This window comes from Macrococcus carouselicus, from assembly GCF_004359515.1.
Lineage (GTDB): Bacteria > Bacillota > Bacilli > Staphylococcales > Staphylococcaceae > Macrococcus > Macrococcus carouselicus.
In genome coordinates, this window is record NZ_SCWD01000001.1 from 171,255 (window position 1) to 401,940 (window position 230,686).

Sequence of the window (230,686 nt, forward strand, 5' to 3'; positions counted from 1 at the left end):
GGCTGTTGCGAAAGAAACATTTGAAACCTGGAGAAAATCTACACCTGAATTCCGTGCTGACGTTTTATTCCGTGCTGCTGCGATCATCCGCCGCCGCAAATGGGAGTTCTCAGCCCTGTTGATCAAAGAAGCAGGTAAACCTTGGAATGAGGCAGATGCAGATACAGCGGAAGCAATCGACTTCCTTGAATTCTACGGTCGTGAGATGTTACGCCTCAAAGACGGTGTAAAAGTTGAAAGCCGCCCAGGTGAATTCAACCGTTATGACTACATTCCATTAGGTGTGGGTGTTGTCATCTCACCTTGGAACTTCCCGTTCGCAATCATGGCGGGTACGACAGTTGCGCCCCTTGTGACAGGTAACACAGTCCTGTTAAAACCATCATCAAACACATTAGTCGTAGCTTATAAATTCATGGAAGTGCTGGAAGAAGCGGGTATGCCTAAAGGCGTTGTGAACTTCATTCCGGGTTCTTCACGCGATATCGGTGACTTCATCGTTGACCATGTAGATACACGCTTTATCTCATTCACAGGTTCACGTGATGTCGGTGTCCATATCTACGAGCGTGCAGCTAAAGTACACGAAGGACAGCTGAACCTTAAACGTGTCATCGCTGAAATGGGCGGTAAAGATACAATCGTCGTTGACTCAGAAGCAGACCTTGAGCTTGCAGCTGAATCAATCGTGAAATCTGCATTCGGTTTCTCAGGACAGAAATGTTCAGCATGTTCACGTGTCATCATCGTTGAAGATGTCTACGATGAAGTCGTGGCGAAAGTGAAGGAGAAGACTGAAAAATTAACAGTCGGTAATCCGGAAACAAACGAACACTTCATGGGTCCAGTCATCGACGAGGGTTCTCTTAACAAAATCAAAGAATACATTGAAATCGGTAAGCAGGAAGGAACACTTCTTGTCGGTGGTACAACAGATGAAACAGAAGGCCACTTTGCTCATCCTACTGTATTCGTTGATCTTAAACATGATGACCGCGTCATGCAGGAAGAAATCTTCGGACCGGTTGTCGGTATCGCTAAAGCGAAAGACTTCACTGAAGCGATTCAATTTGCGAATGACACAGACTACGGATTAACAGGCGCTGTTATTACAAATAACCGTGAACATTTAGAAGAAGCACGTCGTGACTTCATGGTTGGTAACCTTTACTTCAACCGTGGCTGTACAGGCGCAATCGTCGGCTACCAGCCATTCGGTGGCTTCAAAATGTCAGGGACAGACTCTAAAGCGGGCGGTCCAGACTACTTAGTCCTTCACATGCAAGGTCGTACGTCATCTGAAATGCTGTAAGGGATATCAAAAAATAAAAAGTAGTGCTTGATAGCACTACTTTTTTACTAAAAGGAGATTATTATGACTAAATCAAGTGAAATTATCGAACAGACCAATCATTACGGGGCACCGAACTATCATCCGCTGCCGATTGTTATCTCTGATGCTGAAGGGGTCTGGGTAACCGATCCTGAAGGCAATAAATATATGGATATGTTATCTGCCTACTCTGCAGTCAATCAGGGGCACCGTCATCCGAAAATCATCCAGGCCTTAAAAGACCAGGCGGATCATGTGACATTGACGTCACGTGCATTCCATAGTGATCAACTCGGTCCTTGGTATGAGAAAATCTGTAAACTGGCGAATAAAGATATGGCATTACCGATGAACACAGGTGCTGAAGCGGTTGAAACAGCCATCAAGGCTGCGCGTCGCTGGGCCTATGGGGTTAAAGGTGTTAGAAAGGACCAGGCAGAGATCATCGCGATGAAAGGGAACTTCCATGGTCGTACAATGGCCGCTGTTTCTTTATCAAGTGAAGCAGAATATCAACGGGGGTATGGTCCGCTGCTCGGTGGCTTCAAACTGGTTGATTTCGGGGATATCGAACAGATTAAAGCTGCTATCACACCGAATACAGCTGCAGTGATGCTTGAGCCGATTCAAGGTGAGGCGGGAATCAATATTCCGGAAGAGGGCTTCCTGAAGCAGGTCCGCGAAGTCTGTGATGAAAACAATGTACTCTTCATCGCTGACGAGATTCAGGCTGGACTCGGCCGTTCAGGTAAATTATTTGCCACTGACTGGGACAATGTTGAACCGGATATGTATATCCTCGGTAAGGCACTAGGCGGCGGCGTTTTCCCGATTTCATGTGTTTTAGCGAACAAAGAGATTCTTGAAGTCTTCAATGCAGGTTCTCATGGTTCTACTTTCGGTGGCAATCCGCTTGCTTGTGCGGTCTCAATCGCTGCACTTGATGTGCTGATCGATGAGAAGTTATCCGAACGTTCACTCGAACTCGGAGAATACTTCAAAGCAGAGTTGCAGAAAATCGATAATCCGATCATCAAAGAAGTAAGGGGCAAAGGTCTCTTCATCGGTGTTGAGCTGACTGAAAACGCACGACCATACTGTGAACAGTTGAAAGAACTGGGTCTGTTATGTAAAGAGACGCATGATACAGTCATCCGTTTTGCACCGCCGCTTATCATTACTAAAGAAGAACTTGACTGGGCACTGGAACGCGTGAAGCAAGTATTCACGAAATAATAATGAGAGCGTTTTCAAAATAATTAAGTTTTCATCTTTAATTGTCTATTAAATGTGTTACAATAGTTGAGAAATAAAGTATTGAAAAAAGAGGCGAAGAGGATATGGCAGAACACGAAAACTTAGTATCATCAACTCAGATCATCATTAAAGATGCTCTGGATAAATTAGGTTTTGATGAGGGAATGTACGAATTAGTAAAGGAACCGATGCGTCTACTCACAGTTCGAATCCCGGTTCGAATGGATGATGGTACTGTGAAAACCTTTACAGGTTACCGCGCGCAGCACAATGACGCTGTTGGTCCGACTAAAGGGGGCGTACGTTTCCACCCTGATGTAGATGAAGATGAAGTAAAAGCATTATCGATGTGGATGACACTGAAATGTGGCATCGTTGACCTGCCATATGGCGGCGGTAAAGGCGGAATCGTCTGTGACCCTCGTCAGATGAGCATTCACGAAGTAGAACGTCTGTCACGTGGTTACGTCCGTGCGATTTCTCAGATTGTAGGACCGACTAAAGACATCCCGGCTCCGGACGTCTTCACCAACTCTCAGATCATGGCATGGATGATGGATGAATACAGTAAGATGGATGAATTCAACTCACCAGGCTTTATCACCGGTAAACCAATCGTCCTCGGTGGTTCACAGGGCCGTGACCGTTCAACAGCACTCGGTGTTGTAATCGCGATTGAAGAGGCAGCGAAACGTCGTGGCAAAATGATCAAAGATTCTCGTGTCGTCATTCAGGGCTTCGGTAACGCCGGCAGCTTCTTAGCAAAATTCTTATACGACGCAGGCGCTAAAGTCATTGCTATTTCAGATGCACACGGTGCACTGCATGACCCTGACGGACTTGATATCGACTATTTGCTGGACCGTCGCGACAGCTTCGGCACAGTCACAAACCTGTTTGAGGACACAATCTCCAATAAAGAGCTATTCGAACTTGACTGTGACATTTTAGTGCCGGCAGCAATCTCTAACCAGATTACAGAAGAAAATGCATATGATATCAAAGCGGAAATCGTTGTAGAAGCGGCGAACGGTCCGACCACGATGGAAGCGACTAAAATTCTTACAGAACGCGGTATCCTGCTTGTACCTGACGTACTTGCTAGTGCTGGCGGTGTGACTGTCTCCTACTTCGAGTGGGTACAGAACAACCAAGGTTACTACTGGACGGAAGAAGAAGTCAACGAAAAATTACGTGAAAAATTAGTGAAAGCATTCGATAATATCTACACACTTGCAGAGACAAGACAAGTAGATATGAGACTTGCAGCATACATCGTCGGTATCAAACGTACAGCAGAAGCTGCACGTTACCGTGGATGGGCATAAGAACGAATTGAAGGAGATCCCATAAGGGATCTCCTCAGATTGAAGACAAACTCATTTTCGAACTGAGTTTGTCTTTTTTCAAAAAATAATAAAAAAGTAAGATGTTTTTTACATATCTTTAGTTACAGAATAAAATCCACCGTTATCTTTTAAATAAAATTGGAGATTAATACTTCTTGTAAGTGGACCAAAAGCAGAGTGGCCTAATCCATTTGCATATGCTGGTTCATAACCTGCATACTTTCTAATAATAGAAAGTTGAAATGATTGAATAGTACCACCGTAATGTTGTCCATACACACTTTTAATATATTTTTGGCCTGAAAGAGGTTTATAAACTCTCACATAATAGCCCATTGATCCCCAAGTTCCACTCGTTGTTACATGTAAAATTCTGTCTGCCTGTAAAATCCCACCAACATCACTTACAGCTTTATTTGGTTCATTTTTGTCTATTACACAAGAAACTGATAATTCTTCAATTTTTTGCTCGATAAAAGAGCCATCTTCAAAAGTTTTGGTGATTTTAGAATTTATATCGCTAGTTACAATATCATTTGTGTCTAGATATTTTTCTGCTTCTGTTTCTATACCTGCATTAATTTTTTCAGCAAGATCAGAAGCTTGGTTAATAGATACTCCATTTTCTGTTAATTCATTAGGAGTTACAGTTTCATCAGTTGCAGCATAAGTTGATAAAGGATAAAAAAGTGAAGAAGATAACACTAAAGCAGCGATCGGCAATTTTTTCTTCATACCAAAACCTTCAATTTTTGTAATTTATTTGAATACAATGTAACATTACCTTAATATTCTGAAAATATAAAGGAGAATATACATGTTTAGTGAAAATTTTTGGGGGATAGCTGTTCCTGTTGGATACTGGTTATTAGAATTTTTATTTATTATTGTATTGATAATGATAATTTTGGCGTTATATAAATATATAAAAAATCACTAGTGTTGCATAAATAAATACAGAATTTTCTGAACTTGTATTTTCTACGAAAATTTAAAAATTGAAAACACCTAAACAGAGGTAGTCATCATCCATTTTTTTACTGAGCTTATTACGCAATAACTAAGCGACATTTTTTAGTGACTATCAGGGGACATTCTTCCTGATTCTACGAATCAGATGGTGTCCTCTGCTCCATACAGAAGCTTTGAGTAACCTGGTGATCTGCAGGATACTCTTTCTACTCTTATTCTTTAATTTAATCAGTACGTTCAGACAGTAGACAATCAAAGCGATATAAACCTGATTGGAGACAGCTGTCTCCGAACAGCCGTAAAATGTTTTGACGTTGAGATACTGTTTGATCCATTTAAAGAACAGTTCAATCGCCCAGCGTGATTTGTAGATTTCGCCGATCTCCTCCGGAGATAAGTCAAATCTATTGGTCACTAAGACAAGGTTTTTGCCTTTGTCATCCTGAACAGTCACACGGCGAAAGTAATGCTCTGTCCTGTTAGTCGTTGTTCCAAGAACCACCATCTCATCTGAAATGACGCTGCTCTGTTCGCCGGTAACAAAATCGTGAATGACTCTATGAACCGCATTAATCCGTAATCTGGATACGAAGAAGTAGCCTTCATCAGTCATTTCATCAAATCTGCTGTACTGTACATATCCACGGTCAAAAACGTACATACATTCCTTGTCATCCACTAAAAGCTCCAGATGATTCTGATCATTCTCACAGGCATGGGTAAGGTAAAAATCGTCTGGATATGAATCATGATCTGCCATATGAACCAATCGTAGATGCAGCTTGACACCGGACTTTGTTTTTCTGAACTTTGCCCAACGATAATGATGAAGATTCAGAGGCAGTGTACTTGAGTCAATGATCTTCAGTGGTGTAGTGATCTTTCTCTTCTGATTGAAATGCGTCTCCTTCTGGATCTGGTCTAGAAGCTGATTGAAGATATCCTTGAAAATCTGTGTAGGAACGTCAGATAGTTTTCTACTCAGCTGAGAGTAGCTGATGGAATCAAAACCTAAGGTTTTCTGAAGTTTCTCTGAAAAAACACTATCACTGATAGCACGTAGACTTTCGGTCTCAAACAGCTGTGAATATAACAGGAGTTTAATGAAAGCACAGGTATCCAGCTTTTTTGTATAGTAATCCAGGTTCAGGATTTTCACCTGTTGAGAAACTTTCTTAAAATCTATCGGTGAAATCCATTGTTCAAATGATGATTTTCTAGTACACTTATCCATGATGTGATCCTTTGTATTGGATTTGGATGCGTGTAACTACCTCCAACCATTATAAAGGACTTTTTTTTGTACAGAAAATAAATTTTTAGAATATTCCATTTAAAACCGTAGGTTGGAATACTTTTATGCAACACTAGTGAAAGAAATTATACATTTATTATTATTGATATTAGTTTATTTGGCGAAACTTATAAAGTTGAAAATATATTAGATACTTTTAAAAATAATGATAAAGTTATCATTATAATTTTGGAGTCTTTATTGAAGCTTTCTCAACGAGGAATGGAACTTACAAATGCTGGTAGGAGTAGATGGTATATTCCTAAAAGTAATTTTCTTAAAAAGAATCTAACTGATAGGATAAAACTAGTGAGAGATTTAACCGGTAGCAATATTTCTAATTCTAATGCTCTTCTTTTAAATAGCATTTATTTGCTTGATAACTACAATTACTCTTTTGAAATACAGAAAAATAACAAAGATCTTTATCACAGCATTAAATATACATCTAATAGAATTATTAAAGAAATTTATTATAGTTCCGACAGCCAAGTATCAGAAATAAGTATGCCTTTTATATTTATTGAATTTCATGATACAAGTGAATACTTTTCAGAAATGTTCTTAAAATATTTAAATTCTTATTATTCTCAGTACAATTTATCTATAGATATAAGAGATAGCTTTGGATTTCTAAATATTTCATGTCAATATTTTATAGATAAGATTAATGATCATGCTACTTTTAAAATTGCATGTGGACACTTAAAAGGCTTTAAGTATTTTATAATGCAACAAGCTATATTAGAGACAGATTCTTTTGAATCGATAGAAGATTTTTTGAGTTTTCAATCGAAGGAGCTATAGAAGAATGCAAGAGATTTTTAAATTATTACTTGGACGGATAGCTACAAATATTGGCGATAGTATTATTTTAATAACACTGACATGGTATATTTCTCAAACATATGAAAAAACTGTATATTTGGGTTATTTAGGGTTTATCATAGGTATTATAGAATTATTAATTATTTTCATAGGACCGATAATTGATAGGTATAGTATAAAGGCGATTTTACTTATAGCTACTTTTATTCAAATTATAATAGTTTCTTTTCTAACTTTTTTACTATATTTAGATAATCTAAATTTATTAACAATATATATACTGATATCAATTTCAGTATTATGTAGTTCTATTATTTATCCTGCCGAAAATACAATAATTCCATCTATTGTTAGAAATACTAAAGAAATTTCAAAAGTTAATTCCGTTTTTCAGATATCATATAAAGTGTTAGATTTGTTTCTTAATAGTCTAATAGGTTTCTTATTAGCTATTATCCTATTAAAAACTTTAATGAGTATTACTATTGCAATTTTTATTATAGCTTTATATTTATTTTTGATTTTAAATATACCCAAAAGGTATAAGCAGAATGAAGAACAAAAAAGTACTAGCGTTATATCTAACTATTTTCAAGATTTAAGATTAGGCTTGAAATTTGTAAAAAAACCTCTTCTGTTAAAGTTATTACTTCCACTAACTATAATAAACTTTGCATACGCTGGAGGTATAGTTATATTTCCAAAATTAGGTGAGATATTTGGTGGAAGTATGTACTATGGAATTATCTTATTACTAAATGGGCTAGGTGTTTTAGTAGGTTATTTAGTAGCTCCAAATATTATTGCAAAAGTTAAATTCAATATAATACTACCGGTTGTATTTTTAACTATAGGAATATGTTGGATAGGAATATCCATAAGTTATAATCAAAATACTATATTACCTCTACTTTTTTTATTTCTTTCAAGTATAACACTAGGAATTTTAAACTTAGTTTTTATAACAGCCTTTCAAATTATTCCTCCTGAAAATCTTTTAGGAAGAGTAAATACAACTAACGAAACACTTATAAGCTTATTAGTACCGTTTGGATCTTTATTTGGTAGTATTTTAGCTGATACTTTTTCTACAATATCTTTTAACTTTTTCATTGTTGGACTTGTAAGCTTTGGACTGTTTATATTTTATAGTAGAGACAAAGATATCCAGAAAATATACAATCTGGAAAAAATAGATATATGAGATGAAGGCATGTTTGATGTAGTCATAATCGGTGCAGGACCAGCAGGTTTGTATAGTTCTATAGTATTAAAAAGAGGTATTCCTACACAGTCGTTGGAGGAAAAAGAAATCTCAGTGTGTATTTTGGAAAAAGGACATATAGGAGGATTATCCAGATATGCTCATATTCAAATTAGTAAAAGTTGGTCATTTTCAGGATCTAACTTAGCGAATACTTTATATCAAGAGTGTAAACAATTAAATGTTAATATCTATTCTAAATTGCAATTACAAGTTAGCCACCCTGACAAATCTAGTTCATATAGAATCCTAGGGATTCACTCAGTATGTCCTCATTGATTAGCTCCTTCAAAAAAACTTCCATCGCTGACTGTCCATTTAGTATCTTACGTGGATATCTGTTCATCCATTCCTGGATTCTATGGACGGTAGAAGCTGTTACAGTTGAAATGGGGATACCTTTAGGAATATGCCGGCGAATAAATCTGTGCTGATTTTCTTTCGTCCCTCTCTCCCAAGAGGCATAGGGGTGGGTAAAGTAGACTTCAGATAATCCCTTGAGGCATTCAGAAAGATCGCTGAATTCAGGTCCGTTATCTGATGTAATAGACTTGAATATTTTAGGGAAAGCATCTCCTGTTTCTTTTATCAGATGACGTAGTGCGTTGACTACATGGCAGCTTTGTTTACCATCAATCTTTAAGATAAGTTCATAGCGACTTTTTCTCTCAACCATGGTGAGGAGAACCTGGTCTTCGGCAGACTTCTGTCTGACAACGGTATCTATCTCCCAATGTCCGAAGGTCGTGCGAGTATCCACTGCATGAGGACGTAGTTCGATAGACTGACCCAGTACTTTTTTATTAATACGAGTAAAGCCTGTCGGCTTCTTATTCTTAAGCTTTAACTTCATCAGAAGATTGATATTACGGACTTTATCAGTTTTCTGTCAATCCAGTTATAGAGTGTCTTTATACAGGGTATGAATCTTTCTGGAAAAAGCTTAGCTTTCTCAGCAAGCATAATAACGGAAGCCGGAGACATTTCCTGATGTATCATCAGATGATCGGTCCATTCAACAAAGGGATTATCTGTAATGGGGAGAGGATGACGTCCTGACTTGATACGATTTTCAAAGTATCTATCCTGAGCAAGATCAGGTGAATAGACGCACTTGTAGTAAGTGTAGATTTTATTATTCTGTACCTGCCGGCTCTTTTGTGTGTACATGCCGCGCTTTATCTCATTATTGATGGTCTGTGGCGCTCTACCGAGCTTTCCGGCTATTTGTCTGTTTGAATACCCTTCATTGATCAGCGTCTGTATGATGATTCGTTCATCTCTAGAAAGGTGTTTGCCCTTAACGGTTTTCGTGTTACCATTGATATGCGTCATACGAATTCATTCCTTTATTGTCGGTGTGAGAACTACAATATTAACATGAATTCATCATGGCGTATTTTTTTATAAACAATTAATGTATCTTCCACCTTAGGTGGCTAACTTGATTGTATAACTTACCTCTACAGTCTGAGGAGATCCCATAAGGGGTCTCCTTTTTTGTCACAGTTCTTGACAAGGAAGTGCCGAGAACCGTGATAATGAGCAGATTATTTTAAGCACGACAGAGAACAGGCTAAACTAAGAGTACGAATAAGAGGAGGAGTTACATGAATTCATTTACTTTTTATAATCCGACGCAGCTGGTCTTTGGTAAAGATAGCATCGAAAAGCTGCCGCAGATGATCGCGCAGTTCACAGAAGGTAAGAAAATTCTGATGACATACGGCGGGGGCAGCATGAAGAAATCTGGTCTCCATGACCGCATCATGAACTTGCTGACTGACTTTGAAGTGACGGAATTTGGTGGAATCGAACCCAATCCACGCCTTGAAACAGTAAAGAGAGCCGTTCAAGTTGTAAAAGAAAATGATATCGACTTTATCCTGGCGGTCGGTGGCGGCAGTGTCATCGACGGGACGAAATTAATCTCAGCGGCGAGTACATCTGATCATGATCCGTGGGATATTGTCACGCGTAAAGCAATACCTGAATCCGCGGTTCCGTTCGGCACAATACTGACCATCTCAGCGACGGGTTCAGAGATGAATGCAGGCTCTGTCATCACGAACTGGGAAACAAATGAGAAGCTCGGCTGGGGTTCACCGCTCGTCTTTCCTAAGTTCTCGCTGCTGAATCCTGAAATACTCTATACATTGCCTGAGAATCAGACCGTAAACGGTATCGTCGATTCAATGAGTCATCTGCTTGAACAGTATTTCAACGAAGCGGAAAACAGTGCAATCGGTGACGCGATGATTGCGGGTGTGATGAAACAGATCATGGCAGCAGGGAAAGTGGCACTAAAAGAACCGCAGAACTACGAAGCACGTGAAACACTGATGCTTGGTGCAACAGTGGCGCTGAACGGCTTTATGCGCATGGGTTATAACGGCGACTGGGCTACGCATAACCTTGAACACGCTGTCAGCGCAGTACATGATATCGCACACGGCGCAGGTCTTGCCATTCTGTTCCCGGCGTGGATGAAATATGTCAGTGAAAAGCAGCCGGCACGCTTTGCTCAGTTCGCTGAAGATGTATTTGATGCTGACAGCAGTCTGTCAGAAGAAGAGAAAATACAGACAGGCATTAAAGGTATTGAAGACTACTGGACGTCAATCGGTGCACCAAGCCGCTTAAGTGACTTCAATATCAGTGAGGAAGACTTCGAGACATTTGCAGAGAAGACACTCTTCAACGGTCCATTCGGTAACTTCTGCAAATTGGACCGAGAAGATGTTCTGGCCATCTATCAGTTAGCTCAGTAAATAAAATCAACTCAGAACAGGGAAGCCGCTTATAACAGTGGCTTCCCTTTACGTTGGACTGTCGTCATTTCGCCACATCTGTTGAAGGTGCTTCCGTTGAGAAGTGCGGATTTTTCAAGTAAAATGAGGGATGAATTCAAATACAGGAGGCTATACGATGACACACATCAAGTTTGATTATGAAACGGCTCTTACTTTCCTGGGGCAGCACGAACTGGACCAGATGAGAGACCTCGTAAAAAACACGCACCATACGATTCACGAAGGTTCGGGTGCAGGCAGTGATTATTTAGGCTGGGTCGACCTGCCTGAAGATTATGACAAAGAAGAATTTGTCCGCATAAAAAAATCTGCCGATAAAATCAAGTCCGACAGCGAGATTTTACTCGTCATTGGTATCGGTGGCTCTTATCTAGGCGCACGTGCGGCGATTGAAATGTTATCCAAGACGTTCGATAACTTCGCACCGCAGGAAGGTCGTCCGCAGATCATCTTCGTCGGTCATCATTTATCCTCGACTTATGTCAGTGATCTGATTCACTATATTGAGGGTAAGGATTTCTCTATCAACGTCATCTCCAAATCAGGTACAACGACTGAGCCGGCTGTTGCGTTCAGAATCTTCAAGAAGATCCTTGAAGAGAAGTACGGCAAGGAAGAGGCGAAGTCACGTATCTACGCGACGACTGATAAGGAAAAAGGTGCGCTTAAGTCACTGGCAGACACTGAAGGCTACGAGACCTTTGTCGTGCCTGACGATGTCGGGGGGCGTTATTCCGTGCTGACTGCAGTGGGTCTGCTGCCGATCGCTGCTGCCGGTATCTCAATCGATGAGATGATGCAAGGTGCAGCTGCTGCTCGCAGTGACCTCTCAAGTTCCGAGCTTGAAGACAATATCAGCTATCAGTATGCGGTCATCCGTAATATCCTCTATAACAAAGGCTACACGATTGAAATGCTCATCAACTATGAGCCAAGTCTCATGTATTTCAATGAATGGTGGAAACAGTTATTCGGTGAATCAGAAGGCAAGGACTTCAAAGGCATCTACCCTTCAAGCGCCAACTTCTCTACGGACCTGCACTCACTCGGTCAGTATGTGCAGGAAGGCCGTCGTGATATCTTTGAGACAGTCGTGAAAGTCGCGACGCCTCGCGAAGATATCACGATTGAGAAGGACGAGAACGATCTGGATGGTCTGAACTTCCTGGCCGGTCAGACTCTCGACTTCGTCAATACGAAAGCCTTCCAGGGCACGCTTCTCGCGCATACTGACGGCGGTGTGCCGAATTTAGTCGTCGAAGTGCCTCAGCTTGATGCCTTCACATTCGGCTATCTGGTCTACTTCTTTGAACTCAGCTGTGCGATGAGCGGCTACTTGCTCGGCGTCAATCCGTTCAACCAGCCGGGCGTTGAAGCTTACAAACAGAACATGTTCGCGCTGCTCGGTAAACCTGGCTTCGAAGATAAAAAGCAGGAACTGGAAGCACGTCTCAATAAATAACCGGATGATCAGAGAAAACCGCGTATAGCGGTTTTCTTTTTATTTTCTGAAGGATAGTATAAACTGGTACTAAACACTTAAAAGAAGGTTAGTCGATGTTTCATGAATTATTCACACCTGCAACTCTGCAGCACTGGGTCGAGCAGCATCAGTACCTCGGCTTGCTTCTCGGCTTTCTGCTTCCCTTTATTGAAGCTTTTCTGCCGGTGCTGCCGATCATCGTCTTCGCGGTGGTCAATGTCAATGCGTTCGGACTGCTTCTGGGGTTTCTTCTCACCTGGAGCGGTGCAGTTATCGGCGCCTACGCTGTCTTTCTTCTGGTCAGACGGTACGGTCAGAGCCGATTTGTCGCCAGGCTGAACAGGCATCCTTATGTAGAGAAGCTGATGTGGCGTATTAATGAAAATGGTGCATTTCCGCTCTTTGTGCTGCTCTGTTTCCCGTTCACACCGTCCAGTCTGATCAACATCGTCGGTGCGCTGTCGAACATCAGACAGCACCGTTATCTGATGGCGGTCATGGCGGGGAAGGCAGTGATGCTGATGCTGCTCAGCTATATCGGTGCCGATCTGCAGTCATTTATCAGTCAGCCGCTTAAATCAATTGCTGTTCTCCTTGTGCTCATTGCACTGTGGTTCCTCGGCAAGAAGGTGGAAGACTATTATCACGGACAGGATAGATCCTTATGAAAAGAGGGTTCATCTATTTAAGTTTCCTGCTTATCTTTCTGCTGTTGTTCAGAACCTTTTTATTCAGTTCTTATGTAGTCGAAGGCCGGTCGATGGAACCGGCACTGCATGACGGTGACCGGGCAGTGGTCAGTGTGATGGGGGACCTTCTGCAGCCGCTCGAGTCCCGCGATATGATTTTCTTCAGGATGAATGAAGAGACATTCGTCAAACGGGTGCTCGCAGTACCCGGCGATTATCTCGCTGTTCATCACCGTTATCTCTATGTGAACGGCGAGCGGTATTCGGATACAAAGGCAGATTACCAAGAACTGCTGAATATCAGTGAATCAAACGGGCAAGTTGTACCAGAAAAATGTTATATTGTATTAGGAGACAATCTGCAGGAGAGTGCCGATTCAAGAACGTATGGCTGTATTGCAGAAAATGATATTATCGGTAAAGTCATCGGTCACTTTGACCTGAAATTTAATGAATGAGGTGTCTTGCTTGAAAAAAGAAATATATGAGTGGCTGGTGGCAATCCTCGTTGCTGTAGCGCTTTATTTTATTATTCATCAGTTTTTATTCCTGGTCTATACGGTCAACGGTGATTCTATGCATCCGATACTCAAGAACGGGGAGAAGGTCATCGTCAGTAAAATCAACTATACAGTCGGCGATATTGACAATGGTGACGTCATCGTCTTCCATGCCGACAAGAAAGACGACTACGTCAAGCGTGTTATCGGCATATCGGGTGACAAAGTCATGTATAAGGACGACCAGCTTTATATCAATGACAAAAAGGTCGATGAACCTTATCTTGAAGAGAACAAACTCTCCAAGACCAATGTTCAGCTGACTGAGAATTTCTCGGTGAAAGATATCACAGCACCGTCAGTGGCAACCATTCCGGACGGCAAGCTGCTGGTACTGGGAGATAACCGCGAAGTAAGCAAGGACAGCCGTTACTTCGGGCTGATTGATGAGGACCAGGTGGTCGGCGAAGTAGCACTGCGCTTCTGGCCGTTCAATGTATTCCATTATAATTTCGATCCAGCAAAATAAGCATCAGACACTTTTTATATCCGTATAAAAAGTGTTTTTTGATAAGGAGGATAATATGTCAGTCAAACTATTACTGGGCAGACGCGGCAGCGGTAAGACCTATCACATCATGACATCCATTAAAGAGGAGATCAGAGCGCTTCCGCTCGGTGACCCGATTATTGTCATCACCCCTAAGCAGAGTACGTTCACTTTCGAGCAGCAGCTGGCAAGAGATCCTGAAATCAAGGGGAGTCTCCGTGCCTCCATCTATGGTTTCGACCGTCTCGCATGGCGCATCATGAGCGAGGAGGGCGGGCTGTCTGAGGAGATGATCTCTGGATCGGGGATTGAGATGCTGGTGCATATGATCTTAAAAGAACAGCAGGATAACCTCCAGCTCTTCCGCTCATCTGCACGGTATTACGGCTTCAGCCAGAAGGTGACAGAAGCCATCAAAGACTTCAAGAAGTACGGTGTCGATGCTGAGACACTTCAGATTTTAAGTGCTGATGGTACTCTGCCGGTACGCACGCAGCATAAACTCCACGATATTGCGCTCATCTATGACCTGCTTGAGAAAAGTCTGGCCGGTCATTATACGCAGTCGGAGGATATTCTGCATTTTCTGTATGACCGTATCCCGCATGCAGCATCTATCCGGCACGCCGATATTTATATCGATGGCTTCCATAACTTCACAACGCTTGAATATCAGGTCATTCAGCAGCTGGCCCGTCATGCAAAGTCCATGACGATGACACTGACTGTCGATCTGACCGAGACGAATGAAACATTCCGTAAGACACGGGAGACCTATGACTTACTGATGGAGACACTGAACGGTGCCGGCGTGGAGGTCTCCGTGCAGCAGCTGGCGGATTCAGCACGCTTCAGAAATTCAAGTCTCGCACTGATTGAACGTCAGTTCGATGCGCTGCTGCCCGGGACCGGTGAAGCAGCAGGCGTCACAGTCAGTGAAGCGGAGAGCATGCGTAAGGAGGTCGAACACGTCGTCAGAACGATACATCGTCAGGCGCGGCTGAACCAATACCGTTATGTGGATACAGCTGTCCTCTATCGTGATGACAGCTATATCAGTCTGTTCAAGGAATATTTCGCCAAGTACCATGTGCCGTACTATACTGACAGCAAGGAACAGATGATTCATCATCCGGCTGTTGAACTGATTCGTTCGCTGCTTGACTTCATCAGCCAGCCGTGGCAGACGGAGCATTTGTTCAGAGCGCTGAAGACGGGTCTGTTATCCCGTCGCTTCGATATGCAGCATGATCAGCTGCTGATTGATATGCTGGAGAACACGGTGATAGAACGCGGCCTGTCATTTAACCGCTGGCTTGAGGATTCACGTTTCTTCTATGATAAGCGGAAACCATACGGTGAAGAGGAATGGCTCAGAATGAACCAGTTCAGAACGTATATCACGCCGGTGCTCACAGAACTGATTAACATTCAGGATGTGACAACAGCGCGGGAATTCGCGATGACACTGTACGAATTTCTGACTGCCATGAAGATTCCTGACTACCTTATGGCAGAGAAAGACAGGCTCGTCAAACAGGGACTGAATCATGAGGCGCTGAAAAATGAGCAGGTCTATATGGGTATCATCAATCTGCTCGATGAACTTGTCGAGATGATGGAGAACCAGGTCACGGATTTCCAGACGATGAAGGAGATGCTTGATGTAGGGCTGTCCACTCTCGAGTTCTCAGGCATTCCCCAGGCGCTTGACGAAGTGCAGCTGCTGAATATGGATCTCGCACGTATTGAGAATATACCATGTGTCTTTGTGGTCGGCTTCAATGAGGATGTACTGCCGCGGGCGAACAAGGATAACGCGCTGATCAGCGACCAGGACAAAGCGATGGTCGAAAATGTCTCAGACGTCAGACTGGCACCGTCCAGCATCGCTCTAACAATGGATGAAAGCTTCGTTGCCTATCAGGTGCTGACAAATGCGTCAGAAGAACTGCATATCACTTACAGTCTGATGGATGAAGGCGGAAATGGCCGTCAGCCGTCAAGTTACCTGAACCAGCTGCAAGCGATCTTCCCAGACCTGACTGTCCAGCGGCTCTCTGAGCAGAATTCTCCTGAAGCGCTGATTGAGACCATTGCAGTCGGCGTCAGTCATGCAGTTGAACAGCAGGACGCGCCTGAGTGGCAGTATGTCATCGACTGGTTGAGCCAGTTTGCGGTGTTCCGGGACATCATGAGTCTGAAAGATTATCGCAATGAGACCGTCCAGCTGAATGACAGCCGTTCGCAGAAGATCTACGGCCACGAAATCAAGGCCAGTGTCTCGAGATTTGAGACTTATAACAACTGTCCGTTCAAACATTTTGCGGAGCATGGTCTTAAACTGAATATCAGACAGCCATTCGAGTTCCAGCATTTTGAGCTCGGTAATATCTTCCACCATGCGCTGAAGATTATTTCCGAGGAAATAAAGGACTCCATCGTTACAATGAATAAAAAGGATATCGAACGATATGTCAAAGTGACACTGGAGCGGCTGGTGCCTGATGTGCAGTATCAGGTGCTGTTTTCAACAGCCTATTACCAGTATATGATTGAGCGTATCTCAAACATCCTGACTGAAACGCTGGCGGTTATTCAGACGCAGCAGTCCCGTTCAGCGTTCCGCATGGCACGCTTTGAACAGAACTTCACAGCAGACCCGGTGAATAACCATCAGTTTGAAGCTGCCAGAATCTATACGAAGCAGGGGATACCGATCTCCATCAGAGGTCAGATCGACCGCATCGACCTGCTGCAGGGTACCGACAAGGATTATGTCAGCATCATCGACTATAAGTCATCAGAGCATGACCTGAAGCTGAGCGAGGTTTATTACGGTAAGCAGATGCAGATGCTCACCTATATGGATGTGGTACTGCAGAATGCTGACAAGCTGTCAGCGCGCCCACTTGATCCTGCAGCCATGCTCTATTTCCATGTGCAGCAGCCATTCCTGCGTTATGGCACGCGCGAAGAGACGCTGGAACATGATCAGGCTTATTTTGAGGCCTACCGTCTTAAGGGCTTCGTGCTGGACGATCTTGAGATTGCCCGGAAGCTCGATACCGGACTTGAAGCAGGGACGAAGTCAGGGGTCATCCCGGTCAACCTGACCGCAAAAGGTGTGTTCGACAGCCGCTCCAGACGTCTGACGAAGCGGGAGATTGAAGGCCTGATTGACATCAACCGGAGCAACTATATCAATACGGCGAGCGCCATCATGGACGGCGGAACAAAAGTAGCGCCGCTTGAATTCAATAAGCAGCTGCCGTGCACGTTCTGTGCCTTCAGTTCAACTTGCCATATCGACCCGGTCATCAATGCAGGTGATATCAGACGAGTGGACGAAAAGATAGATGTCAAAGCACTGCTGAAGGAGGAGACAGATGAGGACTAAACCAATAGACACACAGTGGACGGATGCGCAGTGGCAGGCAATCACCGCACAGGGCAGTGATATTCTGGTCGCTGCGGCGGCGGGCAGCGGTAAGACAGCTGTTCTTGTCGAACGTATCATTCAGAAGATCGTCCATGATAATGTGGCACTCGATGAACTGCTGGTCGTGACGTTCACCAATGCCAGCGCCAAGGAAATGAAGGAGCGTATTCATCAGGCCATTAAACGAGAGGTCGTGAATCATCCCACTGATCATCTGAAGGAGCAGCTGGTGAAGATTCATGCGGCTGAGATTTCGACATTGCACCGGTTCTGTCTGAATCTTATCGAGCAGTACTACTATACGATTGACCTGGATCCTGCCTTCAGAACGGCAAGCGACGAAGAAGGAGCGCTTCTTCTGATGCAGTCACTGGATGAAGTGATGGAGAAATACTACCAGGCACCGACCGACAGTTTTCTGCGGACCAATCTGCATCTGTCAAATGACCGCAATGACCAGGCACTTCGCGAGACGGTTCAGAAGCTGTATTACTTCGCTGTCGCGAACCCTGAACCACGGAAATGGCTGGCAGAACTGCCTGACCTCTATAGAAATGTCACGCTGGACCATCCGATCATCGAGACGATGCGGCAGAGGGTCATAGAAGAGATAGAACGCGCACTGGAGCTCTTCCGGGAGGCGACTGCTGAACTGGACAGCCCGGTCTACGAGAAGCAGTACTTGAAGGCCGAGGCCTATATTGCAAGGCTCGAACAGATTTCCGGTGACTTCGAATCACTCTACCATCATCTATCAGCGCTTGAAAAATGGTCGACGCCGACTTTCAGGTTCAAGAAGGAGATGGAAGACATGCGCCTCGATTCTGAATCTGAAGAACGAATCAAGGCCCAGTACCTTCAGGCGAAGGATATACTCATGAATCTGCAGTCTGATTACTTCTTTGCGCCGCCTGATGACCTGATCGCTGACTTGAAGACGATGGCGGATGAGATGGAGCTGCTCGGCCAGCTGACGACTGAAGTCATCGAGACATTCACGAGGAATAAGCGTGAACGTAAAATCCTTGACTTCAGTGATTATGAGCATCTCGCACTTGATATCCTGCTCAATGACGGTGATCCGACACCGATCGCCCTCAGTCTGCGCGATAAATATAATGAGATTCTGGTCGATGAGTATCAGGATACGAACCGAGTACAGGAACGTATTCTGCAGAGTATCAATCACGAACATCTCTTCATGGTGGGAGATGTCAAGCAGTCCATCTATAAGTTCCGTCAGGCGGAGCCCGGTCTCTTCATCGATAAATACAGACGTTTTGACGGTGATATCGGCCAGGTTATCGATCTGTCCCGTAATTTCCGTTCAAGACAGGAAGTCATTGAGGATACAAATAAAGTCTTCCGCGAGATCATGGATGAGTCAGTCGGAGAAGTCGACTACGACGAACGTCAGCAGCTTTACTTCGGGGCTGATTTTGATGATGCGCCGCATGCGACAGAGCTGAATATTCTCGTCAAGGATGAAGCATCTGACCATATGGAAAGTGAATGGATAGCGGCTAAGATCAAGTCGATTGTGACAAACGGTCAGGTATATGACAAAGGGGTCTATCGCCCGGCGACATACCGCGATATCGTCATTCTTCAGCGCCAGGTCTCCGACACGAGCAGCCACCAGCTCGTCTTCAAGAAATATGGCATCCCGTTTCACGTCAACAGCCGTACCGGTTACTTTGAGACAGATGAAATCAGAACGATCATCAGCTTACTCCGTATCATCGACAATCCGCTGCAGGATAATCATCTGGTCGGCGTACTGCGTTCTCTGCTCTATCAGTTTGATGAAGAGGAGCTTGTTGATATTCGGCAGTCAGACAAATACTTCTATCAGGATATGCTGGACTATACAGAGAATTACCGCACGCCGCTCACCCGGAAGATCCAGCAGTTCCTGGAGGCACTGGACACCTACCGTAATATTGCGCGTACGATCAGTGTCAGACAGCTGCTTGAAACACTTTACGATGAGCTCTACATCGTGGAGAAATTCTCGCTTCTGCCAGGAGGCGGCCAGCGCCGGGCGAACCTGCTTGGTCTGCTGTCGAAGGCTGAGGACTTCGAACGCTCAAGCTACCGGGGACTCTTTCAGTTCATCAGATACATCGACAATATGCTCGAGAAGAACAAGGATTTCGGTGAAGTCAATATTCTGTCAGAGGAAGCGGACGTCGTAAGAATAATGACCATCCACTCAAGTAAAGGACTGGAGTTCCCGTACGTCATCTATGCAGAACTCGGCAAGCAGTTCAATCTGCGTGACCTGACGGGTGCTGTGCTGCCGAACCAGAAGCTTGGCGTTGCGATCACTTACTATGATCAGCTCAATCACTTTTCATATCCGACACTCCTCAGTCAGTACTTCAAGAAAGAAGGACGACGGGAGAGTATCTCGGAATCGATGCGTCTGATGTATGTGGCCTTCACCCGTGCCAAAGAACAGCTCATCCTCGTCGGTTCAGCGACCGTTAAAGAACTGGAGAAATGGCAGCAGGCGGATGTGCGGGACGCTGCTTTTCGTCTCGCTGCTTCAAAACCACTGGAACTGATTGTGGCAGCAGATGTGCTGGATACACATATTATCAGAGAAATCGAACCGATGACAGCTGCAGCAGCAGGGGAAGAAGTGAAGGTCCAGGCGCAGTCACCAGACTGGCTCGTTGAGCGAGCGGACTATCACTATCCTTACACGGAGCTGAACAAGCTGCCGACGAAGGAATCTGTTTCCGATATCAAGCGTCAGACGGAGGTGGATGACGACGCGACGACATGGACGCTCGTCAATCAGTATCAGCTGCAGCGGGAGACATTCGAACGACCGAAGTTCATGTCAGAAGTGAAAAAGACAGCTGCTGAACGCGGTACACTGATGCATACCGTGATGCAGCACTTCCCGTATGACGGCAACGTGAAGACGCCTGACGATATAGAGCGTCTGCTGGCGCATCTTATCGCTCAGAAAATCATCTCAGCAGAAGATACGACCGTGCTGAATCGAAACGCACTGATCCGCTTCTCTGAATCTGAGCTCTATCAGGAGATGTCGCAGGCAAAGGAACGCTACACAGAGCTGCCGTTCGTTATCGGCAAGACCTATCTGGTGGATGAATCATTCACTGACTCCACTGTGGAACCGCTTGTGCAGGGGATGATTGACTGTGTCTATCTGTATAATGACCGGTATTATTTCGTCGACTTCAAGACGGACCGTCTGATTGCACGACGCGGCGGCACAGTTCATGATGCCGCCCTGGAAGCACGTTCAAGATATGCCGTCCAGATGAAATATTACAGGAAGGCACTGGAAGAAATGCTGGGTCAGCCTGTAAAAGGATACCTGTATTTCTTCGATTACAAGGAATTAGAGGTTGAATGATGAAATATATATTACTGCTACTCGCACTGACTGCGCTCATTATAGAGAGTAGTATCCGTTATGCGCACCCCTACCGGCTGACAGTGCCGACTGATTATTTCGAACAGCCCGAGCTATCAATTTTTCTGCTGGTGACGTTTCTGACATTCGGAGTCGGACAGGTGATTATTCCGCTTATGCTGCACCGTGAAGAGCTGTCGCTCAGAACGATTCTGCTTATCCTGCTCATCGGTCTCTCAGATAAATGGCTGCTCAGTTCAGACGGCTATATCCTGGCACTCGGCACCGGTTTACTGCTTGCGCATTTTATCAGGAAGAGCTGGGCGGGCTATCTGCTGTTCGCTGTAGGTATTTTCCTGATCGCTGTCCCGCTGCTGATTCTGTACTTCCCGGCAGAGACCTTTATGGCTGCTGCTCATTTTCAGGAAGTGGTGACGCTCTATCAGTCAAATGATTATATGAGCTACATTCAGACCGGTCTGACATCAGGCTATATCTGGATAATGGCCACTGCGCTATTTATTGTGCTGCCGCTTCTGCTGATCGATCTGAACCAGGTGCCTTACCGGTATATGACAGCCATCATGCTGTTTTCAGCAGGGGTCATCCTGAAGACATTTGTCACGCATTCTGAATCTGTACTGGTCTTCAGCTTATTGATGATGCTGGGCGGACTGCTGCAGGGCATCAGCCTTTATCTCATGCTGAGAGGCACAGCGAAGTTCACGGTGATTCCTGTCTTAGCATTCAGTTCCTTGCTGCAGCTTATTACGTTTACAGGTGTCGGCTTCGGAGACTACAGGAATCTGTCAATTGACCAGGTGCTGCTGCGTGCGGCTGTCATAGTGATCAGTGTGATTATCATCTATTTTGTGTCATCACATAAAAAACATGCTAATTATTAAAATATTCTGTATAATGTAAAGCAAACGCAGAAGGAGTGACCGAGATGAAATTTCTTTCATTTGAATATCAAGGTAAGGCAACATATGGCGTCAAAGTAAAACGTGAGGAAGCAGCGTGGATGCTGCCTGCCATCTTTGCGGCATTCGGTTCAGGTGACTATCCGCAGACATTGCTGGAAGGTCTGCAGCAGAACGCCCAGATTGACTTCCAGGAAGCGGTCCGTCAAGTAGTGGCTGAAGCGGAGAAAAGTGATGATAAAGATTCGTACAAAGCACCCTTCAAGGACATTAAATTTCTGCCGCCGGTGACACCGACGAACAACGTCATCGCAGTCGGACGTAACTATAAAGAGCATGCAGAAGAACTCAACAATGAAGTGAACCGTCTCTATGTCTTCACGAAAGCACCATCCAGTCTGATCGGTGACGGCAATGAGATTCCATTACACGCCGATGTGACGTCTCAGCTCGATTATGAAGGTGAACTGGGTATTGTCATCGGTAAATACGGCCATAAGATACCGAAAGGTCTCGCGCTTGATTACGTCTACGGCTATACCATCGTCAATGATATCACAGCGCGTGACCTGCAGAAGGAACACCTGCAGGCATTCCTCAGCAAGAGTCTGATCGGTGGCTGTCCGATGGGGCCTTATATCGTGACAAAAGACGAACTGCCGACACCTGAAAACGTCAGTATCGTCACAAAAGTCAACAATGAGATCCGTCAGGACGGCAGCACATCAGATATGCTGCTGAAGATTGATGACTTGATCGCTGAAGTCTCTAAATATGTCGCACTGCATCCAGGTGATATCATCGCGACAGGTACGCCGAGCGGAGTAGGTGCAGGTCTAAAGCCGCCAGTCTTCCTGAAGACAGGGGATGAGGTCAAGGTTTCTATCGATGGCATCGGTACGCTGGTGAATACTATCGGAGAATAAGGATAAGAACAGAAAAGAGCCATCCGCTCTTTTCTTTTTTTTCGTCTTAATTATGTTAAACTGATAATAAACTACGTGAAAGGAGGATATATATGTTACACTTGCATATTTTAAGCTGGATTTTAGCAATTATTCTGTTCTTCGCAGCTTATGAGAATTTCTCTGACCGCCAGGGACCGAGCCCTTATTTCACGCCGCTTCATATGCTGCTCAGATTATTCATGTTACTGACACTGATCAGCGGCGCAGTGGTCTTTTTCCAGACAATGGGCGGCGACATGGCAGCACAGTATGGGGTCAAATTTTTACTGGGCCTGATCACCATCGGTCTTATGGAGATGACGTTGGCTAAAAAGAAAAAGAAAAAGTCTTCTCGTAATTTCTTCTTCTTAGTTATTTTATTCGCATTACTGACGATCGGTATGGGTATCTGGTTACCTATGGGCCCTCTTACAGCCATGTTCAACTAAGCTGATTCTTCGGAATCAGCTTTTTCTTATGAACTTTTTATGAAATAAGCCACAATATGGCCCTCTTCAAGTATAATTTAAAGTATTAAGCGAATAGAGGGATACTGATGAGAAAAATAATATTACTTTTAATGACGTCGCTCATGCTGGCGGCACCGGTCGCGCAGGCTGACGTCAGACCGCAGCCTAGAATATACAGTCTGGTCGTGGACCGGTTCATGAACGGCACGGAGAAGAATAATGCACATATTATCAATGAGCATAATGACAAGCTGCCATATGGCGGAGATTTTCAGGGGATAGAGTCCAAGCTCGATTACATCAAGGATATGGGCTTTAATATTATCCATATCTCGCCTGTTTTTAAGCATGAAGAGAACGATTATCTCGGCTATAAAATCAGCTCGTATGATCAGATTGACGATGTATACGGTGGTGACAAAGTCTTCAGGGAGCTGATCAGAAAAGTACATGCGAAAGATATGAAGATCATTGTCGATATGCCGATGGTTGCGACAGAAGAATTCACACCTGCAGAAACAACGACGATGAATGAGCTGCAGCAGAAATATTACGGTGACACACCGATCATTGACCTGCAGGACGCAGAAAACCAGCGCCGGTATGAAGAGAAGATGATGGCCTTCACCGAGAAGTATGATGTAGACGGGCTGTCGGTGTATGCCCTCCAGAACAACCTGGATGCCGCAAAAATCATGCCGGATATGCCGATGAATATCGCTATCCTGAATAAAGGCAATCAGGCGAAGAACTTCGATTATATCCAGAAAGAGGAGACGACGCTGAAGCTTGCGAACGGCTTCAAGAATACAGACCAGCAGCTGCCGGAGCAGTTCGAGCAGCATGAACTGCTGGCAGCGGATAATTTCTTCATGCAGCGCTTCACTAAATATGCCGCAGATGAGAATATGTTCCCGGGCACGCGCATCAAGCTCTTAATGAGCTATCTGCTCAGTCAGCAGCAGCCGATCAGCATGACTTATGGCACTGAGATTGCGATGAACGGGGCTCAGATGCCTGAGATGCACCAGCTGCTTGACTTCAGAACGGATAAAGAAGTGGCGGATTATCTGAAGGCGACTTCTGGTGTCTTTGATAAGTACCGTGAAATGTTCGATGGTAAGATGCATGTTCTGATGAACAATCACGGCAATCAGGTCATCCATTATGACACGAATAAAGTCGACTTTGTCTATAACCTGAATAATACAAGCAAATCGACAAGAGTCGAACTCGGAGAAGATGTCGTGCCGCAAGGGAAGATGTTGAGCGGTCTACTTATCGGGGATGCCATACACGAAAAAGACGGCAAGTTTAATCTGATCACAAACCGCGAGGAAGCGGAACTTTATGCGCTTGTCGACGATAGAGGGCTCAATATGGGATATGTCTTTGCTTCAGTCGGCATCATCATCCTGTTCACGCTGTTCATCCTGATCGCATCAAGAAGGTCAAAACGAAATAAATAAAGTAAAGGCACCGCTGATCTTTTATCAGGGTGCCTTTACTTTATTCTGCACGGTAACCGATCATATTGATGATATCTTTCGGTGAGGAGAAGGGAGGGGCATAAGCGATCTCGATATCCTTCAGGTCATCGACAGTCATGTTGTTCATCATGGCGGTTGCGATGACGTCAACGCGTTTATCAACACCCTGCTTGCCGAAGAAGCAGGCGCGCAGAATCTGCCGGTTGTCCCTGCGGTAGTAGACTGAGACGTGCATCGGATGAGACTGCGGCATATATCTCGCGGTCGGGTATTGATCAAATGTGACCTGCAGTGCGTCGTAGTTCCTCACTTCCGCCTCGCTGATACCGACGCTTGCAATCGCATGATCGAAGAGACGGAGGATATTCGTGCCGAGGAGACCCTGGAATGCCTGTTTCTCTCCGGCAAGATGTTCTGCGATCAGACTTGCGGCGCGATGAGCACCCCAGGCAAGGGCGACCGTCGTCCGGTCGCCGGTATGACGGTAGAATGTTTCGATGGCGTCACCGAGTGCGTAGACATCTTCAGCTGTCGTACCGAAATAATGATCTGTCTTAATATAGCCTTTATCGTTCAGTTCGATGCTGCTGTTCTTCAGGAACTCTGTATTCGGAGTGATACCGACGGCTTCAATGATGAGTTCATACTGACCGGTCAGGCCCGATTTAAAAGTCACAGTCCCGTTGTCAATCGTGTCCACTTCATCATTCAGCTGCAGCCGGATTTCATGATCTGTCAGCAGTTTTGTCAAGTGCGGCAGGAACTGGGCATCCATTGTCTTCAGCAGTTGTTCACTGCGATGGAGGAGCGTGATATTCAGTCCACGGTTCTTCAGATTCTCGATCATCTCGATACTGATATAACCGGCACCGATGATCAGCGCATTCTTGACTTCCTTTTTCTCGATATGCTGTTCGATGATGTCCGTATCTTCAAGCGTGCGCACAGGAAATGTGATGTCAGAGTCCGTCAGCTGGGGCAGTCTGACCGCCCTGCCGCCGGGACTGAGTATCAGTTTGTCATAACTGTCAGTTGACGTCTGACCGGTCAGATGGTCCAGCACCGTCACGGTTTTCGCTGCTGTATCGACTGCCGTCACTTCGTGATAGAGTTTGACGCTGATATCTTTCTTCTCCTTGAACGACGCTGCGGAAGCCTGCACCAGGTGATTCCGGCTTTCGATGATATTCCCCAGATAATAGGGCAGACCACAGTTCGCGAAACTCATATCGCGACTCTTCTCGTAGACGATGATCTCGGCATCCGGCAGCACACGTCTTACTTGAGAAGCGACTGTCGCACCACCGGCAACTGCGCCGACCACAATGATTTTCATAGCATTCACTCCTTACAGGTTAAAGTAATCGGCTAAGAATACACCGATACCGTCATCGTTGTTCGACAGCGTCATCACGTCCGCTTTTTCCTTCAAGGCCTGGATGGCATTGTCCATCGCGACACCTATACCGGCGTATTCGATCATTTCAAAATCATTATCCTCGTCTCCGAAGGCAATGATATTCTTCTGTTTGATGTCCAGATATTCCGAGACGTACTGAATACCGACCGCTTTATTGATATCTTTACGGACGAGCTCGATAACCGGATAAGGAGCGCCCCAGCGGCGATGCTCAATCTGTTCAGCATAGACTGCACTTAGATGTTCACGTATAGCAGGTACGTATTCTTCCTCAGCCTGTATCAGAATACTCGTCGGTCCTTCCTGGAGACTGATGCTCAGATCGCCGCTTTTAACGACCGGGTCTCCCATATTGAAGCCTTGGAACAGCAGTTCATCATGATAATGGAAGTAGACGTGATCCTTCACTTCGGCGATGATATTCTGGATATTGAGATTCTCGACCTGCCGGAAAATATCACGGGCGATGTTGAGGTCAAGCGGGGTATGTACAGCTTTAAAAGTATCATCACTCGGATGATGGATAAACGCACCGTTGAAGTTGATGATAGGTGCATCCAGACCGAGTTCCTGGTAATAGATTTCACTTGCGCGGTAAGGCCGGCCTGTCGAGATTATCACCTCATGTCCGTCCTGTTTAAGCTGAGTTAAGATCTGTTTCGTAAAAGATGAAATGGTTTTATCATCTGTCAGTAATGTGCCATCGAGATCGAGGCAGATTAAATGTTTGTCTGTCATTGAGGTCAATCCTTTCTATAGGTATCATATCATTTAATTGGCGTGAGTTAACGAATTTGTTATAGTAGAATCAAGAGACGGAAGGAGTGAACAGAATGGAAGAAGCAATGAAAGACAGTATCCTCGGCGCACTTGAAAATGTCATCGACCCTGAACTTGGAATCGACATCGTCAACTTAGGGCTTGTCTACCACGTGGAGATGGACGAGGACGGGATCGTCACAGTCGATATGACATTAACATCAATGGGCTGTCCGATGGGACCGCAGATCATTGACCAGGTTAAAACAGCACTCGGCGAACTCCCTGAAGTGAAAGGTGTAGAAGTGAACATCGTCTGGAATCCACCATGGAGTAAAGACATGATGAGCCGCTACGCAAAAATCGCATTAGGTGTCAGCTAAGATTCAGATAGAATAAAACCGCAGCATCCTTATTGAGGACACTGCGGTTTTTTCGGTTTAAGCGCGCTGATTAGTAGAGTGCGAGTTCCAGACAGAGTAACCTTGACGATAGCCGGTTGACACCTTCCCGGGTCGTGCCGCACAGGTTAGGGAGGTCATTGTTGGTCATCTCCACATTCAGCAGGACACCTTCTGCTGAATGGACGCCGTAAGTATGACTCAGCCGAATCAGTATGGAGTAAAGTGCACCTTTTTTACCGAGCGTCAAAAGGTCACGCATCTTATAGTCATTCTTATCATTCTCGTTCTGCAGCCATAGCATCCGCTCACTTTTCACCATTATAACACACTGAAAATGGTCTTAAGGCGTCCTCTATGTCATAGTTTCACTTTTGGTCATCAATCTCAAGCATGATGTTTGGCAGTTCACTAAAACGGTTATATAATAATGTTAAAGGTCAAATATAGTCAAATAGTTAATGAGGTGAATGACATGAATGCAGATAAAATGACTTACAATGTTCAGACAGCCATTGAAGTGGCCCAGAATGATGCGATTGAGCGCAAAATGCAGGCGATTGAGCCGGAAAGCGTGATGCTCCACTTCACAGAGAATCCTGACAGCATGCTGTCGACGGTGTTCGAGCGTGCCAACCTTGATATCAAGGTCTATAGAACGAAGCTTGAAGAGAAGCTGGCAGCTATGCCGACAGTCAGCGGCGATAACATGCAGTATGGTCAGTACTTGAGCAACGGACTGAATCAGCTGATGCAGCAGGCGGATAAGATTCAGGCGGAAATGTCAGATGACTATCTGTCTGTCGAGCACCTGATTCTGGCAGCGGTCGTCCAGCATCCTGTAACACGCGACTTTGTCGGCAACAAAGCTGACGTCATCAAGGAAGTCATCACACAAATCAGAGGAGGAAACCACGTGACATCACAGAACCCGGAAGTACAATATGAAGTCCTTAAAAAATATGGCCGTGACTTAGTAGAAGAGGTTCGCAACGGTAAGATGGATCCCGTTATCGGCCGTGACGAAGAAGTCCGTAATGCCATCCGGATCTTAAGCCGCAAAACAAAGAATAACCCGATCCTGATCGGTGAACCCGGTGTCGGTAAGACCGCTATCGTCGAAGGACTGGCGCAGCGTATCGTGCGTAAGGATGTACCGGATTCACTGCTCGGGAAAACCATCTTCGAACTTGACTTGAGTGCGCTTGTTGCAGGCGCTAAATTCCGCGGGGAGTTTGAAGAACGTCTGAAAGCCGTCCTGAAAGAAGTGAAGGAAAGTGATGGTGACATCATTCTTTTCATCGATGAGATTCATATGATGGTCGGAGCCGGTAAGACTGAAGGCGCGATGGATGCCGGCAATATGCTGAAGCCGATGCTTGCCCGGGGCGAACTCCACTGTATCGGTGCGACGACGTTGAATGAATATCGTCAGTATATCGAGAAGGACTCAGCGCTTGAGCGCCGTTTCCAGAAAGTGCTTGTCACTGAACCCGATGTGGAGGATACAGTCTCTATTCTTCGTGGTCTGAAAGAACGTTACGAAGTGTATCATGGTGTCCGCATCCAGGATAGAGCACTGGTCGCAGCAGCGGAACTGTCTGACCGCTATATCACAGACCGTTTCCTGCCGGACAAAGCGATTGATCTGGTCGACCAGGCCTGCGCAACAATCCGGACAGAGATGGGGTCCAATCCGACTGAGCTGGACGCGGTCAATCGTCGCGTGCTGCAGCTCGAAATCGAGGAGAAAGCCTTGAAGAACGAAGAAGACAGCGCGAGCCGTCAGCGTCTGGAAGAACTGCAGAAGGAACTTGCAGACGAAAAAGAGAAACAGCAGATGTTAGCGGCGAAAGTCGATAAAGAAAAATCACAGATTCAGGTCGTCCAGGAGAAACGTTTTGAACTGGATCAGTATCGGACGCAGCTTGAGGAAGCGCAGAACAACTATGACCTTGCGAAAGCATCAGAACTTCAGTACGGCAAGATTCCTGAGATCGAAAAAGAACTCGCACAGCTGGAGGATGACTTCCAGGAAGAGACGAAAGGGACAGACCGTCTGATCCGTGAAGTGGTCACCGATGAGGAAATCGGCTATATTGTCTCACAATGGACGGGTATTCCGGTCAGCAAGCTTGTTGAAACTGAAAAAGAGAAGCTGCTTAAACTCTCTGATATTCTGCACGAACGCGTCGTCGGTCAGGACGAGGCAGTCGACCTTGTAGCGGATGCCGTCGTTCGCGCGCGTGCCGGCATCAAGGATCCGAACCGGCCAATCGGCAGCTTCCTGTTCCTGGGACCGACCGGAGTCGGTAAGACAGAACTTGCAAAAGCACTGGCCAGCACGATGTTTGATTCAGAGAAACATATGATCCGCATCGATATGAGTGAATATATGGAGAAACATGCAGTGGCACGTCTGATTGGTGCCCCTCCAGGTTATGTCGGTTATGAGGAAGGCGGTCAGCTGACTGAAGCGGTCCGTCGACAGCCGTATTCCGTGATTCTGCTGGATGAGGTAGAGAAAGCGCATAGTGATGTCTTCAATGTGCTGCTCCAGCTGCTTGACGAAGGTCGACTGACTGACTCGAAAGGACGCAGTGTCGACTTCAAGAACACGATCATCATCATGACAAGCAACATCGGCTCACAGTCTCTCCTGAATGGTATTGAGAAGGGTGAAATCACTGAGGAGGCGCGTGCTGCGGTTGATACAGCGCTGCACAGCTACTTCAAACCTGAGATTCTGAACCGTATGGATGATATCGTCCTCTTCAAGCCGCTGAGCGCAGACGATATGACCTATATCGTCGACAAGATTGTCGATCAGCTGAATCGCAGACTGATGGATCAGCATATGTCCGTCACGGTCGATCAGTCAGTGAAAGAGTGGGTGGCAGAGGAAGCTTATGAACCTGAATTCGGTGCGCGTCCACTGAAACGTTTTGTTCAGCGCCATATTGAGACACCCCTTGCACGCCTGCTTCTGCGGAATAATCTCGAGGAAGGCGCGGAGATTCACGTGACGATGACAGACGGTAAAGTAGATATGAAACTTCTATAATACAGAAAAACACGGTAGCGGAAGGCTACCGTGTTTTTTAATGATGGTCAGTCGGAACCGGGTCATCAGGAATGAGCGCTGAGATGATGAGTGCAAGCATACCGAACACAACAGCCATGATGTTCGCTGTCATCAGGTTAAGGTCAGTGCCGCCGCCTAAACTCATCAGAACGAAGTTGATCATATGGACGAGGATAAATGCCCATACAAAGGTCATAATATAATGCATGTAATAATCCCCCAATAATTGATATACTGTTCATTATAGAAGAGTTGATAAAAAAAGTATACCCTTACATGAAGAGGTGAGATATGAAAAAATTGAGTCTAGTCGCTGCACTTATTCTGCTGGTGCTGGCTGGCGTGTTTTTTATGAACAGACCCCGACATGAACTGACCAGTATCGGTTTCCTTTTTCCTGATTCGATGTATGATCAGACCTGGGGGACTGAGGGCTACAAAGGCATGCTGGATATTGCCCAGACCTATGACACAGCCTTTTTCTACGAGCAGAATATCAATACGGAGAAAGATATGAAGACAGCAGTCAAAAAGATGGCCGACCGCAATGTACAGCTGCTGGTCGGACAGGGTGCTGAATTCTCAGATGTCTTCAATGAGATAGCCCCTCAGTATCCCCATATTGAGTTTGTCATCTTTAACGGTGAATCAAGGGCAAAGAATGTCACGATCATCAAGATAGACGCCTATTCCATGGGCTACTTCAGCGGAATGGCAGCTGCCCGCGCCTCTGAGACAGGACATATCGGTATCATCGGCTCGTTCCCGACGCAGCCGGAGATCAGAGGATTTATTGACGGTGCGCGTTTCACCAGTAAAGACATCAGTATTCATCAGCAGTATGTCAGAACCTTCAGCTATGACAGCAGAGGACCTGATATGGCGGAAGATATGATCAGCAAGAAAAAAGTGGATGTCCTCTTCCCGGCAGGTGATGGCATCAATGCAGATATCATGTCATATGCCAGGGACAATGACATCAATGTCACCGGCTTTATCAGTGACCAGAGCAATTACGGTCCGCAGGTGCTGATCTCGACGGAGGTCAAGATTGCTGATGCTTATCTGAAAGTGGCGGACCTTTTTACTGAAGGAAAACTGAAAGGCGGCACGATTCGCTGGGGCGTCAAGGAAGAGCTGCTTGGCATGGGTAAATTATCGAACAGACTGGACGCGGCCTTCAGAGAGAAGCTGACTCAGGACTTCAAGACCTATAAGGAGACGAACCGTCTGCCGAACGGGGAGTTCCCACCCCGAAAATATGATGCATACCATCAAGATTGAAAAGAATGCCCATTTATGATAAATTAGTACCTGGTTATAATAATAGGTTATAAGAAGGTGTAAGCTTTTGAATATAGGAATCAGAGGAATCGGCGGCTATGTGCCGGAAAAGCGCATGACGAACAAGGATTTTGAAGCCTTTCTGGAGACTTCAGATGAATGGATAACAAAAATGACAGGAATAAAGGAACGGCGCTTCGCAGCGGATGACCAGGATACAAGTGACCTTGCATTCATAGCGGCGGAACGGGCAATAAAGGATTCAGGACTCAGAAAAGAGGATATCGATATGATTCTGGTCGCGACTGCGACAGGTGACCATAAGTTCCCATCAGTGGCCTGTCAGCTGCAGGAACGTCTCGGACTCAGAAACATTCCGGCGATGGATCAGCTGGCTGCCTGCACAGGGTTCATCTATTCTATGGTCACTGCACAGCAGTTCATCCTGACAGGCGCCTGCCGCCATGTGCTGGTCATCGGGGCAGAGAAGCTGACGAAGATAGCGGACATGACAGATCGCAATACAGCGATACTGTTCGGAGACGGCGCAGCAGCTGTTGTACTTGGTGAAGTGACGGAGGGACATGGTATCATGGATTATCAGCTGGGCAGCGATGGTTCTGGAGGCCAGTATCTGTTCGACCGCAAGGCGGACCAGCTGCTCGCGATGAATGGGCGCGAAGTCTTCAAGTTCGCGGTACGTATTATGGGGGATATGGCTGCTAAGACAGTGGAAGAAGCGGGACTTAGAGCCGAAGATATCGATATGTTCATCCCGCATCAGGCCAACATACGGATTATGGAGTCATCACGCCAGAGACTGGGTATTGATAAGGATAAAATGAGCGTGACAGTGGACCGCTACGGCAATACATCAGCAGCATCGATCCCTCTTTCTCTGCTTCATGAAATTGACAAAGGCACGGTCACGGACGGCAGTAAAATTGTACTCGTAGGATTCGGTGGGGGACTGACGTACGGAGCTATTACACTTATTTACGGAAAATAGGAGGATAATATGAAGAGAAGAGTAGTCATTACAGGTATAGGTGCATTAAGTCCGCTCGGAAATGATGCGGCGACAACTTATGAAAATGCGATAAAAGGGGTAAATGGCATTGATTACATCACACGACTTGATGTCACAGATTTCAGTGTCAAAATCGCAGGCGAGCTGAAGAACTTTGATATTGAAGAGCATATGCCGAAGAAAGAAGCGCGTAAGATGGACCGTTTCACGCAGTATGGCATCGTTGCGGCACGTGAAGCACTGAAGGACAGCAGACTTGAGATTACAGATGACAACAGCGACCGCGTCGGTGTCTGGGTAGGGTCGGGTATCGGCGGCATGGAATCATTTGAGAACGCCTATGATCAGATGCTGAAACGTGGACCTAACCGTATCAGTCCGTTCTTCGTACCGATGCTGATTCCTGACATGGCGTCCGGACAGATTTCAATCGACCTTGGTGCTAAAGGACCGAACGGCTGTACAGTGACTGCTTGTGCAACGGGAACGAACAGCATCGGCGACGCATTCCGTATCATCCAGTACGGCGACGCTGATGTCATGATCGCCGGTGGAGCAGAGGCACCGATCACGAAGATGGGGATTGCAGGCTTTATCGCCAATAAAGCATTATCAACAAACAATAATCCGGATGACGCATGTCGTCCATTCCAGGAAGGCCGCGATGGTTTCATCATGGGTGAAGGAGCCGGTGTCGTTATCCTGGAGGAACTTGAACACGCCCTGAGCCGCGGTGCCCATATCTACGCAGAAGTTGTAGGCTATGGTAACAACGGTGACGCGCATCATATCACCGCACCCGCGCCTGAAGGGGAAGGGGGTGCCCGTACGATGAGAATGGCACTGAAAGATGCCGGTATCACACCGGATCAGGTTCAGTATCTGAACGCGCACGGTACAAGCACACCGATCGGGGACCTGTATGAGACAATGGCAATCAAGTCCGTATTCGGTGCAAGTGCCAAAGGCCTGAAGATCTCGTCAACAAAATCAATGACAGGGCATCTGCTCGGTGCGACTGGAGCTATCGAAGCGATTCTGACAGCACTTGCCATTGAAAAAGGAACAGTGCCACCTACAATCCACCAGCACACACCGGATCCGGAATGCGATCTTGACTATATTCCGAATGAGGCAATAGAGCTGGATATTGAATACGCGCTTTCCAACAGCCTGGGCTTCGGTGGACATAACGCCGTCCTCGTCCTGAAGAAATATCAAGCTTAAAATACACAAACCGATTCTCTGACTGTCAGAGAATCGGTTTTTTTATTTGAGTAAATAAGAAAGGATTAAAGCAGTGACCACGCACACGAGTGAAGTCATGATAAGGGGAAGCGTAATCGTATATCGTTCATTCCGGATTCTTACTTCACGACGCGTATAAAGTTCATCATCTGCCATCGTCTCCCTGATGCGTTTCGGCGCCATGACATAATTAAACCGTCTGAATGAATGGCCCATGATACTGAAAGCACCGTCTGAAAAGAGAAGGAGCAGTAAGCCTGCACAGAGCAGAAAAAGTGAAGACATAAACAGCGCATCCAGAAAATGTAGCACTGAAAAACCAGTCACGAATAAAGTGAGCGTACTGATGATCAGTATAAGGGCTAGGACACTGCCATAAATTTTACCACGCATATTAAAACCTCCTGAAGAATGACTCGACCTTATTGTACAGTAAAATAAGTCTGCTGTATAACAGATAAATATTTACTCATTTTTCTATAAGAAAACCGACTGAATGACTCGATTTTAGTGAACTGAAATATAATAAAAAACACATTTTATGAATAATTATCAATACAACAACGCTTTAACGCAATAAAAAAAGGATAATATTATACATATTTATAAGAATTCTGAATAAAAAATGTATTGCAAAAAGTAAGAATTTATCTTTATAATTGTCCTAAGGCTTTTTGCAAGATCAAGTTCAGCAAGAAATAGATCATCGGTTTTCGAGTGTCATATAACAAAGTGGGGATATCGCAGCCAGATTTGTCAGAATAATTATTTTATTTTCTGCTTAAATACTGAAAGTTGTATGAATTTTGTAAAAATTTAGTTATGATGTTGTTAAGGTTAAGTGGCGTTTAAAGTTAAAGAGGAGGAAAAATTTTATGTTGAAGTTTATTCTAAAAAGGTTGGGCTACATGATCATCACGTTGCTGATTGTTACGACAGCAACATTCTTCTTGATGAAACTGATGCCAGGTTCGCCTTATAATGATGAAAAATTATCTGCTGAGCAAAAAGCAATCGTCAATGAGAAATATGGTTTGAATGACCCGGTGGGTGTGCAGTACATCAATTATATGAAGAACGTCGCTCAAGGGGATTTCGGTAACTCATTCCAGTATGATAACCGCGGCGTTACGGGATTAATTCTTCCACGACTAGGCCCTTCTGCTGAAATCGGTACTTATGCGCTTATCTTCGGTACGCTCGTTGGTATCATCCTCGGTATCATCGCAGCCGTCAGACAGAATACATGGGTTGATTATTTAGCGACTGTTTTCTCTGTAATCGCTATCTCGGTCCCTTCATTCGTACTGGCAGCACTTTTACAATATTACTTCACTGTTCAGTGGCAGCTTCTTCCGACAGCAGGCTGGGAAGATATCACATACGCGATTCTGCCGGCACTTGCATTATCAGCAGGGGTCATCGCTACTATTGCCCGTTATATCCGCTCTGAAATGATTGAAGTGTTAAGTTCAGACTATATCACGCTCGCTAAAGCAAAGGGGAACTCCACAAGCAAAGTATTATTCGGCCATGCACTCAGAAATGCATTGATTCCGATCATCACCTTAATCGGCCCGATGGCGGTCGGTATCCTGACAGGTGCCTTAACCATTGAAACCATCTTCGCAATTCCTGGACTCGGTGAACAGTTCGTTCGTTCTATCCAGCAGAATGACTATCCAGTTATCATGGCGTTAACCATCATGATCAGTTTCCTGTTCATCTTAGTATTATTCATTGTAGATATTTTATACGGTATTATCGATCCGCGTATCCGTGTTCAAGGAGGTAAAGATTAATGGTAAACGAAAGAGAAACATACACACATGCTGATTTAGACCAGGAATTATCGACGAATCGTTCACAGCCGTTTCGGCTTGCAAACCGCGATGAGATTTTCGAGGAGAAAATCGAACGTAAAAGCAGAACATTCTGGCAGGATGCCTGGTTACAGCTGAAAAGTAACAAAGCGGCTATTCTCGGTTTAATCGGACTGATTCTCTTAGTGCTGATGGCTTTGATCGGACCTTTAGTCAGTGGTCATACTTTCAGAGAGCAGAACCTCGAACATGCGAACGTACCGCCTAAGATCGGTGCTTTAAAAGATATCAGTTTCCTGCCTTTTGATGGGGTGGATAAAAATGGCTATGATGCCTATAAAGAGCAGAATATCAAGACGAACTACTGGTTCGGCACAGATTCTCTCGGACGTGATTTGTTCACGCGGGTCTGGAAAGGGACGCAGACTTCTATCCTGATCGGTCTAATCGCTGCCTTGCTTGATGTGATCTTCGGTATCACGTATGGTGCGATTTCCGGCTTCTTCGGTGGCTGGGTGGATACCTTGATGCAGCGTATCATTGAAGTCATCGCTTCTATTCCTAACTTAATCGTCATGATTCTTTTTGTGGTCTTCTTCGGACCAAGTATCACTACTATTATCCTTGCGATGTCACTGACAGGCTGGATCGGGATGAGTCGTATCGTCCGAGGTCAGTTCCTGAAACTGAAATCCCAGGAATACGTCATGGCCTCCAAGACGCTCGGTGCGACAAACTGGAGTCTGATCTTCAAGCATATCTTACCGAATACATTAGGGCCTATCATCGTTACAGCGATGTTCTCAGTACCAAGTGCGATTTTCTTCGAAGCCTTCTTGAGCTTTATCGGTTTAGGTGCACCGGCACCAGCCGCTTCTCTTGGTACACTCGTCAATGATGGCCGTAAAATGCTTCTGATTAATCCTTACCAGATGTTTATTCCATCTGCAGTACTCAGCTTGCTGATTCTTTGCTTCTACTTATTCGGTGATGGTGTACGTGATGCCTTCGATCCGAAAATGCGTAAATAATAAAGGAGGAAATATTAATGGCACAAAGAATTCTTGAAGTGAGAAACCTGAAAGTTTCCTTCGACATCCATGCAGGAGAAGTGCAGGCCGTTCGCGGTGTAGACTTTCATTTAGACAAAGCGGAGACTCTCGCCATCGTTGGCGAATCAGGGTCAGGTAAATCAGTGACGACAAAAGCGATCATGCGCCTGTTACCGACGCCACCGAGTCGTATCAAAGAAGGAGAGATTCTCTTTGACGGTAAAGATCTGGCAAAAATTTCTGAGAAGGAAATGCAGAAAGTCCGCGGTAAAGATATTTCAATGATCTTCCAGGATCCGATGACTTCACTGAATCCGACGATGAAAATCGGTAAGCAGGTCATGGAACCGCTGATCAAGCACCAGAAGCTGTCGAAAGCAGATGCGAAGGCACGGGCGCTTGATATTCTGAAACTGGTAGGACTGCCGAATGCGGAAGGCCGCTTCAATAACTACCCTCACCAGTTCTCAGGGGGGCAGCGTCAACGTATCGTCATTGCGACGGCACTTGCCTGTGATCCGAAAGTCCTGATTGCCGATGAGCCGACGACAGCGCTCGATGTGACGATTCAGGCCCAGATCCTGGAGCTGATGAAAGATCTGCAGAAGAAGATTGATACGTCCATCATCTTCATCACCCACGATTTAGGTGTAGTCGCGAACGTTGCTGACCGTGTAGCCGTTATGTATGGTGGACAGATTGTGGAGACAGGCACAGTGGATGAAATCTTCTATGACCCAAAGCATCCTTATACATGGGGGCTTCTATCATCGATGCCGAGTCTTGATACATCACAGGATATGGAACTGAGAGCGATTCCAGGTACACCGCCTGACCTTATCAAACCGCCGGTAGGTGATGCGTTCGCCCGTCGTTCTGATTATGCACTGCAGATTGATTTCGAACAGGAGCCACCTTGGTACCAGGTATCTCAGACTCATTTCGTCAAATCATGGCTGATGGATCCCAAGGCACCGAAAGTAGAGCCGCCTGATATGGTTAAACTGAAGCAGAAAGATCTCCCTGGTCAGTTTGATCAGCCGAGACAAGTAGAGGGGGTAAGCTTCTAATGCGTGAAGAACTTAACAGAGATAAACATCCCGATTCTTTTGAAGAGCATACGATTGAAGAGGGTCCATTAATCGTTGACGATTCTCAGATCACAGAGACAACAGATCAGTATACTGAGAACGAATTAGGCCGTACGATGCTGACTGATGAAGAAATCCGTCAGCTGGGTTATACGACATTCTATGGTGACGGCAAGGAGAAGCTGATTGAAGTCCGAAATTTAAAGCAATACTTCAATGTCGGTAAACCGAATGAAGTAAAGGCGATTGATGATATGTCATTTGACATCTATAAAGGCGAGACGTTAGGACTTGTAGGTGAATCAGGTTGCGGTAAATCAACAACCGGCCGTTCGCTGATCAAGCTTTACAATGCAACAGACGGTAAAGTCTACTTTGAAGGTACTGATATCCAGTCGATTAAACGCAAGAAAGATCTACTGAAATTCAACCGACGTATGCAGATGATCTTCCAGGATCCATATGCGTCACTTAATCCGCGTCTGAAAGTCATGGATATTATTGCTGAGGGGATTGATATCCATAACCTTGCGGCAAATAAACAAGACCGCGCCAACCGTGTATACGAATTACTCGAAACAGTCGGTCTGAACCGAGAACATGCCAACCGTTATCCACATGAATTCTCAGGGGGTCAGCGTCAGCGTATCGGTATCGCCCGTGCTCTGGCCGTTGAACCTGACTTCATCATCGCGGATGAGCCGATCTCAGCACTCGATGTATCAATTCAGGCACAGGTTGTTAACTTGATGCAGAAACTGCAGAAAGAACGCGGTATCACTTTCCTCTTCATTGCGCATGATTTATCGATGGTTAAATATATCTCAGACCGCATTGGTGTCATGTATTTCGGTAAGCTCGTTGAAATAGGACCTGCTGATTCCATCTACAACAATCCACTGCATGAGTATACGAAATCCTTACTTTCCGCGATTCCATTACCGGATCCTGAAAGCGAAAGAACACGTGTCCGCCGTACTTATAATCCGGATGTCCATGCCTATTCTGCAGACGATGTACTGCAGCTGCGTGAAGTGGCACCTGACCACTTCGTCTACTGTTCGCCTGCTGAGTATCAACAGCATAAAGCGAATTATAATCACCGGGCTAACCAGCCATCTGTAGCGGCACAATTATAGAATGAAACCATATCCAGCAGGATATGGTTTTCTCATAAGCGATTATTCTTGTTGCTGTATAATGAGTGTCATATAACCGTTTTCCTAGTAATAACAAACTATTTTACTGAATGAATATAAATTTTAAATTATTCCAAAAAATTTTAAAAAAGTATTGCAACATCCACATTAGTAAAATATAATTAATACAAATCTTCTGAAAATTTAAACAGATTGATTTTCACTAAACAATAGGGGGCAAATTCATGAAGAAACAGAGTTCATTATTCCTGGCATCACTTATCGCAGTATCAGGTTTCACAGCAGCTTGTTCATCAGGCGGCGGGGATAATAAGGATGCAGGCTCAAGCGCCGATTCAAAAAGCGGATCAGGCGGCGGCGAGAAACAGGTATTAAACTTACTTGAAGGTTCAGATATTCCATCTCTTGACTCAGCTCTTGCAACTGACCAAGTATCATTCAACGTCTTCAACCAGGTCTTCGAAGGCCTGTATACACTCGATAAAGATGACAAAGCAATCCCGGGTGTAGCTGAAGGGAATCCGGAAAAATCAGAAGACGGTAAAACATGGACGATCAAGTTACGTGAAGATGCTAAATGGTCTAACGGTGACCCAGTCACTGCGAAGGACTTCGAATACGCTTGGAAACGTGCGTTAGATCCTAAGACGGGTTCAGAATATGCATATATCATGTATGATCTGAAAAATGCAGAAGCTGTCAATGCTGGAAAGATGAAGCCTGATGAGTTAGGCGTCAAAGCAATTGATGACCACACACTTGAAGTTCAGCTGGAAACAAACGTACCATACTTCCAGGAATTACTGGCATTCGGTACTTTCTTACCACAGAATGAAAAGTTTGTTAAAGAAAAAGGCGAAAAATACGGTACGACTAAAGATAATACAGTCTATAATGGTCCTTTCGTCTTGAATGAATGGAAAACTGAAGAGAAATTCCAGTTAATGCCGAACAAAGAATACTGGGATAAAGATAAAGTCAAACTTGAAGAAGTTAACTACACAATCGTTAAAGACCAGCAGACGGGTCTCAACCTTTACACAACAGGTAAAGTGGACCGTGTCGGCTTGACGGCTGAGCAGGTATCTAAATACAAGAAAGATCCTGACTTCCAGACTGAATTACAGTCTTCTGTATACTTCATCCGTATGAACCAGAAGAATAAAGATCTACAGAACAAAAACTTACGCCTTGCTTTAGCGAAATCAATCGATAAAGAAAAGTATGTTAAAACATTACTGAACAATGGTTCAGAAGCCACTGACAGTCTGACTCCGAAGGAATTCCTTAAAAATGAAGCGGGCGAAGACTTCCACGAAGGTATCAAATCTCCGCTGAAGTACGATAAAGCTGAAGCGAAAAAAGCTTACGATGCAGCTAAGAAAGAACTCGGTAAAGATAAATTTGATATCGAGTTATTAACATACGATGCAGATACTTCTAAGAAAGATGCTGAGTACTTCAAGGAACAGATTGAAACGAACCTGCCAGGTGTTAACATCAAAATCAAGCAGCAGCCATTCAAACAGAAACTTGATTTAGAGTCCAAAGGTAACTACGATATCTCATTCGCAGGCTGGGGTCCTGACTATCCGGATGCAATGACATTCCTTGATATGTTCGTGACTGACGGACCACATAACCAGATGAACTACTCTAACAAAGAGTACGACAAAATGATCAAAGATGCTAAAACGACGTTACTTGATGACACTGAAAAACGCTGGAATACAATGCAGGATGCTGAGAACTTATTCTTGGAAGATGCGGCGATTATCCCGATGTATCAACGTGGATCAGCTCGTTTAGTACAACCTTACGTTAAAAATTATGTCACTCACAAATTCTCAGGCGACACAACGCTTAAAGAAACTTACATTGAAGGTAAAAAATAATACTTAAAAAGGAGCAATCAGCTGATTGCTCCTTTACTATTTGTCACGGTTCCGGACTCAATCCGACAAGAACCGTGACTTTTCTCATCTTACTTACGTTTGCGGCCGAGGCCCATGGCGTTTTCCATTTTCTTCAGCATTCTGTTCGCCTTATGGTTCGCTTTTTCTGCACCACGGTCGAGTATTGCATCCAGCTCATCTGATTCCATATAATGATGATATTTATCCTGGAACTGGGTGATGAACGCAGATACCACCTCAGCAAGGTCTGCTTTGAAGTCACCGTAGCCTTTACCTTCGTACTTCGTTTCTAGTGCTTCGATTGTTTCACCGCTGAAGATGGAGTAGATGGTCAGCAGGTTGGAGACACCGGGTTTGTTCTCTTTATCGAATCTGACGACGCCGTCTGAATCGGTCACGGCACTCTTGATTTTCTTTGCGACAGTTGCAGGTGGATCAAGTAATGAGATGAAGCCCTTCGTGTTGCTGTCAGATTTACTCATCTTCTTCGTCGGTTCCTGCAGGCTCATGACGCGGCCGCCGACTTTCGGCATGCGGACTTCCGGCATCGTGAAGATGTCGTTATAGCGCGTGTTGAAGCGTTCTGCAAGGTCCCGTGTCAGCTCCAGGTGCTGCTTCTGATCTTCACCGACCGGTACAATCTTGGTCCCGTATAACAGAATATCTGCTGCCATCAGCGGCGGATAGGTCAGGAGGCCGGCCGGGATACCGTCTTTACGGTTTTTCGCTTTGTCTTTGAACTGTGTCATGCGTTCCAGTTCGCCGATTGTCGCAATGGAAGTCAGCATCCATCCCGCCTGTGCGTGCGCCGGTACTTCCGACTGGATGAAGAGGGTTGATTTCTCCGGATCGATGCCGCTCGCAAGATACAGTGCTGCCAGTGAGCGGATGTTCTGCCGTAATTTCATTCTGTCCTGAGGGACTGTGATCGCATGCTGATCGACGATACAGAAGTAACAGTCGTAGTCATTCTGAATGTCAGCGAACTGTTTCAGCGCGCCGATGTAATTTCCGATCGTCGGTACGCCGCTTGGCTGTATACCAGAAAATAAAGTTTCCATAAGAAAGTCTCCTTTTAGTGCGTTTTGTTTATTGTACCTTATTTGACGGTCAGGTTAAATATGACGACTTTAAGAAAACTTTCTGAAAATGAAAAGTAATTTGTTTTTTCTCATTTAATTTTCATTTTCCTACATTATAATAAAGTCATAGGGTCAGAGATGGAATTCCTGTTTGAGGTTTAACGAATGGACAGCAGGGAATAGAGAACTATTCAAGCCATCACTGATTTGATTTAACTTAATTCAAAAATAAAATATTAGGAGTGTGAGATGTATGGTAACATTATTTACTTCACCTAGTTGCACATCTTGCCGTAAAGCGAAAGCATGGTTACAAGAACATGATATTCCGTATACGGAGCGCAATATTTTCTCAGACAATTTATCAATCGATGAAATAAAAGCTATTTTACGTATGACAGAGGATGGAACAGATGAAATCATCTCTACCCGTTCTAAAACATTCCAGAAATTAAACGTGGATATCGATGCAATGCCGCTGCAGGAACTGTATCAGATTATTCAGGACAATCCCGGTTTACTTCGTCGCCCGATTATTTTAGACGAGAAGCGTCTGCAGGTCGGTTATAATGAAGATGAGATCCGTCGTTTCCTGCCGCGTAAAGTTCGTACATTTCAGCTGCTTGAAGCGCAGCGGATGGTTGACTAAGCTACCTTTTAAGGTAGCTTTTTTCAATCATATTGTTAGTCTTTTACGGGTGGGTATAATACAATATATATACTACTCATCAGTAAGGAGGTTTCGGGATGAGAATAGAACGCGTTAATGATTCGACTATCAAATTTTATCTGACTTATCGCGATATTGAGGAGCGAGGTTTCAGGCAGGATGATCTCTGGATGAACCGGCGCAAAGGTGAAGAGTTCTTCTGGTCCATGATGGAGGAGATCAACGAGGAGGAAGAGTTCGTCGTTGAAGGCCCGCTCTGGATCCAAGTTCATGCTTTCGATAAAGGAATTGAGTTTGTCGTCACGAAATCGAAGTCTGATGACTTTATGCACCTGCCGGAAGAGGAGACGAGTGACCAGCTTGAATATCAGGTCAATGAATATCTGAATAAAGCGCTTGAACATGATCAGGGTGTCTCAGAACTGCTTGGCCGTGCGACTGAAGAGAATAAGCAGAAGACACGACATGATCTGATCGGGGCGTTCAGAGGCCTTGAAGAAGTCATCCAGTACAGCCATGCCCCTTCCATTGAGATTGATATGGAAGACCTGCTCTATATGCATGACGGTAAGTACTATTATTATGTTCATTTCGATGAACGTGCGCCTGAAGAGGAAATGGACAGCTTTGTCGCACAGCTCTTTGAGTATGCAGATCCGACAAAGATGAATCAGATGATGCTTGAGGAATACGGCAAAGTCGTGCTGAGCCATAATGTCCGCCGTCAGGTCAGAAAATATTTCGCACAGTAATTTACACAAACTATATAATCTTTAAAAAGTAAAACAGGCACTCTCTACGATTATTTAGTAGGGGGTGTTTTTCGTGCTGATTGCGGTTACTGAAGACGGTATCTATACACAGGCAGACCAGGCGGATACAAAGCGGTTCTATCGCTGTCCGGTCTGTCTGAAACCGGTCGTGCTGAAAAAGGGACGCTATAAAATCGCCCATTTCTCGCACCAGCGGATCATCGACTGTCATAAGTCGACTTATAAGACAGAGTCACCTGCTCACTTAAAGGGCAAGCATATGCTCTATGATTTAGCTCGGCCCTATAAGGTGGATATGGAATACTACCTGAGCGATATCGAGCAGATACCGGATATCCTCATCAACAGACGTCTTGCGCTGGAGCTGCAGCTGTCCGTCATACCGGTCGATGCGATCGAAAGGCGGAGTGCAGGCTACCGCAAGCTCGGCATCAAGGTCATCTGGATTGCAGATGAGCACGCGCTGAATAAGCAGACGGCCACGCTCAGGCTCACCGCGTTTCAGAAAGCCCTTGTACAGTCAGCACGTATGCAGCTCTATAGTTTTGACAGTGATCTTGAGAAGTTCTACTGCTATCAGCTGACGGATATTCAGTCTGATTTAAGTATAGGGTATGTCAGAACAGAAATTCATGCCATTCGGGACTTTCTGCAGGCGGGACGCATGTCTTCGTCGGCAGCTGTGATGACCGCAGGGCAGAAGTCAGCATATATCAGACAGTGTCTGCAGAAGAAGGATGTCCGTGAACCCACACTGAGCGCACTCTACCAGCTGCGGATTCATCACGGCGGGCTGCCGTCAGCAGTCGGAATCGTCGTGCCGCTGCAGTTCTTTGTCAGGACGCATCCAGTTGCGTGGCAGTGTCAGCTGCTGCTGGAGCTGAAGTCCGGGATATTTGAGATGGCGCGGTTCGCGGAAAAGCTGGAATTCTACGGCATGACTCAGACGAATAATGAACTGACAGCTGAACTGATTAAGCAGTACAGGGAAGCCTATAAGAGATTATGCGTGCAATAATAACTGAAAAATGAGAAAATTATCATAACATAATTTGATGGAGGTAATGGAATGGCAGAACTGATAACAAGAGCAGAACAGAAACTGGAGAACACATGGGATTTAACGACCATCTACAAGGATGACGCCGCTTTTGAGAAAGCGTTCAAAGAAGTGGAGGGTTACATCGGCCGCGAGGAGGAAGTGAAAGGGCATCTAGGTGACAGTGCGGATATCCTATACCAGGCGCTCACACTCGACAGCGAGATTGATGAGAAGCTAGGCAAGGTCTATACATATGCACATCTGAAACATGACCAGGATACATCTGACGCCAAGTATTCAGGAATGGAACAGCGCGCTGCCGCGCTTGCCGCTAAGCTGGCAAGTGCCTGGAGCTTCATGCTGCCGGAGCTGATGACGATTGACGAAGAGACAATCAACGGATTCATCACAGAGAAACCGGCGCTTGAGCGCTACAAGTTTGATCTAGCGCGCATCATGAAAAAGAAAAAACACGTATTATCTGATAAAGAAGAGAAAATCCTCGCTGAAGCAGGGGAAGCATTATCGACACCGAGCAATGTCTTCAGTATGTTTAACAATGCTGACCTGAAGTTCAATGATGTGGAGGACAAGGACGGCAGCAAGCACCCTTTATCACAAGGGACGTACAGCAAATATCTGGAGTCAGAGGACCGCGTCCTGCGCGAGAATGCCTTCAAGGAAGTCTACCGTGCATACGGCCAGTTCAATAACACATTGTCCCAGACGCTCGCCGGCAAGGTGAAATCAGCGCTCTTCTCAAGCAAAGTGCGTCACTATGATTCACCACGTCAGCAGGCACTGATGAATAATGACATCCCTGAGAGCGTCTATGATAATCTGATCAGCACCATCCATGACAACCTGCATCTGCTGCATCGTTATACTGCACTCCGTAAAGAATTGCTCGGCTTAGATGACATGAAGATGTACGATATGTATACACCACTTGTCCAGGACGAGAAGTTTGAGGTGACGTATGATGAGGCGAAGAAATGGATGCTTGACTCACTCAAGCCGATGGGCGAGGAATACACAGCAGTGATCGAGGAGGGGCTGAACAATCGCTGGGTGGATATTTATGAGAACCAGGGTAAGAGAAGCGGCGCATATTCCTCAGGCACTTACGGCACCAACCCGTTCATTCTGATGAACTGGACGGATACAGTCAACAATACATTCACGCTGACGCATGAATTCGGCCATTCAGCGCACAGCTACTTCTCAAGACAGCACCAGCCGTCCAATATGTCCGGCTACTCCATCTTCGTCGCAGAAGTGGCTTCAACGTGCAACGAGGCGTTACTTGCACATCATATGTATGAGAACCTGACGGATGAAAAGAAGAAACTCTACCTCCTCAACCATCAGCTTGAGGGCTTCAAGGGAACCGTCTTCAGACAGACGATGTTCGCCGAGTTCGAGCATCTGATCCATACGCTTTCGCAGAACAACGAACCGCTGACAGGTGAGCGCCTGAATCACGAGTACGCAGAACTGAACCGGAAATATTACGGTGATGCAGTTGAGACAGATGACAACATCGCAAAAGAGTGGAGCCGTATCCCGCACTTCTACTATAACTACTATGTCTACCAGTATGCGACAGGCTACAGTGCAGCAATGGCACTCAGCAATCAGATTCTGACAGAAGGGAAACCCGCTGTCGACCGTTATCTCAATCAGTTCCTGAAAGCGGGCAGCTCAGACTATCCGATCGAAGTTCTGAAGAAGGCGGGTGTTGACATGACGACGAGCGAACCTATAGAACAGGCCTGCAAAGTGTTTGAACAGCGCCTTGATGAGTTTGAAAAATTAATCAGAAAAATGTATAACAGATAAAAAAACGCTTTCAATATGACAAAATTGTGAAAAGAGATACAAATGATTGATAAGCTTAAAAATTCATGATATATTACGAATATGAAATTTATCACATACCAAACATACCCCTTTGTTTGAGTGAAAATTTCTCCCATCCCCTTTGTTTGAAACACCGTGTATACAGACACGGTGTTTTTTTGTGCAGTTTTTCAGCATAAAAAAGCAGCCGGCATCAGTCAGCTGCTTTTCCATCTATTTCTTCTTACGCCAGTACTTTGCGTCGTTATAGGTCACTTCTTCTATCTCACCCTTAAGCTTCAGTTTCTTCAGTTCGCGGTCCAGTATCTTTACCGGCCACTCGTAAATAATCTCAAGCTCACTCTCAGAGACCATCTCATGCTGCGTCAGATAATCAGCGAGCGTCGGCGGCAGTTCTTTCTCAATACCCATCTCTATCAGCTCATTGATAATATACGTATAGATGGCGTAAGGCTGTACACCTTCTACCTTTAAGCCGTCATCCTCGTAGTTCTCATTGAAGAAGACTAAGGTCGGTGACATATTCACTTCCATCTCCCGGGCGATATGCTGGTCAACTTTCAGTGAATTTGTCACATGGGTGCTGCGTATATCGTCAGTATAAGTGTCCAGGTCCAGGTTCGCTTTCTGTGCGGACTGCATCAGCAGATCACGCGTGATGATATCATTCTTTGTCATCGTCTCGTTCTGCAGGAAACGGAGGAACATGGCTGCCTTCTTACGCCCCTGCAGTTCCGCTGCCTTATAGGCGAGCGCGATATTATCATCCTCTGTCGTACTCTGTGCCTGACATTTCGTCAGAATGCGCAGCGTCGGCAGCAGGATATGCTTGATCTCAATATACGGATTATATTCAATCTGCAGTTTACGGAGAAGCGTCTTCAGTTCCCAGCTGTCCTTACAGAATGGATCGAAAAAGGAATAGATCTCGATCTTCTTCACAGGCTGCAGTGGTAGATTGGTCTGGTATTCGACGAGCTGTAACGGTTTCATGCTTTCACCTACACTTATTCTTCAGTATTCACCATATGTGTGGCGGTCATCTCAAGACGTTCCAATATGAATGATCTGAGTTCACTGTCCATGTCGAAATCATTGAGTGCACGGGTCATATCTTCAACCCAGGCATCACGTTCGAATGTCGTGATTTTAAAAGGAAGATGGCGCATTCTGAGCATAGGATGACCATGTTCTTCAGTAAAAAGAGCCGGGCCACCTAGAAACTGTGTCAGAAACTGCTTCTGTTTACGGGCAGTCTCCGTGAAATCACCTGGAAAGAGGTGATTGATTCTCGTATCAGCCTCTACATAATAGTAGAAGCGATCGATGACTGCATCAAGAGTAGCTTGTCCGATTGCTTCATAAGGTGTTGACATCTTCATCTGTCCTTTACATAAATATATCACTTATAGGAGAATATTAAAGTGATTTGCTTGTCAGCATGGCATGACGGGCATAGAAACGCTGTATTTTATTCAGCGGTTTCCTGGAGGTGATGCCCTGCTGATTCAGGAAGGACTCAAATATTTCGAGCCCATGGTCGTAATCAGAGACCTCGTATTCAAGCTCGTAATCTTCCGCATCGAGATAACGGCTGGCATCCAAGACAAGTAAGCCGCCTTTATAAGAGATCTCCCGGCGTTCCGTAGACAGAGCACCGACGATATATAAGGAGTCGACCGGAATACGGCGTTCCTCGAGCTGCTGTCTGATATTGTCAGGGATTTCCGCCGGATCGATCACTTCCTCATCCAGCAGGGCCGGATTGATGGTGCCATGGTATTCCATAGTGCCGACAGTCTGCGGGACTTTCAGCGTCATCATCAGGCTGTCACCTGTATCACGGATGCGCAGTGCTATTCTATGGCTCTGAATAGCATTGTTTTTTGTATCTATATAGAAGTTGGTCTGCGTGATGACCTCTGCTTCCTTGAAGTAAGTGCTGCGCAGACGGTCATACACCGCGTACTCAATTAAATTCTTGAATTCGATCTCTAATTCTTCCACTCTATCCCTCCTAGATATTTTTATTATGGCGGACAATTTAATTGAAGTAAAGTAAGAGCGGTACAGCTATATTCGAGTGTGCTTTTATGATAAAATATGTTTGTTAAAGGAGAGGTTAAAATGAATTTACATGTCAATGAAATCAAACTGGTGGATCAGCAGGTCCACGTCTTCACTGCGGAGGAACCGCTTGAGTTAACAGCAACAGGTCAGATGATCACGGATAGCGACCATTTCCAGTTCGTCTATCAGCTGGATGACGGCGAGCGGTATCAGCATCTGCGCTTTGTCGAGGAAACATGGCCGATGATGCATGACTACAAGGATAAGGAATGGTATCTGTACGGCACGATCAGACTGGATCGTTTCACAGAGGAGTTTGAGCTGCTGCTTGATAATATCAAGGACAATCATAACTACGGCAAAGAATTTACTGAAAAAGTAGAAGAGGTATTCGCTTTATAAAGGGGAGAGCCCATATGAACCAGTGGGATATATTTTTAGCACCATACAAACAGGCAATTGATGAACTGAAGATGAAGCTGAAAGGAATCCGGAAACAGTATCAGAGCGCCGGTATATCGTCGCCGATTGAATTTGTCACCGGTCGCGTCAAACCGATTCCGAGCATTATTGAGAAGGCGGGACAAAGGGGAATTCCGTTCGACAAGCTGTCAGAAGAGATGTACGATATCGCCGGACTGAGAGTGATGTGCCAGTTCGTGGATGACATCGATACGGTCGTGGCGCTGTTACGCAGCCGCAATGACTTTGAGGTGGTGGAGGAACGCGACTACATCAAGGAGACGAAGGAGAGCGGCTACCGTTCCTACCACGTCATCATCCGTTATCCGATTGAGACACTGGACGGCCAGAAGATGATTCTGGCTGAAATCCAGATCCGCACGCTTGCGATGAACTTCTGGGCGACGATAGAGCATACGCTGCGCTATAAGTATGACGGCGTCTATCCCCCGCAGATTCAGACGCGTCTGGAACGTGCGGCGGAAGCGGCCTTTCTGCTTGATCAGGAGATGTCCGAGATCAGAGAAGAGATCAAGGAAGCCCAGAAGTTCTATTCGGAGCAACGAAGTGAACGATAAGGAGAATCAGTATGAAGTTTGCGATATTATCAAAAGGTGATTCAAAGAGCGACGCGTTAAAACAGAAGATGATGAGCTATATGAAGGATTTCGAACTGATTCAGGACGAGCAGGAACCCGATATCGTCATCTCTGTCGGAGGTGACGGGACGCTCCTGCAGGCTTTTCATACTTATAGTCACCGCTTGGATGAAGTGAGTTTCGTCGGTGTGCATACCGGTCATCTCGGCTTCTATGCGGACTGGCTGCCGCATGAAGTGGAGAAGCTCGTGATTGCGATCAAGAATGAGCCGATTCTTCGCATCGAGTATCCGCTCATTGAAGTCATCGTGCGCTATGAGCAGGGCCGCGAAACACGTTTTCTCGCGCTGAACGAGGCGACGATCAAGACGCATAACGGTGCGACGCTCGTCGTCGATGTGGATATCCGCGGTCAGCACTTCGAGCGCTTCAGAGGGGACGGACTCTGTCTGTCGACACCGAGCGGGTCGACGGCCTATAACAAGGCACTCGGCGGAGCACTGATGCATCCATCGCTTGAAGCGATGCAGATGACAGAGATCGCGTCAATCAACAACCGTGTCTTCCGGACGGTCGGCAGTCCGCTCGTCCTGCCGAAGCACCATACCCTGCATGTGACACCGGTCAATAAGGGCAAGTTCCTGCTGACAGTCGATCATATCACAAGTGACCACCAGGGCATCAAGTCCGTGCAGTACCGGGTCGCGGATGAGAAAATACGTTTTGCCCGTTTCAGACCGTTCCCGTTCTGGAAACGCGTGCATGATTCCTTTATTGCGAGTGAGTGACGCCGATGAAACTGAACTATTATGCAACTGCAGCAATGACTTTAAAATCCTTTCTGCTGCAGAACAATATCTCGAAGAAAAGTCTGAGTGCCATCAAACAGAATGGCGCTCTTCTTGTTAACGGGACAGTCCGTACTGTCCGCGCTGAGCTTAGGCCGGGTGACGCGGTGACTGTGGTCCTGCCGCCTGAAACGCCGAGTGCGAGCCTGACGCCGTCAGCTGAGCCTCTGACTATCCTGTATGAGGACGCGGCGCTCTGCATCGTGAATAAGCCGGCCGGTGTATCGACGATGCCGTCACAGCTGCATCCGCATGACAGCCTGGTGGAACGTGTGCTGTATCATTTCATCAGACGCGAGGAGCGGGGCATCCCGCATATCGTGACCCGGCTCGACAGGCAGACGAGCGGGGTCGTCATCTTCGCGAAACATCAGCTGATCCATCACTGGATGACCGGGCGGATTGATAAGCGCTATCTCTGTGCAGTAGCCGGCAGATTACCGTCAAGCGGGACGATAGACCTGCCGATCAGACGGAAGGCAGCGTCCATCATTGAACGTGTGACGGCGCCGGACGGCAAGTCTGCGCTGACGAGCTATCTTGCGCTGCATAGAGGAGATTACTCTATTGCGCTCGTCAGATTACATACCGGCCGCACCCACCAGATCCGTGTCCATTTCAAGGCGATCGGTCATCCGCTCCTCGGCGATACGCTGTACGGTGAGGATACGCGTCTGCCGCGTCAGGCGCTCCATGCCTTTCAGGTGGCCTTCAGCCATCCCGTCACAGGTGAGGCGCTCGCCATCCAGGCACCGCTCCCGTATGATTTAAGTTTTGTGATTCCGATATGATATAATAAATTGATTTTTTAAAATAGGGGGTCCGTTATGGAGCATCATCATATGTTATCGCTGGTCATTATTGTGGTGACCGCACTCATTACACCGATACTGATCAACCGGCTGCACCTGAACTTCATGCCGGTCGTCGTCGCTGAAATTCTGATGGGTCTTCTGATCGGTAAGTCGGTGCTCAATCTTGTTGAGACGAACGAAGTGCTGCAGATATTATCGACGCTCGGCGTTATCTTTCTGATGTTCCTGAGCGGTGTTGAGATTGATTTCTCTGCCTTCAGATCCAGTAAGGATACGAGTAATAAGAACAAGAAGGAACCGAACCGGCTGTTGCTGACGTCCGGTATCTTCTTCGGGATCTTCCTGCTGTCAGTTCTTGCAGCCTATATCCTGAAATGGGTGGGACTCGTTGATGACACTTTGCTCATGGTCATCATCATCTCAACCATTTCACTCGGTGTCGTCGTACCGACATTAAAGGAAATGAACCTGCTGCGGACATCAATCGGTCAGATCATCCTGCTCGTCGCCGTTATCGCTGACCTCGTGACGATGCTGCTGCTGACTGTCTACGGTACACTGCATGCCAAAGGGGATTCGCCTATCTGGCTGATCGGTATCCTGATTGTCTTCACAGCTATCTTCTATTTCATGGGCGGCTACTTCAAGAAATCTGTCTTTATCCATAAGCTGATGGCAGGAACGACGCAGATCGGCATCCGTGCCGTCTTCGCGATGATCATCCTGCTCGTCGCGCTTGCGGAGGGAGTCGGCGCTGAGAATATCCTCGGTGCCTTCCTGGCTGGTGTAGTGGTCAGTCTCCTCGGGCCGGATAAAGATATGATCCATAAGCTTGACTCATTCGGTTACGGCTTCTTCATTCCGATCTTCTTCATTATGGTCGGTGTGGACCTGAACATCCGCGAACTGCTGAAGGATCCGTCAATTCTGCTGATGATTCCGGTGCTGTTCGTCCTGTTCTTCCTGACTAAAGTCATCCCGCTCAGCATCCTGCTCAAATGGTTTGACAAGAAGACGGTACTCGCGTCATCCTTCCTGCTGACGGCAACGCTGTCACTTGTCATCGTTGCGGCAAAGCTCGCCGAACAGCTGGGAGCTATCTCTAACACACTGTCAGGGACGCTGATCTTGAGCGCGATCATCACTTGCGTCATTGTACCGGTCTTCTTCAAGAAGCTGTTCCCGGTCGAACTGAGTGAAGAACGTATCATCAATATCGCATTTATCGGCAAGAACCAGTTATCCGTGCCGATTGCACAGACGTTCAAGACCGATCTGTACAATCCTACCGTCTACTATCTGGAGAACAACGCTTACAAACAGGAAATCACTGACCTCGATGTGATTGAGATTGAAGCCTATACGCCTGAAGTGCTGGAAGAAGTCGGCCTCTTCGATAACGATATCGTCGTCTGCTCAGCGAACGACACACATATCAACGTCAAGGTCGCACTGATGGCGAAGGCGCACGGCGTTGAACGTGTGATCTGCCGTCAGGCCAATGCCGGGGAAGACGAGGCACTGGCAGCAGCAGGTGTCGAGATCTTCAATGAATTCGACAGCACGAAGACACTGCTGAAGAGTATGATTGAGTCACCTAACATGCTCAGCCTGTTATCAAACGTCGAATCCTCACTGTACGAGATCGAGATGCTGAATACACGCTACCACGAGATGACGCTGCGCGAGTTTCCGTTCGGCGGCAATATCATTTTCGTCCGCATCCTGCGTAACAACAACTCCATCGTGCCGCATGGTGATACGGAGCTGCATTTCAAGGACCGTCTTATCGTGACCGGCAGCAGAGAATATGTGGATGAACTGAAACGTGAGCTGGAATTGTTTTAATAGGAACGCCTCTGATCATCAGAGGCGTTTTTTTGTGAGGTGCAGTGGGTGAAGTGTCGCGGTCTGACCCGGAAGTACGGCACTTTCAGATCATTAAACGTGCTTACCCTTGATTTTTGACCGCATAACCGATAGATTAGTAGTAGGTACTAATTTAAGAATGTGAGGGATAGTATGTTAAATTTACAGAATCAGCGTTATGTCATCATGGGTGTGGCCAACAAGCGCAGTATCGGCTACGGGGTGGCACAGGTGCTTGACGAAGCGGGTGCAGAGGTCATTTTCACTTACCGTAAGGAGCGTTCAAAGGATGCTCTGATGAAGCTGCTGCCGGACTTAAAGAACAACAGCGAGGCGCAGGTCATCCAGTGTGACGTTGAAGATGATGACGCGGTTATCAAGGCGTTTGAGGAGATAGGTAAGACAGGTAAGATCAACGGTCTGTATCATTCCATCGCTTTTGCGGATACAGAGGACTTAAGAGGCCGCTTCTCAGAGACGTCACGTGAGGGCTTCCTGCTCGCGCATAACATCAGCTCATACTCACTGACGATTGCAGCGCGTGAGGCGAGCAAGATCATGGCTGAGAACGGGAGCATCGTGACGACGACTTACCTGGGTGGTGAGATTGCGATGCAGAACTATAATGTGATGGGTGTCGCGAAAGCTTCCCTTGAATCAAACGTCCGCTATCTGGCACAGGATCTCGGGGCTGACGGCATCCGTGTCAATGCCATCTCAGCGGGACCGATCCGTACACTGAGTGCGAAAGGTGTCGGTGGGCTGAACACGATTCTGCACGAAGTTGAAGAACGTTCCCCGCTGAAACGTAATGTGGATATCGTCGATGTCGGCAAGACAGCGGCATACTTACTGAGCGACTTATCAAGCGGTGTCACGGGTGAGAATATTCACGTGGATTCCGGCTATCATATCGTCCGCTAAATAGACAGAGGACAGACCTCGTATACGAGATCTGTCCTTTTTAGTTGCTTAATTTAAATGTCTCGTAGACATTCCAGTTGCCATTGTCGAGCTGGTAGCAGAGGCTGATCTTATCGATCGTCTCACTGTAGTTGACGCCCGTCATCTGCAGCTGGCCGTAGATATCCTCGAACTCCTGACTCGACAGGTCCTGTGCGATCGTGAAGTGGGGGACGAATGGATGTACATTCTCACCGAATGCCTCGGTCAGTGCTGCATTCAGCTGAGTGAGTGCATCATTCTTCTCAACCTTGAAATAGATGACATTCTTCGCAGGGGCGAAGCTTGAGACTTTAGTGATCTGGATATCGAATGGCCCGACATTTTCAATCACATTTTCAATCTTTTCGGCCGCTTCTTTGATGTCCTGTCCTTCAAATGTTTCTTTCAACGTTAGATGGGGTGCGATGACCGTATAATGTGAGTCATAGCGTTTACGATATGAATTGATTTTCTCCTGCAGTTCTAAAGTAGGGAAGATAACGATACCTAGTTTCATATGAATGCCTCCTATTCTGTAATAAAACCATTATAACAAATTACTCCCTTAAAAAATACTTCAGAGCGGAAGCGATTTCAGGTTTCCATGCCTTCCATGTATGACCGCCGTCAAGCTCCCTGTATTCAGAGTCGATACCATGTGATTCGAGTGCTTTCCTGAGCTGACGGTTCGGTGACAGAAAGTCAGCCGTCTCGCCGTTCATCAGCTTGAAGGAGATCTCCTCCTTGCCGACCAGCTGATACAGCCGGACAGGGTGCTGCAGGACTGCCAGCGCCTCGAATATCGCCGCTGTCACCATCGGACTGAAGAGCGCTGCCTGACTGAAACGACTGTCACGGAGCGCGATTGATAGCGATATGCTGGCAGCCAGACTGTCACCCATCAGCAATCGTTCGTCTGACACTGCAAAATGGTCACGCAGCCAGTCCTCCAGTTCTACCGTCACAAACTGCTTCATGCTATCTGCAGCGGGACTGTCAGGGTGATACTCCTTTGTCCGGGTCACGATATCCGGATAATGCACGAATATAATGAGCGCGGGTCTGATGTCACCTGTGCTGTAGAGCCGTTCGTACTGACGATGCAGCTGGCCGAGCTGACTGAAATCCTGACCGTCAAACGCGATGATCACCGCATGGTCATTCAGCGCTGAGTAAGCGTCCGGCAGATAGACGCCGAGCCTGACGGTGCGCTCCAGCTTGATACTCTTCAGTTCATACGGTGTAACGAGTCCTCGTTTAAACATCTCATCCCTCTTTTCAAGTCTGTCTATTCTTCTTCAATTTTAGCATATTTCATTTTAAGTCATCATTTTTAGGGTAATAGAGTATAATGAAAATATCATGAATAAGGAGGTCTCTATGTTTAATAAGGTCTGGTTCAGAGTAGCTGTAGTGATGCTGCTCGTCTTTTTAGTAATTAAATACTTTCTTGAAATCAATCACATCTTCTATCCGCTGATTGTCATCTTTAAATCTGTTGCCCTGCCCCTCGTGCTGGGTGGTTTCCTTTATTACATCACGGTACCGTTCCAGAACTACCTCGAACGGAAGAAGAATTTGCCGAGATGGAAGAGTCTGCTCATCATCGTGATGCTGATGGTGATACTGGTGGCCGCTTTTGTGATGGCCCTCGGACCGTTGCTGGCCGGGCAGATCAACAGCTTCATCAAGAACTTCCCGTCGATCCAGAAGGAGTTCCAGTCATATGTCAGCTACGCGCTTGATCAGCGTGACAAAATGCCGGATGATGTCAAGGAAAGAATCAACAATGCGATCTCTCAGTTCAATTCAATGATCGGTCAGGTCATGAAAAACAGCATTCAGTACATCACCACTTTTATTTCGACCCTCTTTCTGCTGATTCTCGTACCGTTCTTCCTGATCTATATGCTGAAGGATCACGATAGATTTGTGCCGTTCGTCGCGACAAAATTCACAGGCCGACGCAAGAAGTTTGTCGCGGACCTGTTATCTGATATCGACAGCACATTAAAGAACTATATCCAGGGTCAGGTGACCGTCAGTATCATTCTCGGTACTCTGCTGCTTATCGGCTATCTGGTCATCGGCCTTGACTATGCGCTTGTCCTTGCATTATGGGGGATGGTGACCAACCTGATTCCGTTCCTCGGCCCCTATCTTGCCATTATACCGGCTCTGATCATCGCGCTGCTGCAGGATCCGCTTATGGTCGTGTACGTGATTGTCATTATGACGATTGCTCAGCAGCTTGAAGGCAATGTCATCACACCGAACATCATGGGTAAATCACTTAATATTCACCCGCTGACTATCATCACGGTCATTCTCGCAGCAGGTAATTTTGGAGGTTTCGTCGCGATTCTCGTCGCCGTGCCGACCTATGCCGTCCTGAAGACAATCGTGACGAATGTCTATCATCACCGTCAGAGCATCGCCCAGCAGGCTAACAAGACAGTGAGAGAGCCACAGAAAAAAGAGCGGCCGTTATCATAACGGCTGCTCTTTTCTGGTCTAGACACTACGATTATTTTTGATGAAGTAGCCGCTGTAGAAGAGGGCGAGCAGCGTGAAGATCAGAGCGGACAAGTAGAGTGTCATATTGACGTCACGCGCCATCTCAGCGACAAAGCCGCCGATAACAGGGCCGAACATGGTCCCGATGCCCTGTAGACTGTTGAAGACGCCCCATGATTCTTCCTTCTTATCCTCATGTACATTCTCAGCGACAAATGTATTCCAGCCGGGCAGCAGCATACCGTAGAATAAGCCGATGATCAGACCGATGACGAGCGCCACCAGGAAGATATGGATCTTGCTTAAGATGAAGATGCTGAGCCCGAAGATGAGAAAGCCTGAGATGATGACGATATGGCTGACGAAGCGTGGCATATCATCCATGAACTTGGAGATAAAGAGCATGGCAAGCGTACAGCCGGCTCCTCCTGCCATCAGCAGATATGTATACTCAAGGGTCGTCACTTCAAGGTGATGGACAGCATAGCTTGGCAGAATCGGTACCAGCATGCCGATAGCGATGCCCTGGAAAAGAATCCCCGGGAACAGGACAAGATGCGCGGTCATCACCTGCTTGATCAGACTGAACTGTGACTTCAGTGATTTCTTCTCGATGAAGGAAACCTCTGTCCTGACGAAGAAATAGAGCAGCCATGCGATCACTGCGACCAGCGCCATCAGAAATGTATAACGCGTCGGGTGGACTTTGAATATCACGTTCATACTGATCATGCCGGCAAGCATACCGACGAGCCAGGCGAAGTAGACGTACCCCATCTGTTTCGCTCGTCGCTCTTCGTTCACCGAACTCAGCATCACGACCCAGATCGGACAGACGGCTACACCGAGAATAATGGCTGCGAGCACGTAGACGACTGCCGAGTGGCTGACGACGATCAGACTGAGCGCGACGACAGCGAGCAGGAAGCAGATATTCAGCACCTTCTTCGTGCCGAAACGTCGCAGCAGAAAGCCTGTCGAGAAGTTCATCAGTGCGTCACTGATGAAGTGCAGCGAGATACAGAGTGACGTGATACCGACCGATATGCCGACTGCCGTGGTCGGCAGGATAGGCAGATAACTCAAGATGAACATCCCTCTGGCGAATTCCATCAGAAACAGGATCACCAGCATCAATGAGAAATCTGTTCCTCTCAGTTTACCGGGCAAAGATTCTCGCATAAAGAGAGGCTTTTGATGAGAGCTGCTGGGTGATGAGGGATGTATTCAGTATAGCGACCAGGTCCTGACAGATGACTTCAGCAGAGCGGGCGCGATAGTCCTGCTCCATATAGGCCTTCATCTGCGCGAGTTCTCCGTCGTCCGTCAGCAGGGTGATCAATGTGTGCAGTGTTTCATCTATGGTATGCGTGATACGTGCATAACCCATACGGCTGAAGTAGAGGGCATTCTCACCTTCCTGACCCGGTGCCGGGTTGAAGAAGACGAGGGGAATAGCCTGACTTAAGCTTTCTGATATCGTGATGCCGCCGGGTTTTGTGAGCATCAGGTCGCAGGCATTCATCCATTCATCCATGTCATGCGTATAGCCGATAATCCTGATGTTCTCATGGTCGCTGAAGATGCTCAGTTCCTTCAGCAGTTTGCGGCTGCTGCCGCAGACGACGACGAACTGGATATCAGCCCGTCTGTTCATATCGGCAAGCATATCGCTGAAACCTTCGACGACACCGAAGGCACCGGCCACCATCAGGAGGGTACGCTTGCTGGGGTCAAGACCGTTCTGTTCAAGCCAAGCCGTCCGGTCGCGGCGAACTTCGAACTTCGGATGGACCGGAATGCCGGTCACCTGAATATCTTCAGTCCGGATACCGATCTCTGTCAGCTGCTGCTTCGTATGGTCTGCAGCAACGTAGTAGCGCTGTGAACCCGGTGTGATCCAGTTCTTGTGCATATTATAGTCCGTCATGACCGTTGCAATCGGAATCTTCAGCTGGAGCTGCTGAGTCAGAAGCGAGACGACAGGTGTCGGGAATGTCAGTAGAATCAGGTCAGGCTTTTCGTTATGGAGAATATTGACCAGGCGATTCAGACCATAATATTTATAGAAGCATTTATCGATTTCATCAGGATTGGAATAGTAGAACGTTTTATACATTGAGCGGAAATATTTATAGCTGTTGATGTACCATTTTTTCAGGGCCGATGTCAAAAGAGGATGCGCTTCAAGAAACAGATCGTGCTGGATAAGGGTCAGGTTAGTCAGATTCATCTGGTTGAACTGATTGACAATGCTGTTCGTAACTGATAGATGTCCGTTACCGAAAGAACCCGTGATAATTAGGATTTTTTTATTCTTTATCAACATAAACACGCTCCAGAAGTATAATTGTACTTAGTTAGTTTATCTCATTATAATGACTTTCAGCAAAGAATTCGAGAAAATTACAAAAAAATTACAATTATAGGGGTCAATCTTAATATTTGAACATGAGTCGGACGGTTATTTTTTTCAGCTCATCACCATGAAAAAGTGTATAATAGAGAATTGAATTAAAGGAGGTTTTCCTGTGAAAGTTGATGAACTGCTTAAACTGATAAAAATCAAAAAAATAAAAGGGCATCTGCCGGCGGAAGTGACGGATATCACGACCGATTCACGCACGGCAGGGCCCGGTAGTGTATTCGTCGCATCAAAAGGCTATACGGTCGACAGCCACCGCTTTATCCCGAATGTGAGGGAGCAGGGCTGCAGGCTTGTCGTCACTGAGCATCCGGTGGACACAGATATTGCACAGATCATCGTGCCGGACACGCTCAGAGTCGCGAGTCTCTTCGCGCATGCGCTCTTCGATTATCCGGCGACCAGGCTGACGACGTTCGGTGTCACCGGCACGAACGGCAAGACAAGTGTCGCGACAATGATCCATCATCTTCACCGCGCGCAGAATATCCATAGTGCCTATCTCGGTACGAACGGTCTGCAGCTGGACGAGGACGTGACAAAAGGCACGAACTCGACACCTGAGACAGTGACCCTGACGAAAAGCATCGTGCGTGCGCTTGACCACGGCGCAGCAGCGATGAGCTTTGAGGTCTCAAGTCATGGGCTGGTGCTCGGCCGGCTGAACGGCGTTGACTTTGACGTGGCCGTCTTCACCAACCTGACGCAGGATCACCTCGATTTCCATGGCACGATGCAGGATTACGGCTATGCGAAATCACTGCTCTTCAGTCAGCTCGGCAATCATCCGTCCTATGCCGTCCTGAATAATGATGATGCGTTCAGTGAGACGCTGAGAACTGTGACGTCACGCGAGATCATCACGTACGGCATCGACAGCGAGTCAGACTTCAGGGCGACGGCGATCGAAGAGACGATTCACGGCACAACGTTCACGCTCGGGTCACCGGCAGGCGACTTCGAGGTCAGGAGTCCGTACCTCGGCCGCTTCAATATCTATAATCTGATGGCGGCGATCGCAGCGCTCTTTGCGGCCGGCCATGACATCGACAAAATCGTTCAGGCTGTCCCTGATATGCCGCCTGTAGAAGGCCGGCTTGAAGTGCTTGACCGCAGCCTGCCGATCGATCTGATCATTGATTATGCCCATACGCCTGACGGGATGAACAAGCTGATCGATGCTATAAAACCATTTGTGAGGGGCAGACTCATTTTCCTGGTCGGTATGGCCGGCGAACGGGACCTCACGAAGACCGCTGAAATGGGCACAATCGCGTGCCGCGCAGATTACGTCATCTTCACACCGGACAATCCGGCGAACGATGATCCGAAGAAACTGACGGATGCGCTGGAGGAGGGGGCGACCCATCAGAACTTCCGCTCATTCACAGACCGCAAGGCAGGGATCATCCATGCGATTGACGTCGCCGAACCAGGCGATATGGTCGTTCTCGCGTCTAAAGGACGAGAGCCCTATCAGATCATGCCGGGCTACGTCAAAGTCCCCCACCGCGATGATCTGATCGGGCTGACAGCGGCTTACGAAAAATTTGGAGGTCACAATGAAAATCAGACAGAGTAACGGTGACACACTGACATGCAAAGTCTATATCCATGAAAACAAGAAAGAGGAGAACTTCATCGTCAGCATCCCTGACATCTTCTTCTCCATTCAGTTTGATTATGAGCTGTACGGTGAGGCGCTCACAGAACACCTTTATTTACATTTATTCAATATGCTGGACGACAAGGAAGCAAATGAACTGGCGATGCGAATCGCGCAGTGGACAAGCGAAGTTTAAGGAGAACATTATGACATTAAAACAGGAAGTAGAAACGAGAAAGACCTTTGCCATCATCTCTCACCCCGATGCCGGTAAAACGACACTGACGGAGAAGTTATTGTTATTCGGTGGTGCCATCCGCGAGGCGGGGACTGTCAAGGGTAAGAAAACAGGTAAGTTCGCGACAAGTGACTGGATGGACGTCGAGAAGGAACGGGGTATCTCGGTGACGAGTTCCGTCATGCAGTTCGATTACGACCACTACAAGATCAATATCCTCGATACACCGGGGCACGAGGACTTCTCAGAGGATACATACAGAACACTGATGGCTGTTGACAGCGCTGTCATGGTCATCGATGCCGCTAAAGGGATAGAGCCGCAGACACTGAAGCTCTTCAAGGTCTGTAAGATGCGCGGTATTCCGATCTTCACCTTCATCAACAAACTGGACCGTGTCGGCAAGGAGCCGTATGACCTGCTGGAGGAGATTGAGAAGACCCTCGAGATCGAGACCTATCCGATGAACTGGCCGATCGGGATGGGGCAGTCATTCTTCGGTATCATCGACCGTAAGCATAAGACAATCGAACCCTTCCGTGACGAGGAGAACGTACTGCATCTGAATGAGGACTTCGAACTGACAGAAGCACATCCGATCCAGAACGATGTGGCATTCGAGACGGCGATCGAGGAACTGATGCTGGTGGACGGTGCCGGTGAAGAGTTCGATGAGGAGAAACTGCTGACAGGCGACCTGACACCGGTCTTCTTCGGATCTGCGCTCGCAAACTTCGGTGTCCAGAACTTCCTGAACGCCTACGTTGATTTCGCACCGATGCCATCCGGCCGCACCACAGCTGAAGGTGACGTCGTCAGTCCGTTCGAGGAGCAGTTCTCAGGCTTTATCTTCAAGATTCAGGCCAATATGAATCCCGCTCACCGCGATAGAATCGCCTTTATGCGGATTGTTTCAGGGGCGTTCGAACGGGGCATGGATGTCACACTGACGCGTACCGGCAAGAAGCTGAAGATCTCCCGCTCAACAACATTTATGGCGGACGACACCCAGACCGTCAATCATGCAGTCAGCGGTGACATCATCGGCCTGTATGACTCAGGCAACTATCAGATCGGCGACACATTGGTCGGTGCGAATCAGAAGTTCCATTTCGAGAAGCTGCCGCAGTTCACGCCGGAGATCTTCATGAAGGTCAGCGCGAAGAACGTCATGAAACAGAAGCACTTCCACAAAGGGATTGAGCAGCTTGTGCAGGAAGGCGCGATTCAGCTCTATAAGACGCTCTATACGAACCAGATCATACTGGGTGCTGTCGGACAGCTGCAGTTCGAAGTGTTCGAGCACCGTATGAAGAACGAGTACAACGTCGACGTCATCATGGAGCCGGTCGGCCGCAAGATCGCCCGCTGGATCGAGAACGAGGGGGCCATCACGGATGCGATGAACTCAAGCCGTTCGATTCTGGTGGATGACCGCTATGACAACAAGGTCTTCCTGTTCGAGAATGAATTTGCGACGCGCTGGTTCCAGGACAAATTCCCTGAGATCAAGCTCTATAGTCTGCTGTAGATTTAGGGGGATGACATTGGGGAAAATCACGATACACAGAAAGTATTACAACAGACCGAGACGTCGCTTCAGACATCACGAGGAAGAAGCGGCTGAAGCGCATACCGTAACAGAATCTGCTCAGACAGAAGGCGAATCGCTGTCAGTAGCGGCGGCACCTGTCATGATTCAGGAACCGGTCACTGCAGAACCAATCGGCAGGGATATGCCGGTCGCGGAGAAGATAGAAGAGACGGCACCTGAGGAGGCGGCACCGAAGCCGCCTGACAGCCGACCCGCTGACAAGCGTTCACGCTTCAGCTGGCTGTTGCTCATTCCGGCCTTTCTGCTCGGTATAGCGGTCATGCTGCTCTGGAACTTATTTCAGACTGCACCGGAACCGAAGCCAGCAGTCATCGACCCGTTGACACCGACGGAGAGAGCGATTCAGAAGACGCACAGAAATGTCGTCAGCGTCGTCAATATGCAGAAGGCAAACAATCTGCTCAATGAAAGCGAGGTACCGGCAGAGGTCGGTATCGGCAGCGGCGTCATCTATAAGCTGACAGAGAAGGAGGCCTATATCGTCACGAACTATCACGTCATCAAGGATGCGACGCGCATTCAGGTGACACTGCCGGATAACCGGAAAGTGACAGCGAAAAGGGTCGGCAGTGACAAGTGGACGGATCTCGCGGTCATCAAAGTCCCTAAAGGGAACATCAGCAGTAAGATTGAGTTTGCAGACAGCGATGACATCATCGTCGGTCAGACAGCGATTGCGATCGGCAGTCCGCTCAGTCAGACATTTGCCGGCAGCGTGTCACAGGGGATCATCTCAGGACTTAACCGTGCTGTACCAGTCGACCTGGACGGTGACGGACTGTACGACTGGGAGTCGAACGTCATTCAGACGGATGCGGCCATCAATCCCGGTAACTCCGGCGGTGCACTGGTCAATGACGACGGTAAACTGATGGGCATCAACGCCATGAAGATTTCGCTTGATAATGTGGAAGGCATCAGCTTTGCAGTCCCGGCCAATGATGTGAAGAAGCTATCAGCTATTCTGGAGACTGAGCACAGAATAGAGCGACCGGCGCTTGGTGTTCAGCTGCAGGATATGAATCATCTTCAGCTTGATGCTCTCAAGCAGCAGCTGGGGCTGCCTGATGATCTCACAGCAGGTGTCATGATCATGGCAGTAGAACCACGCTCTGCAGCTGAAGCGGGCGGACTCCAGCCGCAGGATATCATCACTCAGATTGAGGGTAAGAGGATTGACGGCCTGGTCCAGTTCCGTAAAGCCCTCTACTATGACCACAAAAAAGGCGACACAATGGACATGACTGTCTTCAGGCAGGGTCAAACGAAGCACATGAAAGTGAAGCTAAAATAAGGACGTGAATCCGTTGAAGAAAAGGTTAGGGCGATTAACGCCGCAGCAGTGGATCGTGCTCTATTATCTCATGGCGATGCTCATATCATTTCTGCTGCTGAGACTGCCGGGTGTCCATAGACCGGGCGTACATGTATCGTATATCGATTCACTGTTCCTTGCCGTATCAGGCATCAGTGTCACAGGTCTCACGCCGGTGACCATCATCGATACCTATTCGCTGTTCGGTCAGATCATCATCTTGATCATCCTGAATACCGGCGGACTGGGCGTGATGGCGATGGGCACGCTCGTCTGGGTCATCCTCGGCAAGCGGATAGGGATGCGGGAACGACAGCTGATCATGGTAGATAACAACCAGGAGCAGATGACAGGGGTGGTCAACCTGCTGAGGGAGATCGTCAAGGTGCTGTTCGCGATAGAACTCGTCGGTGCCCTGCTTCTGGCCTTCTATTTCTATAAGGATCTGCATGATGCGAAGGCTGCGCTCTATCAGGGGCTGTTTGCAAGTGTGGCGGCGACCACAAACGGCGGACTGGATATCACCGGTGAGTCGCTTAATCCCTATGCAGATGATTATTTCGTGCAGACGATTGTCATGCTCCAGATTGTACTCGGTGCGATCGGCTTTCCGGTTATCATTGAGGTGAAGAACTACATCATGAACAGAACACCTCACTTCAGGTTCAGTCTGTTCGCCAAACTGACGTTGTCCACCTATGCGCTCCTGCTCACGGTGGGGACGGTCATCATCTATCTGCTGGAAGCAGGAAATGCCTTCAAGGGACTGACCTGGCATAAGGGGTTCTTCTACGCGCTCTTTCAGTCGTCAACGACACGGAGTGCCGGACTGACGACGATAGACCTCAGCGCACTCACTGAGGCCACCCAGTTCTTCATGGGGGGACTGATGTTCATCGGTTCCTCTCCAAGTTCAGTGGGGGGCGGGATAAGAACGACGACTTTCGCCATCCTGATTCTCTTCCTCATCAACTTCAGCAACGGCCGGACGACGATTCAGGTCTTCAACAAGGAGATACATCCCGTCGATCTGAACCGGGCATTCGCTGTGATGATGCTCGCCATCACCATCTGTTTTATCGGTCTCGCCATCATTCTCGGCTTCGAGAACGGCAAGCATCAGTTTCTTGAGATTTACTTCGAGGTCATGAGTGCATTCGGCACATGCGGGCTCTCACTCGGCATCACCCCGGAACTGACAGCGCCCTCTAAGCTGGTCATCATGGCGATGATGTTTATCGGGCGTGTCGGTCTTATCTCATTTGTCATTATGCTGGGGGGTAAGGCGGAACCGGTCAACTATCATTATCCGAAAGAACGGGTGATGATTGGCTGACCGGCAGTCTGATGATGAATGTCGTGCCGACATCGACTGTGCTCAGCACTTCAATCGAACCGCCGGCCAGTTCAATCATATTGCGGGTCACTGGCAGGCCAAGCCCTGTGCCTGTCTCTTTTGTGGTATAGAAAGGTTCGAACAGACGCTTCAGCTCTTTTTCCTCGATGCCTGTGCCATTATCACGTAGCGTGATGACAATATCGTCATGCAGCTGCACCTTGATATCGATAATGCCTCTCCGGCCTTCCGGTATCGCTTCCTTGGCATTCTGCAGCAGATTGATCAGGACCTGCTTCAGCTGATCATGGGACATCGGTGTATACAGTTCAGCATGCTGAAACCTGCTGTACAGGCGCATCTGATGGTGCTCAAAGTCATACATTATAAAATGGGTGGTATCCTTGATGACGGCGATCACATCACTCGGCTCATCGCTCAGTTCAGTCGGCTTGCCGAGCAGAAGAAACTGACCGACGATGTCAGAGATGCGGTCAATCTCACTCATAATGATGGCAAAATGCGGGTCCTGCCCGTTGCGGTCATATTTCAGCTCCAGCAGTTCGACAAATCCTCTGACAGATGTCAGGGGATTTTTGATTTCATGTGCGGTATTCGCTGCAAGCATGCCGATCAGCTCCTTCTTCTGCACATTGATCTCGTCAATCAGATGAAGTTTCTCCTTATGACGCTCATAGATGTTGAAGAAGAGCTGGATGGTCGCGACAATCAATGTGAAGAGCAGAAACAGAATGCCTGTCTTCTTGAAGGATTCCAGCAGGAAGTCACGGGTCGAGATAAGGGTGAGCTTCCAGTCCACATTCTGCAGAGGTGATGTTCTTGTCAATGTTGCATCCTGTGGCTGCGATGAGCTGAAGATATTATTGCTGTTCAGGTCTGAGAGTTCGACTTTGAGAGGGCCCTGTATCGCATCGATCGCAGACATCATCGTATTGATATCCATTTCAGCCACCAATGCGACCGTACGTCCCTTATAGCTGATGAGCTTTGAGATATAGATATCATCAATACCGTTCAGTTCCTCCGTATTGAAGTTGATGGAGACATTCTGCGGATTAAGGTTTTTCTTATAGAATGCATAGGGATGCTCAGAAGAACCGACAATGCGCCGGTTGGATGACAGGATGGCTGTCCCGGTCTGGTCGATGATATTGATGGCCTTGTAGCGCGCATCACGGGAGCGGATGCGGCTGAATGAGGTCAGAATTGCCCCGTCATCCGGCGCGACGTCTATAACAGTCGCGAGCGTCTCGACTGAACCGATTGCATCGTCAATGAATGATTCAATCTGCTGCTGATGCAGACTCATATTGCGGGTGATGTTCATCTCCTCTGTCTCCTTCTCATGGCTGTAGATCAGGAAGAAAGACAGCAGGGATAATGACAGCGTGATGACTAAATGGATGATGATAGATCGTTTCAACTGATTCATAGGTACTCCTGTATCAATATTTGGTATAATGAAAAAGGGTGAATCGCATGCATAATCTTGATATACATATTATAGCAACAAATAACATAGAGGGCATGCTCTTCTCGGAGACCAATCTTCTTAAAGCGGCCAGCTATATCAAAAAAGTCCGTCGTAACTCACCGCATCTGCTGGTGCTGAACAACGCCAATACGTTCTGCGGCTCTCCGGACGCTGACTTTATCGCTGAAGAGCGGAACTATAAGCGGAATCCCGTCATGATGGCCATGAACCAGATCGGCTATGATGCAAGCGGCATCAGCGCAGGTGACCTGGCCAAGGGACTCGGCTTCTTCAGTCAGACTCAGGCGATGGCGCAGTTTCCCTTTCTGAGTGCGAATATCCTCCATCCGCGGACAAAGGAGGCGTTCTTCAACACACCTTACATCCTCAGGCAGGTCGGTACGATGAAGGTCGGTATACTCGGTATGACGGCGACGCTTGACTTCCGTAAGCATTACAGCGACGTCTTCTATATGGAGCGCACGATTCATGCGGCACGTCGCTGGATCCGCCATATGCGCGACAAGGAGAATCCTGATTACGTCATCGTCCTGTACTACGGTGATATCGCGAAAGTCTCCTCGTACGACAAGATGCTCCGGGCGACTGAAGGGGTGGATCTGATGCTGTCGAACTCTGACCTGAATGAAGTCATCGACAGCACTTGGCATGTCGGTACGCCGCAGGATATATCCGGCCTGACACACATGCAGCTGCAGTTCAGACAGCGGACGACGACCTATGAGCTCATGGATTTCCGGGCGGAGCATGTGAGCCTGAAGGGCTTCAAAGAAGACCCGTACCTGCAGGACGAGCTGTACTATACATTGAAAGAATGGCAAAAAAAGAACAGCACCCGTTGAAGGTGCTGTCTATGTGTAAAGCAGTATCAGAATGACGACCGATAATATCTGGCCGGTGATCGGTGTGATCAGCCGTCTTGAATACTGGTAGCCTGTCGCCAGGACCAGCTGGAATAGGAATAAGGTCAGGAGCTGCAGCGGACTGAGCGTCCAGATGAAGAGACTGACCGATGCCAGACTGGTCACGACCACGGCAAGAGCGGGATTTGAGATTGTCTCCTGCAGCATCGTTCTGAAGTACAGCTCGTGCAGCGGTACGGTCAGTGCGAGTGACACCATCAGCTGCCAGCGGTAATGCACACCGATATCGATCAGCGTCTTCATGACCGCGGGATAGCGGACAGCAGGGATGAAGTGCTCAGCTATTATATAGACCGCTATCAGTGCAGCTGCTGACAGGAGACCTGTACTGATGGACTGGCCAATTCTTCTTGACGTAAGGTTCCTTTTATATTCAAGGGAGCTGAACGTCGTCAGCAGGAAGATACCAGTGACCATATGCCAGAATACCCGTTCTGTATCTCGCGCCACAAAGATAAGCAGATGAAAGAACAGGAATGACATCAGAAAAAGAGAAGGTCGGCTCAGCCATTTAGTCATTGATGATTTTGTAGCGTTTGTGGTTGATGACTGTTTTTTCCGGCTGATCAAGCTGTTCGAAATTATCCATGATAGTCAGGTCGACGATAACAGAGTTTTCGTTCACCTTTTCCACTTTACCACGTAATCCTTCATGAAATTCCACAACATTGCCTACTTTAGCGATATCCATATTCTAGCCTCCTCTAAATATACTATGCGTCATTATACTAAATTAAGCGTCAGATTAAAATGGCAAATCATTATTTTGTCGCAATTTGTGCTGCGCTTTTTTACGGATATACTTCACCTGAGAAGAGGTGCGCTGCATTCTGCCGGCGATTTCTGTGCTGGAATAACCGGCATCAGTCAGACGGTACCACTCCTTCTCGTCAGGACTCAGCGTCTCCTGACAGAGCGAGTAAGAGTCGGGGGCGCACTGTTCAGGCACCACGTCCTGTTCCATCAGAAGGAAGCGCGCCTGATATTTCATGCGCCGTCTGATCTCATCGATCAGGCAGAACTTCAGCTGAATATAGACATAGTGCGCTTCATTCTTCGTCTGACTGCTATCATAGCTCTGACTGATCTGCCATAATCTGATCAGAGCCAGCTGATAATAATCATCACGGTCATAAGAGATGCGGTACTTGTGCAGCAGATGATGGATCATGCGGTCATACTTCGTGTGCCATTCATCAAACATAAGAGCTCCTGACGCGATCGATCGACTGATGATTTCCGGATAAGTCCATCATAGAGGGCGGAAGCTCAGATGAGAAATCGGTTTTTAAGTCAGATTTGTGGATTTTATTAAGTTATATGTGTATATTGTTAATTTTTAGCTCTAATTATCTCTTTTTGGGACTGAAACCTTATAATGTGCTTATATTGAGTAGGAGGGGTTCTGTTATGAAACAGTTTGTCGGGAGTCATGTTGTTTATATTCGGAGGACTAATGATACAAAAGGAATGACTGAAATTGCTTTTTACGACGGTGAAACTGAGTGGGTCACCCACACGCCTGATCAGCTGCTGAATGAAACACTGCGCATGCTGAACAGCAGTCTGACGGCGAGCCGTGAATCAATGAAATCGATGATGAAATACACGCAGTACGCACCTGTCATCATCGATGCGCCGCTGAATCTGGTCTTCTTCCCCTTGCATACCCGCGATAGCTACGAGATGTGGTATATCAACAGCCAGCACTACCTGCAGGCCATCGACTATGATAGAACGACCATCTACTTTACGAACGGCCGTTCACTGACAGTGGACGAGAAAGCCTCGCACATCATGAAGTGCCAGAACAAAGCGCTTCTGGCGACGGACTTCTACAGCAAAGTAAGAAAACGCTTCCTCTGAGATTATCAGTCAAGCATTTAGATAGTAGGCTACTAATTATAAAATTGTCATGAGAAAGATTGCACAACATTTCCGGTTAGATTATAATTTGAATAACCTGTTATATATTAAGGAGAAACCCTATGGAAGACCAACGTTTAAAAAGATTCGGTCAGCTTATTTACTTCGTCAACGCGAAGATAGATGAGATCACTGCAATCGAACTCGCCGACTACAGCATCTCGAGAGAGCAGATCTATATGCTGGAACTGATCCGGAACGAAGAGAACATGACTCAGAAAAAGCTGATCTTCAAGATGAGTAAGGAACAGACCGCTATTTCGCGCTCCATCAAGAAGCTCACTGAGCACGGATTCATTACGAAAGAACAGAGTATGTATGATTTACGTTCGACTGTTCTTAAAGTGACAGACAAAGGGGAAGGAATCGTGAAGATGGCGGACGACATCAAAGCAAAAGTCGTGCGCAGCTTTTTGAAAGAGTTGAATGCAGAAGAAGCAGAGGCGCTGATCGGAATCCTGGAGAAAATCTATCATTCCTTCAGCATCAGAGACCCCTTTAAATTTCAATAGTAAAAAGTCATGGTTCCGGAGATAATCCTCTGAGAACCGTGACTTTTTCATTAAAAAAACAGCCCGGACCAAAAGTCCGGGCTGTTCGCTGTTTATTTATACTGGTCAATCAGGAAGTTCAGACCAGTCAGTTCGATACGACGGTAGAAGTCAGCTAGACGATAAGCATTTTTTGCTGCCCATTTAATATCAGTTGCATACTGATGAGTAGCAGGGTTCGCCGGATTCCAGCGCATCTGATAAAGCGTCAGCTGCTTATTGCCGAAATAGTTCTGAGCGACGAACTGAGCACCACCGACAATTGCTTTAGCAGGCGTGTCCCAGCCTTGACTATATGCATATGAAGTACCCCCATTGAGCGCATTGTGGTCGACCGCGCCTGTGCCATACATATTGTAATACTTTGTGCCGGTCGTTGTAGTATAAGCTTGTTTTGTAGATGGGTTATATCCCATACCGTTACTCAGCTGGCTCGTACCGTTACCCGTCTCAAGGAGTGCATGACTGATCAGGTAGATTTCATTGATATTATAAAGTTTTGCGGCCTCAGCAAATGCTGTTCCTTGGTTTTCGAGAATGCCCATACCAGTAAGCAGTGCATTAAGCACAGTAGCTGTGATACCTTGAGATTTGTTCAGATTCAGGAACTGATATTTCTGGATACTGTCAGAACTGAACTTCGAAGAATCAATATTTGCACGAACCTCTGCTTCAGTGGCGTTACGAGTCAGTGTACGACCATATTGATCTGCATAGACGACTTTTGGTTTAGAGCTGTCAGGTAATGCCATCTGTTTCGCTACTGCCGCATCTAACGTTGCCGCTGCAGGAACAGCGACTTCGGTTAAACGGCTTAAGAAACGATCTGCAATCCAGCCGTATGTCGTACTGTTTTCAAGTCTTCCTTTATGCCATAAAGCAGTACCTATTTTTTCTGTGCGAATGATATGGAATGGTGTACCCAGTTTATCGCTTAATGGCTCAACTCGCTGATATTTCGTACCGGCTGCAGTATTATACAGATATGAAGCAGGAGTGCTGATCACATAAGTTTTTTTGTTCGTACTGACAATACGTCTTGAAGCCTGCTGAATCTCAGCGTCACTTATCCAGCCGACAGGTCTGCTTAAATGGTCGACAGCGTAGTAATAAACTGTATCGCCTTGCTTGGCCTGGCTTTGTACGAAGTAGTTCATATTATAACTCTTTGTCGCACGCTTCGTCCTAAGATCGTTATCCAAGTAAACCGTTGACCCTTTGATTAATGTCTTGCCCATCATACTGACACGTTTCATCTCCTGGAATACTGAAGACTGTTCTGTGAGGTAGTCAGCTGCTATCCAACCTACAGTATTATTGGATGAGACCACGCCTTTCATCCATAATGATCCACCGATTTTCTCTGTTCTGACAACATTAAAATATTGGTTCTTTAAATTCTTATCTTTAACTAATTGTTGTACACTACCACCAGATGGCATTGTATAAATCTTTGCAGTCGATGCGCTGACTTTATATGGCATCTTAGCAGTGCTAACTAGTTGAGCAGATGTTTGACGAATCTGATTGTCATTAATCCAGCCCATTACCTGAGAAGCTTCATTGAGAACATGATAATAAGTTTCACCATCTGAAGTTCCTTTTTTAGTGATATAAAGCTGACGATAAGGGGTACTGTCTTTATATGAATTAGTCAGAGTGATGTCCTTGTAGACGGTTGCTCCGGAATATAATGTTTTACCGTACATCATTACAGGACTGATATTGCCGAGTGTAGAATCAGGTACACTTAGATGCTTTCCACTGATCCAGCCATCGTAACCATTGATAGAACCAAAATAGTAATCAGTTGAATTGACTGTGACTTTTTTAGTCGGATTAAAGGCCTGATTAACTTGAGAAGCAAGGTCATCATATTTCTGACTATATTTACCCCATGGCATACTATAAATACCTGATATCAGTGAATTGACTTTGAATTTCGATGTCACTGTTTTTTCAGGTGAGAGAGTAGCCTGTGTCAGATTACTTGCTTCAACCCATCCGCGACCTACACCTGTTTCATCCGTCAGCGCATAATATGTCTTACCATTGTAATCTGCCTTTTTATTGACATAGTAAGTGTAGTTTTTCTTCTCGGCAGCAGGTGTTGCAGTGGTATCAGTTACAGCTGAAAATACGGGTGCGGTTGATGTCTTGATACGCGCCAGCTTATACTCATTGCTGACAACAGGAGGCCCAGGAGCAGGGGCAGTCGGTGTCGTCGGCTCTGTTGGAACGGTCGGCTGAGTCGGTACTGTGACAACAGGTCCTGTACCTGCATGAGCCTGTACCTTCTGATTGTATTTAAGTGTCACCAGCGCTGCAAGATCGTCCATTGTGTAGCCGTTTTCCTGGAACCAGCCGTAAGGATCCGTATGGTCAGTTCCTCCGAGATAATTAGAGACCGCTTTATGTGACCACAGTGTTCCCTGTCCATCATATTCAGCAGAGTCGACAGGCAGGCCATAGTAGTGCAGATTCATCGCGATATAGTCAGCGTAATTGTTGATTGCTTTAGCGAAACGATCCTTACCGTAGACGCGTACAAGTTCGACCTGAATGAAACGGGCATTACCCGCTGCACCAGAACCCCACGCTATATAATCAGTGTTCGCAGTCTCGATGATCTCATTATCATCGATGAAGGCATGAACGAAGGCATTCTGCCAGTTATTCTTCATATAAGCCACTTCACCGTAAATCGTGGATGTCGGATTCGCAGTTTCATGGGCCACGACACCTTCAGGCTTAGCAGCACCATTGCGGTAAGCAAGCTGAGGCAACTCAGGAGCGAAATCCTGCTTATAAGTCGGCACGACATAGTTCTGTGACAAGATATAATCATTGATTGACGCAGGAGCAGTCGCTGTTGTAGTTGAGGCTGTCAGTGTCCGCGTTGTGGATGGCGCAGCTAATGAGAATGACCGTGTCGAAAGAGAAGACTTTGACGGTTTTTTAGCGACAGCTACTTCAGTAGTTGAAGCTCTTTTTACCGTAGTTTTTTTTCTTAACACTGACTGAGTGACTGGCAATTCAGTCGTAGTGACTTCAGTTTTGACTACTTTGGTTTCTGCTGCAGGTTTTTCAGTCGTCGGCGCTTCCGTCGTAACAGGTTCAGTTTCGACTTCTTCAGCTTGGACTGCAGGTTTTTCAGTCGTCGGCGTTTCAGTTGTCGCTGCTTCTGTCGTCACAGGTTCAGTTTCAACTTCTTCAGCTTGGACTGCAGGTTTTTCAGTTGTCGGCGTCTCAGTCGTCGCAGCTTCCGTCGTCACAGGTTCAGCTTTGACTTCTTCAGCTTGGCCTGCGGGTTTTTCAGTCGTCGGCGTTTCAGTGGTCGCAGCTTCAGTCGTCACAGGTTCAGCTTTGACTTCTTCAGCATTGACTGCAGGTTTTTCAGTCATCGGTGCCTCAGTCGTCACAGCTTCCGTCATAACAGGTTCAGTTTCGACTTCTTCAGCTTTGACTACAGGTTTTTCAGTCGTCGGCGCTTCAGTGGTAACCGCTTCAGTTTTGACTTCTTCAGTTGATTTTATTTCAAGGTTGTAAGGTTTTGCAGACGCATCTATTGTCTGAGCTACCGGATAAGTGACGGCTTCCGCTTCAGATGGGGATTTTTGATCATTATCTTCACTCTTTTCAGTAGTAACTGAGTCATCAGCAGCATGAGCAGATACAGTGTGACCTGCAAGCAGCATCATCAGGAGGGTTGAAGATTTGTAGTAGAATTTAGAATTCATTGTTTTTCCTCTCATTTACATGGGATTTGAATCTTTTTCAGTATAAAATTTTTACATTGATAAATACAGAGCTGCTTTCATCTTGTAATGATACTTTAATATTGATGTTTAAAAATTTACACAAGTTAAAAGATTTTTATAACATAAACATCTACCTGTCTTATATATCGAAATAAAAGAAGATTTGTGTCTATAAACAAAGAATATACGATATAAATGTTTTGATAAGTGTAGTTTCGAAGTAATGATCGATAACTTCGATTGATTGTCCGTCACCTGTCTTCAATCCACAAAAATACGCCCATCCTCATAATGGATGGGCGTGAATTGTTTTATTGTGCGTCACGTCTGATGATGGCTGTATATTGCCAGAATAGTCTCATCTGGACCAGATTCCAGCTGTTCATACCAAGTGAGTAGCCGGATGGATTGAAGATCTTCACGTCTGATACTTCAAGTGCTGCTGCCAGCATGTACTGGTAGTAGATGTCCAGTTCCTGGAAGGTCGCGCTCAGTTCATTGTTGTCAAAGATAAAGTCAAACGGGACCTCGTAATCAAAGATATTGAGCTGTTCGAATATCTCAGGTATCGCTATCAGGTAACAGGCACCATCAATAAGCGGACTGTCATCTGACTGGTGATAGTAGAGTCTTAGTGATTCATAGTTCATATGATGATGCTCATCTAAAAAGAAGAACTGCTGACGCATATAGGCGAGGTCGCCGCTTTCTACTATCTGATGTTCCAGACGGTTGAACATTTCGTTGATCTGATGATATTTTTCATACGTTTTACGAGTTGTCATATAACCATCCTTTCCTTAAGCTTAGTCACTATCCGTCGCCTCAGTTGTCTGTTCAGCCGTTTCTCCTGTGTGACCGAACTTCTCATTGTAATCTTTATTGACGCCATCAATCTCAAGCGGCATCAGGGGAATCAGGTCACCGTATAGTCTGGTTACTTTATAGCTCAGCAGGTCTTGATCTGATGCTGCAGGCAGATTAAGGTCCTTACGCAGAAGACTAGCTGTTTCTGAGACTTCTGAGAAATCGGGCTTATAATAATAGATTTCATTGTACATATAATGGGTGCCGCCAATCTGTGCACGCTTGAATTCTACGTCACCTTTAGAGTAAGTGGCTGCGAGCGAGGTGATGTCATCAAATGTCATGTTATGCTTCGCATTATTGCCGACAATCTCAACAAGTTCATCGATCTTCGCCAGTGAATCTGTGTTCTTCGCTTTCTTCATTATGGCTTCAATCATCTCGACCTGTCGTCTGCCGCGTCCGAGGTCAGTGTCGACGTGGCGGCTGCGGACGAGTGCGAGTGCCTGATCCCCGTTGATCTTCTGATAGCCTTGCTGGACTTTGATGCGGCCGTGATCATTTTTCGTCGGTTCATTGATATCAAACGGGACGTTGAAGTAGATGCCGCCGAGTTCATCGATAATATCAACGAATGCCTGCATATTGATGCGCACGTAATAGTCGACCGGCACATTGAAGAGCGTCTCAACCGCATTCATGGAAGAAGTCGGACCGCCGTCCGCATGGGCATGAGTGATTTTGTCGTAGTAGCCGACGGATGGGATATAACTCAGCGTATCACGCGGGATGCTGACGAGTCTGACCTGACGTTTGTCACGGTTGAATGTCGCCAGAATCATGGCATCAGTACGTGCTTGCTCTATCGCCTGACCGTTTTCACGACGAGCCGGACTGTCATCGATGCCGAGGAAGAGGATGGAGACATGATTCATCGCCGGATTGACTGTTTCTTCTCTGAGTTTCGACTGACCCGTATTCTTCGTATAGGACTTATCCACCGCATTTTTAGTCTGGGAATAAAGATAGCTGGCATAGGCAGCGGGTGCTATGATGAGACTGAGGCTCAGGAGGATCAGCAGTATTTTTATCGGTTTTTTCACTAGTAGGTCACCTGACTTCTTTTTTTAAATGCTCTTATTATACTTAATAGGGGTAGGAACAACAACTTTTTAATTTTGAGCTATCTGTTATAATAAGGATAACACTTTTTTAGTTGTAATATTCTTTCATATACGTTACCTTTACAGTGTTTCACTATATCTTGATTCTTTAAACGGGATTGATTATAATTATAATGTTTATAAGGGTTATAAAGCCACTCATTTTACCGGCTCTATATCCATCACTATTAAATTGAAGGCGGGATTATTTTGAAATTAACAACAGTAGGACTTGGATACATCGGATTACCGACATCCATCATGTTCGCAAAACATGGTGTGGACGTCGTCGGCGTCGACATCAATCAGAAAGCTGTTGATTCACTGAACAGCGGTAAGATTCATATTGAGGAGCCAGGCCTTCAGGAAGCATTCGAAGAAGTGCTGGCGAGCGGCAGATTCAAAGCGACGACAAAGCCGGAGCCAGCTGACTGTTTCATCATTGCAGTGCCGACACCGAACAATGCTGACCAGTTCAAATCATGTGATATCTCTATGGTCATGACTGCTGTTGAATCCGTGTTACCTTTAGTCGAGAAAGGCAATGTCATCATCGTGGAATCAACAATCGCACCGCGTACGATGGATGACTTTGTGAAACCCCTCGTTGAATCCAAAGGCTTCACGATCGGTGAGGATATCTTCCTCGTCCACTGTCCGGAACGCGTATTACCTGGACAGATCATGCACGAACTTATCTACAACAACCGTATTATCGGTGGCGTGACACAGAACTGTATCGAAGCAGGTAAGAAGGTCTATGGTACATTTGTGCAAGGTGAAATGATCGAAACTGACGCAAAAACAGCTGAGATGAGTAAGTTGATGGAAAATACATATCGTGATGTCAACATCGCGCTTGCGAACGAACTCGCTAAAGTATGTAACCAGCTTGATATCAACGCACTTGATGTCATCGAGATGGCGAACAAGCATCCACGTGTCAACCTGCACCAGCCAGGTCCGGGTGTCGGCGGTCACTGTCTCGCTGTTGACCCGTACTTCATCATCGCGAAAGACCCGATCAACACAGACATTATTCAGGTCGGCCGTAAGATCAATAACCAGATGCCGCATTACGTCGTCAACAAAGCTAAAGAAATCTTAAAAGCAGTAGACGGCAAGAAACTGACAGTCTTCGGCTTAACTTATAAGGGGGACGTGGATGATATCCGCGAATCACCGGCATTCGATATCTATGAGATGCTGAAAGACCTGGACTACGATGTCGTTGCATACGATCCGCACGTAGAACTGGATTTCGTGGAGAAAGATATCAAGACAGCTGTCAAAGACAGTTCACTTGTCCTTGTGTTAAGCGATCATTCTGAGTTCAAACAGTTGACTGACGCGGACTTCGAAGGCATGAAGGATGCGATTATCTTCGATACGAAGAACGTCGTTAAATCAGACTTCGACAACACGAACTATTATAACTTCGGTAACCTTTACACATTCACTAAGTAATAACATCAGAATATAAAATAGAGGTGAAACATTAGCGCCAAATGGATAATGCTTAAACAATCCTGGAGTTAATGTTTCGCTTTTTTATAGGAGTGCCCATGAAAGATTTAATTCAATTATTTAAAGAGCAGCTGACCCATCTGGAACTGATCTATAAGCTCGCTATCTTTAATATCAAGAGTGAATATTCCAATCACTACTTAGGTATCTTCTGGAATATTCTTCAGCCGGCATTACAGGTCGGTCTTTATTACCTTGTATTTGGACTTGGACTGCGGAGTGTCCGTGCCGATGTTGATGGGATTCCCTTTATTATCCACCTGATCAGTGGATTATTCCCTTGGCTCTTTATCTCGCAGTCAATCAACAGAGGGTCGAATGCCATCTTCTCAAAACTGAGTATTGTGACAAAGATGAAATTTCCGTCAAGTACGCTACTGTCGATCAACTTTGTGAATTCACTGATCAATCTGATGATTACGACGACTTTTTTATTTGTGCTGTCAGTCATTCATCATTATGTACCTTGGTGGCATTACTTTATCTTCTTCTATTTTGTGTTTGCGAGTTACGTCTTTATCTTCGGTATCTCACTTATCATGAGTACACTTACAGTACTTGTCAGAGATACGCGTAATCTACTGCAGAACTTCATCCGGATGTGCTTTTTCCTGACACCGATATTCTGGACAGTCGAGCATTCAACCCCGTTGATGCAGAAGATAACGGGACTTAATCCATTCACCTATTTAGTCGGTATTTACCGTAGTGCGTTCACGCATGCGGAGGTCCCGATGTATGGCGCATGGCACGATCACCTTTACTTCTGGTGCTTAAGTCTCCTGATGCTTTATTTCGGTGCTAAAATTCATTTTAAATTCAGAAACAGACTGGTCGATTACTTATAAAAATTACGAGGTGACTTATGAACGCGGACTTTATTAACGATAATTTTCAGTATGTTGAATATATTCTCGTCAACGAAAAGACTGAGAACGAAATCTTTGCTGACAAGGAACTGACGGAGCCGATCGGTAATGTCAGAGACTATAACAATAAGATCGTGAAAGTAGTTTCCCAATATACTGATGGTGATCTGAAACACGTTCTTGTTGAATATAAGGAAGTTCTTGTGGGATGGTTTTTGTTTGAGACCAGCATGCCTTTATTCAACAAAAAGAACGAGAAAATTGAAGTGGAGTACGAATCTTTCTATTCTCCGGAAATCAACAGTCTGATCAATAAGAACGGAGACTATAATCTGTATTTCCAGCGTTACCAAGTCTTCAGCCGATTCTTTGCTTACCATAACGGCCAGCTGCTGGAAGCGATCTTCAGAAAGAATACGTTTGTCGCATTTGCGCCGTCAGAAGTCATTGACCGGCTAAGGGTTGTCAATACGGTAGCTCAACTTAAGCACAAAGACACAGAACTGTATGCGACATCAAAAATGGATGAGAAGATTCTGATGAACAAACTGGATCGAGAGTCAGAAGTCAAGGTCCAGTCCTTTTTCCCGAGATTAAAACGCGCTAAGATCAAGCAAGGGCCTGTAACAGGCTGGGTTAAAACAGAAGACCTTACTGATTTTGATTATAATGAGACAGCTGAGCAGGACTTCAGTCAACAGCATATTCTTCAGCAGCATATTGAAATTAGGTATGCCAACGAACAGACAGAAATCAAGACCATTATGATGAAGCTGCTCAACGAAAATATCGCTCTCGAGAAAAAGCTTCTGAAACAGAGAGAACTGACTAAAAAAGTGACGCAGCGCTATGCTAACCTGCGCAATTCAAAACTTGGCAAGATGCAGCTCCTGATCTGGGATAAACGTGCAAAGCGAGGTAGAAAATAATGATATTCAATCGTGACCATAACTTTCAGGATAAAATCATCTCCCGTCTTCTGAATGAGACACCTGCTGTAGAAAATTCAGCGGCAGAGAACACTGAGGAAAATAAAGTCATCAATGAACGCAATACGAACGTCAATCTGGAAGTACTCGAAACCGAGCGAAAGATTGAACGGTATCAGCAGTTTCAGGATGTTCTGTCAAAAGACTATTCACTCGGTTTATCGCTGCTGAGCAATATGAAGGAAAATGAATCATTTGTGGACTTCATCGAGAAATGGCAGCGGGAAGGGAAGACTGATTTCTTCAGCAAGCTCGAGCCTTACCTTGCCAATGTGCCTGAATCAAATGGCAGCCGTATTTTTACGAGAATCAACAAACGCGTCGGCATTATCTGTGATGAATTCCTGTACAACAGCTACAAAGATGTCATTGATCTGGTCTATATCCCGCACGACTACGAGACGATTGATCTTGATTTTGACTTTGTCATCATTGCGACAGCTTGGACAGGGATTGATAAGAGCTGGGCGGGTCTTGCTTCACTGAATGGTTCAGTGCGTCGTCATGCCATTGAACTGATCTCGCTCCTGAAAGCAAAGCAGATACCTGTGATCTTCTACTCTAAGGAAGATCCGGTCAATTACGATGTATTCAAGGATCTGGCGACACACTGTGATTTCATCTACACATCTGCAGTTGAAATTGAAGATCAGTACCGTGATTATACCGGTAATGACAATGTCAGCACACTGACATTCGGAATTAACCCGCATTATCATAATCCGGTCGGTACACGGACAGACCTCAGCCGCCGCAACAAAGATGAGGTCATCTTCGCGGGCAGCTGGATGGTCAAATATCCAATGCGTAATAAGGAAGCGGGCCGCATTTTTGATGCGGTCAACAAGAATGACACTGAACTGACAATCATTGACCGTAACCTGGAGCTTCAGCGTTCACGGTATTACTTCCCGCTGAAATATATTCCGAACATCACAGGTCCTCTGCCTCACGAGAATCTGCAGAAGATTCACAAAGTCTTTCGCTGGGCCATCAATGTGAACTCGGTTAAATATTCAGATACGATGTTCGCTAATCGTATCTATGAACTGCAGGCATTTGGTAACCTGCTGCTGTCCAACTATTCAGTAGGCGTCAATAACAAGTTCCCGAACGTCTTCATCCTGAATCATAAGACGGATTTTGAGACTATTTTCAACAATCTATCTGAGGATGACCTGAAGTCCATTCAGGCGAAAGGCATCCGTAATGTGATGAGAAGTGAGACGACTTATCATCGTATGCTGCAGATCATGCATGATATCGGCATTGATTATAACGAGACATATGAACTGCCTGTCTATGTGGTTGTCCCTGCTATCACTGATAGCATTCAGTCACAGTTTGATGCTCAGTCATATGGCAATAAACATCTGATGACAGAGACTGACTTCAAGGAAGCGGACATTACTGAAGGGTTTGTGACTTACTTCAATGCGCAGTACTTCTACGAGGAATATTATCTGGAAGATCTCTATTCCGCCTTCAAATATACCGATGTTGATTTTGTGACAAAATCTAATGATGAATCAGAACATCATAACTTCACTACAAATCAGTATGAAGGTCTGACGATGTATGACATCAGTAAGCTCGGTACAAGTGGACTGCAAGGGTATGGTCTTGATAAAGTGGAAGTAACGACCCCTGCAGCACTCGCTGCAAAACAGGTTAACCGTAGCAAGAAAATGAGTGTCATCATCCCGATTCATAATAATGGTACATACTTAGAAGATAAATGTATGTCATCTCTCAAACGTTCAAGCATGTATGATGATATGGAGATCATCTTTGTCAATGACGGCAGCACGGACGAGCTGACTATTCAGATCATTAACCGTCTGCGCAGGCAGAATCCATCAATCGTCTATTATGAGTTCGAGAGCGGCAGCGGCAGTGCCTCACGTCCACGTAATAAAGGGGCGGAACTCGCCTCAACGAAATATATCACGTATCTCGACCCAGATAACGAAGCAATCGGCGATGGTTATAAATATCTATATGACCGTCTTGAAGAGAATCCTGAAATAGATATGGTCGTAGGAAATATATTGAAAGAGGACAACAAAAAACGCTCCGAATTCAACTTCTATGTGACAGGGACGAAATACAATAACGGACAGGCGCTTATCACAGACCCTCATGAATTCATGGAGCGCTGTGGACTTCGTGCCCAGAGTATCCAGGCACTTGTCGTGAAATCAGATATCATCAAGAAGAATAACCTGCGCATGGTCGAAGGTGCGGCCGGACAGGATACAATGTTCTTCCAGGAGCTCGTATTAAACTCAAATCAAGTGCTTCTTGTCAAAGAATATATTCACATGTATTATGCAGCTGTTTCAGGATCCGTGACGAACACCATCTCGAAGAAATTCTTCGACAAGTACTATAAACTTGAGACAGAGCGTATTCCGTTCCTGCTTGAGAACAAGCTGATGGATACTTATATGGAGAAACGTTTCAACTTCTATGTCAAGGGCTGGTATATCGTCCGTCTCGACCGTATAGCCCCTGAAGACCGTAAGGAGGCCGTGACACGTTTCCTTGATATTTACAGTCTTTATGATGGTTACAGCCGTCCTGAAGACCGCGACCTGAACGATGTGATAGAAAGCCTGAAAGAAGAAGTCAACTATCTGAAGTAGGTGAGAAGATGTTAGCTGATCAACATTATTTTAAGGGATTCACATTGTCCGAACAGCCTTTGAAGGCTGACCATATTCGTACAATCCAACTAGGCAAATCTATACTATCTTTTGACCGTGAACTGCAGACAGCAGAATATAAGGGGGAGTCGCACCTTGTACTGATTGGCTATGCTGTTCTCGCGGAGGACATCAGTCTGACAGCAGAACAGATTCTGGAGCGGCTGGATGGACTGAGTGTATCTGACCGCCATCATCTGCTGAACAGACTGAACGGACGTTATATCCTCTTGATTGCAGAGGATGAAATCAAGATCTACCCTGATGCGACAACGATGCGCCCGCTCTTCTACTGTGCAGACTATCCGGTAGTCGCGTCTCATAGCGCATTGGCAGCTGAATCCTGCCGCCAGCTATACGGTACAGAACTCAAGTGTTATAGCGGTGAAATCAATGGTTATCTCGACTATTCACGATATGAGGGTGTCTATAAGCTGAATCCGAATACGTATCTCTCCTTCGGCAGCCAGAAGACGACGCGGTTTTTTCCTGATCAACCGTTTGAGACAATGGCACTGTCAGAAGTGCTGAATCAGTCCATTGAATACTTCTCACGCATCAAGGAATGGCTGAAGATGCAGGATACTTATATGACTATCACAGCAGGAATAGATTCGCGTCTGTCACTGGCAGTCATGCATGACCCGGCTATTCCGCTTCTCACCTATAACAGTCTGGGCAAGCTCTCATCATTAGCAAAGCTGACTTATGAGAATGATGTACGCACTGTCCAGTCCATAGTGGATGATCTAGGTCTGAATCATAGACTCATTCATATCGAAAACAACGACAACGTAAGCGATGCAACGAAGACATACAGCAGTCAATTTGAATCCACGCATTCTTTCAGCTTGAGTGAGAAGATGGCTGAAAGTAACCTGAAGGGTAAACTGCACATTAAATCGAATATCTTTGAGCTTGCTAAGCTCCCTGTCGTCACTAAATATTACGAGACGAAAGATTTTCGGTTTATGGCTACCATCGTCAAGAAGAAGCCGAAAGCACTGCACGCATTGTCAGATGACCAGATGGTTGAAGATTATCTGAAACGTGCAGACTTATCACAGGAGAAGGCAAAAGGCCACTATCTGGCAGACCTTTACTACCAGGAGCAGCGGATGGGTAACTGGCATAGCAATGTCACGCAGGAAACCGACAACAGTGTTGATATCTTTATCCTGCTGAATACGCGGGAGATGCTGAGACTCGTGACCAGTGCACCGGTGAATGTCAGAAAGAACAGGGTATTGCACAGGGAATGGATCAACCATTTCTGGCCGGTTCTCAATTTCTATCCGATCAATGATGAAGGGAATCTCTATGAACTCTACAGAGAGCATAATGAGCAGCTGGTGATTACGGGAGAAGGCATCACTTTTGAAGACGGAGAAGTACTGCCGAAGTGGCCGATGACACAGACCGATATTCCGTTCTCCGTGACAAATAAAAGCGCTGATAGACGCATGCTCGACTTCAGAAGTTATTACAGCAATCCGAATGCACTCGGCACGATTAAAATAAAGATAGGATCTGAGACCTACAACTACCAGGACATCGTAGCGGGTCATACTATCAAGCTAGATGCTGGTGATACTGTTCAGTGTGCCATAATCTTCAATAAGTGCTATGACCGTGAATCATGGCAGAAAGCGGCACGACTGACGATAAAATAAGAAGGTGAAACAATGAAGAAAGTGACGATGTTTGTCTGGAATCATTTTACGAACGATGCCCGTGTCAACCGGGAATGTACCGCATTATCTGAGCACTATGATGTCAATCTCATTGCGATTGATGACCCGAAAGACGATTCAGTGAAACGCTATGAAGAAATCAATCCACACTTTCATGTGACGCGTGTCAGACGGTACCCGTTAGTCATCACGTGTTACCAGAAGGATAAGAATAAGTTCCTGATCACTGTCGGAACAGTGACGACTGTAATTGGTGCAGCATTTCTGTACATCAACTGGTCGCTCCTCGTCTATTTTGCATCAGTTATGCTGATGGCAGCAATGATGATCAAAATCCGGAAGTTCCGTAAGAGCTTTGTCAACGGTGCGGTCATACTGAGGATGATCAGAGAAGGTTATGGGCAGCATGCAGATATCTATCATTCCAACGACCTGAATACACTGCCGCAGGGTATCATCTGTTCAAAGCTCAGACTGAAACCGAAGAAACTGATCTATGATTCTCATGAGGTGCAGTCATCACGTACCGGTTATAATCCGCAGAGAATCAAACGGATCGAACGTTTTCTGCTGAACTTTGTCGACGAGATGATGGTGGAAAATCATACACGGGCTGCGCATAATGAGGAAATCTACGGCTTCTATCCAAGGACGCTCTACAACTATTCAGAGCTCTATGATATAAATGAACGGCCAGAAGTCAACTTGCATGAGAAGCTCGGTCTGAAACCTGGTGAGAAAATCCTTCTTTATCAGGGAGGGCTGCAGCAGGGGCGCGGACTTGAACGCCTGATTGAAGCAATGCCCGTGATTCAGGAAGGGACACTTGTCTTTCTGGGTGCCGGTAAGCTTGAGAAGACGCTGAAGGAAATGGCAGCTGCGAGTCCGGCACGTGACCGCATCAAATTCATTCCGAAAGTTCATTTCAAGGAGCTGCCATCCTACACCAGAGAAGCCTATCTCGGTTTTCAGGTGCTGCAGAACATCTGTTACAATCACTACTCTGCATCGTCAAATAAACTATTCGAATATATCATGGCAGATGTACCGGTCGTCAGCTGTTCATTCCCTGAAGTAGAGAAAGTCGTGACAGGCGAGCGCATCGGTATTGCGGTTGACAGCCATCAGACTTCTGAGATAGCGGCTGCCGTCAACAGACTGGTCAGCAATCCGTCACTGAGAGCTGAAATGGCAGAGAACTGCAAAAAGGCCAAGCTTAAATACAACTGGGACGTCGAACGGGCGAAACTGATTGAAACTTATAAGACAGTGGAGAACAAAAAAGCATGTCATATCAGTAAGGACCCTACAAGATTTACGAAAGATGGTGAAGCCCTTGTCTAAAGTGAAAGTCAGCCAGGTGTCTAAAGTCTATGACCTGAACAACAGTAAAAAGGATAAGATCATCCAGCTCTTCACGTTCGGTCTCTTCTATAAGGAGAAGCCCTATTATGCGCTAAGAGATGTCTCATTTGAAGTGGAGGCAGGCGATTCGGTCGGTATCATCGGACTGAATGGTTCAGGGAAATCGACGCTATCCAATATTCTCGGTGAAGTGACACAGCCGACGAGCGGGACAATTGAAATAGAAGGACGCAGCTCATTGATTGCTATCTCCGCGGGTCTGAACAATGATCTGACAGGTGTGGAGAACATCAAGATGAAATGTCTGATGCATGGCATGAGTGAAAAGGAAGTCGACGATAAGTTTGAGGATATCGTTCAGTTCTCTGAACTGGATGATTTCATCTATCAGCCGATCAAATCCTACTCCAGCGGGATGCGTTCCCGCCTGGGGTTTGCCATTGCCATTCATACGGAACCGGACGTGCTCATTGTGGACGAGGCACTGTCAGTCGGAGATGAGACATTCTCCAACAAATGTATTGCTAAGATGCGTGAGTTCCAGGACAAAGGTGTGACGATATTCTTTGTTTCTCACTCGACTTCTCAGATTAAGCAGATGTGTAATAAAGCACTGTGGCTGCAGTTCGGTGAAGTGAAGGATTTTGGAGACTGTGACCGTGTCGCGCATGATTATACGATGTATATGCGCAGCTATAGACAGAAGCCGAAAGAAGAACAGCTTGCCTACAAGAAGGAAATGATTGCGAGACAGCAGGAAAAAGGCGAGCAATTCATCAGCAAACAAAAGGAATCCAGGAATATTCTAGACCCATTGATCGGTGCTGCTCTGCTGGGTGTCACTGCGCTCAGTGCCTGGCTGCAGATAATGGGATAGATTAAAGAGGGAACGGGAGGAATCATCACGATGTCAAGAATCAATTTTGAAGATTTAAACTTGAAATTTCTTCAGGACCATAATGACGAAGCGATCATCATAGATAAAGAGGGAATCGATTTTCATTTCAAGATGAGCCTGAAGCAGGGTAGAAACAAGATGGTGGTCTTCTCGAATGGCGCTGTCGACCCATCCAAGAGAAAGCCGCCAGTATTCATGCGTTCGAACTGGGCGGAAGACATGAACTATCACGCCTTATTCATCGATGACCGGACACTCCATGGCAATAACCTGCGCCTCGGATGGGGGGTAGGCGAACAGGAGCGTCACTATCTGGCTGATTATTCACAGATTGTGCGCAGAATCACAGAACTGCTTGCTGTCAGCTCTTCCGGGACATTCTACTACGGATCATCTGCCGGTGGATTTATGTCGATGGCTTTAGCCTCCATGCATAAAGGAAGCGCGGCGATTGTCAATAATCCTCAGACGTATGTCTTCAAATACTTTGAGTCAGCAGTCAATGCGCTCTATTCAACGGTATTCCCTGGGCAGACACATGCAGAGATCAACAAGAACTACAGCAGCCGTCTGTCGATCACGAATATCTTCCGCCGCTCGAAACACACACCTAAAGTCTTCTACTTCCAGAACAGACTCTGCAGCGGTGATATGGAAAATCATCTGACACCTTTCATCAAAACGATGGAGAAATATCAGTTCAATATGCAGCCCGTCCAGTTCATCCTCTACAATGACAAGAAAGCGGGTCATAACCCGATGTCGAAGGAGAAGACGCTCGAACTGCTGGACCTGATCGTCAACGGTAACGAAGGTGGAGTGAAGGAGATTCAGCAGGCAGTGGACTATGCAGCTGGCAAAGATACTGAACTGAAGCTGACAGATCAGTCTGTATTTCCGCTGCTGCCGTACTCGAATCATACGGTACCGATGGCAGATGCAGCGATAGAGGACCGCATCATTCCATTCCCGACATTCGAAGCGGTGCCATTCAGCGATGCTATCTGGGATATCCAGAAAGGTGCTGATACAGTCAGCTATCAGCTGTACCTGCATTCGTGGCGCGTTGTCAGCGAGCTATTGAACCAGTACACTGCGACAAAGGACAAGAAGTATATCGATAAAGCGACTGAAATCATCCATTCATGGCTGGACAATGCTGAAGCGCGTATGACTACAATGACATGGTATGACCACCCGACAGCAAACCGTACACAGGTGCTGATTGAATATATGCATATCATGAAGACCATTGATCCTGAAGCAGATCTCTCCCGCTATATTGAGCAGCTGAATAAGCACTGTCACTTCCTGATGGACGACACGAACTACCGTCCGAACAATCATGGTCTGATGATGGACCGTACGCTTATGGTAGCAGGCATCGTTCTATCCAATGAGCTGTTCCTGCTGAAAGGGAAGGCACGTGCCCAGCAATCATTCTGGATCAATTACAGTCCGAACGGCGTACATCTTGAGAATTCACCGGAGTACCACCGCATGGTGACACGGATGTACCACTCGATAGAAAACTATCTGAAGAAGAATGATGAGACGCTTGGTACAGAGATCAACCAGCTTCTGACCTTGGCAGATGCATATCTGCCGAAAATCGCCAAGCCGGACAGAAGAATCCCTGCAATCGGTGATTCTTCTGAGATGGGTTCTCCGAGCAAAGTGACGCACTGGGAAAACTTCCAGGATGTATCCGCGGGTATCACCGTGCTGAAAGATAAACCTAACCAGCTGTATCTGGCCTTTATATGCGGATTCTCGACTGCAACGCATAAGCACCCGGATGACCTGAGCATTATTCTGAACTACAAGAATCAGGATTTCTTCATAGATGCCGGAAAGTTCAACTACTCCCGCAGTCCGGGTCGTTCATATGTCGTCTCGCGCCCGGCGCATAGTTCATACCAGCTGCACCGTAACTACAAGCGGACGCATGACAACCGTATCACGCAGGCCATCAAGACAGATCACTTCTTTGATACTGAGGACTACTCAGTCGTCTCCGGCTATCACCATGGTTACGAGGGCGCGAAACTGAGACGTACTATCTATTTCCTGAAGAAACTCCACCTTATCTTCATCGAGGATACGGGGCAGTCAGAGACGGAGGTTGATTTCATCAACCGCTTCAACCTCTGTGAAGGACTGACGATTGACGAGAGACCTGACAGAATCAGACTCTCCAAAAACGATGCGACAATCGAAGTGCTGAACCTGACCGGACAGCCGTATGTCCTGAATGACAAGGCGCATGTCAAAGGCGTGAAGCAACCGTTCAATGCCCGTAAAGTCAATCAGAAACTGGCAACAAAACAGATTGTCATCACAGATAAAGCGAAGACGGAGAATAAGTTCCTGACGATGATCCGACTTGAAGATGCGGTCGATGTGAACATCCATGAAAATGATGCTGAATACATCTTCAGCGATGAAACCATGCAGCTCAAAGTGCCGAAGATTTAACCGCAAATGGCACGGATAAAAAGTGTGAGGAGAAGGAAATGAGAATGGATCATCCACAACCGGCGAAAAAAAAGTTCAGACCGGAAATTGAAGGGTTAAGAGCAGTCGCTGCATTTCTGGTCGCTGTCTATCATATCTGGCTGAACAAAGTGTCAGGCGGCGTCGATGTCTTCTTCGTGGTCTCAGGATTTCTGATCACGACAAGTCTGCTATCAAAAGTCAGACGGAACGGCAAAGTGAATTTCTTTGATTTTATATTCGGACTGCTGAAGAGACTGATGCCCTCAGCGTTCTTTGTCCTACTGACTGTGATCGTGCTCAGCTTCTTTTTCCTGGATCAGAACAGATGGCTGCAGACCATCAGGGAGGTCTTTGCGTCTGCTCTCTATTTTGAGAACTGGCAGCTGGCCATCAGTTCGACTGATTATCTGGACCAGCATAATGCGAAGAGTCCGGTTCAGCATTTCTGGGCGATGAGTATACAGGGTCAGTTCTATATCATCTGGTTTATGATCTTTACGGCAGCAGTGCTGTTCTTTAAGAAACAGATGAAACGTGCACTTCTCATCATCTTCTCAGTTCTGTTTGCAGTGTCATTCATCTATTCGATTTACTTGACAGCTGTCAACCAGCCGTTTGCTTATTTCGATACACGTACACGTGTATGGGAGTTTGCACTCGGTGCGATTCTCTGTCTGACGATCACGAAGCTCAAGTTACCGGCAGTATTTGCCGCAGTACTCGGCTGGACCGGTCTGCTCATGCTGATACTATGTGGGCTGCTCCTGGACGTTTCGACAGCATTTCCAGGATATATCGCACTTATACCGACGTTAGCAGCGGTGTTCATTCTGGTCTCAGGTGAAAACCAATCGGGATTCGGGGCTGAGAAGTTCCTCGGACAGCGCTTCATGGTCAAGCTCGGCGGACTGTCGTATGGCTTCTATCTATGGCACTGGGTCATTCTTGTATTCTATAAGGAAATTATCGGTACAGGTACACCGTCAATTGCGGGTGGTCTGTTCATCATGCTGCTCTCTCTGGTGCTTTCGCGGCTGGTGACAGCGGTGGTCGAACGACCGATCAGAACGATCAAGTTCAGCAATCAGTCCTGGCAGATGGCAGGCTTGCTGCTTATCATCATGTTACCCGTGCTGCTGGCGAACACAGCGTGGCAGCAGTATCTTCATCAGCACGAGAAGCAGGCAGACATGCTGATCGGCTCAGAAAGTTATCCGGGTGCCCAGGCGGCCACTATGGACAACGTGCCTGTCAAACCTTATCTGCCTGATGATGCAGCTGTGGCAACTGATAAAGCGGAACCGTTTCTGGATGGCTGCCAGCAGGCGATCAAATATCAGTCGGTTAAAATCTGTGAATATGGCCAGACTGAAGACTATGAATATACGATTGCTTTAGTAGGTGGCTCTCATTCCACCCATTGGTTCAGTACGCTCGAGGAAATCGCAAAGAAGCATCCGATCCGCATCGTGAATATGACGAAATCAGGGTGCAGGCTGACGACCGAGAAATTCAATTACGCGTTATGCGATGAATGGAACGAATCCATTATCGATGAGATAGCGAAAGTGAAACCGGATCTTGTCTTCGCACCTGCCGAAATCTCCCATTTTAATGTGGAGGAAGTGCCGAAGGGGTATATCGAACAGTTTGAGAAACTGAATGATATCGGCATCCATGTCTTCGGTGTCCGTGACACCCCTTTCTTTGCAGTCAATATACCGGAATGCATAGAAGATTATGGCCGTGACAGCGAGAAATGTACGGTGAAGAAAGACCTTGTCGTACCTGACGTGACCGACTGGTCAAAAGTACGGAATAAGCCGACTAACGTCCATTACTATGACTATACGGATTATATCTGTCCTGACGAATTATGCCGGCCGGTCATCGGGAATGTTGTCGCCTATTTCGATAAGAATCATATGACAGATTCATTCGGACGCACACTGGCACCTGCAGTTGAACAGGATTTAATCCCTTTACTGGAACAGGTGAAGAAATAAGCTCAAGTGAAAATAATCGCTTCATCTCGGGATGGACCGGACTCCGATAAGGACGGCCGTCATGCAGGGAAGAAGCGGTCAGCTGCTTGTATCTGCACATATGGCTATAAGACTACAACTATTAAGGCGCGTATTCTCTATGCAATGAAGAGTGCATATGGACTCAGTGCGACCAGCGAAACGGATGATCCGACCTGCCACAATAATATTATTCCGGCCATTGCAAAAGATAAGTCGGATCTAGTGCTGACACAGGAGAACGGTCCGCTTTTGAAGCGGGCCGTTTTTATATTCTGATGCAGACGGACTATCATGCTATAATAGAAGCACTATATTAAAAGGTGAGAGAAACATGAAGATACTACTCGTGACCCAGAACTTCTATCCGGAGATCGGTTCAGGCGCCAACCGCTTCCGCAATCTATACAAGCATTTATCAGAGACGAATGACGTCACCGTACTGACGACGCATCCCGCTTATCCGAACGAACGGATGTACCAGGACAAGAAGTACTGGTACGATGATGACATCAACACCACTCAGGACGTCAAGCGTATTGAGATGACGACGAGCAAGCAGTCGAAATCAATGGTGATGCGCCTGCTGTACTACTTCGAGCTAGGGCTTAAAGTCAGGAACTATATCAAGAACAATCAGCAGGATTACGATGTCCTGTACGTCACGACACCGAATATCTTCATGCCCTGGGCAGCGTTCTTCGCACAAAGGCATACGACACGGCGCATCCTTGAAGTACGGGACCTATGGCCGGATTCACTGACCGGCATCGACAAGCTGAAATCATTCAAGTTCGTCTTCCCCGTGCTGAAATTCCTGGAGAAACGCATGTACCAGGTGTCAGACACCATCATCATCAACAACGAAGGCTTCAGACCGCATATCGCAAGATTAGCGCCTAAGGTGACCCAGCATTACTTCCCGAATGCCTTCAATGCTGAGGAGATCAGCTTCTCGGAACCATCAGACGACTTCAAGGTCATCTACACCGGCAATATCGGCTTTGCCCAGAGCTATGACCAGCTGATAGAGATTGCCGGAGGACTGGAAGCCCGTCAGATCCATTTCAATGCGGTCGTCTACGGCATGAATGCGCATCAGTTCTTCGACTATATCAAAGACCATGACTTCAAGTATGTCACAGCTTATCACGAGAAAAGCCGGCAGGAATGCCTGCAGATGATCCGCACCCATAATATTCAGCTGTCCATCCTGAAAGAGACCGAGACCTTCCTGAACGTCCTGCCCGGCAAGATCATCGACGGCATCGGCTGCGGGGTACCCGTTGTGACGAACCTCGGCGGCTATGCCAATCAGCTGATCAATGACAATCAGGTCGGCTACGCGAAGGAGAAAGCGACGACAGCGGACGTGCTAGAGGCCATTGAGAACATCAAGAATAACCATGCACTTGAACAGACGATGCGCCGGAATGCAAGAGCGCTGGTGCAGCAGGAGTTTCTGTGGGAGCGGAATATCGAAGCGCTGAACCGGGTGCTTGCCCATAAAAAATAGAAGTGGATTACCATCCACTTCTATTTTTTATGTCTATACTCAGCAATAAGGGTTTCCATGAAAGGAATCAAGTCATCTTTCATGCTGGACCGCATCGCGTATTCAAGCGTGGTGGTAACAAATCCTAGCTTATCACCCACATCATAGCGATTGCCTTCAAAGTCATAGGCATAGACGCTTGTGGCTTCGTTGACTTTCTGGATGGCGTCCGTCAGCTGAATTTCTCCGCCTGTGCCGATTTCCTGTGCGTCCAGATAGTCAAAGATGTCCGGTGTCAGGACGTATCTGCCCATTATGGCGAGCTGTGATTCTGTTGTACCGAGCTTCGGTTTTTCAATCAGGTTATCGACTTTATAGGTGCGGCCGTTCTGTTCTGAGAATTCAATGATGCCGTAGCGTTCTGTCTCTTCTCTGGAGACGGTCTTCGCGCCGATGACGGATGTACCGGTCTGTTCATATATGTCCATCAGTTGTTTAATGCCCGGTACTTCTGCGTCGACGATGTCATCGCCGAGGAGCACGGCGAAGGGTTCGTCGCCGATGAATTGTTTCGCGGTCCAGATGGCATGTCCTAGTCCACGTGGTGCCTTCTGTCTGACGTAGAAGATGTTTGCAAGGTTAGTGGAGTGTTCCACTTTTTCAAGTAGTGCTGTCTTATTCTTTTCCTTCAGGTTCAGTTCCAGTTCCAGCTGGGTGTCGAAGTGGTCTTCAATCGCGCGTTTGTGCTTACCTGTCACAATGATGATATCTTCAATGCCTGCAGCGACCGCTTCTTCTACGATATACTGTATTGTCGGTGTATCCAGAATAGGGAGCATTTCCTTTGGCATCGCTTTAGTGGCGGGTAGGAACCTCGAGCCGAGGCCCGCTGCTGGGATGATGGCTTTCGTTATTTTTTTCATATTCTGACCTCTTTTTCTGTCTTTAATCCTAGTTTATCAAATTTAAGAGCGACTTGTCTTTTTATACCGGAGAGATCTATCTGTTTCTCTCATAATTATGAACGTGATATAGTTAGATGAAGAGTGAATATGGGGAGGAACTTAGATGATAGATATTCATAACCACTTACTGATCGGTGTAGACGATGGTCCGGCTGATGAAGCGGCTACATATCATCTGCTTCTGCAGGCTGTTGATCAGGGGATTACCGATATTCTGATTACGCCGCATCATTACTCAGGTGACTGGCGGACGCCTCAGGATAAGGTGATGACAGAGATTAAGCGTGTCGAGTCCATTATTGCTGAGCATCAGCTGCCGGTTAAAGTCTATCCAGGACAAGAGATTCGGATCAATGACAAGGTGATTGAGGAACTCGCATCCGGGTATAATATGTCTCTTAACGGCTCCCGTTACGTGCTGATTGAGTTTCCTTTCAATGATCTTCCTTTCTATGTCGATAATCTGCTGTATGAACTGCAGCTGAAAGGCTATACACCTCTTATCGCGCATCCTGAACGTTGTAAGCCTATCATCAAGCAGCCTGATAAGTTATTCAATCTAGTGGAGAAAGGCGCCATTGCGCAGGTGACGAGTAGTTCTGTTACGGGGGATTTAGGTGACAACCTGCAGGAGACCAGTCTTGAGATGATCAGAAATCATCTAGTACACATCATTGGCAGTGATGCTCATCATCATGAAGTGCGGCCGTTCAAGCTTGCAGAAGCCTATCAGGTTGTTGAGGACCAATTAGGGCGAGAGTATGTCGATTATCTTAAATTCAATTCTGAAGCGATTCTAAATAATAACGATGTGCGGGTAAAAGCACCGAGACAGATGGAGTCTCATTATACATCAAATAGAAAGAAAACGAAGAAGAAATTCTTTGGTTTGTTTTAAAAAAAACTTTTATTTTTTAAGGTTTTCGTTTGTCAAAATAAGCTAAACAACTTCTCATCTTCGATGAAACTCATAAATGCTTCCAATGGTGTCCTGTAACCAAGAGATTTTCTTGGCCGATTATTGAGGGAATGTGCAACTTGAATAATATAATCGTCTCTAACTGTGTTGAAATACATATCTTTGTCCAGACCGTTTCTTCTAAGCATACCATTTGAATGTTCATTAAGACCACGCTGCGAAGGTGTGCCTGGATCAGCAAAAAAGATAGATATATCGTGTTGGTTACTGATTGACTTCCAGCTGGAAAACTCTTTACCGCAGTCGAATGTAATGGACTTAAAGAGACGATAAGGTAAAGCCGAGAACATACTTTTTAATGCTTTTTCAATGTCGGATGCCTTGCGACCTTCCGGTCGTAGGGTGATGATCATCTTAGAAACACGTTCAACAAGGGTGATGACTGCGCTGCCATGACGACGACCGACAATCGTATCTCCTTCAAGATGACCGAACTCTCTATCAAAGTCAGGAAATTCAACTGTTCTTTCTGAAATGTGGCGTTTGAAAGTCTGACGACCTCTTTTCTCATGATGACCGTTAGGTTTTCTTTTCCCTTTCATCGGAAGTGATTGAACAGGAAGAATATCTTCCCGGAACATTCTGTACAGAGTTTTAACAGAACAGCTGATAGATTCTTCATTTCTGCCTATGATTGTGTCAGGTGTCCAGCCGTCGGCTATCTTTTCGCGAGTATAACTGATCTGATGCTTAGGAAGGACGATCTTACGTCTCCCACAACGGGATTTTCTTTTCTTATAGTTCTGATAGAATTCCAGTGCAGATATACCTGCTTTAAATGTATTAATTACATTATAGACGGTCTGTCTTGAACGCTTAATTCTCCGGCAGATCTCACTGACCGAAATTTTCTGGTAGTAATATGATTCTATGAACGCAAGTTCATCCGTGGTAAGATGTGTATAGGCCATTTGTGCTAACTCCTTATGTTTTCTTTGGTCGGAAATACATATTGAGTTTAGCACAGAAGGCTTTTTTAGTTGTCTAGCTTAATTTTATAATCGGTGTAAGTAAAAGAACCCGTCATTTCCCGATAACGAGAAAATGACGGGTTTTTTTACATTATTCAGTCGTTGGAATTAATAAGTTCATAGAAAATCGTAAGATTTTCAGTGGCTTCTTATCAGTAATAGTGTTTTTTCAGAGAAACTTCAGGAACCTTAGGTTTTGATTCTATCAGCGATTATCAGCTCATTAGAAAACTATTTGATGTTCCCACACAAATTTTTAAGGATATAATTCAGTCAGCTGTTAGACCAAATTCAGAAGGAGACGCACTTTAATCAGAAGAGAAAAGTCCCTACACCATTGAAGATTATTGATTCAAATACACTGCCCCTGACCCTTCATCACTATCGCAGAGCAAAGTTCAGAAAAACAAGGTCAGGTGTCAAGCTTGATTCATATAGAAGATCACGATTCATATCCAGATTATGAAGCAATGCGGTTCATAAAGTCATTCACGATTTCAGTACTGGCGAACAAATTAACTTCATTTCAGATGAGATGGTGGTCCTTGGAACAATGACTAACAGGACAGAGAATTACTTTCGCAGAGTGACCGTTCAGAATAATAAAGGAAGGAACTTTGTCTTAGTGATCAATATATTTGACCTATCTCCGGAGGAGATGAGAGAAATCTACAAATCACGCTGGCCATCGAACTATTCTTTAAATGAATCAAATAATATCTGAACGTCAAAACATTTTACGACTGTTCGGAGACAGCTGTCTCCAATCAGGTTTAATTGTCTATTGTTTGAACATGCTGATTAAGTTGAAGAATAATATTAGAAAGAGAATCCTGCAGATTATAAGATTACTGAAAGCCTCTATCTAGGGCAGGGGACACTAAATAATGCCGCTTAGTTATTATGTAATACCATCAGTAAAAAAATGAACGCTTACTACTTCTATTTAGGTACTTTCAATTTTCAAATTATTTTAGACAACATAGGTTCAGAAAATTTAGATTTATTTTTATAATACTAGTGAGTAAAATGTACACTTTTTCATTATGAAATAGTGTTCATTTTTGTATATATAATACTAAAAAGTGTAATTAATAATTTTAGTACTATCAAAAAAATAAATTGTTAAATATAAGGTAATAATGAATAAAAGATGTATTTAAGTAAAAAAAGAAAATAATTTAAAATTTTAGTGACATTATACTTAAATGAGTTAAAATGAAAAATAAGTGAGTAAAGGAGAGATTAAAATGAAGATGTTAATAACGGGTGGTGCCGGTTTTATCGGCTCCCATGTTTGTGAGTTTTATGCCCAGCGAAACTATGAGATATTTGTTGTCGATAACTTATCATCCAGCAACCTTGAAAACATCATGCATATAGAAAATCTGACGTTCTATCAGAAGGATGTGTCCGATTGTGACTTTATGGAACAACTTATTAAAGAACATGACTTTGATTATGTCATTCATCTTGCTGCGCTAGTTAGTGTAGCTGAGTCTATCGCTCATCCCAAAATCTCCCTTAAAAATAATCTTGAAGCCAGTCTGAATTTATTAATCAATCTTAGAAAGCACAGTAAAAAATTAAAGAAAGCACTATTTGCTTCTTCTGCGGCTGTATACGGTAATCTTGAGAAACTGCCTAAAGCACCAGAAGACCAGGTGCTTCCTCAGTCTCCTTATGCCATTGATAAATATGCAGCAGAAAGAAACTTCATTATATTCAATGAGCTCTTTGGCCTTCCTACTACTGTTCTTCGCTTTTTTAACGTTTATGGTGAAAGACAGAATGATTCTTCTCCTTATTCAGGTGTTATTTCTATTATGTTGCACAAATTTAAACATGATGAAAAATTCATTTTTTTTGGTGACGGTACTCAAACACGTGACTTTGTCTATATAGCAGATGTCATCCAGGCTATTAATTTAGTACTGATGCATGAAGAGGCAACTGGGGAAGTCTATAATGTCGGAACAGGTCATCAGACGTCACTCAAAGAGATATTTGATGTCTTCAGTGAGATCAGTAAAATCGATCTTGAATTCGAACATCAAGATGCACGAAAAGGGGACATCAAATATTCATATGCGGAAATCGATAAATTAAGTCATCTTGGGTATACCCCTCAATTCGATATCCACTCAGGCTTAAATAATCTATATAAAAAAATGCAGTAATAATAATGGTTTCTTTTTACTATGCATGGTGATTCGTTGTCAGATTAACGTGTTTACTAATGTAATAAATACTTTTTGATGCTATATTAAAATTGAATATAAAAAGTAATGGAGGATTGAGATGAGAGAAACATTGAATTTTGAGGAAGTATTAAAAGTCCTTAAAGATAATCTTAAATGGATTATAGGACTATCCTTATTGGGGGCTTTAGTAGCAACATTATTAACTTTTTTCTTGCTTGAACCAAAGTATGAAGAAAGTACCCAAGTCATTGTCAGCCAAAATGAAATAAGTAAGACTTTCACTCAGCAAGATATACAAGCCAGTCTTCAATTAATTAATACATACAGTGAAATTATGCAGAGTCCTTCTATTATAGAAGAAGTCATGAGAAATCTTAATATTAAAGAAGATTTAGAAGATTTCTCAAAAAAGATTGAAGTTTCTCATTCTAATGAATCACAAGTTCTTAATGTATTTGTAAGAGACGAGGATCCTAAACAGGCGGTGGCTATTGCAAACGAAATAGCATCTGTCTTCCAGAAGCGTATTCCTGACATCATGAATGTAGATAATGTATCTATTCTGGCTAAAGCTGAGTTAGATAAAAAACCTCAGCCCGTGTCTCCTATTCCAGCAATCAATATACCGATCGGTTTAATACTGGGTGCGCTGATTGGTTTAGCGATTGCTTTCTTACGTGCATTTTTAGATAAGCGCGTTCAAACAGAAGAAGAAGTCAGTCGAGTTTTGGATATACCTGTTATCGGCAGTGTGGCGCATTTTAAGTAAAAAGGAGACCAATGATGTTTAATAATAAAAGAAATAAAAAATCAAAGTTTATCGCAGAACCTCGTAACTTAATCGTTAAGACTCATCCTAAATCACCGGTCAGTGAACAGTATCGTACGATTCGTACCAATATTATTTATTCAGCCATTGATCATCCTGTACAGAAAGTGATTTTTACATCTGCTGCTCCTGGTGCAGGTAAATCGACTACTGCGGCTAACGTGGCACTTGCTTTTGCTCAGACAGGCAAGCGTACTATCCTGATAGATGCTGATTTAAGACGTCCAACTATTCATTATTCATTTGAGACGACAAATAACACTGGTTTATCCACCTTGATTGTTAGTGATTTATCACTTAATGAAATAGTTAAAAAAACCTCAGATGAAAATCTGGACCTGATTATGGCCGGGCCCATTCCTCCTAATCCTGCAGAATTACTGCAATCCAAAAAAATGCAGAATCTACTGATTCTCTTGGCAGAACATTATGATCACATCATTATTGATACACCTCCCGTCTTGTCTGTAACAGATACTTCCATACTGAGCCGCTTTGTGGATGGAGTTGTTCTGGTTACCAATGTCCAAGCTAACAACCGTGACGAACTGAAAAAGGCAAAAGAAAGTTTAACGAATAGTAAAGCTAATATCATCGGAATTGTTCTTAATAACAAAAAAATAAATACCAACGAAAGCTATTATTACTATTATAATGATCAGAATTGATATAAGTGCCAACGCTTCTTAAATTAATAGTTAAGGATGTGTAACATGAAAAAAGTAAGAAAAGCGATTATTCCTGCAGCGGGTTTAGGTACAAGATTTTTGCCGGCCACGAAGGCCATGCCAAAGGAAATGCTGCCGATTCTTGATAAACCGACTATTCAGTATATTGTCGAAGAAGCAGTTGCATCTGGCATTGAGGACATCATTATAGTGACGGGGAAACATAAGCGTGCGATTGAAGATCATTTCGACAATCAGACGGAACTTGAGATGAATTTGAAAGCGAAAGGTAAGATAGAGTTACTAGAAAGAGTAGAACATTCAACAAATCTTGCCAATATCTTTTATGTCAGACAAAAAGAACCAAAGGGACTGGGGCATGCTATTTATACAGCCAAACAGTTCATTGGAGATGAACCGTTCGCTGTGTTATTAGGAGATGATATCGTAGATTGTGAATTTACACCAGGCATTCAACAGCTGATTCGAGTTTATGAAGAGAAGAAAAGTCCTGTTATCGGTGTGATAGAAGTGCCTCAAGAAGATGTAAAACGCTATGGTATCGTAGAATATAATGAACGGCAAGATAGAATATACAAAGTATGTAATCTCTTTGAGAAGCCACAGAATAATGAGACTGATTCAAGATTGGCTATCATTGGCCGTTACGTCTTAACACCTGATATTTTCGATGAGTTGGAAAAAGAGGAAATTGGTGCTGGAGGGGAAATTCAATTGACGGATGCTATTGAGAAGCTGAACCATTATCGTGAAGTCTATGCGATGGAGTTCGAAGGAATACGTTACGATGTAGGAGATAAACTAGGATTTGTAACGACTACGCTTGAATATGCACTCAAATCACCCTTAAAAGCTGAAGTGTTAACATACATGGAAGAGATGCTAAAAAAATATAGATAGTATTTATAATTAGGATGACTAATATTATTAAAGGTGAATTTATATGAAGAATGACAAAGTTCGTTCACGTGCTCCGATTATTTATACTTCATTCATCTATATGATGTTTAACATTGCATTTATATTAGGTGACTGGAAAGTAGGCCCTATCAGTTTCAGCGATATAATAGTCATCTTGTCTATTATATTTTTAGGATTTTATTTTTTAGATCAGAAAATAAACGTTTTGCCGTTCTGGTATTTTATAATCGCCATCTTCTTTCTGATTTATATTCTGATTAATATAATCGCTAATATTTTTTTGAATCAGACATTTGATTTAATTGCAGCTGCTATCTCCTTTATAAAGCTAAGTATTTATTTAATATATTTAATACTTTTCTGTAGCTTCGTGAAATCAACGCGAAGTTATAATCAATTATTGACTATTGCAATGTATACCAGTGTTATTGTTATGCTGATTGGTTTCTATATCTATTTAGTACTGACTCTTAAACTGCCATTACCGTATGAGTTCTTCTGGACATTCGGCAGACAGGATGAAAATAGTTATACGTATTATAGTATTGGTACAATTCTGATACGTGCACGAAGTATTTTTAATGAGCCTGCTCACTATGGCTTCTATCTAAATATCCTGATGACAACACTATTATTTAGTCGATTTCAACCAAATAAATCTATCATGGCATTACTTTATTTGTCATTAGTTCTAACACTTTCTTATAGCTCATATGCAATCTTTATGATGGTTATACTGCTCTACAATATAAAAAGGTTTAACCTTGGGCGATTGTTTACAGATGTTAGAATATATGGTCTCTTACTTGTCGTTCTTGGCTTTATTTATTTTTTCTGGGATATGATTGAGCACGTTATTGTAGACCGAACGAAGAGTATCACTTCAGGCGCAGATGATTCTTCGTCTTCTCGTTTAGCAGGAAGTTGGGATTACATCCATCTTGACACGCTTTTCACCGGCAATGGTATAGGGAATGCACCTGAGATATTCAATATTTATGCATACTATTTAACTGATCTTGGACTGATCGCTTTTATAGCTTATACCGTCTTTACTTTTTTGTTGCTCTATTACAATCCCTATGTTGGCATCATCTTTATCATGCTGAACTTCCAGAAAGGAGGATATTTAGCGGCCATGTACTGGCTATTTGTGACGCTGTTTATCCTGATGGTCATGGAATATAGATTTAAAGGGACTTTCTCAGAAGAAGCGTCGGTTGAAGAAGAACAATTATTACAATAAAAAATAATTGATTAAAAGAGGTAAAATAATGAAAAATGCAGTATTGGCATTGATGGTGATTACGATCCTATCAAAAATCGCAGGATATTTTCGGGATTTAGTACTTGCTTATTATTATGGTGCCAGTGCTACAAGTGATATTTTTTTAGTGGCGTATACAATTCCAAATTTAGCGTTTGGGATAATCGCAGCGGGAATTGCTACCAGTTATATTCCTATGCTATCAAGAATCGAATTTGAACAAGATAAAAATAGAGGCGTTGTTTTTACAAACCAACTTATAAATATCTTACTCATATTAGTCTCCTTGATGGTCGTCATAGGATTAATATTTACAGGTCCAATTGTCCGTCTGTTCGCCATAGGTTTTGCAGGAGATGTCCTTACAAGAGCCATTCTCTATGCTCGCTTTAGCATATTTGGTCTGTATCTGATTCTCGTTATCAAAATCTTAAGTGAATATCTGAATTATAACAAGCAGTTCAATATTCCTTCACTGATTGGTTTACCTCTTAACCTGATTCTCATTAGTTTTATTTTCTTCAGTTATCGTCTTCAAAGTGATCTTATCCTTGCAAGTGCTGTTCTTATCGCATTGATGGCCCAGCTGATGATAGTTGTTTACTTTGCGGTGCGCAAAGGATTCTATTTCAAATGGACCTTTAGTCTTAAAGATGAATACATCAGAAGAACCTTCAAATTGACACTACCTGTTATTATGGGCGCCAGTGTTTTGGAACTTAATAATCTTATAGATCGGACGTTAGCTTCAAGTGTCACAACAGGTGGGGTATCAGCGCTCAATTATGCAAATACTATCAATGTTTCAGTTATTGGCATACTGGTAGCATCGTTTGTTACTGTTTTCTATCCTGAGATATCAAAGAAAGCTGCTCAGAATGACTACAGCGGCTTAAAAAGCTCGCTTAATCAGATACTTATATCTGTTATGTTACTGATTGTCCCTGCAACAGTAGTATGTGCGTTTTACTCAACAGAACTCATCGGTTTACTATATGGACACGGTGCTTTTGAAGAACAGGCCATTCAGTTAACAGACTCAGCGTTCCTTTATTATTCAATAGGAATGGTGAGTGCAGGACTTAATTTAGTCCTTACACGAGTTTTTTTCGCTCTTCAAGATACTAGAACACCAATGGTTAACAGTGTATATACATTACTGATTAATATATCACTTAGCTTGATACTTGTGCGTTTTTACGGATTAAGTGGAATTACAGTATCAACATCCATCGCCGAAACTATTGCGATTGTATTGCTGTTTATTAAATTAAATAAAAAAATAGGAACTATTGAGATTGGTTCTCTTATCATCAATTTTCTAAAAATATTAGTAGCGATTCTTGTTCCTGTTATAGCAGTTAAATATAGCTTGTCATATACTGGCGGTCCTGACTTTTCGAAATTACTCATTCATCTGATTGTAATAATAATTATTTATATATATACCATAGTTTTATTTAAAGTAAATTATATCGACTATATATTACAGCTAATCAGAAAAAAGTATTTAAAAAGAGGATAGGAGAAAACGTGATGATTAAAAAAAATGTATGTGTATTAGTGTCAACAATGTATCAACGGGATTATTCGATTTTGAAGAAAATGAATATCAGTTCGGCTGCAGTAATTATCAATCAAGATGACATTGAAAAAAGAGAGCATTTCGATTTTAAAGGATATCCTATTAAGTTCATTTCAAAAAAAGAAAGAGGTGTCGGGAAAAGTCGGAATCTTGCTCTAAGTGAAAGTACGGGGAGTATTTCGGTGATTGCTGATGATGATCTAGTATATGTCCAGAACTACGAAGAAATAATTATAAAAGCCTTTGAGGAGTTCCCGGATGCAGATATGATTGTTTTTGAAGTACCAAGCATCAACGATCAGCGTGAAGATAAAGCTATAACGAAGAGAGCACAAGTTAGATGGTATAATTCATTCAGATATCCAGCTTATAAAATGGCTGTAAGAACAGAATCAGTTAAGAAAAATAATTTACAGTTTTCACTTGAGTATGGAGGGGGTGCTCGTTATTCCCATGGAGAGGATTCTATCTTTATAACTGATTTTCTTAAGAAGGGTCTTAAAGTTTATTCATATCCTGTTAAAATTGCTGAAGTTAATCATCAAGAATCCACATGGTTTACAGGGCATGATGAAAGTTTCTTTACTAATAAAGGTGCGCTATTCTATGAAATAAGCACTCAATACTATCAATTACTTGCTTTACAGTTTCTGGCTAGACATCGTTCTCTCTATAAAGAGAATCAATTTACTTTCACTCAAGCTTATAAAATGATGATGAAAGGTGCCGACACGAGAAAACAAGATAAAGAAGGTGGGGAAAATGGATAAAGTCAGTATTATTATGCCTGCGTACAATGCGGAATTATTTATTGAAGATGCGATTAATTCTGTTATCAATCAGACTTACCGCAACTGGGAACTGTTGGTGATTGATGATTGTTCAACTGATTGTTCTGCCGCTATTATAAAAACTTATGTTGAACAGGATAACCGGATTAATTATATAAAAAATATAGTAAATTCCGGTGTATCTGTTACACGTAATAATGGTCTTACAGCGAGTACTGGCCATTTTATCGCATTTTTAGATAGCGATGACATCTGGCAACCGACTAAACTTGAAAAACAGATAGCACTTCTGCAGGCAAAAAAAGGTTCATTCAGCTTCACTAATCTGACTTATATCGACAAGCATAACGAAGTATTAGGACAATCTACATTGAAATTACCTGAAGAGGTTAAATATAAAAAGCTATTGAAACATAACTATATCCCCTGTTCATCAGTAGTAGTTGAGAAAAACTATTTGAAGCCTTTTCATGAAGATGCTTATAATTTCCATGAAGACTATTATCAGTGGCTTAATATACTCAAAACAGGAGTAATAGCCTATGGTATCAATGAACCGCTTCTTCTTTATCGTTTTCAGACGACTTCAAAGTCAGGTAATAAATTGAAATCATTTTTTATGACCTTCTATGTGTTTAAGGAATTAGGCTTTAATTCATTAAGTGCATTTGCCCTTACCTCGCGTCATGTACTTATAGCATTGAAAAAATATAAAAATGTCTTAACAAATAGCGTAAAAACCAAGTGATGGGAATTCAGTTGAAGATATAAGGAGGGATAATTGATGAAAATCAGTGCACTGAATCAGAATAGCATTTCTTTTTCAGATTTAAAGTCTAAATTCACCCAAGTTACTAAACGTTCAGCCGATATAGCTATTAGTTTAACAGCTATTGTAGCATTCACACCTCTACTTGCTTATACGGCATATAAGATTAAACAAGAAGATAAAGGACCTATACTTTTTAAGCAGCAGCGCAGTGGTCTTAATAATATCCCTTTTGAGATTTATAAATTCAGATCGATGAAAGTAAAAAAACAACAACTCCCTAGTGAGAGAGTTGAAGATCTGTATGCTTATTTTGGGCAGCGTGTGCCAGATGATTTTATTTTCAAGACGCTTGAATCCAACAACCCTAATGTTACACAAGTAGGAAGATGGATCAGAAAATATTCTGTAGATGAGTTACCACAGTTATTTAATGTTTTAAAAGGTGAAATGAGTATAGTTGGTCCTCGTCCAGAGATAGTAGCTATCACAAAATATTATGATGCTGAGCAATTGAAGCGTCTCAAAGTAAAACCTGGTATCACAGGCTGGGCGCAAGTTAATGGTAGGAGTGAAATCAATCATGGGCTTAAAATTAAGTATGATATCTACTATGTGAATAATGAGTCCGTCTGGCTTTACTTTAAAATAATAGGAATGACACTTATTCAGGTACTTCAAGGTAAAGGGTCTGTATAAAGAAATTCATAAGCTGAGTAGAGTTACACTCAAGGATGTGAGAATTTGAATCTTAAAAGAAATTTCGAGAAAGTCAACGACTTATTTACTGCACAATTATCACTGCACCTAGACTTTATTAGAGGAATTGCTGCTATACTGGTTTTGATTAGTCACATCAGGAACACTTTCTTTGTCGGTTATGATGATGTCACAAATCAGAATGTGATACAGTTCATTTTATTCTCTATCACAGGTATTGGTCATCAAGCAGTCATTATATTCTTTGTCCTGAGCGGTTTTTTTATCTCAAATAGTGTACTGAAATCTGTTATGACCTGTCGTTTCACTTGGCAAAATTATTTAATTAATCGTCTGACACGACTTTATATTGTGCTGATACCTGCCTTATTAATTGGTGGAATAGTCGATACAATCGGTAAGGCCTATTTCAATTATCATTTTCTTGATTACCAACTTGAATCACGACTGAACATTCAGACCCTGTTGATTAACTTATTATTTCTTCAAAAAGGTATACCAGAGACTTTCGGAACAAATGGGCCTTTATGGAGTCTGAGTTATGAGTTCTGGTACTATATACTTTTTCCATTGTCATTATTTGTCTTGACTTCTGATATCTCAAAAAAGATGAAAAGCATTTATACGACACTTATTATTATGATATTTGCTTTAATTGGCATTAAAATCGGACTTTATTATCTAATTTGGTTACTAGGTTTTCTATTGTTAGTTTTGCCGCCACTACCTATCAGGCGGGTACGTACAAAAAAAATTCTGGTTATTGTATCTTTAATGAGTTTTATATTTAGCTTAATTGTAGGTAGGATGAGTTTAATAGGTGTCGCTTTTTTAGATGATATAATAGTTGCAATCCCTTTTACATTCTTTCTGTATTGCCTGATTCACTGTATGGATTCTACTCATTATTCAAGCAAACTTGTATGCTACTACAATCAAACGGCTAAAATTATTTCTGGCTTCTCTTATACACTCTACTTAATACATTATCCAATTATCATGTTTATGTTTGCAGTTCATTGTTCTTGGGGTGGGGAAAGAATGCAGCCTAGTATGAAATTATATTTAATATCAATTGTATTTTCAATGTGGCTAATGATTCTTGCTTATTTTATTTCATTAGTAACAGAAGAGAAGACAGATGTCGTTAAAGAATGGATGAGAACTATTCTCAAATGAATAGGAGTAGAATAGGAAATCTATCCTGTCAATATAGATTTCCTGTTTTAATGTGACGGTATCTTCTAGAATAAAAGTGTAAGAAATATTTACAATATGAAGAGAGGTTATGATGAAGCGGATAAAATTAATGTATGTGTTAATTGTCTTTCTCTTTTTTATAATCTTCATTATAGGAGAGAGTATCATCTTTCCTGCAGGAGAAAGTGCTGAACCTTCTGATATCATCATCGTTTTAAACGGAGACACAGGGCGATTGGAAGAGGCCGCAAGATTATATCATAAGGGATATGGTGAGAAGGTCCTGTTAACACCTGTAACAGATGATAAGTTCAATAATTTCTTATCAGTTAATAAAGCGACTGAATTAGGCATACCAGAAACAGCACTTATTATTGACTATGAAGCGACCAGCACTTATCAGAATGCTGTAATAGCCAAAAATGTGATGATTGAACATAATTTTAATCGGGCTGTAATAGTGACTAGTGATTATCATGTGAAAAGGACACGGCTCGTATTCAACAGAGTAGTACCTGATCATTTTACTTTATGCTATGTAGGGACTTTGAATAATAAAGGACAAAAATGGTACCAACGAAAAGATAGACAGTTTATCTGGGAACGTGAATTTCTCCGTAATTGGGGTTATCGTTTTGGCCTATATAAGTGGATAGATCTCTAAAAGCTAAGGGGTATCTATATAATATTAAACAGTTCTATTGAGGTTCAGTCTGCTGTTCAAGTTTAAAATGAAGTATCACGTTCAAAGAGACAAGTTAAACAGGGAACGTAAGGTGCACTGACTGATAATGGTAGAGGTAATAGCCACTACATTCAATAACTCAATATAATCGGTTGCTCATATTGATATTTTCAAGTAATAAGAAAACTAAAAATTACCTTTCAAGAAAATTTCTCAACAGGTAAGAATCTTAAACTTAAATTGCCATGAAAAGGAACTAGATGCCTGTGCATTCATTAAACGCCTATTATATTCACAGCTGTTTGAGACCGAAAGTCTACGTGCTGCCAGTGATAGTGTTTTTTTCAGAGAAACTTCAGACAACCTTAGGTTTTGATACTATAAGCTATCCTCAGCTCAGTAGAGAACTATTTGACGTTCTTACATAGATTTTTAAGGATATCTTCAGTCAGCTGTTAGACCAAATCCAGATGGAGACGCACTTTAATCAAAAGAGAAAGATTACTACACCCTGAAGATCATTGACTCAAGTACACTACCCCTGAACCTTCATCACTATCACTAGGCAAAGTTCAGAAAAACAAAGTCAGGTGTCAAGATTGGTTTATATGGAAAATCATGATTCATATCCAGATGATTTTTACCTTACAAATGCCTGTGAGAATAATCAGAATCATCTTAAGCTTTTAATGGGTTCTGTAGGCGAGCGATTTTCTGGGACGATTATTGAGTGAATGAGCCACCTGAATGATATAATTATCAGTTACTGAATTGAAATCTATTTCTTTATCGAGTCCATTTCTTCTGAGCATTCCATTTCAATGTTCATTAAGACCACGCTGTGAAGGTGTGCCTGGATCAGCAAAAGATACATTACATTATTTCATCAATCGTATGAGTAAGCCGGATATACTCATCGTTGATGAGTTAGGTTATTTCTCCTTCGATGAGCTGACTGCCAATAAGTTCTCAGACGTATCTAAACGATATGAACGTGACGCCATGATACTCACCTCAAATAAATCCTATGTCGAATGGGGAAAAGTATTCGGTGATGATGTACTGGCAACAGCTATTCTTTATCGCCTGCTTCATCATTCAGTCACATTCAACATCAAGGGGGAGGCTTTCAGAATGAAAGAGAAAAAACAGGCGGGGATTGTCCCAGTTCAACTTTAGTAATAAATGAGGAATTTTATTCCATGGTTTTTGAGGATTTTTAAGTCGTTATTGACACTGACACCATAGACGTTGAAGCTGCTGTCTACAAGCGGAGAGTCTGAAGCACCTGCTCTGAATTTATCTTTCATGATCAGCTCAGTCTTGTTGGCACTTTGCGCGAGGAACATGGCCTGGTTCCAGTAGCGTTGTGTATAATCATCTGTGCCATGATAAGGGTAGCCCACTGAGTAAAGAGGGGTGCCTTTCTTCAGGCTCATGATTTTCCAGTCAGGGGCCAGCGGAAGCGGTCGGACGTAATTAGACAATTTGACGGTCGTGTGGAGTACTGCAAGATCTGCATAAGGAATCTTAACGATATCCTTGATCTTGAAGTTATAAGGTATATTGGCACCGTCCCGGTTCATCATGAAGCGGACATAACTGACATTTGATTTTGTGCCGTTTTGATTATCGATAACGTGCGCATTGGTCAGAATTGTGTAGTCATCAATCACAAAACCGGTACCCATCGACACAATACCGCGACCGGCCCAGCCGTCTTCATTAGAGATATAACGGACCGCTTTGTAGCGGGGATGTATTGCTGTTCGTTGTCCTTTTCATGATGACTGATGAGTTAGGGGTTGACTTCGCCAGTGTGTAGCCTGTCGCAAGATTGGCAGGCCCTAAGCCGTCGTAATAATAATGGGATTCTACAGCATGGGCTTGACTTGAAAATAGAAGCGTGGGTAGTGCCAGACTTACCGTCAGTTTTTTGATCATAGTATGCCTCACTGTTATATTATTTTTTCATTCTATTATATAGGGTGAAGGAAAAACAGAATAGTGTATTGAGTAGTAATGATTCATGATATTGTGAATGCACATATTTCTGAGACATACTCTACGTCAGGAATCCTCTAGAGGGTTTCTGTTTTTTTATATCTGCTTTTGATGATCAAGGGTCATCTAGCATGTCTGTTCAGTCATTTCAAACGCTTGTAAGAGAGGTGAATCAGCTTGTCGGTCATGAGCTCATTGATTATGATAAGCTACGCCGTCAGATAGAATCACGCGATATACAGGTGGATAACCCCTTCAGTAACGATCCGCAGATTACGGCGATCAATTGCACCCGTCATTTTCTCGGTGACAAATTCATTTGTACGGTCATACCCTACAAGCTTCTGTATAGGCGTCCGCTGATCGCTGTTGAACTCAACGTCATCAGCCGCGAGACATTAGAGGGTATTCAGTCGGACCTTAATCATCAAGTTGCCATCAGAATGGAGAGCTGATTGAGGAATTGTACGCTGCTGGTGAAGTAACAGGTTTCTGGTGTCCACGGCTATGGTGTTTTAGCGGACACTGTTCTCAGCGACTGCATTTTCAGCGGATTGTGAGCGCCAGCAAGGATTGACCAGACAGTCAATAGTAAGAGAAAACAGAGCAATCTCGCTCTGTTTTTTTATGCTCACTTTCGGATTTAAATTGTGACAATTATCATGATTGGATTATGACCAGCAGAAATAGGAGCAGTTCGAAATATGCATCTAATAAAATTGATCTTAATTGTCGTTTTCAGCGAAAGTTAACAAAAAGAGTTAAATGTTAATTTATATTTCGTATTCCGAATGAAATATTAGTGAATAAAGAAAATTATTATAAGTATTGAACAAGGCAGATAATTACTGAAAAATAAATAGTGGAAAGTAACTGGTAAATCTAGAGATTTAATATATGGATATTATTTATATCATATAGTTGTTATACTTGTATAATTTATATTGCGTTAAATTTAGTTAAATAAATAAATTGATGAATAGAGTTTTATTTACTTTAAAAAAATAGTATTGCCATATTGAATTTAAGAATGTTAATATCCTAAATATACATATTATAAAGGGGGAAGCTATGAAAAAAATAGGTGTGATCTATATAATGATTGCCTTGTTGCTGAATATGTCATTATCAACTAGTATCTACAACATAGCATTGGCCAGCACTCAGACCTCCTCCGCTGATCAACCGGAAATAATAGCAGTGCAGGAAAATGGAAAAACGAATGACCGTCTAAACTGGAAGCTTCTATTCAACCAGCAAGGCAGCACGTGGAAAGAACGGGCTGTCAAGCTGAAGCTGGAAGGCGGTCATCAAGTGAACGACAGCGAGCTTAAAGCCCTGTTGACAGCCGAAGGAATTACAGCAGTTAAGTCAGATACTGCGGACAATGAATATACCCTCGAGTTCACGCAGCTGGACAAGCCGGTAGCTGTGGAGATATCTACAGAAATACTGAATGAGGACAAAAACTTCAGACTCACGCTCAGTACGAGTGAAGCGGGTGCTAAGATAACAGCAACTGATACGTTCTATCAACTGACAGAGTTAACAGGTCATATCAGCTATCAGCATGTACCTGACACAATCACAGCACCGCCCACAGTCATCTTACTTATCGATAAGGCAACTGGAACAGTTATTCAGCAGCAGACCATTCAGCCGGAGCAGTCCACTTACCGCTTCAGCGATGTCAGAAAGCTGACTGATGACAATAGACCGATTGAATATGAAGTGAAGACAAAGCCGCTTGGTAACTATAAGACGACGGTCAATCAATTCGATATCGAGCAGACCTACATGACGACTGAAGTCAAAGGGACAGTGACTAATGAGACCGGTAAACCTTTGACGATTGAATTTGTTAATCAGGCGACGAAAGAAGCGGTCGACTCAATGACAGTGGATAAAGATGCTGAAACATATGTTGCCGACCAACTGCCTCTAAATGATGAACAAGGACAGAAAATTGCATACGAAGTAAGCGTTCCAGATGTTGAAGGTTATGATAAAAAGATCAATGACTACAACATAGCGCTGACGAAATTGGAAGAGCCGACGACAGAAGAAGCGACAACAGAAAAAGCGACAACGGAGAAGTCAACGACAGAAGAAACGACAACGGAGAAGTCGACGACAGAAGAAGCGACAACGGAGAAGTCGACGACAGAAGAAGCGACGACGGAAGAGGCAACGACGGAGAAGTCAACGACGGAAGAAGCGACGACGGAAGAGGCAACGACGGAAGAAGCGACGACGGAAGAAGCGACGACAGAAGAAGCAATGACAGAAGAAACGACAACGGAGAAGTCGACGACAGAAGAAGCGACAACGGAGAAGTCGACGACAGAAGAAGCGACGACGGAAGAGGCAACGACGGAGAAGTCAACGACAGAAGAAGCGACAACAGAAGAAGCGACGACCGAAGAAGCAATGACAACAGAAGAAACAGCACCGGTTGAGAAGTCTATTGTCTATACAGCACCTAAGGTCAGCTTATTCCGAAGTATGAGTTTTGCATCAGCACCTGTTATGGCACTGGCAGCAACCAATTATTCAGCAAGTGATTATACGTACACAAGCAATACTTATGAGTATGGTAACTACAAAGGAACATTGGAAGGCGTTATGTCATCAGATCAAAGTAAAATCGACTGGACTTTTACTTTTACTAATCCTACCGGAACTCCTTACAATTCAACTCTTAAAAATCTAGTTGTGACTAATATCTCGCTGCCAACAACAATGGCATACAGTTATTCGAATCCTTCATCCACTGGAAAAATCAGTTACAGCAATGGTACGACTGAAATTTTTAAACTAAACCCTGATGATACCATTCTGAAGTTTTCTACACCCATTACAGCCCTTAATAAACCATCATATTCGTTAACTATGCCTGTATTGACATATTCATCTAATTCTGTATTTGCGAATATATCGATTAATCTGACTGGTACCTTTACACTGAAGGAAAAATCTGCAGCACCTGTTGTGAACCCTGTGTCCATTACATCTACAGCGATATCAGGAACGGCAGCACCAGGGTCTACAATCAATGTGATGAAAGGTACAACACAACTAGCAACGACCATTGCTAATAGTTCAGGTAATTACTCAGTGACAATCCCTAAACAACCGGCAGGGACAATTTTAAGTGTTACTTCAACTGAAACAAACAAACAGGTAAGTGATCCAACAAATATTACCGTCTCTAGTTCAGTGGCTATGACTATAAATAGTGTTTATAGCAATCAAACTTATGTGACGGGTACTGCAGAACCAGGCGCAATGGTTACTCTTAAAAATTCAATGGGAACAGTGCTTGGTAGTACGAAAGTATCTCCTGATGGTTTGTATTTTGTAGAACTATATCGTCCATTAAGTGCAGGAACTGTCATTACTGGTGAAGCAGTTTCTACTATTGGCACGAAAACAGCAACTACAACCGTCCTTGCCGCTACTAGTACAGGGACTCCTGGTACTGGTACAACAATCATTGAACCAAGCCCCACCTATAAGGGCCTTATTTCTGATATGAGCTGGGACGAGCGTGGTCTTTACAGAAATAGAGTACCGCAACCCGTTGAATATAATGAATCATTCCAATGGAAAGCGGCACAGCCTACGAATACATCAAATGAATATGCAATTGATTTGAAAACACAAGGTCGGGAATTTACAAAAGCTACGCCTTTAGACATTGTATTTGTTATTGACAACTCGCAAAGTATGAGTACAACAAACGCTAACGGAGTAAGCCGTTGGACTAACATGAAGCAGAGTGTAGAGAAGTTTATTGATCAGATGACAGTAAGTGGTAATACTAACATTGCAATTGTAAACTATGCATCTAATATAGTGAGCAAATCATCGTTCTCAAATAATGCTGCAACAATCAAATCTAATATTCCTGCAACTTACCAAACTGGCACCGCCCGATTTACCGGAACAGCACATACAAATACTCAAATCGGAATTAATAAAGGGGCAGAAATTTTAAAAGGTTCCCCGAATCCTAATAAAGTGATGATTGTCCTTACAGACGGGGCACCGACATTCAGTTATAAAGGTATAGCCGCTACTGACGCTGAGAATATTACAAGCTTTGACTACAACACTAGAATAGGAGATGGCGCAGTCTATCCATTACAATCTAAGTACGGAAATTATAGCTATACTATCAATAACACGATTAACATTACCAATCATGGACAACCGACTATATCAGAAGCTAAAATCATCAAAAAAGAAAATCCAACATTTAACATTTTCTCGATTGGTTTAGATACTAATAAGGAAACTGATTTTGCTTCGCCTGATGAAATGAATAAAGTTCTTTACAATATTGCATCAAAAGATAGTAATGCATTCATAACCACTGACACAGCTAAAGATTTGCCGAATATTTTGAATAACATTGCTCAGAGAACGGTGAAAAGCATAGATAATGGTGTCGTTACAGATCCTATAGGTCCAATGTACGACTTGAATCTAGGCAGCAATAATGTATTTGATGCTTCAGACTACACATTGACAGCATCTGATCCTGCCTTAATCTCTAATGGCAAAGTAGTCCCAGTATATGATCCAGCAAAACGTACAATTACTATTCCTAATCTGAACTTAGGTAAAGGAGAATGGGTCAATATTAACTATAAAGTCAAATTGCGGGTGACTGATGACAGCTTTATTGAGAATCAGTGGTACCCGATGAATGGAACTACAACATTAAAGCCAACTGCAAATTCCACTGAATTAAGAGAATACCCCGTTCCTGAAGCTAGAGCAGTAAGTCCGGTGTATAGTTTCACTTTCAATAAATTAAGTGATTCTAATACACCACTAGGCGGTGCTACTTTTGAACTGAAAGATTCAACTGGAAAGATTATGACTCAGACTTCCAGTACAAACGGTCTGGTTAAATTCGATAACCTGAAGAAAGGGACGTATACCTTAACCGAGACTGCAGCACCGTCGAACTACAGTAAAGATCCAAAGACATATACGGTTGTTATTGCAAGTAACGGCGACATCAAAGTTGACGGCGTGCTTTACTCAGGCACCAATGTCTTCAAGGTCATCAATAAGAAGGTACTCGGTTCTATTGAGGTCATCAAACATCAGAGTGGTGATGAAAGCAAGGTGCTTGCTGGAGCTACTTTTGAACTGAGAGATTCGGCAGGTAAAGTAGTGACATTGACGACTGGCACAGATGGTAAGGCATTGTTCAGTGCATTGCCGCTTGGTAGTTACACACTTGTAGAAACAAAGGCGCCAGCTGGATACCAGCTGAAAACAACACCTGTGAAGATAGATGTGACATCTGCCACTAAAGTAGTTGTAAAGGTGGCTAACCAAAGTAATTCAGCAGTATTACCAAATACAGGTGGGCCAGGACCTTTATGGTTTTCAATAATTGGCATCTTAGTCATTATAGCGTCACTATTTTCAAGGAAAAAATTTGCACATATGAATTAAGCCGCATCTGCGGATTAAGATAAATTATAAAATTATTAGGAGGCATTTATGTCAAAATTATTTAAGCGTTTGTCCCTGTTTTTAGTATTAGCATTACTAGTAAGTATAGTAGCTCCGTTCGGTAAAGCATTCGCAGCAAGTCCTGCAACTAATTTGACTATTCACAAAGTGACCGGTTCATCAGAAAAAAGAGCAACCTATGATCAGTTAGTCAACGGTACAGCGCCAGCTGGTTCTCAACCAATCTCCAATATTTCATTTACTTACTGGAAAGTCACTCCGGATCAATTAGCAACAATGAAAGCAGCACCTGGCAGCTTTGATACAGAGTCAGAAGTAACAGGATTAGTGGGGGCTAAATTAGGTACAACTGCTAAAACTTCAGCAAATGGTACGACGACAGCTTCAAACTTAGCTGAAGGTTTCTACTGGTTCATTGAAGATGTAAGTACTGCAGTTAAAACATCAAACGCCGTTCCTTTCGGTCTTGAATTACCGATTACAAATGAAGCGGGTAATGGTTACATTACAGATTTACATGTATTCCCGAAAAATACATTACAAGACTTACCGACGATTGATAAAGACGTCAAAGCAGATGGTACTAAATCAGCTTCATTTGCAGTAGGCGAATCTTTCAACTGGATCATCCAACCGTCAGTACCAAAAGGTATCAATGAGTATACTAAGTTTACTGTTACAGATACCATTGATTCAAAATTAACATTTGCAGGAACTGATAAAGTCTATGTAGAAGTAAATGGAACTAAACTTGCAGCAGACAACTACACTGTTTCTAATACCGATGGCAAAGTCGTAATAGATTTCACTGATGCAGGGCGTCAGGCATTAGCTGCTGCTGGAGATTCCGCTAAGCTGAATATCTTCATCCCGACAGTCATCAATGACACAGCAGTCATGGGATTACCTATTCAAAATAATGCTACATTAACATTTGATAACGGTCATGGTACGACGACAGAGCCTGGTGGTCAGAATCCACCAGTGACACCGCCAACAGTACCGTCCACTGATACACCTATCGTTTACACTGGTGGTAAGAAGTTTGTTAAAACAAATGGTTCAGGTACTAATCTTGAAGGAGCTGTATTCGTTGTTAAAAATGCAGCCGGTAAATATTTAGTTCAAGATGCTAAGTTGAATACAACTTGGGTTGACAGCAAAGATGCGGCAACAAAATTCACTTCTAAAAAAGATGGTTCATTCGAAGTGAAAGGACTATCTTACGGTACAGATGGTTCTAACAATAAAGGTGCAACTGACTATACAATTGAAGAGGTAACAGCACCAGCAGGCTATACATTACCGACTAATCCTGAAACATCATTCACAGTAAATGCAACATCTTACTATGCAGATCCTACTGCGGCTCAGTTAACAAGTGCTGCACCACAGGAAGTCATCAACAAAAAGACTGAAATCCCTTATACAGGTGGTATCGGTACAGTGATCTTCACTGTTGTAGGTCTTGCATTAATGGTACTTGCGTTCGTATTATTAAGAAGAAGACAACAAGCTTAATATCATACTATATAATAATAAGGTAGACTTTAGTCTGCCTTATTTTTTATAAGGAGGAGAGTCATTTTGAGCTCCGAGAAAAAACAGAAAAAGAAAAAGAATCATCGTCTTTCTAATTTAATATTTGCCCTTATATTTCTTATTGGTCTTGGTATATTGATCTACCCGATGATCAGCGCTGTGTATTATGATTATGAATCAGGGACTGAAGTGAACGACTTCAATAAAGAAGTGGAGTTATTGTCTGACAAGGAGATTGACGCACGGATCAACAGGGCGAGGGCCTATAATGAATCACTCAGTGGTAACGAAGTGCTGCACGATGCATACAGCAAGGCAGAGGAAGCGGCGGGTAAGCGGCAGTATGCGAAGATGCTGGAAGTCCATGAGAAGATGGGGCACGTTGAGATTCCGAGGATTCATCAGGATCTGCCGCTGTTTGCGGGGACGACTGAACGGGTGCTGCAGGAAGGGCTCGGTCATCTGGAGAACACGTCGCTGCCGGTCGGCGGGGAGTCAACGCATAGCGTCATCACGGGTCACCGCGGTCTGCCGGACAAAAAGCTGTTCACGGATCTTGATAAGATGAAGATTGGCGACATGATCTATGTTCATAATATTAAAGGGGTTCTTGCCTATAAAGTCGACCATATTGACGTGATCGAGCCGAATGACTTCAGCAAGCTGAAGATTGTGAAAGGCAAGGACCAGCTGACACTGCTCACCTGCACGCCGTACATGATCAACTCGCACCGTTTGATTGTCACCGGTCACCGCGTGCCGTATACGCCTGAAGAAGCGAAGAAACATGAGGCGGCACAGGAACCGTGGTGGGGTAAATTCCTGAATGTCTACAAAAATTACTTGATTGGTCTTGCTGTAGCGCTTATCTTATACTTATTGTACCGTCTGTGGAATAAGCGGAAGAAGAAGGTAACGTAATGAACAAGTGGCTTGCTGTCGTGCTGTTTTGTGCAGGGCTCTTTATCTGTCTCTATCCCCTCGCTGCGAAAGTGTACTATAACTATGATATGTCGCAGGAGTCTGAAGCGCTGAATAAACGTTTTCAGGTGGACTCCGACGACCAGAAGAATAGATATATGCAGTTTGAGCAGTACAACCGGCAGATGACGATGAATCAGACGATTGAAGCGCCGGCAGTAAAAGTGAAGAAGAATGACAGTGATGATGAACAGATGTTTTCCGATGACGTGATCGCGACTGTGAAGATTCCGACGCTGAACCTGCATTACCCGGTATACGACAAAGCGACGCCGGAAAACTTGAACCGCGGTGTGTCACGTGTTGAAGGCACGAGCTATCCCGTCGGCGGCCGCTCGACAAACAGCGTCCTCGCCGCGCACAGCTATTCCCCTTACCATGAGTGGTTCACGCATATTGACCGTCTGAAAAACGGCGATCAGGTGATCATCAATAACTTTAAAGAGACGTTGTACTATAAAGTGTATGACCGTGTGATTGTGACGCCCGACAAAGTGGAAGCGCTGGCGGTCAGACAAGGGAAAGATGTCCTCACACTTCTCACGTGTACACCGTCAGGAGCAGAGCGCCTGCTCATCTATGCCGAGCGGACTACGAAAGAGGGAAAGAAAATAACGCCGCATCCGGTCCTGCCGCAGCCTATGGACGAGAAATCGATATGGGAGAAGATGAAAGTGCTGTCAGATTCCTGGCTGCTCTTGCTGCTTGTCGCCATCTTGTCACTTCTCTTTATCAGCCGGCTGATTCGTAGTAGAAGCTAGGAGAGGGGCTGCTCAGAATATTGGATATTGAAAAGACACCTGTCTGTCAGACAGGTGTCTTTATGTGTGGGGTGATATCTTTCAGCGTGTACTGATCCAGCACATTGAGATAGGCGAAAAGCGCCTGACCGAGTACTGACTGCAGGCCGCACTTGCCGATGATCGGACAGGTGTTCGTCTCGGGATTGAAACATTCGACCAGATTGAAATGTTCCTCTGTCTTACGGATTAGTGTGCCGATATTGATATCCTCCGGCTTCTTGTTCAGCCTGATGCCGCCGCCGCGTCCTCTGACGGATAATATATAGCCTTCCAGCGCCAGGTTATGAACGACTTTAGTGAGATGATTCTTCGAGATATTATAGAAGCGGGCGATTTCATCGATCTGGGTCAGTTGTGATTGTGAGGCCAGATACATGAGTACGCGGAGCGAATAGTCTGAATACAAGGTCAGTTTCATTTGACAGACCTCCTTTAGTTCTTATTATAAATCACATTCTCATATTATGACGTGACAATTTCGGCAAATGCAAATGTGACAACTTTTCAAAGTTATTTCATTTATATTGGTACACGAGCAGAAATAAGAATAGAATAAAGGTGTATTTAAAATATATCTTTGAGGGGGACTTATTTATGTTATCACAGGAAACCAGAGAAATCATCAAAGCAACAGTGCCTGTCCTTGAGCAGCATGGCACAGAGATTACATCCGTCTTCTATGCCCATATGTTTGAAGAACATCCGGAACTGTTTAATGTCTTCAATAAAGCAAACCAGAAACTCGGTCGTCAGCAGACTGCCCTTGCTCAGACAGTGCTGGCAGCTGCGAAGCATATCGATCATCTGGAAGCAATTATTCCGAACGTCAATCAGATCGCGCATAAGCATCGAGCGCTGGGAATCAAGCCTGAACAGTACCCGATCGTCGGTGAGAACCTGATCTATGCCATCAGAAAAGTGCTGGGTGAAGAAGTGACACCTGAGATCATCAATGCCTGGACTGAGGCCTACGGTGTGATTGCCGATGTCTTTATTCAGATGGAGGCGGCACTCTATCAAGAAGCGGCATGGGAGGGCTTCGAACCATTCAAAGTGGTGCGTATCAAAGAAGAGTCGGCGCATATCAAATCCTTCGTTGTAAAGCCTGTGGACGCTACTCAGTTGAAACCGGTCGTGGCCGGCCAGTATATTACGGTCAAAGTTCATCCGGAAGGTGATCCGAATGATATGCTGCGTCACTATTCAATCTGTCATACCGATGTATCACAAGGAATTGAATTTGCAGTGAAACGTGATGTGCAGGGTGATGTCAAAGGTGCAGTGTCCAACTATCTGCATGACCGTGTGAAAGAAGGGGACGAGATCCTGTTATCAGCACCGGCAGGCGAGTTTGTGGTAGCTGACACTGACAGACCGCTTGCGTTCATCAGCGGCGGCGTCGGTATGACACCTGTCATGGCGATGCTGCACGAGCAGGCGGCAAAAGGCAAGGACATCAAGTTCATCCATTCAGCCTATAACCGCGATGAAGTCCCGTTCAAAGACGAGATTGCCGAGTTCCATCATAAGGAAAACGTCCAGTTCTACTTCAATTACTCAGAAGCGAACGGTCGTCTGACGAAAGAGAAATTAGAGAAAATCTTAAAGGGCAGTGAAGAGATCTATATGTGCGGCAGCGTCGGCTTTATGGAAGGCTTACTTGCGACACTGGATGCAATGGGTATCTCTCGCGGGCAGGTTCACTTTGAGCCGTTCGGTCCTAAGATGAGTATCACCGTTTAATCTGAAAACCCTCAGAACTAAGTTCTGAGGATAGACTGAGTGGATTGAGATAGTCTTCTTAAATTCCAGACATAAAGAATAAAATTAATGTTTATTTCATAAAATTTCCGGTTATATACTCTATATAACCCATACGGTTATAAATTAGACTTCGGTCTTTAAAAAGGGGCGTTCAATATGTCAAATCTTAATCCAGAACAAGCAGTTAACAACATGAGCCAAGATGACAAAGATCAGATCTTAGAAAGCTTCAATCAATTCAAAAGTTATTTAGGCAGCAAAGTAGAAAAAGCTGAGAACTTAGGTTTCAGTGACGAAGCAATTGCGAAAGCGGCTGAAAAAGTAGCTGACCTCTTAGCGAAGAATGAAGAACCGAAGAACCGTGAAGAAAAAGTATTAAATGAATTATGGAACAATGCTGAAGGCGAAGAGAAATCAGCCATTGCCCGTGTATTAGTAAGAATGGTACAGAAAGAAGCATAATCGATGACAGGCTGCATCCGCAGTCTGTCTTTTTTGAATAAAATAAGAGGAGGAATACCATGTTTTTACATGATAAACATCTACAGTTTGAAGCTAAACCCGTTAAGCCGGATCCATTGATGGCGAAACGTGTCCAGGAGTTGATCGGTGGTCAGTACGGTGAGATGAGTGTTGCCATGCAGTACCTGTTCCAGGGCTGGGGTGTCAGAAAAGGTAATGAACAATATAAAGACTTATTGCTCGATATCGGTGCTGAGGAACTGGGTCATATCGAGATGCTGGCAACAATGGTGGGTCGTCTGCTGGACGGTACGTCTATCGAGCATCAGGAAGCAGCGATGAAAGATCCTGCGACTGCAGCGATTCTCAGCGGTATGAACCCGCAGCATGCGATTGTAGCAGGAATGAACGCACGTCCTGCGGATAGTGTCGGCAATCCTTGGAATGGTAGCTATATCATCTCAAGCGGTAACTTACTTGCTGATTTCCGTGCCAATTTAAACGCAGAATCACAAGGGCGTACACAAGCTGTCCGTATTTACGAGATGACAGATGACCCAGGCCTTAAAGATATGCTTGCTGTGCTGATCGCACGTGACTCTTATCACCAGAACCTGTGGCTGCAGGCGATTGCTGAACTTGAAGAAGCAGAAGGGAAGATCACACCAGGTTCATTCGACCGTAAACTGGAACGTGAAGACATCGCATTCTCTCTTTATAACCATTCAGCAAGCTCAGAGGAAAGTGCTGAAGGTTCATGGGCGAAAGGCAAGACACCTGCAGGCGACGGTAAGTTCAAATATGAATCTAAAGTCCATGTCGAAGGTGCCATCCCTGAACTTGAAAATCCGCACCCATCACTCCACTCAACCAAACCAAAGAAATAAATTCAAAGAACCCCGGAAGCTCACTATGAGCTTCCGGGGTTCTTGTGGTTATAAGGACTTTCAAGACTGATGAGGCCAGAAAAGTCAAGGGAAGGCGGATGACTTTATTTGACTGAGCGCTGCGCTGCGAGCAGTGTGTTGTTCAGCACCATGGTGATGGTCAGTGGACCGACGCCGCCCGGGACAGGTGTAATGGCACCTGCGACTTCTGCGACTTCGTCGTATTTCACGTCGCCTGTCAGTTTGCCGTCAACGACTGTGTTACCGACGTCGATGATGACGGCACCCGGCTTGACGTCGTCTTGAGTGACAAGACCCGGCTTGCCGACTGCAGAGACGATGACGTCAGAGCGTTTCAGCGTCTCTTTCATGTTTGTAGAGCGTGAGTGCAGTAACGTCACTGTCGCATTTTCGTCGGTCAGTAATTTCGCTACGGGCTGGCCGACGATGTGTGAGCGTCCGATGACCGCGACTTCTTTACCTGTCAGGTCGATATCCGCATTCTTCAGGATCTCCATGATACCGAGCGGTGTACACGGGATAAAGGTCTCCATTCCAGCGTACAGACGGCCGATGTTCACCGGATTGAAGCCGTCCACGTCTTTTTTAGGGTCGATGGCTTCCAGCACTTTCTCCTCGGAGATCTGCTGTGGCAGGGGGACCTGCACTAGAATGCCGTGAACAGCCGTGTCTTCGTTCAGGCGGCGGATTTCAGTCAGGACTTCCTCCTCTGTTGCCTCCTCGCTCATTTTGACGATCTCTGACGCCATACCGATTTTTTCAGCGGATTTCTTCTTGTTGTTGACATAGCTCTGACTCGCGCCGTCATTACCGACCAGGATGACCGTCAAGTTAGGCGTCACACCGTGTTCTTTTAACTTTTCAACTTCCTGCTGAAGACCTGCACGGTATTCCTGTGCAATCGCTTTCCCGTCCAATACTTTTGCTGTCATGCTGATTCCTCCTGAAAATCGAACATTTTTAATTATGTTTAAAGTAAAATTTCTGAAAGTCGAACTATAATCAGATATTCGCCTTAAAAATAATTAAAATGTTCGTTTATTTATTGAAATTGAATAGCATTCTTGTTATGCTATCACTGTAATCATCTCTCATTATGAAACGGTTTTCAATAGATATGGAGGAATTTTTGATGAAAGTTGCAGTAGTGATGGGCTCGTCTTCAGACTGGCCGACGATGAAGGAAGCATGCATGATTCTGGAAGATTTCGGTATCGAAGTGGAATCATCTGTCGTCTCAGCACACCGGACACCACTCCAGATGGTGGATTTCGCGCGTCAGGCACGCGGCAATGGCATCGACGTCATCATCGCGGGTGCAGGAGGTGCAGCACATCTGCCCGGCATGATCGCCTCCATGACGACACTGCCTGTCATCGGTGTACCGATTGAGACGAAGATACTGAAGGGCATGGATTCACTGTTATCAATCGTTCAGATGCCGGGCGGTATTCCTGTCGCAACGACAGCGATCGGTTCTGCTGGTGCGAAGAATGCAGGTCTTCTTGCTGCACGGATGCTCAGCCTGAAGGATGAATCATTAGCAGGGAAACTAGACGACTACGAAGCGTCACTGATCAAGAAAGTGGAGGCAATGCAGCATGACTTACACTAAGCTTAAATTAGGACAGACAATCGGCATCGTGGGCGGCGGCCAGCTCGGTAAGATGATGGCGCAAAGCGCACAGGAGAGAGGCTTCAAGGTCGCGGTACTGGATCCTGATGATACCTGTCCTGCGCGTTACGTCAGCCAGCACTTCATCCATGCACCTTATAATGATGCGGAGGCCCTGCAGCAGCTCGGCGCAGTGTCAGACGTCATCACATATGAATTCGAGAATATCAGCGGTGAGGAACTGGCGAAGATCACGTCACAGTTCAATGTACCGCAGGGGGCAGAGACAGTTGTGACCCTGCAGAACCGTCTCGCTGAGAAGAATGCGCTGAAAGGGGGCGGTGCTGCGGTTGTACCGTTCGTCTCCGTGACGGATCAGGATGAACTGAAAAAAGCGGCTGATACGTTAGGCTTCCCGTTCATGCTGAAGACGACGTTCGGCGGCTATGACGGTAAAGGCCAGCTTGTCATCAGCAGTGCCGAGGATTTCAAGGCAGCGGACGAACTGCTCGCTGCCCGTCCTTGTGTCGCAGAGCAGCGCATCAACCTGAAGTCTGAGATCTCCATCACAGCGACTGCATCATCTGACGGCAGTGTCGTCTTCTTCCCGGTGCAGGAGAATGAGCACCGCAGCCAGATCCTCTACAAGACGATTGTGACAGGCCGTCACGCGCATGAGGAAGCGGCCATCAATGAAGTGAAGAAGATCATGGCGGCCATCCGCTTCATCGGTACCTTCACGGTCGAGTTCTTCATCGACCAGGCAGATGTGCTGTACGTGAACGAGATCGCACCGCGTCCGCACAATTCCGGCCATTACTCAATCGAAGCCTGCGACTATTCGCAGTTCGATACGCATATCCTGGCGGTAGCCGGCTGGCAGCTGCCGGAGAGAATTGAGCTGCTGAAGCCTGCCGTCATGTTCAACCTGCTCGGTCAGGACCTGGATGTGATGGAGGACGAATTTGCATCGCGACCGGACTGGCACGTGCATGTGTACGGCAAGGCAGTACGCAAGGAGAACCGCAAGATGGGCCATGTGACGATTCTGGATCTGGATAATGACTATGAAGCCATTTATAAGGAGAGAATGTAGATGTTAGTATATGAAGGTAAAGCAAAGCGCGTGTTCGCAACAGACGACGACCAGGTCTACCGCATCGCCTATAAGGATGAGGTCACTGCAGGGAACGGTGCCAAGAAGGATTCAATGGCAGGGAAAGGCCGCCTGAACAATATGATCACCAGCCGCTTCTTCGAGTTACTCGCTGACGCAGGCTACGCGTCACACTTCATCAAGCGTCTGTCAGAGACAGAGCAGCTCGTGAGGAAAGTGGAGATCATTCCGCTTGAAGTCGTGGTCCGCAATATCGCGGCAGGAAGCATCACGAAGCGTCTCGGCTTCACGAAAGGCGAAGCGTTCAAGGCGCCGTTAGTTGAGTTCTACTACAAGAAGGATGAACTGAACGACCCGATCGTCACGGATGACCACGTGAAACTGCTCGGTATCGCTGATGACAAGGATATCAGTGAATTAAAGGACCAGGCGCTGAAGATCAACACCATTCTGATCGATATCATGAACAAGATGAGCCTCGATTTAGTGGACTTCAAGATTGAATTCGGCAAAGATAAAGCGGGTAACATTCTCCTCGCTGACGAGATTTCACCTGATACGTGCCGCATCTGGGACAAAGAGACGAAAGAGAACTTTGATAAGGATGTCTACCGCGAAGACACGGGCTCACTGATTGATACCTATACTCACTTCTACAAAAAAATGGAGGCTTTATAATCATGAAAAACATCGAACTATACATCACATTACAGAAACAGGTATTAGATACACAGGGACAGACACTGACACGTGCAGTACATGACTTAGGCTACAGCCAGGTCAACGATATCCGCGTCGGCAAAGTGTTATACATGACAGTGGACGAGGCAACTGACGAAGCGGTTGACAACGTCGTCCGTACGTTAAGCGAGAAACTGTTCGCGAACACGGTCATCGAAGAATACAGCTACAAAGTCGTGGAGGCGGAATAATGAAGTTCGCTGTCATTGAATTTCCAGGGTCAAACTGTGACCGTGACATGCTGAACGCAGCACTGATCACGGGCATGGAAGCGGAATACGTGGACTACCGCAGGACGTCTCTAGACGGCTTTGACGGTGTGCTGATTCCGGGTGGTTTCTCCTTCGGTGACTACCTGCGCTGCGGCGCGATGGCACGTGTGGCTCCGATCGTGGATGAAGTGAGACGCCTGGCTGCTGAAGGAAAACCGGTGCTCGGTGTCTGCAACGGCTTCCAGATCTTAACGGAGATCGGCTTACTGCCGGGTGCGCTGCTGCATAACGAAAGCCATAAATTCGTCTGCCGTAACGAGCACCTGACGATTCTGAATAACGAGACAAAGTTCACACATCTTTATGAGAAGGACGAGACAGTCGTCTATCCGATTGCTCACGGTGAGGGGTCTTACTACTGCTCACCTGAGACGATGAAGGAACTGCAGGCCAACAAGCAGATCATCCTGTCCTACTCCGAGAATCCGAACGGGTCACTGGAGGACATCGCCGGTATCGTGAACAAGGAAGGCAATGTCTGCGGCATGATGCCTCACCCGGAACGTGCGATGGATACATTACTCGGTTCTGAAGACGGCAGACGCTTATTCCAAGGTATCTTAGAAAGCTGGGGGAAATAACAGATGAAATTTTTAGATCCAACGATCGAAGACATTAAAAATAACAGACTGTATGCGGATATGGGTCTCTCTGACGAAGAATATGACAAAGTCTGTGATATTCTAGGCCGTCAGCCGAACTACACAGAGATCGGTATCTTCTCCGTGATGTGGAGTGAGCACTGTTCATACAAACACTCCAAGCCTTTCCTGAAGCAGTTCCCCGTGACAGGTGAACGCGTCCTGATGGGTCCTGGTGAAGGCGCCGGAGTAGTTGATATCGGTGACAACCAGGCCGTTGTCTTCAAGGTGGAGTCACATAACCATCCGAGTGCGATTGAGCCTTACCAGGGTGCAGCGACAGGTGTCGGCGGTATCGTCCGTGACATCGTCTCCATCGGTGCGCGTCCGGTCCAGCTCTTAAACAGTCTCCGTTTCGGCGAACTGGATTCCAGGCAGAACCAGCGCCTCTTCAGTGGTGTGGTCGCAGGTATCGGCGGCTACGGTAACTGTATCGGCATCCCGGCAGTGGCAGGGGAGATTGAATTCGATTCACAGTACGACGGCAACCCGCTGGTCAATGCGATGTGTGTCGGTATCATCGACCATGACAAGATCCAGAAAGGGACAGCGAAAGGGGCCGGCAACCCGGTCATCTACGTCGGCCTGAAGACAGGTCGAGACGGAATCCACGGTGCGACATTCGCCTCTGAGGAGCTGAACGAGGAATCTGAGTCCAAGCGTCCATCCGTTCAGATCGGTGACCCGTTCGTTGGCAAGAAGCTGATGGAAGCGACACTGGAAGCCATCACTTACCCTGAGCTGGTCGGTATCCAGGACATGGGTGCTGCAGGTCTGACGTCGTCATCGTCAGAGATGGCAGCGAAAGGGAACTCAGGTATTCACCTGCACCTCGAGAAAGTACCGACGCGTGAAGCAGGCATCTCGCCTTACGAGATGATGTTATCAGAGACACAGGAGCGTATGCTGCTCGTCGTTGAAAAAGGCACGGAGCAGAAGTTCCTCGATTTATTCGACCATCATGAACTGGACAGTGCAGTCATCGGTGAAGTGACGGATACTGACCGCTTCGTCCTGACCTACGACGATGAAATCTATGCGGATATTCCGGTACAGCCACTCAGTGACGAAGCGCCGGTCTATGTTTTAGAAGGTAAAGCGGCTGAATACGCTGAAGTGGATCATAACTATGCGGATATCGATGCACAGGCGGTCTTCGAACGTCTCCTGAATCATCCGACCCTCGCTTCAAAGACATGGGCTTACTCACAGTATGACCAGCAGGTCGGTGCGAACACAATCATCAAGCCAGGTCTGTCAGCAGGTGTGACGCGTGTTGAGGGTACAACGAAAGCCATCGCCTCTACGATTGACGGTGAAGCACGCTACGTCTTCAATAACCCGTACGAAGGCGGTAAGATGGTCGTTGCTGAAGCCTACCGTAACCTGATCGCAGTCGGCAGTCTGCCGCTTGCGATGACGGACTGTCTCAACTACGGGAACCCTGAGAAACCTGAGATCTACCAGCAGCTGGCAGATTCTACCCGCGGTATGGCGGAGGCCTGTGCAGCCTTGAATACACCGGTTGTCTCAGGGAACGTTTCACTTTATAACGAAACGAAAGGCGAAGCGATCTTCCCGACGCCAGTCGTCGGTATGGTCGGCTTAATTGAAGATATCGAATTCTTGCGCGACTTCACGCCGACAGAAGGCGAAGCACTGTACTTAGTAGGCGCAACTGACGCGGACTTCAGCGGTTCACAGATCGAGAAATTATTATTCAACGAAGTGGCACACAGAGAAGTGCCGATTGATTTAGAGCAGGAAGTGCAGCGCGGCGAAGCCATCCGCAAGCTGATCACAGACGGCAAGCTGTCACACGTCCAGGCAGTCGGCAAAGGCGGCATCGCGATCAAGCTCGCACAGATGGCTGCTTACTTCGAGACAGGAATCGAAGCGGAACTTGCCCTGCCGGTTGAACAGTTATTCAGTGAAACACAAGGTCGCTACATCGTCATCGCTAAGGAAGACATCGAACTTAAGGATGCCGTTAAAATCGGTACATTCGGCACTCAAGGTTTTAGAGTAGCAGCAGATAACGGTTCAATCGAAGAAGACGTTGACAGCATGATCCGTACTTGGAGAGGAGCAATCAGTCAATGTATGACATCCGCGGTCTAAACGAGGAATGCGGTGTATTCGGTATCTGGAATCACCCGAACGCAGCGGAACTGACATATATGGCACTTCACAGCCTGCAGCACCGGGGTCAGGAAGGCGCAGGAATCGTCTGTTCGAACGGCGAGAACCTGTTCGGTGCTCGCGGTATGGGCCTGCTGCCTGACGCGATCAGTCAGGTGCAGCTCGAGTCACTGAAAGGTTACCGCAGCGCAATCGGTCACGTGCGCTATGCGACAACCGGTGCATCAGAGCTGTCCAATGTCCAGCCCTTTCTATTCAAACATTCGAAAGGGGATCTCGGACTCGCGCATAACGGTAATCTGACGAATGCGCGCCAGATCCGTCTGGCACTGGAGGAGGAGGGCGCGATCTTCCAGACGTCCTCTGACTCAGAGGTGCTCGGTCACTTATTATTCAAGGCGAAGTCACCGAACTTCAAAGCTAACCTGAAAGCAGCGCTCAATCAGATCAAAGGTGCATTCGCTTACCTGGTGCTGCAGAAGGGCAGTCTGACTGCGACACTGGACAGCCACGGTGTGCGTCCGCTCATGCTCGGCAAGGTGGACGGCGCGTACTGTGTAGCGAGTGAATCATGTGCGCTGATGGCAATCGGCGCGGAATATATCCGTGACGTTGAGCCGGGTGAGGTCTTGACGTTCAATGATGATGGCATGGACGAGGATAACTACGCGCTTGAGACGAAGCACCGCATGTGTTCGATGGAATACGTCTACTTCGCGCGTCCCGACTCCGAGTTCAGACATCACTCCATCTACAATGTGCGTAAGGCACTGGGTGAACAGCTTGCCAAAGAGATGGACGTGGCTGCGGATATCGTCATCGGTGTCCCGGATTCATCACTTCAGGCGGCCAAAGGGTTCTCGGCCTATTCAGGGATTCCGAATGAACAGGGCCTCCTCAAGAACCGTTACGTCGGCCGCACATTCATCACGCCTGACCAGAAGATGCGTGAGCGCGCGGTCCGCATGAAGCACGCGCCGATCCGCGACGTCGTCGAAGGGAAACGCGTCATCGTCATCGATGACTCCATCGTCCGCGGCACGACAAGTAAGTATATCGTCAAGGCATTACGCAGTGCCGGTGCGAAGGAAGTCCATATGGGCATCTCATCACCGCCGCTGAAGCATCCTTGTTATTACGGTATCGATGTCTCGACGCATGCGGAACTGATCGCGGCCTACCAGACGGTCGAGGAGATCCGTCAGGAGATTGAAGTCGATTCACTGACTTATCTGTCGGTTGAAGGGATGCACGATGTCTATTCACGCTTTGAGTCAAAAGGTGAATGTGATGCCTGCTTCACCGGCAGCTACCCGATTGAGATCGTGGATCACCTGTTACCAGAAGAAAAAGAGAAGAAGACGAAGGGAGTCTAACCATGTCAGAAGCATATAAATCATCAGGTGTGGATATCCACGCCGGCTACGAGGCAGTCGAACGCATGAAGAAACACGTATCACTGACGATGCGTAAAGAAGTACTGGGAGGTCTCGGCGGGTTCGGCGCGGCATTTGATCTGTCACAGCTGAATATGACAGCACCTGTCCTCGTCTCAGGGACAGACGGTGTCGGCACGAAGCTTCGTCTGGCGATTGATGCAGACCGCCACGACACGATCGGTATCGATGCAGTCGCGATGTGTGTCAATGATATTCTGACGACAGGGGCGCTTCCTCTCTACTTCCTGGATTATCTCGCGCTGAACAAGGTGGATCCCGTTGTCGTTGAGCAGATCGTCAAAGGGGTCGCTGAGGGCTGCGTGCAGTCTGAGTGTGCACTGATCGGCGGTGAGACAGCAGAGATGGGCGACATGTATCACACCGGTGACTACGATATCGCAGGCTTTGCGGTCGGTGCTGTTGAGAAGGCAGATTATGTGACGGGTGAGAACATCAGGTCAGGCGACGTCATGATCGGCCTCACGTCAAGCGGCATTCACTCAAATGGCTACAGTCTGGTCAGAAAGATTATTCGCGATAATCACATCGACTTGAACGCTATGATCGGCGGCAGAACAGTGCTGGATACCATCATCGAACCGACACGTCTCTATGTCAAAGCAGTGAAAGACGTCATCCAGTCCGGGAAAATCCACGGGATGTGTCATATCACAGGCGGCGGTTTCATCGAGAACATTCCGCGCGTCCTGCCGGAAGGTCTGTCAGCGAAGATTGATGTCAGTGCGATTCCTGAGCAGCCGGTCTTCAGCTGGCTCGAGGAACAGGGCAGGCTTGACCGCCTGGAAATGTACAACGTCTTTAATATGGGGATCGGCTTCGTGCTGATCGTCAGCCAGGAGGACGAGCAGGCGGTCATGGGTATGCTGGCAGCAGCCGGTGAACAGGGTATTCTGATGGGGACGATCGAAGAGAACGCTGAGCCGATCACCCTTACAGGTCTCTGATATGAAAAATGTAGCGATCTTTGCGTCAGGCAGTGGCACAAATTTCGAGAAGATAATGGAAAACGTGAAGATCGGTTACCTGGACAATATCCGGGTGACGGGTCTTTATGTTGATAAAGGGGATGCTTATGCCATTGAACGTGCGAAGCATTATGATGTGCCGGTCCATCTTTTTGAAATGAAGCACTTTGCATCGAAGTCAGCGTACGAGGAAGCGATCCTGCGGCAGCTTGAGACAGACCAGGTGGAATGGCTGATCCTGGCAGGCTATATGAAGCTCGTCGGTCCGACGCTCCTTGAGCCTTTTGAAGGTCATATCCTGAATATCCATCCGTCTATCCTGCCGAGCTTTCCGGGGAAGGACGCCGTGCGTCAGGCGCTTGACTACGGCTGCCGTGTCTCAGGCGTCACCGTGCATTACGTGGATGCCGGTATGGATACAGGCACGATCATCGACCAGATGAGCTGTCCGATTCACGAAGATGATACGAAGGAGACACTGCAGTTACGTATCCAGACCCTCGAGTACGAACTTTATCCAAGAGTCATCAAAAAAATCATTTAAGGAGTCTGTCATGAGAAAAGCATTGTTAAGTGTGTCAGATAAAACAGGTATTACTGAATTTGCAGAGCAGTTAATCGAGCAGGGATTCGAAATCTATTCAACAGGCGGTACGAAACAGACACTGGTCGACCACAACATCGCGGTGAAATCGGTCAGTGAGCTGACGCAGTTCCCTGAGATCATGGACGGCCGCGTCAAGACGCTGCATCCGAATATCCACGGGGGTATCCTGGCCAACCGCGCTATCCCGGAACATCTTGCGGCACTGAAGGAGCATGGTATTGAACTGATCGACCTTGTTGCCGTCAACCTGTATCCATTTGAGGAGACAGTAGCGAAACCGGACGTGACGGAAGCAGATGCGATCGAGAACATCGATATCGGCGGACCGACCATGCTCCGTGCGAGTGCGAAGAACTTCAGGCACGTACTGACGGTCGTGGACCCTGCTGACTACACGGCTGTCATTGATAAGCTGAAAAACGATGCAGTGGACGCAGCGTTCCGTAAAGAGCTGATGGTCAAGACATTCAGCCATACAGCGAAATACGATGCAGCCATCGTTGATTTCTTCAGCGAGCAGGCCACAGCGCTCCGCTACGGTGAGAACCCGCAGCAGCAGGCGAAATTCGTCAGGACGTCAAGTGCACCGAATACGATTGCCGGTGCCAAGCAGCTGCATGGCAAGGAACTGAGCTACAACAATATCAAGGATGCGGATGCGACCTTAAGTCTGGTGAAGAAGTTCGACCAGCCGGCAGCAGTGGCCGTGAAACATATGAATCCGTGCGGTGTCGGTGTCGGCGCGACAATCGAGGAAGCCTTCCAGAATGCGTTTGATGCGGACAGCCAGTCTATTTTCGGCGGCATTGTCGCACTGAACCGTCCGGTTGACGAGGCGACAGCTAAGAAACTGGGCAGTATCTTCCTTGAGGTGATTATCGCACCGGGCTTTGAGGACGCAGCTTCAGAGATTCTGACGCAGAAAAAGAACATCCGTCTCCTTGAGGTCGAGATGGACAGTGACGCTGAGACGGAGGAATTCGTCTCAGTCTCAGGCGGCTACTTAGTCCAGGACAAAGATACAAAGATGTTGACGCGTGAAGAAATGACCGTCGTCACTGAAGCGCAGCCGACAGAAGCGCAGTGGCAGGCGATGGAACTCGGCTGGACAGTCGTGAAGAGCGTGAAGAGTAATGCCATTGTCCTCGCGAACGCGAAACAGACAGTCGGTATCGGCGCGGGGCAGATGAACCGTGTCGGCGCGGCGAAGATTGCCATCGAACGTGCCATTGAAATGAACGACAACGTTATTTTAGCGAGTGACGGCTTCTTCCCGATGAGCGATACAGTGGAGACAGCGGCAGAGGCGGGCATCAAATGCATCATCCAGCCGGGTGGTTCCATCAAGGACCAGGACTCGATCGATGCAGCAAATAAACTCGGCATTGCGATGGTCACGACCGGCATGCGCCACTTCAAACACTAGGAGGACATATGAAAGTACTCGTAATCGGTTCAGGCGGCCGTGAGCACGCACTGAGCCACAAACTGAGCAGCTCGCAGCATGTGGAAGAAGTCTTCGTCATTCCAGGAAATGACGCGATGCAGAACGTCGCGACAGTGGTCGGTGACATCAAGGAGACAGAGCATGAAAAAATCGTCCGGTTCGCACAAGAAAACGCAGCTGAATGGGTGGTCATCGGGCCTGAGCAGCCCCTGACTGAAGGACTGGCTGACGCGCTGACTGCGGCAGGTATCAAGGTCTTCGGACCGAACAAGGAAGCGGCACAGATTGAAGGCTCCAAATCGTTTGCTAAGGCCATCATGGCGAAGTACGACATTCCGACAGCAGAATATGCCGTCATCCATACAAAGGAAGCGGCGCTTGACTACTTGATGGATCACCCGGCGCCGATCGTGCTGAAGCAGGACGGACTCGCGGCAGGTAAAGGCGTCATCGTTGCGATGACACATGAGGAGGCCGTCGGTGCGATTGAACGCTTCTACAAGGACGGCGATGCGGAAGTCGTCTTTGAGGAGTTCCTGGCAGGTGAGGAGTTCTCACTGATGGTCTTCGTCAATGATGACTTCATCATTCCGTTCGATGTCATCGCCCAGGACCATAAGCGCGCCTATGACGGCGACAAGGGACCTAATACAGGCGGTATGGGTGCCTACTGTCCTGTCCCGCACATCGGTGAGGATATACTGAAGGTGACGAACGAACGCATCGCCTATCCGATCGCGCAAGCGATGAGCGAGGAGGGTCTGAACTACTTCGGTCTCCTCTATATCGGTGCGATCATCACAGAGGACGGACCGAAAGTCATCGAGTTCAACGCGCGGTTCGGCGACCCGGAATGCCAGGTGCTCTTGACGAAGATGGACAGTGATTTCATCGAAGTGCTGGCAGCGCTGGAGAGAAAGGAAGCCATCGAGCTTGAGTGGTCAGAGGATGCTGTTGTCGGCGTCGTACTGGCAGCGGCCGGTTATCCGGGCAGTTATGACAGAGGTCATAAAGTCTACGGTTACAACGGCGAGCTTGATTATTATATCAGCGGTCTGAAGAAAGAGGATGACTGGGTGACGAACGGCGGACGTGTGATGCTGGCACTGGGCACGGGCCGGTCGATCGAGGAAGCGGTCAAGGCAAGCTACGGGAACGTGGATAAAATCACGAGCGATGGACTCTTCCATCGTCAGGATATCGCGCATAGAGCATTATAATAGAGAAGTGAAGCCCGCGTGAATGGCGGGCTTCTTTTTGCGTCGTCTGGATGCCCTGTAAACCCTCCCGGCGAACATCAAAAAAAGCGGAGCCGCAGCTCCGCTTATCAACCCGGTATTATTCGAATGTATTCTGAACGTCTTCGTGAGTCTCTTCTTGGCCTGTCTCATTACTGTCGTTCTGTTCAATAGGCTCTTTTGCTTGTTCAGCGTCTTCTTTATGCTGTTCGATTTTATCGTTTGTCATGATAAATGCCTCCTTAATGATGATAGTCTGTTATTCCCGCAGAGTCAGCACATTAAACATCTAGTCCTTAAGACTGAAATTTCCATCCAGACGGGACAACCCTCGTTCTTTTCACTATAATAGGCATGAGGTGGTAGTATGAAATGGTTCAGAAACAATGCCGAGGTGCTGACCGGTTATCTCCTCGGTCTGCTGATGATCGGCTTCGGTCTCTTTATTTTCTTCAATGCCGATGAAATCATCAACTTCAAGGAGATCGCCATCAATAAACTTCATATGTCACAGTTGAGTGACTTCATCAATCTCTACAGTTATGCCTTTATTGAGCTGCTCAGTCATTATATTAAAGCCTGGCCTTATCTTTATAGTCTTGTCTTTATTCTGTATGGTCTCGGTCTTTTCTATATCAGTCATATCCTGAAAAAGACGACGTCACATGATACATCGATTTCGATCTTTTACCTGCTGACGGCTGTCTTCTTGTTCATGCTGACAGCGCTCTTCATGTTCAAGGTCTATGACAGCTACGCGCTGTTCTACTTTGCAGCATTTCTGCTGCTGATTTTCTATGCCCTGAACCGTCATAACCTGAACAGTGAGTTCCGCAAGATGCATTACCTGATTCTGATCCTGATCTTCGGTCTCGCCTATATCGTCACGCAGAATCATGTGTATGACCGTCTGGTAAAGGAATCGGTGACACCGCTTGACCTGATGGCGCTGAACTTCTTCTTTATTCTGCTGTCCGGTATGGGCCTGCTCGCACTCGGCAACCACGTCTTCTTGCACCGTGCGAAGAAGGTCAGTGCCGCTGACCATTCACTCAGTCGTGCGAACCGTCGCAAGCGTGATAGAAAGTTCAGCCGCCTGATCAACCATCAGACGAATGATGCCTTCGCCCAGATTTCAAAGCAGTCCATGAAGATTGATGAACGGCTGATGCTGGCATGGAATCAGTTCACACGTGGCATCAGAAACTGGATTGATCTGCAGGATGAGGACATCCCGGGCTGGATGCGTAAGCCGAAATGGTTCAGCTTCTTCCAGGTGGAAATCCTCTTCGGCCTTCTGATGCTCCTGCTGACACTGATTGAACTCAACAACCGGAACGTGCTCTTCAATGTCACGAAGTTCAATGTCGTCAAGATGCAGTACTTCTATGAATGGCTGAGTCTGTTCATTCTGCTGCTTACGGTCATCTGCTACCTGTTCTTCACGGTCATGATCCGTGTCAGAAACCGCGGCTATTTTGGTCAGCTCTTTACGATTTCGATTCTTTTTATCGAGATCATGACGAGTTTTTACCTGCTGCTGTTCAAAGGTGTTTCAGTCGCCTTGTTCATTCCCCCTGTTATAGTACTGCTTGTGATCTTAGTCACACCGCTGTTTGTCAATCATTTGCGTAAAAATTACTAACAGCTATTGTATAACAGCATCGTTTGAACTATAATTGAATATAGCTAGTTATTCGGATACAAATGATGGGAGAATAGCACTTTGGGGAAGGTGCTGTGATAATCACGTACGTCTGAAGAAAGGATACCGCTGGAGGTGTCCTTTTTTGTGTTATAGTGGAGACAAACAATCAATGAGGTGAAAGAGTGAAGAATGTCATACTGAAACATAAACATGATAAGAAATACCGCGACGGCTATCTGGTGCTGGAGGAAGCGGATATATTTGATAGGGATACCATGACAGAAGGCGAGCGTTTCGTCCTGAAGACGTCTGAGGGCGCGGAACTTGGTCTCTTCTATTACGGCCGCCAGAACCGCGGTGCCGGCTACAAGATCGGTGACGACCTGGAGACAAGGCTTGACGTCAGTTATTTCAAGGGGCTCTTCGAAGACGCTAAAGGCGAACGTGAAGCACTCTACAATGCAGAACATACCAATGCGTTCCGTGTCTATAACGGCGAGGGCGACGGACTCGGCGGCTTTACAGTTGACGATTACGACGGCCACTTCCTGATTCAGTGGTACTCAAAAGGCATCTATTATTATAAGGACGAAATTGTCGAGAGTTTAAGGGAGGTCTTCCATTACAAGACACTTCATGAGAAACTGCGCTTCGATAAGAATGTCCCGACTCACCGTATCAGCGAAGAATCGGTTGAGTTCCCGATCATCATCACAGAGAACAACCTGTTCTACACGATCCATTTTGAGGAGGGACCGATGACCGGACTATTCCTCGACCAGCGTGATGTGCGTAATAAGATCATGTCACTCGACCTGGAAGGTCCGATGCTGAATCTCTTTGCTTATTCAGGCGGCTTCAGCGTTGCGGCTGCGAAGAACGGTATGGAGACGGTTTCCGTCGATATCGCGAAGCGCTCACTTGAACTGATCGAGCAGAACTTCGCGCTGAATGAAATCAATGTCGACAAGCAGCTGCTTTATACAATGGATGTCTTTGATATGCTGAAGTACTGTCTGCGCAAGAGAATGAAGTTCGACCTGATTGTCATCGACCCGCCGAGCTTCTCACGCTCAAAGAAAAAACGCTTCAGTGTCAAAGACAACTACAATGAGCTGATCGAAGGGGCCCTGCCGGTTCTGAACCGCGGCGGGTATCTTGTCCTCAGCACGAATGCCAGCAACTATACGCTGCCGCACTTCAAGAAGATGATCAATGAGACGCTTGACGGCAGACGTTTTGAGATCACAGATATCATGGGGCTGCCGAAGGACTTCAGAACGACGACCCACTACAAGCCGTCGAAGTATCTCAAAGTGGTCTTCGTGAAAATACTTGATTAAGACCGACAGTTTTCGGGAATACAACACTAACTTAAATAAAAGGACGTGTAAAGAATGGGCATTTTGGATACAGTGATTAATCTGGCAGGTAAGAAATTAGGTTCACCGGATATCAAAGTCGTTAAAGGATCGCTGCCGACCACGGAAACAGAACTGATCGAACGTCGTCAGGCGGCGGAGAAAATCATTCAGAATAAATCGCTGATGAGTTCAGCGGCGACCGTCATCCCGGTTCCCGGTATCGATGTGGGTGTCGATCTGAAGCTGATGAAGGACATCATCGAAGACATCAACAAGGTGTACGGACTCAGCCATAAGCAGGTCAATGGTATGGCCGATGATATGAAGCAGCAGGTGATGTTCACAGCGGCGAAAAAAGGCAGTGACTTCATCGGTCGCAATATCACGACTAAACTACTGACAGTCGTCCTGAAAGCATTCGCGAAACGCGAGGCGGCTAAACAGGTACGCTGGATTCCGGTTGTCGGTCAGGCAGTGGCGGCAGGTATCAGCTATAAACTGATGAAAAAACTGGGTGAGGACCATGCGGATAAATGTGAGCAGGTAGCGCGCAGCTTCATGTAAGCGTGCAAATATTTGAAGTATCGAGCACGATTTGTTATTCTAGCACTGTATAGACAGTTTTGGTTTATATATAAAACTAGGAAACCTAAAGGAGAAGATCAACGATGGAACAACAAAGCTATGTAATTATCGATGAAACAGGAATTCACGCGCGTCCGGCGACAATGCTCGTACAGACGGCAAGTAAATTCGATTCAGACGTACAATTAGAATACAACGGCAAGAAAGTTAATTTAAAATCTATTATGGGCGTAATGAGTCTAGGTGTCGGCAAAGATGCTGAAATCACTGTATATGCGGAAGGCAGCGATGAAAAAGAAGCGGTTCAGGCAATCAGTGATGTATTAACTAAAGAAGGTCTGACTGCCTAATGTCTATGACTTTAAGCGGTATCGGCGCTTCAGATGGGGTTGCCATTGCGCAAGCCTATCTTTTAGTTGAGCCCGATTTATCATATACCAGTCAAAAGGTGACGGACGCTGAAGCGGAAGTAGCAAAGTTCAAGGCAGCTATCAATGAATCCAAGGTCGAACTGACGCAGATCAGAAACAATGCGGAAGTAGCCTTAGGTCCTGATAAAGCCGCTATCTTTGACGCCCATTTACTTGTGCTTGAGGATCCGGAGCTGATCAACCCGATTGAGGAGAACATCCGCACCAACCAGACCAATGCGCCGAGCGCCTTGATGGAAGTGGCGAATAACTTCATCGCGATCTTTGAATCAATGGATAATGAATACATGAAAGAACGTGCGGCAGATATCCGTGACGTCTCTAAACGTGTCTTAGCGCATCTACTCGGTGTGACATTACCGAACCCGAGCACGATCAATCAGAATGTGGTCATCATCGCTGACGACCTGACACCGTCAGATACTGCCCAGCTGAACAAAGAGTTCGTCAAAGGCTTTGCAACCAATATCGGCGGCCGTACAAGTCACTCAGCTATTATGAGCCGCTCGCTGGAGATCCCGGCTGTCGTGGGAACGAAAGATGTAACCAAAGCCGTGAAGCACGGTGACATGGTGATCATCGATGGTTCTACAGGTGACGTCATCATCAATCCTGATGAGAATGCCGTTCTCGCCTACAAGAACAAACAGGCGAAATTCATTCAGGACAAGGAAGAGCTGAAGCAGCTTGTCAAGGACAAGACAGAGTCTAAAGACGGTGTGCATGTCGAACTGGCAGCGAACATCGGGACACCGGACGATTTAGCAGGTGTGATCAATAACGGCGCTGAAGGAATCGGTCTCTACAGAACAGAATTCCTTTATATGGGCCGCGATAACATGCCGACTGAGGAAGAACAGTACGAAGCATACAGACGTGTACTCTCTGAAATGAAAGGGAAACGTGTCGTTGTGCGTACGCTTGATATCGGTGGAGATAAGGAACTGCCTTATCTGAACCTGCCGCATGAGATGAACCCGTTCCTCGGTTATCGTGCGATTCGTCTCTGCCTGGACCAGCAGGATATCTTCAGAACGCAGTTACGTGCACTGCTGCGTGCATCAACTGCAGGTCGCTTGAGCATCATGTTCCCGATGATTGCGACAATCAATGAGTTCCGTCAGGCGAAAGCGATTCTTGAGGAAGAAAAAGTGAAGCTGCAGGATGAAAAAGTCAAAGTAGCGGACGATATCGAGCTCGGTATCATGGTGGAGATCCCGTCAACTGCTGCTATCGCTGACCTATTTGCTAAGGAAGTGGACTTCTTCAGTATCGGTACAAACGATCTGATTCAGTACACGATGGCAGCAGACCGTATGTCAGAACGCGTCTCTTATCTTTACCAGCCTTATAATCCGGCGATCCTCCGCCTCGTCAAACAGGTCATTGACGCCAGTCATAAAGAGGGCAAATGGACAGGTATGTGCGGTGAGATGGCAGGCGACACGACAGCGATTCCGTTACTCCTCGGTCTTGGACTGGATGAGTTCTCAATGAGTGCGACCAGCATTCTGAAGGCACGTCGCCAGATCAAGAACCTGAACCGCAGCGACATGCAGAAATTAGCTGAGCAGGCTTTGAACTGTGCGACACAGGAAGAAGTCGTGGAACTGGTTAATCGAATCAAATAAGAGAGAAGACCCTATTCCTGTCCAGGAATAGGGTCTTCTTGTGTTAACTGATATGAAGGCAGGTGATCTCCGGCCGGCAGAATAATCTGATCGGCAGGTGAGTGGTACCGAGTCCCGGCGAGACGTGCAGCTTCATGTCACCGACGTTATACATCCCCTGGACATACTTCATGCCGAGTGACGGTTTCACCGGCGCACCGATCAGCGGTATGCGGATCTGCCCGCCGTGTGTATGCCCCGAGAACTGCATATCGACATTGAATTTCCTGACGAAGTCGGCGTAGTCCGGTTCATGCACAATCAGGAAGGTCAGCATATCGTCGTGACGCTGCTTCAGAGTCTGTTCAACATTACCGCCTGAATTGATGATGTCATCCAGACCGCCGATGAAGATCGGCTCACCGTCATAATGAACGACAGTGCCCTGATTCACGAGCAGCCTGATGTCAGACGCTGCCAATAGACGGCTGATCCGTTCTGTCTGATGGATACGCTGATCGTGGTTGCCGTAAGCAAAGAAGACGCCGAGCGTTGCTTTCAGGGTCTTCAAGAGTGGAATGAGATGCTCCGGATTGTGATAATGATCGATATTATCGAACAGGTCACCCGATATGATGATGATATCGGCATGCAGCTGATTGATCAGGGTGATATGGTAGAGCAGATCCTCATAGCTGTAGTTGAAGCCGAGATGCAGGTCAGAGATATGCACCACTGTCAGGGGCGCGTGATGCGCTTCTCTCAGCATCTTCAGCTCCCGGTGTCTGATACGGACGTCTTCTTTCTTCGACTTGAACGGCAGATATCTAAACATGGACCAGCGCTTCGATCCTGTCCATATCGATGGCGTGGAGGATTTCATCATCAATCATGATCAGCGGCGTGCTGAAGGCCTCCATCTCCATCATCTCGCTGCGGTACTGACTGTTCCTTATATTCTTTTCTGTAAATAGGATTTGGTGCTCTCTAAAATAATTTTTGATATACTGACACGGTGGACAGTTATCCTGTGTATACACAGTGATATTCATATTCATCATCTCCAGACTTTAATCTTATATAGAGTAGCGTTTTTTATCAGATTTATCAAATTTCATTGATGATTTTGTTGGCATTTTCATGAGTCAACTATTAGTATTAAGACGTCCAATCTTGTATAATAGGATTATATTATTTGTGATAAATATCACAATGAGGAGGAATTAAATGGATGGTGTTATTATCAGTCGTCTCCTGACAGGGATGACGCTCGCGTTTCATATTATTTTTGCAACTATCGGGGTCGCGCTGCCGTTTATGTTCATGATTGCTGAAGGTCTCGGTCTTTACAAGAAGGACCCTGCCTACCTCGCTATGGCGAAGCGCTGGGCGAAAGGGTTTACGATTACGGTAGCTGTAGGGGTTGTAACCGGTACGATTATCGGTCTGCAGCTGTCACTGCTCTGGCCGTCATTCATGCGTATCGGCGGTCAGGTCATCGCGCTGCCGCTCTTCATGGAGACATTCGCATTCTTCTTTGAGGCGATCTTCCTGAGCATCTATCTCTATACGTGGGACCGCTTCAAGAACCGCTGGCTGCACTGGCTGCTGACCATCCCGATCATCATCGGTTCGACGATGAGTGCACTCTTCATCACAAGTGTGAACTCATTCATGAATACACCACAGGGCTTTGATATGGTCAAAGGCCAGCTGGTCAATATCGATCCGGTCGCTGCCATGCTCAATGATTCATTCTTTGTCCGTGCGTTTCACGTAGTGACGACAGGTGGCATGACCATCGCCTTCATGCTGGCAAGTATCGCAGCAGTGAAACTCTTGCGTAATAGATTTGAGAGCGACCGTGCTTATCATAAGAAAGGGCTGAAAGTCACCATGCTGACCGGTCTTATCTTCAGTCTGTTCGCCATGATGGCAGGTCACGCTTCTGCACAGTTCCTGCACCACGAGCAGCCTGAGAAACTGGCGGCGATGGAGTGGCATTTCGATACAAGCAGCAAGGCTGACTTAGTGCTCTTCGGTATGCTTGACGAAGAGACTCAGGAAGTCAAAGGGGCCGTCAAGATTCCGGGGATGCTGAGCTTCCTCGCAGATAACAGCTTCGATACTGAGATCAAAGGACTGAACGAGATTCCGGCAGATGAGCGTCCGCCGCTTGTCATTCATTACTTCTTTGACCTGATGGTCTTCTTCGGTGTCTTCTCGTTCGCCATTTCTGTTCTGTACTTTATCCTGAAAAAATTCAAGAAGGAGTGGAGTCATCATTCCTTCATGCTCTATATGATTGCTTTAACTGGACCGATGAGCATGCTGGCGATTGAATTCGGCTGGTTCTTAGCTGAAATGGGTCGTCAGCCATGGATTCTGCGCGGCTATATGAAAGTGGCAGAAGGTGTGACACAGGCGAACGGTGTATCGCTGGTTCTCGTTGCATTTGCATTGCTGTATCTTATACTCGGTTTCTCCTGTATCTACGTACTGGTCCGCATCTTCAAGGATAAGCCGGCAGCGATTGAAATTGAGAATAACCGTGCCAATGTAGGAGGAGAAGCTTAATGGACTATCAGCATATAGGGATAACCGTACTATGGACTTTCCTGTATGGTTACATCATCATTGGCGCCATTGATTTTGGCGCCGGATTCTTTATGTTATACGCTAAAATCACCAAGAAAGATCATATTATCAGTGAACTGGTCTCACGCTATCTGAATCCGGTATGGGAAGTGACGAATGTCTTCCTGGTCTTCTTCTTCGTCGGCATTGTCGGCTTCTTTCCGGATACCGCCTATTATTTCGGCACGACGCTGCTGATACCTGCTTCAGTCGCTTTGATTCTGCTGACGATCCGCGGTGCGTTCTATGCATTTGAGACGTACGGTAAGGATACGAAGTTTGCGTGGATCTTCCTATACGGTATGACAGGTTTACTGATACCTGCCTCTTTCTCGACCGTGCTTTCCATCTCTGAGGGCGGTTTTATCGAAAAGACAGCTGACGGCGTCGTGCTGGACTGGTTCGAGCTCCTGATGAGTCCGTATGCCTGGGCAGTGGTCTTTCTGTCCATCATCTCGGTGCTCTATATCTCATCCGCCTTTCTGACTTATTATGCGCATCAAGCAGAAGATAAGCCGGCCTATGAGCTGATGAGAAACTGGTTCCTGATCTGGGCGGGGCCGATGATCATCATCTGCCAGTTCGTCTTCCTGAGTTTGAGACAGCATAATGCTGAACATTTCAGTATGGCAGTCAGTCATTACTGGTGGCTCTTCGGCCTGAGTATTCTGTTCTTTATCGCAGCATTCGTGCTGATCTGGCAGCGCCGCAATCATGGTCTGGCATTTGTTCTGATCATGGTCCAGTTCGCGCTCGCGTTCTTCGGCTACGGCATCAGTAAGCTGCCGTATATTCTCTATCCTTATATCGATCTGAATCATGCGGTCGTTAATGACTCGATGGCACTGGCACTTGTCATTGTCTTTATTGCAGGTTTACTTTTACTGGTTCCTTCTTTACTATTATTACTGAGATTATTCATCTTTGATGCAGATTACGTCTCAGGAAAGCGGAGGTAGCAAATGGGAATGGAAAAGGAATTTGTAGTGATCGGTCTTGGCCGGTTCGGCGGGAGTATCGTCAGAGAACTGAACAGACTGGATATCGATGTCATGGCGATTGACAGCGACGAGGCGAGAGTCAACGAATATGCGGATATCGCCACACATGCGGTCATCGCTGACACGACGGATGAAACCGTACTGAAGAGTCTGGGTATCCGTAACTTCGACCATGTGATTGTCGCGATCGGTGATAACATTCAGGCGAGTATTCTGACGACCCTGATTCTGAAGGATCTGGGGGTCGCCCAGGTGACAGCGAAGGCACAGAATGATTATCATGCGAAAGTGCTGAACAAAATAGGGGCGGACACCGTTGTCCATCCTGAACGTGATATGGGACGACGGATAGCGAACAAGTTATCCAATGCTTCAGTGATGGATTATCTGGAACTTGCTGATGAACATTCGATCGTTGAGATCATCGCGGGACCGACCCTTGAAGGGACGACGATTCTTGACCTCGACCTGCGTGCGAACTACGGGCTGAATATCATCGCCATCAAGCGGGATGACCATATCACGGTCTCACCGGACCCTGAGGAGTATATCGAGCGCGGTGATATGCTGATTGTGATCGGTCATGACAATGACCTGCGCCGTTTCGAAAGTAAACTTGAGAATAACTAGAATACAGACAAAAAAATCGCTGAACGGCTGTTCAGCGATTTTTTTTACTTATTGACATCCATGATCATCGGCAGTATCATCGGGCGTCTTGCCGTCTTATCATAGAGATAAGGGGAGAGACTTTCCGTGATCGCATTTTTGATATGGTGCCATTCAACGTTTTCAGTGTGATTGAGTTTCTCGATGACCGTCTTCTTGATCATGCGCTGTGCGTCATAGATCAGGTGACCGGATTCACGCATATAGACGAAGCCGCGAGAGATGATGTCCGGACCTGACAGGAGCTGTCCTGTCTTGAAGTCGATGCTGACGACCACGATGACGAGGCCGTCCTCAGACAGAATCTTACGGTCTTTGATGACGACGTTACCGATATCACCGATACCGCTGCCGTCGACTAATATATTGCCTGACTGAACCTTGCCTGCATAGCGGGCAGAGTCGTGTGTCAGGGCAAGTACATCCCCGTTCTCATGGATGAAGACATTATCAGGCTTGACGCCGCAGTCCATCCCCAGCTGACCGTGCAGTTTCTGCATGCGGTACTCACCGTGGATCGGCATAAAGAACTTCGGCTTGATCAGGCGGAGCATCAGTTTCTGTTCTTCCTGTGAACCGTGACCTGATGTATGGATGTTTGATAACTTACCGTGGATGACGTCAGCGCCTGCTTTATACAGGGCGTTGATCGTACGGTTGACGCTCTTCGTGTTGCCCGGGATAGGTGAAGAAGAGAAGATCACTGTGTCTTCCGGGATGATGCTGACCTGTCTATGGGTACCGTTTGCGATACGTGACAGTGCCGCCATCGGTTCGCCCTGTGACCCTGTACAGAGGATCAGCAGTTTGTGCTTCGGAATACTGTTGATTTTATTCGCTTCGACAAATGTCTCAGGCGGTACTTTGATATAGCCGAGCTCCGTACCGATCTTGATGTTGTTCTCCATCGACCGGCCGAAGATGACGATCTTACGGTCGAATTTGACGGCGGCCTCGATCGCCTGCTGCACGCGGTAGATATTTGATGCGAATGTCGCGAAGATAATACGGCCGCTGCACTTGCGGAAAATCTGCTCCACACTCTGACCGACCGCACGTTCACTGATGGTGAAGTTCGGGATCTCGGCGTTAGTGGAATCTGATAACAGACAGAGCACGCCTTCCTCACCCAGTGCGGCCATACGAGCGATGTTCGCAGGTTCGCCGACAGGTGTGAAGTCGAACTTGAAGTCTCCGGTATGAACGATCTTCCCTTCCGGAGTATGGACGACAACGCCGTACGCCTCAGGGATTGAGTGTGTCGTCAGATAGAACGTGACCTTCATGTTAGCGAATTCAAAGACGCTGTCTTCTGTGATCGGATTCAGTGATGCAGTGCGGAGGAGATGATGCTCCTCTAGCTTATTGCGGATAAGGCCAAGAGCCAGGGGTCCGCCGTAAATCGGGATATTAAGCTGTTTGAGTAAGAACGGCACACCGCCGATATGGTCTTCGTGACCATGAGTGATGAACAGTCCTTTGATCTTATGCTGGTTCTGCACCAGATAAGTGTAGTCCGGAATGACATAGTCGATTCCGAGCAGTTCATCTTCCGGGAACTTGATGCCCGCATCGATGACGATGATTTCGTCTTTATATTCGACTGCGTAGGTGTTTTTACCGATCTCGCCCATACCACCCAGCGCGAATACGCCGACTTCATTGTTTTGCAGGAGATTCATTAGATAGTCTCCACTTTGAATGCTGGTGATTTCTCTTCGTAAGCGAGATGTGCACCATCAAGTTTCTGAACATATTCAATATTGTAAGGGCGATCAGCTAATGATTTACGGACCTGTTCTTCCGTTTCAGCTTCAATATATTGAACGTGTGTATTTTCGCGAATAATAACTTCGCTTCTGTCTTCCTGATAAAAAACTTTAAAAATTGCCATTTATATAGCCTCCTAATAATAATTAACATAAATAAGGCCCTAGCTGCTCTAGGGCTCTTCACCGTACAGATTGTATGAGTACTTCTATTTTACATGAAGTTAAGTATGAGTGCAAAGTAAAAACTAGAGTTTCGCGGAAAACTGAGATAAGGTAGTAGGGGAGGAGGAATGACCATGACTAAAAAACTAATCTTTTTTGATATCGATGGCACCTTATATGACAGTCATCATCAGATACCGGCAACGACCCATGAAACAATCCGTCAGCTGAAGGCAGCGGGCCATATACTGGCGATTGCGACAGGGCGTGCACCTTATAATATGAAGCAGGTGATGGAAGATACGGAGATCCAGAACTTCGTCGCCTATAACGGTCAGTATGTCGTCTATCATTCAGAGGTCATCTACCGCAACCCGCTGGATACGGAGACGCTATCGACACTGCAGCGGATTGCGCGTGAGCATGATCATCCCATGGTCTTCCTGGGGGAGGAAGAAGCGGTGTCGAATATCATGCATCATGACCATATCGCGGAGAGCATGGGTTCCATCAGACTGGGGCACCCGCGTCATGAGAATGATTACTTCATGGACCATGAGATATTCCAGGCGCTGCTCTTCCATGACGAAGGTACGGACGTCCTCTACGATAATAAACATCCGCTTGTGAAGTTCTACCGCTGGCATGAGTTCAGCCGGGATGTTGTGCCGGCGAACGGCTCTAAGGCGGAGGGGATCAAGAAGTTCGCTGAGAAAATCGGTGTCAGACAGCAGGATGTCATCACGCTCGGTGACGGTAACAACGATTTCGAGATGATTGAATGGGCGGGAACCGGTATCGCAATGGGTAACGCAGTAGAAGGACTCAAGCAAATTGCCGATTTTGTCACGACGGATGTAGATGATAACGGCATCATGCATGCATTCAAGCAGCTGGCACTTATTTAATAAGAAGTATGGCGTTAAGAAAATCAGGGGCGTAACGTCCCGCAAAAGGCGTCAGCGGGACGATACACCAGTGAATATGTAGAAAATGAGGCGTAACGTCCCGCAAAAGGCGTCAGCGGGACGATACACCAGTGAATATGTAGAAATATAAGGCGGAACGTCCCGCAAAAGGTGTCAGCGGGACGATACACCAGTGAATATGTAGAAATATAAGGCGGAACGTCCCGCAAAAGGTGTCAGCGGGACGATACACCAGTGAATATGTAGAAAATGAGGCGTAACGTCCCTCAAAAGGTGTCAGCGGGACGATACACCAGTGAATATGTAGAAAATGAGGCGTAACGTCCCTCAAAAGGTGTAAGCGGGACGTTCCACCAGTGAATATGTAGAAAATGAGGCGTAACGTCCCGCAAAAGGCGTCAGCGGGACGTTCCGCTGATACAGGAACATACGCCCATATAAAAAGAGTTGCCAGCGAAATACCTGGCAACTCTTTTTATTCTACTGCGGTCGCATTCTCTTCAGGTTTGAATGGATCCGCCTGATTGATATGGTCATAGAACATCACCCCGTTCAGGTGGTCGATCTCGTGCTGTGCGACAATAGCAACGAAGCGGTTCAGACGGATTTTAACTTCCTCGCCGTCACGGTTGATGGCTTTGACGGTCACACGCGCATTTCTATGCACAAGTCCCGGGATGTTTTCATCCACGCTCAGGCAGCCTTCTCCTTGCGGCAGATAAGCTTTCTCGACGCTGTGGCTGACGATTCTCGGATTGAAGAGCTGCAGTGTGATGTAATCCTCTTTATCCTGATCGTAGAAATAGATGACAATCAGTCGTTTAGAGATATTGAGCTGAGGGGCTGCAAGTCCGACGCCGCTTCTCAGCTTATACTTCTTTGCAATCTTCTCGTCCTGACTGTTCTTCAGAAACTCAAGCATATCGTCAGCGAGCTGGATATCCTCTTCTGATAAAGGGAGGGTGACGTCCTGTGCTTTCTCTCTTAAAGTCGGATGGCCATCCCGGATGATGTCTTTCATTGTTAACATGTTATTCACTCCTTTTTTATAATATATCAGAGTCGGCAGCGATTAACTATAAACATTGAATCGCCATTTAAAAAAGGCTACTATAAATGAGAACAAGTGAAGGAGAGGTCAAGATGAAGAAAATAGCGATAATGGGTCTATCGGTCCTGATGCTGGCAGGGTGCGGCCATTCGACGGACAAGCTGGCAGCGTTCTATACTCAGATTGATACAGTCAATCAGAAGGAGAAACCAGTCATTGAAGTGAACAAGAATCTGCAGAAGCTCGAGTCTGAAAAAGTGGAGCGCTTCAACAAGATCAGTCAGGCCAAGAAGCAGGACATCAAGATGATCAACAGCAATGCGCAGAAACTGGTTGAAAATACGGAGGCACGCAAACAGGCTATCGACAAGGAGATCAAGGCGTACGATGACTCGGAGACCGCCTACAGAAAAGCGAAGGATCTGGCGAAAGACATTAAAAACAAAGAGCAGAAAAAAGAAGCTGCCGATCTGACAGCGGTAATGGATGAGAAGTACGCGGGACACGATGAGCTGATGGCTTCTTATCAGGATGTGCTCAAAAAAGAAAATGATTTGTTTAAGTATTTAGAGGGTAAAAAACCAGAGACTGAAGAAGTGAACAGCATGATCGAGAAACTCAACAAGTCGACTGAAAGTTTCCAGCAGAAGATGACGTCGTACAACAAGACGATGGAAAAAATCCAGAAAGAATCAGCTGATGTCGTCAAGCTGCTGAACAGCAAGTAGTTGTACTATAACAGTGCTTGTATTTTGAGTAATACAGTATAACAAAACGCTTTGAAATCATGGTTTAAAGTCTATTTCGTGTACCGAATTTTTTTGTTTAACACTAGAACAGTTTTATGTTAGAATGATTCAAGTAAATATAAATAAATCCGAAAGGTTTGGTGAATTGAATGGCTTCGAAGAAACAAGCACCATTCGATGCAGTAGCAGTACTCAATGAAATTGAATCTAAGTTTGAAGTAGTTCAAGTATTAGATTTAGAAGGTAACGTTATCAATGATCAATATATGCCTGACTTAACTGATGAACAGTTAGTTGAATTAATGGAAAGAATGGTATGGACACGTGTCCTTGACCAGCGCTCTATCTCATTAAACCGTCAAGGTCGTCTAGGTTTCTATGCACCTACAGCAGGTCAGGAAGCTTCTCAGTTAGCGTCACAATATGCCCTTGAAAAAGCGGACTGGATTCTGCCAGGTTACCGTGACGTTCCACAATTAATCTGGCATGGTCTTCCGCTGACTAAAGCGTTCTTATGGTCACGTGGTCATTTCGCAGGCAGTCAGTTCCCTGAAGGTATGAACGCATTAGCACCACAGATCATCATCGGTGCGCAGTATGTTCAGACTGCCGGCGTGGCGCTTGGTCTCAAGAAAAAAGGTCTACAGAACGTAGCGATCACTTATACAGGTGACGGCGGTTCTTCTCAAGGTGACTTCTATGAAGGGATCAACTTTGCCGCTGCATTCAAAGCACCTGCAATCTTCGTCATCCAGAACAATAACTATGCGATCTCAACACCGCGTGAAAAACAGACTGCTGCTAAAACATTAGCTCAAAAAGCGGTTGCAGCGGGTATCCCGGGTACTGTTGTTGACGGTATGGATGCACTTGCTGTTTATTTCGTGACTAAACAAGCACGTGAACGCGCTATCGCGGGTGACGGTCCATCATTAATTGAAACAATGACTTACCGTTATGGTCCGCATACAATGGCTGGGGATGACCCGACTCGTTACAGAACTTCAGATGAAGATTCTGAGTGGGTTAAAAAAGATCCATTAGTACGTTTCCGTAAATTCTTAGAAAACAAAGGTCTCTGGACTGAAGAAAAAGAAAACGAAGTAATGGAACGGGCGAAAGAAGAAATCAAAACTGCACTTAAAGAAGCAGATGCGACACCTAAACAGACTGTTTCTCAATTAGCGGAAATCATGTACTCAGGTGAAATGCCTGCTAACTTAAAAGAACAATATGAAATCTACAAAGAGAAGGAGTCGAAGTAAGTCATGGCACAAATGACGATGATCCAGGCAATAACAAATGCACTTCAAACTGAACTTAAAAATGACGAAAATGTCTTAGTATTCGGTGAAGACGTGGGTGTCAACGGTGGTGTATTCCGTGCGACTGAAGGACTTCAGAAAGAATTCGGCGAAGACCGTGTATTCGATACACCACTTGCAGAATCAGGTATCGGTGGTCTTGCTATCGGTTTATCATTAACGGGCTTCCGTCCGGTAATGGAGATCCAGTTCTTCGGATTCGTCTTCGAAGTATTTGACTCAATCGCTGCACAGCTTGCACGTCAGAACTTCCGTTCAGGCGGCACTAAACCAGCACCGGTCGTTATCCGTTCACCATTCGGTGGTGGCGTTCATACCCCTGAACTTCACGCTGACAACTTAGAAGGACTGATGGCACAGACACCGGGTATCAAAGTGGTCATCCCATCAAACCCATATGATGCTAAAGGTCTGTTGATCTCAGCTATCCGTGACGACAATCCTGTTGTCTACTTAGAACATATGAAATTATACCGCTCATTCCGTGCTGAAGTACCTGAAGAGGAGTACACAGTGGAAATCGGTAAAGCTGCCGTCGTGCAGGAAGGGACAGACCTGTCTATCATCACTTACGGTGCGATGGTTCAGGAATCAGTGAAAGCTGCTGAAGAACTTGCTAAAGACGGTCACTCAGTAGAAGTCATCGACTTACGTACTGTACAGCCTCTTGATATCGAGACAATCATCGCTTCAGTTGAGAAAACGGGCCGCGTTGTAGTGGTTCAGGAAGCTCAGAAGCAGGCAGGTGTAGGTGCGAACGTCGTATCTGAAATCTCAGAACGTGCAGTACTCAGCCTCGAAGCACCTATCGCTCGTGTATATGCAGCAGACACGGCTTACCCGTTCACACAGGCGGAAAACGTCTGGTTACCGAACAAAGACGGCATCGTTGAAGCAGCTAAACGCACATTAGAATTCTAATCAGTTTTCAGCCGTGAAAAGTACTTCGGTACTTTTCACTTATCATTAAAAAAGATTATCTAGGAGGAACTTATAGTGGCATTTGAATTTAAGTTACCGGCACTTGGTGAAGGTATTTTCGAAGGTGAGATCGTTAAGTGGTTCTTTAAAGCTGGCGACACTGTTAACGAAGACGATATTTTATGTGAAGTACAGAATGACAAATCTGTCGTTGAGATCCCATCTCCAGTATCAGGTACAGTTGAAGAAGTGGTTGTAGAAGAAGGAACAGTTGCGAACCTTGGTGATGTCATCATCAAAATCGACTCTCCGGATGCACCTGCAGACTCTCATGCAGAAGAGCCTGAAGAAACAAAAGAAGAACCTAAGGCAGAAGAAACGAAGACTGAATCACCTGCAGCTGCAACGCAGACGGCTGACGTTGAAGTGGACGAAAAACGCCGCGTGATTGCGATGCCTTCAGTGCGTAAATTCGCGCGTGACAACAGTGTCAACATCAAAGCAGTTCAAGGTTCAGGCAAAAACGGCCGCGTCCTGAAAGAAGATATCGAATCTTACATGAACGGCGGCGCTGCTCAGGCAACTGAGGAAGTAGCAGAAGCGCCAGCGCAGGCAGCAACTGAACAAGCCGTGTCAAATGCACAACCTGTAGCAGCTCCAGAAGGCGAATTCCCTGAAACTCGTGAAAAAATTCCTGCTATGCGTAAGGCGATCGCTAAAGCGATGGTCAACTCTAAACATACAGCACCTCACGTCACATTAATGGATGAGATCGAAGTGTCTGCACTTTGGGATCACCGTAAAAAATTCAAAGAAGTGGCTGCTGAACAAGGTATCAAATTAACGTTCTTACCATACGTCGTTAAAGCATTGGTATCAGCACTTAAAGCATATCCTGCACTGAACACTTCACTTGATGATGCGACTGAAGAGGTCGTTCACAAACATTACTACAACATCGGTATCGCTGCAGATACTGAACGTGGATTACTGGTACCGGTTGTGAAAAACGCCGACCGTAAATCTATCTTCGCTATCTCAGATGAAATCAACCAGTTAGCTGTTAAAGCACGTGACGGCAAACTTGCCCCTGGCGAAATGAAAGGTGCATCATGTACAATTAGTAATATCGGTTCTGCAGGTGGTCAGTGGTTCACACCAGTCATCAACCATCCAGAAGTTGCAATCTTAGGAATCGGCCGTATCGCTCAGAAACCGATCGTTAAAGACGGCGAAATCGTTGCAGCTCCGGTACTTGCATTATCACTCAGCTTTGACCACCGTCAGATTGATGGCGCTACAGGTCAGAACGCAATGAACCATATCAAACGTTTATTAAATAATCCAGAATTATTATTAATGGAGGGGTAAAGAATGGTAGTTGGAGATTTTCCTATTGAAACAGATACTATTGTCATCGGTGCAGGTCCTGGTGGATATGTTGCTGCGATCCGTGCAGCTCAGCTTGGCCAGAAAGTAACAATCGTTGAGAAAGGCGCTCTTGGTGGTGTCTGTCTTAACGTAGGTTGTATCCCGTCAAAAGCGTTACTCGCGGCTTCTCACCGTTATGAAGTGGCTCAGCACTCTGAAGACATGGGTATCACTGCTGAAGGCGTTAAAGTGGACTTCACTAAAGTTCAGGCGTTCAAAAGCAGCGTTGTCAACAAATTAACAGGTGGTGTCGGTGCATTACTGAAAGGCCGTAAAGTTGAGATCGCGCAAGGCGAAGCTTACTTCGTTGATGCGAACAACTTAAAAGTGATGACGGATAAAGCGTCTCAGACTTACACATTCAAAAACGCGATCATCGCGACAGGTTCTCGTCCAATCGAGATTCCAAACTTTAAATTCGGTAAACGCGTCATCGATTCAACTGGCGCATTAGCGTTAACGGAAGTTCCTAAAAGATTAGTTGTTGTCGGTGGCGGTTATATCGGTTCTGAGCTTGGAACTGCTTATGCTAACTTCGGTACTGAAGTCACTATCTTAGAAGGTGCTAAAGATATCTTAGGCGGCTTCGAGAAACAGATGACTCAGATCGTTAAAAAAGGCTTAAAAGCTAAAGGCGTGGAAATCGTGACTGAAGCAATGGCTAAATCTGCTGAGGAAACTGAAAACGGCGTGACAGTGACTTATGAAGTGAAAGGCGAAACTAAAACAGTTGAAGCTGACTACTGCTTAGTGACTGTAGGACGTCGTCCAAACACGAACGATATCGGTCTTGAAGAACTCGGCGTTAAATTAACTGACCGCGGTTTAATTGAAGTGGATAAACAAGGTCGCACTTCTGTTGACAATATCTTCGCTATCGGTGATATCGTTCCTGGACCTCCTCTTGCCCATAAAGCATCTTATGAAGCGAAAATCGCTGCTGAAGCGATCTCAGGCGAAAAATCAGAAGTGGATTACCTCGGTATCCCGGCTGTATGTTTCACTGAACCTGAACTTGCAACAGTGGGTTACACTGAAGCAATGGCGAAAGAAGAAGGACTTGACATCAAAGCATCTAAATTCCCATTCGCAGCGAACGGCCGTGCGTTATCAATCAACGCAACGGATGGTTTCGTGAAATTAATCTCTCTTAAAGAAGATGGCTTACTGATCGGTGCTCAAGTTGCCGGTGCGGGCGCATCTGATATCATCGCTGAGCTGGGTCTTGCAATCGAAACAGGGATGACAGCTGAGGATATGGCAATGACAATCCACGCTCACCCAACTTTAGGTGAGATTTCAATGGAAGCAGCGGAAGTTGCTTTAGGTCATCCAATCCATACGATGTAATACTTTTCAAGCAGATTCAAAAACGCTATTCTATTTATAGAATAGCGTTTTTTGATGGAGGTAAATATGGAATACAGTTATCCACTTGATTTAAGCTGGACCCCCGACGAGATGGTGGCAGTCGTCGATTTTCTGGCGGCTGTCGAACAGAGCTACGAGAGCAGGATTGATATCACTGAACTGAAAGAGAAGTATGACCGCTTCAAGAAGGTCTGTCCGGGTAAGGCACAGGAGAATAATATCTATAAGGATTTCAGAAAAGCATCAGGATACGATGGTTATCCTGTCGTGAAAAAGATGCGTGAGGAACTGAAGACCGGCGCTAAGCAGATTTCGATGACAAAATAATATATTTATTCCCCCTACTATTGTTTAGTTTACTTATATTTGTTAGATTATAAGTATTAATATTAAACTTATTGTTTATTATTTATAAACAGGAAGGGGGTTTGTCATGGATATCGGCAAAAAAATAAAGGACCTGCGCCGACAGAAGAATCTGACCCAGGAAGAACTCGGTGAACGGACCGATCTGTCAAAAGGCTATATCTCACAGCTGGAACGGAACCTCAGTTCACCGTCCATGGAGACGTTTTTTAATATACTTGAGGTGTTAGGTGTGAAACCTGCGGATTTCTTCAATGAGAAATCTTACCAGCAGCAGATCTACTATCCGCTGTCTGAGCAGACGTTATATGATGAGTATGACAACGGCTATCTGATCAACTGGCTGGTACCGCATTCCAATGATTACGATATGGAGCCGGTGATCATCACGCTGAAACCTGGTGCTGAGTACAAGAAGTTCGAACCGTCAATGTCAGAGAGCTTTATGTATGTCATGGCAGGGAAGGCATCTATCAGGATCGGTCAAAAGATCTATCATGCGGAGCAGCATGAGTGTTTTTATTTTAAGGCGAATGAGTCACACCAGCTGTTCAACAATGAAGAGAAGGAAGCGAAGATATTGATTGTCGCGACTGAATCATATTTATAGGAGGTTAATATGGAGCCATTTATTGCATTCAGCGATGTAACGAAAATATACGACGGCAACCCTGTCTTGAAGGGCGTCAACTTTGAGATCGAGGAAGGAAAGTTCTATACGCTGCTCGGTCCTTCCGGCTGCGGTAAGACGACCATACTCAGACTGATCGCCGGCTTCGAACAGCCGACGTCAGGCGATATCCTGTTCGCCGGTAAGCGAGTCAATGCTGTGCCGGCGAACAGACGTCAGGTCAATACTGTGTTCCAGGACTACGCGCTGTTCCCGCATCTCGATGTCTTTGAGAATATCGCCTTCGGTCTGCGGATTAAAAAGCTGGATAAAATGACGATACAGTCGAAGGTTCAGGAGGCCCTCAGACTTGTGAAGCTTGACGGCTACGAGAAACGCCGTATCGCTGAGATGAGCGGCGGTCAGCGTCAGCGTGTCGCGATTGCGCGTGCCATTGTCAATGAACCTGAGGTGATTCTGCTCGATGAACCGCTCAGCGCGCTTGACCTGAAGCTCCGGACAGAGATGCAGTATGAACTACGTGAACTGCAGCAGCGTCTCGGCATCACCTTTATCTTTGTCACACATGACCAGGAGGAGGCGCTTGCGATGAGTGACTATATCTTTGTCATGCGTGACGGTCATATCGAGCAGAGCGGAACGCCGATTGATATTTACGATGAACCGGTCAACCGCTACGTCGCTGACTTCATCGGAGAGTCAAATATCGTTGCCGGCCGCATGGTGCGTGATTATGTGGTTCAGATCTACGGCAAGGAATACGCCTGTGTGGACAGAGGGTTCAGACAGAACGCGGAAGTCGATGTCGTCATCCGTCCCGAAGACCTTGCCGTGACGCCTGCCGCTGAAGGGAAACTTCAGGCAAGAGTGGAGTCGCAGCTCTTCCGCGGTGTGCACTACGAGATCTGTCTTCTTGACAGTGAAGGCAACGAGTGGATCTGTCACTCCACGACACCTGCACCGGTCGGGGAAGTCGTCGGTCTGACGTTCTCAGAACAGGCGATTCATATCATGCTGCCGGGAGAGACTGAAGACGAATTTGATGCACGGATTGAATCCTATGAGGTAGCGGAATGAGAGAGGCCAGAAAATATTTTCTGATTCCCTATATGATCTGGGTCATTTTCTTTATCATCCTGCCGCTGGTATTGATTTTCTACTCGAGTTTTCTGGATTTTGACGGCAAGTTCACACTGGACAACTACCGTCACTTCCTCACGGGGACTTATCTGCAGATGACACTGACGTCTTTTCTCTATGCCTTTATCATTACGTTCTTCTGCCTGGTCATCGCCTATCCCGTGGCGCTCGCAATCCGGCGTACCCGTAACAAGCAGTTCTGGCTGCTGCTCATTATCCTGCCGACATGGATCAATCTGTTACTGAAGACTTATGCCTTTATCGGGATTCTGAGCAAGGAAGGTACAGTGAACGATGTGCTGTCGTTCCTGCATCTGCCGAATGCACAGCTTCTCTTTACGAGTGCTGCCTTTATCATCGTCTCTATCTATATCTATATTCCGTTTATGATTCTGCCGATCTTCAACAGTATGGACGCGATTCCTGATAATCTGATTCAGGCGTCACGTGACCTGGGTGCAGATCGCTGGACGACCTTCAGAAAGGTCATTATGCCGCTGTCCTTTGAAGGCGTGAAGACGGGTATTCAGATCACCTTTATCCCTGCCTTAAGCCTCTTCATGATCACCCGTCTGATTGCAGGCAACAAGGTCGTCAACCTCGGTACCGCGATTGAGGAGCAGTTCCTCGTGACCCAGAACTACGGAATGGGATCAACGATTGCTGTCTTCCTGATTCTGGCGATGGCGCTGGTGATGATTCTGACCAAACAAAGTGAAAGTGAGGGACGAAGCCGATGAAAGTTCAAGCTAAGATTGTTCTCGCGCTGACGCTGCTCATCCTGTATTTCCCGATCTTCTTCCTGATGTTCTACTCGTTCAATTCGGCGGGCAATATGAATCATTTTGAAGGGTTCACACTTGACCATTACAAGGCTGTATTTGAGAACAAACGTCTGATGGTCATCATCCTGAATACAATTGCAGTCGCGCTGATTGCGGCAAGCATCTCGACTCTGATCGGGGTCTTCGGTGCATTAGGCATTCATTATATGCGCAACAAGCAGCTGAAAATCGGTATGCTGACACTGAACAACATTCTGATGGTGAGCAGTGACGTTGTCATCGGCTCATCATTCCTGATTCTCTTCACGATCATCGGCCATTATACGGGTCTCGGCCTTGGCTTCTGGTCGGTACTCATTTCTCATATCGCGTTCTGCGTGCCGATTGTTGTCCTGATGGTGCTGCCGAAGCTCTATGATATGAATGAGTCGCTGATCAATGCGGCGACCGATCTCGGTGCATCCACTTATCAGACGTTATCAAGAGTGGTGATCCCTCAGCTGATGCCGGGTGCAGTCGCCGGCTTCTTTATGGCACTGACCTATTCCCTTGATGACTTCACGGTCAGCTTCTTCGTGACAGGTAACGGTTTCAGCGTACTGTCAGTCGAAATCTATTCGATGGCCCGTAAAGGCATCTCAATGGAGATCAATGCGTTGTCGACCCTTCTGTTCCTGGTCGTGATGACGATTATCGCCATCTACTACTTCATGACGAATAAACGTGAAAATAGAAGAAGAGGGGTTGTACGATGAAAGGATTATTACAGTTAGTCGGTATCTCCCTTCTCGTGGCCGTGCTGCTGCTCATATCCACACGCTTTATCGATCCACCGCCTGAAGCGGGAAAGGGCAATGTGCTGTACGTCTATAACTGGGGTGAATATATGGACCCGGACCTGATCAGAAAGTTTGAGAAGGAGTCAGGTATCCGTGTGATCTACGAGACATTTGATTCAAATGAGTCGATGCTCGCGAAGATCAAGAACGGTGGCACGCACTATGACATCGCAGTGCCGAGTGAATATGCGATTCAGAAGATGAAGACAGAGGGGCTGCTCGTTCCGGTCGATCACCGGCAGCTGCCGAATCTGAAGAATATCGACCCGGATTTCCTTGATAAGGACTTCGACCCGGGTAACGAATACTCGATTCCGTATTTCTGGGGGACTGTCGGCATTCTCTTCAATCCCGAGACAACAAAAGGCATTGACTTCTCCTCGTGGAACAGTCTGTGGGACAGACGTCTGAAGAATAATGTGCTCGTTGTGGACGGTGCGCGTGAAGGGATGGGCCTGTCGCTGAACAGCATGGGTCGGTCACTGAACGAGAAGGATTCAGCGATACTTGCGAAAGCTGAACAGAAACTGAAGGATATGGGACCGAATGTACGGGGTGTTGTCGGTGATGAGATCAATACGATGATGGTTCAGAAAGAAGCGGATGTCGCTGTCGTCTGGAGCGGTATGGGTGCTGATATCATGACTGAGAATGAGGACCTCGATTTCGTTGTGCCGAAGGAAGGATCGAATCTCTGGTTCGACAATATTGTCATTCCGAAGACCGCTCAGAACGTGGAAGGTGCGCACCAGTTCATCAACTTCCTGCTCGATGCTGAAAACGGCAGGCAGAATACGGAGTGGGTGGGTTATGCGACACCGAACAAGGCGAGTTATGCGCTGCTTGATAAGGAGATGCGCGAGGACGAGCGTTTCTATCCATCGCCTGCCGTCAGACAGAAACTTGAAGTATACGAGGATTTGGGACCCGAAAAAATCGCTGAGTACAACGAACGGTTCCTGCGCTTCAAGATGTCACTTGAATAGCTCCCTCATTAATGATTACAACCAGAACATTAGGGTAATTGATAACTAAATACGGTTAAGGAGATGAAAATGATGGCAAGAAGAGAGTATACACAAACGGTAAAACCGGTCAGCAGAATTGCTGAAAAAATCTTCGGATGGCTGGCATGGCTGTCATTACTGGGTCTTTTAGGCTTTATGCTTTATTCGTTGCTGGTATCTGGCAACGATCCGAACTTTGTAAATGAGATGGAGAGACAGCTGAACCAAAGTAACGAAGCAGCACAATTACGTGACCTGCTGGCGCAGAACAACATGACTATTCAGGAATTTGTAGACTGGATTTTTAAATTTGCATGGGGCTTCCTTGCTTACATGGCAATTCCGCTTATTTTAGGCTTAGTGGGTCTGTTATCGATGAAGAAACGTATCTTAGCAGGCATGATGCTGTTGCTTGCTGGCTTACTGACTTCTCCATTATTTCTGACAGTTGCCCTGTTCTGGATTCCACTATTCTTCCTGATCGCCGCTATCTTACTGTTTGTACGTAAAGATAAGGTCATCAAGAACGAGGATTATTACCACGATCATGACACAGTGTCTTATGACCGTGAACGCACAGAGGCTCCTGTCTATGTGGACCGCGATGAAAATATCGAACGTGAACGCTATACGTATGAACCAGAGACAACAGATGTGAAAGAACGTCGCGAAGAGCCACAGGAACGTACTGTAACAGAAGAGCGTACAGTTGATCGCGTCGATGAAGACGATACTGTGACCTATCACCGCACTGGCGATGACCGTGTGAAATATGTCGACAAAACAGTAGATGCTGCAGAAGAGCGCCGTCAGAACTATAACGACCGCATGAACAACCGCGACTAGAAAAAGAGCTGAAAAGCTCTTTTTTTGCAGGGATTATGAAGAAATTCATGATTGCGGCTCTCGTCATGACCTCAGTGGTGCTGCTCTTCCCGCTGAGATTGATGATCCTCTCGTTCGACCACACATTTGTCATGGAGTTTCTGGGTGGCTGGAACCATCGAATCCGTGAGATGATTCAGGCAGAGCAGATTTCCTATTCACAGGGCATGCTGCTTATCTTCAACGAGGCGATGATGGTCAGTATGCTCAGACGTGTCGTCTATGCACTCAGCGCCTGGCTGCTGGTGTCGATTGCAGTGATTGCAGGGAGTCTGAACGCACGGAACCCTGTCGTCGTGAACTTTCTCCTGCTGCTGGCAATTGTCGTGACAGCGCCCCTGTTAGTGGTGCCGGTATTACTGCTGATCGCGCTTATACTCTATAACAGGACCCGGCGCTCATAAAAAACCTGTCGTATAACTTCTCGTTATACGACAGGTTTTATTGTAGTTCAATCAGCTGCATAAAGACCTCTTCAACTTCCTGCAGAAAAGCCTTGTCAGAGGTCAGAGCGTTATCATCCGGCTTATAGATTCTGCCGAATAGCAGTTCCCCTTTCTTGATGTTCTTCAGACGCCGGAGACCTTCAGCAAGGGTATCCGCTTCAATCTTCTCGCACGCTTCCTTCATATGATCCTTTTTCATGATGAAGTCATCGAGTGACAGGATGATATCCTTTTTCTCAGCTAGTCTGTCAGCTAGACGGGCTTTTTCAGGCGATTCGTAAATGACGCCATACAGCACGAAGACATGTGAGCTGAACAGACCGATCTGAAAATGAGGCAGCATTTTGTAGCCGCGCTTACTGGTTGAGAAGGCGACCCATGTGTCATCAGGCGGATTGGTCGTGCGACGCAAATGTTTCGCGACATGAGGATAGTAGGTCTCACCCGTATGCGTTGTCAGAAAGTCTGCAAAATAGTCGCCGAGATGATTCAGTTTGGGGCGTGTCGTTTCAATCAGAGCAGCCATCCGGTTTTCAAGGCCGTCAATCTGAAAGACATTAAAGTCATCTTGAGTAAAGTGGTACATCATCATCCTCCGTTCGTGTCTACATAGTCCAATTAATTTTGATTGGAAGTTGACTCATGTATAATAGAATTAAATCAAGGAGGAACGCTTATGTCAATATACGAATTCGCAAAATCCATTGCGCTTCTTGCGGGCGAGAGAATAAGAGAAGAGCTGTCGCAGGAACTGATCATAGAAACGAAATCCAATCCAAATGACCTGGTGACCAATATGGACAAGGCGACTGAAGTCTTTCTGGTTGACCGGATTAAAGAGACTTATCCTGACCACCATATCATCGGTGAGGAGGGTCACGGTAAGGACATCACGTCAGCAGACGGCTACCTTTGGATAATCGATCCGATTGACGGTACGTTGAACTTTGTCCATCAGCAGCAGAATTTCGCCATCTCCATCGGCATTTTCCATAACGGCGAGAAATATGCAGGGGTCATCTATGACGTCATGAACGATAAGCTGTATCATGCGGAAGCTGGGAAAGGCGCTTATCTGAATGAGGAGAAGCTGCCGATGCTCAAAAATACCGCGCTCGTCACATCGATTATTTCGATGAATCCGAACTGGCTGACGAAGGACCGTACGCGTGAGATGTATGTGCCGATCATCAGAACCGCCCGCAGTGCAAGAAGCTACGGCTCAGCTGCGCTTGACTTCGCCTATGTGGCCCTCGGCATTATTGACAGCTATATCACACTCAGGCTGCATCCATGGGATTTTGCAGGTGGACTGATCATCGCTGAGGAAGTCGGGGCGGTTGTCAGCAATCAGCTCGGTGAGAAACTTGATCCTCTTCATTCCAATTCGATTCTTGTCGCCAACCAAACGCTCCACCAGGAACTGCTGGCAGACTATCTGCTGCCCTTCGAATCTCATTTAAGGCTGATTCATAGCGGACCGTTCTCACATAGATAATAGGTCCCTTTCGTCTTACCTGCCGGACTGAAATGTTTCTTCAACAGTGAAGCGACTTTAGTGGCAGGTATTTTTTTGTTGCACCACTTGTACATGATGCCTTTTGTCAGACGGCTGTCCGGGAACAGCGACAGATATTCTCTTGCGGCCGTGACGAATGCCTGGTCAAGTGTCGAAATCTGACGGCATTTCTGGCACAGGATGAGGTGATGATGATAATTGAAGTCAGACAGCTGACCGCAGTGGGGACATCTGAGACCGTTCTGGACAGCAGCAGGAATTCTGACCGGTGCCTCCGGTGTATGGCTGAGGCGGGCGGCATAATCATTCATACTGGTATCAGGTGAAGTCATCTGACTGAAATAAGCGGAGAGGTCGTGTATGGTCAGAATCTGCTGCCTGCTGGAATGGAGGTCAAGTTCGAAGTCACGGCTCAGACAGACGCAGCGCAGCTGGATGTTCAGCGAGCGGTCCATGAGATACTGGATGCCAAGCTTCGTGCTCATCAGCTGTGCAAGGTCATCCCGCACTGTGCACGAGAAGAATTCAGTCAGCATGCCCTGATGATTGAGTGTATGAAGTCCGCGGTAATCGTTCAGCTTGAGGAGATGAATCGTTTCTGCTTCAACGAGAATAAGATTCAATGAGATTTCCTGATGATAGTCGGCATATGAGTAATGCCAGATGACATCGACTTTTTCCAGCAGTTCCTGCGGCATGAGTGTCTCGAAGTAATCCTCCAGCTCCTTCTGCTTGATGAGCGCCTGGAGTTCGTGCTGTTCTTTATCGGTTAAGGGAATTCGGTGACGCAGCGCCTCCAGCCGTTCCAGTGCCGGATAGGTCCTTTTTTTAACAATCATGTCAATCGCTCCTTTCGATTACAATTTATAATGAAAGAAGCATTCTGACAAATCGCAGAATTTGATGAAAATAACAGAAAGCACAGCAGTTTCTGATAAACTGCTGTGCTTTCGTCATATTCTGCGTAAAAATAATGAAATTTGAAGAAAAACTACAGCCAGTTATTTTCGCGGTATTTTCTCTTCAGCGTGAAACCGGCCCCGAAAACAGCGATGAAAAGAATGAAACTGATCAGCATGATGAGCAGGCTGTTTTCTGCGATGCCGGCACTGAAACCGACCATGCAGAGGACAGCAAGAACTGCCAGCAGCAGGAAGATAGATTTGCTTTTCTTCATATTAATCCCTTCGTACAGCAATATAGTATAAATCTCTGATATATGCTATAATATCACAGTTACATAATAAACTGTAGATGTGAAAGGGACATACAATGACAAATTACAGAGAAGATGTGCGTAACATTGCCATCATCGCCCACGTTGACCACGGTAAAACAACCCTAGTAGACGAACTATTAAAACAATCCGGTATTTTCCGCGCAAATGAACACGTAGAAGAACGTGCAATGGATTCCAATGACCTTGAAAGAGAACGTGGTATCACTATTTTAGCGAAAAACACTGCAATCGATTATAAAGGAACACGTATCAATATCCTGGACACGCCAGGTCACGCCGATTTCGGCGGAGAAGTTGAACGTATCATGAAAATGGTGGACGGTGTCGTTCTTGTCGTTGATGCTTACGAAGGCACGATGCCTCAGACGCGCTTCGTACTGAAGAAAGCACTTGAACAGAACCTGAAACCTGTAGTTGTCGTCAACAAGATCGACAAACCGTCAGCACGTCCTGAAGCAGTTCTTGACGAAGTCTATGATCTGTTCATCGAGCTTGATGCCAATGATGAGCAGCTTGACTTCCCGGTCGTATACGCAAGTGCGATCAACGGTACTGCAAGTCTCGACGCCAGCCAGCAGGATGAGAACATGCAATGTCTGTATGAAACAATCCTGGAATATGTACCGGCTCCGGTCGATAACCGCGATGAGCCACTCCAGTTCCAGACAGCACTCCTTGACTACAATGACTACGTCGGCCGTATCGGTATCGGCCGTGTCTTCCGCGGTACGATGGAAGTCGGTCAGCAGGTCGCGCTCATCAAAATTGACGGCACAGTCAAAAACTTCCGTGTGACTAAGATCTTCGGTTTCTTCGGATTAGCGCGTGTCGAAATCGACAAAGCTTATCCGGGCGACCTGATCGCTGTATCAGGGATGGAGGATATCAACGTCGGTGAAACAGTGACACCGGTTGACCATCAGGAAGCACTGCCGGTACTGCGCATCGATGAGCCGACCCTGCAGATGACATTCTCAGTGAACAATTCACCGTTCGCAGGTAAAGAAGGGAAATTCGTCACAGCCCGTAACATCCAGGACCGTCTTGAGTCACAGCTTGAAACAGACGTATCATTACGTGTTGAATCAGTTGGACCTGACGCATGGACAGTATCAGGGCGTGGTGAACTTCACTTATCCATCCTGATTGAGAACATGCGCCGTGAGGGCTTTGAACTTCAGGTATCCAAACCGGAAGTCATCATCAAAGAGATTGAAGGCAAGAAATATGAGCCATATGAACGCGTACAGATTGATGTGCCTGAAGAGAACACAGGTTCAGTCATCGAATCACTCGGAACACGTAAAGGTGAAATGGTGGATATGAGCACATCAAACGGTCAGACACGTCTGATCTTCAACGTACCTGCACGTGGCCTGATCGGTTACCGTACAGAGTTCATGTCTATGACACGCGGTTATGGTATCCTGAACCATACATTCGATGAATACCGTCCGTACCTTCGTGGTCGTATCGGTGGCCGTCACAATGGTGTCCTTGTCTCAATGGACAAAGGGGTTGCAAGTACTTATGCGATTCTGGCACTTGAGGACCGCGGTACCAACTTCATGGAACCGGGGACTGAAGTATACGAAGGCATGATTGTCGGCGAAAACTCACGTGACAATGACTTAACTGTCAACATCACAAAAGTGAAAGCGGCAAACAACATCCGTTCAGCGACTAAAGAACAGACCACTACAATGAAAAAACCAAGAATCATGACACTTGAAGAAGCGCTTGAATATATCAATGACGATGAATTACTTGAGGTGACACCTGAGTCCATTCGTCTCAGAAAGAAAACGCTTGATAAAGCACAACGTGAACGTGAGCAGAAGAAAGCAAAAGCTGCGTCATTAGCGGAAGAGGAATAAGATGCTCGGCTTAAGTAAAGGTGTCAGCACGAATCCGTCCGAACGTCTGTCATTTCTTGCGAAGCTCTTTCAGGTGGATACACATCCACAGCAAGGGATGTGGATGCTTCTGATTGCCATCTTTATCTTAAGTGCGATTGTCTATCACTTAGGCTTTGCGCGTAAGCTGAAGCTCTGGCAGAATATCGTCATCTACGTTCTGCTGTTTCTCGGCTGTATCCTGCTGACGTTCCTTGCGGTCTTCCTGCCGGTGGGAGAGAGTCTGATACTCGCTGCCATCGTCTTCGGTCTCTATAGACTGAGACTGCATAACGAACGAAAAGAGAAATAGAATGAAAGGCCCGCACAGCGCTGTGCGGGCCTTTTAATATGGGTTCGGGAACCGTGACAATGATATCGATCAGATCACTTCTATCGCATTGACGTGCTCGATTTTCTGACTGTATTCACCGTCATACAGAAAGGCATCGACCATACCGTCCGCATACAGACGTTTGCCGTCCTTTGAGAACTGGAAGAAGAGTTTACCGACATCCTCCAGTCGGATATCTTCATGCTCGCTGCCGTTTGACAGTCGGATGACTGTCGCATCAGCTGCGGGTTCTGTGATCTTGATGAAAGGTTCGAGGTTGATGACATAGGTGCTTTCCAGCAGCTGCTGTTTCTTATATTTTTTCTCCGAATTCAATGTCGGGGGTTTCGCGCCGCCCTCCAGGATGTCACGGTTCCACGCTTTATTATCCTTGAATGAAATCGGCTCAACCCCTGATATTTTACCGGCTTCCATCTCCTCGATGGTCACTTTGCGGTCATCGAAGATCCATGTGGATGGATCAAGTGTAATTCTGAATCTGACGTTACCTTGTATTTGTATGATCAAGTCATTCACTCCTTCAGCCTTATTCTATCATAGCAGCCCTGAGTCATGTACTTTTGCTTGATTTTTAGGGAGGGCTACTATAAACTTTTAAAGTATAGAAGAAAAAGGGGTGTATGTCTATGGAAACAATTGATTACAAACAACAGGCATATGACCAGCTTAATCAGGATGCAGAAAAAATACTGCAGCTGATCAAAGTTCAGATGGATAACTTAACGATGCCCCAATGCCCGCTTTACGAAGAGGTCCTGGATACCCAGATGTATGGTCTCAGTAAAGAGGTTGAGTTCGCTGCCAAGCTCGGGCTTATTGATAAAGAGTTTGGAAAGACCTTGTTATCCGGCCTGGAAAAAGAGCTTTCCAAGCTGCATGATGCATTTACAAATGTCTAGAGCGTGTGCTTTAGACTATTTTTTATTAGAATTGAGTGGTTGAACTGTGAATCAAGTAAGAAGATTCTTTAAATATATAAGAGATTATTCCAAGTATGTCGACTTCTCACTGCTCATCGCCTATATCGTGCTCTGTCTGATCGGGCTGGTGATGATTTACAGTGCGAGCATGATCGGTGGTCCGAGAGGCATGCTGTCCGGCGCCGGTGCTGTCAGCTCGACCTATTTCTATAAGCGGCAGCTGTTCTCGATCATCCTCAGTTTCGGCATCGTTTTCTTTATGACGTATTTTATGCACATCAACATCATCAAGAATAAGCGGGTGCAACAGGGATCTATCTTCGCCGTACTGGTGCTGCTCGTCCTGACGATGCTCTTCGGTATTGAAGTCAATGGCTCCAAGAGCTGGCTGCCGACAGGCATCATGATGATACAGCCGTCTGAATTCCTGAAGATTGTGACCATCATCTATCTCGCCTACATTTATGACAAGAAGAAGAACCTCAATCAGATGAGTGTTGATCTGGTGTCACCGATTATTCTGATCGGTTTCTGTTCAGGGCTCGTTCTGCTGCAGCCTGACTTCGGGTCGACGATGCTGGTCTTTATGATCGTCATCTGCATCCTGATGTACTCAGGTATTGCGTTCGGCACGATGGTCAAGACGGCGGGCGCGCTGGTGGGTGTGGCCTGTCTCGCGTTCCTCTATAGTTTTGTCACGAACGGCAGCCTGCTGACCCCTCACCAGGTCGCGCGTTTTGAAGTGCTGAAGAATCCGTTCAAGGATGAGAGCGGTATCGGCTATCATCTGTCGAACTCACTCATGGCGATCGGCAACGGCGGACTGTTCGGTCGCGGTCTCGGCAACGGCATTATGAAACTCGGCTATCTGCCGGAACCGCATACGGACTTCATCTTCGCGGTTATCGCAGAGGAACTGGGGCTCGTCGGTGTCATTCTCATCATCGCGCTGCTCTTCTTCATCGTCTACAAAGGCTTCTTGTATGCAGCGCTTGCAACGTCGATGTTCTATCGTCTGATCTGCATCGGTGCGGCGAGCTATATCGGCATCCAGGCGTTTATCAACCTGGGCGGTGTTGTGGGTCTCATACCACTGACGGGTGTACCGCTGCCGTTCCTCAGCTACGGGGGTTCCAGCATGCTCAGTCTGTCGATTGCAATCGGTCTCCTGCTGATGGCTTCCAAGCATGTCAAACAGGAAGCTGAAAATAACAGGCGATAAGTGACCGTCTTATGGCGGGTCGCGTCAATCATCTCGTTCTTATATTAAATTATAATAAACGTGTCAGCAGGGCTGGCATGTTTTTTTAATTAAGGTCAGCCTGCACTGAAGACGCGACCAGGTGATGTCGTCGACTTCAAGGCAGAACTGGAAAGTATAGCAATCCTTGATTCCCGGCTCTTCTTCTACGCAATGGAGAAAATGGATGTCGTCAGCATCACGATCGAAGAAGGTAAGACACTGATATCAGCATCGGTCACGTTCATGCCGATGGTTCCAGGTGGGTCTATCTTGATATGAATGGTACGCCGCGTAAATGATAGGTCAAGGATATCAGTGTAGAGGCGGGCGGTTCAGTCAAGACCGTCTCGTCATAGAAGACTAAAAAGACACCCCGCAGAATATGCGGGGTGTTTCGATTTATTGTCTGAGCTTAGCTCTCGAGATCAGCAAGATGAAGTAGCAGAGAAGTCCGAACAGCAGGGTGATGAATAAGGCATGGAGCAAGGCGATATAAAGATTGAGTTCAGTGAAAACAATCAGTGCACCGCTCATCACCTGCAGGCAGATCAGCATGAATGCAGTCAGATAACCATATTTGATCACTCTGTACTGTGCGTAGTTCTTAACAGCATGATAAGTGATATAAGCCAGCCATATGAAGAGTATACCTGCAAGTGTGCGATGACTCATCTGGACCCATTCATAGAAATTCTGGGGCAGCTGGAACTGTCCCTGCTGGCAGAGTGGCCATGTGGAGCAGGCAAGACTTGCCTTCGTATGGCGGACAAGCGCACCGCTGTATATGACAAAGTAGATATAGCTGGTCAAAGCGACCGTGTGATAGCGCAGTTTATCATGGATGATGATTTTCTTCGCATCGAACTTCTGGTCGATTTCAAATATGAGCAGCATCAGGAGAAAGACAGCACTGAAACTGATCAGCGAAATACCGAAGTGAAGCGCCAGAATAAATTTATTCTGCTGCCAGATGACCGCAGCTGCGCCGATCAGCGCCTGTGCGAAGATAAAGGCGATACTCATGAAACAGAGGAATTTAGTCTCCCTTTTATAGCCGATATATTTCATGCTGAGGATGACGAGCCACGTCACAGAGATCAGCGCAAGACCGGATACACCGCGGTGCGCAAGTTCAATCAATGTTTCCTTCGGGATATGAGTCGGCACGATTTCGCCGTGACAGAGCGGCCAGCTGTTACCGCAGCCATCTGCTGAACCCGTTTTTGTCACCAGCGCGCCGCCGATCTGAACAAACAGCATCAGTATGGTTGTGAAAACTGAAAGCCATTTAAGATTCTTTTCTTTTAACAAAGCATTCACCTCAAAAAATTCTTAGCGGTCATAAAATTCGCAGTCTGCGGACCTTCTATATATGATAAAATAATAATTGGATAACAATGAATCAGTCCTAATCTATAGTATAGCAATGTTTAATCACTGTAAATGTGTCACCTCTGTGAATATTGCGTCTCAATCAATTACAGTAAAATGTTATCATTTAATTTCTGAAATATATAGAATTTGTGTCAATTTTGATTTATTATTGTTATTATATGCGTCAGGTGTGTAAAGGAGGCTGGAAATGCTTAATGAAAATATCATCAATCCCGTTGATGATAGCAGGTTAACAGTGAAGGATATCAAAGCTGTAGTCAAACTGGGACTCGTACAGGGCAACCTGATTCCGACTTTTGCCGGTGGATGGCTCGCGATTGTACTGACAGGTCAGTCGTTTTTCGGCAGTCTGCCTGAACTCCTCGCCATGTTAGCGGGTTCTATTCTGATTATGAGCGGTAGTTGTGCATTAAATAACTTTTACGATCAGGATATAGATGCTCTGATGCCCAGCAAGATGAACCGACCGAGTGTAACAGGTAAGATTGACAGTAAGCAGCTGTTGATCTTAAGTCTGGCACTCATGGTACTGGGTGAGGCACTGCTGTTCTCCGTCAATATGACGACAGGTCTTATCGGCTTTCTCGGCATATTCGGTTATGTGGTCCTCTATTCTGTGTGGTCTAAACGTCATTTAGTGTCAAATACGATAATAGGAAGTTTTCCTGGAGCTATACCCCCGCTGATCGGCTGGGCCAGTATAGATCCCCATTTATCGAAGACGGCATGGCTGTTATTTATTATCATGTTTGCCTGGCAACCCGCTCATTTCTATGCGCTTGCGATCAAGCGTAAGGATGAATACGGCTTAGCTGACATTCCGATGCTGCCCACAGTCAGAGGTTTTGCAAGAACACGTCTTGGCATGCTGTTCTGGGTGCTTGTTCTTCTGCCGACGCCGTTTTTCATGACGGAACTTGGCAATGTCTTCATCACGCTTGCGACGATGCTGAATGTCGGCTGGCTTATACTTACACTTTCAGGCTTCAGAAATGGAGTCAAGGAAGCGAAATGGGCTATGCAGATGTTTATCTATTCTTTGAACTATCTAATGATATTTTTTGTTATGATAGTTGTAGTTACTTTAATTCAAATGATTTGATTATGAATGAGTGAAAGAGGGGTTATTTTTAATGAGCAAATTAAAGAACACTAAATTGTTTGGCTTGTTTTTTGTTCTGGCTATGGCTTTATCAGGCTGTGGTAAACCGTATTTATCAGTGCTTCGTCCGGCAGGGGAAGTAGCACAGGAACAATTTAATCTCATGATGCTTGCTGTTTATATCATGATTGTTGTCATCATTGTTGTTGTCATTATCTTCATACTTGCAGTATTTAAATTCAGACGTGGAAAAGTCGGAGAGAACTTCATGCCGAAACAGGTTTCAGGTAACCATAAGCTTGAAATCATCTGGACAGCTTTTCCGATTCTTTTACTTCTTATCTTAGCGATTCCGACTGTAACACTGACTTTCAAATTAGCCGATACGAAAGCGATGGATAAAGTAGATGAAAAAGGCAAAAACAAGGAAATGATCGTCAATGTAACAGCGAACCAGTACTGGTGGGAATTTGAATATCCTAACCAGCAGATTGTGACTTCTCAGGACCTTGTTGTACCGACTGATACAAAGGTATACTTCAGATTACATGCTGCTGACGTCAAGCACTCATTCTGGATTCCGGCTGTGGGTGGTAAGATGGATACGAACGTTGATAATATCAACAAATTCTACTTGATCTTCGACTCCAAAAAAGCGAAGGATGCAGATAATGTCTTCTACGGCAAATGTGCTGAGTTATGTGGACCTTCTCACGCACTGATGGATTTCAAAGTTAAAGCGATGGATAAAGCTGATTTCGATACTTGGGTCAAAGATATGCAAGGTGTTAAAAAAGCGGTAGCAGCGACAAGTGACTCAGCTAAAGAAGGGGAAAAAGTCTTTAAGCAGTCATGTATCGGTTGTCACGCGGTTACACCGACAGGTAAAGGGGCTAAAGGTCCTAACTTAACGACATTCGGTGAGCGTACTCGCATTGCAGGTGTATTGGAGCATAACGAAGAAAACCTGAAAAAATGGATCAAAGATCCTGACAGCATCAAACCAGGTAACAAAATGACGGGTCAGTATAAAGTATCTGACAGTGATATCGATGCACTTGCTGCTTACTTGATGGAACGTAAAGTCGAGAACTAAAGTTTAAAGGGAGGTTACACAATTGTCTACACAAGCTAAAAGAGGTTTTGGTGCAACAATCAAGGAATATTTAACGACTGTTGACCATAAAAAAATCGCAATTCTTTACTTGATTATGGGTGGTCTGTTCTTCGCACTGGGTGGACTCGAAGCGATGTTCATTCGTCTTCAGCTCGCAGTGCCTGAAAATGATTTCGTGTCAGCAGGACTTTTCAATCAGATCATCACGATGCACGGTACTACAATGATTTTCCTGGCAGCGATGCCATTATTATTCGCATTTATGAATGCGGCTGTTCCACTTCAGATCGGAGCGCGTGACGTCGCGTTCCCATTCCTGAACGCGCTTGGTTTCTGGTTATTCTTCTTCGGGGGAATCTTCCTGAACTTATCATGGCTGATGGGCGGTGCTCCGGATGCCGGCTGGACATCTTATGCATCACTTTCTCTTGCTTCACCAGGTCACGGGATCGATTTCTACGCACTGGGTCTACAGATTTCAGGTGCGGGTACATTGATTGCCGGTATCAATTTCCTGGCAACAATCATCAATATGAGAGCACCAGGGATGACATATATGCGTATGCCGCTGCTGACATGGACAACATTCGTTGCGTCAGCACTGATTGTCTTCGCATTCCCACCGCTTACTATCGGTTTATTCTTACTGATCTTCGATAGAATGTTCGGTACTGGATTCTTCGTTGTCTCTCAAGGTGGTAACACGATCATCTGGGAACACTTATTCTGGATTTTCGGTCACCCTGAAGTTTATATCTTAGTATTACCTGCCTTCGGTATCTTCTCTGAGATTATCCCGACGTTCTCAAGAAAGCGTCTGTTCGGTTACTCAGCGATGGTCTTCGCGACAGTACTGATCGGTTTCTTAGGCTTCATGGTATGGGCTCACCATATGTTCACAGTCGGTCTTGGACCTACAGCGAACGCGATCTTCGCGATTGCGACAATGGCCATTGCCGTACCGACAGGTATCAAAATCTTCAACTGGCTGCTGACCATCTGGGGTGGTAGCATCGAGTTTACGACACCAATGCTTTACGCACTTGCATTCATTCCCTCATTCGTCATGGGTGGGGTAACAGGTGTGATGCAGGCATCAGCACCAGCTGATTATCAGTACCACGATTCTTATTTCATCGTCGCTCACTTCCACTACGTGATCGTCGGTGGTGTGGTGTTCGCATTACTTGCAGCACTTCACTTCTACTGGCCGCTCATGTTCGGTAAGATTCTGAGCGAAAAATTAGGTAAGCTGGCATTCTGGATCTTCTTCACAGGATTCCACTTAACTTTCTTCTTACAGCATTTCCTGGGCTTGATGGGTATGCCTCGTCGTGTATTCACTTACTTACCAGGACAAGGTTACGATACCTTCAACTTGATCTCTACAATCGGTGCACTTTTAATGGCTGTGGCTGTTATCATTACACTGATCAATATCATCATGACAACTGCTAAGGGTCCTAAAGTCGGACGCGATGCATGGGGCGATGGCCGTACACTTGAATGGTCATTACCACAGCCTGTACCGTTCTACAACTTTGCACAGACACCACTTGTTCGCGGTTTAGATGCATTCTGGTTAGAGAAAACAAAGGGTAACGGCGAAATCCTACCGGCTGAATCATTAGGTGAGATTCATATGCCTAACAATTCTATCCTGCCGTTCATCCAGTCACTCGGCTTATTCGTTGCAGCTTTCGGTGCACTTTACTTCGCAGATGGCAAAGAGTGGGCACTGAACGCAGTCAAAGATCTGCCGGTTCAACCTTGGGCGCCATTTGTTCTTGCTTTAGGTCTACTCATTACAGTAGGCGGTATGATCGCTCGTTCGCTGAAAGACGACCATGGTTACCATATCACTAAAGAAGAGTTGATTGAGTACGAAAGAGGTGTGAAATAATGGCACATGTTGAAGAGAAAATGACAGTTGAAAGATGGCCAAGTCACCCTGAGACTGCATCGCTTGAAGGTAAGAATAAATTCGTCGGCTTCTGGATTTTCCTTGGCGGAGAAACTGCACTGTTCGCCTCATTATTCGCGACTTACTTAGCACTGAAAGACCAGGTACCGAGTCAGGATCACCTGACAGCACAGCAGCTTTTCCACTTACCGCTTGCGTTTGTCATGACGATGTTACTTCTGACATCTTCATTGACAAGTGTGTACGCGATGTATCATATGAAAAACTATGACTTCAAGAAAATGATTACATGGATCATCGTGACAATTTTACTTGGTCTCTGTTTCCTGGGACTTGAAATCTATGAGTTTGTCGAATATGTGCATCAAGGCCATACGTTCCGTTCAAGTGCATTCGGTAGTGCCTTCTACTTCTTAGTCGGTACGCACGGTCTGCACGTACTGATCGGTCTGGGCTGGGCCGTTCTGCTTGTCATCCGTAATATGGGTCGTGGTTTATCTGTCTATAACGCAGCGAAGTTCAATACTTTCTCGTTATACTGGCACTTTATCGACGTTGTCTGGGTATTCATCTTTACAGTAGTCTACTTGTTAGGGGTGTTAGGATAATATGACAAACAAAAACGAGCATTACGTTACTGAACACGTCAAAGTGAAAGATGTCGACACTGTTGAGCAAGCTGAAATTCATGAAGAACATATTGTACACACTGAACCAGCATTCAATAAAGCGAAATTTGCTTACGAAAGACGTAACCGCACAGCTGAGATGAGACAGCAGGTCACTACATTCGCTATCATGATCTTCCTGACATTCATCGCGTTCGCTATGGTGGCAGCAGGTCTTGATAAAGCGATTGTACTGCCTATCCTGATTCTACTGGCCTTCATTCAGGTCATCCTGCAGTTCTTCTATTTCATGCACATGAAACATGATGGGCACGATGTACCGAAACTGTTCATGCTTTCCGGAATCTTCATCGCTTTTTCATTTGTCGTCACTGCACTTTATCTCGTGTGGCTCGGCGATCCACTTAAATAATAGATGACACCACTGATCTTCATCAGTGGTGTTTTTTTAAAATGACATAAAACGTTCGTTATTCAGGGCATCCAAGACTTTGAATTTGTCATATAATTGACATAAGATTATATATCTGGAGTGATTATATGAATAATTTGAGTTCCGTCTCAATCTTCGGTTTCTTTGCCAACTGGAGTCCTTTCTATCTGGTGGCTCTGATTTTTGTGACGGTTGTCTACTTTCTTACAGTGACGAAATGGCGCCGTGATATACCGGGTAACAGACCGCTAAAGCGCAATGAAGTGGTGCTGTTCATTCTCAGCATGGTTCTGCTATATATCGTCAAAGGGAGTCCGGTTGATCTGCTCAGTCACATCATCTTCAGTTTCCATATGCTGCAGATGGCGATTCTCTACTTGATGATCGTACCGCTTCTGTTCTTTGCCATCCCTAGTTATCTGATTGATTATGGGGTATCCCGTCCCTATATCAAGCGAGTATTCGGCGCGATGACGAATCCGGTTTTTGCCATCATCTTCTTCAATGGCCTGTTCAGTATCTATCATCTGCCGGTAGTACTGGATTACCTGAAGCAGAGTGCGACGCTGCATTCCCTGTTCACGCTTCTGCTGTTCGTTGCAGCCGTTCTGATGTGGTATCCCGTCTTCAACAGAACGGAGCTGCCAAGAAAACAGATCTCTGGCCTGCAGAAACTCTTCTATATTTTTATGATCGGTGTGCTCTTGACACCGTCATGCGGTCTGATCATCTTCTCGCAGCATCCGATGTATCAGACTTATACAGATCCAAAAGCCTGGCTCAGTGCGATGACACTCTGTGTACCGCAGGGGACGCTGGATAGTATTATGAGCACAACGAATATTTCCGGTCCGCAGTACTTCACGAATATGTCACCGCTTGAAGACCAGCAGACGGGCGGCGTCATCATGAAAGTCATGCAGGAGATATTCTTCGCAGTGATGCTGTTCTATGTCTTCTTCAACTGGCGCTGGTCAGAAGGCCGTGATGAGGAAGCGACGACGCAGAGAAGTCTTGAAGCTCGTCAGAAAGAACAAGCATATTTCAATCAATTCAGATAGGAGTCTACTATGAATTTACCGATTTTACCTACTATCAGTACATCATTCATTGTCATCAGTGCGATTCTCGTCGCGATCGGCTGGTATTTAATCGCCAAAAAGGATTACGAAGGGCATAAGAAAGTGATGCTTGCCGCCGGTGCCAGCGCACTGACGTTCTTCATCATCTACGTATCACGTACATTATTCATCGGCAACACTTCATTTGGCGGGCCAGACAGTATCAAGATTTATTATACGATCTTCCTGATTTTCCATATCACACTTGCGACGACAGGCGGCGGACTCGGACTGACCATGATCTGGTCAGGGCTGAATGACCGTCTGAACATTCATCGTAAATTAGGACCTGCGACTTCTATCATCTGGTTCTTTACGGCCATTACCGGTGTAGCCGTCTATCTGCTGCTCTATGTATTCTACAAAGGTGGCGAGACGACGTCTGTGTTCAAAGCCATCCTGGGTATCTAATGAAAATGCCGTCCTCATGATTGAGAACGGCATTTTTTATATTCTGAAGTTTGTTTTGATGGCACCTGACTCAATGAAGGTCACGATGAGGAGGAGCAGGATCGGTCCGATGAAGAAACCGATGAAGCCCATCAGTTTCAGTCCGATATACATGGAGATCAGTGTCGAGAGCGGGCTGAGACCGACGCCGTTACCCATAATCTTCGGTTCAAGCACTTTACGCTGTACAAGCAGGAAGACGGAGAGCAGTGCCAGCTTGAGAGCCGTGATATTATCACCGGTGATCAGTTCGTAGAGCGTCCAGGGTATGGTGATACCTGTCGCACCGATGATCGGCAGCAGATCGACCACACAGATAATCAGGCTGAGGACAAGCGCATTCTCAGGCATGATGAACAGTAAGCCGATAAATGTGAACACCCAGGTGATGAACGACAGGATGATGGCGGCTCTCAGCATACCGAACATGGAGGTGCTGATTCGTTTCCAGACCAGAAGACCGCGAGTGTAGGTCTTCTCATATGTATGATGACGGATGAACTGTTTCAGTCGAGGTACTTCCAGCATGAAGAGAAAAAGGGCCACCATAAAGACGAGTCCGGAGATGATCAGCTCAGGCAGCATCGAAATGAAGGCGGTGATATTCTGGACACTGAAGTAATCCACAATGCCATCCCGCATGGACAGCAGGAACTTCTGCACCTCACTGTTCAGTGAAGCTGTGATACTGGACGGCAGCACATGGTTGAGTCTTCCTTCAATATTTGACCAGGCGGCAATCAGGCTGTCCGCTTTAGCGGGTAAGTTCCGGGCAAAGTCGATGACGGCTTCTGTCAGTTTGGTCAGTACCAGATAGAGGCCCAGCAGGATCAGCAGCAGAATACCTGAATAGAGCGCGGTGACACTCCACTTACGGCTGCCGAACTTGATTTCCAGCCTTCTGACCACCGGTTCCAGCACAAGCGCCAGTATCAGTGCCGTGACGATCGGGATTGAGATGGGCAGGATGTAATAGAAGAACAGAATCGCCACTATAATGAAGATGAAAACAGTGATATTTCTTTTTGTCAAATAGCGTTTAAACATAGCAGCACCCCACAATAGATAATAAAAAAGACGTGGCTAAATCCACGTCTTAGGCAAGTATTTCATGAAGATCATTGCTGATGCTGATGATTGTACGTTTACAATGTTCAACCACTGCAGGAGGGAAATGTTCGTCCTCACCGTACTCGATGCCTGTCGGATAATAGTGTTTACCCAAGTAAGGATCCATCATCTGAAGCTTTGCATTTCTTGCACCAACATCGCCCTCGACTGCGTATCCTGGAAAACGAAGATAGAAGACACCTTCTTCAACCTGATATTTCAAATCATAAGTAACACGTTCGAAATCCCAGTGTCCACCAAGATTAAGGCCATGTTTATTCATAACGTGCTGAATAATATTCTGATCAGCGACGACGTTCTCTATACCTGAATTGTCGAATACCATTTAATAAACCTCCCTCAATATGCTCAACTCTAATTTTATGACAAAAAGAGCCGAGTTGCAATCAGATATTTATTTATGTGGAAATAATGTATAATATGAATGACTAAGCGTACGGAGATAGCGATGAAGAATTTAGTGATCAAGATGGGTATAGTGTTATTGTTGGTCATCGGTCTTTTAATGTTATTCTACTCGACTGATGATTTTAATGAACTTGAAGAGAAGGAAAATACAGCAACTAGAGAAGTGAAGCCGGTCAACCCGGTGCTGACTGAAGGGGCCGGTTCATATGTCGGTAAGGATATAGATGACTGGACAGAAACTTATGGTTATCCGGAACGTATATATGCTGCTGATAATAAGTATCAGCACTATATATACAGACTGGCGGATGCTTTCTACGATGTCCGGGTGCGGGAGCGTCAGATCGGTATGATCTATGCGACGGGGGTTGAAGCGGATATCGCGCCCTTAAGCGTCAATCAGCGTGCCGCTGAGATTTATCAGGGCACTTCCATCAACACAGAACCCGTGATCAGAACGGCGGACGGTGATTATCATCTGGAACTGTCAGAGGCGGATATGAAGACACAGCTGCTCATCAGGTACGGTAAGGTCTACATGCAGGTCTATATCGACAGACTGTCAGGCAGAGTGATGGCCGCCCGCTTTATGACGCCTGATATGCTGGTGCAGATGCAGCCCTATACAGCGCACTTGAACGGCCGGCCGCTTGAGCGTACAATAAAGAAAGTACGGCCTCTCCTGCAGCAGCTGAACGAACAGGAGACGCTTACAGCCGTCATCAATATGATGCGTGCTAACTATGAGGTCCACAATCTGACTGCAGCTGCCAGCGTTAAGCCGCTGTGTCAGAGTCAGGGAGCTGCGCTCAGCAGCGGTAATGGCTATGATGCAGCGGAAGTGGTGAATGACTGGTTGAACAGCAGTGACCGCGATATGATGCTGAACAGTCAGTACGACAGAATACAGACAGCAGTTAAGGGCTGTTATGCAGTCCGTTATCTGAATGAATAAGTGAGGGCAAGATATGATATATGATGATCAGCTGTTCAATGTGCTGGATAAAGCTGACGAACTTAATAGGCTGATATTAGAGAGCATGCGTTATCAGCAGTATAGAGAAGATCAGCTGGAACTTCAGCAGAACAGGGAAGTGGATGAACTGAGAAGACAGGTGCTCAGACTGAAGGAGCGTTACGATGAAGTGATGCGTTTCGGTCGCTATCATCCGGACTATATGGAGACACTTCTCGCAACGAGACGTGCGAAGAAAGCCTATGACATGCATCCTGTTGTGGCAAAAGCCAAAAAAAGTGAGATGGAGCTGCAGACCTTGCTGGATGAAGTCCTTGTCATTGTCTCACGTGCCATCTCAACGGAAGTGAAAGTGGAAAGTGGAAATCCGTTCTTTACCACTGAACACAGCTGCAGTGGCGGCTGTTCCTGTTCAGCTTAGGAGATGCAGAAGATGGATAAAAAGAAAGAGCGCAAGCTAAGAAAAGACTGGAAGAAACGCTATACCTTTTTTGAGCAACCAGTGGAACAGGTCTATCGTGTCGGGATTATGACCGGTCTTTATTTCAAGCAGTTTTCCCGTTATGCACAGAGCCTTGAAGTGCAGAAAAAGGTGCTCAGCATCGGCTGTTTCAACGGGGCACTGCTGAGTGCAATTGACCGCGAACAGCCGATTAAAGGTTATTATATCGACCAGGCACCGCGGAATATGCAGCAGGCGATTCATCTTTATCCGCACTTCTCCTATAAGCAGCTGAAACGTACACATATTCCTTACAAGGATAAGAAGTTTGACTGTGTGTATGTCAGCATTCCTCTCCATCTTTTCTATGAGCCGGAAGACCTGCTTGCAGAACTGATCCGGACAAGCCGCTCCTTCGTCATCTTTGATCTGAAGCGGTATGACTGGGCGCCTGTAATGATAACGGCCGGCCTGCTGCCTGAAGTGGAGACGGAGCGCGCCATTCGCTACTATAAGGTCAGTCTATAAAAAAGTTGATTATTGTCAGATCATCTGATAAAGTTGATTTATTCTAAGAAGAGGTGCATGAACATGAAGAAACTGATGACACAACTGAATGGTTGGCAACTGTCATAGGACTTATATCCGTCATAGATATAAGTCATCTATGACGGTCTCTTCATGATGATATCGTGAGGCCGTGTAATATACATCGGCTTCTTTTTTTCGGCCTATGTATAGACATAGGCCGTTTTTTTTAGGACAAAAAATAATGGAGGTTTTACTATGGAAAAACGCGCATCATGGAACTCAAAAATTGGATTTATACTGGCCAGTGCCGGCTCAGCTATCGGTCTCGGTGCCATCTGGAAATTTCCATATGTCATAGCGGCCAATGGTGGTGGTGCCTTTTTATTCATCTTTATTATCTTCACGTTACTGATCGGCTTCCCGCTGCTGCTGGCTGAATTCGTGATCGGCCGGCATGGAGAGACGAACAGTACGCAGGCCTTCAGTAAAGTCACGGGCAGAAAAATCTTTGATATCATCGGTCATTTAGGTAATATCGGTGTCTTCCTGCTGCTCAGCTTCTACAGTGTTATCGGCGGCTGGATCCTTCTCTATGTCATCCGGACATTATATGCTCTTCTGCCCGGCAGCGGGACAACTGAGTATGATGAACTGTTCGGCATGCTGATCAGTCAGCCGCTTTATGCGCTTTTGGGGCAGTTTACCTTTATCGCACTGACTGCTCTGATTGTTATGGCTGGAATAGAGAAGGGGATTGAACGCGCATCTAAAGCGATGATGCCGCTCCTCTTCATCTTCTTTATGATCATGATCATCCGCTCAGTGACACTGCCCGGCAGCATGGCGGGTATCAGCTATTTTCTGAAGCCTGATTTCACGTCACTGAACGGAGACAGCATTCTGTTCGCGCTCGGTCAGTCGTTCTTCTCCTTATCCGTCGGCTTCGGCGGTATGCTTACGTATGCATCGTACTTGAAGAAGGATGCGGATTTAGTGCAGTCAGGTATCACGGTCGTCGGTCTGAATATTCTGGTGACGATATTAGCGGGTCTGGCCATCTTCCCGGCGACAGCAGCCCTGGATATCGATAATGCAGAAGGTCCGGGGCTGCTCTTTGTCGTGCTGCCTTATGTCTTTGATCAGCTGCCGCTCGGTCAGCTGTTCTATCTGATTTTCCTGCTGCTCTTTCTGTTTGCGGCGATCACCTCTGCCATCAACCTGATGGAGATCAATGTCTCGAATGCCATGAAAGGGGATGACACGAAACGAAGACGGTCAGTCGTGATCGTATCCTTGCTGCTGTTTATAGTGGGTATCCCTGCTGCCTTATCATTCGGTGTGCTCGCAGATACGAAGTTCCTGGCCGGTACGTTCTTTGATAACACGGATTATCTTGTATCAAATATACTGCTGCCGATCGGTGCCCTGGCATTTTCACTCTTTACAGGATATGTGCTGGACAAACGCATTGCGGAGGACGAAATGGTGATAGACGGGAAGTATCGTGGATTATTCAAGGTATGGACCGCGCTGCTGAGATATGTTATTCCTTTAGTCATCATAGTGGTTATGGGGTCGCTATTGTTTAAATAGAAAGAGGGACGATATCCAGGATTTATCGCTCATAGCGCAGTGACACGCGCCAATACAAAAAAGGCATCGCATGATTGCGATGCCTTCTTATTTCTGGTTGATGGTCTTACCGATTCTGACCAGGTTCCACACCAATGAGGTATAGGTCCGGTAGACGACATAACGTTCATTCCATTCCGGGTTATACTTCTGCTTATATTTTCTTAAGCCCTGGAAGCTGTACAGATTGTTGAAATGAGTGAAGACATGACCCGCGATCCGCTCACGCGCGTAGCCATAGCGGTTCTGTCCGACATTTGATAATGTCGCCATACCCATATTGAAGTAATGGTAACCCTGTTCCTGAGAATAGAGCAGCATATTGAGATAGAGGGCGTCCATCGCCGGTATGTCCAGTTCGGGCAGCCAGCGGATCAGGTCGACGGACAGCGTGCTGTTATAATTTGTCGGCATCAGTGTGCTGAAGGCGACGACACCCGTATGATCACGCAGCACGGCAATCGGTGCGCGTTCCAGGTAATGGCGCTGGAAGGCACCGACAGAGAAGTGCATCTCATGTTTACCGTTCAGCCACTGGTCACTGACCGTCTTCAGTTCAGCAATGAAGTCATCCGAGAACGGCGGCTCCTCGATACTGAAGGTATAGCCTTCCTTATCAAGCTTGTTCATCGTTGCGCGGAAGGCACGCTGTTTCTTGCCGCTGATCGTGAAATCCTGCAGGGGAATCAGTGCCTCTTCGCCGATCTTGAAGAAGTGATTGCCGAACTGATGATAGAGCGACAGATATTTTGACTGGACCTGGTAGAAGATGACGTCACAGCCGATGAAGAATGCCTTGTCGTAAAAATCCATCAGCAGCGCCTCGAAATGTTCTGCGTTACCGACCGGGTCCCCCATGATGATGCAGGCGTTTTTTGTCTTATGGAACATCACAAATGCATCGCGTTCCTCGTTTACGAAAAACTGTTTGTCACCGGTGAACGCGAGGTGGCTGACGTAACTGCCGCCGTATGTACTGATGATATGCTTGATCTCGTCCTCGCTTACGTCCTGATAAAGCAGTTCATTATATTTACGGCCGTAGTAATAGGTGATAGCACCGCTTATTATGAGGAAGAGCAGCAAAGTCAGCCACGTCAGTCTGCCGATCAGTGTCTCGTCAAATTGAGTGGCTGTATGAGGGTAGATTTCAAGCATATCAATCGTCACCCAGTGATTGATGAATAACAGGGCGAATATCAAGGCGAGACTGACGCCCAGTTTAAGGGGTGTCAGGCTGCGTTTGACTGAGGTGGTCCGCTGGTATTTGTAGACCAGCAGTGCAAGAATGGTAGACAGCCAGATATAGGAGATGATCGTACCGTAAGACAGAAATGTCGTCACGAGCAGAATGATTGTCGACAGAATGCTGAGCATCGTCGCCCGCTTAGTGCCATGCATCACACCGTTCGCATTGACAAGCAGCATCAGACTTGCAGCTACGTGAAAGATGATGACGACTGAATAATACGTATGGCGGTTCTCAGCGATTGCATCGTAGACGATCAGAAAATGGTTGAAATAATAGACGAGACTGGTGATGATAGTGAGCAGTGCAGCGATCAGTCCTGAGAACTGATACGACGATGCCTTCTGCAGTGAACGGATAAACGAGCCGGTCATCGCAGCTGAACTGAGTATCTTGTTGTCCTCGATATAGGATTTCGCCGTCTCTCTGTACTCAAAGGCTGCGAGGAACAGGGCGACCAGCATCGGAAAGAAATAATAAATAGTGCGGTACAACAGGAGCACCAGGACACTTTTCTCCTGACTGACACCGAACGACTGCAGGCCGGCCAGCATGACGACATCAAAGGCACCGAGTCCGCCGGGCACCATACTGATGACACCGGATAATGATGCGATGATGAACAGGCCTGCCAGGGCAGTCAGCGGGATATGGATATTCAGCTCAGTCAGAATGAAATAAAAGAGCAGAATGACCGCGAGCCAGTCAATTATGGAGACGAGCGTAAAGCTGATGCCAAGAAAACGTGCGCCTTTCTTGATCGGTCGTATCACCGATGATATCAGAAAGAGTGGGGCATAAATACAGGCGAACAGCACGATCCAGTTGCCATAAGGAATGGCTGTGATATTGATAAAGCTGTAAGCTAGATAGCAGAGGACACTGAGTCCGCTGAGTGTCGATAACAGCAGCAGACTGATTCCCCGCTTCATCGGCTCATATTCAGGCGTTCTCGACTGATACTGAAATAACCGCAGACCGGCACCGAACAGACCGCCGAAGCCGAGAATATTGTTCATAGCGTTCGTAATGAAGCTGATCGGCAGGAGGCGACGCAGCGGGATAGCCACATTCAGGTTACGGGTCAGCACATAATCATAGAGTGACAGCGTCAGCACCGTTAAAAGACCCGCCGCAATCAGCAGCAGGAAGTTCATCGTCGGCATTGCCCGGAATAAACTGATGGTCTCCTTGAAGTCTACATGGGAGAGCTCACGTGACAATAGGATCATCGCCGCCATAAAGAAAAGAAACATAAAAATCGTTTTGACATAGGAGAGTAATCGGGAATTCATTGGACACCTTCTTTTTTGTAGATACAGAGTCTGCCCGGCTCGTCAAAGCTTTTACTATAACGCCGTTTAGTCATCTTCATGATCTGATTGCGGCTCGGGAAGAGAGCCGGCAGCAGGAGAGGGCCGATTTTCATCCACAGAGGATCGATATAGTAATAGAAGTCATCATCATAGCCGATAAGCAGGGTGATATGGATATTGCTGACCCACTGCCGTCTGCCGTCTGAAGTTATGAAATCACGCTTCAATGCAGGGAAACCGAGATGAGTATGATAGACGATCACCGGCTGATCCTGATCAAGCACCGCCTCAAGTTCCGGCAGACTGGCGCCTGTCCCGTCCATCACTGACTGATCGAACTGTTTCAGATAAGGCACGAAGGCGGCCGGGAAGATGGTCTGATGACTGTCCCAGCTGATCTTTGACGGATGACCGACATAGCCCTTCTCGGGATTGGAGTCGTGTTTCGGCCAGTGTTTCATCAGTGCGGCGGCACTGACACCGTTCTGCAGCATCATGCTGGCCGCCACGCCTTCACAGCCCATGATCATCGGTTTCGGATACCACTGACTCTGTGGTTCTACTGGAATTAATTTCATGGAAAACCGCCTCGCTTAATAATATAAATTAAGTGTTAAAAAATTACAAACGACGACTAAAAAATCGTGCAGATCATCTGCACGATTTCAGTCTATTTTCTGTATCTTTCCTTGATCAGGTGATAGGCCAGGTCAGGTCGGTCGGTGACGAGGGTATGTGCCCCTTTCTGCAGCAGGTCATCCATCTCGTCGATACTGTTGATGACCCAGTACCCGGCGGCGATGTTATGACTTTCCAGAAAGCGCATCCACTTCGCGCTGTCGAGGCGGATGCCCTGGTACTGAACCGGAATCTGGAATGTGCTCGCTGCCGGCTGGTAAAGATGCCCGTAACCACTTATATAAAGAAGATAGGCCTTATAGACTTCATCGACACCTGCACCCACTGCGACACGCTGATTGATATCAGCGAAACGAGCGATCTGAACGTCATGGAAGCTGGTCACGAGCACGCGGTCCGCGGCGTTCAGCTCAGTGATCACTTTGTTTAACAGTGCAGGTACTCGCTCACCTGAAGGGGTGGCCGGTCTGTCTTTGATGTCGATATTGAGACGCATCTCGGGGAATGCCGTGATCAGTTCTCTCAGTGTCACGATTTTCGCATCCTGATGCCCGCGGAAAGGATAGTCGCCGTTGATATCCTTGAAATGATAGCCGAAATCGAGCTGACGTAGTTCGTCAAGTGTAAGGTCTGAGATGAGGCCGGTACCTTCTGACACGCGGTCAACGTAAGCGTCATGGAAGACGACGATCTCATCGTCCTTCGTCACCCGGATATCAATCTCAAAGCCATCGACCTCGAGGTGCGCTGCCTCCTTGAAGGCGGCCATCGTATTTTCCGGTGCCAGCTTCATCCCGCCGCGGTGTGCAAAGACGTACGGCGCACGGCCTGTGAAGTAAGGTCTGATTGCCCGCTTCTCTGTCCGGGTGAGCGCCTTTGAGACCGCGATGCTTGTTGCGTACGCGGCAGCAAGCGTCACGGTGGTTCTGATTATTCTATTCATATTCAGTCCTCCTGATTGTGTTGATACATTTTATTTTAGCAAATATCATGATACTATAAAAGAAACTGGGATAACGAGGTTTTTAAGATGACATTAACGCCAAGAACGAACTTGATCATACATATGAAAAGCAGCAAGAATGAACGGCAGCTCCGCAAATACGGTCATATCGTCTATTTCAATCGTAAAGACCGGTGGCTGTCACTCTATATTGACACAGAGAAACTGGATGAGGTGCTCACCCAGCTGTCACGCCTGAAGTATGTGCTGGACGTGGAGGTCTCACCTTATCAGACGCTTGAACGTCATTACGAATCATGACAATGGTGGCAGCTGTCTCTGCAGTCTGAGGACGCCGGTCAGGTAGTTATAGAAGAGCTCACGCTCGTGGAAGTAATGAATTGCCTTGATTTCATACTCCAGGAACGGCAGCTCATATCGGCCGGCCCACTCTCTGATGAAGTCGAAGCGCTTGTTGGATACCGGATAAGGATAAGGCAGTGACTCAAACGTGGAATAGATGCCCTGAAAATGACCTTGACGGGTCGGATTCATGATGACGAGGATGCTTGTCTTCGGCTCCTGTTCAAGCGTGGTGTGCAGGGCGACAACACTGCGGATGCGTTCATGATTGTAGTGGATGAGTTCCTCGAATTCAAAGAAATCACTGTAGCCGGGTCCGAGTTCGATAAATGATTGTGACATATTCAAATCTCCTTTTAGGTAGGTGTAAGTGTGCGTGTAATAGCAGGTAAATATAAAAAACTGAAGATAGAAGCAGCAGCCGGCATGACCTCCCGGCCGACAACTGATAAGATCAAGGAGAATATCTTCAATATTCTGGGAACGCTTGACGGGACCGGCCTTGATCTCTTCGCCGGCAGCGGGGGCCTCGGCATTGAAGGCCTCAGCCGCGGACTCGACACCGTCATCTTTGTTGACGGGTCAAAGGAAGCGGTGACCGCGATCCGCAGAAATCTGGAGACGGTCGATGAACAAGTAGAAGTATATCGCAATGACGCCTTTCGTGCACTAAAAGCACTAAAGAAGCGGGATATTAAATTTGATGTGATCTTTCTGGATCCGCCCTATCAGAAAGGTCTGCTGAACAAGGCGCTGCAGCTGATTGATGACTATGGCCTGCTGACAGAGGGCGGGGTCATCATGTGTGAGTGCGGCAAGGATGAGACAGTCAATCCATACAGATTTGCTGTCACGAAAGAAGAGATATACGGCACCGTGAAAATCACGATATTGAAAGGAGCTCATCATGACGATTAGACGTGCAGTAGTACCAGGTAGCTTTGATCCGATCACACTGGGTCATCTGGATATCATTGAAAGAAGTGCGAAAATATTCGATGAGGTCCATGTGTCAGTGCTCAATAATTCGAGTAAGGTCGGTCTTTTCACGATGGAGGAGCGGCTTGCACTGATCGGCGAGGTGACAAAGGAATGGCCGAATGTCCAGGTCCATTACTTCTCCGGTCTGCTGATCACGCACTGTGAGAATATCGGTGCGCAGACCATCGTCAGAGGACTGCGCGCTGTCAGCGACTTTGAATATGAGATGCAGCTGACCAGCATGAATAAGAAGCTGAACGATGAAATCGAGACGCTCTATATGATGACGAACAACCGCTATTCATTCATCAGCTCGAGCATCGCTAAAGAAGTGGCGAAATACGGCGCCGATGTCAGTGAGATTGTCCCCCGTGCTGTCGCGGATGCCCTCAGACTGAAGTTTGATAAATAACCGGCGTATTGAAATCATTCTGCGTGACGCCTGAGACGAGATTATAGACCTGCGTCGCCCTCACTTCAAGTGAGAACAGCGCCGCATTCTGCCGGTTGATATTCGTGTGCAGGTGCGGCAGACCCTTGATATACTGCCGGCCGGTATCATTCATAGCGAGTACACGGAGATCTGTGACAGGGTGACTTTGCTGAATGTTCAGCAGGGTACAGGCGAGAAGACGTTGCAGCCGCGTGTAGGTGTAGCGTTTGGTCTTGATGGCAGCCATGAAGCTTCTGAAGTCGTGGTGCGCTTTTACAGCACGCTGCAGCCTGTTCTCAAGGCCTTCTGTCATCATGTAGATCTGTCTCAGCTCAGCAGGGGTTTTCGTCAGCAGCGTATATTTCAGATAGGGAAAGAAGTCATCCCAGGTTACGGCATTTTCCGGCTTCAGCAGGTAAGGGACTGCCTGACTGTAATCGTCACCTTTCAGCAGTGCAGCCCGTATGGCGGTCGCGCTGGCGATATCACCTGTGATGATGCGGTCGTGGTACGCACTCTGCACCCGTTTAATAGGAAGTAATTCGATGTTGTTGGCCTGACAGTGCCGCACATACTGCATCGCGAGTATATTGTTCGGCTGATATAAGGAAGAATCGCCCATCATACGGGCATAGCTCTCGCCGCTGCTGATATCCACTTTCTTGTCACGCCGCAGCTCGGCGGTCAGCTGACTTAAGTCCTCACATTCGGCACCGAACGCGAGTGTATCTGCCCGCAGCAGCTCAGCTGCCCGGATACCGCCCGCCGCAAAATCATCGGCGTAGCTCAGCGCATAGAACTGCGGCAGCTCGACGACAAGGTCACAGTCCAAGAGGGCGCTTTCCGCCCGCCTGAACTTATCGAAGATGGCCGGTTCACCGCGCTGAGTGAACTGGCCGCTCATAATGGCGATGACCACATCGGCCTCTGACTGAGCACGTGCAGTACGTGCATGATACTGGTGGCCATTATGATATGGATTGTATTCGGCGATAATGGCGACTGACTTCATTGAATTTACCTCCCGTAGTCGTTATAATGAACATTGTAGCAGAATTTGCTGTTAAGAAAAAATCTTGACAAAGTATATAGTTTGACGTTAAAATAAATTTTGTGTTTGTAAGAGGTGAAACCTATGAAATGGTCAATAAATCAACTTCGTAAACACCAGGATACGCCACTCAATTTTGAATCTGATGTTGAATTCCCGCATCTTATCGATAATCTTCAGCTGATCGACTTATCACCGATTCACGTGGAAGGTACATTATCAGCTAAGTCCAAGGAAGTCTATGCGGATATCGTCATCACGGGTCATTATGTGATGAGCTGCGCACGGACGCTTGAACCTGTCGAAGTCCCGATTCATATTGAATCGCTTGAGGTCTTTGACATGAATGACTATGAGCTGGATGAGGATGTCAATCGTCATGAGATTATTAACGGCATGATAGACTTAAAGCCCGTTGTTGAGGAATTGGTTGTACTCGAAAAGCCGGTTCGCGTCGTTAAGGAAGACACCGAAATGTCTCTTACGAAGGGCAAAGGCTGGGAAGTTGTTGACGAAGATCAGCTGCAGCAAAAGCCAGCTGTTGATCCGCGTCTCGCTAAATTACAGGATCTTGAGTTAGAGTAGAGGAGGAGAAAAATAATGGCAGTACCAAAAAGAAGAACATCGAAATCAGCAAAAAGAAAACGTCGTACACATTTCAAAATTTCAGTACCAGGCATGGTAGAATGTTCAAGCTGTGGCGAAATGAAATTATCTCACCGCGTATGTCCATCATGTGGCGCATACAACGGTAAAGAAGTAGTCGCTAAGTAATAGTGTCCCTTATTTCTTAAATGAAATAAGGGTTTTTTTATTTTCAGGCAGCTACATTGTATTGTGATACAGATATCTTTATAATGATGAACAGAATAATATGAAGGAGTTCCACTCATGAAGATACTAACAGTTAAAGATGATGCTCAGAGTTTTCTTGGGCGATATGCAGCAGGTGAATTTGACAGTTATGACTATGATCTCTCACAGACGGATATCTATGCACGACGTCAGCAGCTGTCCCCGCATGCCCATACTGAACAGCTCGGCAAAGTCATTGAGAACTATATGTCAGATCTGGAACTGACCGCAGCGCAGACTCGTAGCCTTCATGACCTAAAGTCAGGCAGTCAGGTAGTGATAGGGGGTCAGCAGGCCGGTCTAATGATCAGTCCGCTCTATACTATACATAAAATCATCTCCATCATCGTACTGGCACAAGAACAGAGCAAGGCGCTGGGTACAACCCTTGTTCCGGTGTTCTGGATTGCGGGTGAGGATCACGATTTCAGTGAGGTGAATCATGCTTATCTGTACGATCATGCGAACCGTAAAATGCAGAAATTCAAAGTGGCGACTAAACGTGAAGCTGAAGACTCTGTCTCACATTTCTCCCTGACAGCAGATGAAATGACAGCAACTATCACGCAGTTCGTCAGTCGGCTGCTTGAAACAGAACGCACGAAAGAAATCTATGACAAGCTGACGCAGCTGCCACTGAACTGGACGTCTCATTTCAAGGCGCTGGTTCATGAGTTATTCAAGGATTACGGACTGGTCATGATAGACAGTGCGGATCCAGCATTCAGAGGTCTGCAACGTGATAAGCTGCTATGGATGTTCGATCATCATCATGAAATCGATGATGCCTTTCATGCCGGACAGAAAAAGATGGATTCATACTCGATTGAAACGACGACAAACGTCCATCTCTTTATGTCAGAGGACGGTAAACGTCAGCTGCTGAACTGTGCTGAGGGACGTTATCATCTCGGTAAATCAGCTGTCAGCTATTCTGCAGAGGAGATCCGTGCGCTGATAGCAGCAGAACCTGAACGCTTCAGCAACAACGTCGTGACCCGTCCTCTGATGGAAGAGCTGATGTTCAATACGCTCGCATTTATCGGGGGTCCTGCGGAAGTCAGATACTGGGGTGAGCTTTATGAAGTCTTCAGACTGGCAGAGCGAGAGATGCCGATCGTCATGCCCCGTATGAGAATCACTTATCTGGACAGCCGTATCCGGAAGCTTGTGGAACGCTATCAGCTGCCGCTTGCTGAAGTGGTGACTGAAGGACTGGAGAATCAGACAGACCATTTTCTGAAAGAGGACACCAATGTGCTGCTTGCTTTGGAACTGCAGCAGACGACGGACCAGCTTACGGGGCAGTATCAGAAGATGATACAGCTGGCTGAAAGCGAACAGGTGAAGCGGTTGATTGAGTCTAATCTGGCACATCACTTAAAGCAGGTCGATTATCTGCGGAAAGCCTACAACAAGCAACTACATCAGCGCAATAAAACGATGCTGCAGCATTTCAATGAGATTGAAGCCTATCTTCATCCAAGAGAAGGTCTGCAGGAACGGACCTGGCATCCGCTTGTCATGCTGAATAATTATTCACTCACACTATTTGATGATGTGATTGAAAGCGTTGAATATACTTTAGAACAGCAGATTCTAGAAATTTAATAGCGATGCATAAACCAGTTTACTGCCATGTAAATTGGTTTATTTTTTTAAATAAAAATAGTTGTGGGAATTTATATATAAATTGTGGTGAAATGTGGGGGTCTATGGTAAATTATTAATAAGGCAGGGTGATGACAATGTTCATGGGAGAATATCAGCACCAGATGGACGCAAAGGGACGGCTGATTGTTCCTGTCAAATTTCGTGATGAATTATCAGAACATTTCGTGATTACCCGAGGTCTTGACCGCTGCTTATTCGGTTACACATTGAAGGAATGGCAGAGGATTGAAGAGAAATTAACGGCTCTTCCCATTACAAAAAAAGATGCTCGTAAGTTTATGAGATTATTTTTCTCAGGTGCAGTTGAAGTGGAGGTCGACAAACAAGGTCGTATCAACATCCCTGCCAACCTGAGAGAGTATGCGGGGTTATCCAAGGAATGTGTGGTCGTCGGTGTGTCATCCCGGATAGAAATATGGGATAAAGCTGAGTGGCGGACATTCTATGAGGAAACTGAGCCTCATTATGCAGAAATAGCTGAAGAACTGATTGAAATAGATTTTTAGGAGGTAGAATATGTTCCATCACATCACCGTATTACTGAACGAAACAGTCGATATGCTGGATATTAAGAAAGATGGCATTTATGTCGATTGTACGCTGGGTGGTGCTGGTCATAGTCTCTATCTTGTCAAACAGCTGGCCGATTCAGGCAGACTGATCGCTATCGATCAGGATGATGCAGCTCTGTCTAATGCAAAGGAAGTCCTTAAGGATCATTTACATAAAGTCACACTCGTCAAAAATAACTTTCGTAACCTACGACAAGTTCTCGATGAACTGGATATCGATAAAGTGGACGGCATTCTCTATGACCTCGGCGTGTCGAGTCCCCAGCTTGACGATGCTGAACGTGGGTTCAGCTATCATCAGGACGCGAGACTCGATATGCGCATGGACCGTATGCAAGCGCTCTCGGCTTATGAGGTGGTCAATGAATGGCCCTATGAGAAACTGGTCTCCATCTTCTATCGCTACGGTGAAGAGAAATTTTCCAGACAAATTGCGAGAAACATTGAAAAAACAAGAGAAGTAACACCCATTGAAACGACTGTACAGCTGGTTGAAATTATCAAGGACAGCATTCCTGCACCAGCCAGAAGAAAAGGCGGGCATCCTGCGAAGCGTGTCTTTCAGGCGATCCGGATAGCAGTGAACGATGAACTGGGCGCTTTTGAGACATCGATTGAACAGGCCATCGACTCTGTAAAGCAGGGCGGCAGAATTTCAGTCATCACTTTTCACTCACTTGAAGACCGTATCTGCAAACAGATTTTCCGCGAATATGAAAAGGGACCTGATATCCCTCGAGGATTGCCGGTTATACCAGATGAATTCAGGCCGAAACTGAAACGGGTGAATCGTAAACCTGTTGAATCATCCACCGAAGAACTGACTGCCAACAATAGAGCACGCAGTGCCAAGCTCAGAGTAGTGGAAGTATTAAAATAAGAGGTGACAACATGGCAGCTGAATATGCAAACAGTAATGTCTTTGAACGAACGTATGATACCCCGGTTAAAACTTACACGAAATCACAAACTAAAACCCATGTTGTATCATTAACAAAACTCGAGAAACTGGTCTACCTGATTCTCGTAGCATTAATTGCACTGGTCAGCAGTTATATGCTATCTTTAAAGTATGATGCGTATGATATGAATAGCAAAATTGCAACAACACAGTCTGAAATTATTCACCAGCAAGGTGTCAACGGCGAATTAAAATCTGAAGCAATGAAGCAATCATCTTACGAACGTATCTATAGTAAAGCACAGGGTTACGGCCTCAGCTTGAAAAATGATAACGTAAAGGTCGTGCAAAAAGATGGCAGCAATTAAAATTAAGAAAAATAAAATAGGAGCAGTCCTTCTGGTTTTGTTATTCGGACTGCTCTTTTTTCTATTGATTTTTAGATATTCCTATGTCATGCTGACGGGAACTTCCTCCGGCCAGGATCTCGTGCTGAAGGCCAGCGAGAAATATGCAAGAAATATCATCAATCAGCCGAAGCGAGGCAATATCTATGACCGCAACGGCCAGATACTGGCTCAGGACGTCAACTCCTATAAACTGGTTGCAGTGCTTGATAAGAATATGAAGAATACGGACCAGTCGCCGGCCCATGTCATCGATGCTAAAAAGACGGCGAAGGCACTCGCTGACATCATTGATATGCCGGAAAAAGAGATACTTGCGACACTCAGAACGAAAAAGGTCTTTCAGGTGGAATTCGGTAAGGCAGGACGGGACCTGACCTATGACCAGAAGAAGAAAATTGAAGCGTTGAAGCTGCCTGGTCTGACTTTCTTCACAGAGAAGAAAAGGTTTTATCCGAACGGTAATTTTGCATCCCACACCATCGGGTTCGCCCAGAAAAATCCGGATACGGGATTAATTGAAGGCATGCTTGGGACAGAGAAGGTGTTCAACACCTATCTATCCGGAAAAGCCGGCAAAACGTCATATAAACAGGATATATGGCAGTATGTGCTCCCGAATTCCGGGAACGTCATCCCGGCGGTCGATGGTGATGATGTACACCTGACACTCGACAAGAATATTCAGATATTCGTTGAGGATGCGATGGACACGATGGTCAAACGCTACAAGCCGAAGGATGTTTTCGCGGTAGTTGCAAGCGCCAGGACAGGTGAAATACTCGGCTTCAGTCAGCGGCCGACATTCAATCCGGAGACGCGTGAAGGATTCGGTGAGAAGTGGCAGAATGACCTGTTCCAGAACACGTACGAACCCGGTTCGACATTCAAGACTTATAGTCTGGCAGCGGCTATTCAGGAAGGTAAATTCAAACGTGATACAAAATATATGTCCGGCTCAAGAGATGTGGAAGGTCACGAAATATCTGACTGGAACAACACGGGCTGGGGTAAAATCACAATGAATAAAGGCTTCCAGCTGTCATCCAATACACTGATGATGAAACTGCAGGATGAGGTCGGCACGGATAAGATGAAGGACTATTATGAACGTTTCGGCTTTGGTCAAAAAACGGATGTCCTGTTTGACGGTGAACCCAGCGGCCAGATTTCCTGGGGAGACCCGCTGAGCCAGAAAGTATCCGCTTTCGGTCAGTCAACGACCGTGACACCTGTGCAGATGGTGCAGGCGGAGACCGCCATCTTAAACGGCGGCAAGATGCTTAAGCCTTACTATGTGCAGTCAGTGACGTCGCCGGACCAATCAGTCATCATTAAGGGTGGGAAGAAGATAGTTGGTGAACCGATCACTGCGGATACCGCGAAGAAAACGATGCGGGAACTGAAAGATGTCGTCTATGGTTCAGAGCTGCACGCGTTCAATTATCAGATTGATGATTATCAGATTGCAGGTAAGACCGGGACCGCGCAGGTTGCAGACACGGAAAACGGGGGTTACGTCGAGGGACCGAATCCTTACTTTGTCAGCTTTATGGGTTATGCACCGGCTGATAAACCGGAAGTCATCATCTATATGGGGATGTCCCTCGCACAGAAGAATGATGCAGAAGCCTATAATATCGGTGTCTCTAAAGGCTACAAGCCGCTGATGGAGAATACACTTAAATACCTCGATGTGACGAACACGAAGAAAAAGAAGCAGCCGGTCACTGCTGACATGCCGGATGTCCTGAACCAGAATAAGGATAAAGCTGTGTCGATGCTTGAAGCGAAGCAGCTTGAACCCGTGGTGCTCGGTTCCGGAAACAAAGTGACCGCCGCGCAGCCGGAGACGTCACAGCTGCTGACAGGCAGCAAAGTACTGCTGATGACCGGTGGGGATATCCTGATGCCGGACCTGACAGGCTGGTCGAAGCGTGAGCTGAATGAGCTGATGGATTTGACAGGCATCGCAGTGAAGTTCGATGGCAGCGGCTATGTCATCAAACAGTCCATCAAGGCAGGTACTCAGGTTGCACCGGGAGATAAAGTAGTGGTCAGTATGGACTCGCTTGATCCGCTGAAAACATCACCTGCCTACGATCAGATTATTGATGCTGAACGCAAGGATCAGGAGAATGCTCTCAAAAAAGAAGTAGAAAAAACTCAAAAAGAAAAGGAGAAAGCGGCGAAGAGCCGCTGACACTAAACATGCAGACTATTATTTTCGCACTCTGTGCCTTCATCCTCACCGCCATTCTTGTACCGCTTTTTATTCCGCTCCTCAAGCGTCTGAAATTCGGTCAGTCGATCCGCGAGGAAGGCCCTAAGAGTCATATGAAGAAAAGCGGTACACCGACGATGGGCGGACTGACTTTTCTGCTCAGTACTTTACTGCTCAGTCTGATCGCCCTCTTCTTCGTCGAAGACCGGGGACCGATTATACTGCTGATTCTGGTGACGGTCGGCTTCGGGCTCATTGGTTTTATCGATGACTATATCATCGTGGTCAAAAAGAACAATCAGGGCCTGACATCAAAACAGAAGTTTCTCTTCCAGATTCTGATCGCCGTGCTGTTCTATTCGGTCAGCCGCTTTCTCGGTCTGCTTGATATCAGCACGACCATCAATATTCCGTTCACAGATGCAGGCTTACCGCTCGGCATTCTCTATATCATCTTCATCGTCTTCTGGCAGGTCGGTTTCTCAAATGCGGTCAATCTGACGGACGGTGTGGATGGACTTGCAACCGGACTGTCCATCATTGCGTTCGGCTGTTACGCTTATCTCGCAGCTGTTCAGAATCAGCATGGCATCATGCTCTTTACGCTGATCCTGATCGGCAGCCTGGCAGGATTCCTGCTCTACAACAAGAATAAGGCGAAACTCTTCATGGGAGATACCGGTTCACTGGCACTTGGTGGTATCATCGCGACCGTCTCCATCATGCTGAATCAGGAGCTCACACTGCTCTTCATCGGTCTGATGTTTGTCGCTGAGACACTGTCCGTCATGCTGCAGGTCGCATCGTTCAAGCTGACAGGCAGACGGATATTCCGCATGAGTCCGCTGCATCACCATTTTGAGCTGGGCGGCTGGAGTGAATGGAAGATTGTACTCGTATTCTGGGCGGTCGGACTGCTGAGCGGACTGATCGGCATTTATTTAGGAGTGAACTGATATGAAGGAAATAACAGATTATAGAGAGAAACAGGTGCTTGTTCTTGGACTCGCAAAAAGTGGTTTTGAAGTGGCAAAACTGCTGCTGACACTCGGTGCGAAAGTGATCGTCAATGACGGCAGTCCGCTTGAGGGTAACCCGGATGCTGAGGCACTGGCGGCACAGGGCGTGCAAGTGGTCAGTGGCAGTCATCCGCCTGAACTGCTGGACGGGACGGACCTGATCGTCAAAAACCCGGGGATCCCTTACCGCATCGATATTCTGCAGGCAGCACAGAAGCGGGCGATTCCCATCATCACTGAAGTGGAACTTGCCTATCAGATCAACGAAGGCAGAACAATCGCGATCACCGGGACGAATGGTAAGACAACCGTGACTTCGCTGATCGGTGATATGTTCAAGCACAGTGCTAAGAAGGGCTATATGAGCGGAAATATCGGTTACGTGGCATCAAAAGTGGCACAGACCGTTGACGCAGCAGACTATATGATCACAGAGCTGTCATCGTTCCAGCTGATGGGTATCCAGGAATATCATCCGCATATAGCGGTCATCACCAATATATATTCCGCGCATCTTGATTATCACGGTACACAGGATGAATATGTGAAAGCGAAGATGAATATATTCAGCAATCAGACAGCAGAAGACTATCTCGTCTATAACCTTGACCAGCGTTCGTTACTTGCTGACTATGAAGTCAGCAGCCGGCTGATCTTCTTCTCGACTACTGACAAGACAGATGGCAGTTATATTCTGGACGACAAAGTCTTTTTCCGGGATGAATTCATCATCGATACGGCAGATATCGTTCTGCCGGGTAAGCATAACATGGAGAATGTGCTTGCGAGTGTGGCGGTGGGCAAACTGGCCGGTCTGGATAACGACGCCATCAGAAAGACGCTGACCACTTTCAGCGGCATCAGCCATCGTCTGGAGTTCGTGACAGAGGACAGGGGCATTAAGTACTATAATGATTCCAAGGCAACGAACACGCTGGCAGCCTCGTTCGCTCTTGACGCCTTCCAGCAGCCGACGCACTGGATATGCGGCGGTCTCGACAGAGGCAATGGATTTGAAGACCTGGACGCCCATATCAGTGCTGTCACACGGATGTATGTTGTCGGTGAGACCGCAGAAAAACTGACGGCCTTTGCAGCTGAGCATGGCATTCCTTGCACCCTCTGTCTGGATGTCAAGGATGCAGTGAATCAGACGGCAGCCTATACGAAGTCAGGGGATGTCGTACTGCTCAGTCCGGCATGTGCAAGCTGGGATCAGTATCAGACATTTGAAGTCCGCGGCGATGCGTTCATTCAGCAGGTCGGTGTGCTATGTCGGCAGAACGTCTAAAACAGGGAGGTCGCCAGCAACGAAAACGCAAGCACCGGCTTCAGCTCGGTATCTTCTTAGCTGTCACGCTGGTGGTGACGTTAGTGCTGCTCTACATGTTCACGAGCATCAGTTACGTCAAAGAGGTGTCCATCCGAGGGAACGCGATAGTCACTGATAAAAAGGTTGAAGAAATCCTGAACTTAGGACAGAACAGCAGAATCTATACGCTTCCTATCTCGGAGATGGAACAGAACCTGAAGATGCAGGATGGTGTGAAGCATGTCACCATCAAGCCGCACTTCCCCAACCGTCTTTCAGTCGATATCGATGAATATAAGGTCCGGGCCATTGTAGCTGACGGCAGCGATTACCGGCCGGTGCTGGAGAATGGTCAGATTCTTAAAAATCAGCAGGCTGAGAAGTCAGGCCCCATACTGAATGACTTTGAGGGCAGTGACTTAGTCCGCATGATTGATGTACTGAATAAGACGGACGTGGCGGTCCGGAGTGATATTTCTGAAATCAACTTTATGCCGAACCGGGAAGCGTCAAGCCGCGTGCAGATTTTTATGAACGATGGTCTTGAAGTGATCGGTGACCTCAGAACGCTCGGCGATAAACTGGATTACTATCCAGGTATGGCGAAAGATGTGCCGCGTGATCAGAACGGTAATCTGATCAAACCGGGCATCATCGATCTGGAAGTCGGGGCTGTGTTCATTCCGTATGAATCGAAAAAAGCTGAGGAGAAGCGTCTGGAGATCGAAAGTGAACTGGCGGCGAAAAAAGAAAGAGACAAGAAGAAGCATGACAAGGAAATGAAAGAGCTTCAGAAGAAAGTAGAGCAATCAAAAACGAAAAAAGACGATTAACAGGCGTTATACAATATATTGCAATGAAAACTGTTTTTTTGTTCACAATGCCGGTGTTATCATGTAAACTTAGAATAGTGTAAAAATTAGAAAAAGGGGTGCCTAGTTGATGGAAGAACATTACTATGTGGCCATAGATATTGGCTCAGCGAGTGTGAAGGTGGTTGTCGGCGAGAAGTTCCATAACGGAATTAACGTCATAGGCACAGGACAGACTTTTACAGATGGGATCAAACGTGGTGTCATTGATGACTTTGATGTAGCTAAACAGGCGATCACTGAAGCGGTCAAAAAAGCTCAGATTGCCGCAGGGATAGATATTAAAGAAGTATTCGTCAAAATGCCTGTCATTCATACAGAAATTCTGGATGTTGATAATGCGATTCAGTTCAAGGGTGAATCGACTGAAATCACAGGTCAGCATATCGAAGACGTACTGGATTCAATCCGCGGGAAAAATTCAACAGACAATCTTGAGATTATCGGCGTCTATCCAAAGCTCTTTATCGTGGATGATATCCACGAAGTGAGTGACCCTAAAGAGATGGTGGCGACGCAGAGCCTTGCAGTGGAAGCAGGCGTTATCACCATCAACCGGTCACTGCTCGTCAATACACTTAAATGTGTGGAGGCCTGCGGTGTTGAAGTGCTGGATGTCTTCTCTGACGCTTATAACTATACGCACATTCTGACACCGACTGAAGTCGAACTCGGTGCATGCATCATCGACATCGGTGACCAGCTGACACAGGTCGCTTTCTATGAACGCGGTGCACTGTTTGATGCTGACAGCATTCCCGTGGCGGGCGCACATATCACAAGTGATGTGGCACAGGCGCTGAACACTACCTATGACAAAGCAGAGCGTATCAAGGAGCAGTATGGCCATGCGTTCTACGATAACGCGAGTGAGCAGGATATCTTCCACGTCGCTCAGAACGACAGCGAGGAAGAAACGTCATTCAATCAGAAGGAACTGAGCGACTTTATCGAATCACGCGTTGAGGAGATCTACCAGGAAGTATTTGAACTGCTGCAGGAGATGGGCATTGACAAAGTGAACGGTGGTTTCGTCATTACAGGCGGCACAGCCAATATGCTCGGTATCAAGGATCTGCTGCAGGATATGGTCAATGAAAAAGTCCGTGTTCATATTCCGACACAGATGGGTATCAGAAAGCCTGAGTTCTCATCGGCCATCGCAACAGTTTCAAGTGGTATTAACTTTGATGAACTTCTTGATTATGTTACAATTAATAATCATGAAACACATGTGGAAGAACAGTACACAGTTTCTGAAGAAAAACCGAAACAACATAAGTTTGACGGCTTCTTTAAACGTAAAAATCAAGTAGATGTCGAACAAGGTGAGACAGTGATTGTTGAATCTGACGACAGCGATGGGCAAGACAAGCAGAAAGAAGAACAACCAGGTATGATGAAAAAGATCATGAAATCATTATTTGAATGATGGCCATTACAGTATAGGAGGAAAATTGAATGTTGGAATTTGAACAAGGATTTAATCATCTGGCTACATTAAAAGTCATCGGTGTCGGCGGGGGCGGTAACAACGCTGTCAACCGTATGATTGAACATGGCATGAACAATGTCGAATTTATTGCAATCAATACTGATGGCCAGGCACTGAACTTATCAAAAGCATCTTCAAAGATCCAGATCGGTGAGAAACTGACTCGTGGACTGGGTGCAGGGGCAAACCCTGAAATCGGTAAAAAAGCAGCTGAAGAATCACGTGAACAGATTGAGGATGCGATTCAAGGTGCAGACATGGTATTTGTGACTGCAGGTATGGGCGGTGGTACTGGTACAGGTGCTGCACCAGTAGTCGCTAAGATTGCTAAAGAAATGGGCGCATTGACAGTCGGTGTTGTCACTCGTCCGTTCTCATTTGAAGGTCGCAAACGTCAGACACAGGCAGCTGCCGGTGTTGAAGCGATGAAAGCAGCAGTGGATACACTGATCGTCATTCCGAATGACCGCTTACTCGATATCGTCGATAAATCTACACCGATGATGGAAGCGTTCAAAGAAGCGGATAATGTGCTGCGTCAAGGGGTACAGGGTATCTCTGACCTGATCGCAGTATCCGGTGAAGTCAACCTTGACTTCGCTGACGTGAAGACCATCATGTCGAATCAAGGTTCTGCACTGATGGGTATCGGTGTCGCGTCAGGCGAAAACCGTGCGATGGAAGCGGCTAAAAAAGCGATTTCATCCCCATTACTCGAGACTTCAATTGTCGGCGCTCAAGGCGTGCTGATGAATATCACAGGCGGCGAGTCATTGTCATTATTTGAAGCACAGGAAGCGGCGAACATCGTGCAGGATGCCGCTGATGAAGATGTCAATATGATCTTCGGTACGGTCATCAACCCTGAACTGCAGGATGAGATTGTGGTCACGGTTATCGCGACAGGTTTCAACGATAAACCGGTCACACGTCCTGCACAGAGTCCTGTACGAGAAACGAAACGTGAGGAAAGCTACAGCGCACCTCAATCATCATACACACAGAGCACGCCGTCACCTCAGCCCTCTCAGCCGCAGACAGAATCACGTGACTCTGACCTGGATGTTCCAAGTTTCCTGCGTGACCGCACACGTTCACGCCGTTCAAGAAGATAAGTGAAATAAGCGAATCACCGGTAATGCACTATCAGTTCCTTATTTTGGTCCTATATTCACTCAGGTGATAGTAGGACCTTTTTTGTTAGGAGAGAGGCATGTATATAGAATTAAAAGAAATCAAGAACAAAGTCATCGGTATCACAACGAGACAAGGCGGAGTGAGTTCTTATCCACAGGATTCAATGAATATGGCCCTCTATATCGATGACAAAGCGGATAACGTGCACGAGAATCAGCGGCGACTGGCGGAAGCGATCGGTTTTGAGCGGCAGAAATGGGTATTTCCTATCCAGACGCACGAAAATCATATCGCAGAGGTCGGACATTCCGACCGTGCTACAAATATCGAAGAGCTGACGGATGCGCTGCATGGAATCGACGGACTTTATACGTATGACCGTGATATTCTGCTGACGATGTGTTTCGCAGACTGTGTGCCGGTCTATCTGTATTCTGAGACAGATGACTTCATCGCGCTCGGCCATGCCGGCTGGCGCGGCACGAAAGGTAGAATTGTTGAAGAACTGATCAAAGTCTATCCATATCCGGAGAACCTGCGCTGTGTCATCGGCCCCTCCATCTGTCAGGACTGCTACGAAGTGAATGCCGATATCAGGTCACAGTTCAGTGACCTCGGTCTCGATGAAACGCCCTACTTTAAGCTGAAGGATAACGGCCATTATCAGATTGATCTGCAGGGCCTGAATAAAGCGCTGGCGATAAATGCCGGCGTGCCGGACAGTCGGATAGAGATCAGCGGCATCTGTACAGCAGCTGACGGGCGCTTCTTCTCTTACCGGGCAGAACAGGGTTGTACCGGCCGTATGCTCGCATTTATAGGAACGAGGGATCAATGATGAAAGTAGAGAATAATCTGAGCACCTTATTAGCTGAAATTGATGAAGTGACAACGACTCGTCCAGCTATTATTGCCGTGACGAAATATGTTACAATAGACCGAGCACGGGAAGCTTTTGACGCTGGCCTGATGCATTTCGGCGAGAACAGAATCGAAGGTTTTCTGGAGAAGAAGGCTGCACTGCCGGAGGCGACATTCCATTTCATCGGTTCACTGCAGACCAGAAAAGTCAAAGAGGTCATCAACGAAGTGGATTATCTGCATTCGCTTGACCGTCAGTCACTGGCCGATGAAATACAGAAACGTGCCGATAGAACCGTCAGATGCTTTGTCCAGGTCAATATAGCAGACGAGGAATCGAAGCATGGTCTCAAGGCAGATGAAGTGCTTGACTTTATCAGCGGCATCAAAGATTACGATAAAATTGAAGTTGTCGGCCTCATGACCATGGCCCCGAATATTCAGGATCAGTCGCGTTTACGCCGATATTTTGCTGAGCTGAGAAATCTGCGGCAGCAGGTTCAGGCTATGCTGCAGGACAATGCGCCATGCACAGAACTTTCAATGGGGATGAGTAATGATTACTTGTCGGCTGTACAGGAAGGTTCAACATTTATTAGAATTGGGACTAAATTAGTCGGATAGGAGGCTGTCATGGCGATTAAAGATGTATTCAAAGGATTCTTCGTAGTTGAAGATGAAGAAAACGACAATGTTATTTACAGCAGTGAAGATACGCGTGAAACTAGAATACGCGAACAGGAGACACATCAACCGAAACCCGCACCACAGCCGGTCAGACAGGTGAAGACAACAGAGAAACGAGTCGTCAAACCGAATGTGGTCAATATGAAACCGGAGACATCAGCCATCAACTCGAAAGTCTGTCTCTTTGAACCTCGTGTCTTCTCAGACACGCAGGATATTGCAGATGAACTGAAGAACAGAAGGGCGACACTCGTCAATCTGCAGCGCATCGACAAGATCTCAGCGAAGCGTATCATCGATTTTCTGAGCGGGACGGTCTATGCCATCGGTGGCGATATTCAGCGGATCGGTCAGGATATTTTCCTGTGTACACCTGACAATGTGGAGGTAGCAGGCAGCATCACTGAGATGCTCGATGCACCGGAGGAGGAAGAATGACTATAGCGTACTGGGTTATGAATATTTTAATGTGGCTGATTGATATCTATTCTTATGCCATCATCATCTATATCTTTATGTCCTGGCTGCCAGGTCTCAGAGAGTCAGCGGTCGGACAATTTATCGGCCGCATTGTGGAACCTTATCTGGAGATGTTCAGGAAGATCATTCCGCCGCTCGGGATGTTTGATTTTTCGCCGATTGTGGCCATATTCGCCTTGAATATGTTCAAACTCGGACTTTATCAGATTTTCATCCAGTTCATTGTACCGATGTTTCATTAACTATTTTTAGAAGATAATCTCATGTAAGTGAGATTATTTTTTTATCTGAAAGGAATATGATCATGACTATCATGCAGCATTTCAGGCAGGAGGAGCAGCCGGTCATCAAGAGCGCTATGCAGTTCTGTGACCGGGTGGAAAAGACATATGCACCGGTACTGACACCCTTTCTCGACCCTCGCGAACAGTTCATCTATACTGTTGTCGCAGGACAGCAGGGTGTGAAGGTCAGTTTCTTCGGGGGTGACAAGACGAGTGAGCGGCGACGCGCAATCCTGGCCCCGGATTACTTCGAACCGACTGAAGCAGATTATGAGACCCGGCTGGTGGAGGTCCATTATCCGGACAAGTTTGTGACACTGTCTCATCGTAACTTGCTCGGTTCCATCATGCAGACGGGCATCAAGCGTGAGCAGCTGGGTGATATCCGTATCGGCGCGCGCATTCAGTTCGCTGTGACTGAACAGATGGCCCATTACCTGGAACGGGAGCTGACCCGCATCAAGGGTGCAGCCGTAAAGCTTGAAATAAAATCATTTGATGATATGATACAGACAACAGAACATTATCAGACCATCCAGACGACCATCGCCAGTCTGCGTCTGGATGCTGTCATTCAGGCGTTGACGAAGAAATCGCGTGCAGTCGCACAGAAGATGATCGATGCCGAGCATATCAAGGTCAATCATACGGTGATCACAAAGACCAGTTTTACGGTTGAGGAAAGTGACCTGCTGTCCATCAAAGGATACGGACGGGCGAAGATCGCAATGATTGGTGATAGAACGAAAAAAGATAAAATAAGAGTGACGTTCGAAACGTTGTTCAATTAGAGGTGAAACGATGGAATACATGCCAAGGGATATAGAGAACAAGCAGTTTAATATCGTCCATAAAGGACTGAATGAGAATGAGGTCCGTGACTACTTAAGAGAACTCAGCGATGAGCTTGAGAAACTCCGCAGTGAAAAAGCGATGCTGCAGCGTATTATTGATGACAAAGATGAGAACATCAACCGTTTCCGCGCAGTCGAGAACACCATCGGCGAAGCACTGGTCGTTGCGCAGCGCGCAGGAGATGAGATCAAGGCTTCAGCCGGTATGCAGGCTGATGTCATCATCCAGGACGCGAGAAACTATGCAGACCAGATCGTCAATGATGCGATGCAGAAATCACGTGAGATCACTTATCAGACTGAAGATATGAAGCGGCAGTCCAAAATATTCCGCGCGCGCTTCCAGATGCTGGTACAGGCACAGCTGGATTTACTTCAGAATGAGGACTGGGATTATCTTCTGAACTATGATCTGGAAACGAAACCTATTGAACAAACACCTCCGGATAAGGTAGAATAGAAATCATACTGATAAAGACGGTATACCGCAGACTATATCAAAGCGAGCTGAAGCAGGTGGGAGTTCAGCATATAGTGCGCTATACGGATCACTTTATCCTGAAAATTAATAGACGAATGAGTGAACTCCAGGAGTTAAGCAGGGTGGTACCGCGGAATTTTTTCCGTCCCTGCATAAGACCTGGCGTTTTTTTATTATAAAAAATGGAGATGATCAAATGGACTATAAAGAGACATTACTGATGCCGAAGACTGATTTTCCGATGCGCGGCGGCTTACCGAACAAGGAACCACAGATTCAGGAGAAGTGGAATGAACAGGGCTTATATCAAAAGATGTTAGCGAAAAATGAAGGGAAGCCAAGCTATATTCTGCATGACGGCCCGCCGTACGCGAACGGTCAGATTCATATGGGGCACGCAATGAATAAAATCATCAAGGACTTCATCATTCGCTTCAAGGCGATGACAGGCTTCTATACGCCTTTCGTCCCTGGCTGGGATACGCACGGTCTGCCGATCGAGCAGGCGCTGACAAAAAAAGGGGTCAATCGTAAAGAGATGTCAGTCGCTGAATTCCGTGAGCTGTGCAAAAAGTTCGCATTAGAACAGGTTGAACTGCAGAAGAATGACTTCAGACGTCTAGGTGTCAATGCGGACTGGGACAGACCTTATATCACGCTGCAGGAGAAATTTGAGGCAGAGCAGATCCGTCTCTTCGGTGAAATGGCGAAGAAAGGTTATATCTATAAAGGGAAGAAACCGGTCTACTGGTCACCGTCAAGTGAATCTTCACTTGCAGAGGCAGAGATTGAGTACCAGGATAAAGTCTCTCCTTCCATCTATGTGGCGTTCAGCACGAAGGATGGCAAAGGAAAAGTGGATAGCGGCGTGAAGTTTGTCATCTGGACGACAACACCTTGGACCATACCGGCGAACGTGGCGATCGCACTGAATCCGGAACTGAACTATGTACAGGTTAAAGTGGAGAATGAATCATATATCGTCGCACAGGCCCTGCTTGATTCAGTATGTGAAGCAATCGGCTGGGATAAAGAAGCAGTGACAATCGAAAAAGAATGGAACGGCACGGCGCTTGAACATATTACAGTCCAGCATCCGTTCATCGACCGTGAGTCACTCGTTATTCTAGGTGATCACGTCACGACTGATGCAGGTACAGGCTGTGTCCATACTGCACCGGGACACGGGGAAGACGACTACTCTGCTGCACAGAAGTACGAGCTGCCTGTTATCTCACCGGTTGACGATAAAGGCGTCTTCACTGAAGAAGCGGGTGAATTCGCAGGCGTCTACTATGATAAAGCGAATAAGCTGATCACGGAGAAACTGACGGAAGTCGGCGCGCTCCTCAAACTAGAGTTCTTCACGCACTCCTATCCACATGACTGGCGTACAAAAAAACCGGTCATCTTCCGTGCAACCCCTCAGTGGTTTGCATCGATCAACAAGTTCCGAAAGGATATACTGGATGCGATCGATGAGACGGAGTTCAAAGTCGAATGGGGTAAAACACGTATCTACAACATGATCCGTGACCGCGGCGACTGGGTGATCTCCCGTCAGCGTGCGTGGGGTGTACCACTGCCTGTCTTCTATGCGGAGAACGGTGACATCATTATGGAAGAGGCGACGATTGAACATGTCGCAAGTCTTATTGAGGAACACGGTTCGAACGTCTGGTATGAACGGGAAGCGAAAGACTTATTACCGGCAGGCTATACACACGAAGGCAGCCCGAACGGTGAGTTCACGAAGGAGATGGATATCATGGACGTCTGGTTTGACTCAGGTTCGTCACATCGGGGCGTACTTGAAGCCCGTCCTGAATTATCCTTCCCGGCTGACCTGTATTTTGAGGGTTCTGACCAGTATCGTGGCTGGTTCAACTCATCCATCACGACAGCAGTTGCGACACGCGGAGAGTCTCCGTATAAGAAATTACTGTCACATGGTTTTGTCATGGATGGTCAGGGACGCAAGATGAGTAAATCACTCGGTAACACAGTCGTGCCTGACAAAGTCGTGAAGCAGATGGGTGCAGATATCATCCGTCTCTGGGTGATGTCCGTTGATTATCTGGCAGATGTACGGATCTCTGATGATATCCTCAAACAGGTATCAGAAGTGTACCGTAAGATCCGGAACACATTCCGGTTCCTGCTCGGCAACGTGAATGACTTCGAACCGAAGCATGCCGTTGTGTACGAGGACTTAACGGAAGTCGACCGCTATATGCTGAACCGTCTGTATGACTTCGTGAATAAAGCGCATGCCCATTACGAGAATAATGATTATCTCTTCATGTACCAGGAACTACAGAACTTCATCAACGTTGAACTGAGTAACTTCTATCTGGATTACGGTAAAGATATTCTGTACATCGAAGATCAGGACGCTCATATCAGACGCAGCATGCAGACAGTCCTGTACGAAATTCTTGTATCACTGACGAAGCTGCTCGCTCCGATCATCCCGCATACAGCGGAAGAAATCTGGAGTCATACACCACATGTGACTGAAGAAAGCGTGCATCTGACTGATATGCCTGCAGAACACGATGTGGATAATGACTTAGTTGCGAAGTGGGACCGTTTCCTGACAATACGTGACGATGTACTGAAAGCACTCGAAGAAGCACGTAAAGAGAAAACGATCGGTAAATCACTTGAAGCGAAAGTGACGATATATGTGGACAATGCTGAAGATAAAGCAGTTCTGGCGTCGATGAATAATTTAAATCAGTTATTTATCACGTCACAGGCTGAAGTTACTGACGAGAAAGTCGGCACAGCATATGCAGCAGCCAGTGTGCGGGTGGAAAAAGCAGACGGCGAGAAATGTGTACGCTGCTGGAACTACTCGACAGAGCTGAATGATGATCATCTCTGCCCACGCTGTGCAGCCGTTGTCACAGAGGAATAAATCATGAATTGAAGCAATACCTCATGTCCCGGGGTATTGCTTTTATTATTGTAATCAGATGGAAGAGGAACGGTTATGTTCAAATTTTGAGGAGAAATGAACGTTAGCGATACGACGATTAACCGGGGAAAGTTGGGCAAGAACATGATTTCTTATATATAATAACTTTGTTATGTAAACTTAATAAAATAAGACGTTATCTTCATTCTATGGTAGAATAGTTGAGATTGGATTGGAGTGAAGATATGAATAGCAAATATAACCTTCATATAATGGGTCCGCTTGCGATTTTTCTGATTTTAGCCGATCAGCTGACAAAGTGGATCATTGTTAAGTCGATGAATATCGGTGATTCTGTGCCGGTTATCGGTGATATTCTGGAGATTACCTCACATCGTAATCACGGGGCAGCCTGGGGCATGCTGCAGAATCAGATGGTCTTTTTCTATATCATCACGCTCGTCGTACTCGCTGCACTGATTTATTTCTATCGTAATGAGGCGCCGTTCAAACCGGTGATGCAGCTCGGGCTGACGCTTGTGTCTGCAGGTGCGATCGGTAATTTTATCGACCGTCTGTTCAGAGGGAATGTCGTTGATTTCATCGATACCAGGATTATTAACTATGATTTTCCGATTTTCAATGTGGCTGATGCCTGTCTGACAGTCGGAGTGTTCATTTTGATTTATGAAATACTAGTGAATGAAAGTAAGGAGAAAAAGAATGCAGACATTTAATTATGAGATACAGGAAGAGGAAGTCGGTCAGCGTATTGATAAATATCTGACGGACTCAAACAGTGACTGGTCACGTAACCAGATTCAGGACTGGATCAAGAATGGTCTTGTGGTCGTCAACAATAAAGCGGTAAAAGCGAACTATAAGCTGCGCATGGATGATGAGATCGTCGTGACAGAGAAACCGGTTGAAGAGGTGGATCTGGTTGCTGAAGATCTGGGCATTGAGATTTATTATGAGGACAAAGACGTCGCGATCGTCTATAAACCGAAAGGCATGGTCGTCCATCCCGCGCCGGGTCATCCGAACGGCACGCTTGTGAATGGCCTGATGTATGCGATCAAGGATTTGTCAGGTATCAACGGCGAAATTCGACCAGGTATCGTCCATCGTATTGATAAAGATACATCAGGCTTACTGATGGTCGCTAAGAATGATATCGCACACCGCGGATTGGTGGATCAGCTGGTCAATAAAACAGTGACACGTAAATATACGGCGCTTGTCCATGGTATCATTCCGCATGAATTCGGTACGATTGATGCACCGATCGGCCGTAATCCGAAAGACCGTCAGGAGATGTCGGTTCAGGACGATGGTAAAGTGGCTGTGACCCATTTCAATGTCCTGGAGACATTCGATAAATATTCGCTTGTGGAGTGTCAGCTTGAAACCGGCCGTACGCACCAGATCCGTGTGCATATGAAGCATATCGGCTACCCGCTTGTCGGTGACCCGAAGTATGGTCCGAAGAAAACACTTGATATCGGTGGCCAGGCGCTGCATGCCGGTGTCATCGGTTTTGAGCACCCTGTGACAGGTGAATACATCGAGCGTACAGCAGAACTACCTGAGTATTTCGAGGAACTGGTCCGTAAACTCAGAAAGTAATAAAAGCCAGTGGGACAGTCGTTAAATGACCGTCCCTTTTTTACTGATACGAATCACCAATGATCAGCAGACAGGGTAAAACTTGCATTTGACATCAAATTTCATTGTGGTAAGATGAGATTAACTTAATCACGTTGCTTTTAAGTGAGTCCAGAGAGGCTCATAAGGCGTTGAGCAGGATAACCTCACGTCTATTTGACGTGAGGTTTTTTAGGAGGGTTCAGATGAAACAGCGTATTATTCTTGATGACAAAGCAATTGACCGGACTTTGACTCGTATTTCTCATGAGATTCTCGAGAACAACAAAGGTACTGCGGATTTAGTGTTACTCGGTATTCGTACACGCGGCATCTATTTAGCGCAGCGTATTCAGGCGAAGATCGAAAAGATTGAAGGCGTCACTGTGCCGACAGGTATTCTTGATGTCACTGAATATCGTGATGATGTCACCGACCGTGTCAGCTCTGATGTGCAGGCGTTCAAGATTGATGCGGACTTGAATGGCAAGCATGTCGTGATAGTGGACGATGTGCTGTACACCGGCCGCACCGTGCGCGCGTCTTTAGATGCCATTCTGGATCATGTGCGCCCGAACCGTATCAGTTTAGCGACACTGGTTGACCGGGGTCACCGTGAGCTGCCTATCCGGGCCGACTTCATCGGCAAAAACATTCCGACTGCTTTAAGTGAAGAAATCATCGTCATGCTTGATGAAGTGGACGAGAAAACACAGGTCTATATTAAATAACTCTTTTAAATCGGTACGAGAGACCGGCAAAGGGTAGCTAAGTGAAAACTTAAGCCTCTTTGCGTACGCAAAGAGGCTTTTTTTAAAAGGAGAAAACAATATGCAGATGAATGAAGAGATTTACGAACGAACGGTCGAGCCGATATACGATGTTCACGAAAAACCGAAATCAAGCGAGTGGCTGCTGCTTAGCTCACAGCACCTGTTCGCCATGTTCGGTGCGACAGTGCTGGTTCCGTATCTGACAGGGCTGCCGGTGTCTGCTGCACTGATTGCATCAGGACTTGGCACCCTGCTCTATATCCTGATCACGAAAGGTCAGATACCCGCTTACCTTGGGTCAAGTTTCGCCTTTATCACACCGATTATCGTCGGACTGAAGACACATGATCTGGGTGAGATGCTGGTCGCGCTCTTTATGTCAGGTCTGATGTATGTCATCATCGGCTTCCTGATCAAGCTGTCCGGTACAGACTGGCTGCTGAAGCTGCTGCCGCCGGTTGTCGTCGGGCCGGTCATCATGGTGATTGGTCTTGGACTGGCACCCGTTGCTGTCAATATGGCGATGTACACAGATAGTGGAGCCGCGACCGGTTATAGCGGCAAGTATCTCGTGATTGCGGGCGTCACACTCCTGACTGTGATCGCCTTCAATATATTTGCGAAAGGCTTCTTCTCCATCATCCCGATTCTGATGGGGATTATCGCAGGCTATATCACTGCCATGCTGCTCGGTGTCGTTGATTTCACCGGCATCCAGAAGGCACGCTGGTTTCAGACGCCTGACATCTATATGCCCTACCGGGATTACACGCCGACCTTCGACTGGGTGCTCATCTTAGTGCTGCTGCCCATCGTCTTTGTAACCGTCAGTGAACATATCGGACACCAGGTCGTCATCAATAAGATCGTCGGGCGCAACTTCTTCCGTAATCCTGGTCTGCACCGCAGTCTGATCGGTGACGGCGTCTCCACAATGGTCGCATCTCTGATCGGTGGACCGCCGAGTACGACTTACGGTGAGAACATCGGTGTTCTGGCCATTACCAGAATCTACAGTATCTGGGTCATCGGCGGTGCAGCCGTGCTGGCACTTATCCTTGGCTTTGTCGGCAAATTCACGGCGCTTGTTTCAAGTATTCCGACCCCTGTTATGGGAGGCGTTTCCATCTTACTCTTCGGCATTATCGCCGCAAGCGGTCTGCGTATGCTGGTCGAGTCACGTGTTGATTTCGGTGACAAACGTAACCTGATCATCGCATCGGTCATCCTTGTGCTCGGCATCGGGAAAGCACATATTGATTTCACAGTACAGAATATTCATCTGAACATTGAAGGGATGGCACTTGCAGCACTGGCTGGTATTTTACTCAACCTCATCTTACCTGAAGCAAAAGTACACGAATAGGAGCGGATATAATGGACAACTTATTATCGATTGCAACGCTGACGCAGGACGACATCATGTCAATCATCAAGAAAGCACAGGCCTTCAAGAACGGCAGAACAGAACAGTTCAATGGTTATGCGGCGAACTTGTTCTTTGAGAACTCGACACGGACAAAATGTTCATTCGAGATGGCAGAACGCAGGCTCGGTCTTGACGTCATCCCATTTGAGACTTCAGCTTCATCAGTGACGAAGGGTGAGTCACTGTACGATACAGCGAAGACGCTTGAGAGCATCGGTGTCGATGTCCTTGTCATCCGCCACCCGGAGAACGAGTACTACAAGGAACTTGTCAACCTCGGTATACCGGTCGTGAACGGCGGGGATGGCAGCGGACAGCATCCGAGTCAGTGTCTGCTTGACCTGATGACGATCTACGAGGAGTTCGGTACATTTGAGAATCTTGACATTCTGATCTGCGGCGATATTCTGAATTCCAGAGTCGCGCGCAGCAACCACGAGGCGCTGACACGGCTCGGTGCGAATGTACGCTTTGCAGCCCCTGACTACTGGCAGGACAAGACGATTGATGCGGAATATGTGGCAATTGATGAGGTCATCGAAGACATCGATGTCTGCATGCTGCTCCGTGTGCAGCACGAGCGTCACAATGGGGGCAAGACATTTGAGGAAGCCCATTATCACCATGAATACGGACTGACAGGGGAGCGTTACAACAGACTGAAGGACTGCGCCATCATTATGCACCCTGCACCTGTGAACAGGGGTGTCGAGATTGAGTCTCAGCTCGTTGAATCAAGCAAGTCCCGTATTTTCAGGCAGATGGAGAACGGTGTCTATACACGCATGAGTATCTTGAGTCATATTCTAACTGAGGGAGAGAGATAAGATGAGCACATTATTACGCGGCGGTAAGGTTTTAGTGGAGGGTGAATTAGTAGCGCGCGATATACGCGTGGAAGACGGCAGGATCACAGAGATAGGTGAATGCTTGAATGTCTATAACAGTGATATCATCGACTTGAACGGTCAGTTTGTGTCAGCTGGTTTCATCGATGTCCATGTACATTTACGTGAACCAGGTGGTGAGCATAAAGAGACAATCGAGACAGGAACGAAAGCAGCGGCGCGTGGCGGTTTCACGACAGTCTGCCCGATGCCGAATACGCGACCTGTCCCTGATACAGTTGATAATATTGAAAAGCTGAACAAGACCATTGAAGAGCATGCAGTCGTCCGTGTGCTCCCTTATGCTTCCATCACAGAACGACAGCTCGGCGAGAACTTAGTGGATTTCAAGGCATTGAAAGAACACGGCGCCTTCGCATTCACAGATGACGGCGTCGGTGTACAGACTGCATCCGTGATGTACGAGGCGATGCAGCAGGCAGCGAAACTTGATAGGGCCATCGTCGCACACTGTGAGGATAACTCACTGATCTACGGCGGGGCCATGCACGAAGGTCAAGTATCAAAAGCGCTCGGCATTCCGGGTATCCCTTCAATCTGTGAAGCCGTTCAGATCGCCCGTGATGTGCTGTTAGCTGAAGCTGCTGACTGTCATTACCATGTCTGTCACGTCTCAAGTATTCCGAGTATCAGAGCGATCCGCGATGCGAAGGCTGCAGGTATTAAAGTGACAGCTGAAGTGACGCCGCATCATTTATTGCTGAATGAAAATGTCATCACAGAAGACGATGCGATCCTGAAGATGAATCCACCCCTCCGTTCAAAGGAAGACCAGCAGGCTCTGATCGAAGCGCTCTTAGACGGCACGATCGATTTTATCGCGACGGACCACGCGCCGCACGCGGCTGAAGAGAAAGATCAGCCGATGACGAAAGCGCCGTTCGGTATCGTCGGCAGTGAGACGACATTCCCGCTGCTCTATACGAACTTCGTGAAAAAGGGTGACTGGACACTCAGTCAGCTGGTTGAATACTTGACGACGAAACCGGCAGACGTCTTCAATTTACCGTACGGTCGTCTTGAAATAGGAGGACCCGCTGATATTACCGTGATCAATCTTGACGAAGAATACGAGATCAAAGCAGAGGATTTCTTATCAAAAAGCTCAAATACACCATTTATCGGCGAGAAAGTATATGGGAATGTCACATTGACATTAGCTGAAGGAAAAATTGCATACCAGGAGGATCAACATGCGTAAACAAAGATTTCTAGTACTGGAAGATGGCACGATTTTCAAAGGCTACCGTTTCGGTAGCGAGAAAGAAACACAAGGTGAGATTGTCTTCAATACAGCAATGACAGGCTACCAGGAGACTTTATCTGACCCGTCGTATACAGGACAGATCATCACGTTCACCTATCCGCTGATCGGTAACTACGGTATCAACCGCGATGACTACGAGACACTTAATCCGTCACTGAAAGGAATGGTCGTCCGCGAAGCATGCGAACTGCCGAGCAACTTCCGTAACATGGCGACACTCGATGAGACACTGAAAAATTATGATGTCCCGGGTATTGACGGGATTGATACACGTAAACTGACACGCATCATCCGTCAGCACGGCGTTCTGAAAGCGGCCTTTGTCAATGAGGAGAAAGACATCGATCAGGCGATTGCTGACCTGAAGACGGCTGAATTTCGCACTGATGAAGTGGAACAGGTCTCAACGAAAACGGCCTACGTCTCAACAGGCAATGACTTACGTGTCGTACTGATCGACTTCGGTAAAAAAGAGAATATCGTGCGTGAGCTGAACGCTCGAGGCTGTGATGTCACGGTGATGCCATGGAATACGGCTGCTGAGGAAATCCTGCGTCTTCGTCCTGACGGTGTCATGCTGTCGAACGGTCCTGGGAATCCTGAAGTCGTACAGGACGGCATCGAGATGATCAGGGGTATTCTCGGTAAGATACCGTTCTTCGGCATCTGTCTGGGTCATCAGCTCTTTGCTCTTGCCTGCGGCGCCACCACATTCAAGATGAAATTCGGTCACCGCGGTGCGAATCATCCGGTTAAAAATCTGGCGACCGGCAAGATTGAGATCACTTCACAGAATCATGGTTACTCAGTAGACCCCGAGACAGTTAAAGAAACAGACCTGGTGATCACTCACGTGGCGCTGAATGACGGCACAGTAGAAGGACTGCGTCATAAAGAACTGGCGGCATTCTCCGTGCAGTATCACCCGGAAGCGAGTCCTGGTCCGCACGATCCGAACTATTTATTCGATGATTTTATTCAGATGATGAAGGAAAATAAAGGGAGTGTCATGAATGGCTAAACGTAATGATATTAAGACTATACTGGTAATTGGTTCAGGCCCGATTATTATTGGGCAGGCAGCTGAATTCGACTACGCGGGGACTCAGGCCTGTCTTGCCCTGCGCGAAGAGGGCTACCGCGTTATCCTTGTCAATTCAAATCCAGCGACCATTATGACGGATACAGAAATCGCTGATAAAGTCTATATCGAGCCACTGACGCTTGATTTTGTTGCACGTATCATCCGTAAGGAACAGCCGGATGCCCTGCTGCCGACACTTGGCGGCCAGACAGGTCTGAACATGGCTGTACAGCTGCACGAAGCAGGTATTCTGGAAGAAAATGACGTGACTTTGCTCGGGACGAAATTATCGTCAATCGAACAGGCGGAGGACCGCGATCTCTTCCGTAACTTAATGAATGAACTCGGCGAACCTGTTCCTGAAAGTGATATCGTCAATGATGTGCAGGGCGCGCTGAACTTTGCGAATGACATCGGTTATCCGGTCATCGTCCGCCCGGCCTTCACAATGGGCGGAACAGGCGGCGGTATCTGTCATGACGAACAGGAACTGATCGAGATCGTCACAAATGGTCTCAAATATTCTCCGGTGACGCAGTGTCTGATCGAGAAATCAATCGCCGGTTATAAAGAAATCGAATATGAAGTGATGCGTGACTCAAACGATAATGCAATTGTGGTCTGTAATATGGAGAACATCGACCCTGTCGGTATCCATACGGGTGATTCCATCGTCGTCGCACCGTCACAGACGTTATCTGACCGCGAATATCATATGCTCCGTGATGTTTCCCTGAGAATCATCCGTGCCCTTAAGATTGAAGGGGGCTGTAACGTTCAGCTAGCACTTGACCCGGACTCCTATAACTACTACATCATCGAAGTCAATCCGCGTGTATCCCGCTCATCAGCGCTCGCTTCTAAAGCGACAGGCTACCCGATCGCGAAACTGGCTGCGAAGATTGCGGTCGGCATGACGCTTGACGAGATGCTGAATCCGGTCACGGGAACAAGCTATGCTGCCTTTGAGCCTGCTCTTGACTATGTCGTATCCAAAATCCCTCGTTTTCCATTCGATAAGTTCGAGAAGGGTGAACGTGTACTCGGCACACAGATGAAAGCGACAGGCGAAGTCATGGCAATCGGCCGTACTTACGAAGAATCTCTCCTGAAAGCTATCCGTTCACTTGAATACGGGGTCCACCACCTGGGATTGCCGAACGGCGAAGCGTTCGAACTTGATTTCATCGAAAGACGTATTTTAGCGCAGGATGATGAACGTCTCTTCTTCATCGGTGAAGCACTGCGCCGCGGTGTGACACCTGAACGCATTCATGAACTGACGAAGATTGATATGTTCTTCCTGAACAAGATGCAGCACATCATCGATATCGAACATGACTTAAAGGCCCATCCTGGTGATATCGATCACCTGATCTGGGCGAAGAAGTATGGTTTCAGTGACCGCGTCATTGCTCATCGCTGGAATATGACGGAACGTGAAGTGTATGACCTCCGTCAGGCACACAACATCATCCCGGTTTATAAGATGGTCGATACGTGTGCATCTGAATTTGAGTCTTCAACACCTTATTTCTATGGTACTTATGAAACTGAGAATGAGTCTATCGTCTCTGACAAGAAGAAAGTCGTGGTTCTCGGCTCCGGTCCGATCCGTATCGGTCAGGGGGTGGAATTTGACTATGCAACGGTTCACGCTGTATGGGCCATCCGCGAGGCAGGGTACGAGGCGATCATCATCAACAATAACCCTGAGACAGTTTCAACAGACTTCTCCATCTCAGACAAACTGTACTTCGAGCCGTTGACTGAAGAAGACGTGATGAACATCATCAATCTGGAACAGCCTGAAGGGGTTGTCGTGCAGTTCGGCGGCCAGACGGCAATCAACTTAGCTGAGAAGCTCGTAAAATATGGCGTCAAAGTACTCGGAACATCGCTTGAGAATCTGGATAAAGCAGAAGACCGCAAGGAATTCGAAGCGCTGATGCAGGAGATCGGTATTCCGCAGCCGCTTGGTAAGACAGCAACTTCAGTTGAAGAAGCAGTAGCGAATGCAGATTATATCGGCTATCCTGTACTTGTTCGTCCGTCATACGTTCTCGGTGGACGTGCGATGGAAATCGTCTATGACGAAAAAGAACTCACCAACTATATGACGCAGGCCGTTAAAGCGAGTCCTGAGCACCCGGTACTGATTGACCGCTACTTAACAGGTAAAGAGATTGAAGTCGATGCTATCTGTGACGGTGAGACTGTGGTCATTCCAGGTATCATGGAACACATTGAGCGCGCAGGGGTCCACTCAGGTGACTCAATCGCCGTCTATCCGCCGCAAAGTCTGTCAGCTGAACATATCCAGACACTTGCTGACTATACAGAACGTCTGGCTCGCGGACTTGAGATTGTCGGTCTCCTGAACATCCAGTTTGTCATTGCGGATAATAAGGTCTACGTACTTGAAGTGAACCCGCGTTCAAGCCGTACAGTGCCGTTCTTAAGCAAGATCACTGAAGTCCCTATGGCGAACCTTGCGATGAAGGCTGTACTCGGTGAGAAGCTGACGGATAAAGGCTATTCTGATGGTCTTGTACCGTTCAAAGAAGGCGTCTTTGTCAAAGCACCCGTCTTCAGCTTCAGCAAACTGAAAAATGTCGATATCACGCTCGGACCTGAGATGAAATCAACTGGCGAGGTCATGGGTAAAGACGTGACGCTTGAAAAAGCGTTATACAAAGGACTTGTGGCAAGCGGTCTGCAGGTGAAGGACCACGGGACAGCACTGGTGACAGTCGCCGACAAAGATAAGGCAGAAGCGACAGCACTTGTGAAACGTCTTCATAACGTCGGCTACCGCATCATGGCAACTAAAGGAACCGCTCAGGCACTGAAAGATGAAGGAATCCCAGTCGTTGAAGTCAGCAAAATCGGCGATGAACTGAACCTGCTGGATGTCATCAAGGACGGCCGCGTTCAGCTGGTCATCAATACAATGACCAAAGGTAAGCAGTTCGAACGTGACGGCTTCCAGATCAGACGTGAATCAGTGGACAACGGTGTCCCTTGTCTGACTTCTCTCGATACAGCGCGTGCACTAATCGATGTCATCGAGAGCATGACATTCAATATGAATCAGATGTAGGAGGCTACGATGCAGTTGAAAAACATTCAGGAAAATATGACAGTTGTCAGTCACAATCTGATTGCCAGAAATATTTATGAACTGGTGCTGCGAGGTGAAATTACACGCAATATGAAGACACCGGGTCAGTTCGTTCATATCAGAGTCGGAGATTCTTCTGAGTTCATGCTCAGAAGACCGATCTCTATCTGTGAAGTGAACAGTGATCATGAAACACTGACCTGCCTCTACCGTGCAGATGGTAAGGGCACTCAAGCACTCGCTAAAGCGAAAGCAGGCGATACAATCGATATACTGGCACCGCTGGGTAATGGTTTCCCGGTGGAAGCTGCAGCAGATACAGCACTCCTGGTCGGCGGCGGTATCGGTGTACCCCCGTTATACGAACTATCAAAACAGCTGAACGCAAGAGGCATCAGGACCATCCATGTGCTCGGCTTCAACTCACAAGACGATATCTTCTATGCGGACAAGTTTGCAGCTCTCGGCGAAACACATATCGCGACAGCAGATGGCAGCTACGGCACGAAAGGATTCGTGACGGATGTCATCAAAGCATTACCGAAGACTTATGACACATTCTACACATGCGGGCCGATTGTCATGATCAAGGCGATTCAGGAGGCTTTGCCTGATACTGAAGGATATGTGTCGCTTGAAGAGCGTATGGGCTGCGGCATTGGTGCATGTTATGCATGTGTATGTAAAGTGGACAACGATGAGGGGTACGTTAAAATCTGTAGTGACGGACCGGTCTTCAGGAAAGGAGAGCTTGAACTATGAGGCTGAAAGTACAATTACCTGGCCTTGAGCTTAAGAATCCCGTGATGCCGGCATCCGGCTGCTTTGCATTCGGCAAGGAATATGCACAGTTTATGGACTTGAATAACCTCGGCGCCATTATGATCAAGGCAGCGACTAAAGAACAGCGCTTCGGTAACCCGACGCCGCGTGTTGCAGAGACATCAAGCGGTATGATCAATGCCATCGGACTGCAGAACCCGGGTGTCCACCACATCATCGAACATGAATTGAAGTGGCTGGAGCAGTTTGAGACACCCATCATCGCAAACGTCGCAGGATCCACTGAAGAGGATTACGTCTATGTTGCAGAACATATCTCAAAGTCACCGAACGTCAAGGCGCTTGAGCTGAATATCTCGTGTCCGAACGTCAAGGAAGGCGGCATTCAGTTCGGTACTGACCCTGAGACGGCAGCACGTCTGACGGCGGCGGTCAAAGTGGTGTCAAGCGTACCGGTCTACGTGAAGTTATCGCCGAACGTGACGAATATCGTGCAGATGGCACAGGCTGTCGCACCTCACTGCGATGGTCTGACGATGATCAACACACTGGTCGGCCTCCAGCTGAATAGCAGAACGGGTGCACCGATCATCGCCAATACAATCGGTGGCTTAAGTGGTCCTGCAATCAGACCGGTTGCGCTGCGTATGGTCTATGAAGTCCGTCAGCATCTGGATATTCCAATCATCGCGATGGGTGGCGTGACCCATGCACAGGACGTCATCGACTTTATTTCAGTCGGCGCAGATGCTGTCGCTGTCGGTACGGCTAACTTCCAGAATCCGACAGTCTGTCAGACTATTATCAATGAATTACCGGCACTGCTCGATCAGCTCGGTGTGAATCATATCCACGAACTCAAAGGTCGCACACTTGATATTCTGGGGGTAAAATGATGAATACCAATCCAATTATTGCACTTGATTTCAAGAATATGGAAGATGTTCTCGCTTTTCTGCAGCCGTTTGATGAGCAGCTGTTTGTCAAGATCGGTATGGAACTCTATCTGCAGAACGGTCCAGCTATTGTCAAGGAAGTGCGCGACCTCGGTCATGATATCTTCCTTGACTTGAAGCTGCACGATATTCCGAATACGGTCGGTCAGGCTATGAAAGGTCTCAGCAGGCTTGATATTCAGATGATCAACGTGCATGCAGCAGGCGGCAGCAAAATGATGGAGGCGGCTCTCGCTGGTCTTAAGGAAGGGGGCAGCAGCGCGGCGCTTATCGCAGTCACGCAGCTTACGAGTACATCTGAAAATCTGATGAACAAGGAACAAGGGATTCCGGGCAGTATCAACGACAGCATTCTGAACTATGCACATGTGACGCAGAATGCCGGACTTGCCGGTATTGTCTGTTCGGCTAATGAAAGTGCCATGATCCGTGATGCTCTAGGTGAAGATTTTCTGAAAGTGACGCCGGGTATCCGGACTATGGACGATGCGAAAGGTGACCAGGTCAGAATCGCGACGCCTGAATTTGCCCGTCAGAATGGTTCAACACACATAGTCGTCGGTCGTTCCATCACTCAGGATGCGGATCCTGTTGCGAAATATCATTCTATTAAGAAAGCGTGGGAACTAGGATGTTAAAAGAAGAGATTGCAAGACGTTTACTTGAAATTGAAGCGGTGACATTAAGTCCTGATGACCCTTATACATGGTCGTCAGGTATCAAGAGCCCGATTTACTGTGACAATCGTCTGACGATGTCCTATCCGGCAGTGCGTGATGAAGTGGCAGAAGGACTCGTCACATTGATCAACGACCACTTTGCAGGTGCTGAAGTGATTGCCGGCACAGCGACGGCAGGGATTCCGCATGCCGCGTTCGTCTCCCAGAAGATGAATCTGCCGATGAGTTACGTGCGTTCTTCAAGCAAGAAACATGGCAAGGGCAATCAGATAGAAGGTCGTGTCAGTCCGGGCCAGAAAGTAGTCGTGGTTGAAGACCTTATCTCGACAGGTGGTTCTGCGATTGATGCAGCGGACGCCCTGAAAGAACATGGTGCTGACGTGATAGGTATCGTCGCGATCTTCAGCTATCAGCTGTCTAAAGGGAAGGAACGTCTGGCAGAAGCAGGCTATCCTTACTATACATTAAGCGATTTCGATGCACTGGTTAAAGTCGCTGCTGAGATGAATAAAATAAAAGAAGAAGATATTGAGTCACTTAATCACTTCCGTGATCATCTTTAGTCACTATAAGAAGACCGTTTATTGTATACTACAGTAAACGGTCTTTTGTGGAGGTGACTTATGAGTCGGAAGTGGAACCATATCAATTCTTTTATAGAGACATCATCAACAGCTAAGAAAGTAAGGCATTTCAGTCAGTCGCCTGAGAAAAAATCGAAGTTGAAGGCGCTGGTCATCAGACCGGTTGAGGAATTCGATTATAGAATTGAGTCGTTTCGCAGTTACTTGAAATACACGTTTACAAGACCTCAGATTGTGGCGGACGATATAACAAGTGGACGCTATTTTTTATGGGCGCTGCTGAACATGCTGCTTTATCTGGTCATTGTCTTCTTTATCGGTGCTGCTGATGATAGATTCAACTGGCAGGCAGGTATTCAGTTTGCAGTATCCGGCCTTATCTTTACGCTTGTGCTGGTTGTCTTCACTTTTCTCATACAGGTCATATCCATCAGTTCACATATCACCATCTACAAAGTCTTTGTCGATATATTGAGTTATTATACACTGGTCAGCGTTCTGACATCTATTCAGCTTATTCTGAAACTGCTTCACCCTTCATACAACCATCCATTTGAGATCATCTGTTTTCTTGTCGTCATGAGTATTCCGACCCGTCTTTTTATCTCCTATCATCGTGACCATAAGTTTGAAGTGGATATCTTCAAGATGAATCTGCTGCTGATCATATTGATGGTGATGTATCTGATGTTTACACGCAATATCGAATGGCTCGACTATTTCAGGAACATATAGTACAGACCCCGATGAGAGTTCATCGGGGTCTTTCTGTGTGAGCAGAATACACTCAACTGAAGAAAATATCATTGATCTGCTGAGCGATTCCTTCGATGTCTTCAGTGATGAGTGAGACGTATAATTTAATCTTTGGCTCTGTTCCGGAAGGGCGGAGTGCAATCCAGCCGTCCTCAAAGAAGAACTTGATCACATCTGCCTGCGGAAGTTCGATAGCGTGTGTGCCGGTTGCATCACGGCGTTCCTGTTTCAGATAATCTTCAGTGGCGATCACTTTCAGACCGGCAATTTCAGCCGGTGCATTGTCACGGGCATTCTGCATGATGGTCCGGATTTTGTCTTTACCGCTTTGACCGTCAAATTTATGAGCGAACAGTTTCTCCTGATAATGACCATAATCAACATAAATCTGATTCATCTGATCAACAAGGGTTTTACCTTCATTCTTCAGCTCACTCGCCAGCTTGATGATAAGCGGCACGATCTGTACCGCATCTTTATCTCTGACAAATGGACTGGCCATATAGCCGTAACTTTCCTCGTAACCGAAGATATAATGATAGGAGTCATCAGCTTCGAACGCCGCGATTTTCTCTGCGATAAATTTGAATCCTGTCAGCACATCAAACATTCTGACATCGTTCTTCTCCGCGATGACTTTGCCGAGTTCACTTGTCACAATCGACTTAACTGCTGCTCTGTCAGCGATATCTGCAGTCTGACTGATCCGGTAGTTAAGCAGGAGGCTGCCAAGCTGGTTACCATTGAAGTAATGGTAGTCGCCGTCATGGAGTGCGACGACACCCATGCGGTCAGCATCGGGGTCAGTGGCGATCAGCAGGTCAGCCTGTCCCTTTTTACCCAGTTCAACCGCCATGTCGAATGCCTCGTGATCTTCAGGGTTAGCCGACTTGACGCTTGAGAAGTCAGCATCAGGCTTACACTGCGCTTCGACCAGCTGATAGTTACTGAAACCGACTGCCTCCAGAATTTCCGGCACAATCGGCACACTCGTACCATGCAGACTTGAGAAGACAACTGTAAGCGCCGACTGCGGAATCTCCTTGATCAGATTGATGACTTCATTCTTGTAAGAGGAAATCACTTCAGCTGGAACCGGCACAATCAGCTCTTTCTGCTGAAGTGCTGCTCTATCTTTTACTTCGATATTCAGTTCATCTGTGATCTGACCGATATACTGGCTCACTTTTTTGGAGCCTTCCAAAGCCATCTGACCCCCGTCCGGTCCGTAAATCTTAATGCCGTTGTATTCAGGTGGGTTGTGACTGGCTGTGATCATGACGCCGGCATCTGTCTTAAGGTGACGCACGGCGTATGACAGTTCAGGTGTTGTATGGTAACGGTCATATCTATATGTTTTGATGCCGTTAGAGGCTAATACCACTGCAATCTCGTCACAGAACTCCGGTGAGAGATGACGGGTATCATAGGCGATAACGACTGTCGGATTTTCTTTGATTTCGTTTAGATAACGGCTCAGACCATAGGCGACTTTCTGCACTGTGAAACGGTTCAGACGGTTAGGTCCAAGGCCGATAATTCCGCGGATTCCCGCTGTCCCGAAGGCGAGTTCCCCTTGAAATCCCTCTGCCTTCTTGTCTTCTGATAACTGCTGATATTTTTCTTCTGCTATTAAGCTCTGAGCTATTTTCTGTTCCCATTCTTGTCTTGTTGGCATGATCAACGCTCCTTAGTAAGTTGTTTTTCTGAGTACGATGCATTCATAGGGGGCAAGCAGAAATGAGCCTTTCACCTGGCCGCTTGAATGTGAGTTGCTGAGTTCTATTTTAAATACCCCTTGTCTCGGCATTTCAATCGTATGATTAAGCGCTGTGGGATTGAAATAGATGATAAACTCATCATGATCATCAAACAGCAGCACACCAAGCAGCGGTTGAACAGTCGGGACCTCCATGATTCTTGAAGGATCATTTAACCGGAAGACCTCATATTCCTTTTTCAGCTGGATCGCCTTGCGAATAATTGCTATATCATCATTGTATTTTATTCGTCTGTTCCAGTCGATGCGGTTAATGAAATCACCGAGGTTATAGGTATTGCCGTGTCCATATTTCGTTCTGTAGAACTCCTGACCTGCATGAATAAAAGGAATACCCTGACTCAACAAAGTGAAGAGGGTGATCATCTGATGCTGTTTCAGCACAATCCGCGGATCGCGTGAGGTGTAGGACAGTCTATCGAATAGCGTATGGTTATCATGCACTTCGGTATAATTGATGGTCTGACTGACCGGCAGACCGTATGCGCCGTGAAAGAGCTGATAGATGCGTTCCTGATATCTGCCGCGACCATTGAAGTAACCGGTATCGGCGATATCAAAGTTATTGCCTTTAAGTGAATCCCTGAAATGATCATTGAAGAAATGGATAGCCGGCACTTTGGATGATTGATCATGAGTCGTTTTCATATCGTCAGGTATAGCGGTATTCAGGTGCCACCCTTCACCGAGCAGCAGAATATCAGGATGAAGGGCGGTCAGCATCACTTCAGCCTGTCTCATCGTCTCAGTATCAATGGCACCCATGAGATCAAAGCGGAAGCCATCGACTTGAAAATATTCAGCATAATAGAGGAGAGTATCCAGGATGAATTTCCGGCCCATCAGTCGTTCACTGGCAAAATCATTGCCGACGCCTGTCCCGTTGCTGAGAGACAGGTCATCATAATATCTGAAATAGTAGCCAGGTACCAGCTGTTCGAATGAAGAAGTCGGCTGATCAAAGACATGATTGAAGACAACATCCAGTATCATGCCGATACCAGCCTCATGATAATGCTGAATCACTGACTTAAGTTCAATGATTCTGCTTTCAGGCGCTTCTGGCGCTGTAGAATAACTTCCATCTAGTGTCTGGAAGTACATAGGATCGTAGCCCCAGTTATAGCTTTTCCGGAAATGGATATCATCTACTTTGGCGAAATCATTGACCGGCAGTAATTCGACGTGGGTGACACCTAGCGAACGAATATAGTCAAAACCTGTCGAATAGCCATTATGCGTCGTTGTACCGGCAAGTGAAAGGGCCGTGAATTTGCCCTTCAGCTCATCCGGTATTCCGCTGTTCGGATGCATCGAGAAATCTCTGACATGGACCTCATAGATGATACTGTCAGCAGGCGCATGGACAGGTCTAGTATGATGAGAAAAGCCGGCAGGTGCAACGTCGGTATCGATTACTACACCGGCTGTCGAGTTCAGTGTCAGTCCCTTTGTATAGGGATCTATGACTTTATATTCTTCATGATTGACATGAACTTCGTAATAGTAGGTCGCAAGATGATGGTCTCCTGAGAGAGTGATGGACCAGTCGCCGTCGCAGTAAGTCATCACATGCTGCTCATCATCAAGATGCAGAATAATCTGATGGGCGACAGGGGACCATACTGTGAAAGTTGTTCTGTCAGGCGAATAGACTGCACCGTAATGATCATGTTTTTTTGCATATAAACGTTCAAATTCAGCGGTTCTGACCACTTTTCCTGTCTTGACAGGAAAATATCTGTCTCCACACTCCAGCCACCACTGCTGATTAAGTGCAATAGATTCAGTAGAAGTGAAAGAATAACTGCCGTTTTTGTCCTCTGTTAATTCAAGGGGCACAGTCGATGTGCTGCTTTTAAGATTGAAGGGTGTCTGAACTGACCCGTTGAAGGTAAGAGTTACTGTGTTAAGTGAATCAATGTAGCCACAAGTCATAGAAGACCTCCTAGTCGGAATACTTTTATTATAGAGTGATTGAAATGATATTTCCTGTATTTTGATGAGTAAAGATTCTTTTTTAAAGAAAGATTTAATTTTCGTTATTTCGATACAGTTTTCTCTTTTACTTTGCGGTTGTCTAAGGGTATAGACTATAATATAACTAAAGGAAGTGAGAGGAAATGAAGATGCAGTCCATTACTGACCTAGATCAATATTTATTTCATCAGGGCACACATTATGAGTCCTATCGATTTCTCGGGTCTCACTACGATCCGGAGACTCAGCAGACAGCTTTTACGGTCTGGGCACCGCATGCCCGGCATGTAGCTGTAGGACTGGACCATAATAACTGGACCGGAAGAGACTATGCATTGACCAGAGTGACGGATGCAGGTCTCTGGTCGGGCGTGTTTGATATCCCGGCTGGTACGACATACAAATATGTACTTGATACGACTGAGGGGAAGCTGCTGAAAGCTGATCCTTATGCACGCTATGCTCAGAAGAGACCCCGGACAGCTTCGATAGTCGAAGCGCCGTCCAGTTATGAGTGGCAGGACGCTGAATGGCTGAAGAAGAGGAGCACCAGAAGTCATTTCAGTTCGCCGGTCAATATTTATGAAGTCCATCTGGGTACATGGCGTAAGCATGAAGTCAGGAAGCAGCCTGACTGGACAGTGGATGACTATACGGATGCGACCTACTATAGCTACCGGGAGATGGCAGACGAACTCGTACCTTACGTCAAAGAGATGGGTTACAGTCACGTTGAGTTTCTGCCTATCACTGAACATCCCTTCGACCTGTCATGGGGCTATCAGGTGACGGGTTACTATGCGCCGACCTCACGTTTCGGTTCACCGGACGACTTTAAGTATCTGATCGACTCATTCCACCAGGCGGGAATCGGCGTCATCATGGACTGGGTGCCGGCTCACTTCTGTAAGGACGCTCACGGTCTCAGATTATTCGACGGCCAGCCGTTATATGAGTATGCAGATGCCAGACGTGCCGATAAAAGAGGATGGGGCACACTGACATTTGACTTCGGCAGACCCGAGATTCAGAGTTTCCTGATTTCGAATGCGATTTACTGGCTGACGGAGTTTCATCTCGATGGTTTAAGAGTGGATGCGGTGCACAGCATGACGGACCTCAACTTCGAGAATCATACACCGGAGACAAAAATCTATAATGATGAAGGCACGAGTGTGCATAAAGAAGCGGTCGCCTTTATACAGAAGCTGAATACCATCGTCTTTCAGTATCATCCGGACGTGCTGATGATGGCAGAGGATTCATCAGATATTCCGATGATAACAGCTCCTGTGGATAAAGGGGGGTTAGGCTTCAACTACAAGTGGGATCTCGGCTTCATGCATGACACACTTGATTATTTCGAACTGTCTCAGGAAGCACGACCTTTCAATCATAGGCATCTGACATTTCCGATGATGTACCGCTATAACGAGAACTATATTCTGCCCTTCTCGCATGATGAAGTGGTGCATGGCAAACGGTCCATGCTGGATAAGATGCCGGGCGATCAGTGGCAGAAATTCGCTAATTTAAGGGCACTGTATGGCTACCAGATGACGCAACCAGGCAAGAAGCTGTTATTCATGGGTAGTGAGCTTGGGCTTTATTCAGAATGGAAGGACAAGGAGCAGATCGACTGGTTCATTCTGAAATACCCTTATCACCGCGGGATGCAGAAATACGTCAGAACGCTGAACCAGTTCTATCTGGCTCATCCGGCGTTATATGAGCTGGATTTTGAGCCGGCGGGTTACGAGTGGATAGATGCGGACAACAACGAGCAGGCTGTCATCAGTTACATCAGACGGAGTGCAGATGAAGAGCTGATTGTCGTCATCAATATGACGGGCCAGGTCTACTACGATTTTCCGGTCGGTGTGCCGGTGGATGCAGGCTACAGGGAGATTTTCAATTCCGATCTCACCGCCTTCGGAGGCAGCGGCCAGCAGGTGACGGATGAACTTTTTGCAGTTGAAAATGATCATCCGGGGTATAAGTATATTATCAGAACAAAATTACCGCCTTTTGGCATGTCAATCTATCAGCAGACAGGTAAAATTAAAAATATGGGGGAATCCAAATGAGTAAAGAAGTAGTAGGAATGTTATTAGCAGGGGGTAAAGGCACGCGTCTCGGTCAGCTGACAAAGAATATTGCCAAGCCTGCTGTACCGTTCGGCGGGAAGTTCAGAATCATCGACTTTACCTTAAGCAATTTATCCAATTCAGAGATTTCCACTGTCGGTGTACTCGTGCAGTACGCACCGCTTCTCCTGAACCGTCATATCGGTATGGGAAAGCCGTGGGGGCTTGATCGTCAGGAAGGCGGTATTTCAGTTCTTGCGCCATTTGCCAATCAGGACGGGGCTTCATGGTTCAACGGTACGGCTGACGCCATCACAAAGAATATTCATTTCATCGATCAGTATGACCCGGAATATCTGCTGATTTTATCCGGTGACCATATCTATCAGATGGATTACCAGCAGATGCTTGCGTTCCATAAAGAGAAGAATGCGGATGCGACTATCTCAGTCATTGAGGTGCCGATGGAGGAAGCATCACGTTTCGGTATTCTGAATACTGAGGAAGATTACAAGATCTATGAATTTGACGAGAAACCTGAGGTGCCGAAGAATAACCTCGCGTCTATGGGTATTTATATTTTCAACTGGAAAGTGCTCCGTGAATATCTGGTGGAAGATGAGAAAGATACCGCTTCTGAACATGACTTTGGAAACGATATCATTCCGAAGATGCTCGCTCATGATAAGCAGCTGTATGCCTATCGCTTCGATGGTTACTGGAAAGACGTGGGTACAATTCAGTCATACTGGGAAGCGAATATGGATCTGCTTGAGAAGGACTTAGCGCAGCTGCTGAACAGTAAGTCGTGGCCGACGTACTCTCACGAACTTAATCTGCCACCTCAATATATCGGCAATTCTGCTGAACTGAAAGATTCACTTGTTTGTCCTGGCTCATTTATCTTCGGCCATGTCAATCACTCAGTTCTTTTCAGTGAAGTGACTATCGGTGAGAATACGACTGTAGAAGATGCGATCATCCACCCACGTACTGTAGTGGGTGCAGATTGTACAATACGTAAAGCGATTGTCATGCATGACCTTGAAATACCGGACGGGGTTACGATTGACGGCTCTGACGAATCCGAACCGATTGTCGTCGGTCCTGAAAATATTGATGATTATACGAATGGAGGCAAATAAGCATGCGTTCTTTAATGGGCTTGATTAACTTGGAAAATGAACATGACTTTTTAGAGGAACTGACGTATTTCCGTAACGGCGCAAGCGTGCCGTTCGCCGGACGTTATCGTCTGATTGATTTCAGTATCTCCAACATGGTGAACTCAGGAGTTGATGAACTTGCACTTTTCGTCAACCAGAAATACCGTTCATTGCTTGACCATCTTGAAAATGGTGAGCATTTCGGTCTGAACGACAAACATTCACGACTTTTCGTGCTGCCCCCGGACTGGCATGACCCGACTGATATCTCACGCGGCGATTTAAGGCATTTTCATAATAACCACGATTTCTTCAGCCGTTCAAAAGCAACGGATGTCATCATCTCAGGATCACAATTTATTGCGAATGTCAATTACAAGGATGCTTACAAGTATCATGTCGAATCGGATGCCGACATCACCCTGATCGCAGAGAATAAAGATCAGCTGCAGGAGATGCACGGTCCTGTACTGCGGATCAATGAAGAGAGCGGCAAAGTGACTTTCCTGAACCATGAACAGAGCAATCAGCACCTTTTCACGGGCGTCTATATCATCAAAAAGGAAAAGCTGATGGATATCATCAGTTTCTGTATCGACAACTATAAAGACACGTTCTTTCTTCATGGCATCCAGGAACGACTGGATGAGCTGAACGTCAGATTCTATGATGTCAGTACGCGTTCGTTCTACATCAATTCACTTAAAACGTTCTATCACAGCAACATGGCGGTTCTTGACCCTGAAATCTATAAAGAGCTGTTCATGCAGGAATGTCGTGTCCGTACGAAGACTTCCAATCAGCCGCCGACAAAATATCTGGATGATTGTGTCGTGAAGAATGCTATTGTCGCAAATGGCTGTGTGATTGACGGCTGCGTTGAGAACAGTATTCTATACCGCGGTGCACAAGTCGCTAAAGGTGCCGTCATCAAGAACTCTATCATCATGACGAACAGCAGGATCGGCGAAAACGTTGTGCTTGAAAATGTTATACTTGATAAAGACGTGACGATTAATGATGGGCAACATCTGAGAGGTTCCGGGGATAAACCCTTTGTTGTTGCTAAACGTCAGACCATATAAAAAGAGGTAAAATGATGAAAAAAGTACTCTTTGTTGCATCGGAATGCACCCCATTCTTCAAATCAGGTGGACTTGCCGACGTCATCGGCAGCCTGCCGCAATATTTAAATGACACGGATGACTGCGAGGTCCGTGTCATTCTGCCGTTATACTCACAGCTGAAATCTGAATATCGGGCCCTGCTGTCTGAGGTCATGATCTATCACACTGAAGTCGGCTGGCGTCAGCAGTATACAGGAATATTTGAAATGATCTATGAAGGCACACACTATTACTTCGTTGATAACGAACAGTATTTCAAGCGTGATAATCTGTATGGCTATGAGGATGACGGCGAACGATTCGTCTACTTCTCAAATGCAGTCATTGAGTTCATCTATCGCGGTGACTATAAGCCGGATGTCCTGCATGGTCATGACTGGCAGGCAGCGGCGGCAGTGGCCATCGCCAAGATCAAGCAGCCGGTACCGGGCATCCGCACCATCTTTACAATTCATAACATTCTCTACCAGGGCTGGATGGAGCACGCCGCTTTCGGTCAGCTGTTCAATCTGGACATGGTTCATTTTTCCGGCTTTGAGTGGGACGGCATGCTGAATCTGATGAAAGCAGCTCTTTTCCATGCTGATAAGATCACGACGGTCTCACCTACTTATGCTGAGGAAATCAGGACTCCTTATTATGGTGAAGGCCTGGAACCGATGCTCAACTATCGAAGCGGCGATCTGCTCGGTATCATCAATGGTATAGACGTCAATGACTACAATTCGATGAAAGATGACAGTATAGAGGTGCCGTTCAAGACCTCTATACCGAAGAAACGTCAGAACAAGAAGCGTCTTCAGAAGGAGTTAGGACTGCCGGTCAGCGATGCGCCGATGTTTTCTATCATTACTCGGATGGTTGAACAGAAGGGTCTGCACCTGATCACCCGCATTCTTGAAGAATTCATTCAGCAGGATGTTCAGGTGGTCATACTGGGTAATGGTCTCTATGAGTTTGAATCCTACTTCAGCTATCTGGCGGCGAAGTACCCCGGTAAAGTCTATACGTACATCGGCTTCAGTGAGTCATTCTCACGTAAGATCTATGCTTCAAGTGATTTCTTCATCATGCCGTCGCTGTTTGAGCCTTGCGGGCTGTCGCAGCTGATTGCCCTGCAGTATAAAGCCATTCCGATTGTCCGTGAGACAGGGGGGCTTAAAGATACTGTCATGCCATTCAATCTTTATACAGGAAAGGGTACAGGACTGACATTTGCCAACTACAATGCACATGAGCTGCTTGACAGACTCAATGATTCTCTTGTTATTTTCAACGATCCTACACTCTACAGAACGATGTTCATGAACATCACGAAAGTCAACCATAGCTGGTCTCAATCTGCACACCAATATCTTGACATATACTAAGGAGAATCGACGTGAAAACATATACTAAAGAGGAATTCAGAGAGCTGCTTGAGAAGAAGGTCAGGGATAAAAGAACGAAAACACTTGAAGAGACGACCGATAAAGATCTGTTCTACGCCATCACATCTATCCTCAAGGATTCAATCAACGAAGCAAATATCGAAACAGAACAGCGCTATATCAACGAACAGAACAGACAGGTCTCGTATCTGTCAATGGAATTTCTGATCGGCCGACTGATTGAAAGTAATCTGATCAATACAGGCTTCAAGCAGGTCTGTGATGAAGTCCTTGAGGACCTGGGACGCAGTCCGCGTGATGTCTACGGCGAGGAACATGATGCGGGTCTCGGTAACGGGGGTCTCGGCCGTCTTGCTGCCTGCTTCCTCGATTCCATCGCAAGTCTCGGTTATGCGGGCAATGGTTTTGGCATTCGGTATCGGTACGGCCTTTTTGAGCAGCGTATCGTTTCAGGCAGTCAGATTGAACTGCCGGATAACTGGCTGCGTGAAGTCTATCCGTGGGAAACACGAAAGATTGATGAAGCCATTCAGGTCAGGTTCGGTGGTGAAGTTGATTTCGTCATTGACAACGATCAGTATCAGTTCAGTTATAAAGACCAGGAAGTCGTGCTTGCCGTGCCATACGACATCGGTATCGTCGGCTATGAGAATGATGTCGTCAATACACTGCGTCTCTGGAGTGCTGAAGTACCTGATGATGCAGTCAGCCCGGAACCTTATATGAATCAGCTCGAATATAAGCAGAGCGTCGAGAAAATATCCGGCTTTCTTTATCCTGATGATTCCAAGGAAGAGGGACGTTTCCTGCGTCTGAAACAGCAGTATTTCCTTGTATCTTCTACAATCCAGACATTGATTCATCGCTTCAAGGCGAATGATGATCTGCCGATTGAAGCGTTCCACAAGAAGAACGTGATTCAGATCAATGATACACATCCGACGTTCGGCATCCCGGAACTGATGCGCATTCTGATGGATGAAGAAGGACTCAGCTGGGATCAGGCATGGGAGATCACGTCACACACATTCGCTTATACAAACCACACCATTATGCAGGAAGCACTTGAGAAATGGCCGGTCGAGCTGGTGAAACGTGTAAATCCAAGGATCTTGATGATCATCGATGAGATCAATGAGCGGTTCTGTAAGTCTATCTTCGATAACCACGAGTCGCTGCGCGACAGAATCAGTGAGATGGCAGTCATCAGTGATGGTGTCGTCCATATGAGTAAGCTTGCTATCGTCGGCAGCTATAGTGTCAACGGCGTCGCAGCGCTGCATTCAGATATCATCAAGAACTATACGTTCAATGATTTCTACCGTCTGACGCCGGAAAAGTTCAATAACAAGACGAACGGCATCACGCATCGTCGCTGGCTGCTGGGCGCCAATCCCCGCCTCGCTGAACTGATCAGTGACAGTATCGGCGACCACTGGGTGAAGTCGCCTGTGGAAATGACTCAGTTACTGCGCTATCAGAATGATGAGAGTTTCCTCAGCAACCTGGCTGAAGTCAAGCTTCATAACAAGAAGGTGCTGCAGGAGGTTATCTATAAGAAGACGGGCATTGAAGTGAATGAACACTCTATCTTTGATGTTCAGGTCAAACGTCTCCATGAATACAAGCGTCAGCTGCTGAACATCTTCCATGTCATTCATCTCTATAACGAAATCAAACGGAATCCAAAGCTGAAGATGGTGCCGCAGACCTTTATCTTCGGTGCCAAGGCAGCACCGAGCTATCATCTGGCGAAAGAGATTATCCGGCTGATTCACGTTGTGGGTGAGATGGTCAACAACGACAGAGATGTAGCTGGCCGCATCAAAGTGGTCTTCCTCGAAAACTATAATGTCACATTAGCTGAGTATATTATGCCGGCTGCTGAAATCTCCGAGCAGATCTCGACTGCCTCAATGGAGGCATCCGGTACCGGCAACATGAAGATGATGATGAACGGCGCGGTGACGCTCGGCACGATGGACGGGGCAAATGTTGAGATTGCTGAACGAGTCGGGCAGGACAATATCCTGATCTTCGGTCTTTCAAGTGAACAGGTCATCAACTACCAGAAT

General features: G+C 46.2%; 215 protein-coding genes and 3 pseudogenes (2 of these 218 only partly in view). 168 read left to right on the forward strand and 50 right to left on the reverse strand.

Going from position 1 to position 230,686, the window contains the following annotated elements:
- The 3 genes from pruA to ERX40_RS00955 all read left to right on the forward strand — a co-directional run.
- A protein-coding gene (gene pruA, locus ERX40_RS00945) for an L-glutamate gamma-semialdehyde dehydrogenase (RefSeq protein ID WP_133416625.1) crosses the window boundary here: on the forward strand, positions 1-1,312 show its 3' portion. The gene continues 233 nt to the left of window position 1, outside the view; only the last 1,312 of its 1,545 coding nucleotides appear in the window; its start codon lies off the left edge, out of view; its stop codon occupies positions 1,310-1,312.
- 63 nt (positions 1,313-1,375) lie between these two features.
- A complete protein-coding gene (locus ERX40_RS00950; protein WP_133416626.1) occupies positions 1,376-2,569 on the forward strand; it encodes an ornithine--oxo-acid transaminase in 1,194 nt (397 codons plus the stop codon).
- Positions 2,570-2,673: 104 nt separating this feature from the next.
- Positions 2,674-3,918, forward strand: a complete 1,245-nt coding sequence (locus tag ERX40_RS00955; RefSeq protein ID WP_133416627.1) for a Glu/Leu/Phe/Val family dehydrogenase — start codon at positions 2,674-2,676, stop codon at positions 3,916-3,918.
- A gap of 108 nt (positions 3,919-4,026) precedes the next feature.
- Here ERX40_RS00955 and ERX40_RS00960 read toward each other — a convergent pair whose 3' ends face one another.
- Both ERX40_RS00960 and ERX40_RS00965 read right to left on the reverse strand, forming a co-directional pair.
- On the reverse strand, positions 4,027-4,674 hold the full coding sequence (locus tag ERX40_RS00960; RefSeq protein ID WP_133416628.1) for a hypothetical protein: 648 nt from the start codon (positions 4,672-4,674) through the stop codon (positions 4,027-4,029).
- A 349-nt stretch (positions 4,675-5,023) separates the two neighbouring features.
- Positions 5,024-6,145: an IS4 family transposase gene (locus tag ERX40_RS00965; protein WP_133416629.1), complete on the reverse strand. Its 1,122-nt coding sequence runs from the start codon at positions 6,143-6,145 to the stop codon at positions 5,024-5,026.
- Positions 6,146-6,427: 282 nt separating this feature from the next.
- On the opposite strand from ERX40_RS00965, the gene ERX40_RS00970 reads away from it, so the two are divergent.
- The 3 genes from ERX40_RS00970 to ERX40_RS00980 are packed head-to-tail and all read left to right on the forward strand — an operon-like array spanning position 6,428 to position 8,576.
- Positions 6,428-7,012, forward strand: a complete 585-nt coding sequence (locus tag ERX40_RS00970) for a hypothetical protein (protein WP_133416630.1) — start codon at positions 6,428-6,430, stop codon at positions 7,010-7,012.
- A 4-nt stretch (positions 7,013-7,016) separates the two neighbouring features.
- Positions 7,017-8,237 carry an MFS transporter gene (locus tag ERX40_RS00975; protein ID WP_133416631.1) on the forward strand — a complete coding sequence of 407 codons (1,221 nt, stop codon included), beginning with the start codon at positions 7,017-7,019 and terminating at the stop codon, positions 8,235-8,237.
- A 9-nt stretch (positions 8,238-8,246) separates the two neighbouring features.
- A complete protein-coding gene (locus ERX40_RS00980) occupies positions 8,247-8,576 on the forward strand; it encodes a hypothetical protein (RefSeq protein WP_133416632.1) in 330 nt (109 codons plus the stop codon).
- On the opposite strand, the pseudogene ERX40_RS11615 reads toward ERX40_RS00980, so the two are convergent.
- Positions 8,530-9,632, reverse strand: a pseudogene (locus tag ERX40_RS11615) (IS30 family transposase). The gene ERX40_RS00980 and the pseudogene ERX40_RS11615 sit on opposite strands and share 47 nt — an antisense overlap.
- Positions 9,633-9,907: 275 nt before the next feature.
- Between ERX40_RS11615 and ERX40_RS00990 the strand changes: the two are divergent.
- The 11 genes from ERX40_RS00990 (at position 9,908) to ERX40_RS01040 (ending at position 24,980) form a co-directional block, all read left to right on the forward strand.
- Positions 9,908-11,068, forward strand: coding sequence for an iron-containing alcohol dehydrogenase (locus tag ERX40_RS00990; protein WP_133416633.1), 1,161 nt, complete (start codon positions 9,908-9,910; stop codon positions 11,066-11,068).
- Between the two features lie 157 nt (positions 11,069-11,225).
- The gene (locus tag ERX40_RS00995; protein WP_133416634.1) at positions 11,226-12,572 is read left to right on the forward strand and encodes a glucose-6-phosphate isomerase; all 1,347 of its coding nucleotides are present in this window, start codon (positions 11,226-11,228) and stop codon (positions 12,570-12,572) included.
- A gap of 95 nt (positions 12,573-12,667) precedes the next feature.
- Positions 12,668-13,261, forward strand: coding sequence for a TVP38/TMEM64 family protein (locus ERX40_RS01000; protein WP_133416635.1), 594 nt, complete (start codon positions 12,668-12,670; stop codon positions 13,259-13,261).
- Positions 13,258-13,740 (forward strand): signal peptidase I, encoded by a 483-nt coding sequence (lepB, locus tag ERX40_RS01005; protein WP_133416636.1) that lies wholly within the window; start codon positions 13,258-13,260, stop codon positions 13,738-13,740. Before ERX40_RS01000 ends, lepB (ERX40_RS01005) begins: the two co-directional genes overlap by 4 nt.
- Positions 13,741-13,750: 10 nt before the next feature.
- Positions 13,751-14,311: a signal peptidase I gene (gene lepB, locus ERX40_RS01010; protein WP_165980609.1), complete on the forward strand. Its 561-nt coding sequence runs from the start codon at positions 13,751-13,753 to the stop codon at positions 14,309-14,311.
- A 55-nt stretch (positions 14,312-14,366) separates the two neighbouring features.
- Positions 14,367-17,732 (forward strand): helicase-exonuclease AddAB subunit AddB, encoded by a 3,366-nt coding sequence (gene addB / locus ERX40_RS01015; protein WP_133416638.1) that lies wholly within the window; start codon positions 14,367-14,369, stop codon positions 17,730-17,732.
- Positions 17,722-21,171: a helicase-exonuclease AddAB subunit AddA gene (gene addA, locus ERX40_RS01020; protein ID WP_133416639.1), complete on the forward strand. Its 3,450-nt coding sequence runs from the start codon at positions 17,722-17,724 to the stop codon at positions 21,169-21,171. The genes addB and addA overlap by 11 nt, the downstream gene beginning before the upstream one ends.
- Positions 21,171-22,076, forward strand: a complete 906-nt coding sequence (locus ERX40_RS01025) for a hypothetical protein (protein ID WP_133416640.1) — start codon at positions 21,171-21,173, stop codon at positions 22,074-22,076. The genes addA and ERX40_RS01025 overlap by 1 nt, the downstream gene beginning before the upstream one ends.
- Before the next feature lie 44 nt (positions 22,077-22,120).
- A complete protein-coding gene (locus ERX40_RS01030) occupies positions 22,121-23,020 on the forward strand; it encodes a fumarylacetoacetate hydrolase family protein (RefSeq protein WP_133416641.1) in 900 nt (299 codons plus the stop codon).
- 92 nt (positions 23,021-23,112) lie between these two features.
- Positions 23,113-23,490 (forward strand): DUF1516 family protein, encoded by a 378-nt coding sequence (locus tag ERX40_RS01035; RefSeq protein WP_133416642.1) that lies wholly within the window; start codon positions 23,113-23,115, stop codon positions 23,488-23,490.
- A 107-nt stretch (positions 23,491-23,597) separates the two neighbouring features.
- Positions 23,598-24,980 carry an alpha-amylase family glycosyl hydrolase gene (locus ERX40_RS01040; protein ID WP_133416643.1) on the forward strand — a complete coding sequence of 461 codons (1,383 nt, stop codon included), beginning with the start codon at positions 23,598-23,600 and terminating at the stop codon, positions 24,978-24,980.
- A 40-nt stretch (positions 24,981-25,020) separates the two neighbouring features.
- Here the strand turns inward: ERX40_RS01040 and ERX40_RS01045 are convergent, their stop codons facing one another.
- Positions 25,021-26,337: a CoA-disulfide reductase gene (locus ERX40_RS01045; protein ID WP_133416644.1), complete on the reverse strand. Its 1,317-nt coding sequence runs from the start codon at positions 26,335-26,337 to the stop codon at positions 25,021-25,023.
- Positions 26,338-26,349: 12 nt separating this feature from the next.
- Positions 26,350-27,159: a Cof-type HAD-IIB family hydrolase gene (locus ERX40_RS01050; RefSeq protein WP_133416645.1), complete on the reverse strand. Its 810-nt coding sequence runs from the start codon at positions 27,157-27,159 to the stop codon at positions 26,350-26,352.
- 95 nt (positions 27,160-27,254) lie between these two features.
- On the opposite strand from ERX40_RS01050, the gene ERX40_RS01055 reads away from it, so the two are divergent.
- Positions 27,255-27,563, forward strand: a complete 309-nt coding sequence (locus ERX40_RS01055; protein WP_133416646.1) for a metal-sulfur cluster assembly factor — start codon at positions 27,255-27,257, stop codon at positions 27,561-27,563.
- 70 nt (positions 27,564-27,633) lie between these two features.
- Here the strand turns inward: ERX40_RS01055 and ERX40_RS01060 are convergent, their stop codons facing one another.
- Entirely contained in the window at positions 27,634-27,903 is a 270-nt protein-coding gene (locus ERX40_RS01060; protein ID WP_133416647.1) for a cyclic nucleotide-binding domain-containing protein, read from the reverse strand.
- 153 nt (positions 27,904-28,056) lie between these two features.
- On the opposite strand from ERX40_RS01060, the gene clpB reads away from it, so the two are divergent.
- Positions 28,057-30,645 (forward strand): ATP-dependent chaperone ClpB, encoded by a 2,589-nt coding sequence (gene clpB / locus ERX40_RS01065; RefSeq protein WP_133416648.1) that lies wholly within the window; start codon positions 28,057-28,059, stop codon positions 30,643-30,645.
- A gap of 37 nt (positions 30,646-30,682) precedes the next feature.
- Here the strand turns inward: clpB and ERX40_RS01070 are convergent, their stop codons facing one another.
- Positions 30,683-30,874 carry a YjzD family protein gene (locus ERX40_RS01070; protein WP_133416649.1) on the reverse strand — a complete coding sequence of 64 codons (192 nt, stop codon included), beginning with the start codon at positions 30,872-30,874 and terminating at the stop codon, positions 30,683-30,685.
- Between the two features lie 83 nt (positions 30,875-30,957).
- On the opposite strand from ERX40_RS01070, the gene ERX40_RS01075 reads away from it, so the two are divergent.
- The 3 genes from ERX40_RS01075 to fabF all read left to right on the forward strand — a co-directional run bounded on the left by ERX40_RS01075 (position 30,958) and on the right by fabF (position 34,207).
- Positions 30,958-31,950: a BMP family ABC transporter substrate-binding protein gene (locus ERX40_RS01075; protein ID WP_133416650.1), complete on the forward strand. Its 993-nt coding sequence runs from the start codon at positions 30,958-30,960 to the stop codon at positions 31,948-31,950.
- 67 nt (positions 31,951-32,017) lie between these two features.
- Positions 32,018-32,959 (forward strand): beta-ketoacyl-ACP synthase III, encoded by a 942-nt coding sequence (locus tag ERX40_RS01080; protein WP_133416651.1) that lies wholly within the window; start codon positions 32,018-32,020, stop codon positions 32,957-32,959.
- A gap of 9 nt (positions 32,960-32,968) precedes the next feature.
- Positions 32,969-34,207: a beta-ketoacyl-ACP synthase II gene (gene fabF, locus ERX40_RS01085; RefSeq protein WP_133416652.1), complete on the forward strand. Its 1,239-nt coding sequence runs from the start codon at positions 32,969-32,971 to the stop codon at positions 34,205-34,207.
- A 42-nt stretch (positions 34,208-34,249) separates the two neighbouring features.
- Here fabF and ERX40_RS01090 read toward each other — a convergent pair whose 3' ends face one another.
- Positions 34,250-34,621 (reverse strand): DUF3899 domain-containing protein, encoded by a 372-nt coding sequence (locus ERX40_RS01090; RefSeq protein WP_133416653.1) that lies wholly within the window; start codon positions 34,619-34,621, stop codon positions 34,250-34,252.
- A 482-nt stretch (positions 34,622-35,103) separates the two neighbouring features.
- On the opposite strand from ERX40_RS01090, the gene opp3b reads away from it, so the two are divergent.
- From opp3b to ERX40_RS01115, 5 genes are all read left to right on the forward strand, one after another.
- Positions 35,104-36,030 carry an oligopeptide ABC transporter permease gene (gene opp3b, locus ERX40_RS01095; protein ID WP_133416654.1) on the forward strand — a complete coding sequence of 309 codons (927 nt, stop codon included), beginning with the start codon at positions 35,104-35,106 and terminating at the stop codon, positions 36,028-36,030.
- Positions 36,030-37,082, forward strand: a complete 1,053-nt coding sequence (gene opp3C / locus ERX40_RS01100; protein ID WP_133416655.1) for an oligopeptide ABC transporter permease — start codon at positions 36,030-36,032, stop codon at positions 37,080-37,082. Before opp3b ends, opp3C begins: the two co-directional genes overlap by 1 nt.
- Positions 37,083-37,099: 17 nt before the next feature.
- Entirely contained in the window at positions 37,100-38,173 is a 1,074-nt protein-coding gene (locus ERX40_RS01105; protein WP_133416656.1) for an ABC transporter ATP-binding protein, read from the forward strand.
- Positions 38,174-38,310: 137 nt separating this feature from the next.
- Complete coding sequence (locus ERX40_RS01110) at positions 38,311-39,333, forward strand: ABC transporter ATP-binding protein (RefSeq protein WP_133417570.1); 1,023 nt, start codon at positions 38,311-38,313, stop codon at positions 39,331-39,333.
- 245 nt (positions 39,334-39,578) lie between these two features.
- A complete protein-coding gene (locus tag ERX40_RS01115) occupies positions 39,579-41,249 on the forward strand; it encodes a peptide ABC transporter substrate-binding protein (protein ID WP_133416657.1) in 1,671 nt (556 codons plus the stop codon).
- 89 nt (positions 41,250-41,338) lie between these two features.
- Here ERX40_RS01115 and trpS read toward each other — a convergent pair whose 3' ends face one another.
- Positions 41,339-42,331 carry a tryptophan--tRNA ligase gene (trpS, locus tag ERX40_RS01120; RefSeq protein ID WP_133416658.1) on the reverse strand — a complete coding sequence of 331 codons (993 nt, stop codon included), beginning with the start codon at positions 42,329-42,331 and terminating at the stop codon, positions 41,339-41,341.
- A gap of 274 nt (positions 42,332-42,605) precedes the next feature.
- Here trpS and spxA point away from each other — a divergent pair, with 274 nt between their 5' ends.
- The 4 genes from spxA (at position 42,606) to pepF (ending at position 46,679) form a co-directional block, all read left to right on the forward strand.
- A complete protein-coding gene (gene spxA, locus ERX40_RS01125) occupies positions 42,606-43,001 on the forward strand; it encodes a transcriptional regulator SpxA (protein WP_133416659.1) in 396 nt (131 codons plus the stop codon).
- 98 nt (positions 43,002-43,099) lie between these two features.
- Positions 43,100-43,774, forward strand: coding sequence for an adaptor protein MecA (mecA, locus tag ERX40_RS01130; protein WP_133416660.1), 675 nt, complete (start codon positions 43,100-43,102; stop codon positions 43,772-43,774).
- A 73-nt stretch (positions 43,775-43,847) separates the two neighbouring features.
- A complete protein-coding gene (locus tag ERX40_RS01135; protein WP_165980610.1) occupies positions 43,848-44,813 on the forward strand; it encodes a competence protein CoiA in 966 nt (321 codons plus the stop codon).
- Positions 44,814-44,864: 51 nt separating this feature from the next.
- Positions 44,865-46,679 carry an oligoendopeptidase F gene (gene pepF / locus ERX40_RS01140; RefSeq protein WP_133416662.1) on the forward strand — a complete coding sequence of 605 codons (1,815 nt, stop codon included), beginning with the start codon at positions 44,865-44,867 and terminating at the stop codon, positions 46,677-46,679.
- Between the two features lie 234 nt (positions 46,680-46,913).
- Here pepF and ERX40_RS01145 read toward each other — a convergent pair whose 3' ends face one another.
- Genes ERX40_RS01145 through ERX40_RS01155 form a run of 3 tightly spaced genes read right to left on the reverse strand, consistent with a single transcriptional unit; the run spans position 46,914 to position 48,707 of the window.
- The gene (locus ERX40_RS01145; RefSeq protein WP_133416663.1) at positions 46,914-47,693 is read right to left on the reverse strand and encodes a DsbA family protein; all 780 of its coding nucleotides are present in this window, start codon (positions 47,691-47,693) and stop codon (positions 46,914-46,916) included.
- A 14-nt stretch (positions 47,694-47,707) separates the two neighbouring features.
- A complete protein-coding gene (locus tag ERX40_RS01150; protein WP_133416664.1) occupies positions 47,708-48,076 on the reverse strand; it encodes a globin domain-containing protein in 369 nt (122 codons plus the stop codon).
- Between the two features lie 43 nt (positions 48,077-48,119).
- Positions 48,120-48,707 (reverse strand): CYTH domain-containing protein, encoded by a 588-nt coding sequence (locus ERX40_RS01155; protein ID WP_165980611.1) that lies wholly within the window; start codon positions 48,705-48,707, stop codon positions 48,120-48,122.
- Positions 48,708-48,827: 120 nt separating this feature from the next.
- On the opposite strand from ERX40_RS01155, the gene ERX40_RS01160 reads away from it, so the two are divergent.
- The 6 genes from ERX40_RS01160 (at position 48,828) to fabI (ending at position 54,287) form a co-directional block, all read left to right on the forward strand.
- Positions 48,828-49,172: a UPF0738 family protein gene (locus tag ERX40_RS01160; RefSeq protein ID WP_133416666.1), complete on the forward strand. Its 345-nt coding sequence runs from the start codon at positions 48,828-48,830 to the stop codon at positions 49,170-49,172.
- A 14-nt stretch (positions 49,173-49,186) separates the two neighbouring features.
- The gene (yjbM, locus tag ERX40_RS01165; RefSeq protein ID WP_133416667.1) at positions 49,187-49,810 is read left to right on the forward strand and encodes a GTP diphosphokinase; all 624 of its coding nucleotides are present in this window, start codon (positions 49,187-49,189) and stop codon (positions 49,808-49,810) included.
- 11 nt (positions 49,811-49,821) lie between these two features.
- Positions 49,822-50,619, forward strand: a complete 798-nt coding sequence (locus ERX40_RS01170) for an NAD kinase (protein ID WP_133416668.1) — start codon at positions 49,822-49,824, stop codon at positions 50,617-50,619.
- A 5-nt stretch (positions 50,620-50,624) separates the two neighbouring features.
- Positions 50,625-51,470, forward strand: a complete 846-nt coding sequence (locus tag ERX40_RS01175; protein WP_133416669.1) for an RluA family pseudouridine synthase — start codon at positions 50,625-50,627, stop codon at positions 51,468-51,470.
- A 36-nt stretch (positions 51,471-51,506) separates the two neighbouring features.
- Positions 51,507-53,342, forward strand: coding sequence for a monovalent cation:proton antiporter family protein (locus ERX40_RS01180; RefSeq protein ID WP_133416670.1), 1,836 nt, complete (start codon positions 51,507-51,509; stop codon positions 53,340-53,342).
- Positions 53,343-53,516: 174 nt separating this feature from the next.
- A complete protein-coding gene (fabI, locus tag ERX40_RS01185; protein ID WP_133416671.1) occupies positions 53,517-54,287 on the forward strand; it encodes an enoyl-ACP reductase FabI in 771 nt (256 codons plus the stop codon).
- A gap of 40 nt (positions 54,288-54,327) precedes the next feature.
- On the opposite strand, the gene ERX40_RS01190 is transcribed toward fabI, so the two are convergent.
- Together ERX40_RS01190 and ERX40_RS01195 are read right to left on the reverse strand one after the other, a co-directional pair.
- Positions 54,328-54,825: a 2'-5' RNA ligase family protein gene (locus tag ERX40_RS01190; RefSeq protein ID WP_133416672.1), complete on the reverse strand. Its 498-nt coding sequence runs from the start codon at positions 54,823-54,825 to the stop codon at positions 54,328-54,330.
- A gap of 40 nt (positions 54,826-54,865) precedes the next feature.
- Entirely contained in the window at positions 54,866-55,573 is a 708-nt protein-coding gene (locus ERX40_RS01195; RefSeq protein ID WP_133416673.1) for an alpha/beta hydrolase, read from the reverse strand.
- A 115-nt stretch (positions 55,574-55,688) separates the two neighbouring features.
- Between ERX40_RS01195 and ERX40_RS01200 the strand changes: the two genes are divergently transcribed.
- Positions 55,689-56,804: an AI-2E family transporter gene (locus tag ERX40_RS01200; protein ID WP_133416674.1), complete on the forward strand. Its 1,116-nt coding sequence runs from the start codon at positions 55,689-55,691 to the stop codon at positions 56,802-56,804.
- 18 nt (positions 56,805-56,822) lie between these two features.
- Here the strand turns inward: ERX40_RS01200 and ltaA are convergent, their stop codons facing one another.
- Together ltaA and ERX40_RS01210 are read right to left on the reverse strand one after the other, a co-directional pair.
- Positions 56,823-58,007 (reverse strand): lipoteichoic acid biosynthesis MFS flippase LtaA, encoded by a 1,185-nt coding sequence (ltaA, locus tag ERX40_RS01205; RefSeq protein WP_208001638.1) that lies wholly within the window; start codon positions 58,005-58,007, stop codon positions 56,823-56,825.
- Positions 57,985-59,154, reverse strand: a complete 1,170-nt coding sequence (locus ERX40_RS01210; protein ID WP_133416675.1) for a diglucosyl diacylglycerol synthase — start codon at positions 59,152-59,154, stop codon at positions 57,985-57,987. Before ERX40_RS01210 ends, ltaA begins: the two co-directional genes overlap by 23 nt.
- Positions 59,155-59,356: 202 nt before the next feature.
- On the opposite strand from ERX40_RS01210, the gene ERX40_RS01215 reads away from it, so the two are divergent.
- The 5 genes from ERX40_RS01215 to ERX40_RS01235 are packed head-to-tail and all read left to right on the forward strand — an operon-like array spanning position 59,357 to position 65,360.
- A complete protein-coding gene (locus tag ERX40_RS01215) occupies positions 59,357-60,832 on the forward strand; it encodes a UDP-N-acetylmuramoyl-L-alanyl-D-glutamate--L-lysine ligase (RefSeq protein WP_133416676.1) in 1,476 nt (491 codons plus the stop codon).
- On the forward strand, positions 60,813-61,052 hold the full coding sequence (locus ERX40_RS01220) for a YueH family protein (protein WP_133416677.1): 240 nt from the start codon (positions 60,813-60,815) through the stop codon (positions 61,050-61,052). Before ERX40_RS01215 ends, ERX40_RS01220 begins: the two co-directional genes overlap by 20 nt.
- 10 nt (positions 61,053-61,062) lie before the next feature.
- The gene (locus ERX40_RS01225) at positions 61,063-62,625 is read left to right on the forward strand and encodes a peptide chain release factor 3 (RefSeq protein ID WP_133416678.1); all 1,563 of its coding nucleotides are present in this window, start codon (positions 61,063-61,065) and stop codon (positions 62,623-62,625) included.
- A gap of 16 nt (positions 62,626-62,641) precedes the next feature.
- Positions 62,642-64,003 carry a S1C family serine protease gene (locus ERX40_RS01230; protein ID WP_165980612.1) on the forward strand — a complete coding sequence of 454 codons (1,362 nt, stop codon included), beginning with the start codon at positions 62,642-62,644 and terminating at the stop codon, positions 64,001-64,003.
- Positions 64,004-64,007: 4 nt separating this feature from the next.
- On the forward strand, positions 64,008-65,360 hold the full coding sequence (locus tag ERX40_RS01235; RefSeq protein ID WP_243712884.1) for a TrkH family potassium uptake protein: 1,353 nt from the start codon (positions 64,008-64,010) through the stop codon (positions 65,358-65,360).
- On the opposite strand, the gene ERX40_RS01240 is transcribed toward ERX40_RS01235, so the two are convergent.
- Complete coding sequence (locus ERX40_RS01240; protein WP_133416680.1) at positions 65,320-66,813, reverse strand: ATP-binding protein; 1,494 nt, start codon at positions 66,811-66,813, stop codon at positions 65,320-65,322. The genes ERX40_RS01235 and ERX40_RS01240 overlap by 41 nt on opposite strands.
- Before the next feature lie 47 nt (positions 66,814-66,860).
- Here ERX40_RS01240 and ERX40_RS01245 point away from each other — a divergent pair, with 47 nt between their 5' ends.
- Positions 66,861-67,718, forward strand: coding sequence for a bifunctional UDP-sugar hydrolase/5'-nucleotidase (locus ERX40_RS01245; protein WP_133416681.1), 858 nt, complete (start codon positions 66,861-66,863; stop codon positions 67,716-67,718).
- Positions 67,719-67,727: 9 nt separating this feature from the next.
- On the opposite strand, the gene ERX40_RS01250 is transcribed toward ERX40_RS01245, so the two are convergent.
- The 3 genes from ERX40_RS01250 to ERX40_RS01260 are packed head-to-tail and all read right to left on the reverse strand — an operon-like array spanning position 67,728 to position 69,003.
- Positions 67,728-68,318, reverse strand: a complete 591-nt coding sequence (locus ERX40_RS01250) for a CPBP family glutamic-type intramembrane protease (protein WP_133416682.1) — start codon at positions 68,316-68,318, stop codon at positions 67,728-67,730.
- On the reverse strand, positions 68,311-68,490 hold the full coding sequence (locus tag ERX40_RS01255; RefSeq protein ID WP_133416683.1) for a YkvS family protein: 180 nt from the start codon (positions 68,488-68,490) through the stop codon (positions 68,311-68,313). The genes ERX40_RS01250 and ERX40_RS01255 overlap by 8 nt, the downstream gene beginning before the upstream one ends.
- A 54-nt stretch (positions 68,491-68,544) precedes the next feature.
- On the reverse strand, positions 68,545-69,003 hold the full coding sequence (locus ERX40_RS01260) for a sigma-70 family RNA polymerase sigma factor (RefSeq protein WP_133416684.1): 459 nt from the start codon (positions 69,001-69,003) through the stop codon (positions 68,545-68,547).
- Positions 69,004-69,209: 206 nt separating this feature from the next.
- Between ERX40_RS01260 and ERX40_RS01265 the strand changes: the two genes are divergently transcribed.
- Together ERX40_RS01265 and ERX40_RS01270 are read left to right on the forward strand one after the other, a co-directional pair.
- Positions 69,210-69,665: a competence protein ComK gene (locus ERX40_RS01265; protein ID WP_165980613.1), complete on the forward strand. Its 456-nt coding sequence runs from the start codon at positions 69,210-69,212 to the stop codon at positions 69,663-69,665.
- Positions 69,666-69,787: 122 nt separating this feature from the next.
- Positions 69,788-70,237: a MarR family winged helix-turn-helix transcriptional regulator gene (locus ERX40_RS01270; protein ID WP_133416686.1), complete on the forward strand. Its 450-nt coding sequence runs from the start codon at positions 69,788-69,790 to the stop codon at positions 70,235-70,237.
- Between the two features lie 92 nt (positions 70,238-70,329).
- Here ERX40_RS01270 and ERX40_RS01275 read toward each other — a convergent pair whose 3' ends face one another.
- The 3 genes from ERX40_RS01275 to ERX40_RS01285 form a co-directional block, all read right to left on the reverse strand.
- Complete coding sequence (locus ERX40_RS01275; RefSeq protein ID WP_165980614.1) at positions 70,330-74,016, reverse strand: N-acetylmuramoyl-L-alanine amidase; 3,687 nt, start codon at positions 74,014-74,016, stop codon at positions 70,330-70,332.
- Between the two features lie 332 nt (positions 74,017-74,348).
- Entirely contained in the window at positions 74,349-74,822 is a 474-nt protein-coding gene (locus tag ERX40_RS01280; protein ID WP_133416688.1) for a DUF2538 family protein, read from the reverse strand.
- Between the two features lie 21 nt (positions 74,823-74,843).
- A complete protein-coding gene (locus ERX40_RS01285) occupies positions 74,844-75,947 on the reverse strand; it encodes an LCP family protein (protein WP_133416689.1) in 1,104 nt (367 codons plus the stop codon).
- Positions 75,948-76,217: 270 nt separating this feature from the next.
- On the opposite strand from ERX40_RS01285, the gene ERX40_RS01290 reads away from it, so the two are divergent.
- From ERX40_RS01290 to ERX40_RS01340, 11 genes are all read left to right on the forward strand, one after another.
- Entirely contained in the window at positions 76,218-77,474 is a 1,257-nt protein-coding gene (locus ERX40_RS01290; RefSeq protein ID WP_133416690.1) for a nucleotide sugar dehydrogenase, read from the forward strand.
- Positions 77,475-77,572: 98 nt separating this feature from the next.
- A complete protein-coding gene (locus ERX40_RS01295; RefSeq protein WP_133416691.1) occupies positions 77,573-78,382 on the forward strand; it encodes an ABC transporter permease in 810 nt (269 codons plus the stop codon).
- A 17-nt stretch (positions 78,383-78,399) separates the two neighbouring features.
- On the forward strand, positions 78,400-79,332 hold the full coding sequence (locus ERX40_RS01300; RefSeq protein WP_133416692.1) for a hypothetical protein: 933 nt from the start codon (positions 78,400-78,402) through the stop codon (positions 79,330-79,332).
- Entirely contained in the window at positions 79,332-82,040 is a 2,709-nt protein-coding gene (locus tag ERX40_RS01305) for a glycosyltransferase (RefSeq protein ID WP_133416693.1), read from the forward strand. The genes ERX40_RS01300 and ERX40_RS01305 overlap by 1 nt, the downstream gene beginning before the upstream one ends.
- 8 nt (positions 82,041-82,048) lie before the next feature.
- Positions 82,049-83,773 carry a hypothetical protein gene (locus tag ERX40_RS01310; protein ID WP_133416694.1) on the forward strand — a complete coding sequence of 575 codons (1,725 nt, stop codon included), beginning with the start codon at positions 82,049-82,051 and terminating at the stop codon, positions 83,771-83,773.
- A gap of 12 nt (positions 83,774-83,785) precedes the next feature.
- Positions 83,786-85,138, forward strand: a complete 1,353-nt coding sequence (locus ERX40_RS01315) for a glycosyltransferase (RefSeq protein ID WP_133416695.1) — start codon at positions 83,786-83,788, stop codon at positions 85,136-85,138.
- A complete protein-coding gene (locus tag ERX40_RS01320; protein ID WP_208001639.1) occupies positions 85,119-86,036 on the forward strand; it encodes an ABC transporter ATP-binding protein in 918 nt (305 codons plus the stop codon). The genes ERX40_RS01315 and ERX40_RS01320 overlap by 20 nt, the downstream gene beginning before the upstream one ends.
- Before the next feature lie 30 nt (positions 86,037-86,066).
- Positions 86,067-88,535: a heparinase II/III domain-containing protein gene (locus ERX40_RS01325; protein WP_133416697.1), complete on the forward strand. Its 2,469-nt coding sequence runs from the start codon at positions 86,067-86,069 to the stop codon at positions 88,533-88,535.
- A 44-nt stretch (positions 88,536-88,579) separates the two neighbouring features.
- Complete coding sequence (locus tag ERX40_RS01330; protein ID WP_165980615.1) at positions 88,580-90,562, forward strand: acyltransferase family protein; 1,983 nt, start codon at positions 88,580-88,582, stop codon at positions 90,560-90,562.
- Between the two features lie 6 nt (positions 90,563-90,568).
- On the forward strand, positions 90,569-90,859 hold the full coding sequence (locus ERX40_RS01335) for a hypothetical protein (protein WP_133416699.1): 291 nt from the start codon (positions 90,569-90,571) through the stop codon (positions 90,857-90,859).
- Between the two features lie 55 nt (positions 90,860-90,914).
- Positions 90,915-92,096: a glycosyltransferase family 4 protein gene (locus ERX40_RS01340; protein ID WP_133416700.1), complete on the forward strand. Its 1,182-nt coding sequence runs from the start codon at positions 90,915-90,917 to the stop codon at positions 92,094-92,096.
- Positions 92,097-92,116: 20 nt separating this feature from the next.
- Here ERX40_RS01340 and galU (ERX40_RS01345) read toward each other — a convergent pair whose 3' ends face one another.
- Positions 92,117-92,998 carry a UTP--glucose-1-phosphate uridylyltransferase GalU gene (galU, locus tag ERX40_RS01345; RefSeq protein WP_133416701.1) on the reverse strand — a complete coding sequence of 294 codons (882 nt, stop codon included), beginning with the start codon at positions 92,996-92,998 and terminating at the stop codon, positions 92,117-92,119.
- 145 nt (positions 92,999-93,143) lie between these two features.
- On the opposite strand from galU (ERX40_RS01345), the gene ERX40_RS01350 reads away from it, so the two are divergent.
- Positions 93,144-93,938 carry a tyrosine-protein phosphatase gene (locus ERX40_RS01350; RefSeq protein ID WP_133416702.1) on the forward strand — a complete coding sequence of 265 codons (795 nt, stop codon included), beginning with the start codon at positions 93,144-93,146 and terminating at the stop codon, positions 93,936-93,938.
- Between the two features lie 32 nt (positions 93,939-93,970).
- On the opposite strand, the gene ERX40_RS01355 is transcribed toward ERX40_RS01350, so the two are convergent.
- Entirely contained in the window at positions 93,971-94,930 is a 960-nt protein-coding gene (locus ERX40_RS01355; protein ID WP_133416703.1) for an IS30 family transposase, read from the reverse strand.
- Between the two features lie 613 nt (positions 94,931-95,543).
- On the opposite strand from ERX40_RS01355, the gene ERX40_RS11155 reads away from it, so the two are divergent.
- The 12 genes from ERX40_RS11155 (at position 95,544) to ERX40_RS01410 (ending at position 106,629) form a co-directional block, all read left to right on the forward strand.
- Positions 95,544-95,714 (forward strand): hypothetical protein, encoded by a 171-nt coding sequence (locus tag ERX40_RS11155; RefSeq protein ID WP_165980616.1) that lies wholly within the window; start codon positions 95,544-95,546, stop codon positions 95,712-95,714.
- Between the two features lie 526 nt (positions 95,715-96,240).
- Positions 96,241-97,170 carry an NAD-dependent epimerase/dehydratase family protein gene (locus ERX40_RS01360; RefSeq protein ID WP_133416704.1) on the forward strand — a complete coding sequence of 310 codons (930 nt, stop codon included), beginning with the start codon at positions 96,241-96,243 and terminating at the stop codon, positions 97,168-97,170.
- A 121-nt stretch (positions 97,171-97,291) separates the two neighbouring features.
- Positions 97,292-97,963, forward strand: coding sequence for a YveK family protein (locus tag ERX40_RS01365; protein ID WP_133416705.1), 672 nt, complete (start codon positions 97,292-97,294; stop codon positions 97,961-97,963).
- A 14-nt stretch (positions 97,964-97,977) separates the two neighbouring features.
- On the forward strand, positions 97,978-98,691 hold the full coding sequence (locus ERX40_RS01370) for a CpsD/CapB family tyrosine-protein kinase (protein ID WP_133416706.1): 714 nt from the start codon (positions 97,978-97,980) through the stop codon (positions 98,689-98,691).
- A 45-nt stretch (positions 98,692-98,736) separates the two neighbouring features.
- Positions 98,737-99,612 (forward strand): UTP--glucose-1-phosphate uridylyltransferase GalU, encoded by an 876-nt coding sequence (galU, locus tag ERX40_RS01375; protein WP_133416707.1) that lies wholly within the window; start codon positions 98,737-98,739, stop codon positions 99,610-99,612.
- A gap of 43 nt (positions 99,613-99,655) precedes the next feature.
- Positions 99,656-100,879, forward strand: coding sequence for a hypothetical protein (locus ERX40_RS01380; protein ID WP_133416708.1), 1,224 nt, complete (start codon positions 99,656-99,658; stop codon positions 100,877-100,879).
- Positions 100,880-100,907: 28 nt separating this feature from the next.
- Positions 100,908-102,425, forward strand: coding sequence for a murein biosynthesis integral membrane protein MurJ (gene murJ / locus ERX40_RS01385; protein WP_133416709.1), 1,518 nt, complete (start codon positions 100,908-100,910; stop codon positions 102,423-102,425).
- A gap of 11 nt (positions 102,426-102,436) precedes the next feature.
- Entirely contained in the window at positions 102,437-103,255 is an 819-nt protein-coding gene (locus ERX40_RS01390) for a glycosyltransferase family A protein (protein WP_133416710.1), read from the forward strand.
- Positions 103,248-104,024: a glycosyltransferase family 2 protein gene (locus ERX40_RS01395; protein WP_133416711.1), complete on the forward strand. Its 777-nt coding sequence runs from the start codon at positions 103,248-103,250 to the stop codon at positions 104,022-104,024. The genes ERX40_RS01390 and ERX40_RS01395 overlap by 8 nt, the downstream gene beginning before the upstream one ends.
- A gap of 36 nt (positions 104,025-104,060) precedes the next feature.
- A complete protein-coding gene (locus ERX40_RS01400) occupies positions 104,061-104,744 on the forward strand; it encodes a sugar transferase (RefSeq protein ID WP_133416712.1) in 684 nt (227 codons plus the stop codon).
- Between the two features lie 45 nt (positions 104,745-104,789).
- Positions 104,790-105,944 carry an acyltransferase family protein gene (locus ERX40_RS01405; RefSeq protein ID WP_133416713.1) on the forward strand — a complete coding sequence of 385 codons (1,155 nt, stop codon included), beginning with the start codon at positions 104,790-104,792 and terminating at the stop codon, positions 105,942-105,944.
- A gap of 112 nt (positions 105,945-106,056) precedes the next feature.
- Entirely contained in the window at positions 106,057-106,629 is a 573-nt protein-coding gene (locus ERX40_RS01410) for a YdcF family protein (protein WP_165980617.1), read from the forward strand.
- A 707-nt stretch (positions 106,630-107,336) separates the two neighbouring features.
- On the opposite strand, the pseudogene ERX40_RS11405 reads toward ERX40_RS01410, so the two are convergent.
- Positions 107,337-107,525: pseudogene (locus ERX40_RS11405) on the reverse strand (IS30 family transposase); the annotation flags it as partial.
- Between the two features lie 13 nt (positions 107,526-107,538).
- On the opposite strand from ERX40_RS11405, the pseudogene ERX40_RS01420 reads away from it, so the two are divergent.
- A pseudogene (locus ERX40_RS01420) lies at positions 107,539-107,829 on the forward strand (ATP-binding protein); the annotation flags it as partial.
- Here the strand turns inward: ERX40_RS01420 and ERX40_RS01425 are convergent.
- Positions 107,826-108,341, reverse strand: coding sequence for a S1 family peptidase (locus tag ERX40_RS01425; protein ID WP_165980618.1), 516 nt, complete (start codon positions 108,339-108,341; stop codon positions 107,826-107,828). The pseudogene ERX40_RS01420 and the gene ERX40_RS01425 sit on opposite strands and share 4 nt — an antisense overlap.
- 34 nt (positions 108,342-108,375) lie before the next feature.
- Positions 108,376-108,606 carry a hypothetical protein gene (locus ERX40_RS11160; RefSeq protein WP_165980619.1) on the reverse strand — a complete coding sequence of 77 codons (231 nt, stop codon included), beginning with the start codon at positions 108,604-108,606 and terminating at the stop codon, positions 108,376-108,378.
- Positions 108,607-108,785: 179 nt separating this feature from the next.
- Between ERX40_RS11160 and ERX40_RS01430 the strand changes: the two genes are divergently transcribed.
- From ERX40_RS01430 to ERX40_RS01450, 5 genes are all read left to right on the forward strand, one after another.
- Positions 108,786-109,109: a hypothetical protein gene (locus ERX40_RS01430; RefSeq protein WP_133416716.1), complete on the forward strand. Its 324-nt coding sequence runs from the start codon at positions 108,786-108,788 to the stop codon at positions 109,107-109,109.
- 616 nt (positions 109,110-109,725) lie between these two features.
- Entirely contained in the window at positions 109,726-114,132 is a 4,407-nt protein-coding gene (locus tag ERX40_RS01435; protein ID WP_133416717.1) for a SpaA isopeptide-forming pilin-related protein, read from the forward strand.
- A gap of 48 nt (positions 114,133-114,180) precedes the next feature.
- Entirely contained in the window at positions 114,181-115,674 is a 1,494-nt protein-coding gene (locus ERX40_RS01440; protein ID WP_133416718.1) for a SpaH/EbpB family LPXTG-anchored major pilin, read from the forward strand.
- A gap of 66 nt (positions 115,675-115,740) precedes the next feature.
- Complete coding sequence (locus tag ERX40_RS01445; protein WP_243712886.1) at positions 115,741-116,616, forward strand: class C sortase; 876 nt, start codon at positions 115,741-115,743, stop codon at positions 116,614-116,616.
- Positions 116,616-117,437 (forward strand): class C sortase, encoded by an 822-nt coding sequence (locus ERX40_RS01450; RefSeq protein ID WP_133416719.1) that lies wholly within the window; start codon positions 116,616-116,618, stop codon positions 117,435-117,437. Before ERX40_RS01445 ends, ERX40_RS01450 begins: the two co-directional genes overlap by 1 nt.
- Before the next feature lie 46 nt (positions 117,438-117,483).
- Here ERX40_RS01450 and ERX40_RS01455 read toward each other — a convergent pair whose 3' ends face one another.
- Positions 117,484-117,897 (reverse strand): RrF2 family transcriptional regulator, encoded by a 414-nt coding sequence (locus ERX40_RS01455; RefSeq protein WP_133416720.1) that lies wholly within the window; start codon positions 117,895-117,897, stop codon positions 117,484-117,486.
- A gap of 176 nt (positions 117,898-118,073) precedes the next feature.
- Between ERX40_RS01455 and ERX40_RS01460 the strand changes: the two genes are divergently transcribed.
- The 3 genes from ERX40_RS01460 (at position 118,074) to ERX40_RS01470 (ending at position 120,592) form a co-directional block, all read left to right on the forward strand.
- Positions 118,074-119,222 (forward strand): globin domain-containing protein, encoded by a 1,149-nt coding sequence (locus tag ERX40_RS01460; protein WP_133416721.1) that lies wholly within the window; start codon positions 118,074-118,076, stop codon positions 119,220-119,222.
- A 177-nt stretch (positions 119,223-119,399) separates the two neighbouring features.
- Positions 119,400-119,705, forward strand: coding sequence for a DUF3243 domain-containing protein (locus ERX40_RS01465; RefSeq protein ID WP_133416722.1), 306 nt, complete (start codon positions 119,400-119,402; stop codon positions 119,703-119,705).
- 59 nt (positions 119,706-119,764) lie between these two features.
- Entirely contained in the window at positions 119,765-120,592 is an 828-nt protein-coding gene (locus ERX40_RS01470; protein ID WP_133416723.1) for a manganese catalase, read from the forward strand.
- A gap of 104 nt (positions 120,593-120,696) precedes the next feature.
- On the opposite strand, the gene folD is transcribed toward ERX40_RS01470, so the two are convergent.
- Positions 120,697-121,545, reverse strand: a complete 849-nt coding sequence (gene folD / locus ERX40_RS01475; RefSeq protein ID WP_133416724.1) for a bifunctional methylenetetrahydrofolate dehydrogenase/methenyltetrahydrofolate cyclohydrolase FolD — start codon at positions 121,543-121,545, stop codon at positions 120,697-120,699.
- Between the two features lie 200 nt (positions 121,546-121,745).
- On the opposite strand from folD, the gene purE reads away from it, so the two are divergent.
- The 11 genes from purE to purD are packed head-to-tail and all read left to right on the forward strand — an operon-like array spanning position 121,746 to position 132,840.
- The gene (gene purE / locus ERX40_RS01480) at positions 121,746-122,228 is read left to right on the forward strand and encodes a 5-(carboxyamino)imidazole ribonucleotide mutase (RefSeq protein ID WP_133416725.1); all 483 of its coding nucleotides are present in this window, start codon (positions 121,746-121,748) and stop codon (positions 122,226-122,228) included.
- Positions 122,215-123,324, forward strand: coding sequence for a 5-(carboxyamino)imidazole ribonucleotide synthase (gene purK / locus ERX40_RS01485; RefSeq protein WP_133416726.1), 1,110 nt, complete (start codon positions 122,215-122,217; stop codon positions 123,322-123,324). The genes purE and purK overlap by 14 nt, the downstream gene beginning before the upstream one ends.
- Positions 123,325-124,023, forward strand: coding sequence for a phosphoribosylaminoimidazolesuccinocarboxamide synthase (gene purC, locus ERX40_RS01490; protein ID WP_133416727.1), 699 nt, complete (start codon positions 123,325-123,327; stop codon positions 124,021-124,023).
- Positions 124,024-124,025: 2 nt separating this feature from the next.
- The gene (gene purS, locus ERX40_RS01495; protein WP_133416728.1) at positions 124,026-124,277 is read left to right on the forward strand and encodes a phosphoribosylformylglycinamidine synthase subunit PurS; all 252 of its coding nucleotides are present in this window, start codon (positions 124,026-124,028) and stop codon (positions 124,275-124,277) included.
- The gene (purQ, locus tag ERX40_RS01500; protein WP_133416729.1) at positions 124,277-124,939 is read left to right on the forward strand and encodes a phosphoribosylformylglycinamidine synthase subunit PurQ; all 663 of its coding nucleotides are present in this window, start codon (positions 124,277-124,279) and stop codon (positions 124,937-124,939) included. Before purS ends, purQ begins: the two co-directional genes overlap by 1 nt.
- A 3-nt stretch (positions 124,940-124,942) precedes the next feature.
- Entirely contained in the window at positions 124,943-127,120 is a 2,178-nt protein-coding gene (gene purL / locus ERX40_RS01505) for a phosphoribosylformylglycinamidine synthase subunit PurL (protein WP_133416730.1), read from the forward strand.
- Positions 127,099-128,517 carry an amidophosphoribosyltransferase gene (gene purF / locus ERX40_RS01510; protein ID WP_133416731.1) on the forward strand — a complete coding sequence of 473 codons (1,419 nt, stop codon included), beginning with the start codon at positions 127,099-127,101 and terminating at the stop codon, positions 128,515-128,517. Before purL ends, purF begins: the two co-directional genes overlap by 22 nt.
- Positions 128,518-128,519: 2 nt before the next feature.
- Positions 128,520-129,545: a phosphoribosylformylglycinamidine cyclo-ligase gene (gene purM, locus ERX40_RS01515; RefSeq protein ID WP_133416732.1), complete on the forward strand. Its 1,026-nt coding sequence runs from the start codon at positions 128,520-128,522 to the stop codon at positions 129,543-129,545.
- 1 nt (position 129,546) lies between these two features.
- Entirely contained in the window at positions 129,547-130,110 is a 564-nt protein-coding gene (gene purN, locus ERX40_RS01520) for a phosphoribosylglycinamide formyltransferase (protein ID WP_133416733.1), read from the forward strand.
- Positions 130,111-130,120: 10 nt separating this feature from the next.
- A complete protein-coding gene (purH, locus tag ERX40_RS01525; RefSeq protein ID WP_133416734.1) occupies positions 130,121-131,599 on the forward strand; it encodes a bifunctional phosphoribosylaminoimidazolecarboxamide formyltransferase/IMP cyclohydrolase in 1,479 nt (492 codons plus the stop codon).
- An 8-nt stretch (positions 131,600-131,607) separates the two neighbouring features.
- Positions 131,608-132,840: a phosphoribosylamine--glycine ligase gene (purD, locus tag ERX40_RS01530; protein WP_133416735.1), complete on the forward strand. Its 1,233-nt coding sequence runs from the start codon at positions 131,608-131,610 to the stop codon at positions 132,838-132,840.
- 118 nt (positions 132,841-132,958) lie between these two features.
- Here purD and ERX40_RS11530 read toward each other — a convergent pair whose 3' ends face one another.
- A complete protein-coding gene (locus ERX40_RS11530; RefSeq protein ID WP_279487751.1) occupies positions 132,959-133,087 on the reverse strand; it encodes a hypothetical protein in 129 nt (42 codons plus the stop codon).
- 138 nt (positions 133,088-133,225) lie between these two features.
- Here ERX40_RS11530 and auxA point away from each other — a divergent pair, with 138 nt between their 5' ends.
- From auxA to ptsP, 5 genes are all read left to right on the forward strand, one after another.
- Positions 133,226-134,503, forward strand: coding sequence for a lipoteichoic acid stability factor AuxA (auxA, locus tag ERX40_RS01535; protein ID WP_133416736.1), 1,278 nt, complete (start codon positions 133,226-133,228; stop codon positions 134,501-134,503).
- Between the two features lie 185 nt (positions 134,504-134,688).
- Positions 134,689-135,849, forward strand: coding sequence for a class I SAM-dependent rRNA methyltransferase (locus ERX40_RS01540; protein WP_133416737.1), 1,161 nt, complete (start codon positions 134,689-134,691; stop codon positions 135,847-135,849).
- A 54-nt stretch (positions 135,850-135,903) separates the two neighbouring features.
- Positions 135,904-136,434 (forward strand): DUF697 domain-containing protein, encoded by a 531-nt coding sequence (locus ERX40_RS01545; protein WP_133416738.1) that lies wholly within the window; start codon positions 135,904-135,906, stop codon positions 136,432-136,434.
- Positions 136,435-136,538: 104 nt separating this feature from the next.
- The gene (locus ERX40_RS01550; RefSeq protein WP_133416739.1) at positions 136,539-136,805 is read left to right on the forward strand and encodes a phosphocarrier protein HPr; all 267 of its coding nucleotides are present in this window, start codon (positions 136,539-136,541) and stop codon (positions 136,803-136,805) included.
- A complete protein-coding gene (gene ptsP, locus ERX40_RS01555) occupies positions 136,805-138,517 on the forward strand; it encodes a phosphoenolpyruvate--protein phosphotransferase (RefSeq protein WP_133416740.1) in 1,713 nt (570 codons plus the stop codon). The genes ERX40_RS01550 and ptsP overlap by 1 nt, the downstream gene beginning before the upstream one ends.
- A gap of 43 nt (positions 138,518-138,560) precedes the next feature.
- On the opposite strand, the gene ERX40_RS01560 is transcribed toward ptsP, so the two are convergent.
- Together ERX40_RS01560 and ERX40_RS01565 are read right to left on the reverse strand one after the other, a co-directional pair.
- Positions 138,561-139,331 (reverse strand): metallophosphoesterase, encoded by a 771-nt coding sequence (locus ERX40_RS01560; protein ID WP_165980620.1) that lies wholly within the window; start codon positions 139,329-139,331, stop codon positions 138,561-138,563.
- Positions 139,324-139,548 carry a glutaredoxin family protein gene (locus ERX40_RS01565; protein ID WP_243712889.1) on the reverse strand — a complete coding sequence of 75 codons (225 nt, stop codon included), beginning with the start codon at positions 139,546-139,548 and terminating at the stop codon, positions 139,324-139,326. Before ERX40_RS01565 ends, ERX40_RS01560 begins: the two co-directional genes overlap by 8 nt.
- Positions 139,549-139,723: 175 nt before the next feature.
- Here ERX40_RS01565 and ERX40_RS01570 point away from each other — a divergent pair, with 175 nt between their 5' ends.
- From ERX40_RS01570 to ERX40_RS01580, 3 genes are read left to right on the forward strand one after another with little or no spacing between them, the layout of a single operon-like run.
- On the forward strand, positions 139,724-141,073 hold the full coding sequence (locus ERX40_RS01570) for a cytochrome ubiquinol oxidase subunit I (protein WP_133416743.1): 1,350 nt from the start codon (positions 139,724-139,726) through the stop codon (positions 141,071-141,073).
- The gene (locus ERX40_RS01575) at positions 141,073-142,092 is read left to right on the forward strand and encodes a cytochrome d ubiquinol oxidase subunit II (RefSeq protein WP_133416744.1); all 1,020 of its coding nucleotides are present in this window, start codon (positions 141,073-141,075) and stop codon (positions 142,090-142,092) included. Before ERX40_RS01570 ends, ERX40_RS01575 begins: the two co-directional genes overlap by 1 nt.
- Positions 142,093-142,101: 9 nt before the next feature.
- Complete coding sequence (locus tag ERX40_RS01580) at positions 142,102-142,764, forward strand: potassium channel family protein (RefSeq protein ID WP_133417575.1); 663 nt, start codon at positions 142,102-142,104, stop codon at positions 142,762-142,764.
- Positions 142,765-142,808: 44 nt separating this feature from the next.
- Here the strand turns inward: ERX40_RS01580 and rnjA are convergent, their stop codons facing one another.
- Positions 142,809-144,485 (reverse strand): ribonuclease J1, encoded by a 1,677-nt coding sequence (rnjA, locus tag ERX40_RS01585; protein ID WP_133416745.1) that lies wholly within the window; start codon positions 144,483-144,485, stop codon positions 142,809-142,811.
- Complete coding sequence (locus tag ERX40_RS01590) at positions 144,485-144,697, reverse strand: DNA-dependent RNA polymerase subunit epsilon (RefSeq protein WP_133416746.1); 213 nt, start codon at positions 144,695-144,697, stop codon at positions 144,485-144,487. Before ERX40_RS01590 ends, rnjA begins: the two co-directional genes overlap by 1 nt.
- Positions 144,698-144,871: 174 nt before the next feature.
- On the opposite strand from ERX40_RS01590, the gene ERX40_RS01595 reads away from it, so the two are divergent.
- Positions 144,872-145,645, forward strand: coding sequence for a Cof-type HAD-IIB family hydrolase (locus ERX40_RS01595; RefSeq protein WP_133416747.1), 774 nt, complete (start codon positions 144,872-144,874; stop codon positions 145,643-145,645).
- Between the two features lie 496 nt (positions 145,646-146,141).
- On the opposite strand, the gene def is transcribed toward ERX40_RS01595, so the two are convergent.
- Entirely contained in the window at positions 146,142-146,696 is a 555-nt protein-coding gene (gene def, locus ERX40_RS01600) for a peptide deformylase (protein ID WP_133416748.1), read from the reverse strand.
- Between the two features lie 113 nt (positions 146,697-146,809).
- Between def and ERX40_RS01605 the strand changes: the two genes are divergently transcribed.
- The 13 genes from ERX40_RS01605 to ERX40_RS01665 all read left to right on the forward strand — a co-directional run bounded on the left by ERX40_RS01605 (position 146,810) and on the right by ERX40_RS01665 (position 158,571).
- A complete protein-coding gene (locus tag ERX40_RS01605) occupies positions 146,810-147,445 on the forward strand; it encodes a YkyA family protein (protein WP_165980621.1) in 636 nt (211 codons plus the stop codon).
- A 170-nt stretch (positions 147,446-147,615) separates the two neighbouring features.
- A complete protein-coding gene (gene pdhA, locus ERX40_RS01610; protein ID WP_133416750.1) occupies positions 147,616-148,731 on the forward strand; it encodes a pyruvate dehydrogenase (acetyl-transferring) E1 component subunit alpha in 1,116 nt (371 codons plus the stop codon).
- A gap of 3 nt (positions 148,732-148,734) precedes the next feature.
- Positions 148,735-149,712 carry an alpha-ketoacid dehydrogenase subunit beta gene (locus ERX40_RS01615; RefSeq protein ID WP_133416751.1) on the forward strand — a complete coding sequence of 326 codons (978 nt, stop codon included), beginning with the start codon at positions 148,735-148,737 and terminating at the stop codon, positions 149,710-149,712.
- A gap of 75 nt (positions 149,713-149,787) precedes the next feature.
- Positions 149,788-151,083 (forward strand): dihydrolipoamide acetyltransferase family protein, encoded by a 1,296-nt coding sequence (locus ERX40_RS01620; protein WP_133416752.1) that lies wholly within the window; start codon positions 149,788-149,790, stop codon positions 151,081-151,083.
- Between the two features lie 3 nt (positions 151,084-151,086).
- Complete coding sequence (gene lpdA / locus ERX40_RS01625) at positions 151,087-152,493, forward strand: dihydrolipoyl dehydrogenase (protein WP_133416753.1); 1,407 nt, start codon at positions 151,087-151,089, stop codon at positions 152,491-152,493.
- Between the two features lie 66 nt (positions 152,494-152,559).
- Complete coding sequence (locus tag ERX40_RS01630; protein ID WP_133416754.1) at positions 152,560-152,841, forward strand: UPF0223 family protein; 282 nt, start codon at positions 152,560-152,562, stop codon at positions 152,839-152,841.
- Between the two features lie 106 nt (positions 152,842-152,947).
- A complete protein-coding gene (locus ERX40_RS01635; RefSeq protein ID WP_133416755.1) occupies positions 152,948-153,490 on the forward strand; it encodes a helix-turn-helix domain-containing protein in 543 nt (180 codons plus the stop codon).
- 9 nt (positions 153,491-153,499) lie between these two features.
- Positions 153,500-154,588: an ABC transporter ATP-binding protein gene (locus ERX40_RS01640; protein WP_133416756.1), complete on the forward strand. Its 1,089-nt coding sequence runs from the start codon at positions 153,500-153,502 to the stop codon at positions 154,586-154,588.
- Positions 154,585-155,391, forward strand: coding sequence for an ABC transporter permease (locus ERX40_RS01645; protein WP_133416757.1), 807 nt, complete (start codon positions 154,585-154,587; stop codon positions 155,389-155,391). Before ERX40_RS01640 ends, ERX40_RS01645 begins: the two co-directional genes overlap by 4 nt.
- The gene (locus ERX40_RS01650) at positions 155,388-156,191 is read left to right on the forward strand and encodes an ABC transporter permease (protein ID WP_133416758.1); all 804 of its coding nucleotides are present in this window, start codon (positions 155,388-155,390) and stop codon (positions 156,189-156,191) included. Before ERX40_RS01645 ends, ERX40_RS01650 begins: the two co-directional genes overlap by 4 nt.
- Positions 156,188-157,261 carry an ABC transporter substrate-binding protein gene (locus tag ERX40_RS01655; protein WP_133416759.1) on the forward strand — a complete coding sequence of 358 codons (1,074 nt, stop codon included), beginning with the start codon at positions 156,188-156,190 and terminating at the stop codon, positions 157,259-157,261. Before ERX40_RS01650 ends, ERX40_RS01655 begins: the two co-directional genes overlap by 4 nt.
- A 72-nt stretch (positions 157,262-157,333) precedes the next feature.
- Positions 157,334-158,128: a DUF4064 domain-containing protein gene (locus ERX40_RS01660; RefSeq protein ID WP_165980622.1), complete on the forward strand. Its 795-nt coding sequence runs from the start codon at positions 157,334-157,336 to the stop codon at positions 158,126-158,128.
- 35 nt (positions 158,129-158,163) lie between these two features.
- A complete protein-coding gene (locus ERX40_RS01665) occupies positions 158,164-158,571 on the forward strand; it encodes a hypothetical protein (RefSeq protein WP_133416761.1) in 408 nt (135 codons plus the stop codon).
- Positions 158,572-158,608: 37 nt separating this feature from the next.
- Here ERX40_RS01665 and ERX40_RS01670 read toward each other — a convergent pair whose 3' ends face one another.
- Complete coding sequence (locus tag ERX40_RS01670) at positions 158,609-159,205, reverse strand: YktB family protein (protein ID WP_133416762.1); 597 nt, start codon at positions 159,203-159,205, stop codon at positions 158,609-158,611.
- Between the two features lie 84 nt (positions 159,206-159,289).
- Here ERX40_RS01670 and ERX40_RS01675 point away from each other — a divergent pair, with 84 nt between their 5' ends.
- The gene (locus tag ERX40_RS01675) at positions 159,290-160,111 is read left to right on the forward strand and encodes an inositol monophosphatase family protein (RefSeq protein ID WP_133416763.1); all 822 of its coding nucleotides are present in this window, start codon (positions 159,290-159,292) and stop codon (positions 160,109-160,111) included.
- Here the strand turns inward: ERX40_RS01675 and ERX40_RS01680 are convergent.
- Together ERX40_RS01680 and ERX40_RS01685 are read right to left on the reverse strand one after the other, a co-directional pair.
- Positions 160,084-160,971: a hypothetical protein gene (locus tag ERX40_RS01680; RefSeq protein WP_133416764.1), complete on the reverse strand. Its 888-nt coding sequence runs from the start codon at positions 160,969-160,971 to the stop codon at positions 160,084-160,086. The genes ERX40_RS01675 and ERX40_RS01680 overlap by 28 nt on opposite strands.
- A gap of 152 nt (positions 160,972-161,123) precedes the next feature.
- The gene (locus ERX40_RS01685; RefSeq protein ID WP_133416765.1) at positions 161,124-161,309 is read right to left on the reverse strand and encodes a DUF5325 family protein; all 186 of its coding nucleotides are present in this window, start codon (positions 161,307-161,309) and stop codon (positions 161,124-161,126) included.
- A 95-nt stretch (positions 161,310-161,404) separates the two neighbouring features.
- Here ERX40_RS01685 and typA point away from each other — a divergent pair, with 95 nt between their 5' ends.
- Both typA and ERX40_RS01695 read left to right on the forward strand, forming a co-directional pair.
- A complete protein-coding gene (typA, locus tag ERX40_RS01690; RefSeq protein WP_133416766.1) occupies positions 161,405-163,249 on the forward strand; it encodes a translational GTPase TypA in 1,845 nt (614 codons plus the stop codon).
- A 1-nt stretch (position 163,250) separates the two neighbouring features.
- On the forward strand, positions 163,251-163,580 hold the full coding sequence (locus ERX40_RS01695; protein ID WP_133416767.1) for a YlaH-like family protein: 330 nt from the start codon (positions 163,251-163,253) through the stop codon (positions 163,578-163,580).
- Between the two features lie 69 nt (positions 163,581-163,649).
- Here ERX40_RS01695 and ERX40_RS01700 read toward each other — a convergent pair whose 3' ends face one another.
- On the reverse strand, positions 163,650-164,126 hold the full coding sequence (locus ERX40_RS01700; RefSeq protein ID WP_133417576.1) for a hypothetical protein: 477 nt from the start codon (positions 164,124-164,126) through the stop codon (positions 163,650-163,652).
- A 122-nt stretch (positions 164,127-164,248) separates the two neighbouring features.
- On the opposite strand from ERX40_RS01700, the gene ERX40_RS01705 reads away from it, so the two are divergent.
- Positions 164,249-164,521, forward strand: a complete 273-nt coding sequence (locus ERX40_RS01705; RefSeq protein WP_133416768.1) for an Fpa/YlaN family protein — start codon at positions 164,249-164,251, stop codon at positions 164,519-164,521.
- A 46-nt stretch (positions 164,522-164,567) separates the two neighbouring features.
- Complete coding sequence (locus ERX40_RS01710; RefSeq protein ID WP_133416769.1) at positions 164,568-165,764, forward strand: FtsW/RodA/SpoVE family cell cycle protein; 1,197 nt, start codon at positions 164,568-164,570, stop codon at positions 165,762-165,764.
- Between the two features lie 420 nt (positions 165,765-166,184).
- Here the strand turns inward: ERX40_RS01710 and ERX40_RS01715 are convergent, their stop codons facing one another.
- Positions 166,185-167,096: a COX15/CtaA family protein gene (locus ERX40_RS01715; protein WP_133416770.1), complete on the reverse strand. Its 912-nt coding sequence runs from the start codon at positions 167,094-167,096 to the stop codon at positions 166,185-166,187.
- A 271-nt stretch (positions 167,097-167,367) separates the two neighbouring features.
- Between ERX40_RS01715 and cyoE the strand changes: the two genes are divergently transcribed.
- The 7 genes from cyoE (at position 167,368) to ERX40_RS01750 (ending at position 173,917) form a co-directional block, all read left to right on the forward strand.
- On the forward strand, positions 167,368-168,282 hold the full coding sequence (gene cyoE, locus ERX40_RS01720; protein WP_133416771.1) for a heme o synthase: 915 nt from the start codon (positions 167,368-167,370) through the stop codon (positions 168,280-168,282).
- Between the two features lie 31 nt (positions 168,283-168,313).
- Positions 168,314-169,378, forward strand: a complete 1,065-nt coding sequence (gene coxB / locus ERX40_RS01725; RefSeq protein ID WP_133416772.1) for a cytochrome c oxidase subunit II — start codon at positions 168,314-168,316, stop codon at positions 169,376-169,378.
- Positions 169,379-169,400: 22 nt separating this feature from the next.
- The gene (ctaD, locus tag ERX40_RS01730) at positions 169,401-171,302 is read left to right on the forward strand and encodes a cytochrome c oxidase subunit I (protein ID WP_133416773.1); all 1,902 of its coding nucleotides are present in this window, start codon (positions 169,401-169,403) and stop codon (positions 171,300-171,302) included.
- Positions 171,302-171,931 carry a cytochrome c oxidase subunit 3 gene (locus tag ERX40_RS01735; RefSeq protein WP_133416774.1) on the forward strand — a complete coding sequence of 210 codons (630 nt, stop codon included), beginning with the start codon at positions 171,302-171,304 and terminating at the stop codon, positions 171,929-171,931. The genes ctaD and ERX40_RS01735 overlap by 1 nt, the downstream gene beginning before the upstream one ends.
- Before the next feature lies 1 nt (position 171,932).
- The gene (locus tag ERX40_RS01740; RefSeq protein ID WP_133416775.1) at positions 171,933-172,364 is read left to right on the forward strand and encodes a cytochrome C oxidase subunit IV family protein; all 432 of its coding nucleotides are present in this window, start codon (positions 171,933-171,935) and stop codon (positions 172,362-172,364) included.
- A 128-nt stretch (positions 172,365-172,492) separates the two neighbouring features.
- Positions 172,493-173,446: a cytochrome c oxidase assembly factor CtaG gene (gene ctaG, locus ERX40_RS01745; RefSeq protein WP_133416776.1), complete on the forward strand. Its 954-nt coding sequence runs from the start codon at positions 172,493-172,495 to the stop codon at positions 173,444-173,446.
- Between the two features lie 9 nt (positions 173,447-173,455).
- Entirely contained in the window at positions 173,456-173,917 is a 462-nt protein-coding gene (locus ERX40_RS01750; RefSeq protein WP_133416777.1) for a DUF420 domain-containing protein, read from the forward strand.
- A gap of 36 nt (positions 173,918-173,953) precedes the next feature.
- Here ERX40_RS01750 and ytvI read toward each other — a convergent pair whose 3' ends face one another.
- Positions 173,954-175,003 (reverse strand): sporulation integral membrane protein YtvI, encoded by a 1,050-nt coding sequence (ytvI, locus tag ERX40_RS01755; protein WP_133416778.1) that lies wholly within the window; start codon positions 175,001-175,003, stop codon positions 173,954-173,956.
- Positions 175,004-175,052: 49 nt separating this feature from the next.
- Positions 175,053-175,412, reverse strand: a complete 360-nt coding sequence (locus tag ERX40_RS01760) for a YugN family protein (protein ID WP_133416779.1) — start codon at positions 175,410-175,412, stop codon at positions 175,053-175,055.
- A gap of 99 nt (positions 175,413-175,511) precedes the next feature.
- Here ERX40_RS01760 and ERX40_RS01765 point away from each other — a divergent pair, with 99 nt between their 5' ends.
- From ERX40_RS01765 to ERX40_RS01780, 4 genes are all read left to right on the forward strand, one after another.
- Positions 175,512-176,450, forward strand: coding sequence for a CAP-associated domain-containing protein (locus ERX40_RS01765; protein ID WP_133416780.1), 939 nt, complete (start codon positions 175,512-175,514; stop codon positions 176,448-176,450).
- A gap of 13 nt (positions 176,451-176,463) precedes the next feature.
- The gene (locus ERX40_RS01770) at positions 176,464-176,892 is read left to right on the forward strand and encodes a YlbF/YmcA family competence regulator (protein WP_133416781.1); all 429 of its coding nucleotides are present in this window, start codon (positions 176,464-176,466) and stop codon (positions 176,890-176,892) included.
- Between the two features lie 12 nt (positions 176,893-176,904).
- A complete protein-coding gene (locus ERX40_RS01775) occupies positions 176,905-177,441 on the forward strand; it encodes a class I SAM-dependent methyltransferase (protein ID WP_165980623.1) in 537 nt (178 codons plus the stop codon).
- 258 nt (positions 177,442-177,699) lie between these two features.
- A complete protein-coding gene (locus ERX40_RS01780; protein WP_133416783.1) occupies positions 177,700-179,037 on the forward strand; it encodes a sodium-dependent transporter in 1,338 nt (445 codons plus the stop codon).
- Positions 179,038-179,124: 87 nt separating this feature from the next.
- Here ERX40_RS01780 and mprF read toward each other — a convergent pair whose 3' ends face one another.
- From mprF to ERX40_RS01795, 3 genes are all read right to left on the reverse strand, one after another.
- On the reverse strand, positions 179,125-181,620 hold the full coding sequence (mprF, locus tag ERX40_RS01785) for a bifunctional lysylphosphatidylglycerol flippase/synthetase MprF (protein WP_133416784.1): 2,496 nt from the start codon (positions 181,618-181,620) through the stop codon (positions 179,125-179,127).
- Entirely contained in the window at positions 181,617-182,219 is a 603-nt protein-coding gene (locus ERX40_RS01790; RefSeq protein WP_133416785.1) for a C39 family peptidase, read from the reverse strand. The genes mprF and ERX40_RS01790 overlap by 4 nt, the downstream gene beginning before the upstream one ends.
- 92 nt (positions 182,220-182,311) lie before the next feature.
- Complete coding sequence (locus tag ERX40_RS01795) at positions 182,312-183,223, reverse strand: glycerophosphodiester phosphodiesterase family protein (protein WP_133416786.1); 912 nt, start codon at positions 183,221-183,223, stop codon at positions 182,312-182,314.
- A gap of 87 nt (positions 183,224-183,310) precedes the next feature.
- Here ERX40_RS01795 and ERX40_RS01800 point away from each other — a divergent pair, with 87 nt between their 5' ends.
- Positions 183,311-183,544 (forward strand): DUF2129 domain-containing protein, encoded by a 234-nt coding sequence (locus tag ERX40_RS01800; RefSeq protein WP_133416787.1) that lies wholly within the window; start codon positions 183,311-183,313, stop codon positions 183,542-183,544.
- Here ERX40_RS01800 and ERX40_RS01805 read toward each other — a convergent pair.
- Positions 183,539-183,928, reverse strand: coding sequence for a DUF7147 family protein (locus ERX40_RS01805; protein ID WP_133416788.1), 390 nt, complete (start codon positions 183,926-183,928; stop codon positions 183,539-183,541). The genes ERX40_RS01800 and ERX40_RS01805 overlap by 6 nt on opposite strands.
- A gap of 30 nt (positions 183,929-183,958) precedes the next feature.
- Here ERX40_RS01805 and rsmD point away from each other — a divergent pair, with 30 nt between their 5' ends.
- Together rsmD and coaD are read left to right on the forward strand one after the other, a co-directional pair.
- On the forward strand, positions 183,959-184,504 hold the full coding sequence (rsmD, locus tag ERX40_RS01810) for a 16S rRNA (guanine(966)-N(2))-methyltransferase RsmD (protein WP_133416789.1): 546 nt from the start codon (positions 183,959-183,961) through the stop codon (positions 184,502-184,504).
- On the forward strand, positions 184,494-184,979 hold the full coding sequence (coaD, locus tag ERX40_RS01815) for a pantetheine-phosphate adenylyltransferase (protein ID WP_133416790.1): 486 nt from the start codon (positions 184,494-184,496) through the stop codon (positions 184,977-184,979). Before rsmD ends, coaD begins: the two co-directional genes overlap by 11 nt.
- Here the strand turns inward: coaD and ERX40_RS01820 are convergent.
- On the reverse strand, positions 184,957-186,012 hold the full coding sequence (locus ERX40_RS01820; RefSeq protein WP_133416791.1) for a tRNA(Met) cytidine acetate ligase: 1,056 nt from the start codon (positions 186,010-186,012) through the stop codon (positions 184,957-184,959). The genes coaD and ERX40_RS01820 overlap by 23 nt on opposite strands.
- A 123-nt stretch (positions 186,013-186,135) precedes the next feature.
- Between ERX40_RS01820 and ERX40_RS01825 the strand changes: the two genes are divergently transcribed.
- The 32 genes from ERX40_RS01825 (at position 186,136) to ERX40_RS01980 (ending at position 219,059) form a co-directional block, all read left to right on the forward strand.
- On the forward strand, positions 186,136-186,636 hold the full coding sequence (locus ERX40_RS01825; RefSeq protein WP_133416792.1) for a YceD family protein: 501 nt from the start codon (positions 186,136-186,138) through the stop codon (positions 186,634-186,636).
- A 15-nt stretch (positions 186,637-186,651) separates the two neighbouring features.
- Positions 186,652-186,825, forward strand: coding sequence for a 50S ribosomal protein L32 (rpmF, locus tag ERX40_RS01830; RefSeq protein ID WP_133416793.1), 174 nt, complete (start codon positions 186,652-186,654; stop codon positions 186,823-186,825).
- A gap of 117 nt (positions 186,826-186,942) precedes the next feature.
- Positions 186,943-188,517, forward strand: coding sequence for a bacillithiol biosynthesis cysteine-adding enzyme BshC (bshC, locus tag ERX40_RS01835; RefSeq protein ID WP_133416794.1), 1,575 nt, complete (start codon positions 186,943-186,945; stop codon positions 188,515-188,517).
- A gap of 137 nt (positions 188,518-188,654) precedes the next feature.
- Positions 188,655-189,086, forward strand: coding sequence for a division/cell wall cluster transcriptional repressor MraZ (mraZ, locus tag ERX40_RS01840; RefSeq protein WP_133416795.1), 432 nt, complete (start codon positions 188,655-188,657; stop codon positions 189,084-189,086).
- A 10-nt stretch (positions 189,087-189,096) separates the two neighbouring features.
- Positions 189,097-190,032, forward strand: coding sequence for a 16S rRNA (cytosine(1402)-N(4))-methyltransferase RsmH (rsmH, locus tag ERX40_RS01845; protein ID WP_133416796.1), 936 nt, complete (start codon positions 189,097-189,099; stop codon positions 190,030-190,032).
- 11 nt (positions 190,033-190,043) lie between these two features.
- Positions 190,044-190,421 (forward strand): cell division protein FtsL, encoded by a 378-nt coding sequence (ftsL, locus tag ERX40_RS01850; protein WP_133416797.1) that lies wholly within the window; start codon positions 190,044-190,046, stop codon positions 190,419-190,421.
- Positions 190,408-192,663, forward strand: a complete 2,256-nt coding sequence (locus tag ERX40_RS01855; protein ID WP_133416798.1) for a penicillin-binding protein — start codon at positions 190,408-190,410, stop codon at positions 192,661-192,663. Before ftsL ends, ERX40_RS01855 begins: the two co-directional genes overlap by 14 nt.
- Before the next feature lie 8 nt (positions 192,664-192,671).
- Entirely contained in the window at positions 192,672-193,640 is a 969-nt protein-coding gene (gene mraY / locus ERX40_RS01860) for a phospho-N-acetylmuramoyl-pentapeptide-transferase (RefSeq protein ID WP_133416799.1), read from the forward strand.
- A gap of 1 nt (position 193,641) precedes the next feature.
- Complete coding sequence (gene murD, locus ERX40_RS01865; protein WP_133416800.1) at positions 193,642-194,994, forward strand: UDP-N-acetylmuramoyl-L-alanine--D-glutamate ligase; 1,353 nt, start codon at positions 193,642-193,644, stop codon at positions 194,992-194,994.
- Positions 194,976-195,848, forward strand: a complete 873-nt coding sequence (locus ERX40_RS01870) for a cell division protein FtsQ/DivIB (RefSeq protein WP_133416801.1) — start codon at positions 194,976-194,978, stop codon at positions 195,846-195,848. Before murD ends, ERX40_RS01870 begins: the two co-directional genes overlap by 19 nt.
- A 109-nt stretch (positions 195,849-195,957) precedes the next feature.
- Positions 195,958-197,319 carry a cell division protein FtsA gene (gene ftsA / locus ERX40_RS01875; RefSeq protein WP_133417577.1) on the forward strand — a complete coding sequence of 454 codons (1,362 nt, stop codon included), beginning with the start codon at positions 195,958-195,960 and terminating at the stop codon, positions 197,317-197,319.
- Positions 197,320-197,348: 29 nt separating this feature from the next.
- The gene (gene ftsZ / locus ERX40_RS01880; protein ID WP_133416802.1) at positions 197,349-198,497 is read left to right on the forward strand and encodes a cell division protein FtsZ; all 1,149 of its coding nucleotides are present in this window, start codon (positions 197,349-197,351) and stop codon (positions 198,495-198,497) included.
- Positions 198,498-198,595: 98 nt separating this feature from the next.
- The gene (pgeF, locus tag ERX40_RS01885) at positions 198,596-199,357 is read left to right on the forward strand and encodes a peptidoglycan editing factor PgeF (protein WP_133416803.1); all 762 of its coding nucleotides are present in this window, start codon (positions 198,596-198,598) and stop codon (positions 199,355-199,357) included.
- Positions 199,357-200,004 carry a YggS family pyridoxal phosphate-dependent enzyme gene (locus ERX40_RS01890; RefSeq protein WP_133417578.1) on the forward strand — a complete coding sequence of 216 codons (648 nt, stop codon included), beginning with the start codon at positions 199,357-199,359 and terminating at the stop codon, positions 200,002-200,004. Before pgeF ends, ERX40_RS01890 begins: the two co-directional genes overlap by 1 nt.
- 9 nt (positions 200,005-200,013) lie before the next feature.
- Positions 200,014-200,505 carry a cell division protein SepF gene (locus tag ERX40_RS01895; protein ID WP_133416804.1) on the forward strand — a complete coding sequence of 164 codons (492 nt, stop codon included), beginning with the start codon at positions 200,014-200,016 and terminating at the stop codon, positions 200,503-200,505.
- Positions 200,502-200,789: a YggT family protein gene (locus ERX40_RS01900; protein ID WP_133416805.1), complete on the forward strand. Its 288-nt coding sequence runs from the start codon at positions 200,502-200,504 to the stop codon at positions 200,787-200,789. Before ERX40_RS01895 ends, ERX40_RS01900 begins: the two co-directional genes overlap by 4 nt.
- Before the next feature lie 62 nt (positions 200,790-200,851).
- On the forward strand, positions 200,852-201,622 hold the full coding sequence (locus ERX40_RS01905; RefSeq protein ID WP_133416806.1) for a YlmH family RNA-binding protein: 771 nt from the start codon (positions 200,852-200,854) through the stop codon (positions 201,620-201,622).
- 10 nt (positions 201,623-201,632) lie between these two features.
- Positions 201,633-202,145 carry a DivIVA domain-containing protein gene (locus ERX40_RS01910; protein WP_133416807.1) on the forward strand — a complete coding sequence of 171 codons (513 nt, stop codon included), beginning with the start codon at positions 201,633-201,635 and terminating at the stop codon, positions 202,143-202,145.
- Between the two features lie 217 nt (positions 202,146-202,362).
- Entirely contained in the window at positions 202,363-205,089 is a 2,727-nt protein-coding gene (ileS, locus tag ERX40_RS01915; RefSeq protein WP_133416808.1) for an isoleucine--tRNA ligase, read from the forward strand.
- 245 nt (positions 205,090-205,334) lie between these two features.
- Positions 205,335-205,826, forward strand: coding sequence for a signal peptidase II (lspA, locus tag ERX40_RS01920; RefSeq protein WP_133416809.1), 492 nt, complete (start codon positions 205,335-205,337; stop codon positions 205,824-205,826).
- Entirely contained in the window at positions 205,813-206,718 is a 906-nt protein-coding gene (locus tag ERX40_RS01925) for an RluA family pseudouridine synthase (protein WP_133416810.1), read from the forward strand. The genes lspA and ERX40_RS01925 overlap by 14 nt, the downstream gene beginning before the upstream one ends.
- Positions 206,719-206,942: 224 nt before the next feature.
- Complete coding sequence (gene pyrR, locus ERX40_RS01930) at positions 206,943-207,467, forward strand: bifunctional pyr operon transcriptional regulator/uracil phosphoribosyltransferase PyrR (RefSeq protein ID WP_133416811.1); 525 nt, start codon at positions 206,943-206,945, stop codon at positions 207,465-207,467.
- Positions 207,468-207,567: 100 nt separating this feature from the next.
- The gene (locus ERX40_RS01935) at positions 207,568-208,875 is read left to right on the forward strand and encodes a uracil-xanthine permease family protein (protein ID WP_133416812.1); all 1,308 of its coding nucleotides are present in this window, start codon (positions 207,568-207,570) and stop codon (positions 208,873-208,875) included.
- Positions 208,876-208,886: 11 nt separating this feature from the next.
- Positions 208,887-209,765: an aspartate carbamoyltransferase catalytic subunit gene (locus tag ERX40_RS01940; protein ID WP_133416813.1), complete on the forward strand. Its 879-nt coding sequence runs from the start codon at positions 208,887-208,889 to the stop codon at positions 209,763-209,765.
- Between the two features lies 1 nt (position 209,766).
- Entirely contained in the window at positions 209,767-211,047 is a 1,281-nt protein-coding gene (locus ERX40_RS01945) for a dihydroorotase (protein WP_133416814.1), read from the forward strand.
- Positions 211,040-212,134: a glutamine-hydrolyzing carbamoyl-phosphate synthase small subunit gene (gene carA, locus ERX40_RS01950; RefSeq protein WP_133416815.1), complete on the forward strand. Its 1,095-nt coding sequence runs from the start codon at positions 211,040-211,042 to the stop codon at positions 212,132-212,134. The genes ERX40_RS01945 and carA overlap by 8 nt, the downstream gene beginning before the upstream one ends.
- Positions 212,127-215,300, forward strand: a complete 3,174-nt coding sequence (gene carB / locus ERX40_RS01955) for a carbamoyl-phosphate synthase large subunit (protein ID WP_133416816.1) — start codon at positions 212,127-212,129, stop codon at positions 215,298-215,300. Before carA ends, carB begins: the two co-directional genes overlap by 8 nt.
- A gap of 9 nt (positions 215,301-215,309) precedes the next feature.
- The gene (locus ERX40_RS01960) at positions 215,310-216,083 is read left to right on the forward strand and encodes a dihydroorotate dehydrogenase electron transfer subunit (RefSeq protein WP_133416817.1); all 774 of its coding nucleotides are present in this window, start codon (positions 215,310-215,312) and stop codon (positions 216,081-216,083) included.
- Positions 216,080-217,000, forward strand: coding sequence for a dihydroorotate dehydrogenase (locus ERX40_RS01965; RefSeq protein WP_133416818.1), 921 nt, complete (start codon positions 216,080-216,082; stop codon positions 216,998-217,000). The genes ERX40_RS01960 and ERX40_RS01965 overlap by 4 nt, the downstream gene beginning before the upstream one ends.
- Positions 217,000-217,698, forward strand: a complete 699-nt coding sequence (gene pyrF, locus ERX40_RS01970) for an orotidine-5'-phosphate decarboxylase (RefSeq protein WP_133416819.1) — start codon at positions 217,000-217,002, stop codon at positions 217,696-217,698. The genes ERX40_RS01965 and pyrF overlap by 1 nt, the downstream gene beginning before the upstream one ends.
- Positions 217,692-218,303 (forward strand): orotate phosphoribosyltransferase, encoded by a 612-nt coding sequence (gene pyrE / locus ERX40_RS01975; protein ID WP_133416820.1) that lies wholly within the window; start codon positions 217,692-217,694, stop codon positions 218,301-218,303. Before pyrF ends, pyrE begins: the two co-directional genes overlap by 7 nt.
- 60 nt (positions 218,304-218,363) lie before the next feature.
- Positions 218,364-219,059, forward strand: a complete 696-nt coding sequence (locus ERX40_RS01980) for a hypothetical protein (RefSeq protein WP_133416821.1) — start codon at positions 218,364-218,366, stop codon at positions 219,057-219,059.
- A gap of 52 nt (positions 219,060-219,111) precedes the next feature.
- Here the strand turns inward: ERX40_RS01980 and ERX40_RS01985 are convergent, their stop codons facing one another.
- Entirely contained in the window at positions 219,112-220,758 is a 1,647-nt protein-coding gene (locus ERX40_RS01985; RefSeq protein ID WP_133416822.1) for a phospho-sugar mutase, read from the reverse strand.
- 12 nt (positions 220,759-220,770) lie between these two features.
- Positions 220,771-222,798, reverse strand: coding sequence for a type I pullulanase (gene pulA / locus ERX40_RS01990; protein ID WP_133416823.1), 2,028 nt, complete (start codon positions 222,796-222,798; stop codon positions 220,771-220,773).
- A gap of 185 nt (positions 222,799-222,983) precedes the next feature.
- On the opposite strand from pulA, the gene glgB reads away from it, so the two are divergent.
- The 5 genes in view from glgB to ERX40_RS02015 are tightly spaced (at most 14 nt apart) and all read left to right on the forward strand, a layout consistent with a single transcriptional unit that may run on beyond the window.
- Complete coding sequence (glgB, locus tag ERX40_RS01995) at positions 222,984-224,927, forward strand: 1,4-alpha-glucan branching protein GlgB (protein WP_243712892.1); 1,944 nt, start codon at positions 222,984-222,986, stop codon at positions 224,925-224,927.
- A complete protein-coding gene (locus tag ERX40_RS02000; protein WP_133416824.1) occupies positions 224,924-226,072 on the forward strand; it encodes a glucose-1-phosphate adenylyltransferase in 1,149 nt (382 codons plus the stop codon). The genes glgB and ERX40_RS02000 overlap by 4 nt, the downstream gene beginning before the upstream one ends.
- 2 nt (positions 226,073-226,074) lie before the next feature.
- The gene (gene glgD, locus ERX40_RS02005) at positions 226,075-227,178 is read left to right on the forward strand and encodes a glucose-1-phosphate adenylyltransferase subunit GlgD (protein WP_133416825.1); all 1,104 of its coding nucleotides are present in this window, start codon (positions 226,075-226,077) and stop codon (positions 227,176-227,178) included.
- 14 nt (positions 227,179-227,192) lie between these two features.
- Complete coding sequence (locus tag ERX40_RS02010) at positions 227,193-228,590, forward strand: glycogen synthase (protein WP_165980624.1); 1,398 nt, start codon at positions 227,193-227,195, stop codon at positions 228,588-228,590.
- A gap of 11 nt (positions 228,591-228,601) precedes the next feature.
- Positions 228,602-230,686 carry the 5' portion of a glycogen/starch/alpha-glucan phosphorylase gene (locus ERX40_RS02015; protein ID WP_133416827.1) on the forward strand. The gene runs 318 nt beyond the window's last position, so 2,085 of the gene's 2,403 nt are visible here — the first part of the coding sequence; its start codon is at positions 228,602-228,604; its stop codon lies beyond the right edge, outside the window.

What these genes read in the sequence shown, in the direction of transcription:
- purC (WP_133416727.1), top strand. Translation starts at nt 123,325, where the DNA reads ATGTTAGTATATGAAGGTAAAGCAAAGCGCGTGTTCGCAACAGACGAC.
- ERX40_RS01300 (WP_133416692.1), top strand. Translation starts at nt 78,400, where the DNA reads ATGAACGCGGACTTTATTAACGATAATTTTCAGTATGTTGAATATATT.
- ERX40_RS01240 (WP_133416680.1), bottom strand. Translation starts at nt 66,813, where the DNA reads ATGAATCAGTTGAAACGATCTATCATCATCCATTTAGTCATCACGCTG.
- ileS (WP_133416808.1), top strand. Translation starts at nt 202,363, where the DNA reads ATGGACTATAAAGAGACATTACTGATGCCGAAGACTGATTTTCCGATG.
- ERX40_RS01325 (WP_133416697.1), top strand. Translation starts at nt 86,067, where the DNA reads ATGTCAAGAATCAATTTTGAAGATTTAAACTTGAAATTTCTTCAGGAC.
- ERX40_RS01820 (WP_133416791.1), bottom strand. Translation starts at nt 186,012, where the DNA reads ATGAAGTCAGTCGCCATTATCGCCGAATACAATCCATATCATAATGGC.
- ERX40_RS01675 (WP_133416763.1), top strand. Translation starts at nt 159,290, where the DNA reads ATGTCAATATACGAATTCGCAAAATCCATTGCGCTTCTTGCGGGCGAG.
- glgB (WP_243712892.1), top strand. Translation starts at nt 222,984, where the DNA reads ATGAAGATGCAGTCCATTACTGACCTAGATCAATATTTATTTCATCAG.
- cyoE (WP_133416771.1), top strand. Translation starts at nt 167,368, where the DNA reads ATGCTTAATGAAAATATCATCAATCCCGTTGATGATAGCAGGTTAACA.
- ERX40_RS01605 (WP_165980621.1), top strand. Translation starts at nt 146,810, where the DNA reads ATGAAGAAAATAGCGATAATGGGTCTATCGGTCCTGATGCTGGCAGGG.
- galU (WP_133416707.1), top strand. Translation starts at nt 98,737, where the DNA reads ATGAAAAAAGTAAGAAAAGCGATTATTCCTGCAGCGGGTTTAGGTACA.
- fabF (WP_133416652.1), top strand. Translation starts at nt 32,969, where the DNA reads ATGAAGAGAAGAGTAGTCATTACAGGTATAGGTGCATTAAGTCCGCTC.
- ERX40_RS01580 (WP_133417575.1), top strand. Translation starts at nt 142,102, where the DNA reads ATGGAAAAGGAATTTGTAGTGATCGGTCTTGGCCGGTTCGGCGGGAGT.
- opp3b (WP_133416654.1), top strand. Translation starts at nt 35,104, where the DNA reads ATGTTGAAGTTTATTCTAAAAAGGTTGGGCTACATGATCATCACGTTG.
- clpB (WP_133416648.1), top strand. Translation starts at nt 28,057, where the DNA reads ATGAATGCAGATAAAATGACTTACAATGTTCAGACAGCCATTGAAGTG.
- ERX40_RS01925 (WP_133416810.1), top strand. Translation starts at nt 205,813, where the DNA reads ATGCAGACATTTAATTATGAGATACAGGAAGAGGAAGTCGGTCAGCGT.
- ERX40_RS01265 (WP_165980613.1), top strand. Translation starts at nt 69,210, where the DNA reads ATGAAACAGTTTGTCGGGAGTCATGTTGTTTATATTCGGAGGACTAAT.
- ERX40_RS01905 (WP_133416806.1), top strand. Translation starts at nt 200,852, where the DNA reads ATGACTATCATGCAGCATTTCAGGCAGGAGGAGCAGCCGGTCATCAAG.
- ERX40_RS01460 (WP_133416721.1), top strand. Translation starts at nt 118,074, where the DNA reads ATGTTATCACAGGAAACCAGAGAAATCATCAAAGCAACAGTGCCTGTC.
- carB (WP_133416816.1), top strand. Translation starts at nt 212,127, where the DNA reads ATGGCTAAACGTAATGATATTAAGACTATACTGGTAATTGGTTCAGGC.
- opp3C (WP_133416655.1), top strand. Translation starts at nt 36,030, where the DNA reads ATGGTAAACGAAAGAGAAACATACACACATGCTGATTTAGACCAGGAA.
- ERX40_RS01895 (WP_133416804.1), top strand. Translation starts at nt 200,014, where the DNA reads ATGGCGATTAAAGATGTATTCAAAGGATTCTTCGTAGTTGAAGATGAA.
- ERX40_RS01175 (WP_133416669.1), top strand. Translation starts at nt 50,625, where the DNA reads ATGAAACTGAACTATTATGCAACTGCAGCAATGACTTTAAAATCCTTT.
- purQ (WP_133416729.1), top strand. Translation starts at nt 124,277, where the DNA reads ATGAAGTTCGCTGTCATTGAATTTCCAGGGTCAAACTGTGACCGTGAC.
- ERX40_RS01455 (WP_133416720.1), bottom strand. Translation starts at nt 117,897, where the DNA reads ATGAAACTGACCTTGTATTCAGACTATTCGCTCCGCGTACTCATGTAT.
- ERX40_RS01560 (WP_165980620.1), bottom strand. Translation starts at nt 139,331, where the DNA reads ATGTTTAGATATCTGCCGTTCAAGTCGAAGAAAGAAGACGTCCGTATC.
- ERX40_RS01465 (WP_133416722.1), top strand. Translation starts at nt 119,400, where the DNA reads ATGTCAAATCTTAATCCAGAACAAGCAGTTAACAACATGAGCCAAGAT.
- pdhA (WP_133416750.1), top strand. Translation starts at nt 147,616, where the DNA reads ATGGCTTCGAAGAAACAAGCACCATTCGATGCAGTAGCAGTACTCAAT.
- ERX40_RS01705 (WP_133416768.1), top strand. Translation starts at nt 164,249, where the DNA reads ATGGAAACAATTGATTACAAACAACAGGCATATGACCAGCTTAATCAG.
- purH (WP_133416734.1), top strand. Translation starts at nt 130,121, where the DNA reads ATGAGAAAAGCATTGTTAAGTGTGTCAGATAAAACAGGTATTACTGAA.
- ERX40_RS01310 (WP_133416694.1), top strand. Translation starts at nt 82,049, where the DNA reads ATGTTAGCTGATCAACATTATTTTAAGGGATTCACATTGTCCGAACAG.
- purD (WP_133416735.1), top strand. Translation starts at nt 131,608, where the DNA reads ATGAAAGTACTCGTAATCGGTTCAGGCGGCCGTGAGCACGCACTGAGC.
- def (WP_133416748.1), bottom strand. Translation starts at nt 146,696, where the DNA reads ATGTTAACAATGAAAGACATCATCCGGGATGGCCATCCGACTTTAAGA.
- purL (WP_133416730.1), top strand. Translation starts at nt 124,943, where the DNA reads ATGAAATTTTTAGATCCAACGATCGAAGACATTAAAAATAACAGACTG.
- bshC (WP_133416794.1), top strand. Translation starts at nt 186,943, where the DNA reads ATGAAGATACTAACAGTTAAAGATGATGCTCAGAGTTTTCTTGGGCGA.
- folD (WP_133416724.1), bottom strand. Translation starts at nt 121,545, where the DNA reads ATGACAGCAAAAGTATTGGACGGGAAAGCGATTGCACAGGAATACCGT.
- ERX40_RS02010 (WP_165980624.1), top strand. Translation starts at nt 227,193, where the DNA reads ATGAAAAAAGTACTCTTTGTTGCATCGGAATGCACCCCATTCTTCAAA.
- yjbM (WP_133416667.1), top strand. Translation starts at nt 49,187, where the DNA reads ATGAACCAGTGGGATATATTTTTAGCACCATACAAACAGGCAATTGAT.
- ERX40_RS02000 (WP_133416824.1), top strand. Translation starts at nt 224,924, where the DNA reads ATGAGTAAAGAAGTAGTAGGAATGTTATTAGCAGGGGGTAAAGGCACG.
- coaD (WP_133416790.1), top strand. Translation starts at nt 184,494, where the DNA reads ATGACGATTAGACGTGCAGTAGTACCAGGTAGCTTTGATCCGATCACA.
- ERX40_RS01220 (WP_133416677.1), top strand. Translation starts at nt 60,813, where the DNA reads ATGAAAATCAGACAGAGTAACGGTGACACACTGACATGCAAAGTCTAT.
- rnjA (WP_133416745.1), bottom strand. Translation starts at nt 144,485, where the DNA reads ATGAATCTCCTGCAAAACAATGAAGTCGGCGTATTCGCGCTGGGTGGT.
- ERX40_RS01645 (WP_133416757.1), top strand. Translation starts at nt 154,585, where the DNA reads ATGAGAGAGGCCAGAAAATATTTTCTGATTCCCTATATGATCTGGGTC.
- rpmF (WP_133416793.1), top strand. Translation starts at nt 186,652, where the DNA reads ATGGCAGTACCAAAAAGAAGAACATCGAAATCAGCAAAAAGAAAACGT.
- ftsZ (WP_133416802.1), top strand. Translation starts at nt 197,349, where the DNA reads ATGTTGGAATTTGAACAAGGATTTAATCATCTGGCTACATTAAAAGTC.
- ERX40_RS11530 (WP_279487751.1), bottom strand. Translation starts at nt 133,087, where the DNA reads ATGACAAACGATAAAATCGAACAGCATAAAGAAGACGCTGAACAAGCA.
- ERX40_RS01060 (WP_133416647.1), bottom strand. Translation starts at nt 27,903, where the DNA reads ATGGTGAAAAGTGAGCGGATGCTATGGCTGCAGAACGAGAATGATAAG.
- ERX40_RS01350 (WP_133416702.1), top strand. Translation starts at nt 93,144, where the DNA reads ATGATAGATATTCATAACCACTTACTGATCGGTGTAGACGATGGTCCG.
- carA (WP_133416815.1), top strand. Translation starts at nt 211,040, where the DNA reads ATGCGTAAACAAAGATTTCTAGTACTGGAAGATGGCACGATTTTCAAA.
- ERX40_RS01110 (WP_133417570.1), top strand. Translation starts at nt 38,311, where the DNA reads ATGCTGACTGATGAAGAAATCCGTCAGCTGGGTTATACGACATTCTAT.
- ERX40_RS01870 (WP_133416801.1), top strand. Translation starts at nt 194,976, where the DNA reads ATGTCGGCAGAACGTCTAAAACAGGGAGGTCGCCAGCAACGAAAACGC.
- spxA (WP_133416659.1), top strand. Translation starts at nt 42,606, where the DNA reads ATGGTAACATTATTTACTTCACCTAGTTGCACATCTTGCCGTAAAGCG.
- mecA (WP_133416660.1), top strand. Translation starts at nt 43,100, where the DNA reads ATGAGAATAGAACGCGTTAATGATTCGACTATCAAATTTTATCTGACT.
- mraZ (WP_133416795.1), top strand. Translation starts at nt 188,655, where the DNA reads ATGTTCATGGGAGAATATCAGCACCAGATGGACGCAAAGGGACGGCTG.
- pgeF (WP_133416803.1), top strand. Translation starts at nt 198,596, where the DNA reads ATGTATATAGAATTAAAAGAAATCAAGAACAAAGTCATCGGTATCACA.
- ERX40_RS01360 (WP_133416704.1), top strand. Translation starts at nt 96,241, where the DNA reads ATGAAGATGTTAATAACGGGTGGTGCCGGTTTTATCGGCTCCCATGTT.
- ERX40_RS01320 (WP_208001639.1), top strand. Translation starts at nt 85,119, where the DNA reads ATGGTGAAGCCCTTGTCTAAAGTGAAAGTCAGCCAGGTGTCTAAAGTC.
- ERX40_RS01440 (WP_133416718.1), top strand. Translation starts at nt 114,181, where the DNA reads ATGTCAAAATTATTTAAGCGTTTGTCCCTGTTTTTAGTATTAGCATTA.
- ERX40_RS01025 (WP_133416640.1), top strand. Translation starts at nt 21,171, where the DNA reads ATGAAATATATATTACTGCTACTCGCACTGACTGCGCTCATTATAGAG.
- ERX40_RS01145 (WP_133416663.1), bottom strand. Translation starts at nt 47,693, where the DNA reads ATGAAACCGTTACAGCTCGTCGAATACCAGACCAATCTACCACTGCAG.
- purF (WP_133416731.1), top strand. Translation starts at nt 127,099, where the DNA reads ATGTATGACATCCGCGGTCTAAACGAGGAATGCGGTGTATTCGGTATC.
- ERX40_RS00975 (WP_133416631.1), top strand. Translation starts at nt 7,017, where the DNA reads ATGCAAGAGATTTTTAAATTATTACTTGGACGGATAGCTACAAATATT.
- ERX40_RS01400 (WP_133416712.1), top strand. Translation starts at nt 104,061, where the DNA reads ATGAAAATCAGTGCACTGAATCAGAATAGCATTTCTTTTTCAGATTTA.
- ERX40_RS01660 (WP_165980622.1), top strand. Translation starts at nt 157,334, where the DNA reads ATGGCAAGAAGAGAGTATACACAAACGGTAAAACCGGTCAGCAGAATT.
- coxB (WP_133416772.1), top strand. Translation starts at nt 168,314, where the DNA reads ATGAGCAAATTAAAGAACACTAAATTGTTTGGCTTGTTTTTTGTTCTG.
- ERX40_RS01750 (WP_133416777.1), top strand. Translation starts at nt 173,456, where the DNA reads ATGAATTTACCGATTTTACCTACTATCAGTACATCATTCATTGTCATC.
- ERX40_RS01965 (WP_133416818.1), top strand. Translation starts at nt 216,080, where the DNA reads ATGAGGCTGAAAGTACAATTACCTGGCCTTGAGCTTAAGAATCCCGTG.
- ERX40_RS01425 (WP_165980618.1), bottom strand. Translation starts at nt 108,341, where the DNA reads ATGGGTACCGGTTTTGTGATTGATGACTACACAATTCTGACCAATGCG.
- ERX40_RS01960 (WP_133416817.1), top strand. Translation starts at nt 215,310, where the DNA reads ATGCAGTTGAAAAACATTCAGGAAAATATGACAGTTGTCAGTCACAAT.
- ERX40_RS01980 (WP_133416821.1), top strand. Translation starts at nt 218,364, where the DNA reads ATGAGTCGGAAGTGGAACCATATCAATTCTTTTATAGAGACATCATCA.
- ERX40_RS01695 (WP_133416767.1), top strand. Translation starts at nt 163,251, where the DNA reads ATGCTCGGCTTAAGTAAAGGTGTCAGCACGAATCCGTCCGAACGTCTG.
- addA (WP_133416639.1), top strand. Translation starts at nt 17,722, where the DNA reads ATGAGGACTAAACCAATAGACACACAGTGGACGGATGCGCAGTGGCAG.
- ERX40_RS00995 (WP_133416634.1), top strand. Translation starts at nt 11,226, where the DNA reads ATGACACACATCAAGTTTGATTATGAAACGGCTCTTACTTTCCTGGGG.
- ERX40_RS01935 (WP_133416812.1), top strand. Translation starts at nt 207,568, where the DNA reads ATGCAGATGAATGAAGAGATTTACGAACGAACGGTCGAGCCGATATAC.
- typA (WP_133416766.1), top strand. Translation starts at nt 161,405, where the DNA reads ATGACAAATTACAGAGAAGATGTGCGTAACATTGCCATCATCGCCCAC.
- ERX40_RS01825 (WP_133416792.1), top strand. Translation starts at nt 186,136, where the DNA reads ATGAAATGGTCAATAAATCAACTTCGTAAACACCAGGATACGCCACTC.
- ERX40_RS01670 (WP_133416762.1), bottom strand. Translation starts at nt 159,205, where the DNA reads ATGATGATGTACCACTTTACTCAAGATGACTTTAATGTCTTTCAGATT.
- ERX40_RS01430 (WP_133416716.1), top strand. Translation starts at nt 108,786, where the DNA reads ATGTCTGTTCAGTCATTTCAAACGCTTGTAAGAGAGGTGAATCAGCTT.
- ERX40_RS00965 (WP_133416629.1), bottom strand. Translation starts at nt 6,145, where the DNA reads ATGGATAAGTGTACTAGAAAATCATCATTTGAACAATGGATTTCACCG.
- ERX40_RS01280 (WP_133416688.1), bottom strand. Translation starts at nt 74,822, where the DNA reads ATGACAACTCGTAAAACGTATGAAAAATATCATCAGATCAACGAAATG.
- ERX40_RS01370 (WP_133416706.1), top strand. Translation starts at nt 97,978, where the DNA reads ATGTTTAATAATAAAAGAAATAAAAAATCAAAGTTTATCGCAGAACCT.
- ERX40_RS01270 (WP_133416686.1), top strand. Translation starts at nt 69,788, where the DNA reads ATGGAAGACCAACGTTTAAAAAGATTCGGTCAGCTTATTTACTTCGTC.
- ERX40_RS01795 (WP_133416786.1), bottom strand. Translation starts at nt 183,223, where the DNA reads ATGAATAGAATAATCAGAACCACCGTGACGCTTGCTGCCGCGTACGCA.
- ERX40_RS01070 (WP_133416649.1), bottom strand. Translation starts at nt 30,874, where the DNA reads ATGCATTATATTATGACCTTTGTATGGGCATTTATCCTCGTCCATATG.
- murJ (WP_133416709.1), top strand. Translation starts at nt 100,908, where the DNA reads ATGAAAAATGCAGTATTGGCATTGATGGTGATTACGATCCTATCAAAA.
- ERX40_RS01355 (WP_133416703.1), bottom strand. Translation starts at nt 94,930, where the DNA reads ATGGCCTATACACATCTTACCACGGATGAACTTGCGTTCATAGAATCA.
- fabI (WP_133416671.1), top strand. Translation starts at nt 53,517, where the DNA reads ATGTTAAATTTACAGAATCAGCGTTATGTCATCATGGGTGTGGCCAAC.
- ERX40_RS01735 (WP_133416774.1), top strand. Translation starts at nt 171,302, where the DNA reads ATGGCACATGTTGAAGAGAAAATGACAGTTGAAAGATGGCCAAGTCAC.
- mraY (WP_133416799.1), top strand. Translation starts at nt 192,672, where the DNA reads ATGCAGACTATTATTTTCGCACTCTGTGCCTTCATCCTCACCGCCATT.
- murD (WP_133416800.1), top strand. Translation starts at nt 193,642, where the DNA reads ATGAAGGAAATAACAGATTATAGAGAGAAACAGGTGCTTGTTCTTGGA.
- ERX40_RS01250 (WP_133416682.1), bottom strand. Translation starts at nt 68,318, where the DNA reads ATGACTAAATGGCTGAGCCGACCTTCTCTTTTTCTGATGTCATTCCTG.
- pepF (WP_133416662.1), top strand. Translation starts at nt 44,865, where the DNA reads ATGGCAGAACTGATAACAAGAGCAGAACAGAAACTGGAGAACACATGG.
- ERX40_RS01150 (WP_133416664.1), bottom strand. Translation starts at nt 48,076, where the DNA reads ATGTCAACACCTTATGAAGCAATCGGACAAGCTACTCTTGATGCAGTC.
- ERX40_RS01550 (WP_133416739.1), top strand. Translation starts at nt 136,539, where the DNA reads ATGGAACAACAAAGCTATGTAATTATCGATGAAACAGGAATTCACGCG.
- ERX40_RS01395 (WP_133416711.1), top strand. Translation starts at nt 103,248, where the DNA reads ATGGATAAAGTCAGTATTATTATGCCTGCGTACAATGCGGAATTATTT.
- ERX40_RS01255 (WP_133416683.1), bottom strand. Translation starts at nt 68,490, where the DNA reads ATGGATATCGCTAAAGTAGGCAATGTTGTGGAATTTCATGAAGGATTA.
- ERX40_RS01075 (WP_133416650.1), top strand. Translation starts at nt 30,958, where the DNA reads ATGAAAAAATTGAGTCTAGTCGCTGCACTTATTCTGCTGGTGCTGGCT.
- ERX40_RS01200 (WP_133416674.1), top strand. Translation starts at nt 55,689, where the DNA reads ATGTTTAATAAGGTCTGGTTCAGAGTAGCTGTAGTGATGCTGCTCGTC.
- ERX40_RS00970 (WP_133416630.1), top strand. Translation starts at nt 6,428, where the DNA reads ATGGAACTTACAAATGCTGGTAGGAGTAGATGGTATATTCCTAAAAGT.
- ERX40_RS01160 (WP_133416666.1), top strand. Translation starts at nt 48,828, where the DNA reads ATGAATTTACATGTCAATGAAATCAAACTGGTGGATCAGCAGGTCCAC.
- ERX40_RS01190 (WP_133416672.1), bottom strand. Translation starts at nt 54,825, where the DNA reads ATGAAACTAGGTATCGTTATCTTCCCTACTTTAGAACTGCAGGAGAAA.
- ERX40_RS01910 (WP_133416807.1), top strand. Translation starts at nt 201,633, where the DNA reads ATGGAATACATGCCAAGGGATATAGAGAACAAGCAGTTTAATATCGTC.
- ERX40_RS01045 (WP_133416644.1), bottom strand. Translation starts at nt 26,337, where the DNA reads ATGAAAATCATTGTGGTCGGCGCAGTTGCCGGTGGTGCGACAGTCGCT.
- glgD (WP_133416825.1), top strand. Translation starts at nt 226,075, where the DNA reads ATGCGTTCTTTAATGGGCTTGATTAACTTGGAAAATGAACATGACTTT.
- ERX40_RS01985 (WP_133416822.1), bottom strand. Translation starts at nt 220,758, where the DNA reads ATGCCAACAAGACAAGAATGGGAACAGAAAATAGCTCAGAGCTTAATA.
- ERX40_RS00980 (WP_133416632.1), top strand. Translation starts at nt 8,247, where the DNA reads ATGTTTGATGTAGTCATAATCGGTGCAGGACCAGCAGGTTTGTATAGT.
- ERX40_RS01790 (WP_133416785.1), bottom strand. Translation starts at nt 182,219, where the DNA reads ATGAAATTAATTCCAGTAGAACCACAGAGTCAGTGGTATCCGAAACCG.
- ERX40_RS01195 (WP_133416673.1), bottom strand. Translation starts at nt 55,573, where the DNA reads ATGTTTAAACGAGGACTCGTTACACCGTATGAACTGAAGAGTATCAAG.
- auxA (WP_133416736.1), top strand. Translation starts at nt 133,226, where the DNA reads ATGAAATGGTTCAGAAACAATGCCGAGGTGCTGACCGGTTATCTCCTC.
- ERX40_RS01305 (WP_133416693.1), top strand. Translation starts at nt 79,332, where the DNA reads ATGATATTCAATCGTGACCATAACTTTCAGGATAAAATCATCTCCCGT.
- ERX40_RS01225 (WP_133416678.1), top strand. Translation starts at nt 61,063, where the DNA reads ATGACATTAAAACAGGAAGTAGAAACGAGAAAGACCTTTGCCATCATC.
- ERX40_RS01940 (WP_133416813.1), top strand. Translation starts at nt 208,887, where the DNA reads ATGGACAACTTATTATCGATTGCAACGCTGACGCAGGACGACATCATG.
- ERX40_RS01890 (WP_133417578.1), top strand. Translation starts at nt 199,357, where the DNA reads ATGAAAGTAGAGAATAATCTGAGCACCTTATTAGCTGAAATTGATGAA.
- galU (WP_133416701.1), bottom strand. Translation starts at nt 92,998, where the DNA reads ATGAAAAAAATAACGAAAGCCATCATCCCAGCAGCGGGCCTCGGCTCG.
- ERX40_RS01615 (WP_133416751.1), top strand. Translation starts at nt 148,735, where the DNA reads ATGGCACAAATGACGATGATCCAGGCAATAACAAATGCACTTCAAACT.
- ytvI (WP_133416778.1), bottom strand. Translation starts at nt 175,003, where the DNA reads ATGTTTAAACGCTATTTGACAAAAAGAAATATCACTGTTTTCATCTTC.
- purM (WP_133416732.1), top strand. Translation starts at nt 128,520, where the DNA reads ATGTCAGAAGCATATAAATCATCAGGTGTGGATATCCACGCCGGCTAC.
- ftsL (WP_133416797.1), top strand. Translation starts at nt 190,044, where the DNA reads ATGGCAGCTGAATATGCAAACAGTAATGTCTTTGAACGAACGTATGAT.
- ERX40_RS01365 (WP_133416705.1), top strand. Translation starts at nt 97,292, where the DNA reads ATGAGAGAAACATTGAATTTTGAGGAAGTATTAAAAGTCCTTAAAGAT.
- ERX40_RS01330 (WP_165980615.1), top strand. Translation starts at nt 88,580, where the DNA reads ATGGATCATCCACAACCGGCGAAAAAAAAGTTCAGACCGGAAATTGAA.
- ERX40_RS01040 (WP_133416643.1), top strand. Translation starts at nt 23,598, where the DNA reads ATGAGAAAAATAATATTACTTTTAATGACGTCGCTCATGCTGGCGGCA.
- addB (WP_133416638.1), top strand. Translation starts at nt 14,367, where the DNA reads ATGTCAGTCAAACTATTACTGGGCAGACGCGGCAGCGGTAAGACCTAT.
- ERX40_RS01630 (WP_133416754.1), top strand. Translation starts at nt 152,560, where the DNA reads ATGGAATACAGTTATCCACTTGATTTAAGCTGGACCCCCGACGAGATG.
- ERX40_RS01055 (WP_133416646.1), top strand. Translation starts at nt 27,255, where the DNA reads ATGGAAGAAGCAATGAAAGACAGTATCCTCGGCGCACTTGAAAATGTC.
- ERX40_RS01030 (WP_133416641.1), top strand. Translation starts at nt 22,121, where the DNA reads ATGAAATTTCTTTCATTTGAATATCAAGGTAAGGCAACATATGGCGTC.
- ERX40_RS01570 (WP_133416743.1), top strand. Translation starts at nt 139,724, where the DNA reads ATGGATGGTGTTATTATCAGTCGTCTCCTGACAGGGATGACGCTCGCG.
- ERX40_RS01590 (WP_133416746.1), bottom strand. Translation starts at nt 144,697, where the DNA reads ATGGCAATTTTTAAAGTTTTTTATCAGGAAGACAGAAGCGAAGTTATT.
- ERX40_RS01680 (WP_133416764.1), bottom strand. Translation starts at nt 160,971, where the DNA reads ATGATTGTTAAAAAAAGGACCTATCCGGCACTGGAACGGCTGGAGGCG.
- ERX40_RS01640 (WP_133416756.1), top strand. Translation starts at nt 153,500, where the DNA reads ATGGAGCCATTTATTGCATTCAGCGATGTAACGAAAATATACGACGGC.
- ERX40_RS01260 (WP_133416684.1), bottom strand. Translation starts at nt 69,003, where the DNA reads ATGTTTGATGAATGGCACACGAAGTATGACCGCATGATCCATCATCTG.
- ERX40_RS01340 (WP_133416700.1), top strand. Translation starts at nt 90,915, where the DNA reads ATGAAGATACTACTCGTGACCCAGAACTTCTATCCGGAGATCGGTTCA.
- purK (WP_133416726.1), top strand. Translation starts at nt 122,215, where the DNA reads ATGACTTACACTAAGCTTAAATTAGGACAGACAATCGGCATCGTGGGC.
- ERX40_RS01435 (WP_133416717.1), top strand. Translation starts at nt 109,726, where the DNA reads ATGAAAAAAATAGGTGTGATCTATATAATGATTGCCTTGTTGCTGAAT.
- ERX40_RS01565 (WP_243712889.1), bottom strand. Translation starts at nt 139,548, where the DNA reads ATGAATATCACTGTGTATACACAGGATAACTGTCCACCGTGTCAGTAT.
- ERX40_RS01245 (WP_133416681.1), top strand. Translation starts at nt 66,861, where the DNA reads ATGCATAATCTTGATATACATATTATAGCAACAAATAACATAGAGGGC.
- ERX40_RS01805 (WP_133416788.1), bottom strand. Translation starts at nt 183,928, where the DNA reads ATGTCACAATCATTTATCGAACTCGGACCCGGCTACAGTGATTTCTTT.
- ERX40_RS01035 (WP_133416642.1), top strand. Translation starts at nt 23,113, where the DNA reads ATGTTACACTTGCATATTTTAAGCTGGATTTTAGCAATTATTCTGTTC.
- ERX40_RS01650 (WP_133416758.1), top strand. Translation starts at nt 155,388, where the DNA reads ATGAAAGTTCAAGCTAAGATTGTTCTCGCGCTGACGCTGCTCATCCTG.
- ERX40_RS01105 (WP_133416656.1), top strand. Translation starts at nt 37,100, where the DNA reads ATGGCACAAAGAATTCTTGAAGTGAGAAACCTGAAAGTTTCCTTCGAC.
- lpdA (WP_133416753.1), top strand. Translation starts at nt 151,087, where the DNA reads ATGGTAGTTGGAGATTTTCCTATTGAAACAGATACTATTGTCATCGGT.
- ERX40_RS01770 (WP_133416781.1), top strand. Translation starts at nt 176,464, where the DNA reads ATGATATATGATGATCAGCTGTTCAATGTGCTGGATAAAGCTGACGAA.
- purN (WP_133416733.1), top strand. Translation starts at nt 129,547, where the DNA reads ATGAAAAATGTAGCGATCTTTGCGTCAGGCAGTGGCACAAATTTCGAG.
- pulA (WP_133416823.1), bottom strand. Translation starts at nt 222,798, where the DNA reads ATGACTTGTGGCTACATTGATTCACTTAACACAGTAACTCTTACCTTC.
- pyrE (WP_133416820.1), top strand. Translation starts at nt 217,692, where the DNA reads ATGTTAAAAGAAGAGATTGCAAGACGTTTACTTGAAATTGAAGCGGTG.
- ERX40_RS01655 (WP_133416759.1), top strand. Translation starts at nt 156,188, where the DNA reads ATGAAAGGATTATTACAGTTAGTCGGTATCTCCCTTCTCGTGGCCGTG.
- ERX40_RS01000 (WP_133416635.1), top strand. Translation starts at nt 12,668, where the DNA reads ATGTTTCATGAATTATTCACACCTGCAACTCTGCAGCACTGGGTCGAG.
- ERX40_RS01740 (WP_133416775.1), top strand. Translation starts at nt 171,933, where the DNA reads ATGACAAACAAAAACGAGCATTACGTTACTGAACACGTCAAAGTGAAA.
- ERX40_RS01115 (WP_133416657.1), top strand. Translation starts at nt 39,579, where the DNA reads ATGAAGAAACAGAGTTCATTATTCCTGGCATCACTTATCGCAGTATCA.
- ptsP (WP_133416740.1), top strand. Translation starts at nt 136,805, where the DNA reads ATGTCTATGACTTTAAGCGGTATCGGCGCTTCAGATGGGGTTGCCATT.
- ERX40_RS01665 (WP_133416761.1), top strand. Translation starts at nt 158,164, where the DNA reads ATGAAGAAATTCATGATTGCGGCTCTCGTCATGACCTCAGTGGTGCTG.
- ERX40_RS00955 (WP_133416627.1), top strand. Translation starts at nt 2,674, where the DNA reads ATGGCAGAACACGAAAACTTAGTATCATCAACTCAGATCATCATTAAA.
- ERX40_RS01800 (WP_133416787.1), top strand. Translation starts at nt 183,311, where the DNA reads ATGACATTAACGCCAAGAACGAACTTGATCATACATATGAAAAGCAGC.
- lspA (WP_133416809.1), top strand. Translation starts at nt 205,335, where the DNA reads ATGAATAGCAAATATAACCTTCATATAATGGGTCCGCTTGCGATTTTT.
- ERX40_RS01780 (WP_133416783.1), top strand. Translation starts at nt 177,700, where the DNA reads ATGGAAAAACGCGCATCATGGAACTCAAAAATTGGATTTATACTGGCC.
- ctaG (WP_133416776.1), top strand. Translation starts at nt 172,493, where the DNA reads ATGAATAATTTGAGTTCCGTCTCAATCTTCGGTTTCTTTGCCAACTGG.
- mprF (WP_133416784.1), bottom strand. Translation starts at nt 181,620, where the DNA reads ATGAATTCCCGATTACTCTCCTATGTCAAAACGATTTTTATGTTTCTT.
- pyrR (WP_133416811.1), top strand. Translation starts at nt 206,943, where the DNA reads ATGAAACAGCGTATTATTCTTGATGACAAAGCAATTGACCGGACTTTG.
- ERX40_RS01595 (WP_133416747.1), top strand. Translation starts at nt 144,872, where the DNA reads ATGACTAAAAAACTAATCTTTTTTGATATCGATGGCACCTTATATGAC.
- ERX40_RS11155 (WP_165980616.1), top strand. Translation starts at nt 95,544, where the DNA reads ATGACTAACAGGACAGAGAATTACTTTCGCAGAGTGACCGTTCAGAAT.
- ERX40_RS01170 (WP_133416668.1), top strand. Translation starts at nt 49,822, where the DNA reads ATGAAGTTTGCGATATTATCAAAAGGTGATTCAAAGAGCGACGCGTTA.
- ERX40_RS01470 (WP_133416723.1), top strand. Translation starts at nt 119,765, where the DNA reads ATGTTTTTACATGATAAACATCTACAGTTTGAAGCTAAACCCGTTAAG.
- purE (WP_133416725.1), top strand. Translation starts at nt 121,746, where the DNA reads ATGAAAGTTGCAGTAGTGATGGGCTCGTCTTCAGACTGGCCGACGATG.
- ftsA (WP_133417577.1), top strand. Translation starts at nt 195,958, where the DNA reads ATGGAAGAACATTACTATGTGGCCATAGATATTGGCTCAGCGAGTGTG.
- ERX40_RS01450 (WP_133416719.1), top strand. Translation starts at nt 116,616, where the DNA reads ATGAACAAGTGGCTTGCTGTCGTGCTGTTTTGTGCAGGGCTCTTTATC.
- ERX40_RS00990 (WP_133416633.1), top strand. Translation starts at nt 9,908, where the DNA reads ATGAATTCATTTACTTTTTATAATCCGACGCAGCTGGTCTTTGGTAAA.
- ERX40_RS01210 (WP_133416675.1), bottom strand. Translation starts at nt 59,154, where the DNA reads ATGTTGATAAAGAATAAAAAAATCCTAATTATCACGGGTTCTTTCGGT.
- ERX40_RS01760 (WP_133416779.1), bottom strand. Translation starts at nt 175,412, where the DNA reads ATGGTATTCGACAATTCAGGTATAGAGAACGTCGTCGCTGATCAGAAT.
- ERX40_RS01855 (WP_133416798.1), top strand. Translation starts at nt 190,408, where the DNA reads ATGGCAGCAATTAAAATTAAGAAAAATAAAATAGGAGCAGTCCTTCTG.
- ERX40_RS01945 (WP_133416814.1), top strand. Translation starts at nt 209,767, where the DNA reads ATGAGCACATTATTACGCGGCGGTAAGGTTTTAGTGGAGGGTGAATTA.
- ERX40_RS01635 (WP_133416755.1), top strand. Translation starts at nt 152,948, where the DNA reads ATGGATATCGGCAAAAAAATAAAGGACCTGCGCCGACAGAAGAATCTG.
- rsmH (WP_133416796.1), top strand. Translation starts at nt 189,097, where the DNA reads ATGTTCCATCACATCACCGTATTACTGAACGAAACAGTCGATATGCTG.
- lepB (WP_133416636.1), top strand. Translation starts at nt 13,258, where the DNA reads ATGAAAAGAGGGTTCATCTATTTAAGTTTCCTGCTTATCTTTCTGCTG.
- ERX40_RS01575 (WP_133416744.1), top strand. Translation starts at nt 141,073, where the DNA reads ATGGACTATCAGCATATAGGGATAACCGTACTATGGACTTTCCTGTAT.
- pyrF (WP_133416819.1), top strand. Translation starts at nt 217,000, where the DNA reads ATGAATACCAATCCAATTATTGCACTTGATTTCAAGAATATGGAAGAT.
- ERX40_RS01390 (WP_133416710.1), top strand. Translation starts at nt 102,437, where the DNA reads ATGATTAAAAAAAATGTATGTGTATTAGTGTCAACAATGTATCAACGG.
- ERX40_RS01380 (WP_133416708.1), top strand. Translation starts at nt 99,656, where the DNA reads ATGAAGAATGACAAAGTTCGTTCACGTGCTCCGATTATTTATACTTCA.
- ERX40_RS01315 (WP_133416695.1), top strand. Translation starts at nt 83,786, where the DNA reads ATGAAGAAAGTGACGATGTTTGTCTGGAATCATTTTACGAACGATGCC.
- ERX40_RS01180 (WP_133416670.1), top strand. Translation starts at nt 51,507, where the DNA reads ATGGAGCATCATCATATGTTATCGCTGGTCATTATTGTGGTGACCGCA.
- ERX40_RS01410 (WP_165980617.1), top strand. Translation starts at nt 106,057, where the DNA reads ATGAAGCGGATAAAATTAATGTATGTGTTAATTGTCTTTCTCTTTTTT.
- ERX40_RS01545 (WP_133416738.1), top strand. Translation starts at nt 135,904, where the DNA reads ATGGGCATTTTGGATACAGTGATTAATCTGGCAGGTAAGAAATTAGGT.
- ERX40_RS01900 (WP_133416805.1), top strand. Translation starts at nt 200,502, where the DNA reads ATGACTATAGCGTACTGGGTTATGAATATTTTAATGTGGCTGATTGAT.
- ERX40_RS01765 (WP_133416780.1), top strand. Translation starts at nt 175,512, where the DNA reads ATGACTAAGCGTACGGAGATAGCGATGAAGAATTTAGTGATCAAGATG.
- ERX40_RS01050 (WP_133416645.1), bottom strand. Translation starts at nt 27,159, where the DNA reads ATGACAGACAAACATTTAATCTGCCTCGATCTCGATGGCACATTACTG.
- purS (WP_133416728.1), top strand. Translation starts at nt 124,026, where the DNA reads ATGAAAAACATCGAACTATACATCACATTACAGAAACAGGTATTAGAT.
- ERX40_RS01275 (WP_165980614.1), bottom strand. Translation starts at nt 74,016, where the DNA reads ATGAATTCTAAATTCTACTACAAATCTTCAACCCTCCTGATGATGCTG.
- ERX40_RS00950 (WP_133416626.1), top strand. Translation starts at nt 1,376, where the DNA reads ATGACTAAATCAAGTGAAATTATCGAACAGACCAATCATTACGGGGCA.
- ERX40_RS01685 (WP_133416765.1), bottom strand. Translation starts at nt 161,309, where the DNA reads ATGAAGAAAAGCAAATCTATCTTCCTGCTGCTGGCAGTTCTTGCTGTC.
- ERX40_RS00960 (WP_133416628.1), bottom strand. Translation starts at nt 4,674, where the DNA reads ATGAAGAAAAAATTGCCGATCGCTGCTTTAGTGTTATCTTCTTCACTT.
- ERX40_RS01775 (WP_165980623.1), top strand. Translation starts at nt 176,905, where the DNA reads ATGGATAAAAAGAAAGAGCGCAAGCTAAGAAAAGACTGGAAGAAACGC.
- ltaA (WP_208001638.1), bottom strand. Translation starts at nt 58,007, where the DNA reads ATGCGAGAATCTTTGCCCGGTAAACTGAGAGGAACAGATTTCTCATTG.
- ERX40_RS01090 (WP_133416653.1), bottom strand. Translation starts at nt 34,621, where the DNA reads ATGCGTGGTAAAATTTATGGCAGTGTCCTAGCCCTTATACTGATCATC.
- ERX40_RS01295 (WP_133416691.1), top strand. Translation starts at nt 77,573, where the DNA reads ATGAAAGATTTAATTCAATTATTTAAAGAGCAGCTGACCCATCTGGAA.
- trpS (WP_133416658.1), bottom strand. Translation starts at nt 42,331, where the DNA reads ATGGAAACTTTATTTTCTGGTATACAGCCAAGCGGCGTACCGACGATC.